Origin of the sequence: Candidatus Devosia phytovorans, assembly GCA_029202405.1 — a bacterium.
In the GTDB taxonomy this organism is placed as follows: Bacteria; Pseudomonadota; Alphaproteobacteria; order Rhizobiales; family Devosiaceae; genus Devosia; species Devosia phytovorans.
The window spans coordinates 966,508-1,185,369 of record CP119312.1; the positions used below are offsets into that span (position 1 = coordinate 966,508).

Consider the following 218,862-nt stretch of genomic DNA (forward strand, 5'->3'; position numbering starts at 1 on the left):
ACGCGTCGCTTCGTGTAGTTGAAGGTGGTTCGATGGACAAAGACAAGGCACTTGCTGCGGCGCTCAGCCAGATCGAGCGCAATTTTGGCAAGGGCTCGATCATGCGGCTGGGCGAAGCCTCGGCGATCGAGGTCGAATCGATCTCCACCGGATCGCTGGGCCTCGATATCGCGCTGGGCATCGGCGGTTTGCCGAAGGGCCGAATCGTCGAGATCTTCGGGCCGGAAAGCTCGGGCAAGACTACGCTGGCGCTGCATGTCATTGCTGAAGCCCAAAAATCTGGCGGCATCTGCGCCTTTGTCGACGCCGAACATGCCCTGGATCCGGTCTATGCCCGCAAGCTGGGCGTCAATGTCGACGACCTGCTGATCTCGCAGCCCGACGCTGGCGAGCAGGCGCTTGAAATCACCGATACGCTGGTCCGTTCTGGTGCCATCGACGTGCTGGTGGTCGATTCGGTGGCGGCGCTGACCCCCAAGGCCGAGCTTGAAGGCGAGATGGGCGACAGCCTGCCGGGCCTGCAGGCCCGCCTGATGAGCCAGGCCATGCGCAAGCTGACCTCGTCGATCTCCAAGTCGAAGTGCCTCGTCATCTTCATCAACCAGATCCGCATGAAGATCGGCGTGATGTATGGCTCGCCCGAAACCACGACCGGCGGCAATGCGCTGAAGTTCTACGCCTCGGTTCGTCTCGACATTCGCCGCATCGGCGCGCTCAAGGATCGCGAAGAGGTCGTGGGCAACCAGACCCGCGTGAAGGTGGTCAAGAACAAGCTGGCTCCGCCGTTCCGCCAGGTCGAATTCGACATCATGTATGGCGAGGGCATTTCCAAGACGGGCGAATTGCTCGACCTGGGCGTCAAGTCCGGCATTGTCGAAAAGTCCGGCGCCTGGTTCTCCTGGGACAGCCAGCGGCTCGGGCAGGGGCGTGAAAACTCCCGCCAGTTCCTCAAGGACAATCCGCAGATCGCCAATACGATCGAGCAGGGCGTGCGCGAAAGCTCGGGTCTGCTCGGCGAAGTGCTGCTGGTCTCGGGCGGCGAAGACGGAGCCGGCGGCGACGACGAATAGTCATTCTTCCCATGCAGGGATTTTGGAGGCACTGCGCGAGCGGTGCCTCTTTTCTTTTCACAATGGCCGTCTTGCCGCCGCAATGCTGGACATTGCAGCAGGCTGCACGATAGAAAGCCTGCCAAACTTGTCTGCGGCGCGGCGCGCCGGTTTCCCTAGCGAAAGCCTCTTTATGACCAGCGTAAACGACCTTCGTTCGAGCTTTGTCGACTATTTTGCCCGCAATGGTCACGAGGCCGTCGCGTCGAGCCCGCTCGTGCCGCGCAATGACCCGACGCTGATGTTCACCAATTCGGGCATGGTGCAGTTCAAGAACACCTTTACCGGCGTGGAAAAGCGTCCCTATTCGCGCGCCACTACGGCGCAGAAATGCGTGCGCGCCGGCGGCAAGCACAATGACCTCGACAATGTCGGCTTCACCGCGCGCCACCACACCTTCTTTGAAATGCTGGGGAATTTCTCCTTCGGCGACTATTTCAAGCCCGAGGCGATCGAGCTGGCCTGGACGCTGCTGACCAAGGACTGGGGGCTGTCCAAGGACAAGCTGATGGTCACCGTCTACCAGGACGATGACGAGGCGCTGGAGCTGTGGAAGAAGATCGCCGGGATCGGCGAGGATCGCATCGTCAAGCTCGGCGCCAAGTCGAACTTCTGGCAGATGGGCGATACCGGCCCCTGCGGTCCCTGCTCGGAAATCTTCTATGACCATGGCGAGCATGTCTGGGGCGGCCCTCCGGGCTCGCCGGAAGAAGATGGCGATCGCTGGATCGAGATCTGGAACCTGGTCTTCATGCAGTATGAGCAGCATGGCGATGGTTCGCGTACCGGTCTGCCGCGCCCGTCCATCGATACCGGCATGGGTCTCGAGCGCGTTGCTGCGGTCATGCAGGGCGTGCACGACAATTACGATATCGACCTGTTCAAGGCGCTGATCGGCGCTGCGGCCAATGCCACCAATGCCGACGTCAATGGCGAGGGCAACCGGAGCCTCCGCGTCATTGCCGACCACCTGCGTTCGATGAGCTTCCTTATTGCCGAAGGCGTGCTGCCCTCCAATGAAGGCCGTGGCTATGTGCTGCGCCGCATCATGCGCCGCGCCATGCGCCATGCGACCCTGCTCGGCACGAACGAACCGGTCATCTACAAGCTGGTGCCGACGCTGGTGCGTGAAATGGGCCAGGCCTATCCTGAACTGGTGCGTGGCGAAGCGCTGATCGCCGAGACGGTGCGCCTCGAAGAAGGCCGCTTCCTCAAGACGCTGGGCCGTGGTCTGCAGATCCTGGCCGACGAGACGCAGGACCTTGGGGAAGGTGCGGTGCTCAATGGCGCCAGCGCCTTCAAGCTCTATGACACCTATGGCTTCCCGCTCGATCTGACGCAGGACGCGCTGCGTTCGCGCGGCATCACCGTCGACCAAGCGGGTTTTGATACAGCCATGGCCGCCCAGAAGGCCGAAGCACGCAAGAGCTGGTCCGGTTCGGGGGAAGCGGCTGCCGATACCGTCTGGTATGGCCTGCTCGACAAGGCCGGTCCGACCGAATTCCTCGGATATGAAACCGAGACTGCGGAAGGCGAGGTCAAGGCCTTGCTCAAGGATGGCAAGGAAGTCGATAGCCTTGCCAAGGGCGAGGAAGGCTTTGTCGTGCTCAACCAGACGCCCTTCTATGGCGAGAGCGGCGGCCAGGTTGGCGATACCGGTCTCATCAAGGGCGAGGGCGTTGCGGCTGATGTCACCGAGACGCAGAAGCACCATGGTGTCTTTGCGCATAAGGTGTCGGTCACCGAGGGCACGATCAAGCTCGGGCAGGCCCTGACGCTTACGGTCGATCACGAGCGCCGCTCGGCGATCCGCTCGAACCATTCGGCGACCCATCTGCTGCACGAAGCGCTGCGCATCGTGCTGGGCGACCATGTCGCGCAAAAGGGGTCGCTGGTGTCGCCCGATCGCCTGCGCTTCGACTTCGTCCATACCAAGCCGGTCACCGACCAGGAGATGGCGCAGGTCGAAGACATCGCCAATGCCATCGTGTTGCAGAACACGCCGGTCGAGACGCGGTTGATGGGCGTCGAAGAGGCCAAGGAATCGGGCGCCCGGGCGCTGTTTGGCGAAAAATATGGCGACGAGGTCCGTGTCGTGGCCATGGGCGAGCCCACGGGCAATGGCCTCGGTTGGTCGGTGGAATTGTGCGGCGGCACGCATGTGCGGCGGACCGGTGATATTGGCCTTGTGTCCATCGTTGCCGAAAGCGCCGTTGGTGCCGGCGTACGCCGTATCGAGGCGCTGACCGGCAAGGCGGCGCGCCATCGCGGCAATACCAATGTGGCGATCGTCGATGCCGCCGCGGGTCTGCTGCGCTCGGGCAGCCATGAAGTGCTGGACCGCATTTCAGCGCTGCAGGACAATATCAAGAAGATCGAGCGCGAGCTGACCGATGCCCGCAAGAAGCTTGCCCTGGGTGGCGGTGCCGGTACGGGTGCAACGGCGGCGGCCGACGAGACCATCAATGGCGTGATCTATGTGGGTCGCACGGTGGAAGGCATTGCGGCCAAGGACGTCAAGGGTCTGGTGGACAGCGAGAAAAAGCGCATCGGCTCGGGCGTGGTTACCGTCGTGCTCAAGGGTGACGACGGCAAGGGCACGGTCGCCATCGGCGTTACCGAAGACCTGACGGCACGCTATGCCGCCGGCAATCTGATCAAGCTGGCGACGGCCGCACTGGGCGGGCAGGGCGGCGGCGGTCGGCCCGACATGGCGCAGGGCGGGGGGCCGGATGGCTCCAAGTCCGACGAAGCCATCGCAGCAGTTCGCGCGGCGCTTTAAGACGTTGAGAAGCCCCGCGAAAGCGGGGCTTTTTGTATTCCGGGTGACGATAAAACACCCTGCTGCCGTGTGAGCATCTCAGATGGATCCCGGCTCAAGGCGGGGATCACATCGGGGGTGTGGCTCTACGTTCTAAAGCCCGGTGCGCCAGAAGAAGAGGCGCGGCTTCCAGACGATGCGAACCTTTTCCGTCATGACATTGGCGAGGCCGGCGGCCAGCACGATGACGAGACCAATGATCGCGACATAGTCGGGGAATTCGCCGAAAAAGGCCGCGCCGAAGACGATGGCCCAGATCAACTGGCTATATTGCACCGGCGCGACAAGGCTGGCCGGGGAGCGCTTGGTGGCGCCGATCAGCAGCAGGCCGCCGGTGCCGCCCAGAATGCCGATGGCGAGGAAAATGGCCATCTGTTCCCAGCTCGGCCAGACGAAGACCGGAATCATCAGCAGGCCGTTGAAGATGGCGGAATAGAACACCTGGATGCCGACAAGGCTGACTCGGCGTTCGACCGGCGCGATCTGGCGCAGGATGACGGTGGTGGCACCACCCAGAAAGACCGAACAGAAAATCGCCAGATGCCCCCATTGCACCTCGCGCACGCCGGGGCGGATGACCAGCACTACGCCGAGGAAGCTGATGACCAGCAGCAGCCAGCGATGGGCGGCGACGTGCTCCTTGAGGATCAGCACGCCCAGCAGCGTCACCATGATCGGCGTCAGAAAGCCGATGGCATAGACGTCGGCGAAGGGAATGTGGGTGAAGGCATACATGACGAAGGCGGTGCTGGTGATGGCCGTGGCGCAGCGCAGATGCACCAGCCAGGGATGCTTGAGCTTGTAGATGTCGCGCCAGCGCTCGCCGCGTTTGGTCAGCATGGCCGGGATGATGGAAAAGCTGGTGGTGAAGAAGGCGATCTCGAAGACCGACATGACCGGCCCCGTCGCCTTGATGAGGGCGTCGGCCATGGAAAAGCTGGCATAGGCCAGAAAGGCGAGGAGGACGCCGACCGGCATCGCAGGATCCAAAGGCTGGAGGGAGATTCGTAGTTTGACGTACCATACAAGCGAGCGGTGCAACCGTCGACGGGGCTGGAGACTAAATTTCGGGTCCCTGAACCTCGGTGATATTGCTCGGCGGGCCGGGGCGGGTGGCGCGATATTCGGCAAAGCGGCCGGCAATACGGGTGCGGGCGCCGTCGATGAAGACATTGACGAGGCCCGAAAGCACGACCACGGCAAGGCCGATATAGGCCAGCACGTCCGGGTGTTCGGCATAGAACCAGGCGCCCAGGCCAATGGCCCAGACGATCTGCACATATTGGATCGGGGCGACCTGGCTGGCCGGGGCATTGCGGGTGGCGGCGATGAGCAGGATATGGCCCATGCCGACGAGGCTGCCCGAGGCGGCGAGGAGGCCGAATTGCTGCGGCGTGGGCCAGACGAAGGTGGGCGCCATCAGGACGGCATTGACCATGATCAGGTAGAGCGCGGGCAGGGCGATGAGGCTGACACGCTGTTCCTTCGGCGCGATGACGCGGAGGATTGTGGTGGTGGAGGCGCCGAAGACGGCGCAGAGCAGGGCTGTCAGATGGCCCAGTTCAAGCTCGCGGAAGCCGGGCCGCACCACCAGCATGACCCCGATAAAGCCCAGCGCCAGCATGGACCAGCGCATCAGATCGACGCGCTCCTTGAGGATCAGCACCGACATGACGGTGATGAAGAGCGGCATCATGAAGACCAGCGAATAGGTCTCGGCGAAGGGGATGGTGGTGAAGGAGATGGTGACGAGGATCGACGACGCGACGCCGCTGAAGGCGCGGGCATGGACGAGGAGGGGCCGGTTGAGCTGGAAAGCGTTGCGCCAGCGTTCGCCTTTCGGCTTGGCGAAGGCGGCTGGGATGAGGCCGAAGAGGGCGATGAAGAAGCCGATCTCGAAGACCGACAGGTCCTGGCCAAAACCCTTGATGATGGCGTCGCCGCAGGAATAGACCGAATAGGCGACAATCGCATAGAGCACGCCGATCGGCATGGGGGACCCGCAAGAACAGAATTTCGAGGCAATGGAGCAAGCTTAGACAAGCGTGGATGTTCCGTCGATGGGATCGTGCTCGTCTTGTATGGAAATCTGGGGCTTGCCTCGCCTGCGGATTTGCCGCATCAGTGCCGGTGATGGTTCCGGCCGCCGCGAGCAGCGGTGACTGGATTAAAAGGGAACACGGTGCGACGTACCCATCAGGGCGCAAGACCGTGGCTGCCCCCGCAACTGTGAGCGGAGAGCGACACCGGGAATACCACTGGCCGAAAGGCTGGGAAGGTCCGGCGGCGCAGTGACCCGCGAGCCAGGAGACCTGCCGTCATCCTTGATTTCAACCCGGCCGGGGTGTGCCGCGGGAGACGATGATGACCAGTTGCTGCGCAATCGCTGCCCCAAATCTGTTCGGATCGCCCGTGCCCTCTCGCCAATTGGCGGAGGTTGCCGATGGCGTCGCGCCAGCAGACTGACCGCTTCACCGGCGGCCGGCCGGCCGGGCTCAATCTGGTTGACCTGAGCTGGGGCGTCAGTGCCGGCAAGCCCATTATCGGGCCGCTGTCGCTGAGCGTCGAGCCGGGTCAGATGCTGGCGCTGGTGGGGCCCAATGGCGCGGGCAAGTCGAGCCTGCTGCGCTGTCTTTATCGCTATCACCGTCCATCCACTGGCAAGGTCCTGCTCGATGGGAGCAATATCTGGTCGCTGCCGGGCAAGGCCGTGGCGCAGCGCGTGGCGACGGTTTTGCAGGAGCCGGCCAGCGATTTCGGGCTGACAGTGGCCGAAGTGGTCGAGCTTGGGCTGACGCCGCACCGGCAGGGCTGGGCCACGGATCATCGCGATCATGAAGGGGTCGAAGCGGTATTGGCGCTGATGGAGCTGACCGAGCTGGCGCCGCGGGATCTCGCGACGCTGTCGGGCGGCGAAAAGCAAAGAGTGATGATCGCCAGGGCCTTGCTGCAAAAGCCTGACCTTCTGATTCTGGACGAACCGACCAATCACCTCGACATCCGCCACCAGCTCGAAGTGCTGGAGTTGCTGGCGGGGCTGGAGTGCACGGTAGTGGTTTCGCTGCATGACCTGGCGCTGGCCTGCGCCCATGCCGACAAGGTGCTGCTGCTCGATCAGGGAAAAGTCGCGGCGATCGGTGCGCCGACCGAAGTTCTCACCCAGGACACGATCCGCGCTGCCTTTGCCGTCGAGACGCTGCTGGATGCCCATCCGGCGACGGGCCGGCCGCGCCTCAGTTTTTATCTCCCACAACCACTATCGGAGTGATTTCATGCGTCTTGTCATTGCCCTTGCCGCCCTGGCAGCAGCCAGTTCATCAGCTGTTGCTGCGGGCTATCCTGTCACCGTCAGGAGCTGCGATCGCGAGGTCACTTTCGAAGCGGCGCCGCAGCGCGCCATTTCCAATGACGTCAACCTGACCGAGATGATGCTGGCGCTGGGGCTGAGTGATCGCATGGTTGGCTATACCGGCGTATCGGGCTGGAAGACGCTGGACGAGACCTTGCGGCAGGGCGTGGCGGAATTGCCGGAGTTGTCGCCAGAATATCCGAGCAAGGAAGTGCTGCTCGGCGCCGATGCCGACTTCTACTTTGCCGGCTGGAACTATGGCATGCGGCTCGGTGGCGAGGTGACGCCGGAGACGCTGGCCGAATTCGACATTGCCGTCTACGAGCTCAGCGAAAGCTGCATCCACGTCATGGACAAGCCCAAGGCATCGATGGACGATCTCTACAACGACCTGCTCAACCTGGGGCAGATCTTTGATGTGTCGGAGCGGGCCGAGCTTCTGGTCGAGAACTACAAGATTGCGCTGGAGGATTATCAGGCCGGTCTGCCGGCGCTGCCCGAACCGGTTTCGGTGTTTGTCTACGATAGCGGCGAGGCCAAGCCGTTCACCGCGGGGCAATATGGCATGCCCACGGCGCTGATCGAGGCGGCGGGCGGGCGCAATATCATGGATGATGTGGAATCGAGCTGGGTCGAGATCGGCTGGGAGCCCGTGATCGAACGCAATCCCGAGGTGGTGGTCATCGTCAACTATGGTGACGTGACGGCCGAGCAGAAGATCGATTTCATGAAATCCAACCCGGCCTTTGCCGCTATCCCCGCCGTAGCCAATGACCGCTTCGTGGTGCTTGAATATGTCGAGGCAACGCCGGGACCGCGCAATATTGCAGCGGTGCAGCGGCTCGCCGAAGCGTTCCGGGAATAGGCCTTGTCGCATCGCCATCTTGCCACCGGTCGCCGGCATTTTGCGGCCCATTGGACGCCAGCGCTGATCATGGTGCTCGTCGTGCTGTTGATCGCCACCATGTCGGTGTCGGTCGGGGCAGGGGCGGTACCGATCCCGGTCGAAACCGTCTGGCGCATTGTGGCCTCCAAGCTGGCGCCGGGCAGCGTCGTGGTGGACTGGACCTCGGGACGCGAGAATATCGTCTGGGAGGTGCGGTTGCCGCGGATCGTGCTGGGCGCGATCGTGGGGGCAAGCCTGGCTCTGGTGGGGGCGGCACTGCAGTCGGTGACGCGTAATCCGCTGGCCGACCCGCATCTGCTGGGCATTTCCTCGGGCGCGGCTTTTGGGGCGATCGTGGTGCTGCTGCACACCGGCATGTTCCTCGGCCTTGTCACCGTGCCGCTGTTTGCCTTTGGCGGGGCGCTGTTGGCAACGGGCCTGGTGCTGGGCGTGGCAAGCTTTACGCGGTCGCATAGTGCCGGCCGGCTGATCCTCGCCGGTGTGGCGATCAGCTTCATCATCACCGCCGGCGGCAATCTCTTCATCTTCCTCGGCGATCCGCGGGCGGCGCATACGGTGGTGTTCTGGATGCTGGGCGGGCTGGGGCTGGCCCAATGGCAGCAATTGCCGTTTCCGCTGATCGCGCTGGCGGTCTGTGGCGCCTATCTGATTGCGAAAGCGAGGGCGCTCAATGCCATGACGCTGGGTGACGAGAGCGCGACGACGCTGGGCATTCCGGCGCGGCGATTCCGGCTGACGGTGTTTGTGGTCTGTGCGCTGCTGACCGGGTCAGCCGTCGCCTTTTCGGGTGTCATCGCCTTCGTAGGCCTGATGATCCCGCATATCGTGCGGATGATGGTGGGGGGCGATTATCGACGGGTCATGCCGCTGTCGGGCCTGCTGGGCGCGATCTTTCTCGTGCTGGCCGATATTGCGGCGCGCACCATCATGCCGCCGCAGGACATGCCGATCGGAGTTCTCACGGGGGTGATCGGCGGGCTGTTCTTTGTTGGACTGATGCGCTGGCGTCGAACCGGCGAGCAATAGATAAGGGCCGGAGCGATGCTCCGGCCCTTTTTCATCTGCTTGGCTTTAGAAGGTGGCTTTGGCGCTCAGGCTGAAGGCAAGGACATTGCCGCTGTCCCAGGTTTCGCCCAGAGCATTGGCACCCGAGCCGATCAGCGAATAGGAGACGCCACCGGACAGTTCGAAGTTTTCGTTCGGCTTGTAGGCGCCGCCCAGGGCAACGCCCCAGCGGTCGGTCTGCACGCCAGCGTCCAGATCGCCCGCGGCGTTCTTGCGGGAAGTGCCCTTGTCCCAGGTCAGGCTCCCGAGAACGGTAACTTCGTCGGTGAGTTGGTGACCCAGGCCGGCGCTGACAGTCCAGCCGTCTTCGTAGTTGAAGGTCGTGGTGATGGGTGTGCCGCCGGTCACTGTGAGTGCCTGCAGGACCGACCAATCGACCCATTTGACACTGCCCAGGGCAAGCCAGCCGGGCGCGATGCCGGACTGCGCCTTGACCTCGAAGCTTTGCGGCGTGGTAACGTCTGCAGATCTGGCCGATGCGCCGAGGGGTGTCGTCAGTGTGCCTGACAAGTCATAGTCGACCGCCGCGTTGTAGATTGCGCTGACGCGCAGGGCGATGTCCGGGATTTCGTAGGCCGCGCCGACGCGCCACCCAACGCCGTTGCCATCGAGTTCAAGCGGGACAGTGCCCAGAGTCGGGCCAGGCAGAAGGGCGGGGATCGAGGCTTCATAATCCAGACTTTGCCCCGAGATGCCGCCAATAGCGCTCAGGACCCCGGGGCCCACGTTGAAGCCGTAGGCGCAGGTCAGGCCGATGTCGTTAGAGGTGAGGCGTTCCCGTGCCGCCTGGCTCGTGGCGGCAGCGTAGGCAAGCGTTCGGTCGGTGCCCGAACCCCAGGGATTCTGGACGGAGACCAAGCATGAAGCGTTGTCGAAGAGGTCGGCCTTGGCTGCAAAATTGTAGTAGGTGCGATCCGAGGACGTCGCGATCGTGCCAAGCGTGGGTGCCACTGTGGGATTCTGGATATCATGGCTGATCATCACCTGGGTGACGGTGCCCTTGCCGACATAGGTGCCGGGGTCAAACAGCAGGTCCCAGTTGTAGCCGTTGGCCTCAAGGCCGCCGGCGTGGGCCGCGCCGATAGTCGATGACGCGGCCAGTGCCGCAAGCGCAATCGTCCGAATATGGCGATGTGCCATGCAAATCCTCCTCAACATGGTCTGCGGCACTCCTCCAGCGCCGTGTCGTCAACGTGCCGTCCGCTGGCAACGAGTGACGTATGCGTCAACATGTGCGGGATTTTCCTTGTCCGTCAATGCGTAGCAGGACGGATTGAGACGAAAATGTGTCATTGGCGCAGTGGGGCAACACCGGCATGCCTAAAGAAAAGGGCCGGAGCGATGCTCCGGCCCTCGTCAGCTGTCAATGAAGGCGGCTTATGCCATGGCCTTCTGCAGGTTCTGGTCGATGGCATCGAGGAAGCCGATGGTCGACAGCCACGGCTGATCGGGGCCGACGAGCAGGGACAGGTCCTTGGTCATCTTGCCTTCTTCGATGGTGTCGACAGTGACCTTTTCGAGGGTCAGGGCGAAGTTCTTGAGCGCCTCGTTGTCGTCGAGCTTGGCGCGGTGGGCGAGGCCACGGGTCCAGGCGAAGATCGAGGCGGTCGAATTGGTCGAGGTTTCCTTGCCCTGCTGATGCTGGCGGTAGTGACGGGTCACGGTGCCGTGGGCGGCTTCAGATTCGACGATCTTGCCATCGGGCGTCGCCAGGACCGAAGTCATCAGGCCGAGCGAGCCAAAGCCCTGGGCCACGATGTCGGACTGCACGTCGCCATCATAGTTCTTGCAGGCCCAGACATAGCCGCCGGACCACTTGAGGGCCGAAGCGACCATGTCGTCGATCAGGCGGTGTTCGTACCAGATCTTCTTGGCTTCGAACTTTTCCTTGAATTCGGCTTCGTAGATCTCCTGGAAGATGTCCTTGAAGCGGCCGTCATAGACCTTGAGGATGGTGTTCTTGGTCGACAGGTACACCGGCACGCCGCGGGCAAGGCCGTAGTTGAAGGACGAATAGGCGAAATCGCGGATCGAGTCGTCCTGATTGTACATGGCCATGGCCACGCCGGCGCCGGGGGCCTGGTAGACTTCGTGCTCGATGACCTGGCCGTCTTCGCCGGTGAACTTGATGGTCAGCGTGCCCTTGCCGGGGAAGGTGAAATCGGTGGCGCGGTACTGGTCGCCGAAGGCGTGACGGCCGACGATGATCGGCTGGGTCCAGCCGGGCACCAGACGCGGCACGTTCTTGCAGATGATAGGCTCGCGGAAGATGACGCCGCCCAGGATGTTGCGGATGGTGCCATTGGGCGACTTCCACATCTTCTTGAGGCCGAATTCCTCGACGCGCTGCTCATCGGGGGTGATAGTGGCGCATTTGATGCCGACGCCGTATTTCCTGATGGCATTGGCGGAATCCACGGTCACCTGATCGCTGGTGGCGTCGCGGTTCTGCACGGAGAGATCGTAGTATTCGATCGGCAGATCGAGGTAGGGGTGGATGAGCTTGTCCTTGATCGCCTGCCAGATGATCCGGGTCATCTCATCGCCGTCGAGGTCCACAACCGGGTTGGCGACTTTGATCTTGCTCATCGGAAATATCTCCCTGAATTCCGCATATTGGGCCCTATGGCCAGGTTCGGCAGCCCGTATAGCATCGGCAGGCCAAAGCGCAAAGCATGGCTGTGGCATGGGGGCTTGCCGTTGGCGGGGCGTGATCCTATCACAGGGACATGCAGGACGATTTCACCGAATGCCTGGTGCTGAACACGCGGATGGCGGCGCGGGCAGTGACGCGGCTGGCTGATCGACGGCTGCGGCCGCTGGGGATTACCGCCGCGCAATTCACCATCATCACGGCGCTGCATGGCGCGCCGAATCGTTCGGTCACCGACGTGGCCAATTCCATCGCCATGGATCGTTCGACCCTGTCGCGCAATCTCGACCTGCTGGAGCGCAAGGGCGTTGTGCGCACGCAGGGCGCCGAGAAGGGCAATGGCCGCCTCTGCGCGCTGACGGGTGATGGCGAAACGCTGCTCGAACAAATCCTGCCGGTGTGGCGCGAGGGGCAGGCCGAGTTCAAGAGACTGCTGTCTGATCCGGATTTTCCGACGGCGCTCAATGCGCTGAGAGGTCTGGCGAAGCTCTAGCGCTGCCATTGACCGGCCACAAAGCTAACCGATATCGTGCATATACACGCAATGGAGACTGCAATGCTCAAGCCCGATCCCAATGATCCCATCGTCGTCACCGGCATGGGTGTGGTTTCCCCGCTCGGCGTGGGAGCCGAGGTGAACTGGGAACGGCTGCTCGCGGGAAAGAGCGGCATCGTGGTCAACGACCGTTTCGATACCGAGGGTTTTGGCTCGCATATCGGTGGTCTTGTACCGGGTAAGGATCGCGACGAGCATGGCTTCGAGCCGGCCGAGTGGATCGACCCCAAGGACATCAAGAAGATGGATGTCTTTATCCAGTACGGCTTGGCGGCGGCGGCTCAAGCCCTGGATCAGGCTGGCTGGCATCCCACCAGCGAGGCGGACCTGCAGGCGACGGCGACGATCATTGGCTCGGGTGTCGGCGGTTCGCCTGTAATGGCCAAGGCGGCCGAGACGATCACCACCAAGGGTCCGCGCCGGCTATCGCCCTTCACAGTGCCGTCCTTCCTCGCCAATCTGGCGGCCGGATGGATCTCCATCAAATACGGTTTCAAGGGACCGATCGGCACGCCGGTTACCGCCTGTGCGGCTTCGGCCCAGGCGATCGGCGATGGCATGCGGCTGATCCTGACGGGCGAGGCCGAGATTGCCGTCGTCGGTGGCGCAGAAGGCTCGGTCGATCCGATTTCCATCGGCGGGTTCGGCGCAGCACGGGCGCTGACGTCGTCGCATAATGATGCGCCGCACAAGGCATCGCGGCCCTTCGACAAGGGGCACGACGGGTTCGTGCTGTCGGAAGGCGCGGCCGTGCTGGTGATCGAAAAGCTGAGCCATGCCAGGGCTCGCGGTGCCAAGCCGATCGCGACCGTGGCTGGCTATGGCACCTCTGCCGATGCCTATCACCTGACATCGGGTTCGCCAGATGGCGCCGGGGCGCAGGTAGCAATGCGCAATGCACTCAAGATGGCGGGGATCGACCAATCGGCCATCGACTATGTGAATGCGCATGCGACGTCGACCGAGGTCGGGGATGCGGCCGAGATTGCCGGCATTGCGGCGGTGTTTGCCGGGCGCGGCAAGGATCTGGCGGTCTCGTCCACCAAGGCGTCGACCGGGCATCTGCTGGGTGCGGCCGGGGCGCTCGAAGCCATGTTCAGTGTGCTGGCCCTGCGCGACCAGACCCTGCCGCCGACGATCAATCTCGACGACCCCGAAGAGGTGGCAGACCAGTTCGACCTCGTGCCCAACACGGCCAAGCCCAAGGCGCTGAACCATGTCCTGTCCAATTCGTTCGGCTTTGGCGGGGTCAATGCGGCGCTGGTGTTCGGCAAGGCGCCGGACTGATCATTTCGGCGGCAGCGTATCGACGAAGGCGCGGGCCCGGGCGATCCAGTCCTCCAGCGCATCGTGGTCTTCGAGCACATCGCCGCTGACCTCGACGAACCCGGTCATGGTCCGTGTGCCCATGTCGATTGCAGATGCGCCGGGCAGGGCAAGGGCGGCGTCGTAGCCGTCCTTGCCGACGCGGACCAGCAGGCTTCCGTCCTTCATCGGGCAGACCAGCATGTTGCCAGCCAGCATGAAGCAGCGGCCACCGAACATCTTCTTTTCGGCAAGCGGCAGCATGGCCGGCAGCAGGTCGCGGATACGATCGGAGAGTTCCTCGGAGGCCATGCTCATGGGGTTGAGTCTCGATAGCGCTCGTGGCGCGGCAGGTGCTCTTCGATCAGGTCCCAGGCGCGGTGGCTGCGGGCGAAGATCAACTGGCTGGGTACGAACCAGTCGGTCTGGTCGGTGAAGATACCGACGGGCAGAAGGCTGATCCCCGGCGCGCGGGAGCTCTTGGCATGCATGGTGGTGCCGCATTCGGGGCAGAAGTGGCGGGTGAAGGTGGCGCCCGAATCGGCTGGTCGCGAATAGGTTTTGGTCGCGCCGGTCACGAGGATCATGTCGGCCGGTATGAGGGCGACGCTGGAATGGCCACTGCCCGAGACGCGCTGGCAGTTTTCGCAGGCGCATTGCAGCATGGAGATGATCTGGCCACTGGCCGTGAGCGTGATGGCGCCGCAGTCGCAGCGCGTGGTCAGGTCGATGTCAGGCATTTCGGAACGGGACATGAATGGAAGCTGACATGCCCGCGCGAGACCGGCAAGGGTGAGGCACTTGCCTTTGCCGGTCCGACTGACCAGAGTGCGGCCCCGAACCGGGGAGAGGCATGGCGCTTTATCCAGACTATCCGTTGCGGACCGAACGACTGACACTGCGTCCCTTCACGCGGGGTGACGTCGATGCGGTGTTCGCCTATCGCCGGCGCGAGGACGTGGCGCGCTATCTGTTCGATTCGGCACTTAGCCGCGAGGAATGCGCCCTGGCGGTACAGCAGCGCATCGGGCAGATCGCGCTGGAGGCCGAGAATGACAAGATCATCCTGGCGGTGGAGCTCAACGACAATAGCGCGGTGATTGGCGAGGTATCGCTGATCTGGCGCAGCAGGGATGCGCGGCAGGGCGAGATCGGCTGGATCTTTGATCCCAACTACCAGGGAAACGGTTATGCGACGGAAGCGTCGAACGCGATCCTGGACCTGGCCTTCGGGCCGGGGGATATACACCGGATCGCGGCGCGCTGCGATGTGCGCAATCAATCCTCATGGCGGCTGATGGAGCGGCTGGGCATGCGGCGCGAGGCGCATTTCCGCGAGCACGCCATCTTCAAGAGCCAGTGGGACGAGGAATTCATTTATGCCCTGCTGTGGCAGGAGTGGCGTCTGCTGCGTGGCGGCGCGCATGCTGAGGTGGAAGTGTTTGCAAAGCCCCAATGACAGGCACGGAATCTTGATCGATTTCGCAGGCCCGTTTCGGGAATAGTTTTCCTTTTGATCTCAGGAACTTCTTGGACTCGTCAGCCGTTGGCGCCTTCGCACAAGTATTGCGGGGAGCATCTATAAATGTCGTCACTTTCATTGCCTATCGAAACCGACCGGCTGATCCTTCGCCCGTTCGAACGTGCCGACCTCGACGCCCTCAGCGCCTATCACGCGCTTCCTTCCGTCCAGCGCTACGTCTACAGCCGCACGCGCGACACCAGTGAGGTGGCAAATGCGCTCAACATCCTGCGCAATCAGGTGAGCCTGCAGCGCCCCGGCGATACGCTGTCCCTGGCCATGGTGCGCAAGGGCGATCACAGGCTGATTGGCCATGTGTCGCTGCATTGGTCAGACGCGACGGCCGGGCAGGGCGAAGTGCGCTTCTGCATCAATCCCGCCTATGCCGGGCAGGGTTTTTCGCGCGAGGCGATCAGCGCCATGTATGACCTGGCTTTCGATCATTTCCGCATCCATCGGATGTTCGCACGCTGCGACGGTCGTAATCACCACTCGATCAAGTTGCTGCAGCAGATGGGCATGCGGCTCGAGGCGCATTACCGCGAACATGCGCTGTTTCAGGGCGAGTGGGACGAAGAGCTACATTTCGCCATCCTCGATCGCGAATGGCAGCGGTCCAGCAAGGTCAAGGATCTTCCGGTACGCCACCGCGTCGCCTGATTTGCCCTCCCCGACAAAAACCGGCTATGAGCGCCTGATCTTTCAAGGATTGCGCGCATGGCCGGAACCGACACATCCCAGAAATTAGAGCTTCTGCCGACTCCGGCGGTGATCCTCTGCGAGCCGCAGCTCGGGGAAAACATCGGCACGGCCGCGCGCGCCATGGCCAATTTCGGGCTGTGGGACCTGCGCCTGGTTCGGCCGCGCGATGGCTGGCCCAACGAGAAGGCGGTGGCTGCGGCGTCACGCGCCGACCATGTAATCAACCAGGTGCGGGTGTTTGAAACCCTGGAAGACGCTATCAGCGACCTGACACTGGTCTATGCGACTACGGCGCGGTCGCGCGACATGCAGAAGGATGTCATCGGGCCCGATGAAGCCGGTCGGCGGATGGCTGCGCATATCGGCGCCGGCCAGAAGGCGGGATTGCTGTTTGGCCGCGAGAAGTGGGGCCTGCTCAACGAAGAGGTTGCTCTCAGCGACATGATCGTGACGCTGCCGGTGGAGCCGGCCTTTGCCTCGCTCAATATTGCGCAGGCGGTGCTGATCCTTGCCTATGAATGGCGGCTGCAATCAGGAAGGGGCGCTCTGCCCTTTGGCGATGGTACGTCCGATGTCGCGCCCCGGAGCGAGCTGGTTGGCATGTTCGAGCATCTCGAAGGGGTGCTGGATCAATCGGGCTTCTTCACCAACCCCGACAAGAAGCCCAGCATGGTCAATAACCTGCGGACGGCGCTGACGCGGGGCAATTTCTCGTCGCAGGAGATCCGCACGCTGCGCGGCGTGATCTCGTCGATCGACCGGCGGCATCAGCGGCCCAATCCGAACCGGGTGAAGAAAGACACGCCCGAGGAATAATCGCGGCAGGTGTACGCGGCAGTACGATTTGGGCTTTGACTGCGACATTGTGTCATGGCATGGGCAGGCATCATGCATGACACTCCCGCCGACACGTCCCGCCTCGCCTTTACCTACAAGGGCTTCCGCTTCTTCTGGCTGACGACGCTGCTGGTCAGCTTCGCGGTGCAGATCATGTCGGTGTCGATCGCCTATCAGATCTACGAGGTGACCCGGGAGCCGCTGCTGGTGGGCCTCGTCGGGCTGTGTCTGTTCCTGCCGGCGCTGCTGCTGATCCTGGTGACAGGCCTCGTCGCCGACCGGTTCAACCGGCGCCGCATCATGGCGATCTGCCTGAGCGTGGAATTGCTCTGCGCCTTCAGCTTCTTCCTCTTCACCGAAGTGGAAGCGCATGAGGTCTGGCCGCTGTTCTGCATTCTCGTGGTGCTGGGTACGGCGCGGGCCTTCTGGAATCCCGCGGCCCAGTCGCTGGCGCCGAACCTTGTCCCGCCTGAAGCCCTGTCCAATGCCATTACGGTCAATGCGTCGGCCTGGCAGTTTGCATCCATCGCCGGTCCGGCGATTGGCGGCGTTCTCTATGCCGTGGCGCCACCGGTGGCCTTCGGCGTGGCCTGCGCCCTGTTGATCTGCGGCGTTGGCGCCGTCCTGCTGATCCCAAAGCCCATGCAGCGCGAGTCGGCGCAGGCGACCAGCATGGAAACGCTGCTCGGCGGCTTCCGCTATATCTTCTCCAACAAGGTGGTGCTGGGCGCCATTTCGCTCGACATGTTCGCGGTGCTGATGGGCGGGGCGGTGGCCATGCTGCCGATCTATGCCACCGATATCCTGCATGGCGGTTCAATCGCCAATGGCCTGCTGCGTGCCTCGCCGGGCATTGGCGCCATAGCCATGGCGCTGTTTCTGACGCGCTTCCCGATTCGCAATTTTGCCGGCCGCATCCTCTTTGTCTTCGTGGCGCTGTTTGGTGCCTTTACCGTGGTCTTCGGCTTTTCGACCTCGCTGTGGATTTCCATCCCGGCGCTGGCGCTGGTGGGTGCCTCCGACATGGTGAGCGTCACCATTCGTGAGACGATCATGCAGCTGTGGACGCCCGAAGAGGTGCGCGGGCGCGTCAATGCGGTGAACTCGGTGTTCATCGGCGCGTCCAACGAGCTGGGCGAATTCCGCGCCGGCACGGTGGCGCATTTCATCGGGCCGGTCGCGGCCGTGGTGATCGGCGGTTTCGGCGCCATGGCGGTGGCCGGGATCTGGAGCCAGATCTTCCCCGGCCTGCGCGAGCAGAAGTCGCTTGACCATAAGATGGTGGTCGATGGCGCAGCGGAGCCTCTGGCCGACAAAGCCTAAAAGGTGAAAACCTCGCGGCGCAGTTCTTCCCAGGCGTCGCGGCTGGTGGCCAGCAGCACGCCGCCGTCGACATGGTGGGGCAGGTAGGGCTGGCCATCGAGCCGGGCGGCATAGCCACCGGCCTCCTGCGCGATCAGCACGCCGGCCAGATGATCCCAGGGCATCAGCTTGTTGTAGCTGAGGAACTGGGCGTGGCCGGAAACGAAGGTGCGGTATTCGTGCCCGGCGCAGCGGAAATTGGACAGCATGCGCAGCTTGGCCGTATTGGCGAGGACCTGCGGGCGGACTGCGGCGGGCATATAAGCGACCGATGCCATGCCGACCATTTCGCCCAGCGGCAGCGGCTTTGCCACCTGCAGGCGGACCGCTTCGCCATTCGGGCGGCGCAGCCAGGCGCCCGAGCCCTTCTCGGCCATGATCCAGTCGTCGCCCATCGGATCGTAGATGATGCCGGCGACGGTCTCGCCGCCGGAGACGACGGCGGCCATGGTGGCAAAGAGCGGCAGGCCGGCAGCGTAGTTGGCGGTCCCATCGATGGGATCCACCACGACGGCCAGATCGGCCGTGGCGAGGCGCGCCAGTAAGGCCGGGTCGGCAGCAACGGATTCTTCACCCACAAAGAGCGCGTCGGGCATCCAGGTGGCGATGGCGGCCTTGATGGCATTTTCGGTCGCGACATCGGCCTCGGTCACGAGGTCAATGGCCTCGGACTTAATCGAGACCATTGAAGCATTGAGCCGGCGGAAGCGAGGCAGTGCCTCGGCGCGGGCGGCGTCACGCAGGATGTTGGCGAGTTCGAGAGCGTCGAATGCGGGCATGTCTTGCGCCTGTCAGTGCGTGGGAAGGGGCGTGATGATATTCTGCCGGATCTGCGTCCAGCTGTCCCTGTCAGGTGCACAGAGAAGGCCGCCGGTGATCTGGCCGGGGCGATAGGGCGTGCCATCGAGATGGGCATTATAGCCGCCGGCTTCCTGATGGATCAGGGCGCCGGCGAGATGATCCCAGGGCATCATGCCGTTGGCGGCGAGAAAATGCGCGCGACCGGTCGCGACCATCCAGTATTCATAAGCCGAGCAGCCATAGGCCATGGACATGCGGATGCCAGCCATGTTGGCGGCGACCTCATTGCGTGCCGGCTGGGGCAAATAGCTCCAGCTCATGACTGAGATCATTTCGGACAGTGGCACCGGGTCGGCCACCTTGATGGGACTGGTCTGCTGGCCGGCGCGATGGAGGAAGGCGCCACTGCCCAGTTCGGCCACCAGCGTATCGTCATGCAGCGGATCGTGGATGATGCCGGCGACGGTGACGCCATTGGCGACGACGGCGAGGATCGAGCCAAAGAGCGGATTGCCGGCGGCGAAATTGAAAGTGCCATCCACGGGGTCGATGACGAAGGCCAGTTCGGCCTCGGCCAGGCCATGCATGACCGAGGGATCGGCGGCATAGGCCTCTTCGCCGACAATGAGGGCGGTGGGATAGCGATCCCGCAGAGCGGCGGTGATTTCGCGCTCGGCGCCGAGATCGGCCTGGGTCACCAGGTCGATCGAGGAGGATTTTTCGTTGATGTCGCCGGCCCCCAGATTGCGGAAGCGGGGGACGATCTCCTTTTCGGCTGCGTGACGCATGGTGGTGATGAGATGCGTCACGTCCAGTTTCAAGGGGCAGTCCTCTTGTCGAACAGGTTGGCGAAGTCGAAGAGCTTGGGATCGAGCATGTGGCTCGGGTTGATGTTGCCTAGCGCGCGGATCATGACATCCTTGCGACCGGGCATGCGCTTTTCGATGTCGTTGAGCATGGCCTTCATGGCATTGCGCTCCAGCCCATCCTGGCTGCCACAGAGGTCGCAGGGGATGATCGGGAAGGCCATGGCATCGGAGAAGCGCTGCAGGTCGTCCTCGGCGCAGTAGATCAGCGGACGCAGGACTTCGAGGTCGCCCTCGTCATTGAGCAGGCGCGGCGGCATGGCGGCAAGGCGTCCGCCATGGAACATGTTCATGAAAAAGGTTTCGAGGCTGTCGTCGCGGTGGTGGCCGAGCACCAGGGCGGTGCAGCCTTCCTCGCGGGCGATGCGATAGAGGTTGCCGCGGCGCAGGCGCGAGCAGAGCGAGCAATAGGTCGCGCCGGCCGGCAGCTTTTCGGTGACGATCGAATAGGTATCCTTGTATTCGATGCGATGCTCGATGCCGAGGCCGGTCAGAAATTGCGGAAGGATGTGCTTGGGGAAATTGGGCTGGCCCTGGTCGAGATTGCAGACCAGCAGTTCCACCGGCAGCATGCCGCGCCATTTGAGATCGAGCAGCAGCCCCAGCATGGAATAGCTGTCCTTACCGCCACTCAGGGCCACGAGCCATTTTTCGCCTGGCCGCACCATGGCGAATTTTTCCAGCGCCTCGCGCGTATTGCGGATCAGCCGCTTGCGCAGCTTGTTGAATTCGCCACTGCGCGGCGCATGGGCATAGATAGGGTGACCGCCGGTTTCGGCGTCATCCTGTGCCGGCGCGTCCATGACCTCGCTCATGGCCAAACTCACTTTCATTCAGTCCCTGTGCTGATAGCGCCCCTTGGTGTTGAGGGGAAGGAAAACCGGGCCTTGGAGACATTACCAAAGCTTAATTTTCTGCACTTGCATTCGGCCATATTACGACAGCTAGATGACTGCCTTGCCTGGCACCCTGGAGACTCGCGGTGTTTCGATCCTTCTTTCCCAATCCACGTCTGTTCTTTTCGTCAGCAGCGGTCTGGCTTTTGCTGGCAACGCTGGGCTGGTACGCTCTGAGTGCACCGCTGCGCCAGGCTGTCAGCCTCGACCGGTTCATTATCGCACCGATGTGCGAGCCGGCGCCAACGGCTGACGAAACCGTCGTCAATCCGGCTGAGACGACGCCCGGTGCGCCGCCTGCGGCCGAGTCTGAGCAGGCGTCACCTGCTGCTGCGGCGCCAGTGGACAGTTCCGTGCCCAACGCTGTTGCCACCATTGCTTGCACGCCTGAAGGTTCGTTCCTTACGGGCGAGCAATTCTGGCTATACCAATATGTAATCATGATCGCGGCGCTGTTCTGCCTGTTCTGGTATTTCTTCGAGCGCAACGAGTGGTACTGGTGGTCGGTTGTCGGCTCGACCAGCATCCTGCTGGTGCTTTACTTCAACGTTCAGGTCGATGCTTTCGTCAACAACTGGCAGGGCACGTTCTTCAATACGCTGCAGTCGGCGCTATCGACGCCGGGTTCGGTGAGCGCGGAGACGCTCTATGGCGAGATCTGGACGATCATGCTCGTCGTCGTACCGCGCATCCTCGTGCTGGTGCTTCTCGCCTTCCTGACGAGCCACTATGTGTTCCGCTGGCGCAAGGCGATGAATGCCTTCTACATGTCCTACTGGCCCGCCATCCGGACCACCGAAGGCGCGGCGCAGCGCGTTCAGGAGGACACAATGCGCTTCGCGCAGATCGTCGAGGACCTGGGCACGAGCTTCTTTGACGCGCTGATTACCCTCGCGGTCTTCCTGCCCATCCTGTGGGGGCTGTCGCAGGTCGTGACCGAACTGCCCATCCTTGGCCCGGTGCCGGGAAGCCTCGTTTGGATCGCCCTTGTCTCGGCGGCGCTGGGAACGGTGTTCCTGGCCGGTGTCGGCGTCAAATTGCCGGGGCTGCAGTTCGAGAACCAGAAGGTCGAGGCGGCCTATCGCAAGGAACTTGTTTATGGCGAGGACCATGCGGAGCGGGCAGAGCCGATGACGGTGCGCGAGCTGTTTGCCAATGTGCAGAAGAACTACTACCGCATCTACTGGCACTACACCTATTTCAACTTCGCCCGCTACGGCTACCTGCAACTGGCTGGGTATATCCCGCTGCTGGTGCTGGCGCCCTCGATCTTGGCGGGAGCGCTGACGCTGGGGCTGTACCAGCAGGTGCAGCAGGCCTTCGGGCAGGTGGCCCAATCGTTCCAGTTCCTGGCACGCGCCTGGGGCACGGTTATCGAGTTGTTGTCGGTGCACAAGCGTCTGCGCAAGTTCGAGAGCTACATTCCCAAAGACCAGCCGCCAATCAATCCATCGGTGAGCGACGCAGCCACGATCTAAGCAAAGGGCCGCTCTTAGGAGCGGCCCTTTTCAGTTCGGCTTCAGCATTTTGAGTAGATCGGCCATCGGTTGCGGTTTGCTGAGGATGTAGCCCTGGATCTCGGGGATGCCGACGTCCATCAGGGCTTCGAGTTCGGCGGTGGTTTCGACGCCTTCGGCGACGACGATGGTGCCGGTACGGCGGGCGAATTCGCCCAGCGCGGCGGCCATGGCCTGCCGCATGGGGTCATGGTCGACGCCGCGGGTGAGGCTGACGTCGAGCTTGACGATCTCGGGGCGCAGCATCAGCACGTGGCGGAGGCTCGAATAGCCGGCACCGGCATCGTCGATGGCGACGCGGATACCGGCCTCGCGCAGGGGCTTCAGCGCCAGGAGCAGCGGCTCGTAGTCGTGCACCGGCTCGTGCTCGGTGATTTCCACGACAACGCGGCGGGGATCGAAGCCGTGCAGCACGTGAAGGATGTTTTCGGTCAGCAGCGTATTGGGCGAGACGTTGAGATTGACCGAGACGCCCCGTGGCAGATCGCGGCAGAGGGCAACGGCGCGGCGCAGGGCCAGCATTTCGAGCATGCCGCCCATGCCAACGTCGGCCGCATCGGCGAACCAGCGATCCGGCGTCTGCCGGGGTGGTGCGGCGAAGCGCGACAGCGCCTCGACGGCAATGATCTTGCGGTCTTCGAGGCGCAGCACCGGCTGGAAGACGATGTCGGGATCGCCGGACCACATGGCATTGTGCACCTGGGTGATCTTGCGGCGCTGCTCGGCGTCGCGCTCGATGTCCTTGGTCAGTTCCAGTGCGATCATGCGACCGAAGGTGTGCATGAGATCCAGCTCGGGCTGGCCGAGTTCGGGCATGGGGCGATGGCTGAAGCAGCAGAAGGTGCCGAAGATCTTGCCGTGATCGACGCGGATCGGAACGCTGAGATGGGCGCCGATCGGCAATTGGCGGGTTTCCGGAATGGTCTGGGCGAGCGGCACGGTCGAGGTGTCGGCGATCAGCTCGGGCAGGCGACCGGCGGTGACATGCTGGCAATAGCCCGAGGCGATGGGGACGACATTGCCTGCTTCCACGTCGCCGGCCGGGCTGGTGAAGTCGACGCTGCGAAAGATGCGGCTGGAGCCCAAAAATTCGGTGATGAAAGCAACGTCCATGCGCAGATGCGAACGAATGGCGGTCAAGACGCGGTCGATGCTCTCAGTGACCTGAGGCGACAGGGCGATTGGCAATGTGTCAGCGCCGGCCTTCTGGCCGGTAGTCGTGTGCTGCATGATGTCCCCGAAAAAGACGGCATGCCTGCGTTCCCATTGGAATTACTAGCTAAACATCGTGTTTGCGCAATGTAGAAAAAGAAAAGGCCGCTCAAAAAGAGCGGCCTCGTTATCATTTGATAGTCGTTTGGATTAACGCGAGTAGAATTCGACGACCAGGTTCGGTTCCATCTGGACCGGGTAGGGGACGTCCGACAGGCCCGGGACGCGGGCGAAGGTTGCGGACATCTTGTTGTGGTCGACTTCGACGTAATCGGGAACGTCGCGCTCGGCGAGCTGGACAGCTTCGAGCAGAACGGTGAGCTGCTTGGAACGATCGCGGACTTCAACCTTGTCGCCAACCTTGACCTGGTAGGACGGAATGTTGACGCGCTTGCCGTTGACCAGGATGTGGCCGTGGGACACGAACTGGCGGGCAGCGAAGACGGTGGCGACGAACTTGGCGCGGTAGACGATGGCGTCCAGACGGCTCTCGAGCAGGCCGATCAGGTTTTCGCCGGTGTCGCCCTTGACGCGAGCAGCTTCGTTATAAAGCTTCTTGAACGCCTTTTCGGTGATCGTGCCGTAGTAGCCCTTGAGCTTCTGCTTGGCGCGCAGCTGCAGACCGTAGTCCGACAGCTTGCCCTTGCGGCGCTGGCCATGCTGGCCGGGGCCATAGGCGCGGGCGTTGAGCGGGGACTTCGGACGGCCCCAGATGTTTTCGCCAAGACGGCGATCGATCTTGTACTTGACTGAATGACGCTTCGACATCGCGTATCCTTCTTTGGCGCATGGCCGCTGGCCGTGCGCGAGTTAAATGGATCGCGCCCTCCTCTGCCACTCTTGCGAGTGGCCGACAGACCTCAAAAACTTGAAGATCCCGGGTGCGCCTATGGACCCAGAAGTTATCTGCGCCCTGAATAGGTGCGCGGGATTTAGCTTCGGGGGCGGGAGATGTCAAGCGGATGACGGTCTTTCCTACCTCAAGAGCGCTCCTGCTGCGGCTTCGAGTGCCCCGGGACCGTGGGGGATGTCGAGCGCCTGGAGGCCAGCCTCCATGGTGGCGAGGACGCCCAGCGTCATATGAGCGTTGACATGACCCATGTGACCGACGCGCAGGAAGTCCTGATAGGCCGGTTCGTGGGGCAGGGCCATGCCCAGACCAATGCCCAGGGTCACGCCAGCCTCCTGTTCGAGCCAGCGGCGCAGCTTGCCAGCGGCGCCATTGGGCATGGTGGCGGCGGTGACGGACCAGCCGCGGGCCTTGGGCTCGGCGATGTTGAGGGCGATGTCGGTGCCCCGGCCCCAGGCGTCAAAGGCGGCCCAGACGGATTGAGCGAGCCGGCGGTGGCGGTCCCAGGTGTTTTCGATTCCTTCCTCGTCGAGGATCATGGTGAGGGATTCGCGCAGCCCGTAGAGATGATGGGTTGGGGCGGTGCCGCCGAAATACTGGTAGAATTCGGCACCGGTGCCGCGCGGCTTCCAGTCCCAATAGGGGGTGACGAGGTCGGAGCGCTGCGAGATTTCGAGCGCCTTGTCGGAGAACCAGACGAAGCCGAGCCCCGGCGGCAGCATCAGACCCTTCTGGCTGGCGCCGACAATGACGTCGATTCCCCAGTCATCCATGCGCAACTCGTCGCAGCCGAGCGAGGCGATGGCATCGACCGCGAGGAGAGCGGGGTGGCCGGTCGAATCGATGGCAGCGCGGATGGCGGCAATGTCATTGCGGGCGCTGGAGGCTGTGTCGACATGGGTGACGAGGACGGCGCGAATGGCGTGGTTCGTGTCGGCGGCGAGGGCGTCGGCGATGCGCTGCGGGTCAGCGGGGCCGGATTTGCCGAAGTCGATGATGTCGACCGCGACGCCCTGGCGCTGCATCGCCTCTGCCCAGCCGTGGCCGAATCTGCCGGTGGCGACCAGCAGGGCGCGGTCGCCCCGCGAGAACATGTTGCAGTTGGCCGCCTCCCAGGCGCCATGGCCATTGGCGATGTAGATGGCGACATTCTGGTTGGTCTGGGCGACGCGCTTCAGATCGGGAATCATGGCCCGCGTGAGATCGACGATCTCGCCCTCGTAGATATTGGGCGCGGTGCGGTGCATGGCGTTGAGCACGCGCTCGGGCGAAACCGAGGGGCCGGGAATGGCGAGGTAGGAGCGGCCAGTGCTGAGGGTCATGCGGGCTCGGTCGTGTTGGGCTACGGGTGACGCATCTGAGAGGAGTTGGGTGGCGGGATCAACCCAATTGGGCGAATGGCTCGCATCACCGGGATTGATGGACAGGCTCTTGCTAGACTCATAAGTCTGTGCTTATGTGTAGGCATGAGCGATACGGATATATTCAAGGTGCTGGCGGATCCGACGCGGCGGGCGGTGCTGGAGAAGCTGGCTTCCGCCGAGATGACGGCAACCGAGTTGCGCGAGGGCTTTGCCATTTCGCAGCCGGCGATGAGCCAGCATCTGGCGGTGTTGCGCGGGGCGGGACTGATCAGCGAGCGGCGCGAGGGGCGGTTTGCCCATTACCGAGTCGAAGCCGAGGGCATGGCGCCGCTGCACGCGTGGCTCACGAAATATCGCGCCTTCTGGCCGAGCCGGATCGATAATCTCAAAGACCTGCTCAAGGAGATGGATCAATGAGTGACGGGGATGAGCTGGTCTATGAATGTGAACTGGACGCGCCGGTGGAGAAGGTCTGGCGGGCGCTGACCGTTCCGGAATATCTCGAGCGTTGGCTGAAGCTCGATGCGCCGGCTGATCTGGCGGTGGTGGCGGAAGAGGAGAACCGCAGTCTCACCTATCGCTGGCGAGATGGTGGTGAGGGTGTCGAGGACAGTCTGGTGACGTTCGAGCTCAGCGCCACGGAAGAAGGCGGGACGTGGTTCCGGCTGACGCATGTCCCGGTGGTGATGCCGGTGGCGGCGAATAGCAATGAGGCAGATGTGGTCATGATGCTCGCCGCTTAGCGACAGAGGTTGTGGGGTCGGCCTTCTCCCCTTGAGGGAGAAGGTGCCCGAAGGGCGGATGAGGGGTCATCGAGCTAGCTTGGTGCATTCAGGCATGGGCGAGTGCAGCACCCCTCACCCTGCTTTTTTGCTGAACGCAAAAAAGGCTGTCCCTCTCCCTCAAGGGGAGAGGGTGGTCAGTGTCTGCGGCGGCCTTGGTGCCGACCGAGAATTCAAACACATCTGAACAGGAGATCGCCGATGCGCGAAATGATGCAGCTCGTCCCTATGGTGGTGGAACAGTCGACGCGGGGGGAGCGGAGTTTTGATATTTACTCGCGGCTGCTGCGGGAGCGGATCATCTTCGTCAATGGGGAGATCGAGGACACCATGGCCTCGCTCGTCAATGCGCAGCTGCTGTTCCTCGAAGCGGAGAATCCCAAGAAGGAAATCTACCTCTACATCAACTCGCCCGGTGGAGTCGTGACGGCGGCGCTCGCCATGTATGACACGATGCAGTTCATCAAGGCGCCAGTGGGGACGCTGTGCCTGGGGATGGCAGCGTCAGCGGCGACCGTGTTGCTGGCGGCGGGTGAGGCGGGGCAGCGGATCTGCCTGCCGAGCGCCTCGATCATGCTGCATCAGCCGAGCGGTGGCTACCAGGGCAAGGTCACCGATATCCTGATCCATGCCGAGGAAAGCCTGCGGCTCAAGCGGCTGATCAACGGGATCTACGCAAAACATTGCGGGCGGAGTTATGAGGATGTCGAGGCGGCGCTGGAGCGGGACAAATACATGACCGCCGAACAGGCGCGCGACTGGGGGCTGGTCGATCACGTCTATAGTGATCGCGGCCAGATTTCAGGTCCGGCCGCGATCGAGTGAAAGGACAGGTCAGTGCCCGCCGGCGTGGCTCATGTCGGCGTGGCTGTGCTGTTCATGGACGCCGAACAGCTTGCCGTTTTCAGCGACCAGAATGCAGATCAGGGCCAGCACGCCCATGGTGAAATAGCCCGTAGCAGCGGGAACGGTGGTGCCGTTGAAGAGCTGTCCGGTGAAGCTGCCAATGAGGGCGCCGCCAACGGTCTGGATGAAGCCAAAGACGGCAGCAGCGGTGCCGGCCACGGCGCCCAGCGGCTCCATGGAGAGCGAATTCATGTTCGAGGCGGACCAGCCGAAGCAGAACATGATGATGGCCAGCAGGCTGAAGAAGAGCCAGAGCGGCAGGAAGCCGACCAGGGCCAGGGCCAGCCAGATGGCGCTGAAAAGGGTGAAGACCAGCATGGCGCCATGCGACAGGCGGCGCATGCCGACGCGGCTGACGATCTTGGAGTTGGTGAAGGAAGAGACGCCCATCAGGCCTGCCATGGCAGCAAAGGCGACGGGGAAATAGACGCCCAGCCCGTAGATATCGACATAGATCTGCTGGCTGGAGCTGATGAAGCCGAACAGCGCACCAAAGAGGAAGGTGCCGGCCAGGCCATAGGAAAAGGCGACGCGATTGGTGAAGACGATGACGAAACCGTCGACCACGGCCTTGAGGCTGAGCGGGCGGCGGTTGGCCACGGGCAGGGTTTCGGGCAGGCGGACATAGGTCCAGAGCCAGAAGGCTGCAGCCAGCACGCCCATGAAGATGAAGATCATGTGCCATTCGCCGACGAGCAGGATGACCTGGCCGATGCCGGGGGCGATGATCGGGATGGCCATAAAGACCATGAAGACCAGCGACATGACCTCGGCCATGGCACGACCCTCATACCGGTCGCGGATGATGGCGGTGGAGATGACGCGGACCGAGGCGGCGCCCATGCCCTGGACGACGCGCAGCACCAGAAGCGTAGCAAAGCTGGGGGCAAAGACCGCGGCGATGGCGGCAACGATATAGATGCCCATGCCAACAAGCAGCGGTGCGCGGCGACCGAAGCGATCGGTGAGCGGGCCGAAGGCCAGTTGGGCGACGCCCATGCCCAGCATATAGGCGGAAACGACGAACTGACGCTCGTTCTCGGAGGTGACGCCCAGCGCCTCGCCCATATAGGGCAGGGCCGGCAGCATGACGTCGATGGCCAGCGCATTGAGCGCCATCAGGGCCGCCATGAGGGCAATGAATTCAGGGCGCGAAAGCACCCGCGTAAAATGGTCGGACATGGAATTGATCTCGGGAAGGCCGGCGCAAGGAGGGTGCGCCCGCAGAATTTGCGCGGACCATGAACCTCAGGACCGGCTTTGGCAAGCGTCTATCGGCAAAAACCGATGTTTCTCCGATCAGGCGGGCTTGAGAGCAAAGTTTGGCGCACTGCGCTCGTTGATTGGGATGTGAAGGGCCGCGGAAGCCAGTCCCAGCACGATTCCAAGATACCAGACCAGGCTGTAGGAGCCGGTCTGGTCATAGGCAAAGCCGCCCAGCCAGACGCCGACGAAAGAGCCGAGCTGGTGGCTGAAGAAGGCTACGCCGTAGAGCATGCCCATGTAGCGGGCGCCGAAGAACAGGCTGACGAGGCCGGCGGTGAGCGGGACGGTCGAGAGCCAGAGCAGGCCCATGGAGGCGGCAAAGGCATAGGCGGTGATCTCGCTGACGGGAATCAGCAGGAAGAGGCCGATGGAAACCGCGCGCAGGAAATAGATGGTGGCGAGCAGCATCTGCTTGGGCAGCTTGCCGCCGAGATAGCCGGCGAGCAGGGAGCCTACGATGTTGAACAGGCCAATGACGGCAATGGTCCAGGAGCCGACTTCGGGTGACAGGCCGCATTGCACCAGATAGGCGGGCATGTGGACATTTATGAAGGCGAGATGGAAGCCGCAGACGAAGAAGCCGATGACCAAGAGGCGATAGGAGCCGTGGCCCCAGGCGCGGGCGAGGGCCTGCATGAAGGGCAGGTCGGCGTGGCCGGTGGTGTTTTCGGTGCGGCCGCGCAGGGCAAAGCTCAACGGAATGATGAGCAGCAGTGCCATGCCGAGATAGAGCAGGGACGACTGCCAGCCGAAGGAAGAGATGAATCCCTGGCTGATCGGGGCAAAGGCGAACTGGCCAAAGGAGGAGGCGGCGGTGGCGACGCCAAAGATCAGCGAGCGCTTTTCTGCAGGAACCGAGCGGCCGAAGGCGGCCATGACGACGGAGAAGGAGCAGATGGCGATGCCAACGCCGGTGATGATGCCGGCGGTGACCATGAGCAGGCTGGCGGTGGGCGAGAAGGCCATGGTGATGACGCCCAGTGCGTATATGACAGCGCCGATGGCAATGGTGCGGCCGGTGCCGACGCGATCGGCATAGGCGCCGGCAAAGGGCTGGGCGATGCCCCAGGCCAGGTTCTGGATCGCCATGGCCATGCTCCAGCCCTCGCGCGTCAGGCCGAGGTCTGCGGTCATCGGCACGGTGAAGAGGCCGAAGCTGGTGCGCACGCCATTACCGATGGCGGCGATGAGGCAGCCAGCGATGATCAGCACGATGAGGGGGACCGCGGGGCGGAGCGTCTGGGTCGTCATGGAAGGGGCCATCCGGTGAGGGCGGCAGATTACGCCTGCGACATCATCACGCAAAGCGATATTGCCTTATGGCGCCCATCACGGGATTTGATGGCTTAACCTATGCGTCAATCGGGGATATTAGGGCGGCAGTTACTAGGAGCCGTGCCTTGATCCGCCATATCGTTTTCTTCACCGCCAGTGAACCGGGCAATGTCGAAGCCATCGTCGAGGGGCTGGAATTGCTGGGCACGATCCCGCATTCGAGCCATTTCGAGGTGACGCGGAATTCCAAGGTGGACCAGATATCCAACGAGGTGGATGTGGTGGTCTATGGCGAGTTCGCCGACGCGGCGGCGCTGGCCGCCTACAAGGCGCATCCGACTTATGCCGAGGCAACCAAACGCGTGCGACCGCTACGGGAGATCCGGCTTTCGGCCGATTTCGCCGCCAAAGAAAAAGCCGGGCACTAGGCCCGGCTTTTGAAACTCAGATCAGTGGCGATCAGGCCGACTGCTTGACCGGGATGCCGGCGCTTTCAAGATGCGACTGCAGCTCGCCGTTCTGAAACATCTCGCGGACGATGTCGGCACCGCCGATGAATTCACCCTTGACGTAGAGCTGGGGAATGGTCGGCCAGTTGGTATAGGCCTTTATGCCGTCGCGCAGTTCGGCGCTTTCGAGCACATTGGCGCTGCCATATTCGACACCGAGATAGCTCAGGATCTGCACGACCTGGCCGGAAAAGCCGCACTGGGGGAAGTCCGGCGAGCCCTTCATGAACAGGAAGATGTCGTTGTTCTTCACGCTGTCGTCGATGAAGGCGTTGATGTCGGTCATTTCAAATCTCACGCATGGCCTGGGGTGCAGGCAGAAAATTCGGTTTAACGGGAGTGATCATCACTCGCCAGGATGTGGGTGGTGCTTGCCGGTTTTTCCATAGGCGTACCAGCCGTAGGCGGCCAAAGCACCAAAAACCACGGCCGGCCAGATGAAGAAGGCATAGAGTTCCATAGCGCTACTCCAGCTTGCCCAGCAGACGAACTGCGAACAAGTGTATCACAAATCCGACGACGCACCAAAATCCGCAGGCGGTGGCGACGATCACGAAATTGCTCGAAGCCACGTTTATCGCGCCTATAGATAGGCCTACCGCGGGCGTAATAACAGAGGCAACAATGCTGGACGAGGCGATCGAGTTCAGAAAGGCCGCGCGCAGCTTGGTCTGCTCGGCCTCGGCGGGGCTCATTTTCCGGCCTCGATCAGGCGCTCGGCAATCCAGGGGTGGCTGGTGCAATCGTCCACCGTGTTGAACAAGACGGCTTCCCATCCGTGCTTGCGGGCGCCGGCGATGACCTCGGGGGAATCGTCGAAAAACAGCGGTGGTTCGGACTGCGGGCCGAGCTTGTCGTCGACAAAGGTGAAGAAGCGCGGGTCAGGTTTTCTGGCGCCGATGCGGGCGGCGTAGAAAATGTCTTCAAAGAGGTCGGACAGGCCCAGGTGGCTCCACAAGTGCTGGGCGCGCAAATGTTCCTGGTTAGTGGCGAGGTAGAGTTTGAGGCCCTCTCGCGCCTTGAGCTGGCGGATGACGTCGAGCAGGGGCGCGTTGAGTTCGGAATCGTGGGTCAGCCAGTAGTGGGCGAAGACCATGGGCGAGCCCTTGTAGCCGAGGGCGGGTAGCCGGCGCTCAAGGGCCGGGATCAGCGCCATTTCGCCGGTGATGACCTTTTTCATGAAGAGGTCAAAGATGAACTCGCGGCGAAAGCGGTCGGGGTCGACGCCCATGTCGGCGAGAAGGTTTGCATCCCAAGGGCGGACGCGGGCAGGATTGGCATGGTAGCCGTGAATGATGACGCCGTCGACATCGAAGAGGACGGCCCGGGTCATCTTGGCTTGATCGGCATTGCGCCGAGGCCGAGAAGCACTTCGGGGGGAATGCGGAGGTCCGCAATCACGTCGGCATGCCTGCGGAAGCCGACGAGTTCGCGCTGGACGAAATATTCCCAGACGACTTTGCGCGCCTGGACGAGGGGCATTTCGCGATCCCCGGTGGCGGCCTCAAGGGCCGCGATGGCCTTGAGGACACGCTGCTCGGCAGCCCAAAGGGATGAGGCGCGTTCTGCGGCGATCTCGTTGTCCAGCGCCGCTGTTCCGGCCTCGGGCCGAACCATGCGGATCAGGTCAAGCGAGTCGCGCAGGGACATCAGTCTGGGATGACCGTCTGGAGGGCCAAGGCGTGCAGGGCGCCGCCCATGTCGCCCTGGAGGCTATCGTAAACCAGCTTGTGCTGCTGGACGCGGGTCTTGCCGCGGAACTGCTCGGATTTGACCGTCGCCGCCCAATGATCGCCGTCACCCGCCAGGTCGCGGATTTCGATATCGGCATCGGGAAGGGCCGCCTTGATCCGGCGTTCGATTTCGCTGGCGTCCATGGCCATGGCGCTTCTCCTTGGGGTTTGCTGCACCCTGATATGGCACGCGTGGGTGCAGCCTTCAATGCCGGAGCGCTACGGGAAAGCGGTTACCGGCTGGGCGTCCTGCGAGGTAGAGAAATTGGCGATGATGGCGTCGACGATCGGGCGGGCATTGGCGGCGACTTCGGTCGGGTAGAGGCAATCGAGCGTATAGCCATTGCCTTCCGCCACCGTCTCGGTGTGGACGAGGGTTGTTGCGGGCGCCGTGTCGGAGGCGGCGTTGGTGCCTTCGTATTGCAGCGCAGGGCCGCTCTGGTAGTTGGTGACGAGGCTGGCGCCGAGGGCAAAGCCGGGCAGGGTGTCGCTCCAGCCTTCCGCGACGCTTGCGGCATCAAGCGAGGCGAGGGCACCTTCAGCGGTCCAGGCGGTGTCTTCCACCGGAATGACCGCCAGGATGCATTGCAGCGGCATTTCGGGGTGATTGACGGTCACCGGGCCACCGATCTGGTCGCCGCCGGTCACCATGTTGGGCGGGTAGATCAGGGTATAGGGCTGGTCGGGAAGAGGCGAGCCGCTGGAGCCCACGTCCTGCGCGAAAGCTGCCACCGGCAGAAGGCTCGTCAACAGAGCCAAGAGGCTGAAAGCCGGTGCAAATTTCATCGTAGTCTCCAAAAACAGAACGCCGCCCCTTGAGTGTGAAAACACTTCAAAGAGCGGCGATCATAAGGCAGTTCGTCTGATTATGCAGCCTTGCCGTCCATATAGCTGGGGAACCAGCCATCATGGGCTGCCTTGAGGTCGGCGACCGGGACAGGGCGGGCCGCGCCGAGAACGAGATCAGAGCCGCCGGTGGTGCCGATCCACGGCGCGAAAATGCCCAGGGATTCGGCCTCTTTCCAAAGGTCCGCCAGGGCCTGGCCCTGAGGGTCGAGGCTGACGGTGACGAGGTAGCGGCCCTGGTCCTCGCCGAAATACTGCAGGATCGGATCCTGGTCGGTAAGGTCGGTCACGTTTGCGCCAATGCCCGAAGCGACAGCCATTTCGGCCAGGGCAACGCCGAGGCCGCCGTCGCTGAGGTCGTGGCAGGCGGTGGCCACGCCCGAGCGGATCAGCTTGCGGACGAAGTGGCCGGTGCGCTTTTCATGGGCAAGATCGACATTGGGCGCCGGACCATCCTTGCGACCGAAGAGGTCACGCAGATAGACCGACTGGCCGAGATGGGTGCCGCGGCTGGCCGGCGCGCCTACCAGCAGGATCACCTGGTTGGCGCCGGCAAAGCCGATGCGGGCCATCTGGTTCCAGTCAGGCAAAAGGCCCACGCCGCCAATGGTGGGTGTCGGCAGGATGCCGCGGCCATTGGTTTCGTTGTAGAGCGAGACATTGCCCGAAACGATCGGGAAATCGAGCGCGAGACAGGCTTCGCCGATACCTTTGATGGCATGGACGATCTGGCCCATGATTTCGGGGCGTTCGGGATTGCCGAAATTGAGATTGTCAGTGGCGGCCAGCGGCTCGGCGCCGGTGGCAGTCAGGTTACGCCAGCATTCGGCCACGGCCTGCTTGCCGCCTTCATAGGGATCTGCCTCGCAATAGCGCGGGGTGACGTCCGACGAGAAGGCCAGGCCCTTGGTGTCGTGGCCCTCGACGCGGATGACGCCGGCGTCGCCGCCGGGGCGCTGCAGGCTATTGCCCTGGATCAGCGTGTCATACTGTTCGTAGACCCAGCGGCGCGAAGCGATCTGGTGACCGCCAACAAGCCTAAGCAGCGCATCGGCCACGTCCATCTGCGGCACGTCGGTGACGGCGAGCGGCGCGGGCGTCGTGGGAGCGACCCAGGGACGATCATATTCGGGGGCTTCGTCGCCCAGTTCCTTGATCGGCAGGTTGGCGACTTCCTCGCCCTGCCACATGACGCGGAAGCGCAGGTCGTCGGTGGTCTTGCCGACGGTGGCGAAGTCGAGTTCCCATTTGACGAAAACGGCACGGGCCTCGGCTTCCTTTTCGGGATGCAGCACCATGAGCATGCGCTCCTGGCTTTCGCTGAGCATCATCTCATAGGGCGTCATCTGCTCTTCGCGAACCGGCACCTTGTCGAGATCGAGCTCGATGCCGAGGTCGCCCTTGGCGCCCATTTCGACGGCCGAGCAGGTGAGGCCGGCGGCACCCATGTCCTGGATGGCGATGACGGCGCCGGTCTGCATCAGTTCGAGGCAGGCCTCCAACAAGCGCTTTTCGGTGAAGGGGTCGCCGACCTGGACGGTGGGGCGCTTTTCCTCGATGTCATCGCCGAATTCGGCCGAGGCCATGGTGGCGCCGCCGACGCCATCGCGGCCGGTCTTGGCGCCGAGATAGACGACGGGCAGGCCAACGCCTTCGGCCTTGGAGTAGAAGATCTTGTCGGTATCGGCGAGACCGGCGGCAAATGCATTGACCAGGATATTGCCATTGTAGCGCTCGTCGAATTCGACCTCCCCGCCCACGGTGGGCACGCCGAAGGCATTGCCATAGCCGCCGACGCCGGCGACGACGCCCGAGACGAGGTGGCGGGTCTTTTCATGGTCGGGCGAACCAAAGCGCAGGGCGTTCATCGCCGCCACGGGTCGGGCGCCCATGGTGAAGACGTCGCGCAGGATGCCACCGACGCCGGTCGCCGCGCCCTGGTAGGGCTCGATGAAGCTGGGGTGGTTGTGCGACTCCATCTTGAAGACAACGGCCTGGCCGTCGCCGATATCGACCACGCCGGCATTTTCGCCGGGGCCCTGGATGACGCGCGGACCCGTGGTGGGCAGGGTCTTCAGCCACTTCTTGGACGACTTGTAGGAGCAGTGCTCGTTCCACATGGCCGAGAAAATGCCCAGCTCGGTATAGGTCGGCTCGCGCCCGATCAGATCGAGAATCTTCTGATACTCGTCGGGCTTGAGGCCATGATCGGCAACCAGGTCAGCAGTGATTTCGATGTCGTTGCGCAGGGTCATTGCAGAAGCATTCCGTGAGGCAGCTAGATGATTGCGGAAAGGCGCCGCCGACCCAATCCCTTGTCGAGGCCGATGACGGCAAGACAGAGGACGGCCAAGGCAAGGGCCATGGTAACGGCATTGAGCAGGACGGCGGGATAGCCGAGCTCGACGACGTTGAGAATGGGGTAGGGGTATTGCTGCACCCAGGTGCCGCGGGCGAGGATATAGATGAAATAGACCAGCGTCGGGGCCAGCATGGCCGGAAGGTCGGCCCAGCGCAGGCGATTGTGGGTCTGGGTCAGCAGCCACCACAGCACGTAAAGCGTCGGGCAGACATAGTGTAGCAGCGTATCGGCCACGAGGAAAATACCCTCGAGCGGATTGATGAAGCGCAGCACGAAGAAGACGTAGAGCCCGACCAGCGCGATATTGGCGGCCATGAAGCCGCGCACGACCGGGCGGTGGAATGGCGCCAGCGGCGATCGTGGGAAGAGCTCGGAGAGATAGATCAGCACCAGGGTGACATTGGTCAGTATGGTGTAAAAGGCGAGGAAATGGCCCAGAAAGCCGGGGATGTCGCGGCCGGCCGCATGCGCCACCTGCAGCGACAGGACGAACTGCAGGACGAGGCCTGCGGCGCCCATCAGCACCCCGAGCCAGGTCAGGAGCTTGCGCGTGCTGACAGGCCGGGGCCGGTTCATCAGGCAGCTTGGCCGAGCAGGCCCGAAAAGAGCGCCCGTCCGTCATCGCCGCCATGGGCGGCTTCGATGAGGTTTTCCGGATGCGGCATCAGTCCGAGGACATTCTTGCCCTCGTTGAAGATGCCGGCGATGTCGTTGAGCGAGCCGTTGGGATTGGTGCCTTCGGCATAGCGGAAGGCGACGCGGCCGTCGCCTTCGAGGCGGGCCAGGGTCTCGGCATCGGCAAAGTAGTTGCCGTCGTGGTGGGCAACCGGGCAGCGGAAGATCTCGCCCTTGGTATAGCCGCGTGTGAAATCTGTGTCGGCGTTGACGACTTCCAGCTTGACCTCGCGGCAGACGAATTTGAGCGAAGTGTTGCGCATCAGGGCGCCGGGCAGCAGGCCGGATTCGATGAGGATCTGGAAGCCGTTGCAGACGCCCAGCACCTTGCCGCCGCGCTCGGCATGGGCACGGACCTTGTCCATGATGGGCGAGCGCGCGGCGATGGCGCCGCAGCGCAGATAGTCGCCATAGGAGAAGCCGCCGGGAATGACGATGAGATCGACATCGGGCACGTCGGCATCCTGATGCCAGACGGTGACGGGGGCGGTACCGGAAACCTTGGTAAGTGCCGCGATCATGTCACGGTCACGATTAAGGCCGGGGAAGACGATGACTGCGGATTTCATCGACTGGTCCTCGCTATGGGGGGTGCGAGGGTCTTGTGATGAGTCTTGGGGGAAAAGGCAAGAGCTTGCGGCCTCTTTCCGGTCCCCCCTCCAATGGGGATGTTGCCCTTTGTAAGAAGGTGCACATTGGGCGCCACACCCACGGTGTCACCCCGGCCTTGAGCCGGGGCCTATCCCGAGATGGTTCTGCGTACCGCCAGATCGTGGTCCCAACCGCGATTTTGCGGCCGCGGCAGAACATCAAGATGGGTCCCGGCTCAAGGCCGGGATTACATCGCGTATGGTGGAAGCCGCGGTTATTCCGCGGGCACGGTCGCCGGGCTCGTCGGGCGGTTGGTCCCCCTGAGATGCGCCCATGCGGGGCGCTCGAAGAGGAACTTGCCGAAGCCCACGCGCTGAACGATCCAGTAAAGCACCAGCGGGGAGATGATGGCGATCGCCATGGTGAGGAGGGTGAGCGCGGTGGGTTCCAGCAGACCCAGCCTGATCAGCACGGCACGGGAAATGCCGAGCGGCAGGACGAAGGCGACGTAGATCACCAACGAATGTTCGCCCATCCAGCGCAACCAGCCCATCCAATCGAGCTTGGTCAGCAGGCCGGCGATGACGCAAAGTGCCGCTGTGCCGACCAGCGCCATGACCAAGTGGACCGGGGGAATGCCGGCAAAGCCCATGACGGGGTGGATCGGGTGCATTTCAAAGCCGCCGAGAAAGACGAGCGCGGCATTGAGCACGGCCCAGACGGCGAGGCCGGTGAGGGCGATGCCCGCGTTCTCCGTGGCCCACGCGACAAGACGGAAGAGCTGCGGTGCGAGCACATAGCCGGCATAGAAAAAGACGAAATATTCTGCAAACTGGTCGACGAGATAGCTCGAGGTCGCAATCGGCGCCATGTGCAGCACGGCGGCCACGGCGCCGACGGCCCAGACGGGGGCCTTCAGCTCGTGCAACAGCTTGGTGGCGGCGCTGACCACCGCGAGCATGTAGATGAACCAGAGCACGCCATAGGGCTGGATCGTGGCCCAGGCGATCTGTTCGAGCGCGCCGAGCGGGTTCATCGACAGCAGGCCGACCTTGAAGATGATGTGAATCAGCGCCCAGAGCACGTAAAAATAGAGATAGTGCACGACGCGGCGGTCGGCATAGGCGCGCCAGGGGCGGTCGATGACGGAGGCCAGGAACAGGCCGGAAATCAGGAAAAATTCCGGCATGCGGAAGGGGGTGGCAAAGGCGATGGCCCAATGCAGCGCACCCACGCCGCCGGTATCCTCCCCCACGCTTGAGGCCGCATACATCATGACCACGAGGAAGATGGACAGGCCCTTGGCCATATCCACCCAGTCGAGGCGCTTGACGGTTCCAGACATGTAACGCTCTCCAAATAATTGAGCGCAATCTAGTCACCAGCGGTATGTGCGGAGATAACGATCCCGTGCCGCCAACTGGATTTGACGGCTTTGGTAAGCGTTTGACTAACCGGAGGCAGGCAATTGCAAGCATCGGGACGCCAACACTTCAGCGCGCCTTAACAATCGGGCTCTAGAACAGGGCGAAACGGAGCGGGGGCTCGATGATGCTGAGGGACAAGTCTGCACTCTTGCTGTGGGCAGGCATTTTGCTGCTGACCACGCTGTTCCTCTACCTGCGCCTCAGCTATCGCGGTTTCGACCAGGTGCTGTTCGGCGACAATGACGACGCCATGCGCATGGTGGTGGTGCGCGATTTCCTCAACGGGCAAAACTGGTTCGACCACGCGCAATATCGCATGAACACGCCCTTTGGCGGCGACATGCACTGGTCGCGGATGATCGACCTGCCGATCGCGGCGCTGGTGCTGCTGGCGCGGCCCTTCGCCGGGGCAGGGGCCGAAGTGGTGGCGGGTTTTGCCTGGCCGATCATTCTCCTCGGCGTCTTTATCTGGTTCAACGGCTTGCTGGCGCAGCGGCTGGTCGGGCCGGCGGGCATGCTGCCGGCCATGCTGATCACCGCCTTTTCGGTGGTGACCTATAGCGAGTTCGATTTCGGGCGCATCGACCATCACTCGGTGCAGATCATCCTGACGCAGCTGGCTGTACTGTTCTCCATCCACGCGCTGAGCCGGCCGCGCATGGCCGGCTGGGCGGGTCTGGCAGTGGCGACCTCGCTGGCAATCGGCACTGAGACGCTGCCGGTCGTGGTCGCGGCGATTCTGGTTTATGGGCTGCAGTTTGTCATTGCGCCGCGCTTCAACATGGGCGTGCGCTGGTTTGGTCTTAGCTTCGGGCTGGGGTCGGTCGGGCATCTGCTGTTGGCGGCGCCGCCAAGCCTCTGGCTGGTGCCGGCCTGCGATGCGCTGTCGGTGGTCTATGCAAGTGCGGCGCTGGCGAGCGGGCTCGGGCTTGCCGCGCTGACGCTGTTGTCCCTGCGCGGCTGGCATTTGCGGCTGATCGGCAGTGCACTTGCCGGTGGCGTAGTGCTGGCACTGGTGGTGTGGCTGTTTCCGGCCTGTCTCGATGGTCCCTATGCGATCGTTGATCCGTGGCTGGTGGAGCATTGGCTGGCGGGGATCGGCGAAGCCATGCCGCTGCCGGAAGTGCTGATGCAGCAGCCGGTCTATGTGCTGGGCGCCAGCATGCCGGCCTTCATCGCGCTGGCCTGCGTGCTGCATGCGGTCTGGCGGTCCGAGGGCGACCGGCGCGTTGCCTGGCTGGTGCTGCTGGCCTTCCTTGCGATCATCATCGCGGTGGCCTTCGTGCAGGTGCGCAGCATGCGGATCACGGTGGCGCTGATCTCGCCGGCCTGCGCCTATTGCGTGGTGATGGCGCGCAGGCGCTACCTGGAAAAGGCGAGCCTGTTGCGTATTGGCGGGCTGGTCGCGAGCTGGCTCGGTTTTGCCGGCATCCTGTGGTCGGTTATGGTGCATCTTTTGGTGTCGGCCATGCCGGCGCAGGCGGTGCAGGATTTGCCAGAACTGCAGGCAGATGCGGCGACGTGCCTCGCGCCAGGGGCCTATGACGGGCTCAAGGGCATGGGGACGGGCGGGGTGATGGCACCGATGGATATGGGCGCCTATATCCTGCTCTATACCGGGCACGACATCGTCGCGGCGCCCTATCATCGCAACAATGCGGCGCTGCTCGACACCTATGCCTTTTTCAACGGACCGATCGCTGCGGCGCGGGACATCCTGACCCAGCGCGGCATCACCCTGGTGGCGACCTGCGATGGCCTGCCGGAAATGGCGGGTCTGCCGGATGCAGCTGACGATTCCTTCGTCCGCCTGGCGCAGCAGAATGCCTTGCCCGACTGGCTGAAGCCGGTCAGTGCGCAGGGGCAGCCGATCACGATCTATGCCGTCAAAACGGAATAGCGAACAGGCACCAGCAATTTAGGATTGAAGGGCGCCAGCCGTTCAGACGGGAACGGAGGCGTAGGCTGCGAAGAGCAGGCCCATGGTGGCAATGAACATGACCGAGAGCGAGATGGTTTTGAGCATGACAATATGGTCCTGCGCCACAGCACGGCGCGACAGTTAGTATCACCCGAAGGCGTTAATTTGTGATTTCGACCGCGTAGTTTTCAATCACGGTGTTGGCCAGCAGCTTTTCACACATGCTGTTGAGCTGGGAACGTGCCGCTTCCACGTCGGTTCCCTCCAGCACTACGTCAAAGACCTTACCCTGTCGCACAGATGCAACACCTGGGAAGCCGAGGCCATTGAGAGAGCCTTCGATGGCCTGACCCTGGGGGTCAAGCACGCCGTTCTTGAGGGTGACGGTAACGCGAGCTTTCATCGGGACTACCTACTACTGAACCAGCCGCGGACCGGTGGTCAGCGCGTTTTCCATCTCGACGAGAATGCCAAGGCGCTGGGCGACTTCGCGGTAGCTTTCCACCAGGCCGCCAAGGTTTTCGCGGAAGCGGTCCTTGTCGAGCTTGTTGCGGGTCTTGACGTCCCACAGGCGGCAGTTGTCGGGGCTGATCTCGTCGGCCAGCACGATGCGCATCAGGTCGCCTTCATAGAGGCGCCCGCATTCGATCTTGAAGTCGACGAGCTGGATGCCGACGCCCATGAACAGGCCCGTCAGAAAGTCGTTGACGCGGATGGCGAGGCTCATGATGTCGTCGAGCTCGGCCGGGGTGGCCCAGCCAAAGGCCGTGATATGCTCCTCGGAAACCATGGGGTCGTGGAGCGCATCGTCCTTGTAGTAGAATTCGATGATCGAGCGGGGCAGCTGGGTGCCGGGCTCGAGACCGAGGCGCTTGCACAGCGAGCCCGCGGCGAAATTGCGCACGACCACTTCAAGCGGGATGATCTCGACTTCCTTGATCAGCTGCTCGCGCATGTTGATGCGGCGCAGGAAGTGAGTCGGGATGCCAAGGCCATTGAGCTTGGTGAAGACGAATTCGGAAATGCGGTTGTTCAGCACGCCCTTGCCGTCGATGACTTCGTGACGAGCGCCGTCGCCGGCCGTGGTATCGTCCTTGAAGTACTGAACCAGAGTGCCGGGCTCGGGACCTTCGAAAAGGATCTTGGCCTTGCCCTCGTAGATTTTGCGACGACGGTTCATTGAGAATCCAGACCGGTTGGGTGAGGGGAGAATTCGGCCGCTTCATGCGCCAGAAAGAGGCAAAAATGCAAGCTCTTTCGCATGCTGGGATGTGATATGGGTCTGATGTGACCTGCTCCTGCAACAGCCAGGGGTAAGGCGTTGATTTGGATCGATGAAACACCTATGTCCATGTCGTCACGCCAAAATGGCGACCATTCCAAGCCCCAGGGAGAGACTTGCATGAGCCAGTTCGACGATCGGCAGAAGGGCCAGGAGGCCAAGTTCGCCTTCGACGCTGAAAAGAAATTCAAGGCCGAGGCGCGCCGCAACAAGCTCGTCGGCATCTGGGCCGCCGAATTGCTGGGCCTGACCGGCGAAGAAGCAAAGCTCTATGCCGCCGAAGTGGTGGCCGCCGATTTCGAGGAAGCCGGCGACGAGGACGTGTTCCGCAAGGTTTCCGCCGACCTTAAGGCCAAGGGCCTGTCGGTCGGCGATGACGTGATTCGCCAGAAGATGGACCAGCTGGTGGGCGTCGCCAACGAGCAGATCGCCGCCGAAGGCTGATCGGTTCCGTGCAGAGCTGCCGAAGAGCCGGTCGAAAGGCCGGCTTTTTTGTGCCTCAGGCAATCGATGGAAAATTTGATGTAGCGCAAGGGGCGCGCTGTCCCGGCTCACTAAGATCATGGCGTATCAAGGAGGTCCGTCATGACCCATATTGCAGCAACAGACATTATTGACGTCTCGGCCGACCAGAAGCGGCTTTTCATTCCCGCTCTCGCCGGCTTTTACGACACCTTCGCCAAGCCATTTGCCTGGACTGCCCTGCGCCTGGCGGTCGGCGCCGTCCTGGCCTATGAGGGCTGGGTCAAGATGAACAATCCGATGGCCCTCAGCGGCTTTGTCGAGAGCCTCGGTTTTTATCCCGGCTGGCTCTGGTCGCCGGCCATGGCGGCCGTCAATCTCGTTGGTGGCATCTGCATCATGCTGGGTCTGCTGACCCGCCCCTGGGCCCTGGCCAATACATTCATGCTCGGCGTGACCCTGTGGTATCACCAGATCAACCCCTATGGCCCGACCTTCCTGACGCCGGAGGGCATGCAGTTCCTGGCCACGCCTGAGGCGGCACAGTATTTCACCGGCGCGGGCATGAAGCAGTTGGCTGACGGAGGTGCAAAGTTCCTGGGCACGGTACAGGGCAAGGCGATCTTCGCATCGTTGTTCTGGACGGGTGCCTGTGGCCTCTATGCCGCCTTTGGTGGCGGCGCCTGGTCGGTGGACAAGAGGTTGAAGAAGGAATTCTGAGAGCGCCCGTCGCGCTCAAAAGAATAGCGCCGCTGATCACATGCGGCGCTATTCCCTCGCTGATCAGGTGGTCGCTGGCCTCAGCCACAGCGCCATGCCGATCGAGCGGGGCGTGACCGGTTCGAAGCCGTATTTGGCATAGAGATGCTGCGCATCGCCGTCGGCCACGAGACTGATATAGGCCGTCTCGGGCGCCTCGGCGTGGATATGGGCGACCAGCGCCGCCATGATCTGCTTGCCGAGCCCCTTGCCCTGATGAGCAGGCTCGACCGCCATGTCGGTGATCTGGAAGGCGGTGCCGCCGTCGCCGATGATGCGGCCCATGCCCACCGTCTGCCCGTCATGCTGCATGGTCACGGCGAACCAGGTGTTGGGCAGGCCGCGCTCGGCGGCTTCCCGTGTCTTTTCGCTGAGACCGGACACCTTGCGCAGGCGCAGGAAGTCTTCCACCGAGGGCGTGCCGACGACGAGGGAATAGCCGCCCATCAGATGCGCTGCATCAGGCGGGTGAACATCAGCAGGCCCTCCGGCCAGGGCCCGTGGCCAGAGTCGACATTGATATGCCCGGCTTCGCCTGCCTGATGAAAGTCGGAACCCCAGCAGGTGGCAAATTCCACGGCGCGGTCCAGCGTCACGTAGGGGTCATTGCTGGAGGCAACGAGCATCGAGGGGAAGGGCAGCGGGTCGCGCGGAATGGGCCGGAAGACATAGGTCGCCTCAGGCGCTTCGGCGCTCAGTTCCACATCGGTGGGCGCGACCAGAAACGCACCCCGGACATTGTTCGGCAGGCGCGGGGCCGCATGGGCCACTGCAGAGACCGAAGTGGAATGGGCGATGAGCACCACCGGGCGGGTGGTCAGACGGCAGGCCTGATCGATGGTCGCGACCCAGTCGTCAGCGTCGGGCTCCCACCATTCGGCCTGTTCGACAATGGCCGAGGTCTTCATCTTCTCGGCCCAGCGGGTCTGCCAGTGGCCCGGTTTGATGCCGCCGAGACCGGGCAGGATCAGGATATCGGCATCAGCCAGTTTCATGTGCGATGGGTCCTGTCACGATAGAAGCCGGCCTGGGTCTGGGTGAGGCCGATCTTTTGATAGAAGCCTTCAGCGCCGGGCAGGGCGAGCAGGACGATGGAGACGCCGGGGCCGAGGATTTCGCTGGCCTTGTCCATCATGGTCTTGCCAATGCCCTGACCCTGGCTGGTTTCCACCACGGCCATATCGGCACAGTAGCAGACCCAGTTCCAATCGGTCATGCCGCGGAACCGGCCGACGAGGCGTCCGGCCTCGTCACGGGCGGTGATGGTGAGGTTGGAACTATCGAGCATAGCCTGGACGCGCTCGGTATTGCCGAGCGGGCGGGTCGGGCCAAGCTTGGACTGGCCGACGCAGGCAATGTATTCCTCAGCACTGAGGCCGGTTTCCTGGGCGCAGATCAGGCTCATTCGAAGACCCGCTTGAAGATCGAGTCGACATGCTTGAGGTGGTAGGCGTCGTCGAACATGGCGTCGATCTGCTCGTCGCTGAGCGTGACCTCCGGATCCGCCTTGAGATTGGCGGCGAACTGGCCGGCGCGATCGCCCTGCATGGCCCAGACCTTCATGGCATTGCGCTGGACGGCGGCATAGCTGTCCTCACGGGAATAGCCGGCCTGGGTCAGCGCCAGCAGCATGCGCTGGGAATTGTGCAAGCCGCCGAGCAGGTCGAGGTTCTTGCGCATGTTTTCCGGATAGACGACCAGCTTGTCGATGACGCCGGTCAGGCGGGCAAGGGCAAAGTCGAGGGTAACCGTGGCGTCGGGGCCGATCATGCGCTCGACGGACGAGTGGGAGATATCGCGCTCGTGCCAGAGGGCGACGTTTTCCAGCGCCGGGGTGACCATGCCGCGCACGAGGCGGGCGAGGCCGGTGAGGTTTTCTGTGAGAACGGGATTGCGCTTGTGCGGCATGGCCGAAGAACCCTTCTGGCCGGGTGAGAAGAACTCCTCGGCTTCGAGCACTTCTGTGCGCTGCAGGTGGCGGATTTCGACGGCCACACGCTCGATCGAGCTGGCGACGACGCCGAGGGTCGCGAAGAACATGGCGTGGCGGTCGCGCGGGATGACCTGGGTCGAGACCGGCTCGATGCTCAGCCCAAGCTTTTCGGCGACATATTCTTCCACCTGCGGGTCGATATTGGCGAAGGAGCCGATGGCGCCGGAAATCGCGGCGGTGGCGATTTCTTCGCGGGCATTGACCAGCCGCTGGCGGTTGCGGGAAAATTCCGCATAGGCTTCGGCCAGCTTGACGCCAAAGGTCGTCGGCTCGGCATGGATGCCGTGGCTGCGACCGATGGTGATGGTGTCCTTGTGCTCATAGGCGCGGCGCTTGAGGGCGGCGAGCAGGGCGTCGACATCGGCGATCAGCAGATCGGCGGCGCGGGCGAGCTGGACAGAAAGCGTGGTGTCGAGAATGTCCGAGCTCGTCATGCCCTGGTGCACGAAGCGCGCGTCGGGGCCGACGATTTCGCTCAGATGCGTCAGGAAGGCGATGACGTCGTGCTTGGTGGTGCGCTCGATCTCGTCGATGCGGGCGACGTCAAAGCCATAGTCGCCATGCTCGGCCTTCCTGGCATTCATCACATCCCAGATGTTCTGGGCGGATTCCTTGGGCACGACGCCGAGTTCGGCCAGCTTGGTGGTGGCATGGGCCTCGATCTCGAACCAGATGGCGAAGCGGGTCTCGGCCGACCAGATGGAGACCATTTCGGGGCGAGAGTAACGCGGGATCATGGGCTTAGGCTTTCAGGTTCAGATTGTGAGTCAGGCGCTGCGCTGGGTCGCGGCAGCGCGGATGGCGGCGATGCGGGCGGCATAGGTGGCGGGGTCGTTGCCGCCATAGACGGAGGAGCCGGCGACCAGCACATTGGCCCCGGCATCGGCGATGGCGCGGGCGTTGTCGGGCGTGACGCCGCCGTCGACTTCGAGGTCGATGGCGCGAGCGCCGATCAGGGCCTTCGCCTGGCGCAGCTTGTTGAGGCTTTCCGGAATGAAGCTCTGGCCGCCAAAGCCGGGATTGACCGACATCACCAGCACCAGATCGACATCGTCGATGACATGCTGGATGGCGGAGACGGGTGTGGCGGGATTGAGCGCAACGCCGGCCTTCTTGCCCAGCGCGCGGATGGCCTGCAGCGAGCGATGCAGATGCGGGCCGGCCTCGGCATGGACGGTAATGATATCGGCACCCGCCGCGGCGAACTCGCCGAGATAGGCATCGGTGGGCGCGATCATCAGATGGGTGTCGAAAGTCCTGTCGGTCAGCTTGCGGATGGCCTTCATGACCACGGCGCCAAAGCTGATATTGGGCACAAAATGGCCGTCCATCACGTCGATATGGATATAGTCCGCACCGCCAGCAACGATGGCTTCCACCTCATTGCCTAGCCGCGAAAAGTCTGCGGACAGGATGGAGGGAGCGATGCGGATGGGGCGGGTGGACATGGACGGGCACCTCGTTGACAGGGCTGCTATAGGGCGGACGCAGCCGGGGGGCAAGGGCGGGCTGTCAGTTGTGGGACAGCCATGCCTTCATGCGCACCATGAGCTCATCAATAGGGAGCTTTCCGATGTCGTGATCCGAGAATCCTCTTGCTTTGAGGTCGTCGTAGTCGGTCACCATGAAGTCGAGAAAACGCCCCCAGATGCGTGTTGGTCCGGGGGCATTGAGGTTGGCCTGACTGTTCAGCCAGTTCCGCACCTCAGCCAGAATGTCTGTTGGTTGATTGCCGTGGACGGCGATATCCGAGTTCGACAGGTCTGAAATTGCCGCCTGAAAGCGAAAGCGCTCTGCTTCGAGGATGAGGCACCTCTTGTCCGCACAGACACCGCCCTTGTAGGCTCGGCAACCAACGTCCAGACCAAGTTCGAATGGCATATTCATGCGGTAGAATTCACCGGCCTCCTTGGCCCGCAACCTCGAAAGGTCGTGAATCCCAAATTTGCATTCTTCGACAAGGCGCAGGATTTTCAATATCCTCGGCTCAGCCGAGTTCAGCGTTTCCAGCGCAATCCTGGGTTCGAAGCCCAAGTCGAGCAGGCAGAATAGCAGCGGGCGCAGCAGTGGCCGGTAGTCTTCATCAAAGGGACAGTTGATGAAGACATTTGTCTCGAAGGCCATGTCCGGGGATATCAACCTTTGGGTGGATGCGGATCGTTGCCGTAGCTGTTCTTTTCGCGGATCGTCCCATCGGCGCGATGAACATAAAGCTCGGCGCCTTCGCGTTTTGCCAGCTCGGTACCGCGCTTGATGGCATCAGCCTGAGTCTTGAACACGCCGGATGCGCGTTCGGCGCCATATCGCCTCACGCTCCAGCCGCCATTCGGATTTGGCACGACATGCTGACTGCGCTTGTTCATCTCGACGTCCCCCAATGTGTGGAAGATATCAAACTAGATGGGCGCCTGCCATCCCCACTGCAAGCGCCGGGCTCGCTTCACAAACCGGCGATGCGACAGAGCGCGCATTGCTTTGTAGGGGCTGGCGTATAGAACACGACGAACAAGGAGCGTCGGCCTCGTGGATTTTTCTCTGCCATTCCTGTTGACGGTGTTCGGGGCCGGGGTGCTGAGCTTTCTCAGCCCCTGCGTGCTGCCGCTGGTGCCGCCCTATCTCACCTATATGAGTGGCGCGAGCTTTGATCAGCTGCGGGCGGGCGATCAGGGCGCGGCGGTGCTGCAGCGCCGGGTGGCGGTGACCTCGCTGTTCTTCATCGCCGGCTTTGCCGTGGTGTTCATCGCGCTGGGCGCGACGGCGACGGCCTTCGGGCAGGCGTTCAGGCAGGCGCTACCCATCCTGACGCCGATTGCGGGTGTCGTGATCATCGCCATGGGGCTACATTTCATCGGCGTCTATCGCATCGGCCTGCTTGATCGGCAGGTGCGGCACCAGGGGCCGGGCACGGCCAGCGGGCCGCTGGGCGGGTTTCTGCTGGGCCTGGCCTTTGCCATCGGCTGGACGCCCTGCATCGGGCCGGTGCTGGCGGCGGTGCTCGGCGTGGCGGCAAGCCGCAATACGGCGATGGAGGGCGCGAGCCTTCTGGCGCTCTATTCGCTGGGCCTGGGCGTGCCCTTCTTCCTGGCGGGCGTGGCCATCGGGCCGTTCCTGGCCTTCTTCAAGACGTTCAAGAAGCATCTGCACACCGTCGAGCGCATCATGGGCGTGCTGCTCGTGGTCACGGGCGTGCTGTTCCTCACCGGCAATTTCACCCGGCTATCCTATTGGTTCCTCGAGACCTTCCCGGTGCTGGCAAACTTCGGGTGAGCGGTAAGCAGGGCTTAACCCTCGTCCAAGTTTTCGCCTTTTCGAGACTTTGCAAAAGCAAATTTCAACTCTGATTTACCTTGGACTGGTCAGAGTAGAGCCATGAGCGGGAACATACTTAGATTGCATACGGCAGAGACGGCCCTGAGCATGCTTGGCGGTAGCCCGCTCGACGCGCCTGCCGTTTCGCAGGGCAATGTCGACGTGCTGGTCTCCTGCCGGATCGAGGACGTCGAGATGGCCTGGCGGCTGCTCACGGCCAGGTCGATCGAGTCGCCGGGCCAGAGCTATGATTTCATCCGCCTGTGGGTCGCCGACCGCAAGGTGCCCGAGAGCGAGCAACGCTATGTCGTTGGCAGCGTCGACGGGCATCCGGTGGCGCTGTTGCCGCTACATCGCAAGCGCGTCTACGGGCTGCCGCTCTACACCTGGTTTCCCGGCGCCAATGCCGGCTGCTATGCGCCGGTGGCCGATTATGACCGGCTGGCCGCGCTGGGTCCGGCGGGCCGCAAGGCGCTGTGGGCGGCGATGGCGGGCAAGCTGGGCGGGGCTGACCTGATCTATCTGCGCTCCATTCCCCGGGAGGTCGGGGGCCATGTGGGCCTCTTTGACGAGCTCGGCGCGTCCCTCGCGGTCGAGACGCTCTATCGCTCGGAATATGCCAGCTGGCAGGAATGCGACCGGTTGCAGCGCAGCAAGTCGCGCCGCAAGCATGACCGGCAGCAGGGCGAGCGGCTCGAAGCCATGGGCGCCGTGTTGTTCAGCGAGCTGCGCAATGGCGATGACACCGATTGTGCCGTCGAGATCATGTTCAGGCAGCGCACGGCGCGCTTTCGGGCCATGGGCATTCGCGATGCTTTCGTCGAAGACCGGCTGATCGACTTCTATCATGCCGCGGCGCGGCCCGGTTCGGGCATTGACGTGCGGCTGCATGTGCTGCGGCTCAACGGCAATATCGTCGCGGTGCGCTACAACATCGTCCACAATGACCGCATGTTCTGCCTGATCTCGTCGATGAGCGACGATCCGGCTATCCAGAACGGTTCGCCGGGCAAGCAATGCCTGCTGCGGGTAATGCAGTCGGTGTTCGACCAGGGCATCCGGGTCTTCGACATGGGCAGCGGCTTCACCGACGAAAAGCGGCATTGGTGCAATGCGCAGATCCCGATGGGACAGCATTATGTGGGCCTGACGCCGCAGGGCGCGCTGATCGTTCGGGCGCACCAGCGCTTCCAGCGCGCGCGCGCGTCGATCAAGGCCAATCCGCAGCTGAAGGCCGCGGCGCGGCAGATCCAGCACCTGATCGACCGGGTCAAGGGCGGCAGGGCCCAGGCCACTGTGCCGGCTGGCGAAAAATCAGATCAGCTTTAGCGCGCGCAAGGAGGCATGGCCGGCCTTGCCGACGATGAGGTGATCGTGCAGCACGATGCCCAAAGGCTTGGCGACATTGGCCACTTCGAGCGTCATCCGCACATCGGCAGCCGAGGGCGCTGGGTCACCCGAGGGATGGTTGTGTACCAGGATCAGCGCGGTGGCTGACAGCTCCAGGGCGCGCTTGACCACTTCGCGTGGATAGACCGGCGTATGGTCGATCGTGCCGGTCTGCTGCACTTCATCGGCGATCAGCCGGTTCTTCTTGTCGAGAAAGAGAATGCGGAAGCGCTCGATGGCATCATAGGCCATCTGGCTGCGGCAATAGTCGATCAGCTCCTGCCAGGAACTGAGGATCGGCTGCTGCCGGTCGATGCGGTCGCGACCGAAGCGGGCGGCGACGGCCTGAATGATTTTCAGCGAGGCAATGGTGGTGGGGCCGAGGCCCTTGATATGGGCGAGGCGGGCGTCGCTGGCGGCAAAGACGCCGGAAAAGGAGCCGAATTCCTTGAGCAGGGTTTTGGCCAGCGGCTTGGTATCGCGCTGCGGAATGACCATGTGCAGCAGCATTTCGAGAAGTTCGTAGTCTTCCATCGCATCGCCGCCAACCTTGAGGAAGCGGCTGCGCAGGCGTTCACGATGTCCCTTGTGATCGGGCTCCTTGGTGGCTGGTTCGACCGCTGCCGGCTTGATCTGAAGCTGATCGGCTCCGGCATCACTGCCGATGAAGAAGGGCGCTTCTTCGAGCCGATCATTGGCCATCATGCGGCTCGCATGGCCAGCGGATTGAACAGGCCGCCGGGCGAGAGGGTGAAGATCTCGTGGCCGGTTTCCGTAATCCCGATCGAATGTTCGGCCTGGCTGGAGAGGGTGCGGTCACGGGTCACCGCGGTCCAGCCATCCGAAAGGATTTTCACATGCGGGCGGCCGAGGTTGATCATCGGCTCGATGGTGAAGATCATGCCAGGCTTGAGGGGCACGCCCATGCCCGGTGTGCCGAAATGGAGGATATTGGGCTCGTCGTGGAAGAGTTTGCCGACGCCATGGCCGACAAAGTCGCGGACCACGCTCATGCGTTCATTCTCGGCCAGGGCCTGGATGGCGGCGCCAATGTCGCCGGTGGTATTGCCGGGCTTGGCCATGGCAAGGCCGGCCTCGAGACTGGCATAGGTGACTTCGATCAGCCGCTCGGCCTTTCGCGAGATTTCGCCGATCGGATACATGCGGCTCGAATCGCCATGCCAGCCATCGACGACATAGGTCAGGTCGATGTTCACGATATCGCCCTCGCGCAGCGGGCGCTCATCGGGAATGCCGTGGCACACCACGTGATTGATCGAGGTGCAGAGCGAGTGGCGATAACCCTTGTAGAAAATCGTTGCCGGGGCAGCGCCATGGTCCATGCCGAATTCATAGGCGATCTGGTCGAGCTTGCTGGTGGGCACGCCCGGCTCGGCAAATTCGGTGAGGACATCGAGAGCCCGCGCGGTCAGGGCGCCGGCCTTGCGCATGCCCTCGAAGCCTTCGCTGCCATGCAGGGGGATGACGCCCGGCGTACGGCGGGATTTGGCAGTGGCTTCGACAAAGGTGATCATGCGGCTCTCCAGAGGTGACTGCAAATTAGTCGCTTGAAGCGGCGAAGGAAAGGGTTTGCGCCAGCGTGACGCGGATTGACGGCGCGGGGACGCAGGGGCATGTCTTTGGGGCAGCAAGCCCAAGGAAAAATCCGATGTCCGCAGACGCCATTACCGCCGCCCTCATCGTCATCGGCGACGAAATCCTTTCGGGCCGCACCAAGGATGTCAACATCGGCGCTACGGCGGAATTCTGCACCGACCTGGGCATCGAGCTCAAGGAAGTGCGGGTGGTGAGCGACGAGACCGACGAGATCGTCGATGCCGTCAACGCGCTGCGCGCCCGTTATACCTATGTCTTTACCACCGGCGGCATCGGGCCGACGCATGACGACATTACCGCCGATGCAGTGGCCAAGGCCTTTGGCGTGGCGCTGCCGATCAATGCCGAAGCGCGGGCAATGCTGGAAACACGCTGGAAGCAGACGGGGACCGAGGTCAACGAAGCGCGGTTGCGCATGGCCCGCATTCCCGAAGGGGCCTCGCTGATCGTCAATTCCGTCAGCGCCGCGCCGGGCTTCCGCATCGAGAATGTGCATGTGATGGCCGGCGTGCCCATCATCATGCGGGCCATGCTCGAAGCCATCCTGCCGACGCTGCGGGCCGGCAAGAAAGTGCTGTCGGTCACCGTCAAGGCGGCCGTGGGCGAGGGGACAGTGGGTGGTCCTTTGGGCGCGCTGCAGGAAGAATATCCGGACGTAAAGATGGGCAGCTATCCGCAGATGGGCAATGACCGGGTGTCGACGGAACTGGTGCTGCGCTCGTCCGATCCGCTGCGCCTCGAGGAAGCGGCGGGCAAGGTGAGGGCCATGGTGGCGGCGGCACATCAGAAGGCCGGCGTCACGCCGCCCGACGAAGTCTACTGATTTGTGCGGGAGATGCTGGGCAAAATCGCGTTGAGTGATTGGCGCGGTGGCGCGCTTTTGCTAAGCACGGTCCCTTGATTTACGCGGGCGGCGCAGGGCCGGGGCGCAGGAGACACGATTTTGAGCAATCCCAACCAGAAGTCCTTCCCGGTTACCTGGGACCAGTTCCACCGCGACAGCCGTGCCCTGGCCTGGCGCCTTGCCGGCATGGGAAGCTTTGATGCCGTGGTGGCCATTGCCCGCGGCGGTCTGGTGCCGGCCGCGATCGTCGCGCGCGAACTCAACATCCGCACCGTCGAGACGGTTGCGGTCAAGAGCTATGACCACCAGAACCAGAGTGGCATCCAGGTGCTCAAGCCGATCAGCCAGCCCATCCTCGACCTGGCCAAGAGTGGCGGCAAGATCCTGATCGTCGACGATCTCGTCGATACCGGCTCGACGGCTCGCGTGGTTCGCGAAATGCTGCCCGGCGCGCATTTTGCCACTGTCTATGCCAAGCCCAAGGGTCGCGAACTGGTCGACACCTTCATCACCGAAGTCAGTCAGGACACCTGGATCTTTTTCCCGTGGGATCTGGACGTTGCCTATGTGGCGCCGATCTCGGGCGGCACGGACTGACATCTGGCCGGAAAGTCGCCAGCATGCCTGAAGCATGCTGGCGTTTTGGCCGGGTCGTTGCTAATACTTGATAATAGTCGCTGATCATGTATTAGCTTTGCGGGTTCTCATGGGCCTGCAATGACCAAGATCGCCGACATTCCTGTCTCGCAGCCCGCCCGCAAACGCGCCGGGAGCCGGCGCGTGACGATGACCGACGTGGCGCGCGAGGCGGGGTGCTCGCAGGCGACGGTCAGTTTCGTCCTTAATCATGCACCGGGGATAAAATTTTCTGCCGAGACGCGGGGGCGGGTGTTCGAGGCGGCGCGGCGGCTGGGCTATGCGGTGCCGCCGGTGGCGGTGCCGTCGACGCGGGGGCGGCGGATCGGCTTTGTGGCGGATCAGCTGGCGACCAGCCCCGAGGCCATGGTGGCGATCGAGGGCGTGACGCAGGCGGCGCGGCCGGCGGGCGACCTGGTGCTGGTGGCGCAGACCCATAGCGACCAGGAGCTCGAAGGCGAGGTGATCCGCGCCTTCGTGGAGCAGGGCGTCGTGGCGCTGGTCTATATGACCATTTTCACGCGTGAGGTTGAGCTGCCGACGGCGGTCACCGGGCTCGATATCCCGGTGCTGCTACTCAACTGCTACACAAGCGACCAGAATTATCCCGCGGTGGTGCCAAGCGAAATTGCCGGCGGGCAGCGCAGCACGCGGCATCTGATCGACAATGGTCATCGGCGGATCGGCACCATTACCGGCGAGATCTGGATGGAGGCGGCGCAGGATCGGCTCAAGGGCTACCGCCGGGCGCTGGCGACGGCTGATATTCCCTTTGATCCTGCCCTGGTGATCGAAGGTGACTGGTCGGCCAGCGCCGGATATCTGGCGACGCGCAAGCTGCTGGAGCTGCCCGAGCCGCCGACAGCGATCTTTTGCCAGAACGACCGCACGGCGATCGGCTGCTATGAGGCGCTCAAGGAGGCGGGGCTGGTTATTCCGCGCGACATGTCGGTCATCGGCTATGACGACGAGGAGATCGCGCGCCATCTCCATCCGCAACTGACCACGTCCATCCTGCCACATCGCGCCATGGGGCAGTGGATCATCGAGCAGATGGATGATCTTGCGAGCGAGGCCGGGCGCTATCCACTGGTCAAGCTGGAGTGCCCGCTGGTGGAGCGGAGTTCTGTGGCGCGACCGCGGATTACCTAGTAATTCCTCACCGGTTCAACCGAGCCGCGCTCGATCAATTCGCATTCGATCTTGAGCTTTTGTAGTCGCTCATCCTGATCGGCGAGGCTGTAGCTGTCGAGCAGTTCCGCCACGGCCCAGCGGGCCATTTCGTCATGCGGCAGGACCATGGTGGAGAGCGGCGGGTCCATGTTGGCAGCAATGTCTTCGTCGTCGAAGCCCATGATGGAGATGTCGCGCGGGACGCGCAGGCCGACATGGCGCGCCGCGTCGTAGCAGCCGATGGCCATGCGGTCGTTGAAGCAGAAGATGGCCGATGGCCGGTCGGGGCGGGAGAGCAGTTCCATGGCGCGGTCGCGGCCGGCGCGAATGGTCCAGCCGCCGGGCTGCACGAGCGTTTCGTCGACCGGTACGTTCCATTCCTCCATGGCGCGGCGAAAGCCCTTTTCGCGGTCGACGGCGGCTTCGACGAAATATTCGCCGGCCATGTGGGCAATGCGCCGGTGGCCCGCCCTAAGCAGAGCCGTGGTTGCCGTATAGCCGCCGACGATGTCGCCGGGCACGACCGAAGGGTAGCGCAGCTTGCGCTCATGGCAGTTGAGCAGGACCAGCGGCAACTCAGAAAAGGCTTCGGGGACAGTGACTTGCCGGGTCATCAGCGAGGCATAGATGACGCCGATGGTTTTTTGCGAGACGAGAAGGTCAAGCGCAGCCTGTTCGAGGGCTGGGTCGGCGCGGGTGCAGAAGAGGGCGACGGTTACATCCTGCAGGGCGGCCTCGTCACGGGCGCCTTCGATGAACTGGGCGGCAAAGGGGGTGGTGGAAACCTCGTCGATGAAGAGGCCGATGACGCGCTTGCGGCCCTCGGGAACGGCATGGGCCTTGCCGCGGCGATAGCCCAAGGCCTCGGCGGCATCGAGAACGCGGCGGCGGGTGAGTTTGGAAATGCGAGCATTGGTGACGCCGTTGAGGACCAGGGAAACGGTCGCCTGCGAGACGCCGGCCTGCTCGGCGACATCGACCATCGTGGCGCGTTTTTCCATGTTCACTCTTCTCTGTTGGTCGCGTTTTCGAGCTGCAAAACCGGCATCCACTTTTGCTGAAAACGCTGTGGCACCACCATCGATCAGAAGCATGATTTGGCGGGAAAATGCTAGCAGACTGTTAGCATCGAGCGTCTCGTATGGAAGCCTATTGCTAATCCATCAGCTCTGGTACATGGTGATAAAAATATAACTAATAATCTCGAGGGTGGAGATGAGTTCGATTAGCAAGCGCGAGCAGGTTTCGCTGGATGGCGCCTGGCAGTTTCGCCATGAGGAGGGTGCGTGGCGCGAGGCGCAGGTGCCGGCGCCGTGGCAGGCCGAGTTCCGCGATCTGGTCGATAGCGCCGGTCATGCCGTCTACAAGCGCAGTTTCGCGCTGCCGGCCGGCTGGGCCGGCAAGGAAGTCGCGATAAAATTCGGCGCTGTCAGCTACTTCGCCGAGGTTTTCCTCAATGGTCAGAAGCTGGGCAGCCACGAAGGCGCCTATCTGCCGTTCGAATTCGTGCTTCCGGCCGAAATTTTGAAAACCGACAACGAGATAGAGGTGCGTGCCTCGGTGCCAACGGCCGATCATCGGGCGTGGCCGGAGCATCCATTCGGCGAAGTACCGCATGGCAAGATGAGCTGGTATGGCCGCATCGGCGGGCTATGGCAGTCGGTGACGCTGGAAGCGCGCGACCCGCAGCATATCCAAACCATTGTCATTGAAGCAGGAATGGACGGCGCCGCGAGGATCGACCTTGGTCTTTCAGCGGCGGCCCAGGGCAAGACGGCCAAGCTGTCGATCCGCGATGACAGGGGCGATGTGGTCGCAGAAACCGAGACGGGGCAGGGACTTGCTAGCCTGTCCGTGGCCAATGCCCAGCTCTGGTCGCCGGAAACTCCGAACCTTTATACGCTCACCGTCGACCTCGGCACGGACACGCGCACCGAAACCTTCGGCTTCCGCACGGTCGAAACCAAGGACGGCAAAATCCTGCTCAACGGGCAGCCGATCTACATGCGCGCAGCGCTGGACCAGGACTATTATCCCGAAGGCATCTACACCGCGCCATCGCTGGAATTCCTTGAGGATCAGGCGCTTAAGGCCAAGCATCTCGGACTCAACACGCTGCGTTGCCATATCAAGGTGCCGGACCCGCGCTATTACGAAGTGGCCGATCGACTGGGCCTTCTGGTCTGGACGGAAGTGCCCAATGTCAATCACTTCACCTCCAAGGCAGCGGCGCGGATGCGCGAAACGCTGGAGGGTATTCTCAAGCGCGACCGCAACCATCCTTCCATTATCGCCTGGACGCTGATCAACGAAGACTGGGGCACGCGACTGGTCGAAAATGCCGAGCACCGGCAGTGGCTTAAGGATAGCTATGACTGGCTGAAGGCCGAGGATCCGAGCCGGCTGGTGGTCGACAATTCGGCCTGTTTCCCGAACTTCCACGTCAAGAGCGACCTCAACGACTACCACTATTACCGCTCGGTGCCCGAGCGGCGGCAGGAGTGGGACGACATCACCCATGATTTCGCCAACAATGCCAAGTGGACCTATTCCACGCTGGGTGATGCGGAATGGCGCGGCGACGAGCCGCTGGTGGTCTCCGAATTCGGCGTCTGGGGTCTGCCCGACCCGAAAAAGCTGCGGAATCAAGACGGTAGCGAGCCGCATTGGTTCGAAACCGGGGCGGCATGGGGCGATGGCGTGGCGCTGCCGCATGGCGTCGAGGCGCGCTTTGCCGCACTCGACCTCGACCGGACCTTTGGCAGCTTCGACGCCTTTATCGAGAGCGTGCAATGGTATCAGTTCATGAACCTGCGCTACCAGATCGAGGAAATGCGCCGCTATCCCTCGATCATGGGCTATGTGATCACGGAACTGACCGACGTGCATTGGGAGGCCAATGGCCTGCTCGACATAGAGCGCAATCCGCGCGTCTTCCATGACGTTTTTGCCCAGATCAATACCGACACTGTCATCGTGCCGCGCCCCAAGCGTTACGCCGCCTATGAAGGCGAAGTGCTGGACGTGGAAGTGACTGTGGCGACTGGCGGAAATTCCATCCCCGAAGGCGCGGTGCTGCGCTGGTCGGGCGAAGTTTCGGGTTCCGTGGCGATCGCCGCCACGGCGCCCGTATCGAGCACCAGCCCGGGCACGCTCAAGCTCGACCTCCCGGCCAGCGGCGTGAGCCGCATGGTGAAGCTTGAGTTCGTGCTCGAGGCTGGTGGCCAGACGCTGGCACGCAATAGCCTCGACCTGTCGGTCTATGCCAAGCGCAAGACGGACGGCCTGCCGACGATTTCGACCAAGCATGCCAGGCTGGCCGAGCATGCGCGGTGCCTGGGCTATGCGGTGGTCGAGAATGGCGATGTCGAACTGCGCCATGCCGTCGACACCGCCGATGCCGATGCGATGAATGCCGGCAAGCGCTTCGTGATCCTGGCCGATGGCTCGGTTCCGACCAACAAGAACCTGCGTGTGGACATGCCCGATGGCGAGCTGCCGCATCGCAGTATTGTGGCTGATGACAAGCAGTTCCGCGCCAGTACCGAGCAGCATCTGCCGGGAATCAACCTGGTCGAGCGCGACGGCACGATCTGGCGTGGAGACTGGATCGCCGGCTTCAGCTGGCTGCGTCGCGAGGGCCCGTTTGCCGGTATTCCGGGCGGTCCGATCTTTGATTTGAGCTTTTCCGACGTGGTGCCACATTACCTGCTGACCGGTTTCCGGGTCTGGGAATATGGCAGCACGGTCCATGCCGGCATCGTCGTGGGCTGGGTGCACAAGCCAGCCGCGACTATCGTCGAAAAGCCGGTGGGCCGGGGCGGGGTGGTTGCCACCACATTCCGGCTGACCCGTGAAGCGCCAGGCGCCGACCCGGTTGCGGCGGCGCTGTTCGATGCCGTCATACAGGCTGCCGTCGAGCTACCGGTCGATGTGGATTAGTAAAAATGTGTTTTGGCTGCACGATCTGCTTGACTGCGCAGCTAATCTCCATTGAATTGTATTACTAATGGATGCGGCGGCAGGAGGGCTGCCGTATCTGACAGGTTGCCGGGCCGAGCCCGGCAGGGGAGAGAGAATGTCGGATATCGTCCTGACCGAGGTCAGCAAGTCCTATGGGCAGGTGAGCGTGCTGGACAAGGTGTCGATGCACATCAAGTCAGGCGAATTCATCGTCTTCCTGGGCCCCTCGGGCTGCGGAAAGTCGACGCTGCTGCGCATGATCGCCGGTCTTGAAGAGGTCAATGGCGGCGAGATCCACATTGGCGGCGAGCGCGTCGACCAGCTGCCGCCCAATCAGCGCGGCGTCGCCATGGTGTTCCAGAATTATGCGCTCTATCCGCATATGACGGTGCGCGACAACATGAGCTTCGGGTTGCAGAATGTCGGCACGCCCAAGGATGAAATCGCCCGTCGTGTGGACGATGCGGCGCGCATGCTGGAAATTACGGCGCTGCTCGATCGCAAGCCCGCGCAGCTCTCGGGTGGTCAGCGCCAGCGTGTCGCCATCGGCCGCGCCATCGTGCGCGATCCCAAAGCTTTCCTGCTCGACGAGCCGCTGTCCAACCTCGATGCCGGGCTGCGCGTGCGCACCCGCCTTGAACTGGCGCAGCTGCACAATCGCATCAAGGCCACGATGATTTTCGTGACGCATGACCAGACCGAGGCCATGACGCTCGCAACCCGTATCGTGGTGATGAACAACAAGCAGATCGAACAGATCGGCACGCCGATGGATGTCTATACGCGGCCGGCGACGCGCTTCGTTGCCAGCTTCGTCGGCTCGCCGGGCATGAATTTCGTGCCGGTGAGTGCCGTCACGGATGCCGGCGGCAAGGCTGCCATCAGCTTTGCCGGGCAGGACGCGGTATCGACGGGCGTGCCCTTCGCCTCGCTGCCGAAGGGCGCGCTGACGCTGGGTATCCGGGCCGAGGCGGCGCGCGTGTCGCGCACGGGGCAGGGCGTTGCTGGCGTGGCCGATGTGGTCGAGCGCCTGGGCGAGCGCACGCTGGTCTATGTGCGGCTGGCCGATGGCACCGTGCTGGTCAGCGAGGACGAGGGGATCAGCACGATCAATGCCGGCGATACCGTGCATGTCGTGCTGGATGGCGATGCCGCCATCCTCTTCGACGAGGCCGGCAAGGCTTATCACAGCGCCATCTGAGGAGGTGGCGCCGTGAGGGCAGGGCCATCCGGCCCTGCGGAGGAATTCAGGCCCGCTTCGGCGATGCCTGGGAATGGCGCAATCCGCATCGCCGGCGGATCTGCAATGCCGGAGGAATGGCGCTGGGCCGGGATGGCCCCTGGGAGGAAATGACGTGAACAAGTTCTTGAAGATTGGTCTGTTGTCGACCACGGCAGCGCTGCTGTCCTTTGGTGTCGCGCAGGCACAGGAAGACGTGGTGTGGTGGGACTTCCTCAGCGGCGGCGACGGCGTTCGCATGAAGGCGCTGATCGAGCAGTTCAACACCGAACATGCCGGCGAGATCACCATCCAGCCGACGACGCTCGAATGGGGCACCCCGTTCTACACCAAGGTGCAGACCTCGGCCGCCATCGGCGAAGGTCCGGACGTGATGACCTATCACCTGTCGCGCGTGCCGCTTGGCGTGGAATCGGGCGCCCTGGCGCCGATCTCGGCTGAAGACCTGGCTAGCGTCGAGCTCAGCGGCGATGTGTTCGCACCCGCCAACTGGGAAGCCGGGCAGAGCGATGGCCAGCAGTATGCCGTGCCCTTCGATATCCACTCGATCATCCTCTACTACAACAAGGACAAGCTGGCTGAAGCGGGTCTGCTCGGCGATGACGGGCTGCCGGTCGGTTTCGATGGCGCGGACAATTTTACCGCTGCGCTCGACAAGCTTAAGGAAGCCGGCCTTGAATATCCGCTGTCGCTGCAGACCTCGGGCGACGGTACGCCATGGCGCGTGTTCTACTCGCTGTTCGGCCAGCAGGACGGCGTGTTTCTGGGCGAAGACGGCACCTTCTTCCCCGATGAAAGCATTCCCAAGGCCGTGGCTGCCGTCGAAACCATGGCCAGCTGGGTCGAGGGCGGCTATGCGCCGGGCCTGACCGAATATGAAGGCTCGATCGCCATGTTCACCTCGGGTGAATCGGCTGTTCACATCAACGGCGTGTGGGAAGTACCCACCATGACCGATCTGGCCGCCAAGGGCGAGCTGGGCTTTGAATGGGGCGCCATCGCCCTGCCGACCTTCTTCGATCATCCCGCGACCTGGGCGGATTCGCATGGCTTTGCCATTCCGAACAATGTCGGCAAGGAAATGACCCCCGAGAAGAAGGCAGCCGTGCTCGAAGTCATCTCCTGGATGAACAAGAACTCGCTGGCCTGGGCCAATGCCGGCCATATCCCGGCCTATACGCCGACCCGCGAGAGCGAAGAGTTCAAGACCATGCAGCCCAACGCCACCTATTCGGTGCTGGCTGACACGGCCGTGTTCGATCCCAAGTCGCCGCTGGCTGGCGTGGCTTCGCCCGTCTATGACGCCGTCGCCAACTACATCAGCCCCGCCATGAACGGCGAAATGGGTGCGCAGGAAGCCATCGACGAGATGAAGGCCGACCTGCAGGACCAAGCCGATTGATCAAGTGACTACAGTCCGGCGGCCTTGTGCCGCCGGATTCCTTACTGAGGCTGGAGCACCATGATCAGGAACCACCGCGGCGAGATCACAATCGCCTATATTTTCATTCTTCCCTTTGTGCTGACCTACGGCGTGCTGTTCCTGTGGCCGACGATCCAGATGGTGCTGCTCAGCTTCACCGACGCGCCGCTGATCGGGCCGGGCAAATGGATCGGCATCGAGAATTATGTCGAGATGCTCGACGATCGCCGCTTCTGGACCTCGGTGCGCAACACGGCCTATTTCGTGGCGCTGACGGTGGTGCCCAATACGCTGATCGGGCTGGCCATCGCCATGATGGTGTCGCGCCTCAAGGGGTGGCAGCAGAGCCTGATCCTGGCGATGTTCTTTTTGCCCTATATCCTGCCGGTCTCGGTGGTCTACCGGATTTGGAACTGGATGTTCAACCTGCAGTTCGGCATCATGCAGTTTCCGCTGAGCGCGATGTTCGGCAAGCCGACGCCGGTGTTCCGCACGCAGTGGATGTTCATGCCGGCGGTGGCTTTCGTCACCATCTGGTGGACCTGCGGCTTCAATATCCTGCTGTTCCTGGCCGGGCTGCGCTCGATCTCGACCGATATCTATGAGGCCGCGTCGCTCGACAATGCCAGCCGCTGGACGACGTTCCGGCGCATCACCTGGCCGCTGATCTGGCCGGTGACGGCACTGGTGCTGACCATTCAGCTGATCCTGCAGCTGAAAATCTTCGACCAGGTCTATCTGTTCGTGCAGGGCGGGCGGCCGGATCCGTCGATGGTCCTGGTGCAATATATCTACAGCAATGCCTTCCAGAAGAACGAGGGCGGCTTTGCCGCGGCGATCGCGGTGACGCTGTTCGTCATCGTCGTGATCTTCTCGGTCCTCCAATTCCAGCTGCTGCGTGCCCGAGGTGAAAAATGAGCGTCGCTGAGAGCCGAAACGCCGCGCTGGACGAGGCGCGCATGGCGGGCAAGGCCCGCACCATCAGGAGGCTCGATATCGGCGGGCTGATCCTGACGCTGATCACGGTGGTCTGTGCCGTGCTCTGGGCCTTCCCGATCTACTGGGGCGTCATCACCTCGCTCAAGCCGGAATCGCAGGTCATTTCCAAGACGGTGGAATTTTTGCCGCGGACCTGGACGATCGACGCCTATTGGCACGTGCTGGTCAATACGATGATCGGGCGGTGGTATATCAACTCGCTGGTGACCTCCATCGGGGTGACGGTGCTTACCCTGGTGACCTCTGCGCTGACGGCCTATGCGCTTTCCCAGCTCCGTTTCCCGGGCCGCAATGTCATCTGGTATCTGATCCTCGCCAGTTTCATGGTCCCGATCTCGGCGCTGATCATCAACCACTATGTTTTGATGGCGCAGTTCTCGCTGATCAACTCGTGGTTCGGGGTAATCCTGCCGCAGCTGCTGCATCCGGTGGTGATCATCGTCTACAAGAACTTCTTCGACAGCGTGCCCAAGGAATATCGCGAAGCCGCCAAGATGGATTCGGCGAGCGAATGGCGGATCTTTTCCCGCATCTACCTCCCGATGAACTGGGGTATCACGACGGCCCTGGCCATCGTCACCTTCATTGGCGCCTGGAACAATTTCATGTGGCCATTCCTCGCCGTCTCCAAGCCCGAGATGATGAATGTCGCGGTGGGCATCACCCAGGTGAACGATGCCTTTGGTGTGCAATATGCGCGTGAACTCGCCGGCGCCATCATGGCGGCGCTGCTGGTGGCGGTGCTCTATCTGATCTTCCAGAAGCGGGTGACGCAGGCGATCATGCTGTCGGCCGGCGTCAAGGGTTAGCCAGAGCTCATCTGCGGAGGGGCGCGGCGGGGTGACCTGCCGCGACCCTTTGCTTTTGTCGGACAGGCATTACCGGTAAGTTGTTCAGCCGGCTGGATTTTGCGATCAATCTGCAACCGGCTCTTTACCGGTTGGCCGGTATATCGGGGTCTGGATAGTCCAGACCGGGGTTGCAGCTTGTTCCAGGCAATTCGCACGATCGCACTTGCCGTCATCCTGTTTGGGCTGATCCTGTTCGTGCCACCGCTCAACACCATGCTCTACCAGGGCGTGCAGACTATCCGGGACGTGTTCGATCAGAGGCCCGAACGGCGGATCCTGTTCATCGGCAACAGCCGGACCTTCTACAACAACATGCCGCAGACGGTGCTGCGCATGGTCGAGGGCGCCGGCGGACCGGACAAGCTGCATGTGGAAATGTATGCCAAGTCGGGGGTGAGCCTCGAAACGCATTGGGCCGATCCACAGGTGCAGGCGCTGCTGGCCGAACGCTGGGACGACGTGATCATCCAGGCGCAAAGCACCGGGCAATATAGCGCCGAACATTCTGGCCAACTGTGGCAGACGGCGACCAAGTTCATCGACGCGGCGCGGGCGGCGGGGGCGGAGCCGGCGATGTTCGTGACCTGGCGCTATACGGCACTTTGCCCGCCGGGGCAGGGCATGCCGCAGGCGGCCAAGAGCCTCGACCCGGCCGGCTATGCCAATATGCACCGCAATATCCAGATTCAGCATGCGCGGCTGGCCGAAGAGACGGGCGTGGCGCTGGTCAATGTCGGGCAGTTCTGGGAAGGGCTGCAGGGCGAGACGGGCGTTTTCCATCTCTACGATGACTGCAACCACCCATCGGCCTATGGCAGCTATCTGTCGGCGCTGATGTTTTACAACTATTTCACCGGCGGGACGGTGGGTGATGTCGGCTACCGGCCGGACGCCGTACCGCCCGACCAGGCCTGGTATATCCGTGGGCTGGTCTCCAACTATCTCGGCGAGAGCGCCGGCAGCTGATCGGTCAGGAGGGCTGGCTCAACGGCTGCGGGCTGGCCAGCGAACGCTTGCGCTGCCTGAGATGGCGGGCGACGAGGGCGGGAATGCCCAGCGACAGGACGCCCAGGAGCAGGATGGCATTGGCGCTCCAGGGCTCGAGCACCTGCGGGTCGACCAGCAAATAAAAGATATAGACCGTCGCGATGTGGAAGGTGAAGACGGACAGCGAATGCTGGCCGATGAGCACCAGCGGGCCCCAGCGCAGCAGGCGATCGAGCGCGACGCCCAGCACCTGCATGGTGCGATAGGGCGAGGTGGGGCCGACGACGAGCAGCCAGGTGGTGACGAAGGCGGCGGCGAGGAAATTGAGCAGGGCCAGGAAGCCGAGGCCGTGCTTGCTGATCAGCCAGCCAAAGATTGCGACGTGGTCGGTCAGCACGCCGCGCAGATAAAGCGTCAGAACCAGCATCAGGCCAGCGATCAGCAGGATGGAGAGCAGGAGGAGCGGGGCGAAGCGCGGGTGGCGCAGCACGGAGAGGTCGAACTCACCGCGCACATAGGCCGCGCCGAACAGCAGGCCGGAGAAATAGAGCGCCGACCAGGACAGACGATTGAGGTGGAGGCCAAGGTCGATCTGGCGGGCATCGAGCTGGAAGGCGATTTCGAGGCTGTCCCAAGTCCATTCGAGTAGACCGGCCTGTCCGGCCAGCCAGGCCAGGGCAACCAGCGCGATAACGAGCCAGCGCTGGCCACTGGTGATGGCGGAGAGGGCCGCTGGGGTGAGGAGAAGAAAGAGGACATACATGGGCAGGATGTCGAGGCACCAGCCGCCGGCCAGCATCAGCATGGACAGGACGCCGAACAGGAGTGGCGCATTGCCATAGCGCTCGAAGATCCAGAGCGGCTTGTCGCCATGCAGCGCCAGCGTCGCAATGATGGTGACGAGGATAACCAGCATGGCGTGGTGGCGGAACACCAGCAGAGCGCGGGAGAACAGCGCGGACTTGCGATGGGTGTGGGCCGGATCGATCCAGCCGCGGGTATAGACCAGACCAACTGTCAGTCCCGACAGGAAGACAAAAGCGCTGGCAGCGTCATTGAGCAGGGCAGATTTGAAGACCAGACCATGCGTGATGCCCAACGGAAGCTGAGAGCCCAGATGGCTCAACATCATGCTGATCAACATCAGTCCGCGCAGGCCATCCAGCTGCAAGTAACGCATTGTGCCCCAAAATCATTAAAAACGATCAAAGTAGAAAAACCGCCGCATAGTACGACGTTACTTGTTACCGAAACCATCATGATTGAATTATTGGGTTTACGTCTGTTAACGACGTCTGAGGCTCCGGGCCTGGGAGCGACTGGGGCTGATAGTGCGGGCGGCGGGGATCGAACCCGCACGGCTAGCGCCGAGGGATTTTAAGTCTGCTATAACAGCGATTTTCTTCGGGTTTGTAAGGATTCACTGTGACAGCGCCTTGGCACAATCCTGGCACTGTAGGAGTGCGCATCCAGCAGACAGAACCTACTTCAGTTCCGACATGCTCGCCGAAAGGAATGCGCGTCCAGTGTCCGTCATCGTCAAGGCACGTCTACGACGATCTGTTCCAAACGCGATGTGCACGTAGTTGTGCCCACCGTTCATCTCTTTATGACCCTCTGCCCAGTAGGCAACATTGCGGGAGGCGGTGCCCGACTGAAGTCCTACAGATTGCTCCACGTCCTTCACGGAGATCTCTCTCTCTCCGATTTCCGCCTCTGAAATTTCGATTAGGGTCAGAACAGTCGAGACCTGCATTTTGGGGTCTATCGCCGAGAAGTGCTTGAGCATTGCTCTGGCTCGCTTGAGCGCTTGGCGATCGGTCGTAGTCAATTGCATGCTCCTAGCCCGATGTCCCGGCTTGTGACATTTACGTCAAGTTATGGATCGTTGGTGAGGGCTGCGGGGGTCGAACCCGCACGGCCAAGGCCGAGGCATTTTAAGTGCCTTGCGTCTACCAGTTTCGCCAAGCCCTCTTAAGGTGTGCCATAGCACATTACTCTCGATACCGAGAGATTTACGTAGTTGCAGCAATGATTGAGGAGTTTTACCCTGCAATAACAGCGGGTTATTTTTTGCGATGGGGAGAAATAACAAGCCGTCCCGGTGAAAGCAACGCTTTCTCACAGAGCCTTTTCAAGATGGCAGCAATCGGAAAACTTCAAATTCATCATAAGTCATTGTAATTATTGGATTTCTTTTGACTTGCGCACTCTATGTCCGTCGCGTCTACCATTCCACCACGCCCGCTTGGCTTGGTGACCCGTGTTTGTCACAAGGCGGACGACAAAACAATTATTGCGCAGCGATTCTGCACCGGAGGCGAAATGATCGAGCGGGTTGAAACCGGAATTGCGCCTTCGTCGGCGCCCATCAATGATGCGGTGAAGGCGGACAAGCATCTGTGGCTGGTGGCCATTGCCGAGGATCCGGTAAGCGGGGAGATTGTCGGCGGCGGGATCGAGGCGCAGGCGCGGCGTTGTATCGAAAACCTCGAGATCGCCTGCAAGGCGGCGGGCGGCAGCCTGCGTAACCTGGTGATGGTGCAGATCTTTCTCGTCGATCGCGCCGATGCGGCCGGGATGAATGCGGTCTATCGCGAATTTTTCACCGAACAACCCTTTCCGGTACGGGCCACGGTGGTGGTCAAGGAACTGCTGGCCGAGGGACTGCTCATCGAAATGACTGCAACGGCCGTATTGGACTGATCATGCTGCTCAAGATGGACCTGCTCGAACAAATCAAGGCGGGCGACGTGGACCTGGTGTTTCGCCGCTGGAGCCGGCCATCGGTGAAGGCCGGAGGGACGCTCAAGACCAAGGTGGGGCTGTTGTCGATCGGGACGATCACCGACATGGACCCGGATGATGTCAGCGAAGCCGACGCGAAACGCGCCGGCTTCCGGGATGTGGCCGACTTCCGCAAGTGGCTCGACACGATGAAGCCGGGCCATCTGTTCCAGCGGATTGAAGTCAGCTATCTCGGCGAGGGCTAGAGCCCGGCCATCAATGGCTTGAAATCGCGCTGATAGATGGCGGCGATGAAGCCCAAGTAGAGATCCTGCAGGTCGACGATGTCAGACTCATAGTTTTCCATGGTCACGATCAGGGTCGGGAGTGCACCGGCGTCGCCACCGGCCGGAATGATGGTGACCTTGGGTTCAGGCACGTCCATGCGGAAATCTGCGAGGCGTTCGACGATGATTTCGCCGGCCTGTTCGGCAAGCTCGGGGCTGCCGTAGGGCATGGCGATGTGCAGTGCTGCGGTTTCCTGGCCCCGCGTCAGGCCGATGATGGCGAGAGGAAAGGCGAGCAGGGGATCGACGCCGGCGTCGTGATTCTTGGTCTTGCCGCTGGCTTCAGGCTCGAATGTCGGCAGGGAGTCGGTGAAGGCAAAGAGTGTCCAGCCGGAGGCCAGTTCGAGCGTGGCCCCGTCTTCGGAGACCTGCTGCATACCGCGGAGCGTGTCAGCCCATACCTTGGTAAAGGCGGGCTCGTCATGCATGACGAGAAGGCTCTGATTGATCAGCGGCCAACTGCCGGTACGCATGACATAGTCGGGGGCAACGGCAAGACGCTGGGCCTTGCCCATGCCGGAGCCGAGCGGATCGGGTTCACTGGCGGCGAGATCGATCGCATTGTCCTCGCCACGAGCATAAATGGTGATTTCGCCATCTTCACTGTCGGTGAAATCGCGGGCGAGGAGCGCGTCATGAGCGCCATCTGCAAAGCCGGGTTCGCCAAAGATGACGGTGGTGTTTTCCGGTGCGGCACCCAAGGTGATGACGCCGGTGGCCCTGCCGAAATCGATGCCTGTCGCGGGGTCCAGCTTGCTGTCGATCAGGGCGGCAGCCAGATCCAGATCGTCGATCACGCCGAAGGTGTTGGGATCGGCATTGGAGAAGCCGAGGGACGGGGCGAGGTAGTCGAAGGCCTTGGGTTGCTCGATGGCGCCCGGCATCAGGCCGATGGCCTTGAAGATGTCGTCGAAGGCATAAGCGGGCGAGACGAGCGTCATGCCGGCAAGAAGAGTGAGGCTCGACAGGGCTGAAAAGCGCATGGGGGAAATCCGATTGATGAAATATGGCAGGAGTTTAGAGGTCGTCGCCCTGCATGGCCAAGACCGAGAACATCTGCAGGACCTGGCGAGATTCCTCGACGCCGGTATCGGCCGTGATGGTGACGACGGAGACGGAATAGCCGTCGCGCTCGATGGTGTCGGTTTCCAGTGTGCCCAGACCCTCCGAGGTCGTGCGGGCCGTTTCGAGAACGGTTTCGATGGTAGCTTCCGCCTCGGCAAGCGGCGCCTCGAAGACCATTATAGTGCGCATGATCGGCTGGTCCTGCTGCAGTTCGAGGCTGAAGATGGCGGCGCGGTAGGAGACGAGCCCACTCATGACCATGACCTCGCGGGCCATGGGATCCTGCCAGCCGACGGCGCCGTCGAGGTGATTGTCGCCCTTGCGTTCGGCGAGGATGTCGAAAGCGGTGCGCCAGGGATTGGGTGATTTCGGCTTGGCATCGCGATGGGCCAGCACTTTTTCCATGGTGGGCCAGTTGCGGGTGATGATCAGGTCGTCACCGGGATTGGCGAGGCGCTGGGCCATGCCCATGCCGTAGCCGAAGGCGTCCTTTTCGCTGAACAGGTCGAAGTCGGCCGAATTGTCGGCGCCGCGGGCATAGACGGGGATGTCGCCCAGCATGTGACGGTCGAAGGCGCGGGCGGAAATGGCGGCGACATGGTCGTCGGAATAGCCGGGTTCGCCGTGCAGGATGGTGATGGTTTCAGGCGCCAGGCCCAGGGTGATGGAACTGGTGACCTTGCTGAAATCAACGCCGGTGACAGGATCGACGCCTTTCGTGTTCAGCAGGGCGTCGGCCAGCTCGATCTCCATCATGGGGAGCGGCATGCCGGACTCGGGGCCGAAGCCGCCCAGAGGGGCGTTGTATTCGAAAGCGATCGGGTCGGTGGATTGATTGAAAAGGGAAGCGTAGCGGCGCAGGTCGTCGACGGCGAAGGCGGGGGAGGCGAGGCTGAAGGCAAGGGCGGCGGCAAGGAAATAACGCATGCGGTATCCGTAGATCACTATTGGGCGGCGGGTTCGACGATCGTGACCATGCCGATACTATGGGGGGCGACCTCTTCGACAGCGATGGAGGCCGTAGCGCCGGGCATGAGCGAGCTGCCGTGATGCTGCGTGAGTGCTGTTGCGTTCTGCTCGGCTGCCGCGGCGTCGTCATAGGGGGAGGCGACGATCGTGGTGGTGCCCGTCGCGCCGGGGGCCAGCGTGAGCATGCTCACGGGCGACTTGGGCGTCGAGGCAGGTTGGGCGAGGGAGACATTCTGGGCACCCATGATGGAGGCCGGCGCCTTGCCCTGCAGAACCCTGAGGGTGCCTTCCAGCGTTGCAGACCACAGACTGGGTTCGTCGGGTGGGGTGGCCATGGCCGAGAGCACGGCTTCCATCCTGGGCCAACTCGATGTGTGGACCACCGTGGTATCGGAAATTGCCAGGCGCTGGGCGCGCCCGAGCGGGGCGCTGAAGGGGTCGGGGTCGTCGACTGCGAGGCGTACATGGCCATCCTCGCGGAGACCGAACACGGTCCAGCCAGCGATGTCGCGCTTTTCGAACTCCCGCCTTTGCAGGGTGTTTGGGGCGCTGCCGGCGAAGCCGGGCGCGCCAAAGAGGACGGTTACGCGGTCCGCCAGATGGCCGAAGCTGAGGATGCCCGTCACCTGCGAGAAATCGATACCGGAGATTGGATCGTCCTGCTTGAGCGCCAGGGCGTTGATCAGGTTCTGTTCGACCATGGACTGCATGACCTCGGCATGGCCGATGAAGCCGGGTGGAGCGGCAGAGACATAGAGCAGGACGGCAGAGCGTTCGGAGGTCAGCGGAACGGCCGCGATGGCGCTGGTCAGCTCGTCGGTGGTCTGGGCCAGGGCAGGCTGAACCAGCAGTGTGGCGGCAAGAAATAGACGGCCTGCAAAATGCTTCATGAAAATATCCCCGGTCGAAAAGTAGCCCAGAGGTTGTGTCACTAAAAAGGCGTCGGGGCGATGAAGGTCATGAATTCATTGGTCGTTGGGTGGGTGAGGCCCAATTCGGCGGCGTGGAGCTGGAGACGATCGGCGGCGGCGAAGGTTTCGGGGTCGGCATAAAAGGCATCGCCCAGAATCACATGGCCGATGGCCTTCATGTGAACCCGCAACTGATGGGTGCGGCCGGTGAGGGGGTGGAGGCGGACGCGGGTGGCATTGGCTTCGCGTTCGAGCACGGTCCATTCGGTCTGGGAGGGGCGGCCGTTTTCATGGTCGACGCGCTGGCGGGGCTTGTTCTCCCAATCGGTGGCGAGGGGCAGGTCGACGAGACCTGTGTCGGCTTCGATGATGCCGGCGACGCGGGCGATATAGGCCTTGGTGGTCTTGCGGTGTTCGAACTGGCTGCCGATGCGGCCATGGGCGCGCTTGTTGAGCGCGAGGACGAGGACGCCGGAGGTGTCCTTGTCGAGGCGGTGGCACATGCCGGCGGTGGGCCAGGTCTGGCGGGCGCGATGTTCGACGCAGTCCCAGAGGGACGGATCCTTGCCGGGAACGCTCAACAGGCCACTCTGCTTGTCGACGACGAGGATGTCGTCATCGACGTGAAGAACGTTGAGATAGGGCTCAAGCGGCGGGAAATAGTCTTTGAGCGTGGGCATGGGTCCGGACATGGGTGCCATCTAGCAGAGATGAACGGACACGTGAACGCGAATTCATGGAACGGGTCGAGTCGGCGATCGTTGATCTGGCAGAACAAACAGAGGAGTTTGAAATGCATAAGGATCAGGTTGAAGGTGCTGGCAAGCAGGTCAAGGGCGCTGTGAAAGACGCTGCAGGCGGGCTGACTGGCAATGAACGACTGCAGGCCGAAGGCAAGCTCGACAAGGCCGAAGGCAAGCTGCAGCAGAAGGTCGGCGACGTGAAGGACAAGGCTCGGGATTCCCTGAAGCACTAGCGCCAGTCGCGATTAGAAAATAGGGCCGTCCTTCGGGGCGGCCTTTTTGTTTGTGGGTGGATGGGTCGCTACCTGGCCACTGTCAGAGGGTGCTCTGGTCTGTGACAGCTGAGACGCCTATGGTCGCCGCATGGAAACGGCAATTTTCAATACGGCGCTGGGCGAATTCGGCATTGGCTGGACCGATGCGGGGATCGCGCGACTGCAATTGCCAGGCATGGAGCGGGATGCGCTGCTGGAGCGGATCAATCGCGATGGGGCGCAGGGCGGTTGGCCAACGCGTGCGGTCGAAGCGATGATCAACCGGATCGAGGATTATGCCGAGGGCGCTGAGGCGGATTTTGCCGATGTGGCGCTGGATTTGACCGGTGTCTCGGAGTTCCACCGGCGAGCCTATGACCTGCTGGTGCAGATCGGCTGGGGCGAAACGACCACCTATGGTGCCATGGCGCGGCAATTGGGCGATGTTGGCCTGTCGCGCGCGGTGGGGGCAGCGATGGGGGCCAATCCGGTCCCGCTGATCATTCCATGCCATCGCGTTCTGGCGAGTGACGGCAAGCCGGGCGGGTTTTCGGCACCGGGCGGGGCGGAATCGAAGATGCGCATGCTGGCGCTGGAGGGCGTGCGCATCGGTACGCCGGCCGGGCAGATGACATTCGGGTTTTAGGAGCAGGGCATGGCGTTTGCGTTCAGGCAGCAAGGCGGGATTGGAGAGCAGGTGCGCAAGATTGCGCGCAAGCAGATCGAGCGGGCGCTGGAGGAATGCGACGCCCAGGATGCCGATTTTGACAGGACGGTGCATGGGCTGCGGCGGCGTTGCAAGCGGCTGCGCGGACTGGTGCAGCTGATTGCGCCACATTTCAAGAAAAGCAAAGCTGAGGACAAGGCGTTTCGCGATGCGGCCAAGGGGCTGGCCGGGACGCGGGATGCCACTGTCATGGTGGAGACATTTGCCGCGCTGGTCGAACACGATCGCGGCCATGGCGGCATCATCGAGCATGACGGGCGGATGCTGGACTGGTTGAAAGACCAGGTGGGGACGCCGCCCGATGCCGATGAGCAGGCCGACATCCTTCAGGCCTTTGCCAAAGTGTTCAGGAAGGCGCGGAAGCGCGCCAGGGATTGGGACATTTCCGGGCACGGTTTTGCGCGGATCGGGGATGGGCTGGAGCAGACCTATCGGCAGATGCGACGCGACATGGCCGCGGCGCAGGACGAGGGGACGGCGGAAACGATGCATGAGTGGCGCAAGCAGGTCAAATATCACTGGCACCATGTGAGCCTGTTTCAGAACACAGCGCCGGACCTGTTGACGCCGCGCCGGCAGGTGCTCGACAAGCTGGGTGAATATCTGGGTGACCACCACAATCTCGCCGTGCTGGGTGACCTGTTGCGGCAGCATGAGGAGGCGGCCAGCAAGAGCGATCTGATCCTCGTGCGCAAGGCGATCGCCGAGCGGCAGGCAGGATTGGCGAAAGATGCCTTTGCGCTGGGACGACAATTGACGGCAGAAAAGCCCGGAACGCTGCGCGAGCGGTTTGCGCAATACTGGCTGCTGCTTCCAAAGAAGGATTGACGATGGCGCAGGAAATCGAGCGCAAATTTCTGGTGAGTTCGGACGGCTGGAAGCGGGGTGTGGCGAGCAGCGAGCTGTTGCGGCAGGGCTATCTGTCGTCCAATGCCAAGGCGACGGTGCGGGTGCGGACCAAGGACGATGCCGAGGCCTATGTCACCATCAAGGGGGCGACCAGCGGCATGTCGCGGGCGGAATATGAATATGCCGTTCCGGTGGATGATGCGCGCGAAATGCTGGTGATGGCGGCGCCGCATGTGGTGGAGAAACGCCGGCATATCGTGCCGTTCGGCGGGCTGACCTGGGAAGTGGACGTTTTCGAGGGACGCCACGCCGGGCTGGTGATGGCGGAAGTGGAGCTCGAGGCCGAGGACCAAGCGGTGGAACTGCCGGAATGGATCGGCAGGGAAGTGACCGAGGACGACCGCTATTTCAACGCCAGCCTGTCGCGGGCCGATGGGCCGCCGGATTGAACAGTGCGTTCAGCCGGCGAATTGATCCAGGTCATTGATCGGCCGTGCTTCTGATCCCAGATGCAAGGGATTGATAGGAGCATAAAATGTCCAAGGATTTTGACGGCAAGGTTGCCTTTGTTACGGGTGGTGCATCCGGTATCGGTGAGGCCGTGTCCAAGCAGCTGGCGGCGCGCGGCGCCAAGGTGGTCGTGGCTGACCTCAAGCTCGACGCGGCGGAAAAGACTGTAGCCGAAATCAAGGCGGCCGGCGGCGAAGCCGCGGCGGTGGCAGTTGACGTGTCCAAGATCGACCAGGTCGAAAAGGCCGTGCAGTTTACGGTCGACACCTTCGGCAAGCTCGACGTTGCAGTCAACAATGCCGGCATCGGTGGCAAGGCGGCCAAGGCGGGCGACTATACGTTCGAAGACTGGCAAAAGGTCATCGACGTCAACCTGAACTCGGTCTTTTATTCGATGAAGTACGAGCTGGCCGCGATGCAGAAATCTGGCGGCGGCGCCATCGTCAACATGGCTTCTATCCTGGGCACCAATGGCTTCGCCAATGCGCCAGCCTATGTCGCGGCCAAGCATGGTGTGGTGGGCCTGACCAAGGCTGCCGCCATCGACTATGCCAAGGAAGGCATTCGCGTAACTGCGGTCGGACCTGGATTTATCGAGACGCCGCTACTTGGTTCGGCGACACAAAAAGAGGTGTTCGACGGGTTGAAGGCCCTGCATCCGGTTGGCCGCCTGGGGCAGCCGGACGAAGTGGCGGCGCTGACGCTGTTCCTGTTGTCAGATGCTGCCAGTTTTATCACCGGGTCCTATCACCTGGTGGATGGCGGATACGCTGCTCAGTAGAATTTTTTGAAAGGGCGGCTCTCGGGCCGCCCTTTTCTTTCGGAGGTCAAGTGACTGGTCGGGACGCCGCCGGTGGCGTATGGGCAGGGCAAGATTTTGCGCAGCCCATGAAGGAAGATGACCATGTTGATCTCGGCAGAGGATTTCGAGGCGATCGTTGCGGGGCGCGTGGACACGGCGTTTCGGCGCTGGGTGCGGCCGACGGTCAAGGCGGGCGGGACGCTGACGACGGCGGATGGTGTGCTGGCCATTGAGGCGGTGGATGTGGTTGCCCTCAATGGCGTGGCCGAAGAAGACCTGGCTCGGGCCGGCTTTGGCGGGCGCGACGAACTCAATGCCATGATGGCTGGCCGCGAAGGTACGCTCTACCGCATTCGCCTGCGCTATGTGGGCGAGGACCCGCGTACGGCGCTGCGCGAGAAGACCACGCTGTCCGAGGCCGAGGTGGCCGAGATCGGCGCGACGCTGGGGCGGATGGATGGCGGCAGTCCATGGGTCAGCCGGACGCTGACGCTGATCGGCGAACAGCCGGGCGGTGCGGCTCAGGAATTGGCCGCGCTGCTCGAGGTCGACAAGGTCAAGTTCAAGAACAATGTGCGGCGGCTCAAGGCGCTCGGGCTGACCGAAAGCCTTGCCGTGGGTTATGATCTGTCGCCGCGCGGAAAAGCCTGGCTGACGCGCAGCGGAGCTACTGCCAGCGCTTGAAGGTCTTCAGGTGGTCGAGGGTTTTCACCACGGACATGGTGAGCTTTTCGATGCTGTCGGTGACGGGCAGGACCTGGACGTTTTCGGTCTCGGGGTCTGGGGCTTCGAGGGTAGCGAACTGGCTGTCGAGCAGGCTGGGCGGCATGTATTCGTGCTTCCGCCTGGCCATGCGCTCGGCGATGACGGCCTTGTCGCCATGCAGGTAGACAAAGAGGATGGGCTCGCCGGCCTGTTCGATCAGATAGTCGCGATAGGCGCGTTTGAGGGCCGAGCAGGCGCCAACGGCGGCGTCCTTGCGGTCGGCGGCTTCATGCAGGGCCTGCGCGAGGCGTTCGAGCCAGGGCCAGCGATCTTCGTCGGTGAGGGGCGTGCCGGCGCGCATCTTTTCGACATTGGCCTCGGGGTGATAGCCGTCGCCGTCGAGGAAGGGCACATGCAGGCGCCGGGCAATGGACTGGCCCACGGTCGACTTGCCCGAGGAGCTGACGCCCATGACGATGATGATGCGGGCCGGTTCAGACCGTCGCGGTGAAGGCGCCGTCGACATAGAGGATGTGTCCATTCACAAATCTTGAGGCTTCGGAAGCGAGGAAGACGGCCGCGCCGCCCAGTTCCTCGGGCTGGCCCCAGCGTCCCATGGGGGTGCGGGCTTCGATCCAGCTATTGAATTTGTCGTCCTTGAGCAAGGCGTCGTTGAGCTCGGTGGCAAAGTAGCCCGGCGCTATGCCGTTGACGTTGAGGCCGTGGCGCGCCCAGTCGACGGCCATGCCGCGGGTGATATTGGCCACGGCGGCCTTGGTGGCGGCATAGGGAGCGACCGAAGGGCGGGAGAGTTCGGAGAGCAGCGAGCAGATGTTGATGATCTTGCCGGAGCCACGGGAGATCATGTGGCGGGCGACGGGCTGGCTGACGTTGAAGACCGAGGTCAGGTTGGTGGCGATGACCTGATCGAATTTTTCGGGCGGAAAAGCTTCAAGGCTCGAGCGGAACTGCATGCCGGCATTGTTGATGAGGATATCGATCGGGCCGATTTCATCCTCGATGAAGCTGACGGCGTCGCCGATGCTGTCGCGGCTGGTGACGTCGAAGGTCACCGCGTTGACCGTGGCGCCGCTCTGGGCGAGGTCATGGGCAGCGGCGCCGAGAGCCACGCTGTCGCGGGCATTGAGCACGACGGCAGCGCCGGCGCGGGCGAGGGCGGTGGCCATGGCAAGGCCCAGTCCACGGCTGGAGCCGGTGACCAGCGCGCGCTTGCCGGTGAGATCGAAAGGATTGGTGTTCACGGCAAATCTCCGGTTCGACCCGAACCTACGCAGGCAGGCTTGCCGCGACAAGCTGAACTACCATACAAGGGGTAAATATTGCCGCAGCTTTCCCCGAATTGGACTTCCGCATGGTGGAAGTTTGTGGTGAGTTGCGCCCCGCGAGCCATGCGCCTGAAGCATGGGAAATGCATTCTCGGAAGGACGTTTGATGTCGACAGCGGATATTGGCCTGATCGGCCTGGCAGTGATGGGCTCCAACCTGGCGCTGAACATTGCCGAAAAAGGGTATACGATCGCCGTTCATAACCGCACCGCGTCGAAAATCGACGACTTCGTCGTGACGGCCAAAGAGCAGGGGCTCGACGGCAAGGTCATTCCCAAGGCCGATCTCGCGGATTTCATCCAGACGATCAAGGCGCCGCGTTCGATCATCATCATGGTCAAGGCCGGCCAGCCGGTCGACGACATGATCGAGCAGCTGCTGCCGCATCTGGAAAAGGGCGACGCGATCATCGAATGCGGTAATTCGCTCTATACCGATACGCAGCGCCGCTTTGACTACCTCAAGCCCAAGGGCATCGGTTACCTCGGCGTCGGCGTTTCCGGCGGCGAAGAGGGCGCGCGCCATGGTCCCTCGATCATGGTCGGTGGCTCCAAGGAACAGTGGCACAATGCCGAGCCGGTGCTGACCGCCATCGCTGCCCAGTTCAACGGCGAGAGCTGCTGCGCCTATCTCGGCGAAGGCGGCGCCGGCCACTTCGTCAAGATGATCCATAACGGCATCGAATATGGCGACATGCAGATGATCGCCGAAATCTATGGGGTGATGCGCGACGGCCTGGGCATGTCTGCCAAGGAATGCGCCGGTGTGTTCCAGGAATGGAACAAGGGTCCGCTCAATTCCTACCTGATCGAAATCACCGGCCATGTGCTGGATGCCGTCGATGCGGATACCGGCAAGCCGCTGGTCGATCTGATCCTCGACAAGGCCGGCCAGAAGGGCACCGGCATGTGGTCGGCTGTCGTCGCCCAGCAGATGGGCGTTCCTGCGACGGCCATCGAGGGCGCCGTTGCGGCGCGTTCGCTGTCGTCACGCAAGGATGAGCGCGTTGCCGCCGAAGCCATCTATGGCAAGCCGAACCGTGCCAAGACCGATGTCACCCTCGCTGACCTCGAAAAGGCGCTGCTCGCCGGCAAGATCGTCTCCTATGCCCAGGGCTTTGCGGTCATCAACAAGGCTTCGGAAGAATTCGGCTGGTCGCTGCCGCTGGCCACGATCGCCAAGATCTGGCGCGCTGGCTGCATCATTCGGTCCCGGTTCCTGGATCAGATGTCCTCGGCCTATGAAAAGGGCGGCAACACCAATCTTCTCGTCGTGCCGGACTTCGTGGAGATCATGAAGGATGCTCACCCGAGCCTGCGCAAGGTCGTGGCTGCCGCGGCTGTCGGCGAATTCCCGATGATCTGCCTTTCGGCTTCGCTGAGCTTTTTCGATAGCTACCGTCAGGCGCAGGGCACGGCCAACCTGACGCAGGGCCAGCGCGATTTCTTCGGCGCCCACGGTTTCGAGATCGAGGGTCGCGGCAGCGACCTGCACGGGACCTGGCCGTCGACGCTGGGCAAATAGGCGCCAGCCATCATATTCGGAAGAGCCCCGCTTCGGCGGGGCTTTTTTATGCGCGCAGGCGGTCGTCGGTGTGGTGCGCGAGAGTGTCGGGCACAGCGCGGAGCTGCGGGGCGCCGAGGATAGCGCGGTCCTTGCCGGTGCGCTTGGCGTCGTAAAGGGCCCGATCGGCGTCGGCCATCATCTCGGTGATGGACTCCTTGCGGTGGCCCGAGTGGAGGCCCACGCTGAGTGTGATGACGTGATCGGCGGGAATAGCGGAAAAGCTGGCCTGAGCCAGTTCGCCGCGAATGTCGGCGGCGCGATCGAGCAGATCCGTGCGGTTGATGTCGCGGTAAAACAGGGTGAACTCCTCGCCGCCGGTGCGTGAAACCAGATCGGCATCGCCGCGCAGGCTCAGGATATGGGCGACGGAGGCGATGACATTGTCGCCGACACCATGGCCATAGCTGTCGTTGACCAGCTTGAAGTTGTCGATATCGATGATCATCACCCCGGGACGGGCATGGTCGCGCAGGCTGGCGTGCAGTTTTTGTACGCCCTTGTCGAAGCCGCGGCGGTTGAGCAGGCCAGTGAGGAAGTCGCGATTGGCCTCCAGAGAGAGCTCATCGAACAGTTTCAGCGCCAGGGCGGCGAGGAAGGCAAGCCCGATGGCAATGGCGAGGATGGGCGTGGCGGCCTGTACGGTGGCCCAATAGGCGGAATCGCGGAAAGAGCCGCCCGCATTGGTATCCAGTTGCTTGAGCAGGGTTGCCGCAGGGCGGAGGATGGACAGGGCAGTCAGGCCCAGCGTCAGGCCGATGAACAGCCAATCCAGGCCCTTGAGCGAGGAGACGCGGAAGAGTTTCCAGGCCGTGGTGGCGGTAATGATCACATAGGCGACGCTGACCACATAGATGCGGGCTTCGGTCGAGGGCGCGATGACGAGGAACCACATGAAACCTGCCGCAGAGGCCAGGCTTGTAACCACAAAAAGGGTAGTCGGCACGGGTGTCTTTACACGCAGCAAGGCTCCGATGCAGGCAGAGGCAATGGCGACGAGGAAAAACAGATTGGCCGCGACGCGTGAAGCAATCGAGTCAAACCCGGGAAGGAAGTCGTTGACGACAAAGGCCAAACCACAGGTGAGAAAGGCAAGGGCCAGCATGCCGAGGTAGGTCTGGTCCGGCCGTTTCCGCCAGAGCAGCAGAAAGGTCGCGACCAGGATCGCAGAAATGCCTGGATTCAATAGCGTGAAGAAAAAATGCCCGGTCAATGGCCTAAAATATCCGCGTCTGCCCCGCGGCCATCAGGCCTCAATTCCGATAAGGAAGCGTTAAATCAGAGTATTGAACCTAGTCACATTTGCGGTCATGCGAGGCTCTCAGGCAAAGGTCTGGAACATCACGAAACTGTCCACATAGCCGTGGACGGGATGGTTGAAGGCTTTGGGCAGGGTGCCGACGATGTCGAAGCCCAGGCTCTGCCAGAGGGCGACGGCGCGGGTGTTGGTGGAGACGACGTGGTTGAACTGCATGGCACGGAAGCCGCGCTCGCGGGCGCGGATTAGCGAGTGCTGGCACATGGAGCGGGCGATGCCCTTGCCCTGTGCGGCCGGGGCGGTCATGTAGCCGCAATTGGCGACATGGGCACCGCCGCCCTGCTGATTGGCCATGAGATAATAGGTGCCGAGGACCTGGCCATCCTGTTCGGCGACGAAGACTTCGTGGGTGGGGCCGAACCAGTAGGCTTGAACGCCCGCCGCATCGAGATCTGTGGCGATGGCATAGGTTTCGCCGGCGGCCAGGGTTGGCGCGACAATGGCGAGGATGGCAGCGATGTCGACGTCAGTGGCGGGGCGGATGGTCGTCTGTGTCATCGTCTTCAATCGGGGCTACGCGCAACTGGCCGGGCGGCGGCGTGCCGGGCACGTGCGGATGGTCGGCAATGGAGGGGCGGCGGCCCAGTTCGAACCGCCAGGCGGCAATGGCAAAGATGACCAGCGAGATCACCACGGCAATGGCGCAGGCGATGAAGGGGGCGCCGGGGAAATAGTGACCGGAGGTGGGTGCCGCTGTGTAGTAGGAAAAGATTTGCGTGGCGCCGAGCGGGCCGATGATGGTGGCGAGCGATGAGGCCGCGTTGACGGCGCCCTGAAGCTCGCCCTGGCTATTGTCGGGGACCTGGCGGGACAGGATACCGTTGATGGCGGGCGGGGCAAAACCGCTGACCGTGCCGACGGCGATGAAAAGGTAGAGCTGGTAGACATCGGCCGAAAAAGCGATGCCGGCAAAGGCGGCGGTGGCCGCCAGCAGGCCGACGATGCCGACCGCAGGTTCGCCGATGCCCTTGGAGAGCGGGGCGGCGAGGACGGCCTGGCTGAAGGCGAAGCCGATGCCGAAGGCGCCCAGCGTGCGGCCGATGGTGGAGGAGGTGAAGGAAAACACTTCCACGGTGAAATAGCTGAAGATCGTGGGCAGAGCCTGGGTCGCCAGCTGGAGGAAAAACAGTACGGCCAGAAGCCAGATGACCGAGGGATATTTGCGGAGAGCCACAATGGCGCCGAGGGGATTTGCGCGGCGGATATCAAACTTGCGACGGCTGGCCTTGGGCAGGCTTTCGGGCAGGACCAGCAGACCGAAGAGGAAATTGGCAAAGGCGAGGCCAGCAGCGGCATAGAAGGGCACGCGGGGGCCCAGCTCGCCAAGCTCGCCGCCGATCACCGGGCCGATGATGAAGCCCAGACCAAAAGCCGCGCCGATGAGCCCGAAGCGATGCGTGCGCTTATGAGGCGGGGTAATGTCGGCCATATAGGCCGTGGCGGTGGCAAGGGCTGCGCCAGCGATGCCGGCGATGATGCGACCGATGAAGAGATACCAGACGAAGGGGGCGATCGACATCATCAGGTAGTCGAAGGTCAGCCCCAGCAGGGATGCCAGAAGGATGGGGCGGCGGCCAAAGCGGTCGGAGAGATTGCCCAGGATGGGCGAGAATATGAACTGCATGGCCGCATAGACGAAGACCAGATAGCCGCCTATCACCGCCGCATTGGCGACGCTGCCGCCGGTAAGATCCTCAAGCAGCTCGGGCAGGACCGGGACAATGATGCCGACGCCGATCATGTCCAGCAGGATCGTCACCAGAATACAGGTGAGGGTCAGGCGTGAGCGGGTGGCGGCTTGCATGCTGGTGGCGCTAACCTTTTGAGCTAAGGCTGGTCTGGCGGTGTCGCGCAGTTGACACAGCACTGGTCAGCAACGCAAGGCCGAAGGGGTCGGCATGGTTCCATGCAGGCGGCGTTACTCGTCGGTGCCGGGTGACGCCAGGGGCGTGACTTCATAGCCATAAAGCCAGGCAAGACGGCGCATATGGCCTCTTTGGCCCTGGATGCGGACGCCGAGATTGCGAACAATACTGAGCGGCCAGTGCATGTGGAAAATCCGGCCATTGAGCAGGGACAGGTCGGCCACGCGGGTGACTCGGGGCTGGCGAACCTGCTGGTAGCGGGCAAAGGCGGCTCCTGCGCTGGGCTCGCTGACGAGCAGGGGCGCCAGCACGGCGGCGTCCTCGATGCCCATGGCAGCACCCTGGGCCTGGAAGGGCACCATGGCGTGAGCAGCATCGCCAATCAGGCCGATATTGCCCTTGTGCCAGATGGGGGTGCGTACGGTGAACAGCGGCCAGGTGGTCCAGCTGTCGCCAGCGGCCTTGATCAGTGCCTCGATGCGCGAGCTTTTCTGAAGAGAGGCCGGCAGTTCAGGGCGGTGTTCGACCTCAATGTCGCCCAGCCTTGCCTTGGCAAACAGAGCGAGATTGACCTGCTGGCGGTGCGGCAGGGGGTAGCAGACCATGTGATAGTCGGGCCCGAAGAGGATCGAGACGCGGTCTAAATCCATGAGGTCGCTTGCTGATTCGAAGGGGACCAGAGCGCGCCAGGCGACGCGGCCGCCGAATTTGGCGACAGGGCCGTCGAGCAGCCGAGCGCGGGTCTGGGAGTGTACGCCATCGGCGCCGATGAAGGCGCGGCCGCGAACGGTGCGGCTTTGGTCGTTGGCCTCGTTGATGGTGACGGTCACGCCATCGGGTGTCGAGACGGCATCCCAGGACTTCACATTGAAAACGATGTCGATATTGGCGAAGGGCCGGGTGGCCCTGTAGAGCGCCTCGGCGAGATCGGCGCGATGCATGACGGCATAGGCGGCGCCGAAGCGTTCGCGCATGGCGGCGCCCATCTGCATGGTGGCGATGGGTCGTTTGCGGCGATAGGGGTAGATGTCCACGCCGACGGGCTCCAGCGCCAGCTCGGATAATGCGTCGTCCAGGCCGAGATTATTGAGCACCTTGCGGGCGTTAGGGCTGATCTGCAGGCCGGCGCCAAATTCCGATACGGCAGCATGGCGCTCGAGAATAACGACATGGGCGCCGAATTTGGCAAGCGCGAGGGCAAGCGTCAGGCCGGCGATACCGGCGCCGGCGATGATATAGGTCTGGCCCGTAGCGGGCATGGCAATAGGTCTCAGGCGGCGTTGAAAATAGCCGAAACCGGATTGGCCGTGCCGGCTTCAAGGCGAGAATTGAAAACGTAATGGGTTGAGCAATATGGACAAACGGCTTCGTTGTCCTTGCCCATGTCGATGAAAATATGGGGGTGGTCAAATGGGGGCAGGGCGCCGACGCACTGGAATTCCTTGGAGCCGACTTCGATCTGGCGAAGGCCGTCGGTATTGTGGAAGTGGGGCGTGGTGCCGTGTGCCATGGAGATAAACCTGTTTGATTTGGCCGGACCATATGCCAAGGACGGGGTGAAGAAAAGGGTTCACACCCCCTTTGACCAAGAGTCGCACTTGGGTCGCACCTGGGCCCTATCGGTTAGCAGACTGTTGGCATCGAGAGCAGGATTTCGTCGCGCCATGCAGTTCCAGTCGGATGGATTGAACCTCGCCTATCAAAGCTTCGGAGAGGGCAGGCCGGTGCTGTGCATTCATGGCTTTGCCTCGAGCGGCAAGGTGAACTGGATCGATACCGGCTGGGTCGAGACGCTGGTCGGGGCGGGGTACCGCGCGATCGTGCTCGACAATCGCGGGCATGGGGAATCGGACAAGCCCTATGATACCGAGGCCTACTATCCGCAGGTGATGGCGCATGACGCGCTGGCGCTGCTCGATCACCTGGGAATCGAGCGGGCGGCGGTGCTGGGCTATTCGATGGGTGCGCGGATCAGCGCCTTCCTCGCTTTCGAGCATGAAGAGAGAGTGGCGGCGGCGATCTTTGGCGGGATGGGGATGAACCTCATCAATGGGCTGAGCGATGGCAATGACATCATCTCGGGGCTGCTGGCGCCATCGCTGGAAGGTCTGACGCATCCCACGGCGCGGCAGTTCCGCATCTTTGCCGACCATACCGGGGCCGACCGCGAGGCGCTGGCCGCCTGCATGGAGACATCGCGGGCACCAATGGCGCGGGCCGATGTGCGGCGGATCAATGTGCCGGTCCTCGTGGCAGTAGGCGAGGCCGATGAAATGGCCGGTCCGCCGGGACCGCTGGCCGAGCTGCTGCCACAGGGCGAGGCTTTCGTGATCCCTAAGCGCGACCACATGCGCGCGACGGGCGACAAGGCTTTCAAGGCGGCCGCACTGGCATTTCTGGGGAAGACTTTCGCCTGAGTGAGGCGATCGTGAACCAAATCGCTTGTGCAGGCTTTGTTTTGGAGCACCAGATGTCTTATATCGGTGTTTCTCGATAAAGCGGAGCCCGAGATGTCGGCCAGCGCCAAGAAGTCAGCAGAACTCTCCACGGTCGATCCCGTCTGGGAGGCCGTGCGAGCCGGGGCCCGGCAGATCGTTGCCGATGAGCCATCGCTGGCGAACATGGCCGTCTCGGCGATACTCAACCACGACACGTTCGAGCAGGCCCTGGCGCATCGCCTGGCTGCCCGACTCGATCATGACGACGTGTCGGCTGACCTGATCCGCCAGGCTTTTGCAGAGACACTGGTCGACCATCCGGAAATCGGCATCAAGGCACGCGTAGACCTGGCGGCCACGCTGGAGCGCGATCCGGCCTGCCACAGGGCGATCGAGCCGCTGCTCTATTTCAAGGGTTACCAGGCGATCCAGACGCATCGCTTTGCCCATGCCATGTTCATGGCGGGCCGTCGCGACTTCGGGCTCTATCTGCAGAGCCGGTCGAGCCAGGTGTTCCAGGTGGACATCAATCCCGCTGTCGTCATTGGCAAGGGCATCATGCTCGATCATGGTACGGGCCTCGTCATCGGCGAGACGGCGGTGGTGGGTGACAATGTCTCGATGCTGCAGAATGTGACGCTGGGGGGGACGGGAAAGTCGGACCAGGATCGTCATCCCAAGATCGGCAATGGCGTGCTCATCGGTGCCGGCGCCAAGGTGCTCGGCAATATCAAGATCGGCGATTGCTCGCGGATTGGCGCGGGATCGGTCGTGCTCAAGGAAGTGCCGCCGCGGGTGACCGTGGCGGGCGTGCCGGCCAAGGTGATCGGGGAAGCTGGCTGTGCACAGCCAGCTCTCGTCATGGACCAGATGATCCTCGTCCATGATCTGGCTTCGCCAAGCGATTGAGGGCAAGACCGGCCGGCAGGTTCTCACCGCTAAAATGCCACCCGTGAGGGGTTGTGCGCGTTGTGCTTGTGACTAGATTGCCGGCTCAACCAAACCAGCAGGACATTCCCAGTGAACCATCCCGAGATCATCAAGCTGCAGAAGTTCCTGCAACTCAAATTCAACAACAAGAACATCGACGTGCGCCCGCGTCCCAAGCTCAATGATTCCGTCGAGGTCTTCATCGGCGACGAGTCGATCGGGCTGATCCATGCGGACGACGAGGACGGCGACAAGTCCTACATCTTCAATATGTCGATCCTCGATATCGACCTGGATGAGGTCAGCTGAGGCGCTTCTGCTTCAGGTGACGAGTTTGAAAAATCCCCTGCGTGAGCGGGGGATTTTTGTTTTTTGGGGGCGGCGAAGGTGAGTCTTAGCGGGTACCCCCACCTAACCTCCCCCTGATAGGGGGAGGGATCCGGCCGGTGGCTTGGGCGGCATAGTGCCACAAACTCGATCAGTCCCTCCCCCTATCAGGGGGAGGTTAGGTGGGGGTATCCTCTTGGCAACAATCTTCTGTGGGCCAAAGCGATGCAGAACAATCCGTTTGCGCGTGAGATGCGGAGTGATCCGACGCCAGCCGAGAGGGAATTTTGGACGCTACTATTACCGTTTCGGGAGAATGGTTGGCACATCAGGCGGCAAGCGCCGATTGGGTCGTTCGTCGTCGATTTCGTGTGCAAGCGGATCGGTGTCATTTTCGAGATCGACGGTGAAACCCACTACATCGACGGGGCTGCGGAGAAGGACGCAGCACGGACGGCGTATCTTGCTAGCCGGGGCTATCGTGTTGTGCGCTTCACCAATGATGAGGTTCTGCGAGAAAGCGACGGGGTCTATTGGGAGTTGATGGACCTGTTCGGGGACCCTGCCGAGGGGTGGGCAGTTCCTGAGAATTGGCAGAAGTAGCGAAGACGAGTCTTTGCTGGGTACCCCCTCCTAACCTCCCCCTGATAAGGGGGAGGGATCATATCGTGGCTCCCTGTCATCGAACCCTGCGGCAAGTGCTACGACCAAGCACCAATGACGCTTAGCCACTTCTCCATCTCCGCATCGAAGTCACGCCAGGATTGGAGGAGTTTGGTGTCGAAGGTGTAGATGGCGGCGATGCCGCTGGGCAGGTAGACCGTGCGGACGCATTGGGCCGGGGCGTCGGGGGCAAGGGGCGCCTGGCATTTGGCGACGAAGGGATTGGGGGAGAGGGCGTCGTACCAGATGGCTTCGCCCTGGTAGCCTTCGGTGGCCTGCATGGGCTTGCCGACGAGGCCCGGGACGCCGTCGAGCGTGTCGCTGTCGAATTGATGAAGGTAGACCCGATCGAGCAGGCTGGCGCTGGTGCGGGCGCTGCTACGGGGAACGAGGGTGACAGAGACCGGTGCGGGGTCTTGGTCACCGACCTCAAAGAGAATGCGCAGGTCGATCTGGTTGGTGAAGCCATCGCGGATCTGTTCGCCATAGCGGAACCAGGATGCAGGAATCGAGAGTTCGCGGCCGGCGATGGTCTGCTGCACCGGATCGGAATCGGTGAGACTGGGCGGGGGCACGGTGTCGCGGCGGCCCAGTTCGTCGACGAGATAGGCGGCACCGACGGCCAGAAGCAACACCAGCACGGCGATGGATGCCAGGTTGAAGCCCAGCGAAGATGGGCCGGGACGCCCTGATTGCGGCGCCGAATGTGAGCTCAGTTCCGCCATTAACCAGATTCGCCGAGGGCAGGTGACAGGTCATCAGGCAGGCAATATGCTTAATGAAGGGTTAATGACAGCGCCGCGGCGCGTGAGTGGCGGGACGGACAGGATGACCAAGGAACTGCTGGCGGCGGCTTTTTGTATGGGCGTAGGTCTTTGCATCGCAGGCGCGGGGACGCATTTCTATCAGTGGATTGCCAAGCAGCAGGCCATGCTGCGCTATGACGGCAAGACCTTCATGGGTTCGATGGGGCATCTGGGGATGAGCTTCCTCTGCGGTCCCTACATCATGCTGCAGATGGGCTGGCAGCATGAAGAGGACGGTACCATTTCGATGACCTCGGCGCTGGTCTCAGCCATGGTCGCGTTCAGCTGGGCATTTCTCACCGGCCTGCTGATCCTCGGAGCGTATGTGCTGGCGGTTTTATAGTTCAGCTTCTGCATCAGAATCCGCCGCACCGGCGAAGTCACTGAAAGCAAAAGCAATGAGGCCAGCTTCGCTTGCGCGAGGCTGGCCTCATTCATCAGACCCCTATCAGGGTAGACTGAGCCGAAGCTCGGGCGGGGACTGGAAGACTGGGTGACCCGATGGCCACCCGTATTACTTGATGGCGGCGGTGATGGTGACGGTGTCGCGGGTTTCGACCATGTCGACCCACTGGCCGGCATTGGCCTGGGACTGGCGCTTGACGTAGACGTAGGGCGTGTCGCTCCACAGCTCGACCGAGCCGACCTGGTTGTCGAGGACGAGGTCGCCGCGATCAGTGCGGACGACGAGGACGGCGTGGCCTTCGCCATTGAGCTGCTTGACCACCGAGATCAGCAGGGCGCTGGCGGGCCAGCCGGCGTTGATCAGGTGGCGGCGCTTTTCGAGGACATAGTCTTCGCAATCGCCATAGCCGTTGGGATAGGTCCAGAATTCTTCTGTCTGGTAGAGATCCTGATCGGTGACGGGGGTCACGGTCTGGTTCACATAGGCATTGATGTTGAGCAGCTCGCCCCAGAGGCGCTCGTCGAGCGAGATGGCGTCGACGACCTGCTTGTGGGGGGCGCATTCCTGCGGGCGGGTCTTGCAGAATTCCATGTGGCCCACCGGGATGGAGGTGGGGGCGGTGCCGGCCTGGATATAGGCGACATTGGTGAAATCCAGCGCCTGGGCGGGGGCCGCGATGGCGGCGAGGGCCAGAATGGCTCCCATCAACGCTTTGCGCAGACCCTTGTTGTTCGATGACATTGTGTAGTCTCCCTGATGGAGACGACACTAGGAGGGGCGAATTAGGGGGCTCGGAAAAACAAGACGTACATTTGATGCAAGTTTTATCGAGTGGATTCAGCCAGGATTAACCATACGGATCAGGGGCTTGGCTGGAACGGCTCAGCGCTGGATTCCGGCGAGCACGCTCTCGTAGAGAGCGTCGTCCTGGCCGGCGCCCTTGCGGCACTGTTTGGAGCCGATGTGGAAGGCGGCGATCCGGGCAAGTGCGGGCGAGGAGTAGCTGAAGGTCTTTTCGCTGACCTGGCCGGGGTCGCTATGCCAGTTCTGGTGGTGGGCGATGATGTTGCGGCCATTGGAGTCGACGGCGATGACGGTGACGCAGACGTGGTCGTCGTCGGTCGGTGACCTATTGGTCAGGCGCTGGGTGAGGGTGAGATGGCCCGTGCCCAAATCCATGGAAATGGCGATGTCGACCCACTGGTCGCGCTTCCAGTCCCACTTCTGGTGATAGAGCGGGCAGACGGTGGTGGTGCCGTCGCTGTCGCAGTTGTCGCTGACGATCTGCTTCCAGGCGTAATCGGTCCAGTCGGCACGACCGTCGGCATAGGCGGGGGTGGCGAGGAGGAGGACAGCAAGTGCGAAAAGTCGGAGCATCGGGAATCCGCGGATGAACGGTCAAGGCACGCGGAGCGTGCCTCAGTTCATTCGCAGATTCTGCTGGATGACCGTGAGCATTTCCTGGGCGGAGGCGAATTCGACGGCGACGCCGTTCTGGAAGTGGCGGACGACGCGGGCGCGCATGCGGCCGAGGGTCACCGGCGTACCCATGGCCGGGCGGACGTCGAGTTCGATGGCGGCGCCGGAGAGCGAGATGTCGATGATCTTGCAATTGTAGCGGCGGCCATCGTCGAGGACGACGGTGGAATGGCGGATGTCGGGGACGACGCGCTCGTGGCGGCGATCCTCGGGGAGGTTGAGGACATCCTTGTTGGCCAGCCAGGTGAGCTGAGCCGCCATCTTGTCACGCTTGCGCGGGCTGGCGGCGATATCCATGATGAAACCGCCTTCGACCTGACTGAGGATAGTGCCCTCGATGCGGCCGATATGGTCGATATAGGCGATGACGCGTTCGCCGTCATTGCCGGGCACCGGCACGATGATCAGCGCGTCGCCAGGCGACATCTCGAGAACCTGGCAGGGAAATTCGCGGCGATCGGCCAGCATATAGCGGCCCAGTACAGACACATGGACGCGCTGGAACTTGCTCTCGTCGGCACGCGTGCGCGCCGGAGCGATGAACCGTTGCGAAGGAAGGTCGTCACTCAGCATCTGCCGAACCGCCAAAGACTTAAATTACCTTCACAGGCTAGCGGGTCTTAGTTAACGCAAAGTGTTTGTGGGCTGCGATCGGCGCAGTTCAAACCTGCGCAGATCGGCAGGATTTGTTTAGAATACAAAGGGCTAAGTAGTATTCCGTAATCGCCCTGCCAGATAAAAATCCGGCAAGGGCAATACTTTGGATCGGTTACTGGCGGCCGCCATCGATCACGGCGAGATGCGCGTAGCGGCGCGCGCTGCGGCCAAAGACGACGGCGGGGATGCCGGCAGGGCTGTGGCTGGCGGTGAAGACCGTGTCGTTGACGACGCTGGCTTCCACTTCGCGGACCGAATCCTGCATGGCGATATCGTCAGGCCAGATCAGGCGCAGGCCGGTGATGCGCTGTTCCATGATGGGCTGCACGCCAAGCCAATAGGGCTCATCGAGGGCCGTCATGGCGCCGAGCAGGCGCGTATGGGTCGAGCCATTGTGGCGCAGCGGCATGAGGATGGTCTCAAAGGTCACCTTAGTGTGCAGGGCCGTGGTGCCCTGGAAGGTGACGAGGGCCACGGCGTGGTCTTCGGTCACGGCGCGCAGCAGGGTTTCCATCGCGTCATTGTCGCGCTGGTGCCACAGGGCAGAGAAGGAGCGGCCCTTGAGTTCGCGGCAATAGGAGGTGCAGAGATGGCTGCCAGCGAGACGGAAGGAAAACCTGTCGTTCTCGTCGAGCTCGAGGATGAAAGTATTGGCCAGGGCTTCGCGAATCTTGGTCGGATCAATGTCCTTCCGATCGGGCGCACTGCGCGAACCGCGGATGGAGTTCCAGTATTCGTAGAGCGTCCTGGTGCTTGGCTTTTGCATTGTGTTCGTGACCCGCTAAACAGAAGCGGGCGCTCTCCCCATGGAGCACAACCGCCGCGGGCTGACATTGACAAAAGCGGCGTCCAAAAGCGCCTTTAAAGGTTAAGTAAGGTTAACGCGGTTGGGGCCGTGTGGATAAGAAGAGCGTAAGGCGCAGGACGCCGAAGAGTCGGAGCGAAGTGATGAGTGAACAAGGTGAAACGCCCGAAAATCCGGCACCGGCAGGGCGTGAACCAATTTTCCTTTTGCCGGGGGCAGTTAGCGCCCTGATCGGGGTGTTCGTCGCCATTCACCTCGCATCAACCCTGGTTCTTAACCAGGAGGGTTATTTCCAGCTGATCTTCTGGTTCGCGTTTCAACCGCTCAGAATCGTCGCGGCGCCAGAGGATTGGTCGCTGGCGATACCGCTGATCTGGACGCCGTTCAGCCACGCCTTCCTGCATGGCGGGTGGGAGCATCTGCTGGTCAATTCGGCATGGTTTGCGATCTTTGCGACGCCGGTGGCGCGGCGCTATGGGGCGGGGCCGATGCTGGCGATTTTCCTGCTGTCGGCAGCGGGTGGCGCGGCGCTGTTTGCCGCGACAACGCTGATGTCGGGGTCATACATGATCGGCGCGTCGGGTGGCGTGGCCGGGCTGACCGGGGCGGCGGTGCGGTTCATCTTCCAGCCGGTGCTGGTGGCAAACCATCCCGAGACGGGCGAGCGGATCATGCTCGGGCGCAAGCTCGCCGGGTTTGGTGACTTGTGGCGGGACAATCGCGCGCGGTTTTTCATCCTGATCTGGGTGGTGCTGAATGCCGCCGTGCCCCTGCTGCCCATGGTGACCGGCGTTGCCATGTCAGTCGCCTGGCAGGCGCATCTGGGCGGATTTCTGACCGGACTGCTGATCGTGGGGCTGTTCGAGCGGCGGTCTTAACCGCCGCGTCAGGTCGCGACGGGTGGTTTGGCGCGGGTCAGTTCGGCGGTGCGGGTCAGCGCCCAGGCGATGAGGACGAGGACGAGGAGGCCGGTGCCGAGCAGGGCGGCGTCGATCAGCGGGTTGGGCATGAGGCCGGCGCGGATCGATTGCAGCAGAATGGAAAAGACCGTGCCGATGGCGAAGGTCGCGAGACCCTGGCGACCCATCAGGCGCAGCGGGGTGGCCCACCAGGAGGCAGCGACCTGGCGCATGACGGGCAGGTGCCCGAGCACGTAGAACAGGGCCAGGGCGTGCAGCAGGCGCGGTGCCGAGAGGAAGGTCTTGTCGAAATTGGTGATGTAGAAGGGAACGCCAATGCTGTTGAGCCAGCCGAGTCCCTTGTTCAGTGCCAAGCCGAAGGGCGTGATCTTCATCCACAGCAGGACAAAGACCAGGAAGGCAGCACAGAGCGCGTAGAGCGCCGTGTTGAAGGGGATGAAGCGCTGGCCAGTCTTCATGGCCATGCCCGAGAGCAGGCCGAGCACGAAAAGCAGCTGCCAGGAAAAGGGGTTGAAGAACCAACCACCCGGATTGGGGAAGGCGGGAAAATTGATGCGGAACTGGCCGCCGATAGCCCAGAGGGCGACGGAGGCGACGAGCACCAGCCAAGGGTGTCGCAGGCCGGCAAGGATGACCAGCGGCGTCACGAAGAGCAGGGTCATGTAGAGCGGCAGGATATTGAGATAGCCCAGCTGGTGGGTCAGCAGGGGAATGCCGACGATGGTGCTGAGCGGCTGCTGGAACAGCGGCGCGATATTGTTCTTGGTAAGCAGATCGGGCAGGTCGAACCATTTGGCAAAGCCCGCGAAGATGGCGAGGCAGATGAAGGTAATGGTCAGGTGCACGAAATAGAGCTGGCGCGCGCGGGCCCAGACCTTGGCCGTGGCGGCCCAGAGATTGCCGGTGCGGAAGCGGCTGGAATAGGCAAGGCCAGCGGCGAGGCCTGACATGAAGACGAAGGCTTCCGCCGCATCGGAGAACCCGAAATTGCGGTTGGTGAAGGCCTCGTAGACGGTGCCGGGCACGTGGTTGATGAAGATCATCACCAGCGCCAGGCCGCGGAACATGTCGAGACGGTCGTCACGGCCGCCAAGGGGGGCGGTTTCGTGGGCGGAAGGGGACCAGATGCCACGGATCCAGCTGGGGCCAAGAAGCCCGGCTGCGCGATAGGTCGAAGATTCAGGCAGTGACATGCTGTGTGGTTCTCAAGGAGACCAGATCGATCTCCTGTGGGCTTCCCTGAACAGTCCATGCCGAAAGGATGGCACGCTGCTCCTTGACGATAGACGGCGGATCAAGTTCCGAGTCTGTCGCAAACAGCAGGGGAATGCCAGCTTTTCGCGTGGGACGCGAGGTCAGGGAGATGAGAACCGGTGCAAAGACTGCCGGGACCATGGCCGGGGCCACCCAGACGGCGCTGGACGGCGCGAAAACCAGGATGCCGCCGAGGGTAATGACGGCGATGGCGACGATCCACCAGCTCGCCTGCCAGGCGGTCTTGAGATCGACCCAGTTCTGGCCGCGCGTGGTGGCGGGCCAGCCGCCATCGAGGCCAAGCAGCACCTGCATGACCGAGCGCGACTGCAACAGCAGCAGGGTCGGGGCCAGCAGGGTCGAGACCAGGATTTCGCCAAGCACGGAGGCCAGCGAACGGAAGGTGCCGCCAAAGCTGGCGTTGTGGCCATCGAACATGCCGCGCAGCCAGATGGCGAACTTGGGCACGAGCAGGATGACGGCAACCGCCGTGATCAGCGTCCAGGCGCTGAAGTTGATATTCATGAAGCCGGGCATGACCGAGGGCATCTCGGGAAAGACGGCCGCGATAACGCTGGCAACGAGCAGCAGCAACCAGAGCGGGGAGGCCATATAGGCCATGATGCCCTGAACGAAGGTGAAGCGGCTCCAGAACTTGAGGCCAGGTGCGGTGACGAGACGTGCGTGCTGCAGGTTGCCCTGGCACCAGCGACGATCGCGCTTGGCATATTCGATGAGGTTTTCCGGGCCTTCTTCGTAAGAGCCGGGCAGGGACGGGTCGAGGCTGACCTTCCAGCCGCCACGCGACAGCAGGGCCGCCTCGACATAGTCGTGGCTGAGGATATGTCCGCCGAAGGGGGGCTTGCCCGACAGGACCGGCAGGCCGCAGCAGGCGGCGAAGGCGCGCATGCGCACCATGGCGTTGTGGCCCCAATAGGGGCCTTCATTGCCAGCCATGAGAGCCGCGCCACGGGCAAAGGTGGGCGACAGATAGGTCGAGGCAAATTGCAGCGCCCGGCCGAAGATGGTCTTGGCATGGACGATATGAGGCACGGTCTGCAGCAGGCCGAGCTTTTCGTCGGCATCCATGCGGCGCGCCATTTCGGCGATGGTCTTGCCTTCCATCAGGCTGTCGGCGTCGAGGATCAGCGCATAGTCATAAGCGGCGCCGGAGCGCGCGATGAAGTCCTCGATATTGCCGGCCTTGCGGCCAGTATTGCGTTCGCGACGGCGATAGAAGATGCGGCCGACGGCATCGGGCTCGTCGATCAGGCGATTGAACCAGACGGCTTCCTGAGCCGCGGTTTCGAGCACCTGGGTGTCGGAGAGGATGACGAAGTGGAATTTCTCGGAGACGCCCAGGCTTACGAGGCTCCGGTTCATCGCGGCGATGCGCGCGAAGGTGGCAACCGGATCCTCGTTGTAGACGGGCACGAGAATGGCCGTCATGCCGGTGGGCTTGTCCTCTCCCATCTGCACGCGAACGGGGCGAAAAACGCCCAGAATAGCAGCCGCACTGCCCCAGATCAGCCAGAAGCCGCTGAAGGCAACGAGCGCGGTGCGCAGGATATCGACGACCGTGAGGCCGCCTTCACCGGTCAGGCGCAGGAAGATATGCGCCCCCAGGATGGTGAGGGTCGCCGCGACCGACAATGCAGCCAAACGAAAAAAAGAAGGTAGTAGCATGAGGCCCCGAGCGACCTAACGTCCGGTTAGAACAGACAGGGTTATCCGCAGCATGTCAAACAGGCTGCGACGCTCAAGCAATTGCTTGGGCATGTCGAGAGGGGCATCGGGCAACGCCCGGGCGAACGGAAAATCTGCACTATGCTTCATGCGAGGGCCTCCACTGATAGAGCCATGTTTCGGTCAGTTTCCGGCCAAGACCCATTACATAGGCCTTGAGCTCGATGCTGGTGGCATCACCAGTTTCGACATCGAGCACGAGACGCCAGACGCCGTTTGCATCGACACGAGAAAGCACGGAGCTAGTGATAGTTCCGCCTTCCGCCTCGACAACGGCCTCCAGTTTCGTCTCATCCGTCATACTTGCGAGCTCGCCCCCCGCAAAATCGATGACGAATTTCTTAAAGTTCTCAACGGCTTCGACGCCTGATACGCCGCCGACGCCACTGCGCGTTTCTGTCACATGCGCAGTTGGGCTTGCTGAATCGGGATTCAGGTCGCCCCAGACCATCCGGTAGCTCAATTCACGGGAGCTGCCGGGGGTGGCCTTTTCCTCCGGAATCCAGAAAGCGGCGATATTGTCGTCGCCTTCCAGCACCGAGGGAATTTCGATCAGACGCACATGGCCCTGGCCCCAATTGCCGATCGGTTCGATCCGCAGGGAAGGGCGGCGCTCGTAATGGGCGCCGGCGTCCTGGTATTCTTCGAAGTCGCGGCCACGCTGGTAAAGACCAAAGGCGCGCGGGTTGTTTTCCCAGAAATAGGAGGTGCCCAGCGTCGCGGCATTGTTGAGCGCGCGCCAGGTGACTTCACCGGCCTCGTTCTGGATCAGCAGGCCATTGCTGTCGTGCACCTGCGGACGGTAGTCGTCGAAGCCAGTCCGGTTGGCTTCGGCAAAGAGATACATCGAGGTGAGCGGGGCAATGCCCAGTTCCTTGACGTCGCCACGGAAATAGAGCCGGGCAGTAACCTCGAGGGTGGTTTCCTGATGGGCCTCGCCGGCCGGGGTCAGGACGAAACGGTAGGCGCCGGCCACAGACTGGCTTTCGAGCGCTGCATAGATGGTCAGCGGCAGGCCGAGCTGGGTGGGCTTTTCAACGTAGAATTCCGAGAAGCGCGGAAACTCTTCCGGGCCTTCAATCCAGGAATTCATCAGCAGGCCACGGGCCGAGAGGCCGTAGTTGTTGTTGCGGCCGAGAGCGCGGAAATAGCTGGCGCCGAGGAAGGAAACGACCTCGTCAAATTGCGCGGTGCTGTTCATCGGCGCGTTGATGCGGAAGCCGGCGACACCGGGAAACTCGGTGACCTTGGCGGCTGCGGCTTCGACCTCATCGTCGTGATAGTCGAAATCGGCGGCGCTGAAGCCGATATTGTGGGCGCTGCCGTCGGTGATCTCATAGACCTGAACGGGCTCTGGGAAGAGCCAGCCCATGTGGAAGGCCTGCAGGCGATAGCCGACATTGTCGTCGATCCACTTGCTGGCCTTGGTCGCGTACTGGATCTGACGGTAGGAGTCATAGTCCAGGCTGGCAAAGGCTTCCGGCAGGTCGCGCGATGGCGGCACGAAGTCAGCGGCAGCAATGTCCTGCATGCGCGCACTGAAGCTATCGAAATCGAAGGGGAACTCGCCGCCCGGCGTTACGTTAGCAGCGGTCTGGGCGTAAGCGTTCGTGGTCAACGAGGTCGTGGCTAGAAGAGATAGAGCCGCCATGCCTTTCAGCACGGTGCGGCGGGTATGCAAACTTGTCGTGTGACGCTTCAACTTGTTGCCCTGTCAGGTCATTACCGGCCATGTTCTTCGGCAAACCCGGAACGCCGCATAGAGGGAATAGTTGATGCATGGGCACCATTCGCTCAGCGCATAGCTCTGGGTGGTGACGAACAAAAGGTTAACAACCTGTCTATTTGTTCATTTCCGATAAACGTCTGTCGGATCAAAAAGTGGCGAGAATCCAGCATCGCGCAAAAATACTCGCGAATTCGTGATTTCGACGTCGCGATAGAAGCAGGTCTTGCGCCCGGTGTGGCAGGCGGCGCCACGCCCGGTCTGCCTGACTTTCATGACGAGGGCGTCCTGGTCGCAATCGGTGCGCAGGCCAATGACTTCCTGCAACTCGCCTGATGTCTCGCCTTTCTTCCACAGCTTGGCGCGCGAGCGCGACCAGTAGTGGGCAATGCCGGTCTCAAGCGTGAGGGAGAGGGCCTCGGCATTCATATGCGCGACCATCAGCACGTCGTTGGATTCGGCGTCGATGGTGACGACTGTCATCAAGCCGTTAGAATCGAAGCGAGGGGCGAAGACGGAACCCTCTTCGAGCGCGTCGTGGGAGAGCGTGGCGGGATCGGTGAAGGACTGGGTCATGGGAACGTTCTTAGCGTTCCCATGCCGTTTGATCTAGCGGCGGATGAGGCCGAAAAAACGATCCTGTTCGACGCGATCTTCGGCGAAGACGCCGGTGAAGCGGTGGGTGATGGTGGAGGCGCCGTGGGCGCGGACGCCGCGCATGGACATGCACATATGCTCGGCCTCGAGCATGACGGCGGCGCCGCGGGGTCCGAGATGCTCGTTGATGGCGTCGATGATCTGGGCCGTCAGGTTTTCCTGCGTCTGCAGGCGGCGCGAGAAGACTTCCACGAGGCGCGCAAGTTTGGAGAGGCCGACGACGCCGTCATGCGGCAGGTAGGCGATATGGGCCTTGCCGACGAAGGGCACCATGTGGTGCTCGCAATGGGAGGAAAAGGGGATGTCCTTGACCATGACGATGTCGTCGTAGCCGCCGACTTCCTTGAAGGTTTTCGAGAGAATGACGCCGGCATCCTGCTCGTAGCCGGCAAAGAATTCGCCATAGGCTTTCGCGACGCGGGCAGGGGTTTCGAGCACGCCTTCGCGGGTTGGATCGTCACCGGCCCAGGCGATCAGCGTGCGGACGGCCGCCTCGGCTTCCTCGCGGGTGGGCTTGGGAAAAAGAGACGTGGACGTGGGGAGGGCGCCCTTCGGCGTGGTGCTGGCGTCCATGTGTCGGCTCCTGTGCGCTTGGCCATTCTACGAGACCAGAGCGATTTTGGACCAGTTGGTTGGTGCTAGCCCGCGTGTGACGCCCTATATAAGAGCGTGCGGCGTGACCGACAAGAAACAGATTTTCGGGACCATGGACCTCAGCGAGCTCTATTCGGAAAAAATCCTCGACCTGGCTGGCAATGCGTTGCAACCGCCGCGACTGGCGCGGCCGGATGCGAGCTCGCGCAAGGTCAGCCGGGTGTGTGGGTCGGTGATCGAGGTGGACGTCGTGGTGCGCGACGGTGTGATTGTCGAATATGGGCACGAGGTTTCAGCCTGCGCGCTGGGGCAGACCTCGGCGGCCGTGGTGGCGCGAGAGATTGTCGGCACGCCGGTGGGGGAGTTTCGCCAGCTGCGCGAAGCGATGCAGGCGATGCTGAAGGAGGATGGCGCGCCCCCGACGGGCAAGTGGGACGATCTGAGATATCTCGAGCCGGTGCGGGACTACAAGGCGCGGCATCTGTCGACCATGCTGGTGTTCGATGCGGTGGTGGATGCGCTGGAAAAAGCCGAGGCGGCAGAATCGGTTATGGCGGTTCGCTGATGGATCGAGTCGTGACTCTGTTCTGGCGGGTGGTGGATCTGCCGTTCAAGTTTGCGGCGGTGCTGCTGATCACCGTCTATCGCTATACGCTGTCGATGTTTGTCGGGCGCAGCTGCCGGCATCTGCCGACCTGCTCGGAATATACGCGGGACGCAATCTGGCATTTCGGCTTCTGGCCGGGCGGCTGGATGGGGGCGGCGCGGTTCTGGCGCTGCCGGCCGGGCGGCACGCATGGCTATGACCCGGTGCCGAAAGCCGTGCCGGAGCAGGGGCGGTGGTATCAGCCCTGGCGCTATGGGCGCTGGAATTAATAGACAATCGTGCTAGACAGGCGCGCTTGCTGCGATTTTGCGGCATGAACCTCATTTCTGGAGACCTACAATGACGATCAAGGTGACGTTCCCCGACGGTGCAGCTCGCGACTATGCGCGTGGCACCACCGGGACCACCGTGGTCGAAGGCATCTCCAAGAGCCTGGCCAAGAAGACGGTCGCGATGCGCTGGAATGGCGCGCTGGCCGATCTCAGCGATGAGCTCAACGAAGACGGCAGGATCGAATTCGTGACGCGCGACAGCGGGTCCAAGGATGTGCTGGAGCTGATCCGGCACGATGCCGCACACGTGCTGGCCGAAGCGGTGCAGGAGCTGTGGCCGACGACGCAGGTGACGATCGGTCCGGTGATCGAGAACGGCTTCTACTACGACTTCAAGCGCGACGAGCCGTTCTCGGAAGAGGATTTCCCGGCCATCGAGAAGAAGATGGCCGAGATCATCGAGCGCGGCGCCGCCTTCACCAAGGAAATCTGGACGCGCGATCAGGCCAAGGAATTCTTCAAGGCCCGGGGCGAGAACTTCAAGGTGGAACTGGTCGATGCCATTCCGGCTGATCAGTCGCTCAAGATGTACAAGCAGGGTCAGTGGATCGATCTCTGCCGTGGGCCGCATATGCGCACGGTCAAGGATGTCGGCATGGCCTTCAAGCTGACCAAGGTGGCGGGCGCCTATTGGCGCGGCGACAGCAACAATCCGGTGCTGAGCCGCATCTATGGCACGGCCTTCGCGAGCAAGGACGAACTCGACGCATATCTCCACATGGTGGAAGAGGCGGAAAAGCGCGACCACCGCAAGATCGGCCAGGAGATGGACCTCTATCACTTCCAGCCGGAAGCGCAGGGGTCGGTGTTCTGGCATCCGCGCGGCTATGTGCTCTACAACCAGATGGAGGCCTATATCCGCCGCCGTCTGAACGAGAGCGGCTATGTGGAAGTGAAGACGCCGCAGCTGATGAGTTCGAAGTTCTGGGAGCAGTCGGGCCATTGGGGCAAGTATCGCGAGAACATGTTCGTGGTGCCCGATGAAGTGCCGGGGACGGAAGAGACTGGTCCTGTTCTGAGCGGCAAGGGCGACCTGATGGCGCTCAAGCCGATGAACTGCCCGGCGCATGTGCAGATCTTCAACCAGGGCATCAAGAGCTATCGCGATCTGCCGCTGCGCATGGCTGAATTTGGCTGCTGCCATCGCAACGAGGCGCATGGTGCCCTGCACGGGCTGATGCGCGTGCGGCAGATGACGCAGGACGATGCGCATATCTTCTGCCGCGAGGACCAGATCCAGAGCGAGACCGAGCATTTCGTGCATCTGCTCTATTCGGTCTATGCCCACATGGGCTTCGACAATGTCGTCATCAAGCTCGCCACGCGGCCGGAAAAGTTCGGCGGCACGGTGGATCGCTGGGATGCGGCCGAAAAGGCGCTGGGCGATGCCCTGCGCGCCACCGGCTATGACTTCGAGATCGCCGAGGGCGAGGGTGCTTTCTATGCGCCCAAGCTCGAATTCCACCTGCGCGACGCGATCGGTCGTTCGTGGCAGGTCGGCACGTTGCAGCTCGACTATGTGCTGCCGGAGCGCCTTGACGCGACCTATGTGGCCGAGGACGGTTCGCGGCAGTATGCGGTGATGCTGCATCGCGCGATCCTGGGATCGCTCGAGCGCTTCATCGGCATGCTGATCGAGAATTATGCCGGCAAGATGCCGATGTGGCTGGCGCCGACGCAGGTGGTGGTCGCGACCATCGTGTCGGAAGCCGATGACTATGCCGAAAAGCTGGTGAAGCAGCTCAAGGCGGCGGGCATTCGCGCCGAGCTCGACACGCGCAACGAGAAGATCAACTACAAGGTGCGTGAGCATTCGGTCGGCAAGGTGCCGCTGATGTTCGTGGTGGGCAAGCGCGAGGCCGACGAAGGCACCGTGTCGGTGCGTCGTCTCGGGACCGAAGGCCAGAAGGTGCAGCCGTTCATGGATGCGCTGGTCAGCCTGATGGCCGAAGGCACCCCGCCTGACCTCAAGGACAAGGCACAGGCTGCCTGATGCCGCTGCGCCCGTCCAACCGCGAGATCAAGGCCCTGACGCATCTTGGCGAAGAGAATGCGCTGGGGCCGGACGACTTCAAGGATATCGGCGAGAAGGTTTTCGCCGGCATGCTGAAGAAGGGCTGGGTGGTGGAAGCCGAAGGCCTGCCAGGCAAGTATCGCGCGACGATCAAGGGTCTGACGATCCACGAAGGTGAGATTATCTTCGCCGGACGGTTGCGGAAGTAAGACTCTCTGTTGGGTACCCCCACCTAACCTCCCCCTGATAGGGGGAGGGACCGCGCGGTGGTTGCGGTGATATGTTGCCCGGAACTGGATAAGTCCCTCCCCCTTTTCAGGGGGAGGCTAGGAGGGGGTATTCTTTCTTTGCCAGATATGATCCCCATCACCCGCTCCGTCTCCATCGATCCCGGCGAGATCGAGGAGACATTCGTGCGCGCGTCCGGGCCGGGCGGGCAGAATGTGAACAAGGTGTCGAGCGCGGTGCAGCTGCGCTTTGACCTGGCCAATTCTCCCAATATTCCCGAGGCGATGAAACGGCGCGTGGCGGTGCTGGCCGGTAAAAGGCTGACCAAGGATGGCGTCATTGTCATCATTGCCAATTCGCATCGCGATCAGCCGATGAACCGGGCCGATGCGCTGGAGCGGCTGGTGGGCCTGTTGATCGAGGGATCGCATGTGCCCAAGGCAAGGGTGGCGACGCGGCCGACGCTGGCCAGCAAGCGGCGACGGCTGGAGGGCAAGTCGGTGCGATCCGAGGTCAAGCGGATGCGAGGCAGTCCGCGCGATTCCGAATAAGTCGATATGGTAGCGTCAGAATTTGCGTGTAGAAGTATCGCCGGGTCGTGTTTGACGTGAGGGCAGATTGAATATTTTCGTGACCGGGACGGCCGGCTTTATTGGTTTTCATCTGGCGCGGCGGCTGTTGGCGGAAGGCCATCGGGTTACCGGTTTTGACGGGCTGACCAATTACTATGATCCGGCGCTGAAGCGGGCGCGGCTGGACTTGCTGGCAGGGCCGGGTTTTACCCAGGTCGAAGGCATGCTGGAGGATGCGGCGGCGCTGGAGGCGGCGGTTGTCGCCAGCGAAGCCGATGTCGTGGTGCATCTGGCCGCACAGGCAGGCGTGCGCTACAGCCTCGAGGCGCCGCAGAGCTATATCCAGTCCAATGTGGTGGGCACGGCAAACCTGCTGGAATCGCTGCGCAGGCACACACCGAAGCATTTCATCTTTGCCTCGACCAGCTCGGTCTATGGCGGGAACACGAAATTTCCCTTTGCCGAGACGGACCGGGCCGACGGGCCGGTTTCGCTCTATGCCGCGACCAAGAAGTCGGGCGAGTCGATGGTGCATTCCTACGCGCATCTGTTCGGGATTCCCTCCACCTGCGTGCGGTTCTTCACGGTCTATGGACCGTGGGGGCGGCCGGACATGGCGCTGTTCAAGTTTGCCAAGGCGATGCTGGAAGGCGGGGAGATCGACGTCTATGGCTTTGGCAAGATGCGGCGCGATTTCACCTATGTTGACGACCTCGTCGCCTCGATCACCGCGCTGATGGAGCGGGTGCCGGAACAGGGCCAGCCGGTCGAGCATGACAGTCTCTCGGCCGTGGCGCCGTTCCGCGTGGTCAATATCGCTGGCGGCAAGCCGACGGAGCTGATGGATTTCATCCGCACGCTGGAAAGCGCCGCGGGGGTGACGGCCAAGCTCAACATGCTGCCGATGCAGCCGGGCGATGTGGTGGCGACGGAATCCGATACGCGGCTGCTGCAGGCGCTGATCGGCGCGGTGCCGGAGACCTCAGTCAGCGAAGGCGTTGGCCAGTTCGTCGCGTGGTACAAGAACCACTACGGACACAATTGAGCGGAGAGATCGCCTTGAGCAGTCTGAAATTCGGAACCAGCGGATTGCGCGGTCTTGCCGTTGAGCTGGAAGGGCAGGCGGCCCGGCGCTATACGGCGGCCTTCCTGCGTCATCTGGCCAAGCTGGGGCAGGAAAAGGGCGGGCGCGTCTATCTCGGGCAGGATTTCCGGCCGTCGAGCCCGGCCATCGTGGCCGACTGCGCGGCGGCGATTGCCGCAGCAGGGCTGGAGCCGGTCGATTGCGGGACACTGCCGACGCCGGCGCTGGCGCTGCATGCCATGGCTGCGGGCTGTGCCGCGATCATGGTGACGGGCAGCCATATCCCGGCCGATCGCAATGGGCTGAAATTCTACGTGCCGGCCGGCGAAATCAGCAAGGCGGATGAGGCAGGGATTCTGGCGGCGCTCAATGACGAGAGCGTGCCTGATTTGGCTGGCGCAATTGCCGATGAGGCCGATGCTGCAATGGAGCGCTATTTCGAGCGTTTTTCGACGCTTTTGCCGGAGGGCGCTTTCGCCGGTCTGCGGATCGGCGTGTTCGAGCATTCGACCGTGGCGCGCGATCTGCTGACGCGGATTCTTGGGCACTATGGCGCGGAGACGGTGAGCCTGGGCCGGATCGACGGCTTCGTGCCGATCGATACCGAGGCCTTTGGCGACGCCGTGTTCGAGCCGCTCAAGGGCTGGATCGATGTGCACAATCTCGATGCCATTGTCTCGGCGGATGGTGATGGCGACCGGCCGTTGCTGATGGATGCGGCGGGCGAATTCGTGCGCGGTGACGTGCTTGGCCTTCTGACGGCGCGTTATCTTGGCGCGCGGGTGGTGGTGACGCCGGTGACGTCCAATTCGGCGATCGAGCGGACTGGGTCCTTTGCCGAGGTCGTGCGCACCAAGGTGGGCTCACCCTATGTGGTAGCGGGTATGGAGACGGCGACAGGCTCGACCATCGGCTTTGAGGCCAATGGCGGGACCTTCGTGGGCAATGGCGTGAGTGCGACGGGCGAGCCGCTGCCGGCGCTGCCGACGCGCGATGCCGTGCTGCCGCTGCTCTGCGTGCTGGCCCTGGCGGCGGGCAAGGGTATTGCGGTGAGCGAGCTGGTGCGAAGCCTGCCGCTGCAGCATGCGCTGGCGGATCGGCTGCAGGATGTGCCGAGCGAGAAGAGCGGGGCGTTTCTGGCGCGGCTGGCGGGTGATGCTGCTTATGCCGAGGCGGTGTTTGTGCCGCACGGGATTGCCGATCTCTCGACCATCGACGGTCTGCAGTTCCGCACGACGTCGGGCGACATGGTTCATTTCCGTGCGTCGGGCAATGCGCCGGAATTGCGCTGCTATGTCGAGGGGAGTTCACCCGAGGTGGCAAGGGAGCTGCTGGCCTGGGGCATGGCGGTGGCGGCGAGGGAAGTCGGGTAGTCGCGAAGACGAGTCTTGGCGGGTACCCCCTCCTAGCCTCCCCCTGATAGGGGGAGGGACCGACCGGTTTATTTTACTGGATATTGCCCCAAACTCGATCTAATCCCTCCCCCTTTTCAGGGGGAGGTTAGGTGGGGGTACTCTTGCTTCTTATTTTGCCGTCGCGTCGATCGTGACCTTGCCGAGGAGCACGGTCGGGTCGTCTTCGGCCATCATGAAGTCCACCATGCCCAGGCCCGCCGGTTCCCTGGCGGTCATTTCGATGGTCAGGTTCTTCGCCTTGCCACTGACAAAGCTGCTGACGGCGCCGCCGACCTTCTGGGCTTCTGCTGCGCCGGCCAGGATGCCGATCACCGTGCCTTCGGCGAGGCCCGCAAAGATCGGGCGCATGGTTTCGGCATTGCTGCCCTGTTCGGCGGCCACGGTCGCCAGGACGAGATCGGAAATGCCTTCGTCCTTGACCTCGACCTTGAGGTTGGCCAGAGCCATGCCCATGGCCGCCATCATCGACAGATCCTCATCCCAGCTGAACAGGTCTTCGGTGGCGTTGATGATCTTGCCCGACACGGCGGCGACGCCGAGGTCGACACCCGATACCGAGAATTGGTCGATGGTGATCGTGTCTTCCGCCTCACTCCAGGAGGCATCGACGACAAAGCCGGCATCGATGGTGGTGAGGCCCAGGTCGATCAGCTGCTGCAGCTGCGGATCACCGGAATCCTGGGGCAGGTCGACGACGATCTTGCTGGCCGAAGTGTTGAGGTCGGTCGGGATGCCGTTGAAGTAGTTGCCGAGCGTCAGGTCATAGGCGCCGATGGCGACATTGATGCGCTCGCCGTCGGTCTCCATATCCGGAATGTCGATCACCAGGTCGCTGAGCGAGAATCCGGTGAAGGCGGGCACCAGCTGCTGGGCATTGGCGGTGAGCCAGGCCTCGTCAATGCCTTCGGGTGCTCCGAGCACGGCGGCGATCGGGCCGCTCAGGTCCATTTCCTTGATGGTGGCATTGGCCAGCGTGATGAGGCCATCGCCTTCGACGGCGATATTGAAGCCGTCCATGGAAATGGCGGGATAGACGCCCGGGCGCATGCCGTCCATCGACATGCTGGCGATGGAGAAGCTCAGCGGCTTGTCATCGGAATCGAGGCCCTCGCAGGAGAAGCCGTCGAAGGTGATCGGGGCGCTCTCGAAGGCGGTGAAGAAGTCGGCATACATGCGCAGCAGGTCGCCGATCTGCTTGGGTGACGGGTCGTTGCCGTCTTCAAGCGTTTCCACCAGCGCGAAGATTTCGACGAAGCTGGTCTTGAGCGGACGGGCCTTGAGCTCGGGAGCGGTCATGCTGCCCATGGTGCAGCTGACGTCATCGGCCTCGAAGGTGCCGCCCTCGAAGACGAAATCGGAATAGATGGTCTGAAGCTCAGTGCTGTCGTCGGCAGTCACCAGGCCATACATGCCCAGGAGGGCCGCAATATCGACATTGGCGGCGGACATGGAGCCATAGTCGCCACTGCCATCCTCGCCGGCGTCGAGGGTCGTGCTGGCCAGCGAGAAGCTGGCGGCAGCGCCATCGGTCACGTCGCTGAGGACGATGTCGGAGAAGGTAACCACGCCGCTTTTGGTGTCGCCGTCGGTCGTCGTGGTGATCGAGAGGGTGATCTCGGGAATGGTGATGCTGGTCGCGGTCAGGCCTGCCAGAGCGTCGGCATTTTCCACCAGGGCGCCGCTGAAGATGGCACGGATGATCTCGTCATCGACATTGGAATCAACGGAATCGATCTCGGGGATCTCGACGTCGTATGTCGTTGATGTCTCGGAGGCGCTCGATTGGGTGGTGCCCTTGTCCTTGACCTTCTGGGCCCAGGCCGCCTGGGCGGGCAGGGCCACGCTCAAGAGACAGGCGGTGGCGAGAAGGCTCAGGCGCTTACCCAGACTGGTGTTGATCACCATGGTGGTTTCTCCGCTGTTGGTCGTCGGCAATGTTAGTCCATGGCTGCAATGCTTCAATAGCCAAAGACATCAAGTGATCCGGCAAGGATAGGTCGTCTTTATGACGGTCAATAAACTGTTGTCAGAACTTCGATTTCGCGCAAGGCGCCAGGCTGGACCTGGAATTCGCGATTGAACACCTGGCTGCCCTGTTTGGCGAGGACGAGATAGTCACCTTCAGAAAGGACCGTCGAGGGAAAGGCGCTGAGTTCGGCAAAGACGGTGGCGCCGTCGGCGGTCTTGACCGTCCATTCGACGTCGGCAATGGCTTCGCCGCCGGCCTCGGACACCAGCTTGAAGGCGACCTGGCTGGCGTGGTGGTAGAGCGTGGCATCGGTCAGCTGTCCAGCCTCGACACGCAGGTCGGCGCGGACCACGGCATTGATGACGCCGAAGCGCGAAACGATGTGATAGGTGCCGGCATTGAGCGTGACGATCTCGTTGGCGCTGAGGTTTTCGGCCACCATGGCGCGGTCGTTTTCCTCGCCGGCAGTGTAGATGTCGAATTTGAGCAGATCGGGCGGGATCGAGACGTCGCCGGTGACGGCAGAATTGAGCCGCAGCGCGCCGGCGTCGAGGACGAAGGTCTTCTCGTTCTGGCCGGGAACGACGGAGAGTGGTTCGCTGGTCTGGGCGCGGCCATAGGCAACGTGGACCATATATTCGCCGGGCGGGAGTTCGAGTTCGGGCTCGCCCTCCTCGGACTTGGCCGCCAGCGCCAGTTCACCCGAGGCATCTGGCTGGGTGTCGAAAATGCGCCAGACCAGGCCATCGGGAATGGTCGTGCCGTCCTCGGTGATACGGGCATTGAGCTGTACCGGTTGCGGGGCCGAGGTGATGGCGGTGATGGCCTCGGTGGCAGGGGTTTGCGATGGCTGCTCGGCTTGCGGTGGCGTTGCGGGCAAGCTCGCCGGGTCGGGACGCGGACGGGGCAGGGGCGGCAGGTCCGCAGCGGCTTCACCGCCAGTTTCCTGGGCAGTCGCGACTGTGGCAAAGGGGACAAGGGCAGGCGTTACGGATGCCAGTGCGAGCAGAATAGTCAGGAGTGGTCGCAGGCGCATCTGATCTCCGGTCGGCAGCTATTGAATCGGTTTGCCGTGGTAGGCGGTGATTGGGGAAAAGCTGTGTCACAGACCCGCCGCGATGAAAACAGCGCAGATGGCCGATGTCCTGATTTTGTTCGCGCTTCTGGTGTCGCAGGGCGCTTGGGGCTAATGCTCACGCATGAATGGAGACTCGCAATGTCCACAAATCAAGCTGTCCGTGACTACCTGCTGACCCGCCGCTCCGTCGGCATGGCGTTCCTCAAGGAACCCGGGCCCGATGCAGGACAGCTCGAGGACATGCTGACCATTGCGACGCGCGTGCCCGACCATGGCAAGATCGCGCCGTGGCGGCTGGTGCTGATCGAGGGCGAGGACCGGGTCAGGGCGGGCGAACAGCTGGCCGCGATCTACAAGGCGCAAAATCCAGGAGCGGACGAGGCGAGTGTCGAGATCGAGCGCGGGCGCTTTCTGCCGGCGCCGCTGACGGTGGTGGTGATTTCATCGCCCAAGGATCATCCGAAGGTGCCCGCATTCGAGCAGCTGCTGTCGGCGGGCAATGTGGCGTTCAACCTGGTGCATGCCGCCCATGCCCTGGGCTTTGCGGCGAGCTGGGTGACGCGGTGGTATGCCTTCGATGACCAGGCGGGCGCCATGCTGGGCGTGCGGGACGGCGAGCGCATCGTGGGCATTGTGCATATCGGTACGCCGAGCATGACGATGGACGATCGGCCGCGGCCGGCGCTGGGCGATGTGGTCAGTCGGTGGGGTGCGTAACGCCTTGGCAATGATGGTTAACGAGCGGTTAACTCCTCCGATGCTTTAATGACGGCTCACGCGATTCTGCACGGGTTTGCCTTCTGATGGGCGTTCAGCCAATTTCGGTTCCACAAAGCCTGGCCTATGTGCTGACGGCCGCCGGCGACCGCAATGGCGTGGATTTCGACTATCTGCTGCAGACGGCCATGCGCGAGAGCAGCCTCAATCCGCAGGCCAAGGCCTCTACGTCGTCGGCTACAGGGCTGTTCCAGTTCATCGAGAGCACCTGGCTGCAGGTGCTCAAGGAGGAGGGTCCGCGGCTGGGCTATGGCGATATCGCGGCCCAGATTTCGCGGACTTCGGGCGGGGATTATACGGTCAGCGATCCGCAGGTTAAGGCGCAGATCCTCGAGATGCGCAAGGATCCGCAGATGGCGGCGGACCTGGCGGCGGCTTTCACCAAGTCGAACGGCGACTACCTGACACAGCGCTTCGGCCGGCAGCCGAGCGCGGGCGAGCTCTATATTGCGCATTTCCTCGGCGCGCAGGGGGCGGAACGCATGTTCAATGCTGGGCTGCAGGACCCGGACCAGATCGCGGCGAACCTTTTTCCCAAGCAGGCATCGGCCAACCGCGCAATCTTTTACGCCGATGGACAGCCGCGCACGATCCGCGATGTCTATCGCGTGCTGGTGGCCAAGCATGAGGGTGGCAGCGGCATGAATGCCAATTTCGCCGTGCAGCAGATGGCCGGGCAGCCCGCTGCGCCGGTGCCCGATCCGATCCCGTCGCGCTTTTCGCCGGACAACATGTCCTTCACCGGCCTGTTCAAGACGGAAGAGGATGTGCCGGCGACGACGACCAGTGATGGCGGCGGTTTCTTCACGCAATTATACGCGCAATAGGGCTGGGAGGCGGAGCGTCCGCGTTATCAAAAATGCAACCAATCCAGTTAGGGCGGTCTTTAGAAGGCAGAGTGTTTATTTGTGGTGTTGAGTGGCCTTTGCCCTCACGCATGAGGAGGGCGTCGATGCGCCGTTCAACAACGACTGTACAGGCTGTTGCTGCACCATCCATTCCGCGGGGCTGGATCCTGATCGCCGCCGCCATCGCGAGCTGGATGCTGGTAGTCGCGGTGTTTGCCGCAACCACGCAATTGTTCGGCTTGGTCGCCTCCGGCTTCTAAGGCGTTTCAGCTTCGCTGGATCCCGGCGCGCTCGGCGCAAAGCGTTGCCACACGGCAATATCTTATGGTGAACCGTTCCTTAAACCTTCATCCCTAGGGTGGACTTCGCAGGTGTGCGGAGTTTGGAATGGTTGCGTATCAAGAGTTTGTATCGCTGTCCCAATCGCAGGTGAGCGAGGATCGCGGTAGCGCGGCTCATCTTTCAGCCCATGCCTATCTCAATCATGTCGGTCCCGCCGATGAACACGCCGCGCTCTATGCGGCGCTGATCGGCTTTCTCGATGATCCGTCGGTGAAGGTGCGTGCGGCACTGGCGTACGGGCTGCTGCATTCCAACGAGGCGCCGCGGCCGATCATGCTGGCGCTGCTGCATGACAGCGCGATCATTTCGCGCGCGGTGATCCAGTATTCGCCGGTGCTGATCGATGCCGACCTGATCGGATTGATCAAGACACTCGATCTTTCCATGCTGGTTGCAGTCAGCCAGCGCGTGCAGCTGAGCCCGCGCCTGGCGGGCGCCATCATTGCGCGCGAGCAAGGGCAGGTGACGTTGCGCCTGCTGCGCCGGCACGAAATTGCGCTGGGCGATGCGCTGCTGACCCAGTTGACTGTTTCATTGGCCGACGATGCCGAAATGCGGGGTGCCCTGCTGGCGCGGCGGGATCTGCCGGCGGCGGCCCGACTGCTGCTGGTGCAAAAGGTGACCGAGGCGCTGCGTGGCGCCCGGATCGTCAAGGGCGCACTGGCTGGCGACCGGCTCGATCGCATCCTGCGTGACAGCGGCGATACGGCGCTGACCTCGATTGGCGAACGCGAGGCGGTGCAGGCCAAGCCGGGCTATGTTTCCGAGCTGATCGTCACCGACCGGGTCAATACGCGCGTGCTGCTGCATGCGGTGGTGACCGGGCATGTAATGTTTTTTGCCGATTGCCTGGCCGAGCTGGCGCAGGCGCCGCGGGCCAAGGTGTTTTCGCTGCTCGAAAGCGGCAGCCGGCCGGCGCTGAATGCCCTGCTGGTGCGGTGCGGGCTGGGCGAGGGCGTGCGGAACCTGGTGGCGCGGCTGGTGCTCTATGCGCGATCCAGCGATCTGGCCGACGATGCCGGGGCGCGCCACTATGTGGTCACGGCGCTGACAGAAGAGCTGATCGCCGAGCATGACGGCGTCATCCCTGAGGAACTGGAAGAGGCTTTCGCCTATCTCAGCGAGCAGAATATCCTGCTTGCCCGCAAGGCGGCACGCGGTGTCATGGCTGCATTTGCTCTGGACGCATCGGCCAATATGCCCGCCCTGCCGGGCGACCGCATCGAGCCCAGGCTGTCACTGCCTGCGGCCTAGATCTTTGTCGGTCGCGCTTTCGAACCGCAAAAGTGGTATCCACTTTTGCTGAAAACGCTCTAGAACTTGAACTGCTCTGTGAGGACGCGCTCTTCGAGGCTCGTGCCGGGATCGAAGAGCAGCGTCACGCCATGGGTACGGTCTTCGGTGACCGTGACTTCCAGCACATTTTGCAGCTCGACATTGTCGGCGACGGCGCTGACCGGGCGCTTTGCTGCCTCGCGGGTGATGAATTTCACCTCGGCTCGGTTCGAGAGAATGGCGCCGCGCCAGCGGCGGGGGCGGAAGGGCGAGATGGGCGTGAGGGCCAGAAGTTCGGCCTCGATCGGAATGATCGGGCCGTGGGCCGAAAGATTATAGGCGGTCGAGCCGGCGGGAGTGGATAGCAGCACGCCGTCGCAGATCAACTCGTCGAGGCGCGTCTCGCCATCGACGATGATCTGGATCTTGGCTGCCTGATAGGTTGAGCGAAAGAGCGAGACTTCGTTGAGCGCCAGTGCGGTCTGGGTCTTGCCGGAGGTGTCGAGCACGGTCATCGATAGCGGGAAGATGCGCGTGGGTTGGGCGGCAGCAAGGCGCTGGTCGAGGTCGTGTTCGGAAAAGCCGTTCATCATGAAGCCGACCGAGCCAAAATTCATCCCGTAGACGGCGATGTCGCGTCGCATGGTGCGGTGCAGGGTCTGCAGCATCAGGCCATCGCCGCCGAGGGCCACGACCACAGTGGCATCCTCCAGCCTGTGATCGCCATAGCGCGCCTGCAGGCGCGCCGCAGCGGTATCGGCTTCGGGCGTGCCATTGGTCACAAAGGAGATTCGGTCGGTAGTCGATTGGGACACAAGCCGGTCTCCGGTAGCAGTCGTGTCTGACTAGCATGCGCCGCGGGCGGGTGCCAGCAGTGCCGGAGGTGTGCCTGATCGGGAGATGGATTGGGCCTAATCGGCGTAATAGTTGCGATAGCGGCGGTGGTAGTCGGATGGCGACAGGCTCTGCTGGTTGAGTACCGGGACGAGTACGGCGCCGCCGGTCAGTGCCTGTTCGATCGTGAGCAGCGCGCGGGTGATCTCCTGCTGCGGCGTGGCGGCCCATTCGCAAACCAGGACCACGGCATCGGCCTTGTGGGCAATGTAGATGCCATCAACCACCGGCCCGAGCGGCGGTGTGTCGAGGATGACGATGTCGAAGGCACGCGAGGCTGCCGCGAGCAGGCGGTCGAAATTGCGGCTGGTGATGAGCTGGTCAGTGGCGGCGATGCTGCTGCGCGAGCCAATGAGCGAGAGCAGCCCGGTCTGCTGGTCGTCGGACAGGGCGCTTTCGAGGCTGACGGTCGGATCATCATCTTCGAGTGCCCGGATGAGACCGTCGGACGGCTCGAGGCCGAGTTGCTGATGCAGGGCCGGGCGACGCAGGTCGCAATCGATGAGCAGCGTACGGCGACCAGCCAGCGCATAGGAGCGGGCAATGGCCAGGGCCAGCGTGGTCTTGCCTTCGCCGGGCGCTGTGGAGGTCACGACGATCATGGGCGCGCGGCGGCTCTCGGCGACCGGATCGACCGAAAGGTTGTGGTCGATGGCGGTGCGGATTTTGCGGATGGCTTCGGCGAACGATGACAGAGGAGCAGAGACGGTGAGATCGGCGAGGCTGCGCTGGTCTGCCTGCGGCTTGATATAGGGCACGGCCAGCGCCATGCGGGTCCGGGTGGCTGCAGCAAGCTGCTCTTCGGAGGTGATGCCGCCGACGAAATGTTCGTAGAGGAAGGCTATGCCCACGGCGAGGCCAAGGCCGGCAAGCGTGGAAAGCAGCAGGAGCAGCCGCATGTTGGGCCACGATGGCGCGCCGGGGCGGAGGGCCTCCGAGACGAGGCGGGTGCTGGGGAGCTGCAAGGCGGCTTCGGTCTGGAGCTGCTGCGAGCGAGTGACGAGTTGGTCGTAGCGCTGTCGGGCCAGTTCGGCCTGCTGCTGCAGGTCATAGATTTCGGTCAGGGCATCGGCAGAGAGGCCGCTGGAGATCAGAGCCGTCCGAAGCGCAGTCCGGGTTCGATTCTCGTCCTCCTGCGCCTGGGTGACCTGGACCTGGAGCCCTGAAACCCCGATCTCGGCACGCCGCTGCAGGTCGGTCTCGATCGCCGCCAGCTCTTCGCGCAGGTTTATGGCAGTCGTCGTGTCGGACCGCTCGATCTCGCCGACGAGGGCGCGGCGCTGGGCTTCAAGATTTTTCAGGGCCTCGTTGCCGAGCCGGTCGGCGAGGGCGGCGTAATTGCCAGCATCGAGCTGCGTCCTGGCCTCGGCGAGCCGGACGCTGGTCTGCTGCCGTAATGTGCTGAGGCCGGCAAGGCTCGATGAGAGTTCCATCAGTTCGCTACTGCCGGTTTCTGCGACGATGCTGTCGATATTGGTATCGACATAGCGGTCAATGGACCCTTCCGAGGCCACGACATCCTCGCGGGCGAGCGCCAGCTGCTGCAGCAGGACGTCGCGGGCCTCGACCATGCTGTGCACCCTGGCAGTGAGTTGGGTGGCGATATGGGCGCTGGCGATGGCATTGGCGAGACGGGCTGCCTTTTCAGGGTCTTGCGAGCGTGCGCTGACCGAGACAAGAAAGGTCAGGCCGCGCCGTTGCACGGAGGTGGCCGAGGACAGCTTGCCAAGGGTTTGCAGAAGGGCCGCATCCGCAGTCGGCAGCGTGGGTTGGCGCAGATTCAGCGCCGACAGAATGCGTGCGACAAGGCCGAGCTCTGCGCCGAATTCGGGGTCGCTGACCAGATCGAGTTCGTCGATTACCGTCAGCAGGACAGTGTCAGAGCGTACGAGTTCGACCTCACCATCGACGCGCGCATTGTCGCTGTTCATGTCGCCATAACCGGATTGCGGCGTCAGCAGGCTCTGGTTGCCGGGATCGACCTGCAGCAGGGCGGTGGCAGTATATACGGGGGTGATGGTGGCGGTGATGGCAGCGGCGACGCCGGCGATGGCCAGCGTTATGCCGAGGATCATCCTGAACTGCCGCCGCAACAGGCCGAGCAGCTCCTGCAGGTTGATGCTGTTGTCCATCAATAGTCCTTCTTGAAATGGCTTTGGCCCTAAACGGGAAAATGTGTTGTTCATGATGGCTTGGACACAACCGATCGAACGGCGCCGCGGGCTTCAGGCAGGAGGGGCCGACTGGCGGCCAGTGCGCCAGTGCCCGGAGCCTGCGCTGGCCTGGGCAAAACATAAAAAGTCACAATCAAAACTCGATGCCGATAGTCCGGACCGTGAAATGACCGGCCGGTGATTCACGATAGCAATAACCTCATTCTAGGCTAGAGCCGGCACGGTTAGTCATGGCATGACCGTAAGTATCCCATGCGTAAAAAAACATAGTTTTATCAAGGGTGATGATATAATCTGAATCTGCCTGCCAGGTGTGTATCTGTTGTGGCATAAGGCGAAATTGTTTTCTGACAGTGATTTAGTCTATTCTGTATTTGAATTTGAATTATCTCGCCTTAGCGCACCCTCTCTTGGATGATGTCTTGGTTGATTGCCTATATCTTCGATATTTCTTGGTCTGACAGTGAATTAGCAAAATCTGGTCGCCACGGTGCGCGAGTTTGACGCGCCAGCGGCTCCTGATGTGCGCATCTGCCCATTCTTCCCTGCTGACGAACCGGCGCGATGTTTCGCCGGGCGATTTTCAAGTTTTCTTCTGGATTGCCGTTGCGGCACTGTTCGGAGGTTTGCGTGATATTTGTAATTTTGGGGCTCAATTACGCCCCCGAGCGTATCGGCATTGCAGTCTATACCAGGGGCATGGCCGAGGCCCTGGTTGCCAAGGGACATGAGGTCCATGTCGTTGCCGGCTACCCCTATTACCCGGGCTGGAGGGTGATCGACCCGTTCGACGAGCCTTGGTCGAGGCAGTCTGTCGAGAACGGCGTTTCGGTCACGCGGGTGCCGCATTATGTGCCGGCCAATCCGAGTGGGTTGCGGCGCATGTTGCATCACGCCAGTTTCGGGCTCAGTGCGCTGATTCCAATGTTGACCCTGGCGAGGGCGAAGCGCCCCGATGTGGTGATTGCCGTGGCGCCATCGCTGGTCGCCGCGCCGGTTGCGCGACTGGCCGCCTGGAGCTGCGGGGCGCATGCCTGGCTGCATGTGCAGGATTTCGAGGTCGAGGCGGCCTTCGCCACCGGACTGATGGGCGCGCGGTCGCTATTGGGGCGGCTGGCGCTCGGCTTCGAGCGCAGCGTCTTGCGCCTGTTCGACAGTGTCAGCGCCATTTCACCGCGAATGTGTTTCCGATTGTTGCAGAAGGGCGTCGACAAGACGCGGATCGTCCAGTTCCGCAATTGGGCCGATCTCGAACGCCTCCCGCCAGCGGCCGTGCCCTCGGGCTACCGCTTGCGCTGGGGCATTTCCACGCCGCATGTGGCGCTCTATGCGGGCAATATCGGCCGCAAGCAGGGCATCGAGATCGTGGTGGAGGCGGCGCGCATGCTGCAGCACCGGCGCGACCTGACCTTCGTAATCTGCGGCGAGGGGCCGAACCGGGCGGAGCTCGAACGGCAGGCGCATGGCCTCGAACGCTTCCAGTTTCACGATCTGCAGCCGGTCGAGCAGCTGGGTGACCTGATGGCGCTGGCGACGGTGCATCTTCTGCCGCAGCTGGCCGGTGTGGCCGACCTGGTGCTGCCCTCCAAGCTGACCAATATGCTGGCCTCGGGCCGTCCGGTGGTGGCGGCCGCAGCGACGGGCACGGGGCTCTGGGCCGAAATGGTCGATTGCGGCATCACCGTGCCCCCGGGCGATCCGGCGGCCTTTGCGGCGGCGATTGATCTGGTCGCGAGCGATGCCGACCTGGCAGCGCAGTTTGGCGTCAATGCCCGTCATCGGGCCGAGCAGCGCTGGAGCAAGGCGGGGGTGCTCGGCGGCTTCATCAACCGGCTGATCGTCATCGCCGAGCAGCGGCGATGACGATGACTGACCGGGACGGCTTGTGGATCACGGAGCGAGACCATTTCGTCCGCGCCGGCACCAATTCGCTGGTGCGCACCGATGTTGCGGCGGGCACTACGGTGGCTGGCGTGCCGGCCCGGCCGATCGAGATGCGCCATGCTTGATGGTGTTCGACGGGTACTTGGCAGTTCGGCGGCGCCATCCGTCGCGGTGACGGCGGGGAGCGTCTTCGGCATTGCGCTGAATCTCGTCATCCCCTTCGTGCTGCCGATGGCCGAATATGCGCTCTATTCGCTGCTGCTGGGGCTGGCGCAGCTGGTGACGAGCCTGTCGTTCGAATGGATGCGGCTGGCCATGCTGCGGCATGGATATGGTGCGGACGAGGTCGTTGCACATCAACGCAGACTGGTGCTGGCCCGCTGCTATGTCGCGACCACGGGCGTCCTGCTTGTGGCCGCGGTCCTGGTTGCGAGCATCACCATGGTCTGGAGCTGGGCGGGTGCGATCTCGATTGTCCTGGCTTGTGCTGCCATCCAGGGGGCCTTCGATGGACAGATGGCTGCGGCGCGGGCGCGGTTTGACAATCTCGCCTTTTCGGGGCGCTGGATCGTCCGGGCGCTGCTGGGATTGGTCTTGGCCATCGTCTTTGCGGCCGTGTTCCAGACCGGCATGGCCGCACTCGCTGGACTGACGCTGTCCTATCCGCTGGCGGCGCTGCTGTGGCGCGAAAATTTGCTGGCGGCGCTTGGGCGCGGTGAGGCGTTTGACTGGGCCGAATTCCGCCTGCTGTTCGGCTTTGGTGAACTGGCGGCGCTGGCAACCAATCTTTCGGTGGCGGTGCCGGCAGTGGTACGAAGCCTCGTGGTGGGGAGCCTGGGGCTGGCCGGGGCGGGCGGCGTGTTGCTGGCGATCGATATCGGGCAACGGCTGTTTTCCACCGTAGGCACGGCGATCAATGTCGTGGTGGTGCAACGTGCGATCCGCGCGATGGAGCATGATGACAGCGCAGCGGTGCGGCGGCGGCTGCGTGACCAGGTCGTGGTGGCAGTGGGGGTCGTAGCACCGCTGGCCATCGGGCTGATCGCGCTGCGCGGGCAGGTGGCCGAGCTGATCGTGCCGCTGGATTACCGGGTGGGTTTTGCCGCGGGACTGCTCGCCGTCACCCTGGCCTCGGCGCTGCAGGCCATGAGGCAATATGCGCTTGATCCGCTGTTCCTGATTTTCGGCAGGTCCGGTGGTGCGCCGCTGGCGCCGGCCGTGGTGCTGGCGCTGCTGGCGGTCTCCACCATCACGCCAATGGCCTGGTGGGGCAGCGCGCTGGCGGCGGCGGTGCTGCCGCTGCTGCTGGCGCATGCGATCGGGCTGGTAGTGACCATTGCGGCGCTGTGCCTGCTCACACCGATGCGCTGGCCGTGGCACGACCTGTGGCGGCTGGCTCTGGCGGTGGGCGCCATGGGTACGATCGCTGCCGTGCTGCCGGCCAGCGAAGGGCTTGCCGATGGCGTCGTTGTGTTTCTGGCGCTGGCCGTGCCCTATGCGGGCTGTGTGCTGGCGCTGGACGTGGGTGGCATCCGCAGCGCAGGCGTGGCGCAGACGCGCGGCGGGGCTGCGACTTGAGAGTGCTCTATGTCGGGTCGGCGCGGGGACAATCACGCCTGATGCAGCGCGCGATGCAGCGGCGCGGACACGCGGTTTTCGCCGTCGATCCCTATGCCGTGCTGCGGGGCAATCGCTGGGTCACGGCCTGGGCTTGGCGCACCGGCACGATGGGGATCTCGCGGCTGATCGAGCGCCATATCCGCCAGTCGGTGGGAGACGGCGCCTTCGATGTTGCTTTCGTCGACAATGGCGAGCTGGTCTCGGCCAGTGCGGTGAAATTTCTGAGGGCGCGGGCCGGGCGGGTGGCGCTGTTCAACCGCGACAATCCCTTTGTGTCGCGCGATGGCATGCGCTGGCGGACGCTGCGAACAGCCCTGCGGCACTACGATCTCTACGCCACGCCACGGCAATCCACGGCCGAGATAGCGCGGGCCGCTGGCGTGAAGCATGTCCTGCGGGTCAATTTCTTCGCCGACGAGGTGCTGCATCGCCCGCAGATACCGACGGCGGAGGAGCAAGCGCAGTTCGGATCGCCGGTGTCATTCGTGGGCAGCTGGTTTGCCGAGCGCGGGCCCTTCATGGAGACGCTGGCGCGGCGCGGCGTACCGCTCAAGGTGATCGGACAGCGCTGGGAGCGGGCGGATAATTTCGCCGCCTTCCGACATGTCGTCGTGCCCGGCTATCTCGACAGCGCCGCCTATTCGGCCGCCGTGCGCAGCGCCGAGATCGCCATCTGCATGCTGTCCAAGGGCAATCAGGACCTGCAGACCTCGCGCTCCTCGGAAATCCCGGCCATGGGCGTGGTGCTCTGCGCCGAGCGCACGGCCGAACATATGGCCATGTATGTGGAGGGAGAGGAGGCGCTGTTCTGGTCGAGCGCAGAGGAATGCGCCGATCTGTGTCTGGGCCTGCTGGCTGATCCGGCGCGGCTCGCGCGGATCGCGGCGGGGGGACGCCGGCGAGTGCTGACCAATGACAACTGGGCCGAGACGACTATGGAGCAGATCCTGCTGGCGGCGGTGGGCGAGGTGGCGCTTTCATGATCGGGTTGCTGGTCGGCGTGGAACTGGTGCTGCTGCTGGAGGCCAAGCGGCGCGTTTGCTCGTTGTCAGCTTTCGACCTGATCGGCGGCTATATCATGGCCTGCCAACTGGCCTATTATAGCGCGCAATTCGTGCCTGTCGTTGATATCGCGGCGCCTGGGCAATTGCGCAGCCATCTCTACGTCAACGACGAGGGCCTGCAGCTCTATTTCTGGATTTTCCTCTGCTGTTATGGCGCGACCCTTGGGCTTAGGGTTACCGAGCGAGCAGATGTGCAGGCTCTTGGCGGCGAGGCCATTGCCGGGGTGGAGCGCTGGCTGGGTCTGGTGCTGCTGGTCTGTGGCCTGTTGGCGCTCGTCAATGTCCTGTCCACCGACAGCGCGGCGCTCTGGTACAATCGCAGCTATCTGCTGCTCAGCTCCACGCGGGGGCTGGCAATCGCCAATGGCCTTACGGCCATGGTGCAGGAACTATCGCAGATCCTAGGCGTGGTCGCGGCCTTTAGTTTTGCCGTCGCGCTCTGGACGGGGCGGAGGGGGCTGGCTTTCGGCTTTTTCCTGATCCTTAGCTGGTATGTGCTGCTGGGCCTCGCCAATGCGGGGCGGGCGGCGGCGGTCTATGTCTTCGTTGTCGCGGCGGTAGCAGCGGTCATGCCGCGGCGGGGGCGCTGGCTGGTGGTGGGCGGTGTGGGCCTTGTGGCGCTGCTGTGCCTGCTGATGGCGCTGGGCGGCAGGATGACACGCGAGTTTGGTGTCTCGGTCATTCCGGACAATTTCGTCTCGGCCGTGCTCGCGGGGCCAAACCGGCTGCTGTTTGTCATCGGCAACCTGACGCAGGGCGTCTTTGTCACCAATGATGGTTTCGTGCTGCGGCCCCAGCATCCCGAGCTTTACAAGCAGCTTTCCTTTTCGCCCTTTCCCTCGGCGGTGGATGGCTTCGAGGGCATAAGGCGCATCCAGGAAATTCGCCTGCACAGCTATGTGCCGATGAGTGCGATCACCGAAGTGGTGGCCTTTGGCGGCGCCTATACCGTCGTGGCTTCGCTGATCCTGATGCTGGGCATCAGGCTTTCCATCATGGTGGCCGGGCGTGGGCATGTGCTGCTGTCGGTTCTGGCGGGTGCCTGGCTGTTCCTGGTGTTTGTGCAGGCCGGTGCCTATCCGCTGCGCAATGTATTCCGGCAGGAGCTGATCGGCGTGGCGCTGTTGGTGGTGGCGCTCTGGCTGCGTCCGGCAACGGCTGTACGTGAGGTGAGGGCGCCATGAGTGCACCGCGGCTTGATCTGGTAACCGGTTCGCTGTCGCGCCAGGGCGGTGGCGTGGCCGAGGTGGCGCGGCAGACGGGGCTTGGCCTTGTCGGAGAAGGGACATTCGACGTGCGGCTTGTCGCGACGCGGGACGGGGATCTGGACCGGGACCTCCACAATCTTGGGACGCTTGCCGTGCGGGCCTATCGCTTTTTCGGGCCGTCGACCTTCCGGATATCGCCGGGGCTGTTCTGGCGTGTGCTGACCAGTGATGCCGATGTCATGGCGGTGCATGGGCTGTGGGCGTTTCATGGCTTTGCCGTGCTGGCGTGGCACCTGCGGACTGGAAGGCCTTATGTCCTGGTGCCGCACGGCATGTTGGAGCCGTGGATCCTTCGGCGATCGCGAGGGCTCAAGCGTCTGGTGTCACTGCTCTATCAGGACCTGCTGCTGCATTGCGCCGCGGGCTTTCAGGTGCTGACGGAGGCGGAATCGCGGGATGTGCGCGCCCTGCTGCCCGCGGCGCATTGTGTGGCTATTGCCAATGCGGTGGGCCAGAACCAGCCGGAAGATGCCCTGCCGCAATGGCATGGCGAGGCCATGCGGTCGCGGCGGGTCTATCTGTTCTTCGGGCGGATCCATGACAAGAAGGGCTGGCTCGAGCTCTGCCTTGCCTGGCAGGTGCTGTGCCGGCGCGATTGCGGCTTTGCGGCACGCTCGCAGCTGGTGTTCTGCGGCTGGCTCGACCAGGTGGCGGATTTTGACCTGGCGGTCGCGGCGCTGAACGCCGAGTTCGGCAATGTCAGCCATGTCGGTCCGCAATATGGGCAGGAAAAGGCGCGGTCACTGCAGGCGGCACATGTCCTGGTGCTGCCCTCGAAAAGCGAGGGTCTTCCCGTGGTGGTGCTGGAAGCCTGGAGCCACGGCATTCCGGTGCTGATGACGGAGGCCTGCAATCTGCCGCAGGGTTTTGCCAGCGGGGCGGCGTTGCGGATCGGCGAAGATGCGCCTTCCGTGATCGAGGGGCTGGCGCAGGCAGATCGCTGGGACAAGTTTGAGATCGTCAGCATGTCGAAGGCGGCGCGTGCGCTGGTGGCGCAGGCATTTTCGCCTGCGGTCATTGCCGGCGAGATCAGTTCGTTGCTGCAGAGCGTGCTGGTGCGGTCGGGGCGGGCAACATGAGTGCCCCACTCGATGCGCGGGTCGCCAGACCGCTCGGGGGCGGCGCCAGTTTCAGCCTGCGGCATCGGCTGTTGCGGGCGCTCTGGGGCGTGACCTGGCTGCTGCTGGCGCGGTGGACGCCGCCCGTGGCGCGGCGCTGGCGTATTGCATTGCTCAACCTGTTCGGAGCCAGGGTCAGTTCCGAAGCCAATGTCTATGCATCGGTTGCCGTGTGGTATCCGCCCCATCTCAGCATGGATGGGGGGGCGACGCTGGGTCCGGGTGTGCAATGCTATTGCATGGACCGCGTCCACATCGGACGTGGTGCGGTGGTGTCACTACGGGCCTTCCTTTGTGGCGGCACGCATGATGTGGACGATGCTGACTTTCAGCTCGTGACCCGTCCGATCCACATCGGGGATCACGCCTGGATCGCGGCCGAGGCTTTTGTTGGGCCGGGCGTAACGGTGGGGCCGGGCGCGGTGCTGGGGGCGCGCGGTGTGGCGACCAGGGAACTCGATGCCTGGACCGTATATGTGGGCAATCCGGCCCGGGCGGTGCGCCGGCGCAAGCGGGTGGGCGCCTAGATGCCGGGGATTGCGGTTGTGATCCTGACCCACAATGAGGCGATCCACCTGTCACGGGCGCTGGACAGCGTCGCAAGCTTCGCGCGCTCGGTACATGTGGTGGATTCGGGGTCGGGTGATGGAACGGTGGAGATCGCCAAGGCGCGGGGCGCCGAGGTGCTGGTGCATGCATGGCGCAACTATGCCGACCAGTTCCAATGGGGCATGGACAATATTGACAGCGACGCCGACTGGATCCTGCGGCTCGATGCGGATGAAGTGATCGGAGCGGATCTGGCGGCGCGCTTCTACAGCGAGGTCAGCCAGCTTCCGGCAGAGGTTGCCGGCATCAATATCGACCGGCGGCATGTCTTCATGGGGCGCTGGATCCGCTTTGGCGGACGCTATCCTCTGACGCTGCTGCGCCTGTTCCGGCGCGGGCAGGGGCGGATCGAGCAGCGCTGGATGGACGAGCATATCGTGCTCGAAAGCGGCCGGACGGTGCATTTTGCCGGCAGTTTTTCGGACGTGAACCTCAAGGACCTGAGCTTTTTCACCGCCAAGCACAATGGCTATGCCACGCGCGAAGCGGTGGATATCATCAACCAGCGGCATGGCCTGTTTCCACGCGACATGGCGGTGACGGCGGGGAGCACGTCAGTTCAGGCGGGGTTGAAGCGCTTTATCAAGGAACGCGTCTACAATGCTTTGCCGCCGGAGCTTTCGGCGTTGGGTTATTTTCTCTACCGCTACCTGTTGCAGCTCGGTTTCCTCGATGGCCGGGAGGGGCTGATCTATCATGTGCTGCAAGGCTTTTGGTATCGCTTCCTTGTCGGCGCGAAAGTGGTCGAATACGAGCGGGAGCTGGTCCATTGGCAGACGCGCGCGGCCAAACTCGATCGCCTCACCGCGCTGACCGGGCTGGCGCTCACCAGCCCAGCGACGCCAGCCGCGCCAGCACCAGTTGCGCCACCGCATCCATCCCAGGACCTGTAAGATGCACGCCATCCTGCAGCAGGCTTGCCGGAACGGTGCCGGAGGCGACGTTTTCGGCATCGCCCGCGCCATTGGCGAGGGCCAGCAGCGTGGGCATGGGATCGATCATGCGGGTCCCATAGGCCGCGGCTAGTGCAGTGGTCAATGATCGGGCAGCATCGCGTTGCTCCACGCTCTGGGCGCTACGCAGGGCGGGAGCCAGGATCAGGAAGCGCTGGTGGCCGAGCGCGGCGATCATGGCGGCGTAGCGCGCCATGTCGCTGGCCAATGCGCCATAGCCATTGTTGTCGCCGTCCCAGAAGATCAGCGGCAGGTCACGCGGCGTGCCGGTTTTCGCCAATACGCGCGTCTGGCTCTGCTCCAGCGTCGAGCCGCCGATGCCGTCGTTGAGCGGATAACGGCGTCCGAGCCGTGCGATGGAGGCGGCGAGCCCCACGCCGGCCGAGCTGGCGATATAGCTGTCGCCCTCCAGCCAGAGATCATGGGGTGGTGTCGAGGCGGCGGTATTGGTCGCGACGTCCGGGGCAGGGTCTGGATAGATGGTGATGCGACGGATCTGCCCGGACCAGGGCAGGTTGGCACTGGCGCCGCGGCCGATGCGCATGGTGGTAACGGCGGGCAGCGCGGTAGAACTCACCGTAGCACCGCTGCCGGCGCCATTGGCGGCCCCGGCAAAATTCTGCGTCCGGACTGAATGGCTGGTGCGCAGCACCACGCCACGGCCCAGCGCCTGGGTGCCGATATCGGACAGCGTCGTGCCGGCAGCAATGACGAAAAGCCGGACGACCTGCGAGGCGCTGTCGCGCCGGGCGCGCAGGCAATTGGTCTCGCTGCCATCGTCGAGCGAATAGAGCACTTCATTGCCGGTCGGCTGCTCGGCCACAAGCGCATCGACTTGGATCTGTACCGTGGCGTCGGTCCAGGGGAAGCTGACCACGCCATCGGCCACCGCGCCGCCGATGGCTGCGAGGAATGCGGCGCGCGATCCATATTCGCGGCCGTCCCACCAGTAGCGGTCATTGGCAAAATCGAGGTCGAGCAAAGCGCCGCTCTGCCACCAGGCCCGCGCGCTCATCATGCCTGCACCAAGGCCCAGCGCGGCCACACCAATTGCTGCGCCCATGACTAGAGCAGCCCGACGAGAAAGCTGGCCGTGGTCGCCGCCAGCACTTTTCGCGCGCGCAGCGGCAGTATTGTGCCGGCCGGCACCGATTTCAGCGTGATCGCCGTGCCCCATGCCATCTCCACGCGGACGTCGCCGCCGCCACCGACATAAAGCGCCCGCGTGAGGTCACGCAGGTCCTGCGTGTCGCTGGGCGTGATCGCGAAGCCGTCAAGGGCCGGGCCGGTATCGCTGGGTTCTCTGCCTTCAAACTTGTCCATGTCGCTCTCCTTGCTGCCGACAAGGATAAGCGCGGGGCGGAGAGCGGGGAAAACTCTGCGCTAAACACCTCTGGCTGCCGCGATATTTTCAAGAAACCAGGCATAGGTCCGGGCTATGCCGGTTTCGAGGTCCAGGCTGGGCTGCCAGCCAAGATTGCGCAGCTTGTCAGCGCTCATCAGCTTGCGCGGCGTGCCGTCTGGCTTGGAGAGGTCATGGCGCATTTCGCCCTCGTAGCCGACCACGCGACAGACCATTTGCGTCAGTTCAAGAATGGAGAGGTCTGTCCCGGAGCCGACATTAACCTGCTCTTCGCCTGAATAGGCCTTGAGCAGGAAGACCAGTGCGTCGGCGCAGTCGTCTACATGGAGGAGTTCGCGCCGCGGCCTGCCGGTGCCCCAGACGGTGATGCCTGGCGCGCCGCTGAGCTTGGCCTCATGCGCCTTGCGGATCAGGGCGGGCAGGACGTGGCTCGACTGCAGGTCGAAATTGTCCCCCGGGCCATAGAGATTGGTCGGCATGGCCGAGATATAGTCTCGGCCATATTGCCGGCGATAGGCCTGGACCAGCTTGATCCCGGCGATCTTGGCCACGGCGTACCACTGGTTGGTCGGCTCCAGCGGGCCGGTGAGCAGGCTCTCCTCGGTGATCGGCTGGGGAGCGAACTTGGGGTAGATGCAGGACGAGCCCAGGAACAGCAGCCGTTCCACGCCATTGGCATGGGCCGCGGCAATCGTATTGGCTTCCACCATCAGGTTTTCATGGAGGAAATCGGCGGGCAGCGTGTCATTGGCGAGAATGCCGCCGACCCTGGCCGCCGCCATGACCACGACATCGGGCCGCATATCGCGCAGGAAGGCCTCCACCTCCGCTTGCCGCAGCAGGTCCAGCTCATCGCGGGTCGCCGTGATGAGCTGGCAATTCTCGCGCGCCAGCCGCCGTACCAGGGCGCTGCCCACCATGCCGCGATGGCCGGCGACCCAGACGCGCTTGCCATCAAGGGTATGACTCATCCTTCCACACTCACCGGCAGGTCGAGCCCGTGCAGCTTGAGCAGGGCCACGCGACGGGCCGCCTTGTGGTCGGCATGGACCATTTCGCGGCACATGTCGCGCGCGGTGGTCTCAGGCGTCCAGCCCAGCTGCTGTTTGGCCTTGCTGGGGTCGCCCAACAGGGTTCCCACTTCGGCGGGCCGGAAATATTTGGGGTCGATGCGGATGATGACGTCGCCGACATGGACGGCCGGGGCCAGATCGCCGGCGACGCTGCAGACCGCGCCGATCTCGTCCACGCCCGTGCCGGAAAAGGAGAGGGTGATGCCCAGTTCGGCAGCGGTCCAGGTGATGAAGTCGCGCACCGAATGCTGCACGCCGGTGGCGATGACGAAATCCTCGGCATGATCCTGCTGCAGCATCAGCCACTGCATGCGGACATAGTCGCGAGCGTGGCCCCAGTCGCGCAGGGAGTCGATATTGCCCATGTAGAGGCAGGGTTCGAGGCCCAGGGCGATATTGGCGAGGCCGCGGGTGATCTTGCGCGTGACGAAAGTCTCGCCCCGGCGTGGGCTTTCATGGTTGAAGAGGATGCCATTGCAGGCATAAAGCCCATAGGCCTCGCGATAGTTGACCGTGATCCAATAGGCATAGAGCTTGGCAACGGCATAGGGCGAGCGCGGGTGGAAGGGCGTGGTTTCGCGCTGGGGGATCTCCTGCACCAGGCCATAGAGTTCGGAGGTGGAGGCCTGGTAGAAGCGGGTCTTGCGCTCCAGCCCCAGGAAACGGATGGCCTCGAGCACACGCAGCGTGCCGGTAGCGTCGACGTCGGTGGTATATTCGGGCGCCTCGAAGGACACGGCCACATGGGACTGGGCGCCGAGGTTATAGACTTCGTCCGGCTCGATGTCGCGGATCAGGCGGATCAGGCTGGAGCTGTCGGTGAGGTCGCCGTAATGCAGCTTCATCCGCGCATCGCCGACATGGCGGTCCTCGTAGAGGTGGTCGATGCGCTGCGTGTTGAACAGTGAGGCACGGCGCTTGAGGCCATGCACCTCGTAGTTCTTTTCGAGCAGCAATTCGGTGAGATAGGACCCGTCCTGTCCGGTAATGCCGGTGACAAGGGCCACTTTGCGGGGCTGTGCCAAGGAACCAATACCCTGATCGGGCCGCGCAGGAGAGCTCGGCCACAATTGCCAAGAACAAAAAATAAAGCGTATCAAAACAATAGAGTAGGGCGGTGCCTCGAAATCGACCGGCGCCGCATGTAAGCATATCTCCTGATACGATTTGTGCAAGCAGCAGTGCTGGCAAGCCCATGCTGGCAAGCCCATGCTGGCGGCTTGACTTCTGCTCGGCGCGACGGCCAATTCGGCCCCACTATTCCGGAGGATGACTTGATGAATTATTGCCTGAAATCGCCAATGCTTGGCCTTGCGGCCACTGCACTGATGCTGTTGGCCGCCAATGTGTCGATGGCGCAGGACGAGGTTGCTGCGGACGGCGCCAGCCCACCGGCAAAACTGACGCTGGTGGCCGCAAACGGCGATCGGCTCGACTATAGGGTGAGCGACGCCTCCCTCTATCTATCCAGCAATCCCGGCTACGAAGGCGTAGCGCCAACCACCGACCTGTCACTATCGCTGTCGGCGATCACCCCTCTCAACGCCGAACTGCTGGAATGGGCCGCACAGACGGGCGCCAAGACCAAGGACGACTATGACATCGTGCTGACCGGCACGCTGGATGAGGACGGCACGCCGCGCGAGGTGCAGTATGAGATCAGCGGCGCGCTGGTCAATTCCTTCTCTACCTCGCTCTCGGTCTATGCGACGCCGAGCGTCTCGCTGTCGCTGACCGGCGGCAAGCTGGTAATGGATGGCATTGCGATGAACTGACCATCACCGGAAGGCGCCGTAATGGCGCTTTCCGTCCTCAATGGGTCGCGGAAGGGAGGATGGTGCCGGCAGCAGGGTTCGAACCCGCGACCCCCTGATTACAAATCAGGTGCTCTACCAACTGAGCTATACCGGCAGCGGTTTGCGTCTAGCATTGAGGCTAGGCGCTCGCAAGGGTTTGAGCGCTTTTGGCACAGCTCAGTTGTCGGACTTGTCCTGGCCCTTGTCGCTCTGGGTCGGCTGATCCTGCTTGCTGCCGCCGTCCTTGTTGCCGAGGTCGTCGATATTGTCGTCCTTCTGCTCGCCGGGCGTGGTTTCGAGCGGCGCGGGCTTGGACTTTTCGTGGGCCATTTCGGTCTCCTCTGCTGTGTGGGAAGGTCAACCATCGGGGCGGCCAGCGGTTCCGGCAGCGTATCTCCGGGCGGCTCGTAGAATTATTTTTCTCCGGCTTGGCAATGTGACGCGGTGTCCGCAATGGCGAAGGCTGTGGGTTTGGAGAGCGTTGCCGGCACGATTGAAATCGCCGCACAAATTTGCCCCGGGCGCCGGAGAGGCCTGTAATTCCGGCGGTTTCTGGCTTGATGGGCCGGGGCTCTGGCCGTAACCAGAGGCAAGGTTTGGGAGCCTATTTTTCCAGGAACCGGAACAGGAAGAGCTAAGTGGATCGCAACCGCCTGACGCATCTGCAAACCCTCGAGGCTGAGAGCATCGAGATCCTGCGCGAAGTGGCCGCCAGTTTCGAGCGGCCGGTGATGATGTATTCCATCGGCAAGGATTCCAGCGTTTTGCTGCATCTGGCGCGCAAGGCCTTCTTTCCCAGCAAGATCCCGTTCCCGCTGCTGCATGTGAACACGACCTGGAAATTCCGGGAGATGATCGCCTTCCGCGATGCCATGGCGGAAAAATACGGCTTCGACCTGATCAGCCACACCAATCCGGAAGGGTTGGCCAATGGCATCAACCCATTCGATCATGGATCGTCGCGTTTCACCGACATCATGAAGACCCAGGCGCTGCGCCAGGCGCTCAATGCCGGGCGTTATGACGCAGCGATCGGGGGAGCGCGGCGGGACGAGGAAAAGTCGCGCGCCAAGGAACGCATTTTTTCGCATCGCAATGCCAGCCATGCCTGGGACCCGAAGAACCAGCGGCCCGAACTCTGGCGCGTGTTCAATACGCGGCTCAATCCGGGCGAGAGCATGCGCGTCTTCCCGATCTCCAATTGGACCGAGCTCGACGTCTGGACCTATATCTACAAGGAAAATATCGAGCTGCCGTCGCTCTACTATGCCAAGAGCCGCCCCGTGGTGGACCGGCAGGGTACGCTGATCATGGTGGATGACGACCGCTTCCGCCTCGAGCCGGGCGAACAGCCGCGCCAGGAAATGGTGCGCTTCCGCACGTTGGGCGACTATCCACTGACCGGGGCCATCCGTTCCGACGCGGCGGATCTGCCGTCCATCATCATGGAAATGCAGGCGAGCCGGACCTCGGAGCGCGAAGGGCGGCTGATCGACAGCGATAGCGTCGGCTCGATGGAAAAGAAGAAGCAGGAAGGGTATTTCTGATGAGCTTCGCCCTTGCGACACCCGACACCGATATTGGTCTCTGGCTCGAACAGCAGACCGACAAATCCCTGCTGCGCTTTCTGACCTGCGGTTCGGTGGATGACGGCAAGTCGACGCTGATCGGCCGCCTGCTTTATGACAGCCAGCTCATTCTCGACGACCAGTTGGCGAGCCTCAAGAAGGAAAGCCACAATCGTCCCGTCGGTGACGAGGGGATCGATTTTTCGCTGCTGGTCGACGGGCTGACTGCCGAGCGCGAACAGGGCATTACTATCGACGTGGCCTATCGCTTCTTTTCGACCGACAAACGCAAGTTCATCGTCGCCGATACGCCAGGCCACGAACAATATACCCGCAATATGGCAACCGGCGCCTCCAATGCCGATCTGGCGCTGGTGCTGATCGACGCCCGCAAGGGCGTGCTGACCCAGACGCGCCGACACTCGTTTATCCTGTCGCTGATCGGGGTGAAACATGTGGTGCTGGTGGTCAACAAGATCGATCTCGTCGACTACGACCAGGCCACTTTCGACCGGATCGTTGCCGAATATCGGGCCTTTGCCGAGCCGCTGGGCTTCAAGACGCTGGCGGCGGTGCCGGTGTCGGCCCTGCGCGGCGACAATATCCTGGCAAAGAGCGAGCGCACGTCGTGGTTTGCCGGCACGCCGCTGGTGCCTTATCTCGAAACCATTGCAGTGGCGGAGGATCGCACGGCCGGCAAATTGCGCTTCCCGGTGCAATGGGTAAACCGGCCCAATCTCGATTTCCGCGGCTTTTCCGGCACGGTGGCGTCGGGCATCGTCACGGTGGGCGACGAGGTGCTGATTGCCTCCTCGCGCAAGCCGGCGGTGGTTAAATCCATTGTCACCATGGATGGCGAGCTGCGAACTGCCGTGGCAGGGCAGGCGGTGACGCTGGTGCTCGACCGCGAGGTGGATATTTCGCGCGGCGATGTTCTGACCCACGCTGGCGAGACCCCGGAATATTCCAACCAGTTCCAGGCGCGGCTGGTGTGGATGAGCGAAGAGCCGGCCTATCCGGGGCGGTCCTATCTGCTCAAGCTGGGCACGCAGCTGGTGCCGGCAACGATCACCGATCTCAAATTCCGCACCAATGTGAATACGCTGGAGCAGACAGCGGCGACCAAGGTCGATCTCAACGAGGTGGCAACCGTCACCATTGCCACCGACAAGCCGATCGCCTTCGATGCCTATGCCAGCAATGCGCTGACTGGCGGCTTTATCCTGGTCGATCGCATCTCCAATGCGACGCTGGGGGCGGGGACGGTGGAATTCGGCCTGCGCCGGGCGCAGAACCTGACCTATCAGGCGTTCGACGTGAACCGCGAGGTCCGAGCCCAGATGAAGGGGCAGGCGCCGCGCATCGTCTGGTTCACCGGGCTGTCCGGTTCGGGCAAATCGTCGATTGCCAACCTCCTGGAAAAGCGCCTGACCGCCGAAGGCAAGCACGCCTATATCCTCGATGGCGACAATGTGCGGCACGGGCTCAACAGGGATCTCGGCTTTACCGAAGCCGCGCGTGTTGAAAATATCCGTCGCGTGGCCGAAGTGGCCAAGCTGATGGCCGATGCCGGGCTGATCGTGCTGGTGTCCTTCATCTCGCCCTTCGAGAAGGAGCGGCGGCTGGCGCGCGAAATCGCGGGCGATATCAGTTTCGTCGAAGTCTATGTTGATACGCCGCTCGAAGTCTGCGAAGCGCGTGATCCCAAGGGGCTCTACAGGAAGGCCCGTGCCGGTGAGATCAAGAATTTTACCGGCATCGATTCACCCTTCGAGCCGCCGACCACGCCGGAACTGGTGCTGCATGGCGCGGAGCAGGAGACGCTGGTGCTGGCCAACCAATTGCACGACTGGCTGAAGATCTAAGGGGAGGGCGCCGCGGGCGCCCTTTTCATTCAGGGATGTGTCCCACTCGCGATTGATTCAACAGCGCGTTATCATAACAGATTTGCAACTGGCGCGATTGCCAGTCCATTAACGTTTCGCTAATGGCTCCGGACCAACGGTTGGTGTTGCCGAACATTGAGATTCGGTCGCCGGAGAGTGCGGAATGTTAGAAGTGGCGCTGGTCGTGTATGCGGCGATCGCGATGTTTTTCCTGCTGATGTCGCGCTCGGAGAAGCGCCGCACGGGTGAGAAGAATACGATCTCAGGTCTTGTGCTGAGCCTGGCCTGGCCCGGGCTGCTGATCGCGGTCGCAATCCAGGCCCTGGTCATCAAACTGCGCAACCCGTCCAGGCGCCGCGAAGCGCAGCGCCCGGTCAAGCTCGAAACGCAGAAGAGCAACTAGGCCCGGCCGAACTCGTCCTCGATGCGAATGATGTCGTCTTCGCCGAGATATGAACCGGTCTGCACTTCGATCAGCTCCAGTTCGATCTTGCCCGGGTTGGCCAGGCGATGCGTACAGCCCAGGGGCAGGTAGATCGACTGGTTTTCGCTCAGCGTCGTGATTGTGCCATCGACGGTCACTTCCGCTGTGCCGCGGACAACGATCCAGTGCTCGGCGCGGTGATGGTGCTTCTGGAGGCTCAGCTTCTTGCCGGGCTTGACGAAGAGGCGCTTGACCTGGAAGCGCTCGCCGGCCAGCACTGACGCATAGCCGCCCCAGGGGCGGTAGGCGGTCTTGTGGATTTCGGTGAGGTTGACCGTTGCCTTGTCGGCTTTCAGCACTTTCACCATGGCGCCAACCTTCTGCGCCTCGGAGAGCTTGCCGACATAGACCGCATCATTGGTGGCAATGACGGCGACGTCGTCGAGACCATTCACGGCGACATGGGCATGGTCGGTGACGACCAGCGAATTGGAGACGCTGTCGAGCGTCACCGAACCCTGGGTGACATTGTTGGCGTGATCCTGTTCGGCGCTCTTCCAGACGGCGTCCCAGCTGCCGAGATCGGACCAGCCAAAATCGACGGCGACGACGGCGGCCTTGTCGGTCTTTTCAAAGATCGCATAGTCGATGGAAATGTTGGGCGCCTTGGCGAAGGTCTCCTCGTCGAGACGGATGAAATCGAGGTCGGCCTTGGCTTTCTGGACCGCATCACGCGCCGCGGTCAGCGTCTCGGGAGCAAGTCGCAAGAACTCGTCCAGCATGCTGGCGGCGCCGATGATGAACATGCCCGAGTTCCAGTAATAGCCACCTTCGGCCAGCATTTCGGCGGCGCGATCGGCATTGGGCTTTTCGACAAAACGTTCAACCGGCGCAACGCCATGGTCGACCAAGGCGCTGGATTTGATGTAGCCGAACCCGGTCTCGCCATAGGTCGGCTTGATGCCGAAGGTGACGAACTGACCTGTTTCCGCAGCCGAGGCCGCTTGGTGCACGGCCTGCCAATATCCAGCATCGACAGTCACATCGTGGTCGGATGGCAGGACATGGAGGATCGCGTCGCGACCAAAATGCTCGACAGCAAAGGCGGCTGCGGCAGCGATGGCGACGGCCGTATTGCGCGCGACCGGCTCGAGCAGGATGCCGGCGAGCTTGATGCCCAGTTCAGCGGCCTGTTCGGCGACGATGAAGCGGTAGTCGGCATTGGTGATAACCACCGCTGGCGCATAGACATTTTCGTCCGACACGCGGTCCAGCGTCTTCTGGAACAGGCTGGTCGGCCCGGTCAGTGGCAGGAACTGCTTGGGCCGCGCGGCGCGTGACATGGGCCAGAGGCGGGTTCCCTGGCCGCCGGCGAGAATGACGGGCACGATCTTGGTCATGGGTGCGATCCCTGAAATGCACTGTTGCACAACGACATAGCATGAGATTTCACCTCGGCGAGGCCAATTCTGCAGCGTCGTTAAGGGCGGTCGGCGAAGTCGTTCTGATCGATCTCGTTGAGGGTTTTCATCAGCAGGCCCTGGAACACAGGTTCGCGCTCGTCGCCATAAGCCACGAGCTCGGGCATGCCGTTGACCTGACAGATCAGGCTTGTGGCGAGCGCTGCCTGAATTTCCTTTTGCATCAGTGTGAAAGCGCGTGCTCCGGGGCCGACGATCAGGATGTGTGATGGGTCAAAGACAGCCATCATACGACTCAGACCATAGCCAATGGCGCGGCCGGCGAGGTTGAAGGCATGGGTAGCGGCCCGGTCGCCAGCTTCGGCATGGGCGATCAGCGCCTGGTATTGCGCCGCCGGTACGCTGCGGGCAGGGGCGGCGGTTTCCGGCACGGAATAGGCGGTGCGCAATACGCCATAGTCGGAGGCATAAGCCTCGACGCAACCGCGCATGCCACACCGGCACAGCGCGCCATTGGGTGTGTGGTTCATATGGCCGAATTCAGTGGCGCCTTCATCGCCGCGGCCCAGGATCTGGCCGCGGAAGGTCATGCCCATGGCCACGGTCGAGCCGACGAATACGGTGGCGACGCTGGCGTCGCGCAGGTTGGGATCGAGCCAGCGCGCGCCCTCGGCCAGCAGGCGTCCGCGCTTGTGGAGGCTCACCGGCAGATCAAGTGCTGCGGAAAGCTGGGCGGCAAGAGGCGTGTCAATCAGCTGGGCGATGGGCGACCATTTAAGGCTCTGGCCGCCGCGATCCAAGATGCCCTGCACGGAAATAGCGATGCGGCGCAGTCCTTTGGCTTCAGCCGGATTGCGCTCCTGCAGCTGGCGGAGTCGATCTTCCAGGAAGCGGGCAGGTGGCGTTTCGGCGAAGCTGGTCGGAGTTAGGGGCGTCTCGATGCGGTCGACGAGCACGCCGCCATAGTCAACCAGCGACAGGCGGGCGCGGTTGACGTCGACCTCGAAAAGCGCGGCCGATCCTGCATTGCGGTTGAAGCCGACGATGGTGGCGGGGCGGCCGCGGCTGCGGGTGTCTGCCTGTTCGACCCGCAGGTCGGCGATGATCTGCTGGTTCACAAGATCATGGGTGATGGCCGTAATGCTGGCGTGGCTGAGGCCGGTGGTGGTGGCCAAAGCGGTGCGCGACATCGGGCCCTGCATGCGCAGGGCACCCAGCACCAGACCCCGGTTCTGTCGCCGGACGCTGTCACTATCGCTGACGTTGCGCGCCAAGCAGACTTCTCCTCACCCCATAGCAACACATCACCCTTCGGATGCCGGCGCAATCCGACTTATTTCGGGTGTCGAAATTGACATTGACTTGCTTGAGGTACGCATGTCACTCTTTTTTCGAGCAGCGAAAATATTGCTCAGGGCGCCGGTGGAGGGTGCCCGCTGGGGTTATGCCACCGGCAAATCTGTGGGCGGGAGGACGCCCACTTGGGAGGACAACATGAACAAGTTTCTAGCGGTCTTGCTGTGCACGACCGTCATAACCGGCTCTGCCGGTGTCGCCGTACAGGCGCAGGACGGTGTCACCGTCGGCGTGAGCTGGAACAACTTCCAGGAAGAGCGCTGGAAGACGGATGAGGCGGCGATCAAATCGGTGCTGGAAGCCGCTGGTGCCACTTATATTTCCGCGGATGCGCAGTCGTCGGCCTCCAAGCAGCTGACCGACATCGAAAGTCTGATCAGCCAGGGGGCCGATGCCATCATCGTCCTGGCGCAGGATAGTGAGGCGGTTGGGCCGGCTGTTGCCGCTGCTGTCGCCGAGGGCATTCCGGTGGTCGGCTATGACCGGCTGATCGAGAATCCCGACGCCTTCTATCTGACCTTCGACAACAAGGAAGTCGGTCGCCTGCAGGCACAGGGTGTGTTTGCCGTTCAGCCGGAAGGCAACTACGTCTTCATCAAGGGCAATTCGGCCGATCCAAATGCCGACTTCCTGTTCGAAGGACAGCTGGAAGTACTGCAGGCGGCGATTGATTCCGGCGCGATCAAGAATGTTGGCGAAGCCTATACCGACAACTGGAATCCGGAAGTCGCGCAGGCGAATATGGAGCAGTTCCTGACCGCCAATAATAATGAGGTCGATGCGGTCGTGGCGTCCAATGACGGCACCGCGGGCGGGGCCATCGCCGCCCTGGCAGCCCAAGGCCTCGCCGGCTCCGTGCCGGTTTCGGGTCAGGACGGCGATCACGCCGCGCTCAATCGCATCGCGCTTGGCACGCAGACAGTGTCGGTGTGGAAGGATGCGCGCGAGCTGGGCAAAAAGGCCGCGGAAGTCGCCCTCGAGCTGGCCGACGGCACGGCGCTCGACGCCGTAACTGGGGTGGTCCCGTTCTCGGGCGGCCCGAAGGGCGTGGCGATGAATGCCTTCTTCATTGCGCCGGTTGCCATCACCCAGGACAACCTCAACGTCGTTATCGACGCTGGATGGGTGACCAAGGATGTGGTGTGCCAGGGCGTTGCCGCTGGTGCTGTGGCCGCCTGCGACTAGGCACGCTTCGTGCTAGATTGACGAACTGGAAAATCGGCATGTCGCGGCTACCGCTGCGGCATGTCTCAGGGGGAAGTTGAGACGTGGCAGACCAGCAGGCCTATTCGGCTAATATCCATCCCAGCCAATATGTGCAGAACCCGCTGCAACGGTTCCTGATCGCGACCGAGATCGATACGCGACTGCTCGGCATGATCGGCGCGCTGGCGATCATCTGGATCGGCTTCAACATCTTCTCGGGCGGGCTGTTCCTGACGCCGCGCAACCTGTGGAATCTGTCGGTGCAGACGGCCTCGGTGGCCGTCATGGTCACTGGCATGGTGCTTGTCATCGTCACGCGCAATATCGACCTGTCGGTCGGCTCGGTGTTGGGCGTGGTCGGCATGGTGATGGGGGTGATGCAGACCGACATTCTGCCCAACCAGCTGGGGCTCGGCCTCGGGCATCCGATGATCTGGGCGCTGTCGCTGCTGGTCGGACTGGTGGTGGGTGTCGGCATCGGCGGGCTGCAGGGGGCGATCATCGCCTATCTGCGCGTACCGGCATTTATCGTGACGCTGGGCGGTTACCTCGTCTGGCGCGGGGCGGCGTGGTGGGTGACGGCCGGGCGCACGGTGGCGCCGATGGATTCCCGATTTCAGTTGATGGGCGGCGGGCCGGCCGGATCGATCGGTCAGCTGTGGAGCTGGGTGGTAGCGGTGATCGCCTGCGCGGCCATTCTGATCGGGCTCTATCTCGGTCGCCGGCAACGCCGGCGCTTCAGCTTCCCGCTGCGCCCGCTCTGGGCCGAGGCGGCGCTGGGCGCCATCGGTTGCGGGCTGACCATTGCGGCCGTCTGGATCGCCAATGCCTATCCCTGGCCACGGCGGATTGCCGAAAATTTTGCCGAGGCGAACGGCATCACCCTGCCCGAGGGGGGCCTGTTCATCTCGCATGGCATTGCCATTCCGGTGTTGATCGCAGTCGGCGTCGGGGTGGTCATGACCTTTATTGCGACCAGGACGCGCTTTGGCCGCTATGTCTTTGCCATGGGTGGAAATCCTGAAGCGGCGGTGCTGGCCGGCATCAATACGCGGTGGGTGACAGTCAAGATCTTCATGATCATGGGCGCGCTCTGCGCCATTGCCGCGGCGATTTCATCGGCCCGGCTCAATGCCGCCACCAATGCGCTTGGCACGCTGGACGAGCTCTATGTGATTGCAGCAGCGGTTATCGGCGGCACGTCGCTGGCGGGCGGCGTCGGCACGATTGCCGGGGCGCTGCTGGGGGCGCTGGTGATGCAGTCGCTGCAGTCGGGCATGGTGCTGATGGGGCTCGACAGTCCGCTACAGTCGATCGTGGTCGGCATTGTTCTGGTTTTTGCGGTATGGCTCGACACGCTCTACCGCCGCAACAAGCAGTAGGAAGTCCCTGAGATGCTGGACAGCAGAACGCCCCTTGTCGAGATGAATGATATCTCGATCTCTTTCGGCGGCATCAGGGCCGTGGATCAGGCTTCCGTGGATCTGTTCCCCGGAGAGGTCGTGGGCCTGCTTGGCCACAATGGCGCGGGCAAATCGACGCTGATCAAGATCCTGTCGGGCGCTTACAAGCGCGACACCGGGTCGATCCGCATCAACGGGCGGGATGCCACGATCAACAATCCACGCGATGCCAAGGGCTATGGGATCGAGACGATCTATCAGCAGCTTGCGGTGGCGGATAATGTCGATGCTGCGGCGAACCTGTTCCTGGGTCGCGAGATTACCACGCCGATCGGCACGCTGGATGATGCGGCCATGGAATCGAAGGCGCGCGAGGTGATGGGGCGGCTCAATCCCAATTTCCGCCGCTTCAAGGAGCCGGTGAAGGCGCTGTCGGGTGGGCAACGCCAGTCAGTGGCGATCGCGCGGGCGATCCTGTTCAATGCGCGGATCCTCATCATGGACGAGCCGACGGCGGCATTGGGGCCGCAGGAAACCGAGCAGGTGGGGGATCTGATCAAGCAGCTCAAGTCCGACGGGATCGGTATTTTCCTCATCAGCCACGACATTCATGACGTCTTCGACCTGGCCGACCGGCTGGTGGTGATGAAGAACGGCAAGGTGGTCGGTAGCGCGCGCACCAGTGACGTCACAAAGGATGAAGTGCTGGGGATGATCATCCTGGGCAAGGTGCCCGCGGGCGCGACTGCGGGGCCGGGAGCCATTAGCGGGTAGCAAGCGTTAGGGTGGCGCGGCCAGTCGGCATGCTTCAGCTCGCGGTTATCAATGGCATCTAAAACCAAGCCTGTCAGTCATATCAAGCAGAGTGCGCTGGATCGGATCATGCCGCGCCACGCGCCTTTCTATTTCGGCGTCGCTGCGGGACTTTTGGCGCTTGCCCTGTCGCTTTGGTTGATCCCGAAATTTGCGGTGGCGATCGGGGCGATAGCGCTGTTTGTGGTCTATCTCGTGCTCGGCGCGATCAAATTGCCCGAACTGACCGCAGACTACCTGCGCGAGAATGCTGCAGACGAAGACGCGCCGGCCGGCGGCATTTTCCTCGTGACCCTGATTGTCGTGGGCGCGTCAATCGCGACACTGTTCCTGGCCCTCAATGGCGAAAAGCCCGACGGGCTGGAAGTGGCACTCAGCCTTGGATCTGTGCTGCTGGGATGGTTCACGATGCAGGCCATGGGCGCCTTCCACTATGCCTATGAGTATTACCAGGTGCCGGAAGCCAGTAGCGGCAGCAAGAAGAAGGTCGAGGGTGGGCTCGACTTTCCGGGCGAGGAAGAACCGGACGGCACGGCCTTTATCTATTTTTCCTATACGGTCGGCACATCGGTCGCCACTTCGGATACCAAAGTCACGTCAAACGCGATGCGCCGACGCTTGACGCTGCATCTGGTTTTCTCCCATCTCTACAACACGATCATTCTCGCAGCGGCGGTAAATGTGGTGATGAGCCTGGGTGGCGGCTAGGCGGGTTGCTCGCGCCGGGCTTGCGTGCCAAAGCTTGCCCAAATCGTGCCCCAAGGAGAATCCCCATGAAGACCCGCGCCGCCGTCGCCTTCCAGGCTGGCAAGCCGCTTGAAATCGTCGAGGTCGATCTCGATGGCCCCAAGGCCGGCGAAGTGCTGATCGAAATCAAGGCGACGGGGCTGTGCCACACCGACGACTTCACGCTGTCGGGTGCGGATCCGGAAGGGATTTTCCCGGCGATCCTGGGCCATGAGGGCGCAGGCGTCGTGGTCGATGTCGGACCGGGTGTGACATCGCTCAAGAAGGGCGACCATGTGATCCCGCTCTACACGCCGGAATGCCGCGAATGCTATGCGTGTCGTTCGGGCAAGACCAATCTCTGCACGGCGATCCGCGCGACGCAGGGGCAGGGGCTGATGCCCGACGGGACGTCGCGCTTTTCCTTCGAAGGCAAGCCGATCTTCCACTATATGGGTTGTTCGACCTTCTCCAACTACACGGTTCTTCCAGAAATCGCCGTTGCCAAGATCGACGCCTCGGCGGCCTTCGACAAGGTCTGTTATGTCGGCTGCGGCGTGACCACCGGGATTGGCGCGGTGATCAACACCGCCAAGGTCGAGATCGGCGCGACGGCGGTGGTGTTCGGCCTCGGCGGCATCGGCCTCAACGTGATCCAGGGCCTGCGCCTCGCCGGTGCCGACATGATCATCGGCGTGGATCTGAACAATGGCAAAAAGGAGTGGGGCGAGCGCTTCGGCATGACCCATTTCGTCAACCCGACCGAGATCGATGGGGACATTGTCCCGTACCTCGTCAACCTCACCAAGCGTCGTGGAGATCTGATCGGCGGCGCCGACTACACCTTCGACTGCACCGGTAACACGACGGTTATGCGTCAGGCGCTCGAATCTAGCCATCGCGGCTGGGGCAAGTCGGTGGTGATTGGCGTGGCCGGCGCGGGCAAGGAAATCTCGACCCGCCCGTTCCAGCTGGTGACTGGTCGCACTTGGATGGGGACTGCCTTTGGCGGCGCCAAGGGCCGCACCGATGTGCCGAAGATCGTTGATTGGTATCTCGATGGCAAGATCGACATCGATCCGATGATCACCCACACGCTGCGTCTCGAAGACATCAACAAGGGTTTCGACATGATGCATTCGGGCGAAAGCATCCGCTCGGTGGTGGTCTACTAAGGCATGGCGGATCCGACGATCTTCGTCGATGCCGATGCCTGTCCGGTGAAGGACGAGGCCATGCGGGTCGCCGAGCGGCTCGGCCTCGTCATCACCTATGTCAGCAATGGGGGCGTGCGGCCATCGCGCGACCCCATGGTTCGCATTGTGGTGGTGCCGCAGGGTGCCGATGCGGCGGATGACTGGATCGTCGAGCAGGCAAGCGCGAACGATATCGTGCTGACAGCGGATATTCCGCTGGCCAGCCGCGCTATCGACAAGGGGTGTCACGTGCTGGGTTTTACCGGCAAGCCGTTCACGCCGGCCTCGATCGGCATGGCGCTGGCGATGCGCGATCTCAAGCAGCATCTGCGCGAGACTGGCGAGATCAAGGGTTACAATCCCGGGTTTCGGCCAGCGGATCGCTCGGCTTTCCTGAGCGCGCTGGATACGCTGGGACGCAAGGCGAAAAGCCTGGCTTAGTCACGGTCCGGGCTCGTTATTATCGGACACGGTCGGCCGTGACACCTTTCCTGTTGAACACCCTGGAATGGTCCGGAGACCGCACGAAAATCAGGGCGCCGATGCAGGTGCCTTTTCCTTTGTCATCCGACCGAAAACAAAAGTTCGCCAATCCTTCACGGAACTGTCTGCGAAGTGACTCGATGCTGAACAGGAAGCGTCATTTTCCGAGCCTAGATGTCGCCGCCGCCCGAGGGCATTAATTCGGAGACAGGCTCAAATGAAACGCGCTCAGCTGCTCAGCGCAGCAACCACTTTCGCCGCGCTTGCGCTGGCGACCGCACCTGCCATGGCCCAGACCAAGTTCGAGTTCTGGTATGGCCTGTCCGGCGATCTCAGCGAACGCATCCAGGACATGTGCAAGACGTTCAACGAGTCGCAGGCCGACTACGAGATCGTTTGCGTCAGCCAGGAAACCTACGAAAACAACCTGCAGAACACGATCGCGGCCTTCCGCGCCAACAAGCAGCCGACGATCGCCCAGATTTCGGACGGCGGCGTCGTCGACCTGATGCTGTCGGGCGCCTACCTGCCGGTGCGCCAGCTGATGGAAGACAACGGCTACGAGATCGACTGGTCGGACTATAATTCGGGCGTGAGCTCGTATTTCGCCACCTCGTCGGGCGAACTGCTGGCCATGCCGTTCAACAATTCCACGGCCATGTTCTACTACAACACCGATGCGCTAGAAGCGGTTGGCTTTGAAGGCGCGCCGGAAACCTGGGAACAGGTCGAGCAGATCGCCCGCGACCTCAAGGCTGCCGGCTATGAATGCCCGATCGCCTTCGATCCGACCGGTCAGTGGCAGTGGTGGGAACAGTTCTCCGCCATCCACAACCAGCCGATCGCCACCAATGGCAATGGCTATGGCGGTCTCGACGCCACCGTTGACTTCAACAACGGTCTCTTCGTCAAGCAGCTCCAGTTCTACAAGGACATGTATGACGAGGGCCTGCTGGTCGTGAAGAGCAAGGCCACTGGCGAAACCGCCAATGACGCCTTCATCAACGCCAAGTGCCAGATGTCGTCCTCCTCGATCGCCGACCATGGCACGATCGGCAAGCAGGCCATGGAAGGCATGCACTGGGACGTCACCATGCTGCCCGTCTGGGAAGGCACCGAACGCCACAACTCGCTGGTCGGCGGCGCTGCCCTCTGGACTCTCAAGGGCAAGTCGGAAGAAGAATACAAGGGCGCTGCGGCGTTCTATGCTTTCCTTGCCACGCCGAAGCAGGCCGAATGGTGGTCGACTGTGACCGGCTACATCCCGGTTACCAATTCGGGCTTTGAAGCCATGAAGGCTGCTGGCTTTTATGATGCCGCTCCCTACAAGGGCCGTGAACTTGCGCTGGCCAGCCTGAGCTTCACCCCACCGTCCGAATATACCCGCGGCGTGCGCCTCGGTAACTTCGGCGCCGTCCGCGTCGAAATCCAGAACGCCATCCAGGCCGTGCTGTTCAACGGCGTGCCGGTCCAGGAAGCTCTCGATACCGCTGCCGAGCGCTCCAACGAAGTGCTGCGCAAGTTCGAAGCCACCTATCCGGGCCAGGCTCTCCCCTGATCTGACGAGACCCGCACGGACGGCGAAAGCCGTCCGTGCCCATTTCAGCCGAGGCGGACTGGCTCATGGAAAGACGTGCTTTTTACAAGAATGGCGGATTGCCCTGGCTGCTGATCGCGCCCCAGCTCATCCTCGTGCTGATCTTCTTCTACTGGCCGACGACGCAGGCGCTGTACTGGGCCTTCACGCTCGAACAGCCATGGGGTGGTGGCAATAACTGGGTCGGCTTTGCCAATTTCCTCGGCATTTTCCGTGATGGCCAATATTGGGCAATGGTCGGCCGCAGCGCTTTCTATGCGATTTGCACGACAGCCATTTCCATGGTGATAGCACTGACGCTGGCGGCTTTCGTCGATCGTGCGCTCAAGGGTACACGGCTGTTCCAGTCGGTTTTCGTCTGGCCCTATGCGATCGCCGCTCCCGCTGCAGGCGTTGCGTTCCGCTTCATCTTTTCGCCCGATGCCGGTCTTGTCGGCGCGATCAACCAGGTTTGGCCGGGCCTGTGGAATCCCGCGATCAATGGCGCGCATGCACTGGGCATGGTCATCGTCTGCCATGCCTGGCTGGGCATCGGCTATAATTTCATCTTCTTCCTCGCGGCTTTGCAGATGATCCCACGCTCGATTTCGGAAGCTGGGGCCATGGATGGTGCCCGTCCGTTCCGCCGAATGATGGACCTGCAACTGCCGCTGATCACGCCGACCGTGTTCTTCCTGATCATCATGAACCTGATCTCGAGCTTTACCGACAGTTTTGGCCTGATCGACGTGATGACCGAAGGCGGGCCGATCGGGTCCACGGAAGTCATGGTCTACAATATCTATGTCGATGGGTTCAAAGGCCTCGACTATTCGGGCGCCGCTGCCCAGTCGATCGTCCTGATGCTTCTCGTCATCGCGCTCACTTTCGTCCAGTTCAAATGGGTCGAAAAGCGCGTCCACTACAATTGAGGCCGCAGAAATGATCGAACGTTCGCCGTTCTTCGACTTCGTCTCCTATGCGGCCATGATCCTGGGCTTGTTCCTGGTGCTGGTGCCGTTCTGGATCACCTTTGTGGCCGGCAGCCTGTCGCTGCCCGAAGTCACCCGTGTGCCGATCGCGCTCTGGCCATCGGGACATCTGATCGAGAATATCCAGACTGCCTGGACCCGCGCCGACCTCGGCCCCAAGATGATCAACAGCTTCATCGTGGCTTCGGGCGTGACGATCGGCAAGATCGTGCTGGCGGCGCTGTCGGCGTTTTCGATCGTCTTCTTCAACTACCGCGCCCGCATGGTCTGCTTCTGGCTGATCTTCATCACGCTGATGCTGCCGCTCGAAGTGCGCATCGTGCCGACCTATTCGATTGCCGCCAATGCGCTGCAGCCGTTCCAGATCATTCTCGATACGCTGGGCCTGACCGGGCTGATCGAGGCCGTCTCAGGTATTCGCATCGGGCTCGAATGGAACCTGCTCAATTCCTACACCGGCCTGATCCTGCCGCTGGTGGCGACGGCGACTGGCACGTTCCTCTACCGCCAGTTCTTCATGACCATTCCCGACGAGCTGGTGGAAGCCTCCAAAATGGATGGCTCCGGTCCGCTGCGCTTTTTCTGGGATGTGCTGCTGCCGCTGAGCCGCACCAATATGCTGGCGCTGGCCACGATCATGTTCGTGTCGAGCTGGAACCAGTATCTTTGGCCACTTCTGATCACCACCGATCGCGCCAACTACGGCACCGTGGTGATGCAGCTCAAGGCGCTGATCCCGGCGCAGAACGGCACGCCCGACTGGAATGTCACCATGGCGGGTGCCCTCATCATCATGCTGCCCCCGCTGCTGGTCGTTGCCTTGATGCAGCGCTGGTTCGTGCGCGGCCTAATTTCCCGAGACAAGTGAGACAGACCATGGCGGCCATTTCCATCAGCGGCGTCAAGAAGCGCTATCAGAAGAATGACGTCATCCATGGCGTCAATGTCGAGATCGAGGCGGGCGAGTTCGTCGTGATCCTCGGGCCATCGGGCTGCGGCAAGTCGACCCTCCTGCGCATGATCGCGGGCCTCGAGGACATTTCCGAGGGGACGATCTCGATCGAGGGCAAGGTCGTCAACCAGCTCGAACCGCGCGAACGCGGCTGCGCCATGGTGTTCCAGAACTATGCGCTCTATCCGCATATGAGCGTGCGCCAGAATATCGGCTATTCGCTCAAGGTTGCCGGCATGCCGCGTGCCCAGCGTGACGCCAAGGTGCTCAAGGTCGCCCAGTCGGTGAGCCTTGAACCCTATCTTGACCGCAAGCCCGGCGAGCTGTCGGGCGGCCAGCGCCAGCGCGTTGCCATGGCGCGTGCCATGGTGCGCGAGCCGAAGGTGTTTCTGTTCGACGAGCCCTTTTCCAATCTCGATGCCAAGCTGCGCGTGGCGATGCGGGCCGAAGTGCGGAACCTCCATCGCAGCCTCGGCGTCACCTCGGTTTTCGTGACGCATGACCAGACCGAAGCCATGACGCTGGCCGACCGGCTGATCGTGATGAACCAGGGCGTGGTGGAGCAGGTGGGCAAGCCGAGCGAAGTCTATCATCATCCGGCAAGCCTCTTCGTCGCCGACTTCATCGGTTCGCCGGCGATGAATCTCGTTCGCGGGTTTTTCAGCCAGGACGGCTATTTCCGGCACGGCAAGGGCGGCATGATCAAGCTGCCCGCCCTGGCCAAGCATCATGTCGACAAGGAAGTCTCGATCGGCGTGCGTCCCGAGCTGGTCAGCCGGACCGGTGCCAGCGACAAGAACGCGCTGTCGGCCGTGGTCGACTATACAGAAGAGCTGGGCGCCTCGCGGCTGATCTATGCCGATTTGGACGGCAGCCGCGTCATCGCCGTCGATGGCGGCAATGATCCGCTGGGCACCGGCATGCCGATCCACATCACCTTCTCGGAAGGCGATGTGCATGTGTTCGGCCATGACACCAGCCGGCGCATCGATACCGCCAGCCAGCACGCCAAAACTCCGACAACAGCAACCGCCTGAGAAGGACAGATATCATGAGCAATATCATCGGCACCGGCTTCAATGTCGGCTCAACGGATGGCGAACTCGCCAGCCTCCATGACGACATGCGCGCCCTGGCCGACATGGGCGTCGATACGGTCGAGTTGGGCATTACCAGCGTCGACCTGATTTCGGGTGGCCGCATCATTCCGGAGCGCCTGGAACGCGTGTTGGCCATCACCAGCGAATTTGACTTCCGCTACACAGTGCACGGCCTGGTTTCGTCCAATTTCATGGACCCGGTAACGCAGCGGTATCAGCTTGATGCCGCCAAGGCGCTGGTGGAATTCTGCAATCGCGTTGAATCCAATATCCTGGTGCAGCACGGCGGCTGCCTGCGGGCAGACCAGATCGAGGAACGCCATGGCGCAGATCTTCGCGAGCGCGAAGCGCTGGTGGAACTGGCCGAGTTCGCCAAGCCGCAGGGTGTGCGCATCGCGCTGGAGAACATCTTCACCACCGAGCCGGGCCAGTATCGCCAGACGCCGTCGCAGGTGGCCGAGACCGTCAAGGCAGTCGACCATCCCAACGTCGTGGCCTTGATCGACTTCAGCCACGCCTATCTCGAAACCACCTATCGTGGCCTCGACTTCTTCGCCGAGATCGCAGCCATGGCGCCGGTCACAGGCCACCTGCATGTGCACGACAGCTTCGGCCGTCCGCAGGGCTTCTACAAGCCGTTCCATCCGCAGGAAAACACTGCCATGGGTATCGGCGACCTGCATATGCCGCTCGGCTGGGGCGATATCGACTGGGATCGCATCTTCTCGGAACTGACCTTCCTGCCCGAGACGGTGCTGATGATGGAAATCGGCCATCGCTATCGCGCCGAACAGCCGGAAAGCCTGCGTCGCGCGCTGCAGCTGATGGACCTCAATGCGCCATCGCTGGCAGCAGCACAGTAGGAGCAACTCTTTTGGGGAGGCGTGAGCCTCCCCTTTGTTTTGCGATTAGAGCGCTATGCCCTTGGCGGCCAGGCCTTCGAGCAGCTTGCCGTTGAAGGCGCGTGCAAGTTCGGTCTGGCGCAGGGGGCTGGTGCGCATCGAGCCGCTGACAACGACAGACCCGGCGTTGATCTCATCTATGCCCAGGTCGTGCAGGTCGGTGGTGATCGAGCCCGAATAGCGCGGGTTTTCGCGCAGGGTCTTGGCGGTGAGACGCATCTCTTCCATCACCACCATGGGGTCGACCGCAGAGGGCACCGTGTAACGCGGACGAAGCACGCCAAAATTGCGTGAACTGTTCTTGAGGGCCTTCACGGTCGAGAAGGGGATGGAATGCAGCGCGCCGTCGCTGTCGCGCAGGCGGATGGTGCGGAGGGATATGCTTTCCACCACGCCGCTGCGGTCGCCGGTATTGATGGTGTCGCCGATGGCGATCGTGTCCTCGGCGAGAATGAAGATACCAGTTATCACATCCTGCACCAGTTGCTGGGAGCCAAAGCTGATGGCGAGACCGAAGACGCCAGCACCGGCGATCAGCGGCGTGACGTCGACGCCGATATTGGCGAGCACGGCTATGCCGGTTAGCACGATCAGGACGATCATGGCGCCATTGCGCACGAGAGGCAGCAGGGTCTGAACGCGGCTGGAGCGGCGCTGCGACCAGTTGAGGCCTTCGCGCGGGGTCAGCGCGGTCGCGATCCAGGCATCGAGGGCCACCCAGATCAGCCAGGCGACGACCACAACGGTTGCTGCTGCAAGCAGGGGCGCGGTCAAAGGCATGCCGTCGGTGGTAAGCCAGAGCCAAAGGTTGAAACCCCAGATCCAGCTCAGCGCCAGGATGATGCCAAAGGTCGCCACGGCGTCCGATGTGAGGCGCAGGACGCGCATCAGTGCCTTGCCCACGACCTGCTGTACCGGGCTGACGCGATAGCGATACTTGGGCGGCTTGGGGGTGAAGAAGCGATTGAGGATCGAGATGACGACGAGGCCCGCCAGCACGGTGCCGAAGGACCAGAGCATCTGGCTCAGCACGTCATTGTCGCGCTGGCCGCCGACGACGCTGACGACGCTCAGACCGAGGAAGGCATAGGCCAGCAGCGGCCAGTGTTTGGCCAGACGGCGTGTCGCATTGTTGAGCACATTGTCCGAAGCCGGCTTGCTGCATGCGGCGCCGAAGATCAGCCGCCCGACGGCGCGCTTGTGACGGATAATGAAGAGCAGGAGGATGAATGCCGCGGCGAGGTTCAGGGCAAAACCCACAATGTCGGCAGCCGACCAGCCGACGACACGGCGCAGGGTCGGTTCATTGCCAAGGGCGGCGAAGATCGCGATGACGGAGATGGCCAAGAGCCAGGGGTAGAAGCGGAGCTGGCAATAGCGGATGAGGCGCGCGCCACGCCAGCTGGCGAGGACAGAAAGACTTGAGATGGCCAGGGTGGTGCCCAGCATGGCCAGCAGGATACCGATAGCGAGTGTGGCAAAGATCTGGGCGCCGATGCCGCTGGGCGCCACAAGGCTTGCGCCAAGCGTGACGGCCAGGAAGAGCGCGATGTGGCCGAGGATATGGAGGAGCAGGCCCGTGGCCAGCCAGCGCTTGCGGACAGGCACGTGTGGTGCGGTCATGCGGCGCATAGCGCGGCGTAGCAGCAGGCCACCAGCAATGGTGATCAGCAGGCCGGGGACGGCCCAGAGCGCGAAGCCAACTAGTTGCCCGGTTTCCAGGCCTGCCTGAAAACGGCTGGTGATCTGAGTGCCCGCCTGTGACGCCTTCCGGTCAATAGGCACGCCGAAGGTGGTGGTCGGCAGTTGGTCGATCAGCGTGTTGGTCCAGGTAGAAAGCGCATCAATCAGTCCTGGTTGATTGACTGCTTCCTCCCCTTCGACGGACGGATCACTGGTGACTTCTGTTGGAGCGGTGGTTTCGGGTTCGACAACGAGCGTGCGCAGATGGGCCAGCAGGTCGACGCGAAGTTGGTCGTCTTCGAGAACGGTGATGAGACGGTCGACCGTCTCCACCTGGTCGGCGGTGAGCGTGGGTTGAGCAGTCGGCGTTACGGCCTGCTGCGCCAGCGCGGCGCTGGACAACAGGGCCAGGAAGACGATTGCCCACAGGTGCTTGCATGCCCTCATCTGCCGATCCCTTCGCTATGGCGTCACCCCGTCGATAGGCGAGCCGATGCATCAGGTCTAGTAGCAGCAGAGGGTGACCATGTTGCGATCCGATCAGAATTTGTAGAGCTTTGTCGAATTCCTTGTCTCGTCGTCAGCCGCCGTGATTGATCATGACGTGCCGTACGGCGGTATAGTCTTCCAGCGCGTAGGAAGACATGTCCTTGCCGTAGCCGGATTGTTTCAGTCCGCCATGCGGCATTTCATTGACCAGCATGAAGTGGGTATTGATCCAGGTGCAGCCATAGCGCAGGCGCGCAGCGGTCTGCATGGCCTTGCTGACATCGCGGGTCCAGACCGACGAGGCGAGGCCATAGTCGCTGTCATTGGCCCAGGTGATGGCGTCTTCCGGATCCTCGAAGCGGGTGATGGAGACAACGGGGCCGAACACCTCGCGGCGGACGATTTCGTCTTCCTGGGTGGCGCCGGCGATCACCGTCGGCTGGTAGAAATAGCCGCGCTCGCTGGCAAGCTTGCCGCCGGTGGTGATGTCGATGTGCGGCAGTTCGGCGGCGCGTTCGACAAAACTCGCCACCCGGTCGCGCTGGCGGCGGGAAATCAGCGGGCCGATCTCGTTGAGCGTGTCGTCGGGGTCGTTGAGCTTGATGGTGGACACAGCCGCGCTCAGGTCGGCGACGAGCTTGTCGTAGATCTTGTCGCCGGCATAGATGCGGCAGGCAGCGGTGCAGTCCTGGCCGGCATTGTAGAAGCCGAAGGCGCGCAGGCCTGTCACGACCGATTCCAGATCCACGTCGTCATAGACAATGACCGGGGCCTTGCCGCCCAATTCCAGATGGGTGCGCTTGACCGATTTGGCGGCGGCCTGCAGCACTTTCTTGCCCGTTGCCACGTCGCCCGTGATGGAAATCATGTCGACGCCGGGGTGGTTGATCAGTGCATTGCCCACCGTATCGCCGCGCCCGAGCACGAGGTTGACCACGCCTTCGGGCAGGATGTCGGCCATGGCCCGGATGAGCTTGAGCGCCGAGAGCGGCGTCTGTTCGGAGGGCTTGAAGACGACGGTGTTGCCGCCGGCAATGGCGGGGGCCAGTTTCCAGGCCATCATCATCAGCGGATAGTTCCAGGGCGCGATCGAGCCGACGACGCCGATCGGATCGCGGCGGATCATCGAGGTGTGCCCGGGCAGGTATTCGCCGGAAATGGTGCCGGTCATCGAGCGGACAGCGCCTGCAAAAAAGCGGTAGCAATCGACGATGGCGGGGATTTCGTCGTTGATCACGGCGTTGATCGGTTTGCCGCAATTAAGCGCCTCGAGGGCGGCGTAGGCCTCGGTATCCCGCTCGATGGCGTCGGCGATGCGCAGCAGATAGGCGGAGCGCTGACCGGGCGTGGTGCGCGACCAGTTGGTGAAGGCCTTTTTGGCTGCCGAGACGGCCGCATCGATCTGGTTGAGCGAGGCCTCGGGGAGCTTGAGGATTTCCGCGCCGGTCTTGGGATTGAGGACGATTTCTTCGGTTTCGGTGCCCGCTTCGAAGGCCGAGCCGATCAGCATCTGGGTGTCCAAGAAAATCCTCCTCGTTATTTGCCGCTGCCGGCGATCTGGTCGCCGTCGCGGGTCAGGTAAAAGGCCAAGAGAATGGGAATTGTGGTCACCAGCACGACGATCAGGGCCACGACATTGGTCACGGGACGCTGGCGCGGCCGCACCAGTTCTTCGAGCATCCAGAGCGGCAGGGTTTGTTGTTGGCCGGCGGTGAAGGTGGTGACGATGACTTCGTCAAAGCTCAGCGCAAAGGCCAGCATGCCGCCGGCCAGGAGCGCCGTGCCGATATTGGGCAGGATGACGTGGCGGAAGGTCTGAAACTGGTCGGCGCCGAGATCCATGGACGCCTCGATCAGCGAGCCGGAAGTGCGGCGGAAGCGGGCGACGGCATTGTTGTAGACGGTCACGACGCAGAAGGTCGCGTGGCCGACGACGATGGTCCAGAAGGAAAAGGGAATGTCGGTCATGCCGAAGGCCGAGCGTAGGGCAATGCCGGTGATGATGCCGGGCAGGGCGATGGGCAGGATGACGAGCAGCGAGATGACCTCGCGGCCGAAGAACCGGCTGCCCGAGACTGCGGCAGCGCAGAGCGTGCCCAGGATCAGGGCGATGATGGTCGAGATGGTGGCGACCTGAACCGAGAGGGTCAGTGCCTGCCAGACGTCGGCCCGCCCCCAGGTAACGCCGAACCATTGCAGCGTGAAGCCCGGTGGCGGCCATTGGTAGGTCCGCTCCTCGGTGGTGAAGGCATAGACGAAGATCAGCAGCAGCGGCGCGATCATGAAGACGAGGCCGGCGCCGGCGGCAAGCTTGAGGGCGAGGGGCGCGCGGGGCGCGTCAGAGCGCATCGAAAGCCCCCTTGCGCTGGGCCATCCAGAGATAGAGACCCATGATGACGATGGGCACGATCGAGAAGGCGGCGGCCAGCGGAATATTGCCGGCTGTTCCCTGGTGAGCATAGACCGCCTGGCCGATGAACAGGCGGGAGGAGCCGACGATCTGGGGAATGATATAGTCGCCCAGGGTCAGCGAGAAGGTGAAGATCGAGCCGGCGATGATGCCGGGCAGAGCGAGCGGGAAGATGACGTGGCGAAAGGTCTGCCAGGGCGTGCCGCCGAGATCGGAGGAGGCGTCGGTGAGATTGACCGGGACGCGCTCCAGTGCTGCCTGTGTCGGCAGGATCATATAGGGCATCCAGACGTAGACGAAGACGAGGAAGGTGCCGGTATAGCTGATCGACAGTGATCCACCGCCAACGACCGGCAGGCCGAGATAGGCTTCCAACACGCCGGTCAGGTGCAACTGGGCGAAGATCCAGTTGAGAATGCCTTCCTTGGCGAGGATCAGTTTCCAGGCGTAGATCTTGACCAGGTAGCTCGACCACAGCGGCAGCATGACCGCCAGGTAGAACATGGCCTTCCATTTTCCGCGCACATAGCGCGCCGCCATATAGGCGATGGGGAAGGCGATGATGGCGGAGGCCATGGTCACCGTCATAGCCATCAAGACGGTGCGGACTATGATATCGAGATTGGCCGGGCGGAACAGCTCGCCATAGGTTTTGAGGGTCAGCACATCGTAGTCGACCATGCCGGAAAATTCGTCGATGGCGTAAAAGCTCTGCAGCAGCAGAGCCAGCAGTGAGCCGACATAGATGACGCCCAGCCACAGCAGCGGCGGCACCAGCAGCAGGAAGATCAGCAGATTGGGCCGACGCCAGAACAGGTCGGACAGGCCGGTCAGCAGGCCGCGGCGATGATGGAGGAAGGCGCCATCGCTTGTCGTCATGGCGTATCGTCCATGCGATGCAGCGCGCCTGGGTCGAAGCCAACCGTCACCGCAGCACCCTCCTGGGGTACGGCGGGGCCGGACGGGACGATGGCATGGAGGCGCTGGCCGCTCAGGTCGATAGCAACGCGGGTGGTGGCGCCGAGGTAGCTGCGCGACAGCACGGTACCTGTCAGTCCGGCTGACCCAGATCCTGCCGTGAGGGTCACGGCCTCGGGGCGGAGGCTGGCCCAGTTCGCCATGCCTGTGGTGCGCGCCACGAAATCAGGCGGCAGCACGTTGGACGACCCGACGAAATCGGCAACGAAACGCGAGGCAGGACGCAGGTAGATGTCCTCGGGCGTGCCCACCTGCATGACCCTGCCCAGGTTGAACACCGCGATCCGGTCGGCCATCGACATGGCTTCACCCTGGTCGTGGGTGACAAAGATGAAGGTGATGCCCAGTCGCTTCTGCAGGGCCTTGAGTTCCTCCTGCATCTGTTCGCGCAGCTTGAGGTCGAGTGCTCCGAGCGGTTCGTCGAGCAGCAGGACCTTGGGCTGGTTGACCAGTGCACGGGCCAGGGCAACGCGCTGGCGCTGGCCGCCGGAGAGTTGGCCGGGCCGCCGCATGCCGTAGCCGGCGAGCTTGACCATCTCGAGCGCAGCCTCAGCCTGTTGGTAGCGTTCGGCGCGCGGCACTTTGCGCAGCATCAGCGAATAGGCGACGTTGTCGATGACGTTGAGATGAGGGAAGAGCGCGTAGTCCTGGAAGACCGTGTTCACATTGCGCTTGTAGGGCGGCACGCCTTCGGCGCGCTGGCCGAAGATCGACAGTTCGCCTGAACTTGGCTGTTCGAAGCCGGCGATGACGCGCAGGCAGGTGGTCTTGCCCGAGCCGGAAGGGCCCAGCATGGCGAAGAACTCGCCTTCGGCGATATCGAGGTCTATGGCGTCGAGTGCCAGGACGTCGCCGAAGCGGCGGGTAATCTGGCGGAGTGAAACTGCCGTCACCGAATGCACCTGACTGGTAACCTCAAGGGAACGGGTGAGGCGCGCCGCCTCACCCAAGTTTTCGGCTACGGGTCAGCGCCCGCCGATGACCCCGACATAGTCGGATACCCAGCGATAATAGGGCACGCATTCGCCGGTCGAACATTGGGTCGTCGGGGTGCGCCAGAACTTGATCTTGTCGAAGTTCTCATAGCCATTGGTGGCGCAGCCGGTGTCGCCGAGCAGGGCATTTCCCGTGCAGGCGGCCGGAACCGACGGCACGGTGCCGAACCAGGCCGACACGTCGCCCTGGACCTTTTCGGACAGGGAATGCTCCATCCACATATAGGCGCAGTTGGGATGGGGGCTGTCGACATGCAGCATGGTGGTATCGGCCCAGCCAGTGATGCCCTCTTCGGGGAAGGTTGATTCCACCGGCGCGCCACCAGCCTTCAGCACGTTGACCATGAAGGGCCAGGAGCTAGAGGCCACGACGCCTTCATTGGTGAAATCGTCCATCTGGATGAAGGCGTCGTGCCAGTAGCGGCCGACCAAGGTGCGCTGCACGCGCAGCAGGTCGAGGGCGGCCTTGTACTGGTCTTCGTTGAGCTCATAGGGGTCGGTGATGCCGAGGTCCGGATTGTGCGCCATCAGGTAAAGTGCGGCGTCGGCGACGTAGATCGGGCCGTCATAGGCCTGGACGCGGCCGGCATTGCTTTTGCCGTCGGGCAGGGTGGTCTCTTCGAAGACGACGTTCCAGCTGGTGGGCGGCGTGTCGCCGAAGGCTTCGGTATTGTACATCAGCACATTGGCGCCCCAGACATAGGGCGTGCCGTAATGGGTGCCGTCCACCGTGTGCCAGGCGGCACTTTCAATTCGCGGGTCGATGGTCGACCAGCTCGGGATCAGCGCGGTGTTGATGGGTTGCACGCGGTCGCCGGCGATGAGGCGCAGCGACGCGTCGCCGGAGGCCGTGACCAGGTCGAAGCCGCCCTCGTTCATCAGCGCGACCATTTCGTCGGAGGTGGCTGCGGTCTTGACCGAGACCTGGCAACCGCTGGCTTCCTCGAAGCTGGTCACCCAGTCATAGGCGGGGTCGGTCTCGCCGCGTTCGATATAGCCGGCCCAAGCAACGATGCTGACCTGGCCCTCGCCATCGCCCAGTGCCTGGAGCATTTCCTGCGCCGTCACCTGGCCCGTAAACAGCACCGCCATCGAGAGCGCGGTACTTGTCCTCAGTATCGATTTCATCGAAGTCTCCCTGTTCCAGAACGTCTCCGACCGCCCTTTCGGGTGTGTCGCGCTCGGGAGCGGGCGCGGAGCGCAGAGCTCCCTTGGATGAAGCTTATGGCGCTGGTTAACTTTGGCAAATGCATTGTTGAGAATGGTCCTATCGGAAAAACCGATACCACCTCAGGACCGATTGCGAGCATGTTGTGCCTGGGCCATGGCGATGAAATCGCGGGCTGCCCGCGGCAGTTGCGATCCCTTGCGCCAGACCATGCCGACCTGGACCACCGGCAGGGACCCGGAAACGTCGCGGCTTTCGATGCGGTCGCCTTCCAGCGACCAGGGGCGATAAATCAGATCGGGTAGGATGGCGACGCCGGCACCGGTGGCAACGAGACTGCGCACCGCCTCGACGGAGCGGGTGCGGAAGGCAACGTGTGGCCGGGCACCAAGGGCCGAAAGCAGCTTTCCGGTATTTTCCTCCGTCTCGTCGACCGTCAGCATGATCAGCGGTTCCCTGACGATATCACCGATCTCGATGATGTCGGCGCCGGCGAGCCGATGGCCCAGCGGCAGCCACAGGCGATAGGGCGAGGTCTCGAAGATTTCGGCCTGCAGCGCCACCCGGTCACGCATGTTGGAAATGACCATGACCGCAACGTCGAGCTCGCCGCCGATCAGCAGGTGTTCAAGATAGTCACCATTGTCCTCGATCGCCGTGACCTTGACCGATGGCTGGGCGCGGCGGTAGCGGGCGAGCAGGTCGGAGAGGATATAGCCGGCCACCAAGGAGGTGACGCCGAGCTGCAAGGTGCCGCCGCTGGCTTGGTCGCTTTCTCCGAAACTGCGGCGGGCATCGGAGACGCTGCCCAGGATACGGGCTGCATGGCGGTAGAACTGGTGGCCGCGATTGGTAATGAACAGGCCCCGCCGATGCCGCTCGAACAGCACTACGCCCAAGTCATCCTCGAGGTCCTTGATGGCGTCGGTTACTGCCGATTGGGAGACGGAGATTGTATGGGCTGCGCCCGAGACGGTGCCGGCCTCGCAGACCGCCACGAAATACTGGAGTTGACGCAGGGTGAAGGCCAAGCAGGTTGCCCCATGGAACCGAGGCTCCAACAATTGACCGCGCCGCTTGCCAACGCAAGTGGGCGGCGCTGCTCGATGTGTGAGGGGTTTTGATGAAGCCTGTCACCCACCATCCTGCTGCCTGAAGAATGCTGGCTGGGTATGACGTCGAATTGACCAAGCGCGGCCAAGGGCTCCGGAACGCGCAATGGAGGCTTACGTTGGCCTGGGTAAACTCTGACGGAGACCCTTCCCATGAACGTGCCGTATCACGCCCTGGCAATCGCCGCCGCCACGCTATTTTCAACATCGGCTTTTGCGCAGGACGCCGCATCGGGGCCGTTCTTCCTGCCGGAACTGCCCTATGCCTATGATGCGCTCGAGCCTGTCATCGATGCGCAGACCATGGAACTGCACCTGACCAAGCATCAGCAGACCTTTGTCGATAATCTCAACAAGGCCGTTGCAGATGGCACCATTCCCGAAACCGCAACCGTCGAGGAACTGGTGGCCACGGCGAGCAGCCAAGCCACCGCCGTGCGCAACAGTGCGGGCGGTCATTGGAACCACAGCTTCTTCTGGACCATCATGGCGCCTGAGGCCGAGCGTGGCGAGGCCAGCCCCGAGCTGACGGCAGCGATCGAGGCTGTCTATGGCTCGATGGATGAGTTCAAAGCCGCGTTCGAAAAGGCCGGTGCCGATCGTTTCGGCTCAGGCTGGGTCTGGTTGGTCGTCAATGATGCGGGCGAACTTGAAATCACGAGCACCGCGAACCAGGACAATCCGCTGATGGACGTCGCCGAGGTTCAAGGGCAGCCGTTGATTGGCAATGACGTCTGGGAACACGCCTACTACCTCTCCTACAACAACCGCCGCGCCGAATATCTTTCGACCTGGTGGGACGTCGTCAACTGGGACCAGGTTTCGGCCAATTACGAAGAGGCACTTGCCGGCCAGTAACGGCACCAGAAACAAGAAGGCCCCGGCTGCTAAAAAGCGCCAGGGCCTTTGTTCGCCGTTGCTGCGTGGAGGGAGATCGCGCAGCGGCCTGCCTGCTAGATGGGTGCATTCGCGTAAAGCGCAAGGCGCTGTTTCATCACGGGATCCGGATGCGTCCTTGCTGGCGCTTTGGCGAACCAGTTCACTCCTCTTCGTCGTCCTCGACGTCGGTCAGATAGACGGAAATCTCGATATCGATGCCATGGCCGGCGATGGCCGCGGCGACATGGGCGGGCAGGCGGGCCGACATGGCTTCGCCATGCTCGGGATAGTCGAAGGCGATGTCGAGCACGGCCTTGCCGATGCGGCGATCTTCCAGCATGGCGGCAATGGTCGCGCCAGAGCGATCGGCCAGTTCGAGCAGCGAGCGAACGGCATTGCTGGCCGGGAGGTCTACCTGGGCATAAAAGCTGGCCTCGGCATCCTCGGGCTCATAGCGGACCGTCAGCTGCTTGAGGGCGACATCGAGTTCCTTTTGAGAAACGGTGACGCCCGAGAGACGCAGCGCAATGGCGAAGGGAGCAAACAGGCTCATCAGGACCGCCCGGCGGTGGCCGCGAAGAGGGCAATGGCGGCGGCATTGGAAACGTTGAGCGACTTGATAGGGCCGGGCATGTCGAGCTTGACCATTTCATCGCAGAGTTCGCGGGTGCGCTGGCGCAAGCCCTTGCCCTCGGCGCCCATGACAATCGCCAGTGGCTGATCGCCCGAGCGCGGCTTGAGCTGATGTTCTGATTCAGAATCAAATCCCAGCACCAACATGCCGCGATCCTTGAGCTTTTGCAGCGCATCGCCGAGGTTGCGGACCTCGATCATCGGGACGAGATCGAGTGCGCCCGAAGCGGACTTTGCCATGGTGCCGGTTTCGCGTGGGGAATGGCGCGCCGTGGTGATGACGGCATCGGCACCGAAGGCGCAGGCGGTGCGCAGAATGGCTCCGACATTGTGCGGGTCGGTGATCTGGTCGAGCACGACCACCAGCTTGAGCGGCTTAATGTCGTCGAGGCCGAAACGGCTGACCGGATCGACTTCAAGCGCGGCACCCTGGTGCACAGCCTCGTCGCCGAGCAGGCGGTCGAGTTCCTTGGGAGTGGTCTCCTTGACGGTGACCTTGCCGATCTCGCCGGTTTCCTTGAGGCGCATCAGGGCGTTTGGCGTGACCAGCAGCACTTTCTTGATGCGGTTCTTGTTGTCCAGGGCAGCGCGCACTGTGTGCAGGCCGTAGAGATAGACCGGACCGGTATCGGGATCATATTTGGGCTTGGGCGGAAATTTGTTGAAGCTCATGGCGCAGCCGTATCGCCTTTGCCGAAAGGCGGCAAGCGGCTCGCCGTCTCGACTACAGCAAGATTTCGCTAACCAGCCTGGAAATGGATAGGGAACACTACGTAGATGCAGCCGTTGCGGGGCAACCTGACGGGAGGGGCGATTGACGCAGCAATATGATCTTGATGACCGCCTGCGTCAGTCCGCCCGTAAGTTGCGCGAATGGAACTGGCTGGCGGCAATTTCGACCCGGAGGGCCGAGGCGGTTGTCATCTTGCGGGACGAGGCGCGGTTCCTGATTCAGCTCGGTCTGCAGCATCCCACGGAGGCCAGGCGTATCGGCCGACTGATCGTGGCCTACCGGCGTCTAATCGAAGCCCTGGATCGAATGACGCAACCCGAAGGTGCCGACGTCGCTTGAAAATTGGGGGGAGGGCGATGGTGGAGGGGACTGGATTGCCGCCTTGCAATATCTTCAAGCACTTAGTCTGGCTAACCCGCCAAATATCGACGATTGAATCAAAAAGCCTTTTTGCCAGCCTTGGCTAACTGCCGCCGATCGCTTTCATGGCCCGATCCGCGAGACGCTTCTGGTCCGCTGCCTTTGTGTAGCGCGTGACCTCCTTATCGGTGACATGACCGGTAATCGCCATGATCTCCTTATTCGAACATCCGGCTTCGGCCAGGCGTCGCGCTGCAGCCTTTCTCAGGCCGTGCGAGGTGCAATCCGCCAGCTCGGCTTCATTGCACCACTTGCGCATTCGGTTGCCGAATCCGTTTGCCGTGAACGGCTTGCCGAACTGCGTCAGCAGGAATGGCATATTGGTCCTCGGCGTCATGGCCAGCAGCGCTGCGAGCTCGGGATGAACCGGGATCGACAGCATGGCGTCGGTCTTGATCTGGTGGACGCGGATGCGATCGCCTGAGATGTGCTGCCAGCCCATGTTGACCATGTCGGAGCGGCGCTGGCCGGTGAAGAGCATCAAGCCCATTGCTAGGCGCGCGCTGGTGCCGGGAGGGTGCACAGCGCAAAAGCGCTCGATGTCCTCTTCAGACCAGGTGTGGAAGCCGTCACCGGTGAGCTTGAAGCCTGACACCCGATAGGTCGGATCATCCGGCCGCCAGCCGTCATCCATAGCGATCTTCATCAGCACTCGAAGGCGATCGAGCAGATTGTTCGCTGCGGCCGGCGTCGCTGACATGCTGCCGATGATCGCCTTGATGTGCGCGCGGGTGAGGGTGGCGACCTGCTTGTCGCCATAGGTCTCGCGGAATCGCTCGAGCATATTGCGGTACGTCTTGCGCGAGCTATCGGCCAGGCCGGTGAACTCTGGCGTCCCATAATAGACTGCTATCAGAGCCGACATCGATCCGGGCTTGGTCCGCATGCTGGTGCGGATTTGGGGCGTCTCAGCTTTCCCGCCGCGAGCTTTCTCAAGCTCCTCGCCCCATCCCTCCTGACCCGGCCGGGTTTCGAAGTAGTGGGTCGGCACACCTTTAGCACGATAGCGCATGTGCCAGTTGCCATGCCGATCCTGAAACTCAGTGACGCCCTTTGGCAGTCCGCTTTTCTTGGGCATCAAACACCACGTCCCATTCATTCGTCGGCGCGGTGGCATCTTCGACCGTCTCGCCGAAGTCCGCAACTATCCTGCCAGTTCGGTCGATCACGACCCGCTTCACGCTGACGCCGGCGGCCTTGGCTCCCTTCAGGAGCTTCGAGATATCACCTTGGGTAAATGCCGCAGGCCGTGTCATGGCTGGGCTCCTTGGTGCACTCGGATGAATGCTGCCTGCTTTTCGGGCCCGCAGTGATTTACCTCAAGCAGGGCGTCCTCGAAGGGTAAGACCCAAGCTTGATGTGTCCTGGCATAGGTGTATCCAGCACCACCTTTCCGCCAGACGCCATTCTCGGTTTCGATGTTGACCAAAACTCCCGCCCAAGAGCGAGTGCGCCTGCTATCTGGATAGCGTCGGATGTACTTCTGAGTGATGCGATTGTCGGGAGCCATCTCACGCATCCTTCTTGGTAGAGAGAGCGGCGGTGAGCATAGTTCGGCATTGTCCAGTTGATGGACACCATATCCCTGCTTCACTGAAAGCAGACTGGCGAAGACGCTCCACCATCTCATCGGTGATCACTACTTCTGCGACTGCCGGCGTCCATTCCTTCCCACCATTGGACCATGTGCCTTCTTGGTCTTGGCTCTTGCCGGTGTCTGGAGAGGGGTGGAGGTCGGCGACAGCTTTCGCGGCGACGGCTGCGTAGTTATCCGCTATCTTGTCTGCCATCGGGAAGGAGTTGAGAAGCGCTGAACAAATTGCTGCCTGAATGTCCGGCACCGCCACCCCGCTATTGGAAGGATGAAGGTAGAGCCCGACACAGCGCCCCATGGTTCCGCGTTCGGCAGACACGTCGATGCCATAGCCACGGCTAAGAAATTCGATGCCGTTCTTGTCGGTCCAAGCCACAGCCTCACCGCCCGCTGCACGTCTATCGCGAAGCACCAAGACGGGGATTTCCCTGTTCGGACCTTTTGAGGTGAGGGATGCGGCTTTCATGAATGCCTGTTGAGCCGTGGCGGCGTGCTTGACTGTGACGCCTTCTGCCATCAGCACGCCGTTGATAAAGCGGTCAAACTCCCAAGGCCTCTCGCTGCTGATTTCAGTGGTTGTCATGGCTTACTCACCATCTTGTCTTCTGCGCTGCCGCCGGCTGCAATGTGCTCGTCGAAAATAGCTTGCGCCGTCTCAGCCGTGAGCGGACCGCCATCGGCGTCGGTGAAGCTATTGGGCGTCACGAGCAGGTCGAGATAGTCGGGCGCACACTCCTCGCAGAGATCGACATCTCCGCCGCGGTGGTAGCGATCGCCGTTATGGATCGGCTTCGAGCATCCTTCGCAGGTGGTAAGTTCTTCATGGTCACTCACTTCAGCATGCTCCATTTCTCGATCGGCCTAGTCGCCGTCCTTTGTTGATTGCCGGCGCCGAGGCGCTGTGAAGCCAAGGTGGATTTCGGGGATGCGATCCCTTGATGCCGATCAGACATCCTCTTGCCCTTGGCCTGCATAGGCACGTCATAGGAAGAAGTCTTAAAGCGGTGGCAGTCGACGCAGCAGGCGACGGCGTTTTCGAGCACGTCGCTGCCTTCGTCCGTCGCCGGGATTGGATAGTGGTCTATCTCGACGCGCTTGCCGTCGAGGGAGGCATTGCAGCGCTGGCCGACCGGAAGCCCATAGACAGCACCAACGGCCTCACAGAAGCCGCAAGAGCGTTCCCGAGCCTGCCGTTTGACCTTGGCGGAGAAGTTATGCCGGGGCATTGTCCGCCTCCGAAGCCATAAGTAACGGGGCGATCTGATCAGGCCAGATCCACCACACCGGAAAGGCTTGCTCATCCTCGGCGCGCTGGAAGTCATGGCCAGTGCGAACCCGCCGTCCTTGCTGGTCAAAGCAGAGAGCCGTGAAGTGATAGCCTCGCCAGCCTTTGGCGTCGCCGTGCTCTGTATTTCGATAGTGGGGATGCTGCGTCAGCCAGGATGAGGCCTTATTCACCCACTGCTGGTGGCTCGTGAAGCACTGACCAGAGACCGGCACGAAATGTCCATTAGGCATGATCGACCTCTGCGCATCCAAGACCAGTGAGAGTGAAGCGAGGGCCATCGTCGGTATCCTCGATCGAGAGGAATCCGTCCTTCGCCATTCGCTTGAGCGACTTGTGACCATACCGAGGAATCCGGGCGGTGGTATCGGAGCCAGGGCAGTAGGATCCGCCGGCGGACGATACGAAGGTCAGAAGCTGGCGCTCTTGGTCGGTGAGCTTCTTCATTGCTGTTTCCCCATCCGCTGGCGCCGATCAGCAGGTGACACCAATTCCCCATTGCTGGCGAAGTAAGTCAGCCCGCCGTTCTCGGGCGCGATCGTGCCGTCCAGGATCAATTCAGATCCCTCAGCCATGAAGCGATCGATCTGCTCGGGACTGGCCGCAAGGCATGATATGATGAAGCCGGCCGTCTCAACGGCGCCGACGCCGGCCTGCCAGCCAACAGCTGCTGAAACCTCGTTGACTCGGTCCAAGAATTCTTTCGCGGTGGTCATGCTGCTTTCTCCCTTTCCCAAGTAGGCTGACGCTGGAGGAGGGCGAAGACTGTTCTTGCTTCGGCTTCCATGCGTCGGGCGTCTTCGAGGTCGTGATCTCCGCAGAGATATCCGCCTCGGCCCAGCGAGTTACGCCATTGAGCCCAAGCTTCAGCATCGTCCGCAGACATCCGCTTCGAGCCCTGGCACCAGCCGCACTGCATCTGAACGAACAGCCAACTCCTCCCACTCCCATGGCATGAAGGGCAGATGATCTTGGTCACTCGATAGGTCATGCTGCTGCTCGATCGAACCGAATGCGTTCTGCATCGGGCCCGTGAATTTCAAGCTCGTGGGGCACACGGCGTGCCTCCTTTTCAGCCTCGTCACGGGTGTACCGGCCGGCACTTATCGTGTCGGTGGTATAGCCAGAGTAGTTTGCCCGGTAATAGGCATTGTGGTCGCGAGCGTAGATCATCCACGGCGCGGCATTGCCGAACAGAATGCGCTTCAGCTGATCAGCTCGAACGAAATCCATCCTGCGAACGGCGCTGGACAGTTCCGCCTCGAGCTTCAGCCGTCGCTGGCGTTGATTGTGCTTGGCCCGCAGATTGGCAGGGGCATTGCAGAAAAGCTCATGAGCGCCAAGATTCCGCAGCACATATGGCCCGCACACCACCCACCACATATTGTTCAGGTTGTAGTAGGCAGTCCCGCGGTGGATGCGGCCGTCAGTGTGAGCGAACCAAACCGTCGATCCATGCTCAATCGACAACCCATCGGCGCTGGTGAAATTCCTTACATAAGGACCGGGCAGCGGGCGGCCGGCGATCTTATCTCGGTGCCAGCTCTCGTCATATCCGTCGTGGATGAACTTGAGCGCTGTTGATGCGCCACGGCACACCCTGCCAGCATTCAGGTCTTTGACAGTGACGTCAGTGCGGCCCCTAAGCCACTCGACAATGCGCCGGTGCTCCAGCAGGACGCGGAGCCTATCCAAGTAGGCCATCCGGCTCAGCTTGCGAAAGTCGTAGCGCGGTCCATTGCGGTTATCGATCGGCCAGGTGGTCGCCCAAACTTCGACCTTGATAACGCGGCCGGTCAATTCAACCGAGCCGACCAAGTCGCCACGAGTGACGATCCGGTTGTTTTTGCTCAAGCTAGGGTACCGGCTTTTGATATCGGCATCTACAGACACCTGCCAACCTCTCCGCTTTAACTGGCGGAGAAGGGGCTGGAAGATCTCGGATCGAAATGTCGGGTCATCGGCACAGTCCTGCCAGATGCCTACGCTGCTGTCGTTGATGTTGACCTTTACCGAGCGCATTATGCTGCTTCCTTCCGAATATCCCGGTCATAAGGCGGTGGCGAAACCTCCACCCATCCATTCCCCATACGGGTGAGGGTGAGACGTTGCGTCATCGCTTCGAAGAAACGGCCTTTCGGCAGTTCGAACAGCGGGCGACCGGAGCCGATTTGATGGGTGGTGATCATGCTGCGGCCTCGATCTGGTAGAGGGCGTGCCAAGGCATCTCGTGCCCCGAGCTGAATTCTTCTTCGCGGGTCTCATTGAACCACTCGATCGCGTCGGCGCGGCACGCCTCATGCCAGGCAAAATTCTGCCACGAGCCGTCATAGACCGATCGCTCCCGCACGTAGGTGGAGCCGGGAAGGATGCGCCAGCAGCACCAGACGCAGACATGCGGTTTCTTGGCGGTGGTGCTAACTTCGGAAAACAGGTGATAGGTCATGGCGTCACCGGCCAGATGGTGATGGTGTCGCCATGCTCGAGTGCTTCGCGCACCAGCCAAACGATATCCTCGTCGGTGGCGAATGGCGCATGGGTTCGGGTCAGGTGACCGTCGGTGTCACGACACTCGGCTTGCCAGCCGCTTGCCCGAATTTCCTCCGGGGTAGCGAGATTGATGGGCATGGGATCTTCCATCAGAACCCCCACCATGACGGCATAGGCGTATCGGAGCGAAGCCACGTCGCCAAAGCCAAAACCAGCGCAAACCAAGTGAGGGAGAGGGTGACTTCAAGGGCGGGGTTCATCATCATGCTCCGCAGGTCTGAGGTACCAAGCCCGTGTCGAGCATGGTTTGGAGGCGTTCGATTTCGGCATCCATGTCGCGCAGCTTCTCCGAGCGGCGGAGCTTGAGCTTTTGGATTTGCTCCATGACGAGGTGCCGATAGGCGCGATCCAAGGGCGAGGTGCGGACGCGGCTCATAGCTCTTCACCAGCAATAGCGGCGGTGGCCGTCTCGAAGTGGATCGGCTGGACCATGAGCTCGGAGCGGGCAGCCACGTCGCTCGTGCCTCCCCAGAAATACTCTCCCGAAGCCACGACATAGGCGTCGCACTGCATGAGGCGATTATCAGGCGTGCCGCGCAGCTGGGAATACTCGCTCTTGAAGCAGAGCGACCCATCGAACCAGAACAGCCCAGGCGGGCAGTCATCCAAGGAAACGAGGTTCATCTCACCCCTCCAGATTGTCATGGTTCAAGTCGGTATCGCCTTCGACAGCCACTCGGGCATTGAAGTCTGCGACGATGGGATGGACTGCCATGGCGTCCATGCGCTGCTGCTTGAGCTCTCCGGCACGCACAGGACCAAGCTCGTCAAAGTCCTTCTGCCACTGTGCGGCGATGCTCTCATAGGCCTTGCGGCTTTGGCGCTCCCGCTCCTTCTCCTCGGGCGACAGCTTGTCGATGCGAGCCTGCAGCATCTCATTGTAAGACATCCGTTCTTTCTTGATGCCTGGCCGATAGGTCTGAGGATCGGCGCCAACGGGCACCCGAGCGAGCTTTGCAGTTCTAGTCATCAATGAAATCGGCGGGTGCATTATCCGCATCCCTGGCTTCGCAGCTTCGAGCCCGCCGTCCCTTCGTGGAAATGATCTTTCATCGACCAGCACCACAGCGGATGCTGGCTATGAAGGATCAGCGCTTGGGAGCAGCCTTGTCGAAACCAGGAGTGGCGCCATTGTCGAGCACGACGACCTCGACATCTTCGACCAGTTTCAGACGCTGCTCGTCATACCAATGGGCTTCCTTGCTGGAGCCATCGGCATTGATCTTGGGCGTCAGAAGAGCCTGATTGCACCCACTGATATATTGGCAAAGCCCGGTGCAGACGCCGGTGAAGCCGGTGATCCGGTCGCTGTAGGTTGCTCCAAGGGTGACAGCTTTTGACATGCTTAACTCCATCGATAGAGGCGATCGCCTCGGTGATCTGATGGAATGAAGGTAGTGCGGCACTTGTGCCGCGTCAAGCATAAAATGCGGCACTATTGCCGTGTGCGGCACAAAGGTCGAATGCGACGGAAATTTCCCTATCGACTCTCGGGTCGTTCTGAGTCGTTAATGGCTGTTAGAACATAAGGAGAACAGAATGCGCGATGTGACGCACTTCGTGGTGGTCTTCCCAACCAGGCTTATGGCGGCCAGCTATGACGAGAAGAAAGCGATCATGGACGCTCTAAGGCGCGAGTACCCGCACTACGAGTTCGATGCCCTAGAGGCGTTCGAGGGCGGTATGGCTGATGACGACGACTTCGACATCATCCCCGTCGTCGGCAGCGTCGGGGAGGAAGGGGATAGCGCCGAGGTGATCCTATCCCGGCCACTTGATCCGCTGGTTATCCCGGATCTACTGCGCGCCATCAGCCACGCTGAGCAGTTGCCGCAAGCGATGCACTGAGGCTTTACTGCGCCTGATTGGCAGTTGGGTAGTGCTTTCGCTTCGTTGTCACTGCGCTATAGGGGCTACAGCTCGCGCTGGCAGGCCCATTCGCACCCTCATAGCTGGCACGGAAACGTCCAGTTCATGCGCCAGGTCTTCTGGGGAGGTGAAGCCTTGGTCAATCAGCGTATCAATCAAATGCTGGGGCATGAGCAAGTTCGATGCAAACTTGTTGGCCTCCGTTTCCTCTCGCGGCCCGATCGCTGTGTTGTGGTATCGGCCCGCTCCCGTGCTGCGATATGCTCGATCATCACCAATGCCAGTACCTATTAGGTGCCGATGATGAACGAAATGGCCAAGTTCATGAGCGAGTGTGAAGCGCCGGCGTTGCGGAGTGTGGTTAGCGTTCAGGTTCGCTTGAAACCCCCCATTGCCCAATGGCACAAGTTCGCCTGAAACTTCTTTATCAAGCCAAGCCTCATGGACTTTAACGCCTAGCTCGCGGGCGAGGCCGTGAACGTCCACCGGCGCCTGTTCTTGGGCTCGTTGTATCGCGTGTATCAGCAGCATCGGCTTTGACCTCCTGGGCCCCGGCGATATCGTTGGCTAGATCGCCGTCAACCGCGTTGTCACGAACGAACGGCACATACTCCCGTATTAGTTCCGGCAACATGGATTCTATACGCGAAATTGCCTGCTTTTCCAAGTCAGCCATGAAGGCTTCAAGCTCTGCCTTGACCGCCTCACGCGCGACCGTTTCCGCGCGGTAGCGAAGAAAGGCAAAGAGAGGAAACACACCCAGTGCAAAAAGCACGGCGATGATCGCCAGAAGAACCGAAACGAAGTCCAGACGATCGATGGAAAGCTGAGAGACTTCAATCGGCATCAGCGTTCGCCGTCTTTCCGCTCGACCGCAGCCAGCACTGCATCCGCTTCAGGAAGATAGCTCTCCCACATAGGCCTACCTTCGAACTTGATGTCTTCTGGATGCCCGTCCAGTCGACACAACGACCGGGCCGCGATCTCCCTACGGTCTTCTAGTTTCTCGGACCGCGTCATCTCCGCCCCACATATGCAGCGACCTTTCCAAGAATCTTGAGAGCATCGACGTCAACTTCTTGGGCCCCATAGGTCGGGTTATCGCTAATGATCTTACATCGCGGTGGAACCGAGAACATGATCCGCTGCAGCCGCTTGATCTGCGGCTCTGAATAGCCGTCACTGATCAGATAGACACCGTCCGCACGCAGCTCGTGCTCTGTCAGGTCGATGATTACTCGATCGCCTGGCGCATAGTTTGGCATCATGCTGTCGCCTTGGATGCCCAGGACGATCGCCCGGTCAGGATTGGCGACTGCCTCGCGCAGATACGCCGGCGGGATGCGCCACTCGTCCAGGATCTTGTGTGCTGAGATCGTGCCATTGCCCATTGGCAGGACCATGACTTCACCGACAGCGCCTTCGCCGGCGCCGGCCTTCGCGTCTAGCTCGGGAATTGCGCCGGGTATCTGTGGCTCATAGGTGTCGCGGTTGTAACCCTGGCCGTCGGCCTCGGCGGTGGGCTGCCAATGCTCATCAATTGGAACGCGCTGAAGCTCGCGGATAGCTCCCTCGTCATGCTCTCCGGTCAAGGCGTCAACCGGCCAGCGAAGGTAGTCGGCTAGCCCCTGCAAGTTGTCGCCTCGAGGAAAGGCAGATCGACCCTGCTTCATTGTCCGCAATAGGTCGGGGTTACGCCCGTCGGTGGCGGCCAAAGAAGCCGCCCGATCGCTCGTGCCTGGGTGCAGTTCATCGATGCGTGCGCGGATGCGCTCATAGGGCGTCGTCATGTGCGGCATTCTTGCCGCCTTTGTGATTTTGACATAGCGGCAAGAGTGCCGCAGTTTTTGCTTGACCATGCGGCACAACTGCCGCATACAATGTCGGCATGGACCTGAGAACACAGCTCATCACAGTCGCCGATGCCTACGGCCAGCACACCAATCGCGGCCGTAAGCGCGTCTCCACACTGGCGCTCAATCAAGGCAACCGCCTCGACGACTTCGCAGCAGGCGCACTGAGCCCCACAGTCAGGGTGTTTGAGCGAGCCATGCTCTGGTTCTCCGATAATTGGCCGGCTGGAAAGCCTTGGCCGAAGGGTGTCGATCGCCCCAAGACGAAGGTGGCAGCATGACCCGCCCAGCCGATATCCCAGAAGACGTCTACGAGCGCGCTGCGATCCTTTGTGACCGGTATCGCGATGAACAGGACGATATCGTTTTCGTCTCGCGCATCCTGATGGAGGTCGATCCACTGCGTGCGCGCCGCATGGGCCTCACGACAAGGCAGGCCGAAGTCTTGGACTACATCGAGAAGTATCAGGTCGAGCATCCGAATAGCTCGCCGGCCTACAGCCAGATCGCCAAGGATCTTGGCTTGGTCAGCAAGGGCAATGTGCATCGACTGGTGCATGCGCTGGCCGACCGCGGCGCCATAAGCCTTGGAGCAAGCCGCGCCCAGTCCATTTCCATCGTGGGGAGGGCATAAGCCATGGCTGATGACAGTGTAGCTGACGACATCCTCCGAAACGGCTTTGACCGGTGGCAGCGCCTTGAAGGCGAGAAGCAAGCCATCAGCGACGACCTGAAGGAGCTCTTCTCCGAGCTGAAAAATCAGGGCTTTGATGGTAAGGCACTGCGCGCTGCTTTCCGTGATGTCGCCAAGGTCGATGACGCCGATGTGCAAGAGCACAACGCGGTGGTCGATCTCTATGTGAACAGCCTTCTTCGCGGGCGTGGTGCCAAGGTTGGCACGGTTCCTGCTACGCGCAGCCGCGCAGCGCGGGAGACGGAAAACGAAGATCGCAATGACGCTCTGGCCGCGCTCCGCGCCAATCCGGCCATGTCGATCGTCGACCCCACCCATCTCAAGAACAAGAGCAATTTGCAGAATATGCAAAGTGCTCAGACTATCCCTGCTGCTGCCGAAGCCCAGCGTTCCACGCCGGTTGATGATGTAGGCAGCAGCGGGGAGGCCCCAATCCAGTCTGCTCCCCAGGCTGGCAGCGACCTGACCCAAGCCCCTGCTTACGATCAGAGTCAGGTCGCAACCCAATTCGAAGCCAACAGTCCGGCTTCGAACGAAGCGCCCATGGAAGTATACGGGGCCAGTGTGGAGGGCGCGACGGCCCCTCTCAGCGAGTCTGGCGACATTCTTCCCGGCGGGGCACTGCCTGAGACGCTCGACGGAGCCGATCAGCCTCCCGCCGAAATAAATCAGCCGGAAACGGCGAACGACGACCGGAGCTGCGTATCGGTCCTGGGCGGCTTGGCCCAAAGTTTGCAGCAACAAGCGACCCGAGAGGGAGAGGCGGCTAGGCCCTTGCCGCCAACCGTTTACGCAGAGCCAGGCGTCATAGTCTGGGAAACCACTCCGCCTGAAGGCGTAGAGCGTGGCGCTATCTCCAAGGCCTTCGGGACCATGGGCCAGGACCTGACAGTCATTGCCGATGATCTGGAGAAGGCCAACGCCGCTCCGATCGTCAAGAAGGGCAAGGTCATCCTCGATGGCTGGGCCCGGTACATGGCGGTGCGCAACATGACCGAGCTCGACGGATCGCCGGTGGCCTATCCCGTCGTCCAGTACGACGGCAGCGATATCCTGACCGACATCATCAAGCTCAACGTCGAAGGCCGCATCCTCACCGACGACCAGAAGCGGAAGATCGCTGCCAACCTCGCCCGCCAGGAGCCCAGCCGCAAGGACGACATCTACCGCGCATTCGAACTTTGGATGGAGCCTGTCTGATGAAGCCGCTTTACCGTGATGCTCGTGGTCATCGTCCCGGCGCGTACGACTTTTCGCCACCCGGCCTTTGGCTGATGGCTGCTGCAATTGGCTCATGGCTGATTGTCTGGTCCGCGTGGGAATTCATGCAGGCGGCTGCTCGTGCGGCTTCGGGGCTGATCTGATGTCAGCGAAGCCCGCCATCAATTATCGCCAAGAAGGGCATCGCTCGAACGATGCGCACCCTCGGCTTACGAACCGGGCGCTCCTCCCCGCCCGCGGGCGAATGATCTTCGATTTCTGCCCCGTCATCGAGCAGGTCGTTCGCCCATCTCATCCAATCGACGCCGGCTTGGACAGTCGTCGTCGCAACTCGCGGGTCGGCGTGGCCGCCCGCCCTTTTCATCTCGCACGGATTGCCGGTTCCCGCCGTCTTTCCGCGCATACCCTGCCGGCCCAGCAATGCTCTCAATTCGTCGCTGACCGGTCGATCCATCTCAATCACGTCCTTTCCAATCCGTCCTCTCGTGCTGGTTCAAAGAATGCCAGCAAGCGAGGACAAATAATTGGGAATTTGGGACAAGTCGGAGCCGCGTGAAATGACCGCTGTTCTTGCCGATGACCTTCGTGCGTTCGCGGGCCGTAAGTGGCCGGCAATGAACCACAAATGGCGGAAGGCCCGCCTGGCGTCGCTGCTGGGGCTGTCTGATCGCCGCATCAAATCCATCTACGAAGCCGAGCAGACAGCCCGTCTGCGAGCGGACGAGAAAGCCAAAATCACAGCCCTCATCGGGCAGAAGGAGGAGGCCAATGCAGACGCAGATCGGGCCGTTGCGGAACGCCTTGCTGAGCTGGAGGCACAGGTTGCCTTCCTGGTCTCGGCGCTGGCTCGCGAAACGCTGGCGGCAGAGGGCAGGGAAACAGGCGGAGCACTGCGGCGCCGTGCTGGCGAAAGCCCAAGCCCTGCGCGTCGCCGCGAGGATGCTTGAGGACGATGAGGAATGAAGCAGCGAACGGAGCCGAAGGCAGCGCAGTGTGAGGGCAAGAAGCCCTACTCCTCCTGGCGCGAAGCCCGACTGCAGCAGTCACACTCCGAACGCCTCCAAATCTACCGCTGCCCGCACTGCGGACAGTTCCACCTAGGAAACAAGCCGAAGGGGCAGGGGCGTCCTAAGCCTCCTCCGCCGGCGATCGAACTGGAGTTCTGAATGTATCTCGATTTCGACATGTCAGTCTGGTCGTGGCCGCAGTGGACGTTTGCGATCATCTACGTTTTCAGCGTGGTCAGCGCAGCTTTCCTCCACGGTGACCGGCGCACTGGCCATCACAGCTTTCCTGTCTCCATCACGATGGCTGCGCTGGGCGTGTTCGTCTTGACGGCTGGCGGCTTCTTCGGGTCCTGACCATGACCTACCGCATCAAGAACCCCGGCGTCGGAACTGACTTCAAGGGAATGAAGCAGATCTCTGTTGGCTTCGACCCTGAGACATTTGCCCAGGTCCGCAGCATTGCCGTGAGCGAAGGATGCTCGATGGCAGAGGCTATCCGGACGCTGGTTGAATTCGGCCTGCTCGATATGGCGGAGGCAGCATAGCCATGGGTCTCAAGATCGAAACCATGCCCGAACTCACCAGTCACCACGCTCCACGTAAGGGCGAGACCGGTGCGAAAATCCTTGCCGAACATCGCAGGGCAGAAACTCTGTCCGCTCTGGTCAAGGCTGTGAAGTCGGATCGGCGCCCTGTCGCCTACTGGCTCGATATGATCGCGGGGCGGGCATGACTGCAGCATCTGCACGCGGCCTATTCCGCGCTACCGGCAAGAAGAGCAAGCCTGTCGTCGTCCAGATGCTGGATGGTTCTCTGGCCAAGTCCGATGAGGGACTGGAGCGTGAGGCTAACGACTTCTATCCGACCCCGCCCGAGCCGACGCGAGCGCTGCTCCATGCCGAGATCAATCGGCTGCGAGATTTCCCTCTCGTCTGGGAGCCCGCCTGTGGTGACGGAGCAATGGTGCGCGAGATGGAGGCGCTGGGGCTAGCCGTCGTTCGCAGCGACTTGGTCGACCGCGGCTGCGGTGCCGACATCACGGACTTCTACGAGTTTACGTCCGGCCCAAAGGCTATCGTCACCAACCCCCCGTTCTCAGAATGCGGATGGGGCAACGGCAAGGCTCGTTGGCTGAAGCATGCTCTCGATGTCCTCGAAGTCGATTACATGGCCCTGCTGATGAACTGGGGCTGGCCTGGCGCCGGCGGCCTCGCGCCCTTCTACGCCGCCCATCCGCCGGCGCGCGTCTACCTGATGCGCTGGAAGATCGATTTCACCGGGCAGGGCGCTCCGCCAATGCTCAACGCCTGGTTCGTCTGGGACAAGAAGCACCAGGGCGAGACCGTCCTGCGCATGCTCGACCGAAAAGACGCCCGGCAGCACGAACTGTTCGGAGCATCAGCATGAAGTACCTCCCCGAGGAACATTTCCTCCCCCACCACAAGGCAGTGAACATGCTGGCGCAGCCGTCTTGGCGGTTCCTGCTGTCGCTGGTGGCGCTCAAGCATGGCGTGATGCAGCGGGACATCCTCGGCCATTGCCGCAGTCGGCACCTCATCGCTGCCCGCCACGAGGCCATGGCGCTGACCTTCGAGCATACCCAGGCCAACAAGATGAACATCGGTCTGCACTTTACGCGCGACCACACCACGGTCATTCACGCCCTACGCAAGCTCGGCCGAGTTCGGAAGCTGGTGGAACTTGGCTCGCAGCCGAAAGACGACAGCCATGGGTGAGATTGTTTTCCTCGACGTCGTGCAGCGCAAGAAGAGCGAGAACCTGCAGACCCTGTGGGATGCCTATGTGGAAGCTCGCGCGCGGTGCGAGAAGTCACTCTCCATGGAGGATGGCATGGCCGCTGGCCGCGCCTGGGCGGCATGGCTCGACGCCTTCCGGGCGGTGTATCCATGAACGCGCCCGCAACCTTTGTTCCGCTTCAGGAAGTCGACGTCGAGCTGACGCTGCTTGGCACGCTGCTGGAGAATGACGGTGCGCTCGAGCATGCTACTGGCTTGGTCAAGCCAGAGTGGTTCAGCGAGCCGATCTTGCGCTTCATCTTCGAGAAGGGTGTCGAGCTGGTCGAGGCTGGGCATAAGCCGAGCGCAACCGTGATGATCGCGACGATGCCGACAGAAATCGCCGGCGTGACACGCGGCGCATTCTATGCCCGCCTGGTGGCCGCCGCGTTGCCTGTGCGCATGGTCGGTGGTCTGCTGCAGACGCTCAAGGATCGCTGGCTGCGCCGGACGCTTACCGAAATGGGTCATCTGGCAGTCGAACAGTCGAAGCTCCAGCATGCTGACCCCTATGAGGTGGCTAGCAACTGCCTCAGCGAGCTCGACGTCGTCATGGAAGTGCAGGCCGAGAAGAGCGGCGCCAGTCTGGGCGAAGCCGGCCGCCAGTATTTCGAAGACATCCGAAACCCTGACCTGCTCAAGGGCGACACGACTGGGCTGCGCGTTCTCGACGACAAGCTCAATGGATATCGTCGTGGACAGCTCTATGTGGTCGCTGGTCGGCCCGGCATGGGCAAGTCCGCCTTCATGTGCTCCTCGGCCCGCTGCACGGCCCTGAGCGGCGTAGGCGTAGCGATCTTCTCGCTGGAGATGACCCGGCAGGAAATCTTCGCCCGCATGGCCGCCGATGAGATGAACGTGGCGAAGGCGCCCGGCTTCGGCGACCTCCTGCGCGGCAACTGGAAAGGCATGGATGACCAGATCGGCGAGGCATACGAGCGCCTGCATAAGGTGCCGATGCATATCGACGACAGCGCCCGCCTGACCTTCGCAGAGATTGCCGCCAAGGCCCGCCGGCTGAAGTCCGAGATGGAAAGCCAGGGCGTTCGCCTCGGCGTCATCTGGATAGACCATATGGGCCTTGTGACGCCTTCGAACCGCTACGCCGGCAATAAGGTAGCTGAAGCAGGCGAAGTGTCGGGCAGGGCGCGTGCGCTGGCCAAAGAACTCGACTGCTGCGTCGTGCTTCTCTGTCAGTTGTCGCGCGAGGTCGAGAAGCGCGACGACAAGCGTCCGATCATGTCCGACCTGCGATGGTCAGGCGAAATCGAGCAGGACGCCCATGTGATCGGGTTTCTGTACCGCGAGGAATACTACCTCGCTCAGAATGCCGATGCCGACCCCATGGCTCTGATCGATGCCAGATGGTCCATCGAATTCCTTATCCGCAAGAACCGCAGCGGTGACACGGCAGACTGCAAGCTGTGGTGCTCGATCGCTCACTCCAGCATCAGGGACAACCTATGACTGACATGCCCTGGGTCCGCTTTTTCCCATCTGACTGGCTGGCCGGCACGCGCGGCATGAGCGCGGCCGAAACCGGAATCTATATCACGCTGGTCGCGACGATGTACGAGCGTCGCGAACCAATCCCGGAGGACCACTCTCGGCTTGCTCGGCTGTGTGGCGCCCCAGTTGCGACGTTCAAACGCACTCTCGAAACGCTGATCGACGAGGGCAAGATCAGTCGCACCGAAGCAGGACTATGGAACAAAAGGGTCGGAGAGGAGAGCGAATATCGCACCGAAAAATCAGAGGCAGCCGTAAATGCAGCCACTGCCAGATGGTCAAAAAAGAGCAACAAAAACAAGGCCTCGACCTATGCGGATGCAATGCAGGCGCAAAGCGACAGCAATGCTATCCAGAAGCCAGAAGCCAGAAGCCAGATAGCTGCTGCGCAGCAAGACGCGCCCAAGTTCTTGTATGACCAGCTTCTCGACGCTGCCTCGTCTCGTGGCAACTGCCATCAGGCCTTGGCGATGGGTATTCAGCCGATCGTCGACCTCCTGGCCAAGGGCTACGATCTCGATGCGGATGTTCTGCCGGTCATCCGGGAAAAGGCCGATCCGTCACGCCGCAGTTGGTCGTATTTCGTCACCATCATCGTTCAGCGCCAGGCCGAGAAGCAGGCCATCCCTGCCAAGCCGCAGCAGCCGAACATCGATTGGAACGCGCGTCTGAACGCATATCGCGATCAGGGACTCTGGCCGCACGGCTGGGGCCCCAAGCCTGGCGAGCCTGGCTGTCGAGCTCCGTCTGAGATTGTCGAAAGGCACGCAGCATGAAGGTGGGATCTCGACCATGGACTGAAGCCGACTGCCTGCAGTTGGAGAAGCTGATCAAGGAAGGCCTGTCCTATGACGAAATCTCCGAGATAATCGGCCGAAGCCCGCTGTCGGTAGCTGGAAAGGCCAACAACATGGGCTTGGCCAAGTTCAAAGGCGGTGAGGGTGCCAAGGCGTTCGAGGCAGCGAAATCGCTGATCCCGACTGTCAGCGTTCACCAGAGCACCTTTGCCCGGTGGATGGGCGATCCCCCTCCAGGCCGCAGCGCCCTCGACCAGAGGCGCCAGTGAAGGTCTCCCTATCCGATCAATTGAAGGAGGCCATACGGCACCGGGACAACCTCCAGCGACTCATCGATGAAGGCGTGCAGCTACCGGACCCGGAGGACCACCTCAGAAGGCTCCACAAGGCGGAGGGCATCGTTCTGACGATCACCTTCAACCAAACATACGAAGCAGGTTTCAGAGAGTTCATGCGGCAGCGCAGGACCAGCAACGAAGGCGAAAGCTAATGAAGACGATCCCAGTGACCATCGAAGAGCTGCAGGCGGCCCATATCGAGCGGCAGGAGGAATGGTGCCCTGATCAGAAGCCCGACCTGTCGTTCCGCGGCAATGAAATGGCTGGCGAGGTCGGCGAGGCCTGCAATGTCATCAAGAAGCTGGAGCGCGAGCGGCAGGGCTGGCGCGGCTCGCGCGACACCGTCGAGCACCTGGGCGAGGAACTGGCCGATGTCGTGCACACGGCGATCCTCGTCGCGATCACGGCCGGCATCGATCTCGGGCCGCTCGTCGTCAAGAAGTTCAACGACACCAGCGAAAAGAACGGCCTGGGCACTCGGCTGCCGGCCTAATCCAACCAGAACCACCAACGAAGAGGGAAAGAATGGCTAAGGGCAGACCACGTAAGGCCGGAGTGAAGCGCACCAAGTCAGGAGCGATCAGCAGGGCCGCCGGCGCCTACAACGAGAATGCAGATGCGATTGCGCTGCGCATGCGCGTCTTCGGTCTGTCGGAGAAGGACGCTCGGGATCAGAAGGCAGCGACGTTCATCGGCCGCCTGTGCATGGCTGGGCGCCGCAACACGACCGACGGAATCACCGAGGCTCAGTATGAGGCTGCAACCGAATACCTGGCCGCCTACGCCAATTTCCAGAAGGCTGTGAAGTCGCCGAACGCGCTTCGCACCGGATCAGGTGGTGGTGACCAAGGCGAGAGTGCTGACTACGATTCCCGCTGCCGGCGCTGGGTCCAGAAGTTCGAGGCCATCCAGGCGGCAGTGCAGCAGGAGCAGGGCTTTCACGAGAACCGCGGCTCGAACATGTGGGCAGCAATTGACTATCTGCTGATCCGCGATGAGCAGCACTCGCACATGATCGGCGATCTTCGCCTAGCCCTCAATGCCGTCGGTCACCACCTGGGCATTATCCAGCGGCCGAAGCGTCGAATTGTTGAAAGCGCAAAGGCCGCTTGACGAACGTCGCAAATCAGCGTTTTGTGCAGTTAATGCGACGTTGATACAATCGTATCAAGCGACAGCCGCCCCGGAAACGAGGCGGCTTTTTTGTTGCCCGCAGATCACCCAACATCGAAAGGACTGCCCATGCGCTACTTCATGCGCCTGTTTGCTGTTGTCCTCGCCGCCTTCGCGCTGCCCTTCGTGGCACTCGCCCGCGCCGTGGAATCCTATGTCCTGCCCAAGCTCGATCATCGTGACAGCCTGGCTCTCGACCGTGCCGCCCATGTCATCGACACCGGCCACCCCATGCGGGTGCGCGCCAAGGCTTTTGTTGATCGTCTGCTGAACCATGACCTCTATGTCGCCGGCCACTTCGACCCCGGCCGAATGCCGGCCTAGCCACATAGATTTATCTCGGTCGGGCGCTTAGGTGCTCGGCCTGTTCTCCCAACTTGTGCAAGATGTGCACAGGTTCGATGAGCGGGCGAAAGTTCAGCGTCCCAAGCCCAAGCGCTTGGATTCTCTAGCTGCAACATCTGCTGCTTGTGCAGCAGTGGAGAATGGCCCCAGCTTCTTCCGTTCCCCGTCTTCATAGACATGAACGAAGTGTTGGCCGTTCACCACGCCGAGGCTAACGGATGGCGGCATCTTGTTGTCGTCGGACATAGGTCACTCCTCCTGATGCCCAAGCTTACCACTCTCAAGCCCAGGCTGAGCAAGCTGGCTCCTCGGCTATCCACAATGCGAGACGTGAGGGACACCAGGTACAGCCCAGACGCAACAGTGCGCGGCTGGTACCATTCGGCTCGATGGCAGAAGCTTCGGCAGGCTGTCCTCGAGCGTGACCTCTACACCTGCCAGCACACTGGCGTGATCCTCACCGGCAAGGCGCCGGCACAGACCAGCCCTGTCGTCCACCACAAGATTCCGCACAAGGGCGATGAGCAGCTGTTCTGGGACATCAACAACCTCGAAGCCGTGTCGAAGGAATGGCACGACAGCGAGGCGCAGGCCATGGAGCGGAGAGCATGACACCCGAGCTGCTTCGCCTCCTGATCACAGCGGCTGTTGCCGGTGCATGTATCGGTGCCGCGCCCTTGCTGATCCTCATCATCTGGAACGGTGGCTACAGCCGCGTGCCGACGCCTCCGCTTCCACCCCGGCGCGATATCTGTCGACCGACCACGGCGCAGGGTGATGGGCTGCCGCCGCCGCCCCCGAGGAGGTGACCGGGGGGGCGGTCGAAAGTCCCTGAGGGCCGTCGGCTCCGCACCCGCGTCTCCCTCACGCAGAGATTTTTTTGCTGACTGAAAACGAGGGTGCGAACCAAGGCGCGTACTGACCCATGAGTGACAAAAAAAGCGCCATCGACTGGGCAGCTATCGAGGCCGAATATCGGGCCGGAAAGCAGAGTATCCGGGCGATTGCGAAGTGGTACAAAATCTCAGATGCCGCGATCCGCAAGCAGGCCAAAAAGCACGGCTGGACGGTTGCGAACCAGAAGCAAAGTTCGCAGGTAACGCCGGGTGCGAACCATCCTGCCGAAAGCGCGGCGCCGGCAGAGGTCACGAAGGTCGAAGAGGTCATCAGCCGCGGCCGCAATATCGCCGACCGTCTGCTCGATGAGCTCGGCGCCGAAACGCTTCACATGGGCGAGATGGAGGTCATCATTCAGATGAATGAGACCGATCCTGACCGCATCAATGCAATCAAGCAGGCAGTGAGCCTGCCGACCCGGGCAAAGACGCTTCAGACGATCGCGCTGGCGCTCAAGACCATGGGCGAGACGGCAACCGACACAGCCAAGGGGAAGAAGGCTTCCCGCCAGGCAAACGCGGAAGCGGCGCGCGCCCCAGGTGGAAAATTCGCGCCGCGGGCCGCGCCGCGCATGGTGGTGGACAACACATAAATGCCAAAGTGGAGCACGGCTTGTCCTGACTGGGAGCAAAGGATAGTCGACCGAAAGTCGCTGATACCGTTCAAGCCACTCTATCAGAGCGAGGCTGATCACGCGCTGGAGGTCTTCAAGTCGCTACGGGTGGTTGATCTGCCAGGCCAGCCGACGTTCGGCGAGGTCGGTGATCAGTTCATCTTCGACTTCGTCTCCGCAATTTTTGGCGCCAACGATCCGGACACGGGCAGGCAACTGATCACGGAATTCTTCCTGTTGATCAGCAAAAAGAACTCAAAGTCGACGGTCGCGGCCGGCATCATGCTGACCGCACTGATTGTGAACTGGCGGGCTGAGGAGGAAATTCTCATCCTCGCCCCGACGATTGAAGTCGCGAAGAACGCCTATAAGCCTGCATCTGCGATGGTCCGTGCAGATCCCGAGCTTGACGCAAATGCCGGCGAGAATGGTTTCCTGCATGTCCAGGATCACATTCGAACCATCACCGATCTGAACAATAAGGCCGCTTTGAAGGTGGTGGCCGCTGATACCGATACGGTTTCCGGCAAAAAGTCGGGCCGCATCTTCATCGACGAGCTTTGGGTATTCGGAAAGCGACCCAATGCTGACGCTATGCTGCGTGAGGCGACGGGTGGTCTGGTCTCAAGGCCGGAAGGCTTCGTCATCTACGCCTCGACGCAGAGCGATGAACCGCCGGCCGGCGTCTTCAAGTCAAAGCTGGACTATGCGCGCCAGGTGCGCGACGGCGAAGTGGTCGACCCGCAGTTCCTGCCGGTGCTCTATGAGTTTCCGGAGGCGATGCTCAAGGCCAAGGCCTACGAGGAGCCGGAGAATTTCTATGTGACCAACCCGAATTTGGGTCGGTCAGTCAGCCAGCAGTGGCTGGAACGCGAGTTCATCAAGGAGAAAACGGGCGAGGGCAGTGGCCTTCAGACCTTCTTGGCCAAGCATCTCAATGTCGAAATCGGCATCAACCTGCGGGCGAACCGCTGGCCTGGCGCCGACCATTGGGAAGCCGCGAAGGACGAAGAGCTCGGCGCTCTGTCCCACTATGAGGCTCTGGACCGGATACTCGAGCGCAGTGAAGTCGCCGTGGTCGGTATCGACGGCGGCGGCCTCGACGATCTCTTTGGCCTGACCGTTCTCGGCCGAGAACCGGCAGAGATCGAGGTTGAATTCGAGATTGACGGTGTGAAGTCCAAGCGGCGCATGAAGCGTTGGCTTTCTTGGTCGCACGCCTGGTGCCACAAGGGCTTGTTCAAGCTGCGTCCGAAGCTGGTCACTAGGCTCGAAACGCTTCAAGCGGCGCGGGAATTGACCGTGCTCGACGATCCGCTCGGCGATGTCGCAACGATCATCGAGCACATCACTCGGATCAAGGACATGGGTTTGCTCGGCGGGGTCGCGGTTGACGCCTCCGGCTTGGGCGAAATGGAAGATGCCCTCGACGAAATCGAGGTCACTCAAGAGGCTGGCTTGCTCGTCGCAGCGCCCCAAGGCGGTTGGATGATGAGCAGCATCAAGGGCGCCGAGCGCCGGCTGGCTTCTGGCCTGCTGAAGCATTGCGGCGGCCCGCTGATGAACTGGTGTGTGCCGAACCTGAAGATTGAGCCGACGGCAACGGGCATTCGAGCGACTAAGCAAACCGCCGGCGATGCCAAGATCGATCCGGCAATGGCGATGTTCAATGCCGTGACGCTGATGGCCCGCAACCCGGCCGCGAAAGCACAACTCGAAGTCGCAGCAATGCTCGGCTGAGCAGGAGAAATCTAAATGGAAGCGATCTTCAAGACGCTCGCCGCCAAGGGCGACGGGCTGGACTTCGTGCTGTCTGACGCGACCGTCGACCGCTACGGCGACATCATCGATCCCAATGGCTGGGATCTGAAGGCCTTCAAGAAGAACCCCATCGCCCTCTTTGGCCATTCGAACGACTTCCCAATTGGCACCTGGTCAAACCTGCGTGTCGAAGGCGGAAAGCTCATTGGCCGGCTCGTCCTTGCGACGAAGGGCACGAGCGCCCGCATCGACGAACTGATCAATCTGGTCGAGCAGGGCATCCTGCGCGCCGTGTCCGTCGGTTTCATCCCGAAGAAGTGGGAGCCGCTTGATGCCAAAGAACCCTATGCCGGTCAGCGCTACCTGTCCCAGGAGCTGATCGAAACCTCTCTCGTGTCGGTGCCTGCAAACCCGGCTGCGCTGCAGCTGGCGAAGTCCATGCATCTCTCACCCGAAACCATGTCCCTGGCCTTTGGCGAGCATGCCGAAGTGAGGCGGCGGGACGTGTCTACCCCCGGCAAGTCTGCCGCCAAACCTCGTACTCCCACACAGAAAGGCACGGCCATGAGCCCGCTGACCAAGCGCATCGAGGATGCGCAGACCAACTACAACGCCGCCCGCGACGCCTATGAAGCGCATGTCGGTGAAGATGACTACGATCTCGACCAGGCCGAAACCCTCCAGGCGGAAATGGAAGAGCGCTCCGCGCGTCTCGAATCCCTCAAGACCGCCGAACGTTCGCTCGCTTCGCGTACTGTTCCCAATGGTGGCGGCAGCAAGCCCGGCGCGCCGGCAGTGCGCAAGCCGCTCGGCATCAAGGAGCGTGAGCCCAAGGCTGGCGATCTCGTCGTCCGTGCTGCAGTCGTTCAGCTGATCGCCAATGTCACCCAGCGCGACCCGCTGCAGGTCCTGGAAGAGCGGTATCGAGACCACGAAGGCACCAATATCTTCGTCCGTGCCGCCGTCGATCCTGCCAAGACTACCGTTCAGGGTTGGGCCTCCGAGCTGATCGAGACCGAAACCGTCGCGTTCCTCGAAACCCTTCGCGACGTCTCGTTCTATCCCCGCCTGGCTGCCCTCGGCGCGAACCTCCAGTTCGGCGTCGGCCGCGGTCAGATCAAGGTTCCTCGTCGTGCGGCCACGCCGTCGATTAGCGGCTCTTTCGTTGGTGAAGGCGCACCGATCCCGGTCCGCCGGTTCGGCCTGACCTCGCTCACGCTGAGCCCCCACAAGATGGGCGTGATTTCCTATTTCACCAAGGAAGTGGCGAAATACAGCAATCCTCAGATCGAGGGTCTCCTGCGCCAGGAAATCCGTGGCGATACCGCCGAGGCCATCGATACGCTGCTGATCGACAACCAGGCCGGCAGCTCGATCCGTCCTGCTGGTCTGCTGAATGGCGTGTCGGCGCTCACCGCGTCTGCAGCCGGTGGCTGGCTCGCTGTCATGGAAGACATCGAAACCCTTGCCGCGCCGTTCGACACTGCCAAGGCTGGCCGCAGCCTCGTCCTGCTGCTGAACAAGCGTGAAGCTCGTCGCCTTGGCCTGGTCCCGGGGCCTGATGGCAAGCTGGGCGTGCTGCGCGCGATCCTGGAAGAAGCCGGCATCACGCCGATCGCTTCGACCAACGTTCCCGCCGGCCGTCTCATCATGCTGGATGCTGCCGATTTCGCAACGGCCGCCGGCGATCAGCCGGAATTCGACGTCAGCGAAGAAGCAGTCATCCATGCCGAGGACACCTCGCCCCAGCAGATCAGCACTGCCGGTTCGCCGAACGCTGTCGCTGCCCCGGTTATCTCCATGTTCCAGACGGCCAGCGTTGCCCTGCGCATGCTGCTCGATGTGACCTGGGGTATGCGCCGCCCGGGCATGATCCAGTGGATCGACGGCGCCGACTGGTCCTTCACGGTCGACACCACGCCCTGAACCGCTGAGCGGTCAAAAAGTAGGGCAGGGCGGCTTCGCCCTCGCCCCCACTCAAACCTAAGGAAAACGCTATGTCTGATGAGAAAAAGACGAAGCTCCGCGCCGACTACACCGAGCTGTTCGGCAAGGCGCCGTTCAATGGCTGGGATGAAGCCGAGCTTCAGAAGCGTATCGATGCGAAACTGGCCGGCCAGGAACCGGGCAAAGAGCCCGCCGAAACCGATGCCAAGGCGACGGAACCTACCCCTGACCCGTATCCGTCCCAGGCTGACCTGGACAAGATGCGCTCCGGCAACTTCGACAACTACAAGAGCCGCTAAGCGCCATGGCAAACTGGCTCACCCGGACATTCCGAGCCCTTACCGGGAAGTCCGGGGAGGGCGAGAATCGACCCGGCCCTTACATGCTCTCTGATGGATGGCTGTCGGCCAAGGGCGGCAGCATCCTCAACTGGTGGCAGTCTGGCTACTCGCTGAACTCGTATGGCGAGAGCGGTGCGATGGTCGAGGCTTGCGTCTCGGCATATGCGCAGACGGTGGCCATGTGCCCTGGCGCACATTGGGCGCTGGAAAGCAATGGCGGCCGCCGTCGCGTGACCAATTCCGCTTTGTCCCGCATCATCAAGCGCCCCAATGATTACGAGAGCATCTCCGATTTCCTGCTGAACCTGACCGATCGCATGTATCGGAAGGGCGCAGCATACGCTTATGCGGTGCGAAACAATCGCGGTGAAATCACCGAGCTTCACCGCATGCTGGAAGGCAAGCCGCTGATCGCCGAAGATGGCTCGATCTTCTATGCGCTTTCGGGCAATGACATTGCCGAGCGTCGCTATGACCTTAGCTTGCCAGTGCCGGCCCGAGACGTCCTGCATGTTCGCCTGCACACTCCGCGGCACCCGCTGGCCGGTGTGAGCCCGATCCTCGCTGTGGCGCTCGACCTGGCCATGTCCGGGGCGGCGCTGAACCAGCAGGTTCGTTTTTATCTCAACGAGGCGCGTCCCTCGTTCATGCTGGAGACGGATCAGCAGCTGAATGCGGAACAGACTCGAGACTTGCGCGCTCGCTGGAATGAGCAGACGCGCGGCGAAGGTGCTGGCGGCACTCCGATCCTGGCATGGGGCCTCAAGGCCAAGCCGGTGACGACGAATGCCAATGACGGGCGCCTCGCTGACCTGTTGAAGCTGTCCGACCAGAACGTGGCCCTGGCATTCCGCATGCCTCTCCAAATCCTTGGCGTCGGCGGCACCCCATTTGCTTCAACCGAGGCCCTGATGGCGTCTTGGAAGGCAACTGGCCTTGGCTTCGTGCTCAACCACATCGAGGAAAGCATCGGCAACCTATTCGGCTTGAAGGGCATGCCCGATGAGTATCTGGAATTCGACACCGAAGCCTTGCTGCGTTCGTCGTTCAAGGAAATGCTCGAAGCCCTGACGGCCGCCACCGGCAAGGTGATGACCTCGGACGAGGCCCGGTCGAAACTCAACCTTCCGCGGAAGAAAGGCGGCGACGAACTCTACGTCCAGATGCAGGACATCCCGCTCAGCATGGCGGGCAAGCTCCGTGAAGAGCCTGTGGTCCCGCCAGCGCCGACCGACGAACAAGAAGACGAACTGACTGACGATGAGAAGGAAGCCGCCGCGAAGGCATTTCTCTTCGCGGAATTCCGCGAAATCGAGACACAGCTTCTTCTCACAGACCGACGGGTCGGCGGAGCATAGCGATCCTGTGGAACTCGCAATTTTAGTGAACGCTGAAACACCCCATCAAGTCGTCGTTCCGTATGGGGAATACGGAACCGAGGGAGCCCGTGTTGGAGCGCATATATCGAGTGCTTCTTGCAGCGGGCTATTCGCCCCGAGCAGTTGCTTGGCTGCGCAGTATGCACGCTCAGGTGGTGATCGCTCTGGCGATCTGCTCTTGGCTGCTATTGATCGCCGCGGTTTGGATCATTTGGAGCCTGATCTCCTAATGGCCAGCTCCTCGACCGCCCTTTGGTGGCAACATCAAGGGTGCCGAGGATCAAAATAAGTGGGGCTAGAAACACCCACATCGCGGCGATCTGAATATTGCGGATTGTCATGGCGAGCCTCGGACGCGGTACTGGCCGAGATTGCTCAGCAATCTCGTGGGCGTTCCTGGCGCTTTGCCGGGCTCGGGACTTAACTAACACTCTGTGCGGTCCGGTCACACGAGTATCAGGCCTTAACCTTACTACTGAAAATGCGGTGTAAACTCACACCAGAGGCCGCCACGGGAATGACGGCCTCTGGGCCGATGCTTTGGAGGCATCGCACCGGCGCCTCGGGGGCAATGATGGAGCGCCGGCTGTCTTCAATGGTGGGATGCTGAGTAGGTTCCGGGAGCTATGGGGAGCGCCAGTTCGGCGCCTGCCGCTCCCCATGCCAACGGCCCCGCAGCAAGAACGGCTATTGAGCAAATTAGTTTCTGCCCGCGAATTTGGCGGGCTTTCCTGTATCAACCTCACTGAGGCGATCACCGCATGAACCATAGCGACATCGCCGCCCTGATGAAGGGCGCGGCGCCAGTCATTGCCGACCTGTTGGCAAAGGCCGTCCGTCCCCTTTCTGATCGTATCGCTGAGCTCGAGAGCGAGCTGGAAGCTGTTCGGGCAGTTGATCATGCTGCCAGCCTTGCTGAACTGGTCGATGAGGCTGTTCGATCTTTGCCTCCTGCGCAGAAGGGTGATGATGCCGATCCGGCTGAGACCCGGCGCATGGTCAATGAAGCCGTGGCGGCTGCAATTCAGCAGTTGCCGCCCGCTGAGCCCGGCGAGCCAGGCGCCGACGTCGACATGGCCGAAGTGGATCGTATGATCTCGGCGAAGGTCCAGGACGCTGTGAGCGCGTTGCCGCCGGCCGAGCCTGGTCGCTCTGTCAGCGTCGATGACGTGGCGCCAATGCTCCGCGATTTGGTCGAGCAGGCAGTTGGCAATCTTCCGCCGGCCGAGCCCGGGAAAAGCATCGAGCCTGCTGATGTCGAGCCGATGCTCGCACAAATGGTCGAGCGGGCAGTTGTAGCAATCCCTCCGGCCGAGCCTGGGCGGTCGGTCACGGTCGAAGAAATAATGCCGCTGCTACGCGAACTCGTTGAGCAACTGCCGCCGGCAGAGCCGGGCAAGAGTGTTGAACTCACTGATGTCGAGCCTGTGCTCTCACGGATGGTGCAGGAGGCGGTATCGGCCCTTCCTCCTGCCCAGCCTGGCGCGCCCGGCAAGCTCCCGACCGTCAAGGCATGGGAAGATCGTGTCTATTACGAAGGCGAGTGCTGCATCTCGGATGGCTCGACTTTCCAGGCCAACAAGGACACGGGCAGGGCGCCTGGCCACGAAGACTGGACCTGCATTGCCAAGGGTGGGCAGAACGGCTCTGACGGTCGCTCGCTGCGTGTTCGCGGCACCTATGAAGCTGCCGGCGAATATCTGGCGCTTGATCTGGTCGCCCTCAATGGCGGTTCGTTCGTCGCTCGGAAGGATGATCCAGGTCACTGCCCGGGCGAAGGATGGCAGATGGTGGCTGCGCGCGGGAAGCGCGGTGAGCCGGGAGAAAGCGTCAAGGGTGAGCCTGGCAAGACTGTGAAGGGCGATCCGGGCGAGCCGGTGATATCGGCCGAGGTCAGTGACGAAGGTCTGCTGACGCTGGTCAATGGCGACGGCTCTACGATCGAATGCGATCTCTATCCGCTGCTGCGGAAGGTTTCGGGAGCTGGCGATGTATAGCCCGGTTCTCGTCGAGTCTGCGACTGATCTGGCCGTCTCGCTTGATGATGCGAAGATGCATTTGCGCGTCGCCTTTCCTGACGACAACGGCACCGTCCCAGCGACTGAAGAAGATCCGCTGATTGAAGCCTATATCCGCGCCGCAACTGCCCATCTCGACGGACCGACCGGCATTCTCGACCGCTGCTTGCAGGAACAGACCTGGCGCATCGACTTCGATGGCTTTTGCAGCCGTCTCGTATTGCCTCTGTCGCCTGTTGGCGAGATCGGTAGCGTCACCTGGCGCAATGCTGCTGGGCAGCTTTCGACCGTCGACGACGATGAGTATCTGACCGAGGCGGATGATCGAGGCGTCGTCTATCTGCGCTTCCGCAACAGCTACCAGTTCCCGACCGATCTGTATGAGCGGCGCGCTGTCGGCGTCACATTCCAAGCAGGCTATGCCAGCGGAGAAGTGCCGGCGCCACTGAAGGTGGCGATCCTGTTGCTCGTCGGCACATGGTTCGAGAACCGCGAAGCCACCGTCTCCACGGCAGCCAATGAACTCCCCTTCGCCGTGAAGGCCCTTATCTCTCCATTCAGAAGGATGTCTGTCTGATGACCGAACGCTTCAAATTCACCGATGACTTCGACTATCGCCCGACGGCAATGATCACCGTCGCATTCAAAAAGGGCGATGAGGGCGACATCGTCACAGGTGCAGCAGCATCCGGCAAAATTACCAACGCGGTTGTCGATGCTGCCCTTAAAGCCAAGAAGGGTGAAAAGGTCTCCGCCGCAACCAAGCCCGTCAAAGACTGATGGCTGAAAACTTTCGCCGGGCTGCAGCACTTCGAGAGCGTCTCAGCGCTCAGATGCGTGGAAACCAAGACGATGGCTGGGGCCAGCCAGTGCCAGGCGCCGGGCCTTTCGAAGAGCAATTCGAGATCAGCGCAGGCCTGCGACCTCTTCGGGGTAGCGAGGCCGTTTTGGCTGCCAGGCTCGAAGGGCGTCAGCCGTATGTCCTCACAGTCCGAAACACTTCGCAGACACGGCAGATCACGACGTCTTGGCAGTTCGTCGATAAGCGCAACCCGAAGAGAGTGTTTGCAGTGACGTCGCCATTCGCTGATCCAGATGGCCGGAATGCCTGGCTTGAAGGGCTCGTCGTCGAAGGCGGCTTAAGTTGAACCGTTGCTTTGGCGGTTCCATCCAGAGATTACCCGTGCAACCCTGCGGCTCGGTGGACTGAAAGGAAAAGCCGACATGGCTGAAGTGGAACTGAAAGTGCTGTTGGATGATGTCCGTGCGCGTGACGTTGCCTTGTTCAACACCATTGCTGCAAGTGACCGCCAGTCGGTCGCACTGTTTCGAATCTACGTGACGATGATCTTGGCACTCATGTCGGGTATTGCTGCTCTGGTAGCAGCTCCACCCTTCGCTGAACGTCCGTGGCTCGTGAGCGGAGCCATTATCGCAGCGATAGGTCTGGCAGGTGCATGCTGGCTTTGCTTTCGGGCAATTAAGACAGCAAATGTCGGTGCACCAGGCAGGTCAGCTGATTTTTGGCAGTGGGCTACGCGACCTGACGTAACCGAGGAAGCCCTCATCGAGGAATATCTCAAGAAGTCCTTCGAAAGCCAGACGGCCAACCATTTGGTAAACGCCAAATCAGGTTTCGCCATGCGCTGGGCAAAGCGGCTCGGCTTGAGCGCTGTCATTTTGGGTGGGCTAGTCGCCGTGATCGGCGTGACTAATCTTTGGTCCTACGTGGAGACTTATCGTCATTCTCTCGGATCACCCAACGCTCAGGCGGCGGTGGCGGCGGAGGCGGCGGAGGCGGTAGAGGCGGTGGGTTCCGGTCCTGTTGATCCTTAGCCATCACATGCCTCCCTAGCTTCTGCACGTAATCCAAGCAGAACTAGGTAAGGGAGTCGAGTCTCCACCATCCAGTTGCGCGGGGTAAGTTGTCGAACGCGGCCCTCGGCGCTACTTGCTTTCGGCCTTCACCGAAACGACCGTCTGATCAAAGTTTTCACTTACGGTGGCTTCCGATGCCTTGGCATTGGCCTGCTCCGCTAACGCTTTTGCTTGGGCTCTAGCTGTCATAAGCATCTTTCTCGTCTGCCACTGTGACCAGGCGACGGCGGCGAACGAAGCGGCAGTGATAACGATGGGCAAAGCATAGAACAGAATATCAAACGTCACTGTAGGTCTCCCAGCACCATGCGGGCCATGACGTGCAGCGCGATCGCAGCAACGAGCCATACCACAATACCCCAAACCAGTTCGCCTTGTACGAAGGTGGTCCGGGCATTCGCGATGTTGAAGAGATAGGCCGCTACGGGTGTGAGCGTACCGACGGTAAGACATGCCGTGCCAGCTCGATCAATGCCGGATGCCAGCATCTTGGTTTTCTCGTTGTGCACGGTGACTTGTCTCGGCGACAGGAAATTGTCGGCGTCGCCCCCACGCGGGCGGTCTTTGGCGGCTTCAACGAGACGGTCCTCGAGGTTCAATTCGCGTCTTCTTTTGAAGGAGGGTTCTCAAGGTAGCCGTGGCCAATAAGCCAATCCTTCAGGATGCTGTAGACCGCTTCCTGACGCGAGAGTGTTCTGCCTGAGCGGGCGACGTCATGGATGTAAGCGTTCAAATCCAGATCGCGAGAGGCGAAGTACAAATCTTCCAGTGCCTCTGTCGTAGCCTCAAGCCTTTTGAACATCGCGATGATGCCCAAGTCCGATAGATCGAGATATGGCTGGTCGAGGCGCACCAGGATTTCTGCGTTCATACTCCGTCCGTTAGCTTTCGCATCAGCGGCGATTTGATCTCGCATACCGGCGGGCATTCGAAGCATAAACTTATCTGCGAGATCACTCGGAGCGGGAGGTTTTGTTGTCATGCTTACCCGATACTAGCGAATTGACACCTTTTCCATCGTGGCGACTTGACATCATGTCGAGTCGACACCATTCTGTGTTTAGCTATTTTGCTGTCGCAACCGCGAGAAAAAGGAAAGATGTACCCAAGCGACGATATGCCGAAATTGACGCTACGCATCCCGGCAGACCTCAAGCTCTGGCTGGAGAAAAGATCGAGGCGCGAAGCAGCCTCGCAAAATACCCTGATCGTCCAGGCCCTTCGCCGGATGCAGGAGGAAGCAGCGGGGCGTGCGGCCTAGGAACCTAAGCCCCGCTGCGAAACGACAAAGCCGCCCTGGCAGGCGGCCCTATCTATCAACCAAGGCTGTAAGGAGCCTCAGATGAACGAATTGCTCAATACCACGGCTTCCGCCGTCCTCACAATGACCACTCGCGAGATTGCTGCGCTGGTCGATAAGGAGCACCGCAACGTTCTGCGTGATGCCCGAACCATGCTCGCGGCCCTCGACTTGGCTGAGGAGGGGTATGCTCAGTTTTGGGCAGACCCCCAGAACGGCCAGAAATATGTCGAACTGGCTTTGCCCCGCGATCTGACGATGACGCTCGTCACCGGCTATAGCATCCCTCTCCGCAAGAAGGTTATCGACCGACTGGACGAGTTGGAGCGCGGCGCGGCGCAACCTGCGGCCATCGATTTTTCGGACCCTGCGGTCCTGCTAGGCGTAGTTGGGCACCTGCAGGGACAGGTAACCGAGAAGGATCATATCATCGCGTCGATGCTTCCATCGGTAGAGGCTCTTGAGCAGATTGCCGAAACTCACGGCAGCATGAACCGGACCGAAGCAGCGAAGCATCTTGGTGTGCCTCCCCAAGTGCTCTGCAAGTGGATGCGTACCCACATGTGGACGTATCGCCGTGCGGGAGCAAAGGATGATCTCGCCTATCAGGCAAAGATCAACGCCGGCTATCTCGAGCACAAGGTCACAACCGGACCGCGTCCTGACGGTACCGAGTGGATCGGCACCCAGGTTCGCGTGACGCCGCGCGGCCTCACGGTTCTTGCGAAAGCGTTCCCCAAGGCTGCCGAACCCGCTGTTGCTGCTGCCTTGCGTCAGCACCTCGCAAGGGTGGCGTAATGGGCGCGCTGGCAAGATCGATTGAGCCGGCGCCGTGCCAAGACGGTCTGGCCGCAATCACAATCGGCGGCGCGTTTGTAGTTTTTGATGCCAACGTCTGGGAGTTGGACGGACGGACGCCTGCGGTGGTGTCGCGCTTTGATGGGTCAATCGGTATCGAGCATCCCTATCCCCTCAAGAAGAATGTCTTCTGCGGCCCGCGAGGGGCGGTCTATGGGGAAGGCCCCCTAGGTGACGGCAAGTTCCGGCGCATCGTCTCGTGCCTGGTGATGGGTAAGGTCATCGCTGGCTAATTAACAGGGCGCTCCACCATGGAGCGCCCTTTCTTGTAGGAGAAACGGGTGCGAGAGGTTTTGCTTCAAGACATCGCTATTGAAATGGAACGACTTAGCGAGAGCTTTCTTCGAGCGATTGAAGCTTCTCGTACTTCTCGATCAGAGGGGCATGCTTCACCGCCGAAAAAGCGGATGAGTTCGCCAGCATCCTGACTACCGACAGCGCTTCTTTGGCGCTGATCGTTTCTTTGGTGACAAGTGCGCCCACCAACATGGCCAGAGCGCCCTCTACGGCCAGCGCCCGTTTCACCGTCTGGTCTTCAGAAACTATCATTCGATTCCTCCAGTTCTTGGCAGATCCAGAGGAACAAAGGCGGCGGCTGGAGTCGATACCCAGCCGCCGTAATTCTGTAAGACACCAGTCCAACTGACTGCTGCGACAATATTCTTTCTGGAGTGAACCCAGTTGAAGATTCTCAATATGGCGCGTTTGCATCAGAGGCTGCGGCGTGTTCCTCAGCAGGTTCGAGTGCGAGCCCAGGCCGACTTGATGCAAGGCGCACGCGAAATCAACATGCTGCAGCGAGCGCTGGCTCCAAAAGAGGACATGGTCTTGGTCGGCACGATCAAGTCCGAACCGCTGCCCGAGCCTGAAATCGGCGCTGTTATTCGAGCTGGCGGACCCGAGACGACCGTAGCCATTCGAGACAACAAGTCTGGCGGTGGTTCGGCAGAGTACGACTACGCGTTTGCCCAGGAGTTCGGGACTTCGAAGATGCCGGCCAACGCATTCTTCTACCCTGGCATCAATGCTCGAAAGCGTAAGGTCGCTCGACAGGTTCGTGCTGGTTGGAAACGGACCCTGAAGAGCATGGGGAGGCAGAGTTGAGCGATCCCACCGTCGCCCTGCAACAAGCCATGACCGACCGCCTGCGGGCCATCTTGGGCGAGGAGATAGGGGTCTACGACTTTGTGTCCGAGGCCGCGACGCTTCCATATGCGACCGTCGGCGTCATCTCTGCCGTGCCGATCGACGAGATGTGCTGGGATCGATCTGAGGTGTCGGTGCAGATCGACCTTTGGGACGACGAGCAGACTTCTCGAAAGGTGAAAGAACGGGCCGCGGTCGTCCGCGATGCCTTCCATGAATTCGACGGTCTCGTCGTCACCGGCTTCGCCGTGGACCGGATGCGCGTCGATGGCGTGTTCCTCTCAAGAGAGGCGCAAACCCTGCTCAACCGAGCGCGGATAGTGGTGGCCGTCGAGGCTCAACCGAATTGACTTAACCCGGCCGCCTTCGAGCGGCCTTTTCTTTGGAGGCCACGAGATGGCGACGACCAAAAAGCTGCTTATCCAGTTCGGTGACGGTGCCGATCCGGAAGTGTTCACCTACAACTGCACCATCAACACCTCGCAGGATTTTACCATCGAGGGCACCACCGTCGATGCTACGGAGCCGAACTGCGAAGAGCCTGATGCTCCGGCGTGGGTGCTCCGCTCGATCGACACCCTATCCGCTGGCATCAATGGCGCCGGCACGATGGACCCGATGAGCTTCGCCCGCCTGCGCGACAATATGCTCTCGGGCGAGCCCTTCAATGTCCGCGTGCTGATCGACCTGGCCTCGGCCGCTGGCGGTGGTCACTTCGCCGGTCGCTACGTCGCCACGAGCCTGGGCATTGCCAAGGAAGGCAAGGGCTATGTCTCGGCCACCGTGGCGCTTGCCAGCGATGGTGCGATCACCTGGGTGCCGGCCACCTAATGGCGCGGTATGTCGAAGAACCCTTTGGCGGGGCGAAGCGCAAGTTTCGCCTCGGCATAGGCGAGCTGCGCGACCTCCAGGACGCGACCGGCGTCGGTCCGGCCACTCTGGTCGCGCGCTTCATCGCTCTCCCGCCTGCTGCCGATCACAACAAGCGGCCGCGCGAAGATGCCTACGAGCTGGGCAAGGCGGATCCTGACTACATCGCAGACTTCAACGTCTATGCGTCGATCCGCACTTTCGGCGGCGACTGGCGCGTCGATGATCTGCGCGAAACGATCCGGCTCGGGTTGCTCGGCGCCGGCATGACCTCGACGGAGGCCGATGTCTTGATGATGAAGCATTTCGACCACCCAGATGCGCCCGGGCTCCACGAGCATGTTGGATTGGCCGCCCAGATCGTCATCCACGCCATCGCGCCGGACAAGGACGATCCAGCGGGAAAAGCGCCGGCGGAGACAACGCCGACAGCACCGGCGACGGAAAGCTGAAGTTCTCCGCCTATTACGGCGTCGGCGCGGCAATGGGCTGGTCGCCCCGGGAAGTGGATCGGCTCAGTTTGTGGGAGCTGACAGCCGCGGCGGATGGCTTCGCCAAGGCCAATGGTGCTGAGGAAAAGACTGAGGCGCCCACCTACGACGAGCACCTCGAAATGGTCCGGCGGCTCGGCACTTAAAGCCCGAGCACTTCGCAATCCTTCAGGGATTGTTCGAAGTCGATGGCGATCCCGTCGGGCGCACTACGAAGATAACGGCACATCAGAGGTACGGTGTTGCGACTGGCAGGAGCGGTGGCGGTGAGCAGCTGCAAGCTATCCTGCGCTCGTGCCCGTTCCTCATTGGCTGCTACGCGCAATTGTTCTTGCGCCTGTCGCTGCTGCCATTCGCCCCAGAAGAAATAGCCGACGAATGCAATTACGGCGACACTGGCCAGTCCGACCAAGATCTTCATTTCACCTCCGCCCCGATGGGAGCAGGGGTTTTAGCAGGTAACTCATGGCAACGACAATTGAAGAACTCCGCGCAGTTATGCGCATGGAGATGAAGCCGTTCATGCGCGACCTGCAGCAGATGAACGGCATCAGCGCGCGTGCTGCGCGCCAGGTCGAGCAGACATGGATGCAGACGAACCGACGTCTCGACGGCATCGGCAAAAACATGGCGAACAGCCTCATCGCGCCGTTGACTGGGGTCGGCGCTGCGCTTGGCGCTCGGGAACTGATCCGACTCACAGATGTGTGGACCGACCTCAATGGGCGCGTGCGCATCGCCGCCGGCGGCATCCGTGAGGGCGCTGACGTGATGGAGCGCCTCAGCGACATCGCACGGCGCACCTACTCGTCGTTGGAAGTGACGGCCGAGAGTTACTTGGTCAACGCCCGATCGCTCTCAGAACTAGGTTACAGCACCAACCAGGCGCTCGACTTTACTGAGGCGCTGAACAACGCACTGGTCGTCTCTGGTGCAAAGGGACAGCGCGCCACTCAGGTGATTGATGCCCTAGGCAAGGCTATGGCGCTGGGCGAGCTGCGCGGCGACGAACTCAACACTGTAATTCAGTCGGGTGGCCGCGTTGCGCAGGCGCTCGCCGAAGGGCTCGGCGTCACGACGAACGAGCTCCGCAAGCTGGGAGAACAGGGCAAGCTCAAGTCGTCGAGCGTCTTTACGGCGCTGACCTCTCAGATGCAGACGCTGCGCACCGAAGCTGACGGCATGCAGGCCACCATCGGCGATGCCATCCAGCTTCTGCAGAACAGCTTTCTCGAATACGTGGGCGGCGCAGATCAGGCGTCTGGTGCATCAGCGCGTATTGCCGAGGCGATCATCGGTGTCGCCGATAACCTCGACACTGTCGCTAGTGCGGCGCTCACCGCGGCGACGGCCATCACCGGTGCACTAGCAGGTAGAGCGATCGTCGGTGCTGGCGTGCAGATCATGTCCACAACCAAGGCGCTGACGGAGTTTGTTCGGATAGCACGCGCAGCTCAGGGGCTCGGCGGGCTCGGCCCGGCTTTCGCCTCCCTTGGCGCAAACGCCGGCGTCATCGGCTTGGTCGTGGGTGGTGCAGCAGCATTGGCGCTGGGGCATTTCGCCAATCAGGCGATCGAGGCCGAGCAGCGCACCGACCGGTTCAACGCGATGCTCGAGCGAATGGGCCTAGTAGCGAAGGAATCGGCGGAGCAGATCGACGAGGCGGCAGCTGCTCAATCGCGCCTCTCTTCGGCTGAGGGTATTGCTGCCGTCCAGCAGGAGACGGAAGATGCCGCGATTATGCTGCGTGAATACGAGGCTGGTCTAGAGGACTTAGCGGCTACTTTCCGACTTGGAGCCCAGGCCAAGTTCGAAGATCAGGCGGCCATTTCGAAAGTTGTTGATGCCTATCAGGGCGGCGAAAAAAGTGCAGAGGATCTAGGGAAAGAGTTGGACGAACTGGCGACCAAGTTTCCAGATTGGGCGGCAGACATTTCTGACCTGCAGGGGTGGGTTTCTCAGATCGAACTCGCGAGGGCGTCGGTTGGTCGTCTCGCTGCGGAAACGGCTGGCTTGGAAGATATTTCCTTCCGCAAGATGCTGGACGTGGTGGGGCCTGAGCCTAGTCCAATGACGACTGACCTTGGAACATTTCCTCAGTTCAACAACCCGCCCACCTACGGCGATCTGGCATCCTTCGCTGGCTCGGGCTCGCGGACACGCAAGAGCGGCGGTGGAGGTGCCAAGGCTGACCCTTACGGCGATGCTACGCGGTCGATGCAGGAACGTATTGATGGCTTGCTGCGGGAAACCGCCGCGATGGCTTCGCTCAACCCGTTGATCAACGACTACGGATATGCGGTCGAGAAAGCTCGCGCCCAGGTCGAGCTCGAAAATGCTGCCGCCAAGGCGGGCATCGAGCTGACGCCCGCACGAGTGGCGCAGATGGCGCAGCTCTCCGAGGGGTATGCCACTGCTACGGTTGAGGCTGCAAGGCTGGCCGAAGCGCAGGCTGCCAGCGTCGAGCAGATGGACAGGATGCGGGACGCTGCCAGTTCCGCGCTCGAAACCATCGTCGACGGTTTTATCGAAGGCCGCGACGCTGGCGAGATCTTCAGCGACATGCTCAAGAACATCGGCAGCCAGCTGATCCAGATGGGGATGAATAACCTCTTCGGAAGCGGCGGTGGCAACTATGGCCTTTTCGGCAAGCTCTTCGGCTTTTCCGAGGGCGGCTACACCGGCGCTGGTGGGAAGTATCAGCCGGCAGGCCTTGTCCATCGTGGCGAGGTGGTGTGGTCGCAGCGAGACATAGCAAGGTCAGGCGGCGTGGCTGCGGTGGAAGCGATGCGACGAGGTATATCCGTGCCAAGCGTTCCGTCGATTGGCGGCCGGGGAGACAACCTCAGCTTCCCCTTCGCACCGAATATCACCGTTCAGGATGGCAGTGCGGAATCCATCGCACGCGTCGAGCGTGTGGTGCGGAAGATCGCGGCAGAGCATGAGGGCAAGACGAAAGACATCGTCCGGACGTTCAATCGAAAGTGGAGATGATCACTTCTTGCCGCCGTCGATGACGGTAAAGGGAGTGGTGCTGCTTTCGGAAAAGTCAGGGATCCGCAATCGCTCTAAATCGTCAGCGGTTTGAGCGAATTGGCTTTGCGAAGCCGGATCGTCAAAGTCCCCACTGATCTGGCGATAAGACTCTGCCAACCTTCCCAACTGGTCGTTGAAGACGGAGCGATCGATGCTCTCGTTGATCGACAAATAATGACTGAGCGTGGCCAGCACTCGATGCTGCGCCTCTGTTCGAGCTCGCAGCTCAACCACTGCAGAATTGGTTTTATTCAGTTCGTCGAAGAGCGCTCGCACGGCCTCTTCTAACGAGCTGAATTGGTACGACGTCGAACCCGTCAAATCTGAGTCTCCATATTAAGGGACGCTTGTCTATCATGCCGCTTATCGAACCGCTCGACTTGCTCGAAAATTTTCCTGGCTGGTCCACGGACTTCGAATTGATGGCGCGGCAGGAGCAATCCCGCCATGCTTCTGGACGGACGCGGGTAAAGGACTTCGGCCAGCCACTCTGGCGCGCCTCGTGGACGAGCAAGCCGCTTTCGCCGAATAACCTCGACATGTGGCGCGCTCGTATCGAGCAGGCCATGGTCAGCCAGATGACATTCAAGGCATGGCAGTCGAGCCGCTGCCGGCCGATCGCGCATCCCGGCGCCGGTTCTCTGCCCACTGGTGAGCTGAGCGCCATCGGCGATGACGACAAGACGGTGCGCGTTGCTGACCTCGTCGGGATTCAACTGTCGGTCGGCGACATGCTCCGGATCGGCTCTGGGCTCTATCGTGTCCAGGAGCCAGCCACGGGCAACCTGACCCCGCTCTTCACGATCACGCCCCACCTCTGGCCCGGTACCGCCGTCGGTCAGGACGTGGTGATCTCGAAGCCCTGGTGCCTGATGACCGTCGATCCTCGTTCTCTGTCCTCGTCGGCTGATGCCGGTACCGGGCGAGGCCGCATATCCTTCTCGGCCACTGAGGCGCGCTGATCCATGAAGCAGTATTCTGCCAACACCGTGGCTGCTCTGGCGGCGCGGCGCTTGATGCCGCGCGACTTCCTATGGATCGAGGCGCGGGACCGCGTGACGGGGGCGCCGGTGCAGGTTGGCTTCTGGTCCGACCTCGCCAACGTCTCCGCGCTGGTGATCGACCCTGATACCGGGCTGCCTGTCTCGCGCGACTTCCACGGGTCAGGCTCGCTGATCTCGATCAGCGATATTCCCGCCATCGTCGGCGTCAGCGTCGAGAACGTCACCGTGACGATGTCGCAGCTTCACGACCAGGTGGAGGAGGCCCTGCGCCTATACGACTGCAAGCAGGCGCGCATCGAGATCCATACCGGGCTGCTCGATCCCGACAGTCGAAAGCTCGTCGACCCAGCGGAGCCGATCTTCGTTGGCTTCATCGACCAGATCGAGATCAGAACGCCGTCCGAAAATGAGGAGGGCGCTGCGGTCCTGACCTGCGCCAGCGGCACCCAGGAGCTGCTTCGCTCGAACCCCTCGACGCGAAGCCATGCTGATCAGCAGATCCGAGCGCCGGGTGACGACTTCTTCCGCGACGCCGCGGTGTGTGGCGACTGGGATCACTACTGGGGCGCGGTCGGCCAGAACAAGGTCGAGGCTGTGCAGCAGCCGAAGAAGCGCGGCCTGTTCGGCTGGGGAGGCGTGCTTGGCTTCCTCTGACGTTCGCTTGGCCGGTGCTGCCGACCGCGCGCGCATGGTTCGGCATCTTCGCGATGCCCACGCTGCCGGCGGTCTGCCGTTCTTCTTCAGCGCGCCGCACGCCATGGCGCTGGTAGATCGGCACATAGCCGAGCCGAATTTGTTGGCACTGGTTTGCGGCGATTCCGGCCTGTTGCTGGCCAGCGCGCAGGAGCATCCCTTCGCGGCGGTCCGCTACGCCATGGAAACTGTCTGGTGGATTGCGCCGGAAGGTCGTGGCCGCTTCGCAGGTCACATGCTGGACGCCTATGAGGCGTGGGCCAAAGAGCAGGGCTGCGCTTTCGCCGGCATGGCTGCGCTCGCATCATTCCCGCGTGCCGGGATCATCTATCGCCGGGCCGGATTCCGCGAAACCGAAACCCACTATCTGAAGCCGCTGGGCTGAGGTCGCACACATATGGCAATCTTTACCTCGATCGGCGCTGCCATCTTCGGCGCCGGGACGTTCCTTGCTGGCGTCACGGCCGCAGGCCTTCAGGTCGCGGCCGGTCTCGTTCTTAGTTCGCTTGGTCGCGGCGCTAATGACGCCGAGCCCCAGCCGCCCAAGTTCGGCGTACAGGGCAAGCTCACGGCCGGCGAAGATGTGCCACGTTCGATTGCCTTGGGCGAAAGCTGCACGGCGGGCTCGCTGGTCTGGCACAACACATTCGGCGCCGGCGGCGTCATGTCGGCCCGCGTCATCGCGCTCTACGATCTGCCGATCCGCGAACTGCGCTATCCGATCGTGGCCGGTGTCGATTGCACGCTGCTGAAGGATCAGCCGCATCCGAACTATGGCTGGCCGGTTGCCGACTATCGCGTCGGCGGCGTCGATCATCTCTGGATCAAGTTCTACGACGGCGGCCAGGTGGCGGCCGATCCATTCCTGGTCTCGACCTTTGCTGCCGATCCGGACCGCCCCTATCAAGCTTCGCGCATCGGTCGCGGCATGGCCTATGTGGTGGTCTTCGCCCGTGCCCCGGAGCGCAACGACGAAGGCGACAAGCCACTGTTTCAGGGCATTCCGGAGCTCAAGTTCGTCACGCACGGCACGCGCTGGTATAATCCGGCTCTGGATAGCACGGTCGGCGGTACCGGCGCCCACAGGTGGAATGACTTCTCAACCTGGGGTGGCGTTGGGGACTTCAATCCCTTCGTCCACCTCTACAACCTCAAGCGCGGCATTGCCGACCGGGTGTCGGGCCAGTGGCTTTATGGCATGCAGGGCACGAGCGCGGCCCGCCTGCCGGTTGAGAACTGGATTGCGGCCATTGGTGACGCCCAAGCCGATATCGCCGGTCCTGGCGGCGCGGAGCCGACCTATCGCGCCGGCGGTGAAATCCAAGTCGGTGCGCAGGTTGCACAGACCGAAGAAGCGCTGCTCACAGCTGCCAATGCTCGCCTGGTCGAGAATGGCGGCACCTATACGGTCTTTGCCGGCCCACCTGGCGCTCCGGTGATGGCATTTACCGATGGCGATATTCTTTCGACCGAGGAGCAGAGCTTCAGCCCGTTCCAGTCGCTTTCCGACACCGTCAACGGCATCGTCGCCAGCTATCCCAACCCGGCCGAGGGCTGGAACGACAAGAAGTTCACTTCACTCCGGCCCGATCTTGAGCCGGCTGCTGGCAATCGTCGCTTGGTCATCCCGATCTCGCTGGATCTCGTCCCGTATGCCGGCCAGGTGCAGCGCCTGGTCAAATGGGCAATCGACGAAGCGCAGCGCGCGCGCCGGCATACCTTTGTGCTCGGCCCGGAGTTCCGGCGGATCGAACCCGGCGACGTGGTACTTTGGACATCCGCGCGCAATGGCTATGTCGACAAGCTCTTTCGCGTCGATGGCGTCGTCTACAAGTTCAACCTCGACGTCATCGTCGATTTGACCGAAGTCGATCCATCGGACTACGACTGGGACCAAGCTACCGACTATCGCCCGCCCATTGATGGCCCGCTATCGTTGGTCGGCCCCAAGCCCATGCCCATGCAGGGCTGGCAGGTATTCCCGGGCATCATCGTCGATGCCGATGGCGCAAGCCGCCGTCCGACCATTGAAGTGCGTGCTGCCGGCAGCGTGCCGGGTGTGGAGCGCGTCCGTGTCCAGGTGCGGGCAGGGGGCGAAGATGGCCCATTGATCTTCGACGGCGACAGCCAGCCCTACGCCGATCCGTGGCGTTGGCTGCTGCAGGGCCAGTTCCCGCCGAATGTGCTCTGCTATGTGCGCGGCATCTTCGTCGGTCCGCCGGCAGCCAACTGGAGCGATTGGCTGGCGGTGACTACGCCCAATATCCGGCTCGGCGCCAGCGATATCGCGCTCGATCTTTCCAACGTCGCCCAGGACGTGCTGGCTCAGCTCGGCCTGAAGCCGCGCCAACTCATCGAGCAGTTCAAGCAGTTCGGCACGCTGCTCGAGGAGGTCGATCGCGAGAACTATACCAAGCGCGAGGCGCTATTCCGCGAGATCGGCGTTGAGCTCGAGGGCTTGTCGGCCAGCTTCACTGAAATCATCGAGGTGGCACTCGGGCCGGGCGGCGCAATCGCCCAAGCACTGGAAAGTCTCTATGCAGCAATGGGCGGCAACACCGCCGAGGTCAATATCCGGTGGACGGCGCAGGCAGCGCCATCGGGCTACTCGGCGCGCTATGCAGTTCAGGCGGCGGTCAATGACGGGACATTCCGCTCGGCGACCCTGTTTCTCGATGTGCCAACCGATCCGACCCAGCCGACGCGCATCGGGTTGATGGCCGGGCAGACTGCATTCTTTACCTCGGCCGGCGTGCCGATCGGCCTTATCAGCGAGGACGGATTCTTCCGCTCTGCTAACGACGCCATCACGATCAACATGCTCACCGGTGACCTGGTCTCGGCCGGCAACTTCAGCTTCGGATAGTCCATGCCCATTCGCGGATTTGATACCGAGGGCGTCGTCGCCTGCTTCGACGAGATGCCAGGCGGTGGTGCAGTGTTTGATATCGACGCGCCCCGCAATGCGCCGGTGAAGAACCCTGCCCAGCATCTCGACAAGATCGTGTTCCATTCGGACTTCGATCAATACGAGATCGCAGCCGGGCCGGTCGATGTCTCGATCAACCATGCGGCGCTGCCGACAAAGACGACGGTCATTGGTGTCAGTTCGGGCGGTGGCGGCTGGGGCCCCGTCTTCACGCCCGCCGTGTCAGTGGAGATCATCAGCGACTTTCGGCAGACCAATACGCTGCTGTTCGCTCATGATCTGGGCTACGTGCCGAAGTTCATGATCGCCTTGGCTGGTCGTCGCGTGCCAGATGGCTATGTCGTCCAGAATGCAGCGGGGAGTTATCGGCGCCGTGTGGCCTTCTGGGCAAACTCGACGGGCATCTTTGTGCGAGACAGTGCCTCGGCAGCTGCGGTCGCTTGCCCAGCGATCACCTTGGACTACCGCGTGCTGGTTTTCCGAAACAGCGAAGCCGATCCGGCAAAGCCGCTGTTCTCCGGTGGGCCAGGTGAGCCGCTGATCCTGGCACGAGGCGTGATCGACAGCTCAAAGAAGTACCTGCGCCGCACCGGCGTCGGCGACACGCCATTCGCTCAGAACTTGGGCCGGACGCTCGACTGCAACAATGGGTCGATGGCGTCCGCCAGTGGCGGCGTTGTGATCACGGAGGCCGGCTATGGCGGCTCATTGCCGGCGCCGCCTTTTATTTCGGTGGGTGTCGACTGATGCCTGTGTTCAATGACGAACTGGGCAACATCTTTCATACCGACGGGGATCGCATCGTCTGGGCGACGACGCGCCGGCCCGCGCTGCTGCTGCCTGATCAGAAGATCATCATCGACCCATTCACTGTCCAGTTTCCGGACTTCGTGAAGAACAACGCCTACGGCTTCGCCGTCGACACGACGACCTCTCAAAGCACCTGCATGTCGATGGTCACCATCGTGCCGCAAGAATGGGATTCGGGACTGTCCGAGCTGGCCACCCTCTCAGAACAGTTCAACTACTTCGAGACCGAGATCACCCTCACGCGCATCAAGACGCCTTCGAACTTCATGCAGTTGCCGTTTCCTGACTGCTGGGGATCTGGGACAACGCACATGTGTGACGGCGGGGCGCTGATGGAAGCGACGGGCATGCTCGTCCGCATCTTCACGATCGAGCGCGACGGCGACAAGATCTGTCTGCGCCGCAAGCAGTCCGTGACGAATGGTGGCGCCCGCTTCGTCTGGAACAGCAACAACAATAACGATACCGCCGCCGGTGGCATGCGCAACGGCTGGACCCATGGCGGCAATCCGAACGGCTGGGTTGCCGCGCAGATCGACTACAAGGCCGGCGGCAATATTCAGAAGCGCCGCGGCGGCTCCAATGCCTGCTCATTGTCCGACCCGACCGACTACGAATCCATCTGGCGAGGCAAGCTCGTCATCACGCCCGGCTACATCAAGCCCTAGGAAATCTCATGCCACTCGAAACTTGGTACTCAACCGGCACTGTGTCGGTGGAGGGCGGCAGCACGACCGTCACCGGCACCGGCCTCTTCTGGGGCGAGGATGCCATCATGCCGGGCGATCTGTTCGCTGATCCCGCGCAGCCGCTGGTCCCGCCACAGCGCGTCAAGGAGGTGACAGGCAACGCCGAGTTGGAGCTTTGGGCGCCATGGCCCGGCGCAGACATGGCAGCGGACCCATACGAGATCCGCTATGTCGGCATCATCGAGCGCTCGACAGCCCAAACCCGAAAGGTGCTGGAGCAGTTGGGCGAGATCAGCGCTTATTTCGACGTGCAGGTGAATACGCTGGCCGATCGTGCAGCCTTTGATGCTCGGCCAGCTGGTTATCGCGTGCTGGTGTCCGACGTCGGCGATGGCCGCGCCGAAATCTTCTCGAAGATGTCCAGCGTCAATGCAGACTGGAGCGATGGCGCGCCATTGGGCGAGATCGGTCCCGAAGGTCCACGCGGTCCAAGCGGCATCACCTGGCGCAACAGTTGGGACAGCGTGACCGTTTATGCCGCCCAGGATGGAGTGCTCTATAACGGCTCATCTTGGCGCGCCAAGCAAGCCAGCACCAATCAGGCGCCGCCGGCACTCCCCGACATCGAGAATACCTATTGGCATCTCGTCTCACAGGCTGGCGCCAACGGCACAGGCACCGGCGACGTAGTTGGTCCGGCGTCATCTGTCAGTGGACGCATTGCGTTGTTCAGCGGCACGACAGGCAAGCTGCTGTCGCAAGCTGGGTTGCTCATCACTGATCTTGAGCCGGCTCGCACGCTTGCAACGCTTGCCGAAGCCCAGGCGGGAACTGGCACGACGACCAGGGGATGGACGCCTCAGCGCATTGCCCAAGCCATCCTTGCTCTCTCGCCACCCACCGACACCTCGGATCTTGAATTCACCGTTTCGCAGCTTGCCATGCTCATGGCTGATGCAAATAACCAGGCACAGTTCTTAGGTTCGAACGGCAATCGCTTCGCCGATAGCCTCGATGCTCTGACTTATGTCGACGTCGCAGGTGCGACCAATCTGGATAGTTCCTTTTCAGGCCTGCTTAAGCCCAGCCTTGCGGCAGGGATTCTTATCCCGCGGACAACGGGAATTGCTATTGGCAATATGACCGCTGCTGCGGGACTGTCAGCAGCATTCGATGGGGCAACCTCACAAGCCTCAGGTTCGTGTGCGGGCTACACCGGAGTCGGCACCTCAAACGCCGCCTTCATCGGAAAAAATTATAGTGCCTCTCCGCAGAGAATATCTTCGGCAGTTGTTTTCGGAAGTAACGAAGCGGGCCTTTACGCCGGTGCTGATCCGGCAGTCGTTCTGAATCTTCGCGGCAAGAATGGATCAGCACCAACGAGTGCAACTGACGGTGTTTTGATCGGTAGTCTATCTTTCGCAGATACGGCAAATGAAAGCGCTGGCCGAACAATCGTTTGCACAGACCTCAGTACCGCTTGGGATTATGTGTTTGTTCAGTTGACCAGCAACTATGCGGGTAATATCGGCCACGTCGTCGCGGAGGTGCAATTCTACCCTCCAGGCGCGCCTAACAATCTATCCGTCAGGTCAGCTGCTTTCACTGCCGCTTCGGTTCCGGCTCGTATGAAGTCGCTAATCAACGTTCGCGAGGTCGAGGCTGCAGTGGCCGGGACAGACTATCTGCTCGATTGCAGCCGCGATAGCGGCGCGACCTGGACACCGATGGCTCTGACAGAGCGCTACACCTCGGGCAACCTCCGCGTCGTCGAGACCGCCGAAACAGACGTCTCGGGCCAGCCGTCCGGAACGTCGCCTCGCTGGCGCTTCCGCACCCTCAACAACAAGAACGTCGAGCTGCATGACGTCTATCTCTACTGGAGCTAATCCGTGAGCTATCTGCACGCGCCTGACGATCTGCCGCGCCTTCCACATCTGGAGCCAGATCAGTTCTGGTTTATCCTTCGCGCCTCGGGTCAGGAGCAGCAGCTTCTGACTTGGGTTGCCAACCTGAATGATCCGGGCGCCGAGGAGGAGCCAAACCCCGGATACGACCCGATGGAGTGGGCGCAGGTCTCGGCGAAGCTCCAGTTCGCCAAGTTCTTCGAGCGTGACCATCCGATGGTCGAAGGCGCGCGTCAGGCGCTGGGGCTGTCGCCGGAAGAGCTCGACGCGCTGTGGCAGTACGGTGCGGGCTAACATGCTTCCATATGTTTGGCGTGGCCCTCAACTTCCATAGTCCCGGACGACTGGGTGTTGACGCAAATAAATGATGTGGCAAGTACCGACGCAAATTAACAAATTTCTATAAAGACACTGGCGAAACGCTAAATTTCAGGCATTCTGCATTGAAATATTCTTCGGGGCTCAAATATGGATATGCCGATCGACAGAAGTTTGAATGACCGCCGCCTTGTGATACACGCCGCAGGTATCGTCGCTTCATATGTAAGTAACAATGCTGTCGAACCAAATGACTTGGTCAGGGTGATCGCTGACACTCATCGAGCACTGATTGCGATCTCGGCGCCGCCGCCCGCGCCGGAAGACGCCAAACCAGATTCTGCACTTTCAAAGAAAAAGACGATCTATCCAGAGTACCTGATCTGCCTCGAAGACGGGCTGAAATTCAAAACTCTGAAACGCCATCTTGCATCACTGGGCATGACGCCGCAGGAGTACCGAGCAAAGTGGAACTTGCCCTACGACTACCCGATGGTCGCAGCAAAATATGCTGCGCGTCGTTCCGAACTCGCGAAAAAGACAGGTCTCGGGGCAAAAGGCAGTGCCGCAAAATCGGCAGTTAACAAGAAAACGCCCTAGGGTCACGGCGACGACCCTAGGGCGCACAGCGCATAGTCTGGAGACTCTGTCGCTGATCCTAAAATCTACAAGACTGACTATGGTTGCTTAGGAATATCGCCGACATATCGAATTGTTAGCCAGACAATCAAGACAGCCAAGCAGAGCAAAACAATTTGGCCAACCCAAATTGCTAATCGCGACACCCCTTTATTTGCGTGAGCTTGTTTCATCGCCAAGTAACGGCGGGAAGCAGATTGGGTTGCTTAGTTTAAATCATAAGAGATCGCGTAAAACCAAGACGCCCGCCTCGTGTGATGAGACGGGCGTCCTCCCGAGCAGGCACTCAGGATGTGCGCGGGCATCATTGCAAGCGTACAAGGATTATAGACCTAACGCCTGAACGGCCTATGAATTTGCTGTTCAAATGACGCAGGCCGGGAAGGCCAAAAAAAGCAAATGCCCCAGACCACCTGACAGGGAAAATCTGGGGCACTGGGCGCGAACGCGTTTGGAGACGGGCGCCAGCAATCTAACTCAGTAAATCACCGAAGGTTGCCGGCAAGCACCTTCACTTCCTTATATCATTAGAGAATTCCCATGAACTTCGTGGCCTCTGGACGACGCCTTGGGCAAAGGGAAGTCTACCGGCCAAGAGCGATGAGTATTCGCCTTTACACTTCGCGGAATAAATAGTTTTCTCCGTCCGCCCGGACGGGAATACGGTCGATAGGGAGGGCGCTGCTATGCTAGCCGCCCTCCTTTTTCATTCTAAGGTCAGTCTTCATACCGTTCGAACAGCGCGACCTTAACGGGGTAAGACAGTACGATCTTCTCTCCGCAATTCTCACACTCATAGAACTGGACGGCTTTGAACCATTTCCCGAGGCATGTGCGAGGGGTGCTGCACCGCGGGCAGAGGTAAGTCATCGACACTGAGTTCAGTTTCGGTGAGAGCGCCATTTTTTGGCTACGGGCGACGCTCTGCATTGGATTTGCAGAGGCTCCGGAAGTTTCTGCGTCTATCCGCTGTCGACCGGCGGTCTTTACTTTCACTCATCACAGGAGGCCGCCATGGCCCTAAACGACGCGTTCTTCAGCGCGGTGCGGTCGTCGCTCTATGGCGGCTCGTTCAACCAGGTGCAGGTCAATGCGCTCAATGCCATCGGCGCTGCATGGGAGCAGTATGGCGACGGCGACAATCGCAAGTTGGCCTATATCCTCGCCACTGCTCATCACGAGACTGGAGCCTTCAAGTGGCTCCATGAAATCTGGGGCCCGACCGATGCGCAGCGCCGCTATGAGGGCAGGGCGGACCTTGGCAACACTCAGCCGGGCGATGGCAAGCGCTATATGGGGCGCGGCTTCGTGCAGCTCACCGGCCGTCGCAATTATGCTGACTGGTCCAAGCGTACCGGCCTCGATCTGATCGCCAAGCCTGACCTTGTCGTCGAGCCTGCGGTGGCGGCGCGCATCCTCGTCCAAGGCTCAATGCTCGGCACCTTCACAGGCAAGAAGCTCGGCGACTATTCGGTCTTTAAGGATATGCGCCGGGTGATCAACGGCACCGACAAGGCTGACTTGATCGCCGGTTATGCCGAGAAGTTTCTGGCGGCCCTCAAAGCTGGCGCATCGGCTGAACCAGCGTCAATGGTTCCCGCTGAGCCCGCAACACCCAATGCTGACGTGATCCGCCAGCAGATCAAGATCATCCGCGCCGGTCTCGACGCGCTTGAAGCCGCGCTCTAGGCGCAAAACCACCTCACATCATCGGAGAATACCATGCGAACGATCTTTCGGGCGGCGATTGCTGCTGCTGTTCTTCCTGTCCTCTGGCCAGTTGCGGCCTTCGCCCAAGCCGTCTATGCGGATCCTGTCATCCTCACCGAGCAGACCTTCACCCAGCAGCTGCTGACGGCCATTCTGCCGGCGCTGGGACTCGTCATCACCGCTGTGCTCACCTGGGCCGCCAATGAGCTCCGCAAGCGCACCGGCATCGACATCGAGGCGCGGCACCGTGAAGCCCTGCAGTCCGCGCTGGTGAACGCCATTCTCTATGCTCTGCAGCGGGCAAGGTGGGTTGCTGGTCAGCCGACTGATCCGCTGCTCAACGTCGCCCGCGGCTATGTCGAGCATTCGGTTCCTGATGCGCTGGCGAAGTTCGGAATCGATACCGCCACCTCGACGGGCAAGGCCATGCTCGATCGTCTGCTGACACCGCACCTGCCGCTTCCCGCCGGCACTGTCATGCCCAACGGCGACAAGCTGGTCGGCCGGGCCAACTGACCATGAACCAAATCCCGCACTCGGGCCCGGGCCTCTGGATCCAGATCCAGCACAGGTTCGGGCCGCGCATGATGGAATGGTTCATGGCCTTCCATACGGCTTTGTTTGGCGTGGTCCTGCTGACATCGACCGACCTCTTCACGCAACCGGCTTGGGCTGGCTTCCGCAGCATCTTCCCCTCCGAAGCATATCTCGGGTGGATCATGGTCATCCTCGGCGCCGCACGGATCGGCGGCCTTATTGTCAACGGCGCCCGAAAACACGTCACTCCGATGATCCGGCAGGTCTCCGCCGGTGTCGGCTGCCTTATCTGGTTCGGCATCGTCTATGGTTTCGCGACCTCTGGCGTCGTCAGCACCTGGCTTGCCATCTATCCGCTCTTCGGCATCGGCGAGCTGGTCAATATTCACCGCGCTGCGCACGACCAAGGGGAAACTCGGCATGGAAAAGCTGCTTGAACTGCCGCCGTTGGCGATCATCACCTTCGGCGCGGTTCTGGCTGTGATCTTCGGTGTTCGGTACCTCGGCTTATGGCAAGGTCAAAACTCCGGCCCGGCGGCCTCGGCTGGCGCCGCGCAGGTGGCTGCGGTCATCGTCGACCCTACAGCCCTCAATGCCGCCGCTGGCGAGGTCGCGGGGCTCGCTATGGCTGTAACGGAAGCCAATGTAACGGCCAGGGCTCACACTGCCGCCACGGATCGCCTGGCCGACAAAGTCGATGAGCTTTCGGGCAGGGTAGACCGACTGACCGATAAGGTGGTCGACGCTGCGGCGAAGATCAGGTGATCTGCGCGTGCGGCAGCAAGCTCGAGCTATCAGTCGCCAGGGTCGGCGGCCGGTGGTTAGGGGTCACGCGGTGTCTGCCGTGCGATAGGTCGGGGAGGTGGCTGGCAGTCGGCGAGTGTTCCGCACCTGCCGACCAGTGTGCATAATGTTTTTGCAGTGCCGTGCACTGTAGCGCGAGCGACATCTCACCGGAGTGGGGCGGACAAAGGTGAGGGGGCCGGGGCAATTCCAATCATCCCCCCGGCCACTTTTCAGCCCTCGACTGATCTAGGCATGGCGTAGGGCCCTCAGGACAAAGGATGGCATTTACAGCCCGCGCCGTAACCCCGCCAAAACTAGCAGGGTTAACGATTGCTCGACCGAGGAACGATTAGGCGTATGCTATCTGCCATTGCTCAATCGATTCCATTGCCCTCAGCAGCCATTATGACCTCCGCCGAAGCCGACCAGCTAATAGTCCTAAGTCGTCACAGTCTGAAGCGATTTCGACAGCTCGCAGCCGCAGGCCATCGAGCAACCGCGGCTAACCTTCCACTCATCGAGAAAGAGCTGAGCGTATTGAACCACATCGCTCATAATTATCCAGACAAGGTGAGCAAATTCCTCGGGCTGGTAGGCGAATGGCTTGAGCTGAGAGACAGCATTCGCGTTACCTTGCACTGATCCGGAAGTCTTGCCTTCCCAAGGCGAACCTAAGTGAGTTCGGATTCAGCGGTTAGCATGATCATTGGGAACATTCAAACCGAAAGAAGATCACGATTCCTTGGAGGCCAAGTGTCCCGTACCTACAAAGTCATCGACCTGCGGAGCACCATCATTGATCCTGAACCAATGATGGTTACAGCCTCGACACCAGAGGAAGCCGTCAGGCTGCAACTCGACCTTGAATTGGTGAGAGCGGGGGAAAGGGGAGATCTTCTTGCCCGGGTGTACTGGACCGAGCGCAGTGGTGTCACCAATATGGTCAGGCTCTACCGACGGGTGCGGGGCACCGCCTAGTTTCATCTACTGCCTCTGTATGGGAGCACAGATCCAGTCAAGCGCGGGCAGCGCAATCGAGATCACGGGTCGTTTCGCTCATTTTTTCGATACCTATCTCTCGCAGCCTTATAGGCGACGCTCTCTTTAGACGATCGATGACTGTTGTGGGTCATTCCGATGTAGAGTGCGATGGCAAGGACAAACGCGCCAAAAGACAGCAGTATCACCCAGAAAGTTGAGCTAATTTCCATCAGCGTAACTCCTTTGCCCGCTAATCCCTGAGACTGGCGTTGGTTGCTTGGCGGAGATGTTAGGGAACGACGTCACCATGGTCAGGCTATAACGCCGGTTGGGTCGCACAACATAGTTGGATCATCCCAGCGCCACTAGCTATCGAGCCACGTTCAGTTCTTCCTCTACCTCACCCAAAAACTTGGCCCACATGGGTCTGCCTTCGTGTAGGGCATCAGGCGGGATGCGAAAAGCCTCGCACCTATCACGGCAGGCCTGTTCTCTTGGATCTTTCGGGTTACGAGGGCGGAGCTTGTCCACGATGGGGAGTGCCTTTCGTGACTATCGAGTTGGTGCGATCCGGAAATTGTCACCTCGCAGGTATGGCTGACGCGGTGATCCACACATTGTGCCCACGCATCCGCAGGAAAATTGACAGGGCGGAAACGGACACGTATTCGTTCGGAAGCTATTTAGCGCTGACGTTGTGTACGACCCTATCAACAAGATATTGCCTGACGGGAAGAAGCCAGAGCCGCTAAAGCGTGCATCCTCCAAATATGCCTGAGGAAAGCTGGGAGCCTTAATCGTCAGTATCGGCGTCGCCAAGATCATTCAAGAAATCTGCCTGCTGTTCGGCTGCTCTACGTTTCATTGCGCAAAGCATGACGCCTTGGAAAACAGCCGTCCTGCCAGTACCGCGATCAACAACTTGAAAACTTTGATCGATGTCGGCTTCGACGACATATCGGCGCGTCACATCGCTGGTAGGTAGGTCTTCATCCATGATTTCTCCTAGCTCGCGAACTGGTACACCGGAAGAATTTATTTGGTCGCGGCTTCCGATTCAGGCAGATGTCGGGGATGCCGATGACAAAACGCCGTTCCCGCAAGCCGAAGATCGACTTCCTCAAAGCCAGCCAGAACGCTGAGCGCTTCCGCGTAGGGCTGGCAGTCGCTCCGATCAAGCCGCCTTACGTGCCGGCCCGATAGATTCAACATTCGCGCCGTACGGGATCGAGCCGCCGAACTCGTCGGTAGGCATGGCTATCTCCGCTTCGCTAGCGAACGTAGCCATAAGGTCGATGAATCCTGCATCGCCCTCCCATGAGAACGCGTTGAGCTCTGGCCAGTCGCGTAGCTCAGCGATCTTCGCCGTGATGTCCTTGGCGCGATCTTCGCCCACCGTCAGCACAGCCATGCTCGACCCGCTTGGGTAATGCATCACAACCCAGAGGTCTTTGGCTGACGCATTTTCTTCCCAATCATAGACTTTCACAAGCAGCACGCCGTTGTAAGCCATGGTGATATCGCCGAGATCGTCGTTCATCGGCATCCAATGTCTGGTCATCGTGATCGCTCCTGTCTTGACTCTGCATGTCCCATTCGTGAGAACATAATGAGAACGTTCAGCCGACGAGTCAACCATGCCCGAGCCCATCCGAACCATCGAAGACGTGCAGCACGGCGGGCATGCGCTCTATGCCATTTGCCGAAACGCGGGGTGTCGGCATTCCAAGAAGGTTGATGTTCAACGGCTCCTGCACACCGTTCCGGCGCAGTCCCGGCTTCGGCCAAGGCCCGCACGAGCGGCACTTCACCGACAGCATGCGCTGCGACCATTGTCGGTGGCGCGGCGTCTATTTGTGGGTTGAGCCGGCCGAGCAGAAGCGGCAAATCCTGCAGAAGTCCGGGCCCGACAAATCGTCCAACTATCAGGTCAGGGACTGGGGCCAAAGCTATCCCTACAATGCCTCGGTGATCATCGCGACGGCCGACAATCTATTCGTGGCGAGGGGCGCCTATATCGCTGCGGCAGGCTTTTATTTCGACCATCGCATTACTCTGCAACAAGGCGCGTTCGTCATGGGCGACACCAAGCGAGATGGCCTTCCCAATGTGATGACCCACGAGGACTTCAAGCGAATGCGCGAGATCGAGAGCGGCACACTCTCGTTGGAAGAATTGGAAGTCTTCGGACCGACGATATCGGCTAAAGCGAGTTGATCACAGGCTTCTTCGTGTCGTCGCCTTCATATCGGCTACTGTTGACCAAACGGTCAACCCTATGGATTTCGAGCTGACTATCTATCTGAGCGCTTAGCAAGAGTGCTTTCGCATCGCTGCCTTGAATGCGAGTGTCGAGCCAGGTGTTATAGGCGTCCGGCGAGAGCATTACCGGCATGCGAGTGTGGATGTGCTCGATCTCCGGTACGGCCGGCGCCGTGATGATGGTGCAACTCGTGACACCCAAGTTGTCATTGCGCGCCCATATGCCGGCAAAACTGAAGCCCGTTCCATGAGGAAGCTGTAGAAGCCACGGATCCTTTCCGCCGTCTACTTCGCTTGTCGTCCATTCGAAGTAGCCGTCGGCGGGGATCAAGCAGCGGCGGGACTTGAAGCCCTCGCGGAATGCGCCTGACGTATCGACAGTTTCGATGCGGGCGTTGAACATCGCGGCTTTCGGAAGATCGATCGCGTAATGAGGAACCAGCCACCACCGTCCCCGGTTGAGCTCCATGTTCCCGGCTTTGTCGAGGTGAGCAAAGTCCACAGTCTGCGTCGGGGCGATATTGAACCGGGGCTGGCTATTGGTTTCTGCCGGTGGCGCATTGTGGATCGAATAGAGGGCGTGGATTTGTGCCCAAGTCATCTCATTGGTGAAGCGTCCGCACATCTTAGTTCACAGCTCCCCATTCGTCTTTCCAGACCATATCCTCCGGCTCGCAGAGCACATAAACCGTGTTCCTGCCCTGCTCGTCAGCGAGAGTGGTCGCTAGGACCATTGCAGCGGGAATGTCGAGCGGACCTTCGTCGCTGACAATGTTGCCCTCGGCCATCCAGATCACGCCGGCTGACGGTTCGTCACCGCCTTCGGCCGCGACGGACACTAGGATGGAATCGGTGAGTTCAGCGGCGTCGTTTTCGGAAATTCGCTTGAAATTCATTGTGGTCTCCGTTTCTATGGGCACAACGCGAACGAGCGGATTTCGTTGACAGGCTCAATCCAATCCTTCGATCTCTCGCAGTTTGCCCCATTCACGCCGCCTAGTCTCACGGCGCTGGATGAAGCTGACCGTGGCTGCGCTCATCCCAAACCTGCACCTGGCGAACGGCCTTCTTGCCTGCATCAGTTGAGGGCATTGGCTTTCCAGTCGCGTCGACGGTTGTGACGATGGTGATGGTATAGAATGGCATTCGCGTCTCCGATTCTCTCAGCATAGCGAAGCCCATGCCTTCCGAATACGTTCCATCCGGTCCGCCACTCCTCCGAGGCAACACCGAAGTCGTGCCTATGGCGCCGATTTATTCGTGCGAGGTGTGCGGCTACAAAGGCGCTCCCTTCGGCCAGAAAAAGGGCGACGAGGTCTTGAGCTTCTGCGGATGGGTTGCTGGCCACCCGGAATGTGTCGGTTAGGGGAGGCAGCATTGACGCAATATCAGGTCATCGATCTTCGCTCAGCAATCATCGACCCTGAGCCGGTCAAGGTAGAGGCGGGAAGTCCCGAGAAGGCTGCGGAGAAAGTCTTGGGCATTCACCTGGTCAGAAGCGGCGCGCGGAAGGATCTGGTCGCTCGCGTGTACTGGCAAAAGACCAACGAGCCAAAGAATATGGTCCGGCTATACGCTCAGGTTGTCGAGAACCGGATAAGGACACGGACGACCGCGGAACCAAGATGATACGCGCGCATTCATGTGCTCGGAGCCTGGTGCTTGCGGCTGATGACGCTACCGCGAAGTGCTGGGCTCCCACCAAAGCCGCCGCGTGATCCAACAGAGATCATGAGAGGCGGCTTTCTTTTGCGGTGCAGACAAGCCCGGCGATGTTCAGCCAGGCCCGCAGAGGCTGATCGGTACCGATAGCAGGCAGCCATTAACGACGCCACGACCATAGACGGAACGCAAGAATGGCTAACCGGAAAAACCGGTTGGCTAACCCGCTTCTAAGTCATTGATTTGATGAGAGCCCAAAGGGCGATGGTGGAGGGGACTGGATTCGAACCAGTGTACGCTAAGCGGTCAGATTTACAGTCTGATGGATTTAACCACTCTCCCACCCCTCCACAACAACGTCGCTTGGGTAGGAAACGAAGCGCCGGGGCGTTTCGTCGGGCGGTTTATGGTGGTCTGATGACAGAGTGTCAACTCCCCTCGCAGGCCTGTCGAAAAGAAATCGACATGGCCTGTGCAAAAGCGATCCCACACAGTCACTTACGGCGAGCTCTTGCGGTTTGAATGCTGGCGCCGACGGGCGTCAGTTCAAATCAACGGCAAATGTGCATGGAAACATTGAGTGTTTCGCATGGAACGGGCGGGCAAACTCGTGGCTTATTGCTATCGCGGCAGTTCACCCTGCAACCGGCACAGAAGGCGGCCAGCCACCAAGTTACCCTATTTTTGACGCGTTTCGCCACGCGTCAGGCCAAGAGAGGCCCCGGTTTTCCTGTCGAAGGTAACGCCTCCGTGATGGATATCCGAAACGATTGCGAGGCCGTGCAGCATGCAAATCTCTACCCGCTATACGCTCAACGAATTCGTCCGTGATCCGAAGGATTGGCAATTTACCTGGGGTTTGAAGGACGATGTGCGGCTTGAAAGCTGCTGCGACTTCTGCGGCCAGCAGGAACAGAGATTGACCTATGAGGTGGCGCGGGGAGACGACCGGATGTGGGTCTGCCAGCGCTGCGTTGGCCGCTATCCGATTGGCGGGGAGCGGGAGGGCAATGTGCTCGATCTACGGGCGGCTCGCGATTACATTCATGGCCTCACCGCACGTCTGAAGCAGCGGACCTGCCACGACATCATCCGCGAAGTGCAGTGTTTGAGCGCCGACCCGGCCATGGAAGAAACCCTGGTCTACTACGAGCGCAACCTGATGCTATCGCCGCAGCGGGCCGCGGTGCTTTTCGCAGCGATGACATTGCTCACAGAAAGAATCGACGTGCGGATCTTCGAGATCCAGACGCGCAGCAAGGCGCATCAGGACGAATTTGGCACTCTTGCCGATGCCGAGCGGATGATTGTGTGGCCAGCCTTGTCGGCGCAGCAGCGTCGGCGGCTTGTTTCGCTTGGTCACGCGCCCTCGAGTGTAGTCAACAAACGGGGGCGGCTTCGGCCCGAAATCCAAATCGAGTTGACCGGCTCGTGCATGTCTGCGTTGACCGCATCGGCAGACATGACTCGTCGACCAGATAAGTTAATCAAAACAACAGTTTAGTCATTTCACTCTGGCCGCATGCCTTGCGGCTTAAAGGGTCCGCTGCCCCATTGCGGGCACGATCGGACCCGACCATCCTCGTAACGCGATCAGACGCAAGGATGAGATATGCATCTCGCCCCAAACCACTTTCGATCTCTGGCTTTCGGCAGCGCCCTGGCGCTGGTCCTGGCGAGCCCGCTTCTTGCAGCCGAGCCCTATGTGCTGGGTATCTCCGACAAGTTGACCATCAAGGTGGTGCAATGGAAGGCGGCCGAATCCAGCTTCGAGGAGTGGACGGCGCTGGGCGGCGACTATGTGGTTGGCGCCGACGGCAATGTGAATTTCCCCATGGTGGGTTCCACCGAGGGCGCGGGGCGCACCAGCGCCGATCTCGCCAACAGCCTGGGCACGGCCCTGCAGCAGACGCTGGGCCTGACAACGGCGCCGACGGTTACCGTGGAAGTATCCCAATATGGTCCGATTTATGTTTCGGGCGACGTGGCGGCGCCGGGGGAATATCCGTTTGCACCCAATCTCAATGTGGTGAAGGCGCTGGCCCTGGCCGGCGGCGAACGGCGCAGCGCCGAGGCCTCGGCGCGACCGGAAAAGGAAATGCTGAGCACCGCCGGTGCGCTTGATGTGCTGCAGGATGAGTACAATCGCCTTTTGGTGCGGCGTGCGCGGCTTGACGCTGAATTGGCCGGGCAGGAGCAGATCGCTGTGCCTCCAGAGCTGGCGTCGCATCCGGATATCGAATCACTGATGGCGGCGGAGACGGCCATCCTTGAGGCGCAGCAACGGCAGGCGCAGGTGCAGACGGCGTCACTGTCCGATCAGGTTGGCCTGCTGACCCGGCAGATCGATGCTTTCGGCCAGAAACAGACCAGCACGGAGACCCAGCTCGTCTCGGCCAGGGAACAGCTTGATCGGGTGACGACCCTTTCCGACGACGGCCTGGCGCTCTCGTCGCGCGTGGCTTCGCTTCAAACCAATGTCGCCGATCTTGAATCGCGGATGCTCGATACGGAAACGGCCAACCTTCAGGCGCAGCAGGACATTGCCGCCGCCAACCGTGAACAGGCCCGGATCGCCGACCAGAGGATTTCCGATCTGTCGCTGGAGCGCCAGACGGTGGATGGGCAGATTGGTGCCCTGGCACTGAAGATCGCCACGCAGCAGGGCTTGGTTCAGGAAGCTGCGCTGTACACGGGTGTCGCCGTGGCGGGCGAGAACGCGCCGACCTACGCCTACACAATCATTCGGGGTGGCGAGGAAATTGCCGCTGAACAAGGAACACCCCTGATTGCCGGCGATGTCGTGATGGCGCGCCTGCAATTGGCACAATGAGGGGCGCATCATGAAGTGGACCATCTGCTTTGCCGCATTGGCTCTGACATCGCCGGCCCTGGCGCAGGAAGCCTTCTTTGACGATTTCGACAGCCTCAGCTCGTCGCGCTGGTATGTGTCGGACGGCTGGAGCAACGGAGCCCATCAGAACTGCACCTGGTCGACCAGCCAGGTGACCGCTGGCAACAGCACGCTGAAGGTCGGCTTTGCGCCTGTGCCCAAGGGCGAACGGCAGTATAGCTGCGGCGAGATCCAGACCAAGACGGCCTATGGCTATGGCACCTATGAGGCGCGGCTCAAGACACCCGCTTCGTCCGGGCTGAATGCAGCTTTTTTTACCTATATCGGCCCGCAGCAAAGCAAGCCGCATGACGAGATCGACTTCGAAATCCTGCTCAAGGACACGAGCAAGGTCGAGACGACGACCTTCGTCAACGGCAAGAGCGGTGACGGAGAGATCGGCAGCGGTCAGTCCCATGACCTGCCACAGCCGTCGGATGCCGAGTTCGTCAACTTTGCCTTCACCTGGGAGCCTGACCAGTTGCGCTACTACATCAATGGCGAGCTGGTCCGCACCATGGATACGCCAGCCACCATTCCCACCAATCCGCAGCGCATTTTCTTCAGCCTCTGGGGCACGGATACGCTGACTGACTGGATGGGCCCGTTTACGCCGGTTACGGCGCCGATTGCCATGGAAGTGGATTGGGTGGCCTTCACGCCGCAGGGCGCGGAATGCGCCTTCGACGACTCCATTCTCTGCCAGACAAACTAACCCAAGAGGACGATTGATGAAGCTGGTATTCTTTCGCGGCAAAGTGCCGAACTTCGGAGATGAACTGAATCTCCATGTCTGGCCGGCACTTCTGCCCAAGGGCTTTCTCGACGAGGACGACAGCGAACTGTTTGTCGGCATCGGCTCCATCATCGGCAACAATCTGAACCCCAAGTCGCGCAAATATGTGATGGGTTCGGGCTATGCCGGATATATGGGCCTGCCCGACGTGCATGACGGGACCTGGGACATCCGCTTCCTGCGCGGGCCCAATACCGCCCGCACGCTCAAGGTGGATCCGAAGCTTTCGGTCTGCGACAGCGCCGTGCTGCTGCGAGCCATGGAATTGCCGGCGCCGGAAAAGAGCACCGGCATTGCCTTCATGCCGCATTACGAGAGCCTCGAACGTGGCGACTGGGCGGGCGCCTGCGAAATGGCCGGGATCACGCTGATCGATGCCACCGAGCCTGTCAGCAAGGTGCTGAGCCAGATCCGCGGCGCGAAGCTGCTGATCACTGAGGCGATGCATGGCGCCATCGTTGCTGACGCGCTGCGAACGCCCTGGATCGGGGCCAAGCCGATCTATGGTGGTCACCATCGCAAATGGCTCGACTGGTCGGGTGCGCTCGATCTCGACGTTCGCCTCAATGAACTCAAGCCGACCAGCGTGCTCGAATATTACATTGGCCGCACCAATCGCGGTGGCGAGTTGGGCAAGGTGGGCAAGTTCAATCGCTCGGCTCTGGCGACCATTCCCAACCGCATCCTGACCGCTTCGGCCGCCCGGCACCTGCAGAAGATGGCAAAACTCGAGCCACAGCTCAGCAGTGACGCCAAAATTGCGGAAGTGACGGAGCGGGCACTGGCAGCGGTCGATGGTTTCGTGCGCGAGCGGCAGGCCGTCGCCTGATATTCAGCACAGTTTCGATAGCAAAATCCCCGCGACTTCGTTGCGGGGATTTTTGTTTGGGCTAGCGACCGCGCCGCTTCACGAAGCTGATCAGCTTCCAGATCCGGTCTCGACCCAGCAGAAGGACCACAGCGGCATAGCTCGATGCGGCCGCGCTTATGGTTGCGCCCAGTCGAAGCCACGGTTCGGCGTTGCTTAGTTCATTCTGCACCATCCAGCCACAGGCCCACATGACACCGGTTGCGAGCGTTGGCAGGGCAAAGGAGGACAGATAGGCGAGGGCGGAGGTGCCGAGAAGGCGCACGACCATGTGTACGGTCGGCAGCCAGACGACGATGTTGAGGATGACCAGCGAAATGCTGAGCGGCACGAGGCCCCAGCCAGCAAAGAGGAAGATGTAGAGGACGGTGACCGCCTGCTTGCCCAGCACATAGTAGAACCACAGGTCGGCCTGGCCCTGGCTGCGGATCAGCGAGGATTGCAGGATGCCGACGGAAGTCAGCACACCCAGGACGCAAAAGGCCTGGACAACGGGAACGGCATCGATCCAGTGGGCACCAAAGGCGAGGGGGATGAGGTCGTTGGCGACCAGCGCCAAGCCGGAGAACACTGGGAAGGCCACGACCGAAGAAGCGAAGGTGCCGAGCAGATAGGCCTCGCGCAGTTTGGCCGGCTCGTGCTGCATGGAGGAGAGCAGGGCGTAAGAGACCAGGTTCAGGGCGCCCGACAGCAGGTCGGTGAGGATCTGGAAGATTCGGCGGGCGAAGCCATAGAGTCCGAGCCAGGCGGGCCCGAGCAGGGCGCCGATCAGCAGCTGGTCGAGGTTGAGGGTGGTAATGAAGTGGTTGCCGGTCGAGAACAGGCCGAATGCCTTGAGCTCGCCCAGGGCGCGCCAGTTGAAGTGGAGTGCCGGGACATAGCGTGCGGCGATCATGGCGCCGATGCAGGTGGTGACCGATGCCGCCAGTTGCGAGGCTGCCAAGGCCCAGAGGCCGAGACCGAACCAGAGCAAAGCGAGGCAAATGACCGCGGCCACGACCGATGCCGCCGTGGTGCGCAAGGCCAGCATCTTGAAAGACATGGTGCGCACCAGCAGCGCATTGGGCACAGCCGCGGCCATGTCGAAAATGACCTTGGCCGAGATGAAGGGGATGAGCAGAAGTAGCTGGGATTCGCCCGACGCACCTGTGATGAAGGGGGCTGCGACGCAGAGACCGACGTAGATCAGTCCGGCGGCGCCCGTGCAGAGCCAGAAGACCGTGTCGAGATGGGTCTTGGTGATGGCGCCGCGCTGGATCAGTGCTTCACGAAAGCCGGCGGGTGCGATGGCTGAGCCGACAGTGGCGATGCTGGCGGCGAAGGCAACGATGCCGAACTCGGCTGGCGAGAGCACCCGCGAGGTGGCGAGAAAAACCAGGAAGCCCAGCGCAGCGGGGGCGAAGCTGCTGACCAGCGACCACAGCGTTCCCTTGATCGCAGCAGAAGCGCGGCCCGTCTTGAGATGATCGAGCCTTCCGCCACCCACTTCTGAAGTCGTGGTCATGCGCTGGGCGCCGTCCGTCGCATGCCATCGCGCGAGGCGACGAACTTCTGGAATTCAGGGGTAACCCGGCCGAGGGTGCGGATCATCAGCCCGCGCAGGCGCAGCTTGGCGACCTCGGTAGGGCTGACATGGGCGGAAAGGCTTGAGCCGAGCAGCGCTTTGCCGGCATTGGTGGCGCGGATGGCGATCGGCGTGGAAAAGCGCGGGTCGGTCAGGAAGCCCTTGCGCTGCGCTGGGGTCGCCTCATCCCACACGCGGCGGCGCAGGGCCTGGACGGCGCGCTTGAGGTCCAGTTCGCGGCGCAGGTATTTCGCGTCGAGCTCGGCGTTGCGTGTGGTTTGCTCACCATTTTCAGCCCAGACGGCCAGCGGCTGCATGGCGACATAGACCGGCTCGGCGATGGAATAGGTGCGCAGGTATTCCTGCAGGGTCGCGGTGCAGTTGTATTGGATTTCGAGCGGCGAGACGGCCCGGCGCGACCAGAACAGTCCGCCATTGGAAACCCCTATGCCCGCAAGGAGCGACAGCCGAAAGTCTTCGGCAGCGTAGAGGCCGTCGGTGAACAGTTCGTCGAGCACGCCTTCGCGCCCCAGGTGGGCCTGCGGCGTGCCGCTGGCGTATTCGAAATACTGATTGCGCAGCACGACTTCGACGCCCTGGTCGCGGATCAGCGCGATATTGGCGGCGCAGAATTCGGGCAGGATGAAATTGTCGTCCTCCACCACGCAGAAGAATTCCGCGTCATGCGGGTTTTCGGCGCTGAAGCAGTGGTCGATATTTCGGGAGGCGAACAGCTGAGGCGTATTGGCGGTGTAGCGGATGCGCGCATCGCCGATTGCGGTCACTACGGCCCTAGCCGCCTGGTCGGGGTCGTCGTCATAGACATCGCAAACCCAGTTCTGCCAGGACTGTTCGATCATCGAATAGAGGGCGCGGCGCAGCGCCGCGGGACGCTTATAGGTCGGCGTGCGAAAATGGACGAGGCCGGACTGGTACTCGGACATGGCTCAGTAATCCTTTGGGACGGGGCCGCGCTTTTGCAGGCGATTGTTTTCGCAGGGCTGCAAGACCCTGTATGGCGTAGATCAGCGTTGCGATGCCCATGATCGAGCGGATGGAGAATTCAAAGAACACCTCCACCTCGATGAAGCTGCGCAGGATCATCAGGGTCTGCAGGGCAAGCAGCAGCGAATTGGGGGCGTTGGGGCGGGCGAAGGTATAGATGCCCATGGCGATGGCGCCGCCATAGATGATGATGACCTGTAGCGCCAAACCGATGAGGCCAATCTCGACGGCATTGGAAATATAGGTGTTGTGGAAGTTGAAGCCCGCGCCCGACGGCACGAGGAACATGGCCCATAGCTCTTCAGCCGGGGCAAAGCCGACGACCCAGAACGAACGGTAGCCCAGTCCCTGCAGCGGGCGTTGGGCAATGAAATCCATGCCCATGGCCCAGAGGTCGGTACGCCCGGTCAGGGTTGCATCCTTGCCCGAGCCCTCGAGGATGTCGGCCAGCAGCACATCGCCCATGGTGATCAGCAGGAGGGCAAGGGCAGCCATGGCGATCGTCAGGATGACGACCAGGAACAGGCGCTGCATGCCGTTGAGATGAGTGATGAGCTGGGTGAGGATGATGATGGCCACGCAGGGCGCCACCATCATGATGGCGCCGGCCGATTGTGCCAGCACCAGCAGAGGCACTGAAATGCCGAAGCCGATCACGCCGGCAAGGCGCATCAGCAGGTGCGAATGCCGGTCCGCGGTGATGGCCATGGCGATCAGCATGAAGACGGCGATATGGGCGGCGAAGGCGTTCTTTGAGCCGAAGACACCAAGCCAGGCGCCATAAGAGCCGGTGCGGCCGAAGGCGATGCTGGCGACGACGCCGATGCCATAGACCACGAACATCAGGCGCATCAGCATTGTGGTGGAGACGCGGCCGGTGATCACCATGGCGACAACGACAGTAAAACCGAGCTGGAGGCCGTAGCGGATCGAATTGGATGGGTAGAGCGACCAGAGGGAAGTAAGGATGCACCAGACCGGCAGCAATAGCAGCGGCCAGTAGCGGCGCACGCTGTCCACGCTCTGGTGGATGCTGCTGATGATCAGCAAGGCGCCACAGCCCATGAAGGTCAGCGCGGCGAGCGAGCCGAACATGGCATTGAGCACCAGGGCGGCGAAGGCACCGAAGGTGAGCATGGTGGCGAGGTTGTAGGTCAGCCGCCCGGTCATGGCGGGCTCGCGATTTCGACTTCGGGGATGAAGCCGGCGGCATAGTGGCCCGCCTCGTCGAGCGGCACGCAGCGCACGGCGCCAATGCCGCGCCGCCCAGCGAGATCGAGCCAGACATGGCGGATGCGGGGCGCCGACCAGTCGGTGCGTGCAACGGGCACATAGGCGGGCACGGCTTGGGCTGCGCCGGGTGTGCCCTGTGCGCCCAGGATGAGCAGGGGCGAGACGTCCAGAGCCGGTGGCGCTTCACGGCGCTGGCGACCCTCGCTGAACGATGTCCAGAGCCGGCGCAGGTGGCTGGGGGCGCTGGCGATCAGGGAGACGGCATCGGGAATGCGGCGCTGCTTGATGCTGGCGACGAGGCGCTCGTAGGCGAGACCATTGCGCAGGTTTGCCGATCGCGTGGCGAAGGCTGCGGTCAGCGAGCGCGTGAGCGGCTGGCGGGCCTCGACCAGGGCATCCTGCCGGTCCACCATGGCCTGCATGTCGCTGACCGACAGGCGATGCGAGATCGAGCCGGTGTGGCGGCGATAGAGATAATAGGGCTCGGGCACTACGACCATGCGGACACCATCGAGCAGCAGGCGCAGGATCAGGTCGTAGTCCTCGCCGATGCGCAACTGTTCGTCATAGCGCAGGTCGGCCAGCCGCTCTGCACTGATCAGTGGCTTGAGATAACCCAGGGCGGGAGAGCCATCCTGGCCGGCAAGCACCCATCGTTCCGGGGTAACAGCGAAATTGGTGTCGACATCCTCGCCCAGCATCAGGCGAGGCGGGGTGCCATCCTCGAAGAACAGCAGCAGGTCATCGGCAATGATGTCGGCGTGCTGGCGCGCGGCGGCGGCCAGGAGGCGCTCGAAGCGTTCGGGATGGATGATGTCGTCGGAATCGACAATGGCGATCCAGCGGCCGCGCGCAGCGTCCAGCGCGCGGTTGCGACAGGCGGCGGGGCCTGCGTTGTGCGTGGCGGTGATCAGGCGAACGCGGTTGTCCTCGGCCATCAGCCCGCGGATGCGCTCCAGGCTGTCATCACTCGAACAATCGTCGCTGACGATGACTTCGAGCTTGCTCATGGTCTGACGCAGCACGGAGCGCAGGGCGTGCACGACCTTGTCGCCCGCCTCGAAATTGGCCATCACCACGGAAATCAGTGGTGTGTCGGCGTTTGGGACCGCCATGGGTCAGGCCACGCCGGCGTCCGCTGCAGGCAGTGCAGCGCCGTCAAGATCGGCGATCAGCTTATTGAACTTGTCGATCTGCAGGTTCAACTGGACGATGCGGCGACGGCCATTGGCTGCGTTCTGCTCGGCCGACCCGATCATGGCCTCATCCTCGCGGTCGCGGCTGCCGTATTCTCCCGAACTCTCAAGGATCGAGGCGGCCTTGGCGTAATACATGTCGATGCGCTTCTGCAGGCCATCGCGTTCGCGACGAGCGTCGCTGAGCGCCATGGCCAGGGCATTGTGTACCGTTTCCAAACGCACTGCGTCGGTTTCGGCATCGCGGCCGGTGTTGCGGGAGCGGAAGGCACGCGGACGAAGAGACAGAATGGACATCTGATTATCTCCTAGCGGCTGCCCGTACGAAGGGCGACGACCTTGACGGTCTTGAGCAGGATGATCATGTCGCCGAAGAATGTCCACTGACGCACATAGAGGCTGTCAAGCTGGACGCGCTGGTCATAACCGGTGTCGCTGCGACCGCTGACCTGCCAAAGGCCGGTGATGCCTGGGCGCACAGCCGAATAATGCTCGATCTCGTCGGCATAGCGGACGACTTCGTCTTGCACGATGGGGCGGGGGCCAACCAGGCTCATGTCACCACGAAGAACGTTGAGCAGCTGCGGCAGTTCATCGAGGCTGGTGACGCGCAGGAAGCGACCGATCGGCGTGATGCGTGGATCATTGGTCAGCTTCTGGGATTCTTCCCATTCGGCGCGGGCCTGCGGGAAGAGCTCGAGGTGGCGCTGCAAGGCTTCCTGAGAGTTGACCACCATGGAGCGGAATTTCAGGCAGCGGAAACGCTTGCCGTTAAGGCCGATGCGCTCGTGGCCGAAAAAAATTGGCCCGCGATCGGTCGAGAACATGATCACGGCGATAAAGAAGATGGCGGGCAGGGCGAAGAGCAGCATGGCCGAAGCGGCCATGATATCGAAACCACGCTTGGCGAAACCGCCGCGGGGCATGCCCGACTTTTCTGTAGATCCGACTTCGGCGTTGATGATTGTCATGACGTCCTCTCACGCAGATTGGCTCGTCCACAGGGACGCGCGGAAGGGTTCGCCAAAGCGCCCAGCGCTCATGCGAGACCGGTTCTCTCTTTTGTTAAGGATGGACCCCGAACCAGAGGTCCGGAGACGCCGTTTGCGTAGCATTACGGCGACCCATCGAACGGGCGATGCCGTGTTGATGAGTGGAGACGACCATGATCGGAAAAGCGTGGCAACGCCGCCAACGCATGGCTGTCATGCGGGTCACAGGTCACAATATCACCCAAATGGCAGATCGTTAAATCTTTACAAATCAGTGACTTGAGAAGAAGTCGGGTGCTGCGGTGGCGATATACAGACTAGGCGGCGAGTTATTCTGGTAATGCACGTAAAGCGAAGTAACGCGGCGTATAAATAAGGTTGCAAGTGCGCAGCGCTACATTCCGAGCACGAAGGTAATTCCGTTCCAGACGAGATAGAGACCCACCCAGGCGAGCGCCATTACCCCGATGGCGACCAGGCCCCAGGGCCACGAAAAAGGCGAACGCTGACCGGCCGCAAGAGGAACTTTGCGCGCTGCGCCATTGTCAGGTGTATTGTTGTCCACGGAGCATCCTCCTGCCGCAAAACGCGGCCGATTGACGGGGCCGAGATGACGACTTTGAATTTGTCGTTCTGTCCTACCATCGAGGGGGTAAATACACCCCTGCCGTCTGCAACAAAATAGCAAACATCATCACGACTGTGTAGGCGGGCCCCGATCACATTGAGATATGTCGAATTCGCAATTCTACTTGGCACTCGGAGGGACAACCGTGCCTAGACTGCCATGGTTCCGAAAAATACTCAGGACGGGCACATTGTGATCGCGATCAATCGCGGCGGGAAATGGGCGGGTTGCAACAGAAATAGGCAAAATCCACCAATAGCATAGATGCAATCGAGCCATGCAGCCACGAGCCGGTTTTTGGCTGGCTCAACTGCCAATGACATGGTCTGCTTCCCCTGTTGTTACCCTTATTCAGGAGATCGCCATGGTAAGACGCGTGAAGACTGCCGTTTTTCCGGTAGCAGGTCTGGGGACGCGTTTCCTCCCCGCCACCAAGGCCATGCCAAAAGAAATGCTGACCGTCGTGGATCGGCCTTTGATTCAATATGCAGTGGATGAGGCCCGCGAGGCGGGGATCACCCATTTTGTCTTCGTGACCGGCCGCAACAAGGGCGTGATCGAGGATCATTTCGACCGGCAGTTCGAACTCGAGACCACGCTGGAACTGCGTGGCAAAACCAAGGCCCTTAGCGAGCTGCGCAAGGACCTGCCGTCAGCCGGGCGAACAAGCTTTACCCGCCAGCAAGAGCCGCTGGGACTGGGCCACGCCGTCTGGTGTGCCCGCGAGATCGTCGGCAACGAGCCTTTTGCCCTTTTGCTCCCGGACATGCTGTTCAAGGGTAAACGTGGCGTGCTCAAGCAGATGATCGAAGCCTATGAAGAAACCGGCGGCAATATCATCGCCGTCGAAGAAGTGCCGCACCAGGAGGTCTCCTCCTATGGCGTCGTCGGGCGCGGCGAGGGCACGGACACCAGCTTCCGCATCACCGACATGGTGGAAAAGCCATCGCCGGCCGATGCACCGTCCAACCTCATCATCTCGGGCCGCTATATCCTGCAGCCGGAAATTTTCTCCTTGCTGGCCGACCAGCCGCGCGGCGCGGGTGGCGAAATCCAGCTGACCGATGCCATGCAGACGCTGATGAAGACGCAGCCCTTTGCCGGCGTGAAGTACGAAGGCCAGAGCTTTGATTGCGGCTCCAAGATCGGCTTCCTCACAGCCAATGTCGCCTATGCGCTCGATCGCGAGGATATCGGCGACGACTTCCTCACCGCCCTGGCAAAGCTGGGTCTGCAGGATGTGCTGATCGACGGCTTCAAGGTGGCCGCCGAATAGACAGCCACTCCCATCCAAATCAAAAGGCCACCC

General features: G+C 61.9%; 255 protein-coding genes, 3 tRNA genes and 1 riboswitch (1 of these 259 only partly in view). Of the genes, 138 read left to right on the plus strand and 120 right to left on the minus strand.

Features of this window, described 5'->3' with window-relative positions; translation table 11 throughout:
• Both recA and alaS read left to right on the plus strand, forming a co-directional pair.
• On the plus strand, window positions 1–1,070 hold the 3' portion of the coding sequence (gene recA / locus P0Y65_04735; GenBank protein ID WEK05566.1) for a recombinase RecA. The gene continues 7 nt to the left of window position 1, outside the view; the window shows 1,070 of its 1,077 coding nt (coding positions 8–1,077); its start codon lies off the left edge, out of view; the stop codon is at window positions 1,068–1,070.
• A 172-nt stretch (window positions 1,071–1,242) separates the two neighbouring features.
• The gene (gene alaS, locus P0Y65_04740; GenBank protein WEK05567.1) at window positions 1,243–3,891 is read left to right on the plus strand and encodes an alanine--tRNA ligase; all 2,649 of its coding nucleotides are present in this window, start codon (window positions 1,243–1,245) and stop codon (window positions 3,889–3,891) included.
• Window positions 3,892–4,023: 132 nt separating this feature from the next.
• Here the strand turns inward: alaS and P0Y65_04745 are convergent, their stop codons facing one another.
• Complete coding sequence (locus tag P0Y65_04745) at window positions 4,024–4,908, minus strand: DMT family transporter (GenBank protein ID WEK05568.1); 885 nt, start codon at window positions 4,906–4,908, stop codon at window positions 4,024–4,026.
• 82 nt (window positions 4,909–4,990) lie between these two features.
• Window positions 4,991–5,923 (minus strand): DMT family transporter, encoded by a 933-nt coding sequence (locus P0Y65_04750; GenBank protein ID WEK05569.1) that lies wholly within the window; start codon window positions 5,921–5,923, stop codon window positions 4,991–4,993.
• 124 nt (window positions 5,924–6,047) lie between these two features.
• A riboswitch (cobalamin riboswitch) is annotated at window positions 6,048–6,265 on the plus strand.
• 108 nt (window positions 6,266–6,373) lie between these two features.
• Here P0Y65_04750 and P0Y65_04755 point away from each other — a divergent pair.
• The 3 genes from P0Y65_04755 to P0Y65_04765 all read left to right on the plus strand — a co-directional run bounded on the left by P0Y65_04755 (window position 6,374) and on the right by P0Y65_04765 (window position 9,212).
• Window positions 6,374–7,198, plus strand: a complete 825-nt coding sequence (locus tag P0Y65_04755) for an ABC transporter ATP-binding protein (protein WEK05570.1) — start codon at window positions 6,374–6,376, stop codon at window positions 7,196–7,198.
• A gap of 4 nt (window positions 7,199–7,202) precedes the next feature.
• Window positions 7,203–8,144 (plus strand): ABC transporter substrate-binding protein, encoded by a 942-nt coding sequence (locus P0Y65_04760; protein ID WEK05571.1) that lies wholly within the window; start codon window positions 7,203–7,205, stop codon window positions 8,142–8,144.
• Window positions 8,145–8,213: 69 nt separating this feature from the next.
• Window positions 8,214–9,212 (plus strand): iron ABC transporter permease, encoded by a 999-nt coding sequence (locus tag P0Y65_04765; GenBank protein ID WEK06731.1) that lies wholly within the window; start codon window positions 8,214–8,216, stop codon window positions 9,210–9,212.
• Between the two features lie 45 nt (window positions 9,213–9,257).
• Here the strand turns inward: P0Y65_04765 and P0Y65_04770 are convergent, their stop codons facing one another.
• Entirely contained in the window at window positions 9,258–10,391 is a 1,134-nt protein-coding gene (locus P0Y65_04770; protein WEK05572.1) for an outer membrane protein transport protein, read from the minus strand.
• Window positions 10,392–10,628: 237 nt separating this feature from the next.
• On the minus strand, window positions 10,629–11,840 hold the full coding sequence (locus P0Y65_04775; protein ID WEK05573.1) for an NADP-dependent isocitrate dehydrogenase: 1,212 nt from the start codon (window positions 11,838–11,840) through the stop codon (window positions 10,629–10,631).
• Window positions 11,841–11,980: 140 nt separating this feature from the next.
• On the opposite strand from P0Y65_04775, the gene P0Y65_04780 reads away from it, so the two are divergent.
• The gene (locus P0Y65_04780) at window positions 11,981–12,397 is read left to right on the plus strand and encodes a MarR family transcriptional regulator (protein WEK05574.1); all 417 of its coding nucleotides are present in this window, start codon (window positions 11,981–11,983) and stop codon (window positions 12,395–12,397) included.
• 63 nt (window positions 12,398–12,460) lie between these two features.
• Complete coding sequence (gene fabF / locus P0Y65_04785) at window positions 12,461–13,747, plus strand: beta-ketoacyl-ACP synthase II (GenBank protein ID WEK05575.1); 1,287 nt, start codon at window positions 12,461–12,463, stop codon at window positions 13,745–13,747.
• Here the strand turns inward: fabF and P0Y65_04790 are convergent, their stop codons facing one another.
• Together P0Y65_04790 and P0Y65_04795 are read right to left on the minus strand one after the other, a co-directional pair.
• Window positions 13,748–14,083: a TfoX/Sxy family protein gene (locus tag P0Y65_04790; protein ID WEK05576.1), complete on the minus strand. Its 336-nt coding sequence runs from the start codon at window positions 14,081–14,083 to the stop codon at window positions 13,748–13,750.
• The gene (locus P0Y65_04795; GenBank protein ID WEK05577.1) at window positions 14,080–14,520 is read right to left on the minus strand and encodes a GFA family protein; all 441 of its coding nucleotides are present in this window, start codon (window positions 14,518–14,520) and stop codon (window positions 14,080–14,082) included. The genes P0Y65_04790 and P0Y65_04795 overlap by 4 nt, the downstream gene beginning before the upstream one ends.
• A 98-nt stretch (window positions 14,521–14,618) precedes the next feature.
• Here P0Y65_04795 and P0Y65_04800 point away from each other — a divergent pair, with 98 nt between their 5' ends.
• From P0Y65_04800 to P0Y65_04815, 4 genes are all read left to right on the plus strand, one after another.
• A complete protein-coding gene (locus P0Y65_04800) occupies window positions 14,619–15,224 on the plus strand; it encodes a GNAT family protein (GenBank protein WEK05578.1) in 606 nt (201 codons plus the stop codon).
• Between the two features lie 126 nt (window positions 15,225–15,350).
• Window positions 15,351–15,947 (plus strand): GNAT family protein, encoded by a 597-nt coding sequence (locus tag P0Y65_04805; GenBank protein WEK05579.1) that lies wholly within the window; start codon window positions 15,351–15,353, stop codon window positions 15,945–15,947.
• 57 nt (window positions 15,948–16,004) lie between these two features.
• Entirely contained in the window at window positions 16,005–16,805 is an 801-nt protein-coding gene (locus P0Y65_04810; GenBank protein WEK05580.1) for an RNA methyltransferase, read from the plus strand.
• Between the two features lie 72 nt (window positions 16,806–16,877).
• On the plus strand, window positions 16,878–18,149 hold the full coding sequence (locus P0Y65_04815) for an MFS transporter (protein WEK05581.1): 1,272 nt from the start codon (window positions 16,878–16,880) through the stop codon (window positions 18,147–18,149).
• On the opposite strand, the gene P0Y65_04820 is transcribed toward P0Y65_04815, so the two are convergent.
• From P0Y65_04820 to ttcA, 3 genes are read right to left on the minus strand one after another with little or no spacing between them, the layout of a single operon-like run.
• Window positions 18,146–18,967, minus strand: a complete 822-nt coding sequence (locus P0Y65_04820) for an inositol monophosphatase (protein ID WEK05582.1) — start codon at window positions 18,965–18,967, stop codon at window positions 18,146–18,148. The two genes, P0Y65_04815 and P0Y65_04820, sit on opposite strands and share 4 nt — an antisense overlap.
• 12 nt (window positions 18,968–18,979) lie before the next feature.
• On the minus strand, window positions 18,980–19,777 hold the full coding sequence (locus tag P0Y65_04825; GenBank protein WEK06732.1) for an inositol monophosphatase: 798 nt from the start codon (window positions 19,775–19,777) through the stop codon (window positions 18,980–18,982).
• Window positions 19,778–19,806: 29 nt separating this feature from the next.
• Window positions 19,807–20,670 (minus strand): tRNA 2-thiocytidine(32) synthetase TtcA, encoded by an 864-nt coding sequence (ttcA, locus tag P0Y65_04830; GenBank protein ID WEK05583.1) that lies wholly within the window; start codon window positions 20,668–20,670, stop codon window positions 19,807–19,809.
• Window positions 20,671–20,837: 167 nt separating this feature from the next.
• On the opposite strand from ttcA, the gene P0Y65_04835 reads away from it, so the two are divergent.
• Window positions 20,838–22,229, plus strand: a complete 1,392-nt coding sequence (locus P0Y65_04835; protein ID WEK05584.1) for an SbmA/BacA-like family transporter — start codon at window positions 20,838–20,840, stop codon at window positions 22,227–22,229.
• Between the two features lie 30 nt (window positions 22,230–22,259).
• Here the strand turns inward: P0Y65_04835 and P0Y65_04840 are convergent, their stop codons facing one another.
• From P0Y65_04840 to P0Y65_04850, 3 genes are all read right to left on the minus strand, one after another.
• Window positions 22,260–23,498, minus strand: a complete 1,239-nt coding sequence (locus tag P0Y65_04840) for an EAL domain-containing protein (protein ID WEK05585.1) — start codon at window positions 23,496–23,498, stop codon at window positions 22,260–22,262.
• Window positions 23,499–23,630: 132 nt separating this feature from the next.
• Window positions 23,631–24,248, minus strand: coding sequence for a 30S ribosomal protein S4 (rpsD, locus tag P0Y65_04845; protein ID WEK05586.1), 618 nt, complete (start codon window positions 24,246–24,248; stop codon window positions 23,631–23,633).
• A 207-nt stretch (window positions 24,249–24,455) separates the two neighbouring features.
• Window positions 24,456–25,652, minus strand: a complete 1,197-nt coding sequence (locus P0Y65_04850; GenBank protein ID WEK05587.1) for an aminotransferase class V-fold PLP-dependent enzyme — start codon at window positions 25,650–25,652, stop codon at window positions 24,456–24,458.
• A 144-nt stretch (window positions 25,653–25,796) separates the two neighbouring features.
• Here P0Y65_04850 and P0Y65_04855 point away from each other — a divergent pair, with 144 nt between their 5' ends.
• The 3 genes from P0Y65_04855 to P0Y65_04865 all read left to right on the plus strand — a co-directional run bounded on the left by P0Y65_04855 (window position 25,797) and on the right by P0Y65_04865 (window position 27,301).
• A complete protein-coding gene (locus tag P0Y65_04855; GenBank protein WEK05588.1) occupies window positions 25,797–26,111 on the plus strand; it encodes a metalloregulator ArsR/SmtB family transcription factor in 315 nt (104 codons plus the stop codon).
• Window positions 26,108–26,437 (plus strand): SRPBCC domain-containing protein, encoded by a 330-nt coding sequence (locus P0Y65_04860; GenBank protein ID WEK05589.1) that lies wholly within the window; start codon window positions 26,108–26,110, stop codon window positions 26,435–26,437. Before P0Y65_04855 ends, P0Y65_04860 begins: the two co-directional genes overlap by 4 nt.
• Before the next feature lie 240 nt (window positions 26,438–26,677).
• Window positions 26,678–27,301 carry an ATP-dependent Clp protease proteolytic subunit gene (locus P0Y65_04865; GenBank protein ID WEK05590.1) on the plus strand — a complete coding sequence of 208 codons (624 nt, stop codon included), beginning with the start codon at window positions 26,678–26,680 and terminating at the stop codon, window positions 27,299–27,301.
• Between the two features lie 9 nt (window positions 27,302–27,310).
• On the opposite strand, the gene P0Y65_04870 is transcribed toward P0Y65_04865, so the two are convergent.
• The gene (locus tag P0Y65_04870; protein WEK05591.1) at window positions 27,311–28,564 is read right to left on the minus strand and encodes a multidrug effflux MFS transporter; all 1,254 of its coding nucleotides are present in this window, start codon (window positions 28,562–28,564) and stop codon (window positions 27,311–27,313) included.
• Window positions 28,565–28,681: 117 nt separating this feature from the next.
• Window positions 28,682–29,899, minus strand: a complete 1,218-nt coding sequence (locus tag P0Y65_04875; GenBank protein WEK05592.1) for an MFS transporter — start codon at window positions 29,897–29,899, stop codon at window positions 28,682–28,684.
• 149 nt (window positions 29,900–30,048) lie between these two features.
• Here P0Y65_04875 and P0Y65_04880 point away from each other — a divergent pair, with 149 nt between their 5' ends.
• Window positions 30,049–30,351 carry a Dabb family protein gene (locus P0Y65_04880; protein ID WEK05593.1) on the plus strand — a complete coding sequence of 101 codons (303 nt, stop codon included), beginning with the start codon at window positions 30,049–30,051 and terminating at the stop codon, window positions 30,349–30,351.
• A 31-nt stretch (window positions 30,352–30,382) separates the two neighbouring features.
• On the opposite strand, the gene grxD is transcribed toward P0Y65_04880, so the two are convergent.
• From grxD to P0Y65_04930, 10 genes are all read right to left on the minus strand, one after another.
• Window positions 30,383–30,718 (minus strand): Grx4 family monothiol glutaredoxin, encoded by a 336-nt coding sequence (grxD, locus tag P0Y65_04885; GenBank protein WEK05594.1) that lies wholly within the window; start codon window positions 30,716–30,718, stop codon window positions 30,383–30,385.
• Between the two features lie 178 nt (window positions 30,719–30,896).
• Window positions 30,897–31,127, minus strand: coding sequence for a hypothetical protein (locus tag P0Y65_04890; protein WEK05595.1), 231 nt, complete (start codon window positions 31,125–31,127; stop codon window positions 30,897–30,899).
• A complete protein-coding gene (locus P0Y65_04895) occupies window positions 31,124–31,765 on the minus strand; it encodes an HAD-IA family hydrolase (GenBank protein ID WEK05596.1) in 642 nt (213 codons plus the stop codon). Before P0Y65_04895 ends, P0Y65_04890 begins: the two co-directional genes overlap by 4 nt.
• A complete protein-coding gene (locus P0Y65_04900) occupies window positions 31,762–32,082 on the minus strand; it encodes a hypothetical protein (protein WEK05597.1) in 321 nt (106 codons plus the stop codon). Before P0Y65_04900 ends, P0Y65_04895 begins: the two co-directional genes overlap by 4 nt.
• Entirely contained in the window at window positions 32,082–32,315 is a 234-nt protein-coding gene (locus tag P0Y65_04905) for a BolA family transcriptional regulator (protein ID WEK05598.1), read from the minus strand. The genes P0Y65_04900 and P0Y65_04905 overlap by 1 nt, the downstream gene beginning before the upstream one ends.
• Before the next feature lie 69 nt (window positions 32,316–32,384).
• The gene (locus P0Y65_04910; protein WEK05599.1) at window positions 32,385–32,951 is read right to left on the minus strand and encodes a hypothetical protein; all 567 of its coding nucleotides are present in this window, start codon (window positions 32,949–32,951) and stop codon (window positions 32,385–32,387) included.
• 80 nt (window positions 32,952–33,031) lie between these two features.
• Window positions 33,032–35,266: a phosphoribosylformylglycinamidine synthase subunit PurL gene (gene purL, locus P0Y65_04915; protein WEK05600.1), complete on the minus strand. Its 2,235-nt coding sequence runs from the start codon at window positions 35,264–35,266 to the stop codon at window positions 33,032–33,034.
• 23 nt (window positions 35,267–35,289) lie between these two features.
• Window positions 35,290–35,949 (minus strand): Pr6Pr family membrane protein, encoded by a 660-nt coding sequence (locus P0Y65_04920; GenBank protein WEK05601.1) that lies wholly within the window; start codon window positions 35,947–35,949, stop codon window positions 35,290–35,292.
• Entirely contained in the window at window positions 35,949–36,617 is a 669-nt protein-coding gene (gene purQ, locus P0Y65_04925) for a phosphoribosylformylglycinamidine synthase subunit PurQ (protein WEK05602.1), read from the minus strand. The genes P0Y65_04920 and purQ overlap by 1 nt, the downstream gene beginning before the upstream one ends.
• Window positions 36,618–36,913: 296 nt before the next feature.
• A complete protein-coding gene (locus P0Y65_04930) occupies window positions 36,914–37,984 on the minus strand; it encodes an acyltransferase family protein (protein ID WEK05603.1) in 1,071 nt (356 codons plus the stop codon).
• A 203-nt stretch (window positions 37,985–38,187) separates the two neighbouring features.
• Between P0Y65_04930 and P0Y65_04935 the strand changes: the two genes are divergently transcribed.
• Window positions 38,188–39,966: a hypothetical protein gene (locus tag P0Y65_04935; GenBank protein ID WEK05604.1), complete on the plus strand. Its 1,779-nt coding sequence runs from the start codon at window positions 38,188–38,190 to the stop codon at window positions 39,964–39,966.
• 181 nt (window positions 39,967–40,147) lie between these two features.
• On the opposite strand, the gene purS is transcribed toward P0Y65_04935, so the two are convergent.
• Both purS and P0Y65_04945 read right to left on the minus strand, forming a co-directional pair.
• Window positions 40,148–40,390, minus strand: a complete 243-nt coding sequence (gene purS / locus P0Y65_04940) for a phosphoribosylformylglycinamidine synthase subunit PurS (protein ID WEK05605.1) — start codon at window positions 40,388–40,390, stop codon at window positions 40,148–40,150.
• A gap of 12 nt (window positions 40,391–40,402) precedes the next feature.
• Entirely contained in the window at window positions 40,403–41,167 is a 765-nt protein-coding gene (locus P0Y65_04945) for a phosphoribosylaminoimidazolesuccinocarboxamide synthase (protein WEK05606.1), read from the minus strand.
• A gap of 222 nt (window positions 41,168–41,389) precedes the next feature.
• Here P0Y65_04945 and P0Y65_04950 point away from each other — a divergent pair, with 222 nt between their 5' ends.
• The gene (locus P0Y65_04950; GenBank protein WEK05607.1) at window positions 41,390–41,713 is read left to right on the plus strand and encodes a DUF1476 domain-containing protein; all 324 of its coding nucleotides are present in this window, start codon (window positions 41,390–41,392) and stop codon (window positions 41,711–41,713) included.
• 141 nt (window positions 41,714–41,854) lie between these two features.
• Window positions 41,855–42,451 (plus strand): DoxX family protein, encoded by a 597-nt coding sequence (locus tag P0Y65_04955; GenBank protein ID WEK05608.1) that lies wholly within the window; start codon window positions 41,855–41,857, stop codon window positions 42,449–42,451.
• Window positions 42,452–42,514: 63 nt separating this feature from the next.
• Here P0Y65_04955 and P0Y65_04960 read toward each other — a convergent pair whose 3' ends face one another.
• The 7 genes from P0Y65_04960 to P0Y65_04990 all read right to left on the minus strand — a co-directional run bounded on the left by P0Y65_04960 (window position 42,515) and on the right by P0Y65_04990 (window position 46,846).
• On the minus strand, window positions 42,515–42,937 hold the full coding sequence (locus P0Y65_04960) for a GNAT family N-acetyltransferase (GenBank protein WEK05609.1): 423 nt from the start codon (window positions 42,935–42,937) through the stop codon (window positions 42,515–42,517).
• Window positions 42,937–43,485 (minus strand): alpha/beta hydrolase, encoded by a 549-nt coding sequence (locus P0Y65_04965; protein WEK05610.1) that lies wholly within the window; start codon window positions 43,483–43,485, stop codon window positions 42,937–42,939. Before P0Y65_04965 ends, P0Y65_04960 begins: the two co-directional genes overlap by 1 nt.
• On the minus strand, window positions 43,482–43,895 hold the full coding sequence (locus tag P0Y65_04970) for a GNAT family N-acetyltransferase (GenBank protein WEK05611.1): 414 nt from the start codon (window positions 43,893–43,895) through the stop codon (window positions 43,482–43,484). Before P0Y65_04970 ends, P0Y65_04965 begins: the two co-directional genes overlap by 4 nt.
• The gene (purB, locus tag P0Y65_04975; GenBank protein ID WEK05612.1) at window positions 43,892–45,220 is read right to left on the minus strand and encodes an adenylosuccinate lyase; all 1,329 of its coding nucleotides are present in this window, start codon (window positions 45,218–45,220) and stop codon (window positions 43,892–43,894) included. Before purB ends, P0Y65_04970 begins: the two co-directional genes overlap by 4 nt.
• Window positions 45,221–45,250: 30 nt before the next feature.
• On the minus strand, window positions 45,251–45,931 hold the full coding sequence (gene rpe, locus P0Y65_04980; protein WEK05613.1) for a ribulose-phosphate 3-epimerase: 681 nt from the start codon (window positions 45,929–45,931) through the stop codon (window positions 45,251–45,253).
• A gap of 64 nt (window positions 45,932–45,995) precedes the next feature.
• Window positions 45,996–46,607: a hypothetical protein gene (locus P0Y65_04985; protein WEK05614.1), complete on the minus strand. Its 612-nt coding sequence runs from the start codon at window positions 46,605–46,607 to the stop codon at window positions 45,996–45,998.
• A gap of 11 nt (window positions 46,608–46,618) precedes the next feature.
• Entirely contained in the window at window positions 46,619–46,846 is a 228-nt protein-coding gene (locus P0Y65_04990) for a DUF2188 domain-containing protein (protein ID WEK05615.1), read from the minus strand.
• Window positions 46,847–47,006: 160 nt separating this feature from the next.
• On the opposite strand from P0Y65_04990, the gene P0Y65_04995 reads away from it, so the two are divergent.
• On the plus strand, window positions 47,007–47,750 hold the full coding sequence (locus P0Y65_04995; protein ID WEK05616.1) for a cytochrome c biogenesis protein CcdA: 744 nt from the start codon (window positions 47,007–47,009) through the stop codon (window positions 47,748–47,750).
• Window positions 47,751–47,852: 102 nt separating this feature from the next.
• Window positions 47,853–49,121 (plus strand): GNAT family N-acetyltransferase, encoded by a 1,269-nt coding sequence (locus P0Y65_05000; protein ID WEK05617.1) that lies wholly within the window; start codon window positions 47,853–47,855, stop codon window positions 49,119–49,121.
• Here P0Y65_05000 and radC read toward each other — a convergent pair.
• Complete coding sequence (gene radC, locus P0Y65_05005) at window positions 49,107–49,883, minus strand: DNA repair protein RadC (protein ID WEK06733.1); 777 nt, start codon at window positions 49,881–49,883, stop codon at window positions 49,107–49,109. The genes P0Y65_05000 and radC overlap by 15 nt on opposite strands.
• Window positions 49,883–50,716: a type I methionyl aminopeptidase gene (gene map / locus P0Y65_05010; GenBank protein WEK05618.1), complete on the minus strand. Its 834-nt coding sequence runs from the start codon at window positions 50,714–50,716 to the stop codon at window positions 49,883–49,885. Before map ends, radC begins: the two co-directional genes overlap by 1 nt.
• 134 nt (window positions 50,717–50,850) lie before the next feature.
• Here map and P0Y65_05015 point away from each other — a divergent pair, with 134 nt between their 5' ends.
• The 3 genes from P0Y65_05015 (at window position 50,851) to P0Y65_05025 (ending at window position 53,430) form a co-directional block, all read left to right on the plus strand.
• Window positions 50,851–51,621, plus strand: coding sequence for a molybdopterin-binding protein (locus tag P0Y65_05015; protein ID WEK05619.1), 771 nt, complete (start codon window positions 50,851–50,853; stop codon window positions 51,619–51,621).
• A gap of 120 nt (window positions 51,622–51,741) precedes the next feature.
• Window positions 51,742–52,239: a xanthine phosphoribosyltransferase gene (gpt, locus tag P0Y65_05020; GenBank protein ID WEK05620.1), complete on the plus strand. Its 498-nt coding sequence runs from the start codon at window positions 51,742–51,744 to the stop codon at window positions 52,237–52,239.
• Between the two features lie 120 nt (window positions 52,240–52,359).
• On the plus strand, window positions 52,360–53,430 hold the full coding sequence (locus tag P0Y65_05025) for a LacI family DNA-binding transcriptional regulator (protein WEK05621.1): 1,071 nt from the start codon (window positions 52,360–52,362) through the stop codon (window positions 53,428–53,430).
• Here P0Y65_05025 and P0Y65_05030 read toward each other — a convergent pair.
• A complete protein-coding gene (locus tag P0Y65_05030) occupies window positions 53,427–54,452 on the minus strand; it encodes a LacI family DNA-binding transcriptional regulator (GenBank protein ID WEK05622.1) in 1,026 nt (341 codons plus the stop codon). The genes P0Y65_05025 and P0Y65_05030 overlap by 4 nt on opposite strands.
• A 214-nt stretch (window positions 54,453–54,666) precedes the next feature.
• Between P0Y65_05030 and P0Y65_05035 the strand changes: the two genes are divergently transcribed.
• The 6 genes from P0Y65_05035 (at window position 54,667) to P0Y65_05060 (ending at window position 62,893) form a co-directional block, all read left to right on the plus strand.
• Window positions 54,667–57,393, plus strand: coding sequence for a glycoside hydrolase family 2 TIM barrel-domain containing protein (locus P0Y65_05035; GenBank protein WEK05623.1), 2,727 nt, complete (start codon window positions 54,667–54,669; stop codon window positions 57,391–57,393).
• Window positions 57,394–57,529: 136 nt separating this feature from the next.
• Window positions 57,530–58,615, plus strand: coding sequence for a sn-glycerol-3-phosphate ABC transporter ATP-binding protein UgpC (gene ugpC, locus P0Y65_05040; GenBank protein ID WEK05624.1), 1,086 nt, complete (start codon window positions 57,530–57,532; stop codon window positions 58,613–58,615).
• Between the two features lie 154 nt (window positions 58,616–58,769).
• The gene (locus P0Y65_05045) at window positions 58,770–60,056 is read left to right on the plus strand and encodes an extracellular solute-binding protein (GenBank protein WEK05625.1); all 1,287 of its coding nucleotides are present in this window, start codon (window positions 58,770–58,772) and stop codon (window positions 60,054–60,056) included.
• 60 nt (window positions 60,057–60,116) lie between these two features.
• Entirely contained in the window at window positions 60,117–60,995 is an 879-nt protein-coding gene (locus P0Y65_05050) for a sugar ABC transporter permease (protein WEK05626.1), read from the plus strand.
• Window positions 60,996–61,057: 62 nt separating this feature from the next.
• Window positions 61,058–61,885 carry a carbohydrate ABC transporter permease gene (locus P0Y65_05055; protein ID WEK06734.1) on the plus strand — a complete coding sequence of 276 codons (828 nt, stop codon included), beginning with the start codon at window positions 61,058–61,060 and terminating at the stop codon, window positions 61,883–61,885.
• Between the two features lie 177 nt (window positions 61,886–62,062).
• The gene (locus P0Y65_05060; protein WEK05627.1) at window positions 62,063–62,893 is read left to right on the plus strand and encodes a hypothetical protein; all 831 of its coding nucleotides are present in this window, start codon (window positions 62,063–62,065) and stop codon (window positions 62,891–62,893) included.
• A gap of 4 nt (window positions 62,894–62,897) precedes the next feature.
• Here P0Y65_05060 and opgC read toward each other — a convergent pair whose 3' ends face one another.
• The 3 genes from opgC to P0Y65_05075 all read right to left on the minus strand — a co-directional run bounded on the left by opgC (window position 62,898) and on the right by P0Y65_05075 (window position 64,888).
• Complete coding sequence (gene opgC, locus P0Y65_05065; protein WEK05628.1) at window positions 62,898–64,094, minus strand: OpgC domain-containing protein; 1,197 nt, start codon at window positions 64,092–64,094, stop codon at window positions 62,898–62,900.
• A gap of 303 nt (window positions 64,095–64,397) precedes the next feature.
• Window positions 64,398–64,745 (minus strand): hypothetical protein, encoded by a 348-nt coding sequence (locus P0Y65_05070; protein WEK05629.1) that lies wholly within the window; start codon window positions 64,743–64,745, stop codon window positions 64,398–64,400.
• Between the two features lie 58 nt (window positions 64,746–64,803).
• A tRNA-Leu gene (locus P0Y65_05075) sits at window positions 64,804–64,888 on the minus strand.
• 240 nt (window positions 64,889–65,128) lie between these two features.
• Between P0Y65_05075 and P0Y65_05080 the strand changes: the two genes are divergently transcribed.
• The gene (locus P0Y65_05080; GenBank protein WEK05630.1) at window positions 65,129–65,620 is read left to right on the plus strand and encodes a RidA family protein; all 492 of its coding nucleotides are present in this window, start codon (window positions 65,129–65,131) and stop codon (window positions 65,618–65,620) included.
• A 2-nt stretch (window positions 65,621–65,622) separates the two neighbouring features.
• Window positions 65,623–65,907, plus strand: a complete 285-nt coding sequence (locus P0Y65_05085; protein ID WEK05631.1) for a hypothetical protein — start codon at window positions 65,623–65,625, stop codon at window positions 65,905–65,907.
• Here P0Y65_05085 and P0Y65_05090 read toward each other — a convergent pair.
• From P0Y65_05090 to P0Y65_05105, 4 genes are read right to left on the minus strand one after another with little or no spacing between them, the layout of a single operon-like run.
• The gene (locus tag P0Y65_05090) at window positions 65,904–66,971 is read right to left on the minus strand and encodes a hypothetical protein (protein ID WEK05632.1); all 1,068 of its coding nucleotides are present in this window, start codon (window positions 66,969–66,971) and stop codon (window positions 65,904–65,906) included. The two genes, P0Y65_05085 and P0Y65_05090, sit on opposite strands and share 4 nt — an antisense overlap.
• A 34-nt stretch (window positions 66,972–67,005) precedes the next feature.
• Window positions 67,006–67,980: a hypothetical protein gene (locus P0Y65_05095; GenBank protein WEK05633.1), complete on the minus strand. Its 975-nt coding sequence runs from the start codon at window positions 67,978–67,980 to the stop codon at window positions 67,006–67,008.
• Between the two features lie 17 nt (window positions 67,981–67,997).
• Window positions 67,998–68,912 (minus strand): hypothetical protein, encoded by a 915-nt coding sequence (locus tag P0Y65_05100; GenBank protein WEK05634.1) that lies wholly within the window; start codon window positions 68,910–68,912, stop codon window positions 67,998–68,000.
• Between the two features lie 41 nt (window positions 68,913–68,953).
• Window positions 68,954–69,625: an RluA family pseudouridine synthase gene (locus P0Y65_05105; GenBank protein WEK05635.1), complete on the minus strand. Its 672-nt coding sequence runs from the start codon at window positions 69,623–69,625 to the stop codon at window positions 68,954–68,956.
• Window positions 69,626–69,726: 101 nt separating this feature from the next.
• On the opposite strand from P0Y65_05105, the gene P0Y65_05110 reads away from it, so the two are divergent.
• From P0Y65_05110 to P0Y65_05135, 6 genes are all read left to right on the plus strand, one after another.
• Window positions 69,727–69,909, plus strand: coding sequence for a CsbD family protein (locus P0Y65_05110; GenBank protein WEK06735.1), 183 nt, complete (start codon window positions 69,727–69,729; stop codon window positions 69,907–69,909).
• A gap of 130 nt (window positions 69,910–70,039) precedes the next feature.
• On the plus strand, window positions 70,040–70,576 hold the full coding sequence (locus tag P0Y65_05115; GenBank protein ID WEK05636.1) for a methylated-DNA--[protein]-cysteine S-methyltransferase: 537 nt from the start codon (window positions 70,040–70,042) through the stop codon (window positions 70,574–70,576).
• A 9-nt stretch (window positions 70,577–70,585) separates the two neighbouring features.
• Window positions 70,586–71,485, plus strand: a complete 900-nt coding sequence (locus P0Y65_05120; protein ID WEK05637.1) for a CHAD domain-containing protein — start codon at window positions 70,586–70,588, stop codon at window positions 71,483–71,485.
• A gap of 2 nt (window positions 71,486–71,487) precedes the next feature.
• Window positions 71,488–71,955: a CYTH domain-containing protein gene (locus P0Y65_05125; GenBank protein WEK05638.1), complete on the plus strand. Its 468-nt coding sequence runs from the start codon at window positions 71,488–71,490 to the stop codon at window positions 71,953–71,955.
• A gap of 86 nt (window positions 71,956–72,041) precedes the next feature.
• Window positions 72,042–72,797 carry an SDR family oxidoreductase gene (locus P0Y65_05130; protein ID WEK05639.1) on the plus strand — a complete coding sequence of 252 codons (756 nt, stop codon included), beginning with the start codon at window positions 72,042–72,044 and terminating at the stop codon, window positions 72,795–72,797.
• A 117-nt stretch (window positions 72,798–72,914) separates the two neighbouring features.
• Window positions 72,915–73,502 (plus strand): hypothetical protein, encoded by a 588-nt coding sequence (locus tag P0Y65_05135; GenBank protein WEK05640.1) that lies wholly within the window; start codon window positions 72,915–72,917, stop codon window positions 73,500–73,502.
• Here the strand turns inward: P0Y65_05135 and P0Y65_05140 are convergent.
• Window positions 73,486–74,049: a gluconokinase gene (locus tag P0Y65_05140; protein WEK05641.1), complete on the minus strand. Its 564-nt coding sequence runs from the start codon at window positions 74,047–74,049 to the stop codon at window positions 73,486–73,488. The two genes, P0Y65_05135 and P0Y65_05140, sit on opposite strands and share 17 nt — an antisense overlap.
• Window positions 74,018–74,785, minus strand: coding sequence for an SDR family oxidoreductase (locus P0Y65_05145; GenBank protein WEK05642.1), 768 nt, complete (start codon window positions 74,783–74,785; stop codon window positions 74,018–74,020). Before P0Y65_05145 ends, P0Y65_05140 begins: the two co-directional genes overlap by 32 nt.
• Before the next feature lie 190 nt (window positions 74,786–74,975).
• Between P0Y65_05145 and gndA the strand changes: the two genes are divergently transcribed.
• Entirely contained in the window at window positions 74,976–76,394 is a 1,419-nt protein-coding gene (gene gndA / locus P0Y65_05150) for an NADP-dependent phosphogluconate dehydrogenase (GenBank protein WEK05643.1), read from the plus strand.
• 46 nt (window positions 76,395–76,440) lie between these two features.
• Here gndA and P0Y65_05155 read toward each other — a convergent pair whose 3' ends face one another.
• The 5 genes from P0Y65_05155 to P0Y65_05175 all read right to left on the minus strand — a co-directional run bounded on the left by P0Y65_05155 (window position 76,441) and on the right by P0Y65_05175 (window position 81,126).
• A complete protein-coding gene (locus tag P0Y65_05155) occupies window positions 76,441–77,646 on the minus strand; it encodes a GGDEF domain-containing protein (protein WEK05644.1) in 1,206 nt (401 codons plus the stop codon).
• Window positions 77,647–77,754: 108 nt separating this feature from the next.
• Entirely contained in the window at window positions 77,755–78,249 is a 495-nt protein-coding gene (locus P0Y65_05160) for an N-acetyltransferase (GenBank protein WEK05645.1), read from the minus strand.
• Complete coding sequence (locus P0Y65_05165) at window positions 78,218–79,555, minus strand: TCR/Tet family MFS transporter (protein ID WEK05646.1); 1,338 nt, start codon at window positions 79,553–79,555, stop codon at window positions 78,218–78,220. The genes P0Y65_05160 and P0Y65_05165 overlap by 32 nt, the downstream gene beginning before the upstream one ends.
• A gap of 114 nt (window positions 79,556–79,669) precedes the next feature.
• Window positions 79,670–80,875 carry an FAD-dependent monooxygenase gene (locus P0Y65_05170; GenBank protein WEK05647.1) on the minus strand — a complete coding sequence of 402 codons (1,206 nt, stop codon included), beginning with the start codon at window positions 80,873–80,875 and terminating at the stop codon, window positions 79,670–79,672.
• 11 nt (window positions 80,876–80,886) lie between these two features.
• Entirely contained in the window at window positions 80,887–81,126 is a 240-nt protein-coding gene (locus tag P0Y65_05175; GenBank protein WEK05648.1) for a zinc-finger domain-containing protein, read from the minus strand.
• Between the two features lie 154 nt (window positions 81,127–81,280).
• Here P0Y65_05175 and P0Y65_05180 point away from each other — a divergent pair, with 154 nt between their 5' ends.
• The 4 genes from P0Y65_05180 (at window position 81,281) to P0Y65_05195 (ending at window position 83,914) form a co-directional block, all read left to right on the plus strand.
• Window positions 81,281–82,033, plus strand: a complete 753-nt coding sequence (locus P0Y65_05180; protein ID WEK05649.1) for an alpha/beta hydrolase — start codon at window positions 81,281–81,283, stop codon at window positions 82,031–82,033.
• A gap of 93 nt (window positions 82,034–82,126) precedes the next feature.
• The gene (cysE, locus tag P0Y65_05185) at window positions 82,127–82,963 is read left to right on the plus strand and encodes a serine O-acetyltransferase (GenBank protein ID WEK05650.1); all 837 of its coding nucleotides are present in this window, start codon (window positions 82,127–82,129) and stop codon (window positions 82,961–82,963) included.
• Window positions 82,964–83,074: 111 nt separating this feature from the next.
• A complete protein-coding gene (locus P0Y65_05190; GenBank protein ID WEK05651.1) occupies window positions 83,075–83,293 on the plus strand; it encodes a DUF3126 family protein in 219 nt (72 codons plus the stop codon).
• 243 nt (window positions 83,294–83,536) lie between these two features.
• Entirely contained in the window at window positions 83,537–83,914 is a 378-nt protein-coding gene (locus P0Y65_05195; protein ID WEK05652.1) for a DUF559 domain-containing protein, read from the plus strand.
• A gap of 98 nt (window positions 83,915–84,012) precedes the next feature.
• Here the strand turns inward: P0Y65_05195 and P0Y65_05200 are convergent, their stop codons facing one another.
• On the minus strand, window positions 84,013–84,699 hold the full coding sequence (locus P0Y65_05200; GenBank protein WEK05653.1) for a hypothetical protein: 687 nt from the start codon (window positions 84,697–84,699) through the stop codon (window positions 84,013–84,015).
• 103 nt (window positions 84,700–84,802) lie between these two features.
• Here P0Y65_05200 and P0Y65_05205 point away from each other — a divergent pair, with 103 nt between their 5' ends.
• Complete coding sequence (locus P0Y65_05205; protein ID WEK05654.1) at window positions 84,803–85,123, plus strand: hypothetical protein; 321 nt, start codon at window positions 84,803–84,805, stop codon at window positions 85,121–85,123.
• 171 nt (window positions 85,124–85,294) lie between these two features.
• Here P0Y65_05205 and P0Y65_05210 read toward each other — a convergent pair whose 3' ends face one another.
• The 4 genes from P0Y65_05210 to P0Y65_05225 all read right to left on the minus strand — a co-directional run bounded on the left by P0Y65_05210 (window position 85,295) and on the right by P0Y65_05225 (window position 88,088).
• Complete coding sequence (locus tag P0Y65_05210; GenBank protein WEK05655.1) at window positions 85,295–85,927, minus strand: transglutaminase-like cysteine peptidase; 633 nt, start codon at window positions 85,925–85,927, stop codon at window positions 85,295–85,297.
• A 141-nt stretch (window positions 85,928–86,068) separates the two neighbouring features.
• Window positions 86,069–86,563: a hypothetical protein gene (locus P0Y65_05215; protein WEK05656.1), complete on the minus strand. Its 495-nt coding sequence runs from the start codon at window positions 86,561–86,563 to the stop codon at window positions 86,069–86,071.
• A gap of 42 nt (window positions 86,564–86,605) precedes the next feature.
• Window positions 86,606–87,238 (minus strand): PilZ domain-containing protein, encoded by a 633-nt coding sequence (locus P0Y65_05220; GenBank protein ID WEK05657.1) that lies wholly within the window; start codon window positions 87,236–87,238, stop codon window positions 86,606–86,608.
• Between the two features lie 196 nt (window positions 87,239–87,434).
• Complete coding sequence (locus tag P0Y65_05225; GenBank protein ID WEK05658.1) at window positions 87,435–88,088, minus strand: PAS domain-containing protein; 654 nt, start codon at window positions 88,086–88,088, stop codon at window positions 87,435–87,437.
• A 182-nt stretch (window positions 88,089–88,270) separates the two neighbouring features.
• On the opposite strand from P0Y65_05225, the gene P0Y65_05230 reads away from it, so the two are divergent.
• A complete protein-coding gene (locus tag P0Y65_05230; GenBank protein WEK05659.1) occupies window positions 88,271–89,005 on the plus strand; it encodes a rhomboid family intramembrane serine protease in 735 nt (244 codons plus the stop codon).
• Between the two features lie 8 nt (window positions 89,006–89,013).
• Here the strand turns inward: P0Y65_05230 and P0Y65_05235 are convergent, their stop codons facing one another.
• From P0Y65_05235 to folE, 6 genes are all read right to left on the minus strand, one after another.
• Window positions 89,014–90,240, minus strand: coding sequence for an OpgC domain-containing protein (locus tag P0Y65_05235; protein WEK05660.1), 1,227 nt, complete (start codon window positions 90,238–90,240; stop codon window positions 89,014–89,016).
• The gene (mdoH, locus tag P0Y65_05240) at window positions 90,227–91,963 is read right to left on the minus strand and encodes a glucans biosynthesis glucosyltransferase MdoH (GenBank protein ID WEK05661.1); all 1,737 of its coding nucleotides are present in this window, start codon (window positions 91,961–91,963) and stop codon (window positions 90,227–90,229) included. The genes P0Y65_05235 and mdoH overlap by 14 nt, the downstream gene beginning before the upstream one ends.
• Before the next feature lie 39 nt (window positions 91,964–92,002).
• A complete protein-coding gene (locus P0Y65_05245) occupies window positions 92,003–92,137 on the minus strand; it encodes a hypothetical protein (GenBank protein WEK05662.1) in 135 nt (44 codons plus the stop codon).
• Entirely contained in the window at window positions 92,127–93,665 is a 1,539-nt protein-coding gene (locus tag P0Y65_05250) for a glucan biosynthesis protein G (GenBank protein WEK05663.1), read from the minus strand. Before P0Y65_05250 ends, P0Y65_05245 begins: the two co-directional genes overlap by 11 nt.
• A gap of 231 nt (window positions 93,666–93,896) precedes the next feature.
• The gene (hisI, locus tag P0Y65_05255; protein ID WEK05664.1) at window positions 93,897–94,349 is read right to left on the minus strand and encodes a phosphoribosyl-AMP cyclohydrolase; all 453 of its coding nucleotides are present in this window, start codon (window positions 94,347–94,349) and stop codon (window positions 93,897–93,899) included.
• 33 nt (window positions 94,350–94,382) lie between these two features.
• Window positions 94,383–95,003, minus strand: a complete 621-nt coding sequence (gene folE / locus P0Y65_05260) for a GTP cyclohydrolase I FolE (protein WEK05665.1) — start codon at window positions 95,001–95,003, stop codon at window positions 94,383–94,385.
• A 133-nt stretch (window positions 95,004–95,136) separates the two neighbouring features.
• On the opposite strand from folE, the gene P0Y65_05265 reads away from it, so the two are divergent.
• The 7 genes from P0Y65_05265 to P0Y65_05295 all read left to right on the plus strand — a co-directional run bounded on the left by P0Y65_05265 (window position 95,137) and on the right by P0Y65_05295 (window position 101,234).
• Window positions 95,137–95,589 (plus strand): iron-sulfur cluster assembly scaffold protein, encoded by a 453-nt coding sequence (locus tag P0Y65_05265; protein ID WEK06736.1) that lies wholly within the window; start codon window positions 95,137–95,139, stop codon window positions 95,587–95,589.
• A complete protein-coding gene (yidD, locus tag P0Y65_05270) occupies window positions 95,589–95,900 on the plus strand; it encodes a membrane protein insertion efficiency factor YidD (GenBank protein WEK05666.1) in 312 nt (103 codons plus the stop codon). The genes P0Y65_05265 and yidD overlap by 1 nt, the downstream gene beginning before the upstream one ends.
• A 70-nt stretch (window positions 95,901–95,970) precedes the next feature.
• The gene (thrS, locus tag P0Y65_05275; GenBank protein WEK05667.1) at window positions 95,971–97,956 is read left to right on the plus strand and encodes a threonine--tRNA ligase; all 1,986 of its coding nucleotides are present in this window, start codon (window positions 95,971–95,973) and stop codon (window positions 97,954–97,956) included.
• Entirely contained in the window at window positions 97,956–98,186 is a 231-nt protein-coding gene (locus P0Y65_05280) for a hypothetical protein (protein WEK05668.1), read from the plus strand. Before thrS ends, P0Y65_05280 begins: the two co-directional genes overlap by 1 nt.
• A 147-nt stretch (window positions 98,187–98,333) precedes the next feature.
• The gene (arfB, locus tag P0Y65_05285) at window positions 98,334–98,756 is read left to right on the plus strand and encodes an alternative ribosome rescue aminoacyl-tRNA hydrolase ArfB (GenBank protein WEK06737.1); all 423 of its coding nucleotides are present in this window, start codon (window positions 98,334–98,336) and stop codon (window positions 98,754–98,756) included.
• A 67-nt stretch (window positions 98,757–98,823) separates the two neighbouring features.
• Window positions 98,824–99,822 (plus strand): NAD-dependent epimerase/dehydratase family protein, encoded by a 999-nt coding sequence (locus tag P0Y65_05290; GenBank protein WEK05669.1) that lies wholly within the window; start codon window positions 98,824–98,826, stop codon window positions 99,820–99,822.
• 14 nt (window positions 99,823–99,836) lie between these two features.
• Window positions 99,837–101,234, plus strand: coding sequence for a phosphomannomutase (locus tag P0Y65_05295; protein ID WEK05670.1), 1,398 nt, complete (start codon window positions 99,837–99,839; stop codon window positions 101,232–101,234).
• A gap of 150 nt (window positions 101,235–101,384) precedes the next feature.
• Here the strand turns inward: P0Y65_05295 and P0Y65_05300 are convergent, their stop codons facing one another.
• Window positions 101,385–103,211, minus strand: coding sequence for a hypothetical protein (locus P0Y65_05300; GenBank protein ID WEK05671.1), 1,827 nt, complete (start codon window positions 103,209–103,211; stop codon window positions 101,385–101,387).
• Between the two features lie 77 nt (window positions 103,212–103,288).
• A complete protein-coding gene (locus P0Y65_05305) occupies window positions 103,289–104,281 on the minus strand; it encodes a hypothetical protein (protein WEK05672.1) in 993 nt (330 codons plus the stop codon).
• Window positions 104,282–104,461: 180 nt separating this feature from the next.
• Between P0Y65_05305 and P0Y65_05310 the strand changes: the two genes are divergently transcribed.
• From P0Y65_05310 to P0Y65_05325, 4 genes are all read left to right on the plus strand, one after another.
• Window positions 104,462–105,040, plus strand: coding sequence for a nitroreductase (locus P0Y65_05310; protein WEK05673.1), 579 nt, complete (start codon window positions 104,462–104,464; stop codon window positions 105,038–105,040).
• Window positions 105,041–105,126: 86 nt separating this feature from the next.
• Complete coding sequence (locus P0Y65_05315) at window positions 105,127–105,927, plus strand: transglycosylase SLT domain-containing protein (protein ID WEK05674.1); 801 nt, start codon at window positions 105,127–105,129, stop codon at window positions 105,925–105,927.
• A 125-nt stretch (window positions 105,928–106,052) separates the two neighbouring features.
• Window positions 106,053–106,208, plus strand: a complete 156-nt coding sequence (locus P0Y65_05320; GenBank protein ID WEK05675.1) for a hypothetical protein — start codon at window positions 106,053–106,055, stop codon at window positions 106,206–106,208.
• Window positions 106,209–106,335: 127 nt separating this feature from the next.
• Window positions 106,336–107,544: a DUF2336 domain-containing protein gene (locus tag P0Y65_05325; GenBank protein WEK05676.1), complete on the plus strand. Its 1,209-nt coding sequence runs from the start codon at window positions 106,336–106,338 to the stop codon at window positions 107,542–107,544.
• 59 nt (window positions 107,545–107,603) lie between these two features.
• On the opposite strand, the gene P0Y65_05330 is transcribed toward P0Y65_05325, so the two are convergent.
• Together P0Y65_05330 and P0Y65_05335 are read right to left on the minus strand one after the other, a co-directional pair.
• Complete coding sequence (locus P0Y65_05330) at window positions 107,604–108,380, minus strand: NAD kinase (protein ID WEK05677.1); 777 nt, start codon at window positions 108,378–108,380, stop codon at window positions 107,604–107,606.
• A gap of 96 nt (window positions 108,381–108,476) precedes the next feature.
• Window positions 108,477–110,591, minus strand: coding sequence for a Wzz/FepE/Etk N-terminal domain-containing protein (locus P0Y65_05335; GenBank protein ID WEK05678.1), 2,115 nt, complete (start codon window positions 110,589–110,591; stop codon window positions 108,477–108,479).
• Window positions 110,592–111,263: 672 nt separating this feature from the next.
• Between P0Y65_05335 and P0Y65_05340 the strand changes: the two genes are divergently transcribed.
• From P0Y65_05340 to P0Y65_05375, 8 genes are read left to right on the plus strand one after another with little or no spacing between them, the layout of a single operon-like run.
• Complete coding sequence (locus P0Y65_05340; protein ID WEK05679.1) at window positions 111,264–112,496, plus strand: WcaI family glycosyltransferase; 1,233 nt, start codon at window positions 111,264–111,266, stop codon at window positions 112,494–112,496.
• A 2-nt stretch (window positions 112,497–112,498) separates the two neighbouring features.
• Window positions 112,499–112,642: a hypothetical protein gene (locus P0Y65_05345; GenBank protein ID WEK05680.1), complete on the plus strand. Its 144-nt coding sequence runs from the start codon at window positions 112,499–112,501 to the stop codon at window positions 112,640–112,642.
• The gene (locus tag P0Y65_05350) at window positions 112,635–114,095 is read left to right on the plus strand and encodes a hypothetical protein (GenBank protein WEK05681.1); all 1,461 of its coding nucleotides are present in this window, start codon (window positions 112,635–112,637) and stop codon (window positions 114,093–114,095) included. Before P0Y65_05345 ends, P0Y65_05350 begins: the two co-directional genes overlap by 8 nt.
• A gap of 41 nt (window positions 114,096–114,136) precedes the next feature.
• Complete coding sequence (locus tag P0Y65_05355; protein ID WEK05682.1) at window positions 114,137–115,120, plus strand: glycosyltransferase; 984 nt, start codon at window positions 114,137–114,139, stop codon at window positions 115,118–115,120.
• Complete coding sequence (locus P0Y65_05360; protein WEK05683.1) at window positions 115,117–116,385, plus strand: hypothetical protein; 1,269 nt, start codon at window positions 115,117–115,119, stop codon at window positions 116,383–116,385. The genes P0Y65_05355 and P0Y65_05360 overlap by 4 nt, the downstream gene beginning before the upstream one ends.
• Complete coding sequence (locus P0Y65_05365) at window positions 116,382–117,548, plus strand: glycosyltransferase (GenBank protein WEK05684.1); 1,167 nt, start codon at window positions 116,382–116,384, stop codon at window positions 117,546–117,548. The genes P0Y65_05360 and P0Y65_05365 overlap by 4 nt, the downstream gene beginning before the upstream one ends.
• Complete coding sequence (locus P0Y65_05370; GenBank protein WEK05685.1) at window positions 117,545–118,114, plus strand: putative colanic acid biosynthesis acetyltransferase; 570 nt, start codon at window positions 117,545–117,547, stop codon at window positions 118,112–118,114. Before P0Y65_05365 ends, P0Y65_05370 begins: the two co-directional genes overlap by 4 nt.
• An 18-nt stretch (window positions 118,115–118,132) precedes the next feature.
• Window positions 118,133–119,089 (plus strand): glycosyltransferase family 2 protein, encoded by a 957-nt coding sequence (locus P0Y65_05375; protein ID WEK05686.1) that lies wholly within the window; start codon window positions 118,133–118,135, stop codon window positions 119,087–119,089.
• Here the strand turns inward: P0Y65_05375 and P0Y65_05380 are convergent.
• Genes P0Y65_05380 through gmd form a run of 4 tightly spaced genes read right to left on the minus strand, consistent with a single transcriptional unit; the run spans window position 119,022 to window position 122,610 of the window.
• Complete coding sequence (locus tag P0Y65_05380) at window positions 119,022–120,212, minus strand: hypothetical protein (GenBank protein WEK05687.1); 1,191 nt, start codon at window positions 120,210–120,212, stop codon at window positions 119,022–119,024. The two genes, P0Y65_05375 and P0Y65_05380, sit on opposite strands and share 68 nt — an antisense overlap.
• A 2-nt stretch (window positions 120,213–120,214) precedes the next feature.
• Window positions 120,215–120,472, minus strand: coding sequence for a hypothetical protein (locus tag P0Y65_05385; GenBank protein WEK05688.1), 258 nt, complete (start codon window positions 120,470–120,472; stop codon window positions 120,215–120,217).
• 60 nt (window positions 120,473–120,532) lie between these two features.
• Window positions 120,533–121,483 carry a GDP-L-fucose synthase gene (locus tag P0Y65_05390; GenBank protein ID WEK05689.1) on the minus strand — a complete coding sequence of 317 codons (951 nt, stop codon included), beginning with the start codon at window positions 121,481–121,483 and terminating at the stop codon, window positions 120,533–120,535.
• Complete coding sequence (gene gmd / locus P0Y65_05395) at window positions 121,480–122,610, minus strand: GDP-mannose 4,6-dehydratase (GenBank protein ID WEK05690.1); 1,131 nt, start codon at window positions 122,608–122,610, stop codon at window positions 121,480–121,482. Before gmd ends, P0Y65_05390 begins: the two co-directional genes overlap by 4 nt.
• Window positions 122,611–122,886: 276 nt before the next feature.
• Here gmd and P0Y65_05400 point away from each other — a divergent pair, with 276 nt between their 5' ends.
• Window positions 122,887–123,360: a hypothetical protein gene (locus P0Y65_05400; protein ID WEK05691.1), complete on the plus strand. Its 474-nt coding sequence runs from the start codon at window positions 122,887–122,889 to the stop codon at window positions 123,358–123,360.
• Between the two features lie 60 nt (window positions 123,361–123,420).
• Here the strand turns inward: P0Y65_05400 and P0Y65_05405 are convergent.
• Together P0Y65_05405 and P0Y65_05410 are read right to left on the minus strand one after the other, a co-directional pair.
• Window positions 123,421–123,496 (minus strand) — tRNA-Thr (locus P0Y65_05405).
• A gap of 62 nt (window positions 123,497–123,558) precedes the next feature.
• The gene (locus P0Y65_05410; protein WEK05692.1) at window positions 123,559–123,711 is read right to left on the minus strand and encodes a hypothetical protein; all 153 of its coding nucleotides are present in this window, start codon (window positions 123,709–123,711) and stop codon (window positions 123,559–123,561) included.
• A gap of 308 nt (window positions 123,712–124,019) precedes the next feature.
• Here P0Y65_05410 and cysD point away from each other — a divergent pair, with 308 nt between their 5' ends.
• From cysD to P0Y65_05425, 3 genes are all read left to right on the plus strand, one after another.
• Complete coding sequence (gene cysD, locus P0Y65_05415) at window positions 124,020–124,928, plus strand: sulfate adenylyltransferase subunit CysD (GenBank protein ID WEK05693.1); 909 nt, start codon at window positions 124,020–124,022, stop codon at window positions 124,926–124,928.
• Window positions 124,928–126,814, plus strand: coding sequence for a sulfate adenylyltransferase subunit CysN (cysN, locus tag P0Y65_05420; protein ID WEK05694.1), 1,887 nt, complete (start codon window positions 124,928–124,930; stop codon window positions 126,812–126,814). The genes cysD and cysN overlap by 1 nt, the downstream gene beginning before the upstream one ends.
• A gap of 184 nt (window positions 126,815–126,998) precedes the next feature.
• Window positions 126,999–127,238: a hypothetical protein gene (locus P0Y65_05425; GenBank protein ID WEK05695.1), complete on the plus strand. Its 240-nt coding sequence runs from the start codon at window positions 126,999–127,001 to the stop codon at window positions 127,236–127,238.
• Here P0Y65_05425 and P0Y65_05430 read toward each other — a convergent pair.
• The gene (locus tag P0Y65_05430; GenBank protein ID WEK05696.1) at window positions 127,235–128,659 is read right to left on the minus strand and encodes a mannose-1-phosphate guanylyltransferase/mannose-6-phosphate isomerase; all 1,425 of its coding nucleotides are present in this window, start codon (window positions 128,657–128,659) and stop codon (window positions 127,235–127,237) included. The genes P0Y65_05425 and P0Y65_05430 overlap by 4 nt on opposite strands.
• 80 nt (window positions 128,660–128,739) lie before the next feature.
• Window positions 128,740–129,954 carry an ROK family protein gene (locus tag P0Y65_05435; GenBank protein ID WEK05697.1) on the minus strand — a complete coding sequence of 405 codons (1,215 nt, stop codon included), beginning with the start codon at window positions 129,952–129,954 and terminating at the stop codon, window positions 128,740–128,742.
• 220 nt (window positions 129,955–130,174) lie between these two features.
• Between P0Y65_05435 and xylF the strand changes: the two genes are divergently transcribed.
• The 11 genes from xylF to P0Y65_05490 all read left to right on the plus strand — a co-directional run bounded on the left by xylF (window position 130,175) and on the right by P0Y65_05490 (window position 141,346).
• Complete coding sequence (xylF, locus tag P0Y65_05440; GenBank protein WEK05698.1) at window positions 130,175–131,221, plus strand: D-xylose ABC transporter substrate-binding protein; 1,047 nt, start codon at window positions 130,175–130,177, stop codon at window positions 131,219–131,221.
• A 113-nt stretch (window positions 131,222–131,334) separates the two neighbouring features.
• On the plus strand, window positions 131,335–132,624 hold the full coding sequence (locus P0Y65_05445) for a sugar ABC transporter permease (protein WEK06738.1): 1,290 nt from the start codon (window positions 131,335–131,337) through the stop codon (window positions 132,622–132,624).
• A 12-nt stretch (window positions 132,625–132,636) separates the two neighbouring features.
• A complete protein-coding gene (locus tag P0Y65_05450) occupies window positions 132,637–133,419 on the plus strand; it encodes an ATP-binding cassette domain-containing protein (protein WEK05699.1) in 783 nt (260 codons plus the stop codon).
• Between the two features lie 51 nt (window positions 133,420–133,470).
• Window positions 133,471–134,166 carry a DUF1345 domain-containing protein gene (locus P0Y65_05455; GenBank protein ID WEK05700.1) on the plus strand — a complete coding sequence of 232 codons (696 nt, stop codon included), beginning with the start codon at window positions 133,471–133,473 and terminating at the stop codon, window positions 134,164–134,166.
• A 65-nt stretch (window positions 134,167–134,231) separates the two neighbouring features.
• The gene (locus P0Y65_05460) at window positions 134,232–135,359 is read left to right on the plus strand and encodes an S-(hydroxymethyl)glutathione dehydrogenase/class III alcohol dehydrogenase (GenBank protein WEK05701.1); all 1,128 of its coding nucleotides are present in this window, start codon (window positions 134,232–134,234) and stop codon (window positions 135,357–135,359) included.
• Window positions 135,360–135,362: 3 nt separating this feature from the next.
• Window positions 135,363–135,821, plus strand: a complete 459-nt coding sequence (locus P0Y65_05465) for a YaiI/YqxD family protein (protein ID WEK05702.1) — start codon at window positions 135,363–135,365, stop codon at window positions 135,819–135,821.
• 259 nt (window positions 135,822–136,080) lie between these two features.
• Window positions 136,081–137,421, plus strand: coding sequence for an extracellular solute-binding protein (locus P0Y65_05470; GenBank protein WEK05703.1), 1,341 nt, complete (start codon window positions 136,081–136,083; stop codon window positions 137,419–137,421).
• 65 nt (window positions 137,422–137,486) lie between these two features.
• Window positions 137,487–138,371 (plus strand): ABC transporter permease subunit, encoded by an 885-nt coding sequence (locus P0Y65_05475; protein WEK05704.1) that lies wholly within the window; start codon window positions 137,487–137,489, stop codon window positions 138,369–138,371.
• Between the two features lie 10 nt (window positions 138,372–138,381).
• Window positions 138,382–139,299: an ABC transporter permease subunit gene (locus P0Y65_05480; GenBank protein ID WEK05705.1), complete on the plus strand. Its 918-nt coding sequence runs from the start codon at window positions 138,382–138,384 to the stop codon at window positions 139,297–139,299.
• An 8-nt stretch (window positions 139,300–139,307) separates the two neighbouring features.
• The gene (gene ugpC, locus P0Y65_05485) at window positions 139,308–140,420 is read left to right on the plus strand and encodes a sn-glycerol-3-phosphate ABC transporter ATP-binding protein UgpC (GenBank protein ID WEK05706.1); all 1,113 of its coding nucleotides are present in this window, start codon (window positions 139,308–139,310) and stop codon (window positions 140,418–140,420) included.
• Between the two features lie 14 nt (window positions 140,421–140,434).
• Window positions 140,435–141,346 carry a TIM barrel protein gene (locus P0Y65_05490; protein WEK05707.1) on the plus strand — a complete coding sequence of 304 codons (912 nt, stop codon included), beginning with the start codon at window positions 140,435–140,437 and terminating at the stop codon, window positions 141,344–141,346.
• 45 nt (window positions 141,347–141,391) lie between these two features.
• Here the strand turns inward: P0Y65_05490 and P0Y65_05495 are convergent, their stop codons facing one another.
• The 7 genes from P0Y65_05495 to P0Y65_05525 form a co-directional block, all read right to left on the minus strand.
• On the minus strand, window positions 141,392–143,515 hold the full coding sequence (locus tag P0Y65_05495) for a mechanosensitive ion channel (protein WEK05708.1): 2,124 nt from the start codon (window positions 143,513–143,515) through the stop codon (window positions 141,392–141,394).
• A gap of 133 nt (window positions 143,516–143,648) precedes the next feature.
• Window positions 143,649–145,079 carry a gamma-aminobutyraldehyde dehydrogenase gene (locus P0Y65_05500; GenBank protein ID WEK05709.1) on the minus strand — a complete coding sequence of 477 codons (1,431 nt, stop codon included), beginning with the start codon at window positions 145,077–145,079 and terminating at the stop codon, window positions 143,649–143,651.
• Window positions 145,080–145,093: 14 nt separating this feature from the next.
• Window positions 145,094–145,906, minus strand: a complete 813-nt coding sequence (locus tag P0Y65_05505) for an ABC transporter permease (GenBank protein ID WEK05710.1) — start codon at window positions 145,904–145,906, stop codon at window positions 145,094–145,096.
• Window positions 145,896–146,846 (minus strand): ABC transporter permease, encoded by a 951-nt coding sequence (locus P0Y65_05510; protein WEK05711.1) that lies wholly within the window; start codon window positions 146,844–146,846, stop codon window positions 145,896–145,898. The genes P0Y65_05505 and P0Y65_05510 overlap by 11 nt, the downstream gene beginning before the upstream one ends.
• Window positions 146,843–147,838, minus strand: coding sequence for an ABC transporter ATP-binding protein (locus P0Y65_05515; protein ID WEK05712.1), 996 nt, complete (start codon window positions 147,836–147,838; stop codon window positions 146,843–146,845). The genes P0Y65_05510 and P0Y65_05515 overlap by 4 nt, the downstream gene beginning before the upstream one ends.
• Window positions 147,839–147,910: 72 nt before the next feature.
• Complete coding sequence (locus P0Y65_05520; protein ID WEK05713.1) at window positions 147,911–149,068, minus strand: ABC transporter substrate-binding protein; 1,158 nt, start codon at window positions 149,066–149,068, stop codon at window positions 147,911–147,913.
• 162 nt (window positions 149,069–149,230) lie between these two features.
• Window positions 149,231–150,139, minus strand: coding sequence for a LysR substrate-binding domain-containing protein (locus tag P0Y65_05525; GenBank protein WEK05714.1), 909 nt, complete (start codon window positions 150,137–150,139; stop codon window positions 149,231–149,233).
• Window positions 150,140–150,373: 234 nt separating this feature from the next.
• On the opposite strand from P0Y65_05525, the gene P0Y65_05530 reads away from it, so the two are divergent.
• Entirely contained in the window at window positions 150,374–151,078 is a 705-nt protein-coding gene (locus P0Y65_05530) for a superoxide dismutase (protein ID WEK05715.1), read from the plus strand.
• A 181-nt stretch (window positions 151,079–151,259) separates the two neighbouring features.
• Here P0Y65_05530 and P0Y65_05535 read toward each other — a convergent pair whose 3' ends face one another.
• A complete protein-coding gene (locus P0Y65_05535; protein WEK05716.1) occupies window positions 151,260–151,652 on the minus strand; it encodes a hypothetical protein in 393 nt (130 codons plus the stop codon).
• Complete coding sequence (gene rlmB, locus P0Y65_05540) at window positions 151,652–152,404, minus strand: 23S rRNA (guanosine(2251)-2'-O)-methyltransferase RlmB (GenBank protein WEK05717.1); 753 nt, start codon at window positions 152,402–152,404, stop codon at window positions 151,652–151,654. The genes P0Y65_05535 and rlmB overlap by 1 nt, the downstream gene beginning before the upstream one ends.
• Before the next feature lie 142 nt (window positions 152,405–152,546).
• Between rlmB and P0Y65_05545 the strand changes: the two genes are divergently transcribed.
• Window positions 152,547–152,804: a hypothetical protein gene (locus P0Y65_05545; protein WEK05718.1), complete on the plus strand. Its 258-nt coding sequence runs from the start codon at window positions 152,547–152,549 to the stop codon at window positions 152,802–152,804.
• A 124-nt stretch (window positions 152,805–152,928) separates the two neighbouring features.
• Here the strand turns inward: P0Y65_05545 and P0Y65_05550 are convergent, their stop codons facing one another.
• The 15 genes from P0Y65_05550 to P0Y65_05620 form a co-directional block, all read right to left on the minus strand.
• Complete coding sequence (locus tag P0Y65_05550) at window positions 152,929–153,963, minus strand: tyrosine-type recombinase/integrase (protein WEK05719.1); 1,035 nt, start codon at window positions 153,961–153,963, stop codon at window positions 152,929–152,931.
• A complete protein-coding gene (locus P0Y65_05555; GenBank protein WEK05720.1) occupies window positions 153,926–154,141 on the minus strand; it encodes a hypothetical protein in 216 nt (71 codons plus the stop codon). Before P0Y65_05555 ends, P0Y65_05550 begins: the two co-directional genes overlap by 38 nt.
• A gap of 255 nt (window positions 154,142–154,396) precedes the next feature.
• The gene (locus P0Y65_05560; protein ID WEK05721.1) at window positions 154,397–155,062 is read right to left on the minus strand and encodes a hypothetical protein; all 666 of its coding nucleotides are present in this window, start codon (window positions 155,060–155,062) and stop codon (window positions 154,397–154,399) included.
• Entirely contained in the window at window positions 155,059–155,313 is a 255-nt protein-coding gene (locus P0Y65_05565) for a hypothetical protein (GenBank protein ID WEK05722.1), read from the minus strand. The genes P0Y65_05560 and P0Y65_05565 overlap by 4 nt, the downstream gene beginning before the upstream one ends.
• Entirely contained in the window at window positions 155,310–155,705 is a 396-nt protein-coding gene (locus P0Y65_05570) for an HNH endonuclease (protein ID WEK05723.1), read from the minus strand. Before P0Y65_05570 ends, P0Y65_05565 begins: the two co-directional genes overlap by 4 nt.
• Before the next feature lie 284 nt (window positions 155,706–155,989).
• Window positions 155,990–156,211 (minus strand): hypothetical protein, encoded by a 222-nt coding sequence (locus P0Y65_05575; protein WEK05724.1) that lies wholly within the window; start codon window positions 156,209–156,211, stop codon window positions 155,990–155,992.
• Entirely contained in the window at window positions 156,208–156,480 is a 273-nt protein-coding gene (locus P0Y65_05580; protein WEK05725.1) for a hypothetical protein, read from the minus strand. The genes P0Y65_05575 and P0Y65_05580 overlap by 4 nt, the downstream gene beginning before the upstream one ends.
• Window positions 156,481–156,751: 271 nt before the next feature.
• Window positions 156,752–157,786 (minus strand): hypothetical protein, encoded by a 1,035-nt coding sequence (locus P0Y65_05585; GenBank protein WEK05726.1) that lies wholly within the window; start codon window positions 157,784–157,786, stop codon window positions 156,752–156,754.
• A complete protein-coding gene (locus P0Y65_05590) occupies window positions 157,786–157,953 on the minus strand; it encodes a hypothetical protein (GenBank protein ID WEK05727.1) in 168 nt (55 codons plus the stop codon). The genes P0Y65_05585 and P0Y65_05590 overlap by 1 nt, the downstream gene beginning before the upstream one ends.
• A complete protein-coding gene (locus tag P0Y65_05595) occupies window positions 157,950–158,210 on the minus strand; it encodes a hypothetical protein (protein WEK05728.1) in 261 nt (86 codons plus the stop codon). The genes P0Y65_05590 and P0Y65_05595 overlap by 4 nt, the downstream gene beginning before the upstream one ends.
• On the minus strand, window positions 158,207–158,449 hold the full coding sequence (locus P0Y65_05600) for a hypothetical protein (protein ID WEK05729.1): 243 nt from the start codon (window positions 158,447–158,449) through the stop codon (window positions 158,207–158,209). Before P0Y65_05600 ends, P0Y65_05595 begins: the two co-directional genes overlap by 4 nt.
• A gap of 67 nt (window positions 158,450–158,516) precedes the next feature.
• A complete protein-coding gene (locus tag P0Y65_05605; GenBank protein ID WEK05730.1) occupies window positions 158,517–158,690 on the minus strand; it encodes a hypothetical protein in 174 nt (57 codons plus the stop codon).
• A complete protein-coding gene (locus tag P0Y65_05610) occupies window positions 158,687–158,938 on the minus strand; it encodes a hypothetical protein (GenBank protein WEK05731.1) in 252 nt (83 codons plus the stop codon). Before P0Y65_05610 ends, P0Y65_05605 begins: the two co-directional genes overlap by 4 nt.
• Before the next feature lies 1 nt (window position 158,939).
• Window positions 158,940–159,305, minus strand: a complete 366-nt coding sequence (locus tag P0Y65_05615) for a hypothetical protein (protein WEK05732.1) — start codon at window positions 159,303–159,305, stop codon at window positions 158,940–158,942.
• Between the two features lie 97 nt (window positions 159,306–159,402).
• A complete protein-coding gene (locus tag P0Y65_05620) occupies window positions 159,403–159,657 on the minus strand; it encodes a hypothetical protein (GenBank protein ID WEK05733.1) in 255 nt (84 codons plus the stop codon).
• Window positions 159,658–159,853: 196 nt separating this feature from the next.
• Here P0Y65_05620 and P0Y65_05625 point away from each other — a divergent pair, with 196 nt between their 5' ends.
• Window positions 159,854–160,162, plus strand: coding sequence for a hypothetical protein (locus tag P0Y65_05625; GenBank protein ID WEK05734.1), 309 nt, complete (start codon window positions 159,854–159,856; stop codon window positions 160,160–160,162).
• Between the two features lie 469 nt (window positions 160,163–160,631).
• Here P0Y65_05625 and P0Y65_05630 read toward each other — a convergent pair whose 3' ends face one another.
• Both P0Y65_05630 and P0Y65_05635 read right to left on the minus strand, forming a co-directional pair.
• Window positions 160,632–161,030 carry a hypothetical protein gene (locus tag P0Y65_05630; protein WEK05735.1) on the minus strand — a complete coding sequence of 133 codons (399 nt, stop codon included), beginning with the start codon at window positions 161,028–161,030 and terminating at the stop codon, window positions 160,632–160,634.
• Window positions 161,031–161,199: 169 nt separating this feature from the next.
• Entirely contained in the window at window positions 161,200–162,042 is an 843-nt protein-coding gene (locus P0Y65_05635; protein WEK05736.1) for a S24 family peptidase, read from the minus strand.
• A gap of 29 nt (window positions 162,043–162,071) precedes the next feature.
• Here P0Y65_05635 and P0Y65_05640 point away from each other — a divergent pair, with 29 nt between their 5' ends.
• Genes P0Y65_05640 through P0Y65_05655 form a run of 4 tightly spaced genes read left to right on the plus strand, consistent with a single transcriptional unit; the run spans window position 162,072 to window position 164,094 of the window.
• Complete coding sequence (locus P0Y65_05640; protein ID WEK05737.1) at window positions 162,072–162,317, plus strand: hypothetical protein; 246 nt, start codon at window positions 162,072–162,074, stop codon at window positions 162,315–162,317.
• Window positions 162,314–162,670 carry a hypothetical protein gene (locus tag P0Y65_05645; GenBank protein ID WEK05738.1) on the plus strand — a complete coding sequence of 119 codons (357 nt, stop codon included), beginning with the start codon at window positions 162,314–162,316 and terminating at the stop codon, window positions 162,668–162,670. Before P0Y65_05640 ends, P0Y65_05645 begins: the two co-directional genes overlap by 4 nt.
• A gap of 3 nt (window positions 162,671–162,673) precedes the next feature.
• The gene (locus P0Y65_05650; protein ID WEK05739.1) at window positions 162,674–163,930 is read left to right on the plus strand and encodes a DUF2312 domain-containing protein; all 1,257 of its coding nucleotides are present in this window, start codon (window positions 162,674–162,676) and stop codon (window positions 163,928–163,930) included.
• Entirely contained in the window at window positions 163,930–164,094 is a 165-nt protein-coding gene (locus P0Y65_05655; GenBank protein ID WEK05740.1) for a hypothetical protein, read from the plus strand. Before P0Y65_05650 ends, P0Y65_05655 begins: the two co-directional genes overlap by 1 nt.
• A 2-nt stretch (window positions 164,095–164,096) precedes the next feature.
• Here the strand turns inward: P0Y65_05655 and P0Y65_05660 are convergent, their stop codons facing one another.
• A complete protein-coding gene (locus tag P0Y65_05660) occupies window positions 164,097–164,405 on the minus strand; it encodes a hypothetical protein (protein ID WEK05741.1) in 309 nt (102 codons plus the stop codon).
• Between the two features lie 103 nt (window positions 164,406–164,508).
• Here P0Y65_05660 and P0Y65_05665 point away from each other — a divergent pair, with 103 nt between their 5' ends.
• The 13 genes from P0Y65_05665 (at window position 164,509) to P0Y65_05725 (ending at window position 170,895) form a co-directional block, all read left to right on the plus strand.
• Window positions 164,509–164,898, plus strand: a complete 390-nt coding sequence (locus tag P0Y65_05665) for a hypothetical protein (GenBank protein WEK05742.1) — start codon at window positions 164,509–164,511, stop codon at window positions 164,896–164,898.
• 219 nt (window positions 164,899–165,117) lie between these two features.
• Window positions 165,118–165,312, plus strand: coding sequence for a hypothetical protein (locus P0Y65_05670; GenBank protein WEK05743.1), 195 nt, complete (start codon window positions 165,118–165,120; stop codon window positions 165,310–165,312).
• A gap of 2 nt (window positions 165,313–165,314) precedes the next feature.
• Window positions 165,315–165,503: a hypothetical protein gene (locus P0Y65_05675; GenBank protein WEK05744.1), complete on the plus strand. Its 189-nt coding sequence runs from the start codon at window positions 165,315–165,317 to the stop codon at window positions 165,501–165,503.
• 2 nt (window positions 165,504–165,505) lie between these two features.
• Complete coding sequence (locus P0Y65_05680; GenBank protein WEK05745.1) at window positions 165,506–165,691, plus strand: hypothetical protein; 186 nt, start codon at window positions 165,506–165,508, stop codon at window positions 165,689–165,691.
• Window positions 165,688–166,365 carry a hypothetical protein gene (locus P0Y65_05685; GenBank protein WEK05746.1) on the plus strand — a complete coding sequence of 226 codons (678 nt, stop codon included), beginning with the start codon at window positions 165,688–165,690 and terminating at the stop codon, window positions 166,363–166,365. The genes P0Y65_05680 and P0Y65_05685 overlap by 4 nt, the downstream gene beginning before the upstream one ends.
• Window positions 166,362–166,694, plus strand: coding sequence for a helix-turn-helix domain-containing protein (locus tag P0Y65_05690; protein WEK05747.1), 333 nt, complete (start codon window positions 166,362–166,364; stop codon window positions 166,692–166,694). Before P0Y65_05685 ends, P0Y65_05690 begins: the two co-directional genes overlap by 4 nt.
• Window positions 166,687–166,869: a hypothetical protein gene (locus P0Y65_05695; protein WEK05748.1), complete on the plus strand. Its 183-nt coding sequence runs from the start codon at window positions 166,687–166,689 to the stop codon at window positions 166,867–166,869. Before P0Y65_05690 ends, P0Y65_05695 begins: the two co-directional genes overlap by 8 nt.
• Window positions 166,866–168,221, plus strand: coding sequence for a DnaB-like helicase C-terminal domain-containing protein (locus P0Y65_05700; GenBank protein ID WEK05749.1), 1,356 nt, complete (start codon window positions 166,866–166,868; stop codon window positions 168,219–168,221). The genes P0Y65_05695 and P0Y65_05700 overlap by 4 nt, the downstream gene beginning before the upstream one ends.
• Window positions 168,218–169,039, plus strand: a complete 822-nt coding sequence (locus tag P0Y65_05705; protein WEK05750.1) for a DUF1376 domain-containing protein — start codon at window positions 168,218–168,220, stop codon at window positions 169,037–169,039. Before P0Y65_05700 ends, P0Y65_05705 begins: the two co-directional genes overlap by 4 nt.
• On the plus strand, window positions 169,036–169,329 hold the full coding sequence (locus tag P0Y65_05710) for a hypothetical protein (protein ID WEK05751.1): 294 nt from the start codon (window positions 169,036–169,038) through the stop codon (window positions 169,327–169,329). Before P0Y65_05705 ends, P0Y65_05710 begins: the two co-directional genes overlap by 4 nt.
• A 220-nt stretch (window positions 169,330–169,549) precedes the next feature.
• Window positions 169,550–169,891 carry a MazG-like family protein gene (locus P0Y65_05715; GenBank protein WEK05752.1) on the plus strand — a complete coding sequence of 114 codons (342 nt, stop codon included), beginning with the start codon at window positions 169,550–169,552 and terminating at the stop codon, window positions 169,889–169,891.
• A 62-nt stretch (window positions 169,892–169,953) separates the two neighbouring features.
• Complete coding sequence (locus P0Y65_05720) at window positions 169,954–170,511, plus strand: hypothetical protein (protein ID WEK05753.1); 558 nt, start codon at window positions 169,954–169,956, stop codon at window positions 170,509–170,511.
• Between the two features lie 129 nt (window positions 170,512–170,640).
• On the plus strand, window positions 170,641–170,895 hold the full coding sequence (locus P0Y65_05725) for a hypothetical protein (GenBank protein WEK05754.1): 255 nt from the start codon (window positions 170,641–170,643) through the stop codon (window positions 170,893–170,895).
• Between the two features lie 93 nt (window positions 170,896–170,988).
• Here P0Y65_05725 and P0Y65_05730 read toward each other — a convergent pair whose 3' ends face one another.
• Complete coding sequence (locus P0Y65_05730; GenBank protein ID WEK05755.1) at window positions 170,989–171,162, minus strand: hypothetical protein; 174 nt, start codon at window positions 171,160–171,162, stop codon at window positions 170,989–170,991.
• 117 nt (window positions 171,163–171,279) lie between these two features.
• Here P0Y65_05730 and P0Y65_05735 point away from each other — a divergent pair, with 117 nt between their 5' ends.
• The 11 genes from P0Y65_05735 (at window position 171,280) to P0Y65_05785 (ending at window position 181,708) form a co-directional block, all read left to right on the plus strand.
• On the plus strand, window positions 171,280–171,528 hold the full coding sequence (locus P0Y65_05735; protein WEK05756.1) for an HNH endonuclease: 249 nt from the start codon (window positions 171,280–171,282) through the stop codon (window positions 171,526–171,528).
• A 313-nt stretch (window positions 171,529–171,841) separates the two neighbouring features.
• Window positions 171,842–172,405 carry a hypothetical protein gene (locus P0Y65_05740; GenBank protein WEK05757.1) on the plus strand — a complete coding sequence of 188 codons (564 nt, stop codon included), beginning with the start codon at window positions 171,842–171,844 and terminating at the stop codon, window positions 172,403–172,405.
• Complete coding sequence (locus tag P0Y65_05745) at window positions 172,406–174,166, plus strand: terminase large subunit (protein ID WEK05758.1); 1,761 nt, start codon at window positions 172,406–172,408, stop codon at window positions 174,164–174,166. It begins immediately after the preceding gene.
• Window positions 174,167–174,181: 15 nt separating this feature from the next.
• Window positions 174,182–176,113, plus strand: a complete 1,932-nt coding sequence (locus tag P0Y65_05750) for a phage major capsid protein (protein ID WEK05759.1) — start codon at window positions 174,182–174,184, stop codon at window positions 176,111–176,113.
• A 71-nt stretch (window positions 176,114–176,184) separates the two neighbouring features.
• Window positions 176,185–176,433, plus strand: a complete 249-nt coding sequence (locus P0Y65_05755; GenBank protein ID WEK05760.1) for a hypothetical protein — start codon at window positions 176,185–176,187, stop codon at window positions 176,431–176,433.
• Window positions 176,434–176,438: 5 nt separating this feature from the next.
• On the plus strand, window positions 176,439–177,833 hold the full coding sequence (locus P0Y65_05760; GenBank protein WEK05761.1) for a phage portal protein: 1,395 nt from the start codon (window positions 176,439–176,441) through the stop codon (window positions 177,831–177,833).
• An 809-nt stretch (window positions 177,834–178,642) separates the two neighbouring features.
• Window positions 178,643–179,851, plus strand: a complete 1,209-nt coding sequence (locus P0Y65_05765; GenBank protein WEK05762.1) for a hypothetical protein — start codon at window positions 178,643–178,645, stop codon at window positions 179,849–179,851.
• Window positions 179,844–180,449: a head-tail connector protein gene (locus P0Y65_05770; GenBank protein WEK05763.1), complete on the plus strand. Its 606-nt coding sequence runs from the start codon at window positions 179,844–179,846 to the stop codon at window positions 180,447–180,449. Before P0Y65_05765 ends, P0Y65_05770 begins: the two co-directional genes overlap by 8 nt.
• Window positions 180,449–180,652, plus strand: a complete 204-nt coding sequence (locus P0Y65_05775; protein ID WEK05764.1) for a hypothetical protein — start codon at window positions 180,449–180,451, stop codon at window positions 180,650–180,652. The genes P0Y65_05770 and P0Y65_05775 overlap by 1 nt, the downstream gene beginning before the upstream one ends.
• On the plus strand, window positions 180,652–181,020 hold the full coding sequence (locus P0Y65_05780) for a head-tail adaptor protein (protein ID WEK05765.1): 369 nt from the start codon (window positions 180,652–180,654) through the stop codon (window positions 181,018–181,020). Before P0Y65_05775 ends, P0Y65_05780 begins: the two co-directional genes overlap by 1 nt.
• Before the next feature lie 76 nt (window positions 181,021–181,096).
• A complete protein-coding gene (locus P0Y65_05785; GenBank protein WEK05766.1) occupies window positions 181,097–181,708 on the plus strand; it encodes a hypothetical protein in 612 nt (203 codons plus the stop codon).
• A 111-nt stretch (window positions 181,709–181,819) separates the two neighbouring features.
• On the opposite strand, the gene P0Y65_05790 is transcribed toward P0Y65_05785, so the two are convergent.
• Genes P0Y65_05790 through P0Y65_05800 form a run of 3 tightly spaced genes read right to left on the minus strand, consistent with a single transcriptional unit; the run spans window position 181,820 to window position 182,687 of the window.
• Window positions 181,820–182,038 (minus strand): hypothetical protein, encoded by a 219-nt coding sequence (locus tag P0Y65_05790; GenBank protein WEK05767.1) that lies wholly within the window; start codon window positions 182,036–182,038, stop codon window positions 181,820–181,822.
• Window positions 182,035–182,349 (minus strand): hypothetical protein, encoded by a 315-nt coding sequence (locus P0Y65_05795; protein WEK05768.1) that lies wholly within the window; start codon window positions 182,347–182,349, stop codon window positions 182,035–182,037. The genes P0Y65_05790 and P0Y65_05795 overlap by 4 nt, the downstream gene beginning before the upstream one ends.
• Window positions 182,346–182,687, minus strand: coding sequence for an Arc family DNA-binding protein (locus P0Y65_05800; protein ID WEK05769.1), 342 nt, complete (start codon window positions 182,685–182,687; stop codon window positions 182,346–182,348). Before P0Y65_05800 ends, P0Y65_05795 begins: the two co-directional genes overlap by 4 nt.
• A gap of 405 nt (window positions 182,688–183,092) precedes the next feature.
• On the opposite strand from P0Y65_05800, the gene P0Y65_05805 reads away from it, so the two are divergent.
• Together P0Y65_05805 and P0Y65_05810 are read left to right on the plus strand one after the other, a co-directional pair.
• Window positions 183,093–183,848, plus strand: a complete 756-nt coding sequence (locus tag P0Y65_05805; protein ID WEK05770.1) for a phage regulatory protein/antirepressor Ant — start codon at window positions 183,093–183,095, stop codon at window positions 183,846–183,848.
• The gene (locus tag P0Y65_05810; GenBank protein WEK05771.1) at window positions 183,848–184,141 is read left to right on the plus strand and encodes a hypothetical protein; all 294 of its coding nucleotides are present in this window, start codon (window positions 183,848–183,850) and stop codon (window positions 184,139–184,141) included. Before P0Y65_05805 ends, P0Y65_05810 begins: the two co-directional genes overlap by 1 nt.
• Window positions 184,142–184,235: 94 nt before the next feature.
• Here P0Y65_05810 and P0Y65_05815 read toward each other — a convergent pair whose 3' ends face one another.
• Complete coding sequence (locus P0Y65_05815) at window positions 184,236–184,457, minus strand: hypothetical protein (GenBank protein WEK05772.1); 222 nt, start codon at window positions 184,455–184,457, stop codon at window positions 184,236–184,238.
• Window positions 184,458–184,589: 132 nt separating this feature from the next.
• On the opposite strand from P0Y65_05815, the gene P0Y65_05820 reads away from it, so the two are divergent.
• The 4 genes from P0Y65_05820 to P0Y65_05835 are packed head-to-tail and all read left to right on the plus strand — an operon-like array spanning window position 184,590 to window position 186,376.
• The gene (locus P0Y65_05820) at window positions 184,590–185,012 is read left to right on the plus strand and encodes a hypothetical protein (GenBank protein ID WEK05773.1); all 423 of its coding nucleotides are present in this window, start codon (window positions 184,590–184,592) and stop codon (window positions 185,010–185,012) included.
• Window positions 185,009–185,404 (plus strand): DUF3168 domain-containing protein, encoded by a 396-nt coding sequence (locus P0Y65_05825; GenBank protein WEK05774.1) that lies wholly within the window; start codon window positions 185,009–185,011, stop codon window positions 185,402–185,404. The genes P0Y65_05820 and P0Y65_05825 overlap by 4 nt, the downstream gene beginning before the upstream one ends.
• 46 nt (window positions 185,405–185,450) lie before the next feature.
• Window positions 185,451–185,885: a phage tail tube protein gene (locus tag P0Y65_05830; protein WEK05775.1), complete on the plus strand. Its 435-nt coding sequence runs from the start codon at window positions 185,451–185,453 to the stop codon at window positions 185,883–185,885.
• The gene (locus P0Y65_05835) at window positions 185,885–186,376 is read left to right on the plus strand and encodes a gene transfer agent family protein (protein ID WEK05776.1); all 492 of its coding nucleotides are present in this window, start codon (window positions 185,885–185,887) and stop codon (window positions 186,374–186,376) included. Before P0Y65_05830 ends, P0Y65_05835 begins: the two co-directional genes overlap by 1 nt.
• A gap of 181 nt (window positions 186,377–186,557) precedes the next feature.
• Here the strand turns inward: P0Y65_05835 and P0Y65_05840 are convergent, their stop codons facing one another.
• A complete protein-coding gene (locus P0Y65_05840; GenBank protein ID WEK05777.1) occupies window positions 186,558–186,836 on the minus strand; it encodes a hypothetical protein in 279 nt (92 codons plus the stop codon).
• A 44-nt stretch (window positions 186,837–186,880) separates the two neighbouring features.
• On the opposite strand from P0Y65_05840, the gene P0Y65_05845 reads away from it, so the two are divergent.
• Window positions 186,881–189,409, plus strand: coding sequence for a tape measure protein (locus tag P0Y65_05845; protein WEK05778.1), 2,529 nt, complete (start codon window positions 186,881–186,883; stop codon window positions 189,407–189,409).
• Here the strand turns inward: P0Y65_05845 and P0Y65_05850 are convergent, their stop codons facing one another.
• On the minus strand, window positions 189,410–189,772 hold the full coding sequence (locus P0Y65_05850; GenBank protein ID WEK05779.1) for a hypothetical protein: 363 nt from the start codon (window positions 189,770–189,772) through the stop codon (window positions 189,410–189,412). It lies immediately after the preceding gene.
• A gap of 35 nt (window positions 189,773–189,807) precedes the next feature.
• On the opposite strand from P0Y65_05850, the gene P0Y65_05855 reads away from it, so the two are divergent.
• From P0Y65_05855 to P0Y65_05920, 14 genes are all read left to right on the plus strand, one after another.
• Complete coding sequence (locus P0Y65_05855) at window positions 189,808–190,413, plus strand: hypothetical protein (GenBank protein WEK05780.1); 606 nt, start codon at window positions 189,808–189,810, stop codon at window positions 190,411–190,413.
• 3 nt (window positions 190,414–190,416) lie between these two features.
• Window positions 190,417–191,109 (plus strand): hypothetical protein, encoded by a 693-nt coding sequence (locus tag P0Y65_05860; protein ID WEK05781.1) that lies wholly within the window; start codon window positions 190,417–190,419, stop codon window positions 191,107–191,109.
• Window positions 191,096–191,533, plus strand: coding sequence for a GCN5 family acetyltransferase (locus tag P0Y65_05865; protein WEK05782.1), 438 nt, complete (start codon window positions 191,096–191,098; stop codon window positions 191,531–191,533). The genes P0Y65_05860 and P0Y65_05865 overlap by 14 nt, the downstream gene beginning before the upstream one ends.
• A 12-nt stretch (window positions 191,534–191,545) precedes the next feature.
• Window positions 191,546–194,014 carry a phage tail protein gene (locus tag P0Y65_05870; protein ID WEK05783.1) on the plus strand — a complete coding sequence of 823 codons (2,469 nt, stop codon included), beginning with the start codon at window positions 191,546–191,548 and terminating at the stop codon, window positions 194,012–194,014.
• 3 nt (window positions 194,015–194,017) lie between these two features.
• Window positions 194,018–194,824, plus strand: a complete 807-nt coding sequence (locus P0Y65_05875) for a hypothetical protein (GenBank protein WEK05784.1) — start codon at window positions 194,018–194,020, stop codon at window positions 194,822–194,824.
• On the plus strand, window positions 194,824–195,555 hold the full coding sequence (locus tag P0Y65_05880; protein ID WEK05785.1) for a hypothetical protein: 732 nt from the start codon (window positions 194,824–194,826) through the stop codon (window positions 195,553–195,555). The genes P0Y65_05875 and P0Y65_05880 overlap by 1 nt, the downstream gene beginning before the upstream one ends.
• Before the next feature lie 8 nt (window positions 195,556–195,563).
• Entirely contained in the window at window positions 195,564–197,465 is a 1,902-nt protein-coding gene (locus tag P0Y65_05885) for a hypothetical protein (protein ID WEK05786.1), read from the plus strand.
• Window positions 197,466–197,468: 3 nt separating this feature from the next.
• The gene (locus tag P0Y65_05890; protein ID WEK05787.1) at window positions 197,469–197,777 is read left to right on the plus strand and encodes a hypothetical protein; all 309 of its coding nucleotides are present in this window, start codon (window positions 197,469–197,471) and stop codon (window positions 197,775–197,777) included.
• A 180-nt stretch (window positions 197,778–197,957) separates the two neighbouring features.
• Window positions 197,958–198,401, plus strand: coding sequence for a MucR family transcriptional regulator (locus P0Y65_05895; GenBank protein WEK06739.1), 444 nt, complete (start codon window positions 197,958–197,960; stop codon window positions 198,399–198,401).
• Window positions 198,402–199,454: 1,053 nt separating this feature from the next.
• The gene (locus P0Y65_05900) at window positions 199,455–200,129 is read left to right on the plus strand and encodes a hypothetical protein (protein WEK05788.1); all 675 of its coding nucleotides are present in this window, start codon (window positions 199,455–199,457) and stop codon (window positions 200,127–200,129) included.
• Window positions 200,130–200,162: 33 nt separating this feature from the next.
• Window positions 200,163–200,666, plus strand: coding sequence for a hypothetical protein (locus tag P0Y65_05905; protein ID WEK05789.1), 504 nt, complete (start codon window positions 200,163–200,165; stop codon window positions 200,664–200,666).
• A gap of 83 nt (window positions 200,667–200,749) precedes the next feature.
• The gene (locus P0Y65_05910) at window positions 200,750–201,124 is read left to right on the plus strand and encodes a hypothetical protein (protein ID WEK05790.1); all 375 of its coding nucleotides are present in this window, start codon (window positions 200,750–200,752) and stop codon (window positions 201,122–201,124) included.
• Window positions 201,108–201,452 carry a hypothetical protein gene (locus tag P0Y65_05915; GenBank protein ID WEK05791.1) on the plus strand — a complete coding sequence of 115 codons (345 nt, stop codon included), beginning with the start codon at window positions 201,108–201,110 and terminating at the stop codon, window positions 201,450–201,452. Before P0Y65_05910 ends, P0Y65_05915 begins: the two co-directional genes overlap by 17 nt.
• A gap of 774 nt (window positions 201,453–202,226) precedes the next feature.
• Window positions 202,227–202,451: a hypothetical protein gene (locus tag P0Y65_05920; protein ID WEK05792.1), complete on the plus strand. Its 225-nt coding sequence runs from the start codon at window positions 202,227–202,229 to the stop codon at window positions 202,449–202,451.
• A 796-nt stretch (window positions 202,452–203,247) separates the two neighbouring features.
• On the opposite strand, the gene P0Y65_05925 is transcribed toward P0Y65_05920, so the two are convergent.
• Window positions 203,248–203,451: a hypothetical protein gene (locus tag P0Y65_05925; protein WEK05793.1), complete on the minus strand. Its 204-nt coding sequence runs from the start codon at window positions 203,449–203,451 to the stop codon at window positions 203,248–203,250.
• A gap of 177 nt (window positions 203,452–203,628) precedes the next feature.
• The gene (locus P0Y65_05930) at window positions 203,629–204,015 is read right to left on the minus strand and encodes a hypothetical protein (protein ID WEK05794.1); all 387 of its coding nucleotides are present in this window, start codon (window positions 204,013–204,015) and stop codon (window positions 203,629–203,631) included.
• 176 nt (window positions 204,016–204,191) lie between these two features.
• On the opposite strand from P0Y65_05930, the gene P0Y65_05935 reads away from it, so the two are divergent.
• Entirely contained in the window at window positions 204,192–204,671 is a 480-nt protein-coding gene (locus P0Y65_05935) for a hypothetical protein (GenBank protein ID WEK05795.1), read from the plus strand.
• On the opposite strand, the gene P0Y65_05940 is transcribed toward P0Y65_05935, so the two are convergent.
• The 3 genes from P0Y65_05940 to P0Y65_05950 form a co-directional block, all read right to left on the minus strand.
• Window positions 204,658–205,341: an SOS response-associated peptidase gene (locus tag P0Y65_05940; protein WEK05796.1), complete on the minus strand. Its 684-nt coding sequence runs from the start codon at window positions 205,339–205,341 to the stop codon at window positions 204,658–204,660. The two genes, P0Y65_05935 and P0Y65_05940, sit on opposite strands and share 14 nt — an antisense overlap.
• 1 nt (window position 205,342) lies before the next feature.
• A complete protein-coding gene (locus P0Y65_05945) occupies window positions 205,343–205,612 on the minus strand; it encodes a hypothetical protein (GenBank protein WEK05797.1) in 270 nt (89 codons plus the stop codon).
• A 106-nt stretch (window positions 205,613–205,718) separates the two neighbouring features.
• On the minus strand, window positions 205,719–205,862 hold the full coding sequence (locus P0Y65_05950) for a hypothetical protein (protein ID WEK05798.1): 144 nt from the start codon (window positions 205,860–205,862) through the stop codon (window positions 205,719–205,721).
• A gap of 231 nt (window positions 205,863–206,093) precedes the next feature.
• On the opposite strand from P0Y65_05950, the gene P0Y65_05955 reads away from it, so the two are divergent.
• Window positions 206,094–206,345 (plus strand): hypothetical protein, encoded by a 252-nt coding sequence (locus P0Y65_05955; protein ID WEK05799.1) that lies wholly within the window; start codon window positions 206,094–206,096, stop codon window positions 206,343–206,345.
• A 298-nt stretch (window positions 206,346–206,643) separates the two neighbouring features.
• Here the strand turns inward: P0Y65_05955 and P0Y65_05960 are convergent.
• Window positions 206,644–206,728: transfer RNA gene (locus tag P0Y65_05960), tRNA-Tyr, on the minus strand.
• Window positions 206,729–207,165: 437 nt separating this feature from the next.
• Between P0Y65_05960 and P0Y65_05965 the strand changes: the two genes are divergently transcribed.
• From P0Y65_05965 to P0Y65_05980, 4 genes are all read left to right on the plus strand, one after another.
• Window positions 207,166–207,882, plus strand: coding sequence for a hypothetical protein (locus P0Y65_05965; GenBank protein ID WEK05800.1), 717 nt, complete (start codon window positions 207,166–207,168; stop codon window positions 207,880–207,882).
• Between the two features lie 108 nt (window positions 207,883–207,990).
• Window positions 207,991–209,211, plus strand: coding sequence for a polysaccharide biosynthesis/export family protein (locus tag P0Y65_05970; GenBank protein ID WEK05801.1), 1,221 nt, complete (start codon window positions 207,991–207,993; stop codon window positions 209,209–209,211).
• A 10-nt stretch (window positions 209,212–209,221) separates the two neighbouring features.
• Window positions 209,222–209,986, plus strand: a complete 765-nt coding sequence (locus P0Y65_05975; GenBank protein ID WEK05802.1) for a family 16 glycosylhydrolase — start codon at window positions 209,222–209,224, stop codon at window positions 209,984–209,986.
• Between the two features lie 16 nt (window positions 209,987–210,002).
• Window positions 210,003–210,896 carry a polysaccharide pyruvyl transferase family protein gene (locus P0Y65_05980; GenBank protein ID WEK05803.1) on the plus strand — a complete coding sequence of 298 codons (894 nt, stop codon included), beginning with the start codon at window positions 210,003–210,005 and terminating at the stop codon, window positions 210,894–210,896.
• A 61-nt stretch (window positions 210,897–210,957) separates the two neighbouring features.
• On the opposite strand, the gene P0Y65_05985 is transcribed toward P0Y65_05980, so the two are convergent.
• The 7 genes from P0Y65_05985 to P0Y65_06015 all read right to left on the minus strand — a co-directional run bounded on the left by P0Y65_05985 (window position 210,958) and on the right by P0Y65_06015 (window position 217,490).
• Window positions 210,958–212,439 (minus strand): lipopolysaccharide biosynthesis protein, encoded by a 1,482-nt coding sequence (locus tag P0Y65_05985; GenBank protein WEK05804.1) that lies wholly within the window; start codon window positions 212,437–212,439, stop codon window positions 210,958–210,960.
• Window positions 212,436–213,443 carry a glycosyltransferase gene (locus tag P0Y65_05990; GenBank protein ID WEK05805.1) on the minus strand — a complete coding sequence of 336 codons (1,008 nt, stop codon included), beginning with the start codon at window positions 213,441–213,443 and terminating at the stop codon, window positions 212,436–212,438. The genes P0Y65_05985 and P0Y65_05990 overlap by 4 nt, the downstream gene beginning before the upstream one ends.
• Complete coding sequence (locus P0Y65_05995; GenBank protein ID WEK05806.1) at window positions 213,394–214,674, minus strand: O-antigen ligase family protein; 1,281 nt, start codon at window positions 214,672–214,674, stop codon at window positions 213,394–213,396. Before P0Y65_05995 ends, P0Y65_05990 begins: the two co-directional genes overlap by 50 nt.
• Entirely contained in the window at window positions 214,671–215,852 is a 1,182-nt protein-coding gene (locus P0Y65_06000) for a glycosyltransferase family 2 protein (protein WEK05807.1), read from the minus strand. The genes P0Y65_05995 and P0Y65_06000 overlap by 4 nt, the downstream gene beginning before the upstream one ends.
• A 3-nt stretch (window positions 215,853–215,855) precedes the next feature.
• Window positions 215,856–216,230, minus strand: coding sequence for a hypothetical protein (locus P0Y65_06005; protein ID WEK05808.1), 375 nt, complete (start codon window positions 216,228–216,230; stop codon window positions 215,856–215,858).
• Between the two features lie 11 nt (window positions 216,231–216,241).
• Entirely contained in the window at window positions 216,242–216,904 is a 663-nt protein-coding gene (locus tag P0Y65_06010; GenBank protein ID WEK05809.1) for a sugar transferase, read from the minus strand.
• A gap of 415 nt (window positions 216,905–217,319) precedes the next feature.
• Complete coding sequence (locus P0Y65_06015; GenBank protein WEK05810.1) at window positions 217,320–217,490, minus strand: hypothetical protein; 171 nt, start codon at window positions 217,488–217,490, stop codon at window positions 217,320–217,322.
• A 427-nt stretch (window positions 217,491–217,917) separates the two neighbouring features.
• Here P0Y65_06015 and galU point away from each other — a divergent pair, with 427 nt between their 5' ends.
• Window positions 217,918–218,829 carry a UTP--glucose-1-phosphate uridylyltransferase GalU gene (gene galU, locus P0Y65_06020; GenBank protein WEK05811.1) on the plus strand — a complete coding sequence of 304 codons (912 nt, stop codon included), beginning with the start codon at window positions 217,918–217,920 and terminating at the stop codon, window positions 218,827–218,829.
• The last annotated feature ends 33 nt before the right edge of the window (window positions 218,830–218,862 follow it).

Bases quoted from the DNA above. Each gene is read 5' to 3' on its own strand.
- alaS (WEK05567.1), top strand. From the start codon at position 1,243: ATGACCAGCGTAAACGACCTTCGTTCGAGCTTTGTCGACTATTTTGCC.
- P0Y65_04745 (WEK05568.1), bottom strand. From the start codon at position 4,908: ATGCCGGTCGGCGTCCTCCTCGCCTTTCTGGCCTATGCCAGCTTTTCC.
- P0Y65_04750 (WEK05569.1), bottom strand. From the start codon at position 5,923: ATGCCGATCGGCGTGCTCTATGCGATTGTCGCCTATTCGGTCTATTCC.
- P0Y65_04755 (WEK05570.1), top strand. From the start codon at position 6,374: ATGGCGTCGCGCCAGCAGACTGACCGCTTCACCGGCGGCCGGCCGGCC.
- P0Y65_04760 (WEK05571.1), top strand. From the start codon at position 7,203: ATGCGTCTTGTCATTGCCCTTGCCGCCCTGGCAGCAGCCAGTTCATCA.
- P0Y65_04765 (WEK06731.1), top strand. From the start codon at position 8,214: ATGGTGCTCGTCGTGCTGTTGATCGCCACCATGTCGGTGTCGGTCGGG.
- P0Y65_04770 (WEK05572.1), bottom strand. From the start codon at position 10,391: ATGGCACATCGCCATATTCGGACGATTGCGCTTGCGGCACTGGCCGCG.
- P0Y65_04775 (WEK05573.1), bottom strand. From the start codon at position 11,840: ATGAGCAAGATCAAAGTCGCCAACCCGGTTGTGGACCTCGACGGCGAT.
- P0Y65_04780 (WEK05574.1), top strand. From the start codon at position 11,981: ATGCAGGACGATTTCACCGAATGCCTGGTGCTGAACACGCGGATGGCG.
- fabF (WEK05575.1), top strand. From the start codon at position 12,461: ATGCTCAAGCCCGATCCCAATGATCCCATCGTCGTCACCGGCATGGGT.
- P0Y65_04790 (WEK05576.1), bottom strand. From the start codon at position 14,083: ATGAGCATGGCCTCCGAGGAACTCTCCGATCGTATCCGCGACCTGCTG.
- P0Y65_04795 (WEK05577.1), bottom strand. From the start codon at position 14,520: ATGTCCCGTTCCGAAATGCCTGACATCGACCTGACCACGCGCTGCGAC.
- P0Y65_04800 (WEK05578.1), top strand. From the start codon at position 14,619: ATGGCGCTTTATCCAGACTATCCGTTGCGGACCGAACGACTGACACTG.
- P0Y65_04805 (WEK05579.1), top strand. From the start codon at position 15,351: ATGTCGTCACTTTCATTGCCTATCGAAACCGACCGGCTGATCCTTCGC.
- P0Y65_04810 (WEK05580.1), top strand. From the start codon at position 16,005: ATGGCCGGAACCGACACATCCCAGAAATTAGAGCTTCTGCCGACTCCG.
- P0Y65_04815 (WEK05581.1), top strand. From the start codon at position 16,878: ATGCATGACACTCCCGCCGACACGTCCCGCCTCGCCTTTACCTACAAG.
- P0Y65_04820 (WEK05582.1), bottom strand. From the start codon at position 18,967: ATGCCCGCATTCGACGCTCTCGAACTCGCCAACATCCTGCGTGACGCC.
- P0Y65_04825 (WEK06732.1), bottom strand. From the start codon at position 19,777: ATGCGTCACGCAGCCGAAAAGGAGATCGTCCCCCGCTTCCGCAATCTG.
- ttcA (WEK05583.1), bottom strand. From the start codon at position 20,670: ATGAGCGAGGTCATGGACGCGCCGGCACAGGATGACGCCGAAACCGGC.
- P0Y65_04840 (WEK05585.1), bottom strand. From the start codon at position 23,498: ATGCAGCACACGACTACCGGCCAGAAGGCCGGCGCTGACACATTGCCA.
- rpsD (WEK05586.1), bottom strand. From the start codon at position 24,248: ATGTCGAAGCGTCATTCAGTCAAGTACAAGATCGATCGCCGTCTTGGC.
- P0Y65_04850 (WEK05587.1), bottom strand. From the start codon at position 25,652: ATGACCCTCAGCACTGGCCGCTCCTACCTCGCCATTCCCGGCCCCTCG.
- P0Y65_04855 (WEK05588.1), top strand. From the start codon at position 25,797: ATGAGCGATACGGATATATTCAAGGTGCTGGCGGATCCGACGCGGCGG.
- P0Y65_04860 (WEK05589.1), top strand. From the start codon at position 26,108: ATGAGTGACGGGGATGAGCTGGTCTATGAATGTGAACTGGACGCGCCG.
- P0Y65_04865 (WEK05590.1), top strand. From the start codon at position 26,678: ATGCGCGAAATGATGCAGCTCGTCCCTATGGTGGTGGAACAGTCGACG.
- P0Y65_04870 (WEK05591.1), bottom strand. From the start codon at position 28,564: ATGTCCGACCATTTTACGCGGGTGCTTTCGCGCCCTGAATTCATTGCC.
- P0Y65_04875 (WEK05592.1), bottom strand. From the start codon at position 29,899: ATGACGACCCAGACGCTCCGCCCCGCGGTCCCCCTCATCGTGCTGATC.
- grxD (WEK05594.1), bottom strand. From the start codon at position 30,718: ATGACCGACATCAACGCCTTCATCGACGACAGCGTGAAGAACAACGAC.
- P0Y65_04890 (WEK05595.1), bottom strand. From the start codon at position 31,127: ATGAGCCCCGCCGAGGCCGAGCAGACCAAGCTGCGCGCGGCCTTTCTG.
- P0Y65_04895 (WEK05596.1), bottom strand. From the start codon at position 31,765: ATGACCCGGGCCGTCCTCTTCGATGTCGACGGCGTCATCATTCACGGC.
- P0Y65_04900 (WEK05597.1), bottom strand. From the start codon at position 32,082: ATGTCCCTGCGCGACTCGCTTGACCTGATCCGCATGGTTCGGCCCGAG.
- P0Y65_04905 (WEK05598.1), bottom strand. From the start codon at position 32,315: ATGGCCATGGACGCCAGCGAAATCGAACGCCGGATCAAGGCGGCCCTT.
- P0Y65_04910 (WEK05599.1), bottom strand. From the start codon at position 32,951: ATGAAATTTGCACCGGCTTTCAGCCTCTTGGCTCTGTTGACGAGCCTT.
- purL (WEK05600.1), bottom strand. From the start codon at position 35,266: ATGACCCTGCGCAACGACATCGAAATCACTGCTGACCTGGTTGCCGAT.
- P0Y65_04920 (WEK05601.1), bottom strand. From the start codon at position 35,949: ATGAACCGGCCCCGGCCTGTCAGCACGCGCAAGCTCCTGACCTGGCTC.
- purQ (WEK05602.1), bottom strand. From the start codon at position 36,617: ATGAAATCCGCAGTCATCGTCTTCCCCGGCCTTAATCGTGACCGTGAC.
- P0Y65_04930 (WEK05603.1), bottom strand. From the start codon at position 37,984: ATGTCTGGAACCGTCAAGCGCCTCGACTGGGTGGATATGGCCAAGGGC.
- P0Y65_04935 (WEK05604.1), top strand. From the start codon at position 38,188: ATGATGCTGAGGGACAAGTCTGCACTCTTGCTGTGGGCAGGCATTTTG.
- purS (WEK05605.1), bottom strand. From the start codon at position 40,390: ATGAAAGCTCGCGTTACCGTCACCCTCAAGAACGGCGTGCTTGACCCC.
- P0Y65_04945 (WEK05606.1), bottom strand. From the start codon at position 41,167: ATGAACCGTCGTCGCAAAATCTACGAGGGCAAGGCCAAGATCCTTTTC.
- P0Y65_04950 (WEK05607.1), top strand. From the start codon at position 41,390: ATGAGCCAGTTCGACGATCGGCAGAAGGGCCAGGAGGCCAAGTTCGCC.
- P0Y65_04955 (WEK05608.1), top strand. From the start codon at position 41,855: ATGACCCATATTGCAGCAACAGACATTATTGACGTCTCGGCCGACCAG.
- P0Y65_04960 (WEK05609.1), bottom strand. From the start codon at position 42,937: ATGGGCGGCTATTCCCTCGTCGTCGGCACGCCCTCGGTGGAAGACTTC.
- P0Y65_04965 (WEK05610.1), bottom strand. From the start codon at position 43,485: ATGAAACTGGCTGATGCCGATATCCTGATCCTGCCCGGTCTCGGCGGC.
- P0Y65_04970 (WEK05611.1), bottom strand. From the start codon at position 43,895: ATGAGCCTGATCTGCGCCCAGGAAACCGGCCTCAGTGCTGAGGAATAC.
- purB (WEK05612.1), bottom strand. From the start codon at position 45,220: ATGATCCCGCGTTACTCTCGCCCCGAAATGGTCTCCATCTGGTCGGCC.
- rpe (WEK05613.1), bottom strand. From the start codon at position 45,931: ATGTCCACCCGCCCCATCCGCATCGCTCCCTCCATCCTGTCCGCAGAC.
- P0Y65_04985 (WEK05614.1), bottom strand. From the start codon at position 46,607: ATGGCCTTCGAGACAAATGTCTTCATCAACTGTCCCTTTGATGAAGAC.
- P0Y65_04990 (WEK05615.1), bottom strand. From the start codon at position 46,846: ATGAACAAGCGCAGTCAGCATGTCGTGCCAAATCCGAATGGCGGCTGG.
- P0Y65_05000 (WEK05617.1), top strand. From the start codon at position 47,853: ATGAGCGGGAACATACTTAGATTGCATACGGCAGAGACGGCCCTGAGC.
- radC (WEK06733.1), bottom strand. From the start codon at position 49,883: ATGGCCAATGATCGGCTCGAAGAAGCGCCCTTCTTCATCGGCAGTGAT.
- map (WEK05618.1), bottom strand. From the start codon at position 50,716: ATGATCACCTTTGTCGAAGCCACTGCCAAATCCCGCCGTACGCCGGGC.
- P0Y65_05015 (WEK05619.1), top strand. From the start codon at position 50,851: ATGTCCGCAGACGCCATTACCGCCGCCCTCATCGTCATCGGCGACGAA.
- P0Y65_05025 (WEK05621.1), top strand. From the start codon at position 52,360: ATGACCAAGATCGCCGACATTCCTGTCTCGCAGCCCGCCCGCAAACGC.
- P0Y65_05030 (WEK05622.1), bottom strand. From the start codon at position 54,452: ATGGAAAAACGCGCCACGATGGTCGATGTCGCCGAGCAGGCCGGCGTC.
- P0Y65_05035 (WEK05623.1), top strand. From the start codon at position 54,667: ATGAGTTCGATTAGCAAGCGCGAGCAGGTTTCGCTGGATGGCGCCTGG.
- ugpC (WEK05624.1), top strand. From the start codon at position 57,530: ATGTCGGATATCGTCCTGACCGAGGTCAGCAAGTCCTATGGGCAGGTG.
- P0Y65_05050 (WEK05626.1), top strand. From the start codon at position 60,117: ATGATCAGGAACCACCGCGGCGAGATCACAATCGCCTATATTTTCATT.
- opgC (WEK05628.1), bottom strand. From the start codon at position 64,094: ATGCGTTACTTGCAGCTGGATGGCCTGCGCGGACTGATGTTGATCAGC.
- P0Y65_05080 (WEK05630.1), top strand. From the start codon at position 65,129: ATGTCCGTCGCGTCTACCATTCCACCACGCCCGCTTGGCTTGGTGACC.
- P0Y65_05085 (WEK05631.1), top strand. From the start codon at position 65,623: ATGCTGCTCAAGATGGACCTGCTCGAACAAATCAAGGCGGGCGACGTG.
- P0Y65_05090 (WEK05632.1), bottom strand. From the start codon at position 66,971: ATGCGCTTTTCAGCCCTGTCGAGCCTCACTCTTCTTGCCGGCATGACG.
- P0Y65_05095 (WEK05633.1), bottom strand. From the start codon at position 67,980: ATGCGTTATTTCCTTGCCGCCGCCCTTGCCTTCAGCCTCGCCTCCCCC.
- P0Y65_05100 (WEK05634.1), bottom strand. From the start codon at position 68,912: ATGAAGCATTTTGCAGGCCGTCTATTTCTTGCCGCCACACTGCTGGTT.
- P0Y65_05105 (WEK05635.1), bottom strand. From the start codon at position 69,625: ATGTCCGGACCCATGCCCACGCTCAAAGACTATTTCCCGCCGCTTGAG.
- P0Y65_05110 (WEK06735.1), top strand. From the start codon at position 69,727: ATGCATAAGGATCAGGTTGAAGGTGCTGGCAAGCAGGTCAAGGGCGCT.
- P0Y65_05115 (WEK05636.1), top strand. From the start codon at position 70,040: ATGGAAACGGCAATTTTCAATACGGCGCTGGGCGAATTCGGCATTGGC.
- P0Y65_05120 (WEK05637.1), top strand. From the start codon at position 70,586: ATGGCGTTTGCGTTCAGGCAGCAAGGCGGGATTGGAGAGCAGGTGCGC.
- P0Y65_05125 (WEK05638.1), top strand. From the start codon at position 71,488: ATGGCGCAGGAAATCGAGCGCAAATTTCTGGTGAGTTCGGACGGCTGG.
- P0Y65_05130 (WEK05639.1), top strand. From the start codon at position 72,042: ATGTCCAAGGATTTTGACGGCAAGGTTGCCTTTGTTACGGGTGGTGCA.
- P0Y65_05135 (WEK05640.1), top strand. From the start codon at position 72,915: ATGACCATGTTGATCTCGGCAGAGGATTTCGAGGCGATCGTTGCGGGG.
- P0Y65_05140 (WEK05641.1), bottom strand. From the start codon at position 74,049: ATGTCGACGGCGCCTTCACCGCGACGGTCTGAACCGGCCCGCATCATC.
- gndA (WEK05643.1), top strand. From the start codon at position 74,976: ATGTCGACAGCGGATATTGGCCTGATCGGCCTGGCAGTGATGGGCTCC.
- P0Y65_05160 (WEK05645.1), bottom strand. From the start codon at position 78,249: ATGACACAGACGACCATCCGCCCCGCCACTGACGTCGACATCGCTGCC.
- P0Y65_05165 (WEK05646.1), bottom strand. From the start codon at position 79,555: ATGCAAGCCGCCACCCGCTCACGCCTGACCCTCACCTGTATTCTGGTG.
- P0Y65_05170 (WEK05647.1), bottom strand. From the start codon at position 80,875: ATGCCCGCTACGGGCCAGACCTATATCATCGCCGGCGCCGGTATCGCC.
- P0Y65_05175 (WEK05648.1), bottom strand. From the start codon at position 81,126: ATGGCACACGGCACCACGCCCCACTTCCACAATACCGACGGCCTTCGC.
- P0Y65_05180 (WEK05649.1), top strand. From the start codon at position 81,281: ATGCAGTTCCAGTCGGATGGATTGAACCTCGCCTATCAAAGCTTCGGA.
- cysE (WEK05650.1), top strand. From the start codon at position 82,127: ATGTCGGCCAGCGCCAAGAAGTCAGCAGAACTCTCCACGGTCGATCCC.
- P0Y65_05195 (WEK05652.1), top strand. From the start codon at position 83,537: ATGCAGAACAATCCGTTTGCGCGTGAGATGCGGAGTGATCCGACGCCA.
- P0Y65_05200 (WEK05653.1), bottom strand. From the start codon at position 84,699: ATGGCGGAACTGAGCTCACATTCGGCGCCGCAATCAGGGCGTCCCGGC.
- P0Y65_05205 (WEK05654.1), top strand. From the start codon at position 84,803: ATGACCAAGGAACTGCTGGCGGCGGCTTTTTGTATGGGCGTAGGTCTT.
- P0Y65_05210 (WEK05655.1), bottom strand. From the start codon at position 85,927: ATGTCATCGAACAACAAGGGTCTGCGCAAAGCGTTGATGGGAGCCATT.
- P0Y65_05215 (WEK05656.1), bottom strand. From the start codon at position 86,563: ATGCTCCGACTTTTCGCACTTGCTGTCCTCCTCCTCGCCACCCCCGCC.
- P0Y65_05220 (WEK05657.1), bottom strand. From the start codon at position 87,238: ATGCTGAGTGACGACCTTCCTTCGCAACGGTTCATCGCTCCGGCGCGC.
- P0Y65_05225 (WEK05658.1), bottom strand. From the start codon at position 88,088: ATGCAAAAGCCAAGCACCAGGACGCTCTACGAATACTGGAACTCCATC.
- P0Y65_05230 (WEK05659.1), top strand. From the start codon at position 88,271: ATGAGTGAACAAGGTGAAACGCCCGAAAATCCGGCACCGGCAGGGCGT.
- P0Y65_05235 (WEK05660.1), bottom strand. From the start codon at position 90,240: ATGTCACTGCCTGAATCTTCGACCTATCGCGCAGCCGGGCTTCTTGGC.
- P0Y65_05245 (WEK05662.1), bottom strand. From the start codon at position 92,137: ATGAAGCATAGTGCAGATTTTCCGTTCGCCCGGGCGTTGCCCGATGCC.
- hisI (WEK05664.1), bottom strand. From the start codon at position 94,349: ATGACCCAGTCCTTCACCGATCCCGCCACGCTCTCCCACGACGCGCTC.
- folE (WEK05665.1), bottom strand. From the start codon at position 95,003: ATGGACGCCAGCACCACGCCGAAGGGCGCCCTCCCCACGTCCACGTCT.
- P0Y65_05265 (WEK06736.1), top strand. From the start codon at position 95,137: ATGGACCTCAGCGAGCTCTATTCGGAAAAAATCCTCGACCTGGCTGGC.
- yidD (WEK05666.1), top strand. From the start codon at position 95,589: ATGGATCGAGTCGTGACTCTGTTCTGGCGGGTGGTGGATCTGCCGTTC.
- thrS (WEK05667.1), top strand. From the start codon at position 95,971: ATGACGATCAAGGTGACGTTCCCCGACGGTGCAGCTCGCGACTATGCG.
- P0Y65_05280 (WEK05668.1), top strand. From the start codon at position 97,956: ATGCCGCTGCGCCCGTCCAACCGCGAGATCAAGGCCCTGACGCATCTT.
- arfB (WEK06737.1), top strand. From the start codon at position 98,334: ATGATCCCCATCACCCGCTCCGTCTCCATCGATCCCGGCGAGATCGAG.
- P0Y65_05305 (WEK05672.1), bottom strand. From the start codon at position 104,281: ATGCGCCTGCGACCACTCCTGACTATTCTGCTCGCACTGGCATCCGTA.
- P0Y65_05310 (WEK05673.1), top strand. From the start codon at position 104,462: ATGTCCACAAATCAAGCTGTCCGTGACTACCTGCTGACCCGCCGCTCC.
- P0Y65_05315 (WEK05674.1), top strand. From the start codon at position 105,127: ATGGGCGTTCAGCCAATTTCGGTTCCACAAAGCCTGGCCTATGTGCTG.
- P0Y65_05320 (WEK05675.1), top strand. From the start codon at position 106,053: ATGCGCCGTTCAACAACGACTGTACAGGCTGTTGCTGCACCATCCATT.
- P0Y65_05325 (WEK05676.1), top strand. From the start codon at position 106,336: ATGGTTGCGTATCAAGAGTTTGTATCGCTGTCCCAATCGCAGGTGAGC.
- P0Y65_05335 (WEK05678.1), bottom strand. From the start codon at position 110,591: ATGGACAACAGCATCAACCTGCAGGAGCTGCTCGGCCTGTTGCGGCGG.
- P0Y65_05345 (WEK05680.1), top strand. From the start codon at position 112,499: ATGACTGACCGGGACGGCTTGTGGATCACGGAGCGAGACCATTTCGTC.
- P0Y65_05350 (WEK05681.1), top strand. From the start codon at position 112,635: ATGCTTGATGGTGTTCGACGGGTACTTGGCAGTTCGGCGGCGCCATCC.
- P0Y65_05355 (WEK05682.1), top strand. From the start codon at position 114,137: ATGCAGCGCGCGATGCAGCGGCGCGGACACGCGGTTTTCGCCGTCGAT.
- P0Y65_05360 (WEK05683.1), top strand. From the start codon at position 115,117: ATGATCGGGTTGCTGGTCGGCGTGGAACTGGTGCTGCTGCTGGAGGCC.
- P0Y65_05365 (WEK05684.1), top strand. From the start codon at position 116,382: ATGAGTGCACCGCGGCTTGATCTGGTAACCGGTTCGCTGTCGCGCCAG.
- P0Y65_05370 (WEK05685.1), top strand. From the start codon at position 117,545: ATGAGTGCCCCACTCGATGCGCGGGTCGCCAGACCGCTCGGGGGCGGC.
- P0Y65_05380 (WEK05687.1), bottom strand. From the start codon at position 120,212: ATGGGCGCAGCAATTGGTGTGGCCGCGCTGGGCCTTGGTGCAGGCATG.
- P0Y65_05385 (WEK05688.1), bottom strand. From the start codon at position 120,472: ATGGACAAGTTTGAAGGCAGAGAACCCAGCGATACCGGCCCGGCCCTT.
- P0Y65_05390 (WEK05689.1), bottom strand. From the start codon at position 121,483: ATGAGTCATACCCTTGATGGCAAGCGCGTCTGGGTCGCCGGCCATCGC.
- P0Y65_05400 (WEK05691.1), top strand. From the start codon at position 122,887: ATGCTTGGCCTTGCGGCCACTGCACTGATGCTGTTGGCCGCCAATGTG.
- P0Y65_05410 (WEK05692.1), bottom strand. From the start codon at position 123,711: ATGGCCCACGAAAAGTCCAAGCCCGCGCCGCTCGAAACCACGCCCGGC.
- cysN (WEK05694.1), top strand. From the start codon at position 124,928: ATGAGCTTCGCCCTTGCGACACCCGACACCGATATTGGTCTCTGGCTC.
- P0Y65_05425 (WEK05695.1), top strand. From the start codon at position 126,999: ATGTTAGAAGTGGCGCTGGTCGTGTATGCGGCGATCGCGATGTTTTTC.
- P0Y65_05430 (WEK05696.1), bottom strand. From the start codon at position 128,659: ATGACCAAGATCGTGCCCGTCATTCTCGCCGGCGGCCAGGGAACCCGC.
- xylF (WEK05698.1), top strand. From the start codon at position 130,175: ATGAACAAGTTTCTAGCGGTCTTGCTGTGCACGACCGTCATAACCGGC.
- P0Y65_05450 (WEK05699.1), top strand. From the start codon at position 132,637: ATGCTGGACAGCAGAACGCCCCTTGTCGAGATGAATGATATCTCGATC.
- P0Y65_05455 (WEK05700.1), top strand. From the start codon at position 133,471: ATGGCATCTAAAACCAAGCCTGTCAGTCATATCAAGCAGAGTGCGCTG.
- P0Y65_05460 (WEK05701.1), top strand. From the start codon at position 134,232: ATGAAGACCCGCGCCGCCGTCGCCTTCCAGGCTGGCAAGCCGCTTGAA.
- P0Y65_05465 (WEK05702.1), top strand. From the start codon at position 135,363: ATGGCGGATCCGACGATCTTCGTCGATGCCGATGCCTGTCCGGTGAAG.
- P0Y65_05470 (WEK05703.1), top strand. From the start codon at position 136,081: ATGAAACGCGCTCAGCTGCTCAGCGCAGCAACCACTTTCGCCGCGCTT.
- P0Y65_05475 (WEK05704.1), top strand. From the start codon at position 137,487: ATGGAAAGACGTGCTTTTTACAAGAATGGCGGATTGCCCTGGCTGCTG.
- P0Y65_05480 (WEK05705.1), top strand. From the start codon at position 138,382: ATGATCGAACGTTCGCCGTTCTTCGACTTCGTCTCCTATGCGGCCATG.
- ugpC (WEK05706.1), top strand. From the start codon at position 139,308: ATGGCGGCCATTTCCATCAGCGGCGTCAAGAAGCGCTATCAGAAGAAT.
- P0Y65_05490 (WEK05707.1), top strand. From the start codon at position 140,435: ATGAGCAATATCATCGGCACCGGCTTCAATGTCGGCTCAACGGATGGC.
- P0Y65_05495 (WEK05708.1), bottom strand. From the start codon at position 143,515: ATGAGGGCATGCAAGCACCTGTGGGCAATCGTCTTCCTGGCCCTGTTG.
- P0Y65_05505 (WEK05710.1), bottom strand. From the start codon at position 145,906: ATGCGCTCTGACGCGCCCCGCGCGCCCCTCGCCCTCAAGCTTGCCGCC.
- P0Y65_05510 (WEK05711.1), bottom strand. From the start codon at position 146,846: ATGACGACAAGCGATGGCGCCTTCCTCCATCATCGCCGCGGCCTGCTG.
- P0Y65_05520 (WEK05713.1), bottom strand. From the start codon at position 149,068: ATGAAATCGATACTGAGGACAAGTACCGCGCTCTCGATGGCGGTGCTG.
- P0Y65_05530 (WEK05715.1), top strand. From the start codon at position 150,374: ATGAACGTGCCGTATCACGCCCTGGCAATCGCCGCCGCCACGCTATTT.
- P0Y65_05535 (WEK05716.1), bottom strand. From the start codon at position 151,652: ATGAGCCTGTTTGCTCCCTTCGCCATTGCGCTGCGTCTCTCGGGCGTC.
- rlmB (WEK05717.1), bottom strand. From the start codon at position 152,404: ATGAGCTTCAACAAATTTCCGCCCAAGCCCAAATATGATCCCGATACC.
- P0Y65_05550 (WEK05719.1), bottom strand. From the start codon at position 153,963: ATGCCCAAGAAAAGCGGACTGCCAAAGGGCGTCACTGAGTTTCAGGAT.
- P0Y65_05555 (WEK05720.1), bottom strand. From the start codon at position 154,141: ATGACACGGCCTGCGGCATTTACCCAAGGTGATATCTCGAAGCTCCTG.
- P0Y65_05560 (WEK05721.1), bottom strand. From the start codon at position 155,062: ATGACAACCACTGAAATCAGCAGCGAGAGGCCTTGGGAGTTTGACCGC.
- P0Y65_05570 (WEK05723.1), bottom strand. From the start codon at position 155,705: ATGCCCCGGCATAACTTCTCCGCCAAGGTCAAACGGCAGGCTCGGGAA.
- P0Y65_05575 (WEK05724.1), bottom strand. From the start codon at position 156,211: ATGAAGAAGCTCACCGACCAAGAGCGCCAGCTTCTGACCTTCGTATCG.
- P0Y65_05580 (WEK05725.1), bottom strand. From the start codon at position 156,480: ATGACCACCGCGAAAGAATTCTTGGACCGAGTCAACGAGGTTTCAGCA.
- P0Y65_05585 (WEK05726.1), bottom strand. From the start codon at position 157,786: ATGCGCTCGGTAAAGGTCAACATCAACGACAGCAGCGTAGGCATCTGG.
- P0Y65_05590 (WEK05727.1), bottom strand. From the start codon at position 157,953: ATGATCACCACCCATCAAATCGGCTCCGGTCGCCCGCTGTTCGAACTG.
- P0Y65_05595 (WEK05728.1), bottom strand. From the start codon at position 158,210: ATGACCTATCACCTGTTTTCCGAAGTTAGCACCACCGCCAAGAAACCG.
- P0Y65_05605 (WEK05730.1), bottom strand. From the start codon at position 158,690: ATGAGCCGCGTCCGCACCTCGCCCTTGGATCGCGCCTATCGGCACCTC.
- P0Y65_05610 (WEK05731.1), bottom strand. From the start codon at position 158,938: ATGAACCTCGTTTCCTTGGATGACTGCCCGCCTGGGCTGTTCTGGTTC.
- P0Y65_05615 (WEK05732.1), bottom strand. From the start codon at position 159,305: ATGCACCCGCCGATTTCATTGATGACTAGAACTGCAAAGCTCGCTCGG.
- P0Y65_05620 (WEK05733.1), bottom strand. From the start codon at position 159,657: ATGTCAAAAGCTGTCACCCTTGGAGCAACCTACAGCGACCGGATCACC.
- P0Y65_05625 (WEK05734.1), top strand. From the start codon at position 159,854: ATGCGCGATGTGACGCACTTCGTGGTGGTCTTCCCAACCAGGCTTATG.
- P0Y65_05630 (WEK05735.1), bottom strand. From the start codon at position 161,030: ATGCCGATTGAAGTCTCTCAGCTTTCCATCGATCGTCTGGACTTCGTT.
- P0Y65_05635 (WEK05736.1), bottom strand. From the start codon at position 162,042: ATGGTCAAGCAAAAACTGCGGCACTCTTGCCGCTATGTCAAAATCACA.
- P0Y65_05640 (WEK05737.1), top strand. From the start codon at position 162,072: ATGGACCTGAGAACACAGCTCATCACAGTCGCCGATGCCTACGGCCAG.
- P0Y65_05645 (WEK05738.1), top strand. From the start codon at position 162,314: ATGACCCGCCCAGCCGATATCCCAGAAGACGTCTACGAGCGCGCTGCG.
- P0Y65_05650 (WEK05739.1), top strand. From the start codon at position 162,674: ATGGCTGATGACAGTGTAGCTGACGACATCCTCCGAAACGGCTTTGAC.
- P0Y65_05655 (WEK05740.1), top strand. From the start codon at position 163,930: ATGAAGCCGCTTTACCGTGATGCTCGTGGTCATCGTCCCGGCGCGTAC.
- P0Y65_05660 (WEK05741.1), bottom strand. From the start codon at position 164,405: ATGGATCGACCGGTCAGCGACGAATTGAGAGCATTGCTGGGCCGGCAG.
- P0Y65_05665 (WEK05742.1), top strand. From the start codon at position 164,509: ATGACCGCTGTTCTTGCCGATGACCTTCGTGCGTTCGCGGGCCGTAAG.
- P0Y65_05670 (WEK05743.1), top strand. From the start codon at position 165,118: ATGTATCTCGATTTCGACATGTCAGTCTGGTCGTGGCCGCAGTGGACG.
- P0Y65_05675 (WEK05744.1), top strand. From the start codon at position 165,315: ATGACCTACCGCATCAAGAACCCCGGCGTCGGAACTGACTTCAAGGGA.
- P0Y65_05680 (WEK05745.1), top strand. From the start codon at position 165,506: ATGGGTCTCAAGATCGAAACCATGCCCGAACTCACCAGTCACCACGCT.
- P0Y65_05685 (WEK05746.1), top strand. From the start codon at position 165,688: ATGACTGCAGCATCTGCACGCGGCCTATTCCGCGCTACCGGCAAGAAG.
- P0Y65_05690 (WEK05747.1), top strand. From the start codon at position 166,362: ATGAAGTACCTCCCCGAGGAACATTTCCTCCCCCACCACAAGGCAGTG.
- P0Y65_05695 (WEK05748.1), top strand. From the start codon at position 166,687: ATGGGTGAGATTGTTTTCCTCGACGTCGTGCAGCGCAAGAAGAGCGAG.
- P0Y65_05700 (WEK05749.1), top strand. From the start codon at position 166,866: ATGAACGCGCCCGCAACCTTTGTTCCGCTTCAGGAAGTCGACGTCGAG.
- P0Y65_05705 (WEK05750.1), top strand. From the start codon at position 168,218: ATGACTGACATGCCCTGGGTCCGCTTTTTCCCATCTGACTGGCTGGCC.
- P0Y65_05710 (WEK05751.1), top strand. From the start codon at position 169,036: ATGAAGGTGGGATCTCGACCATGGACTGAAGCCGACTGCCTGCAGTTG.
- P0Y65_05715 (WEK05752.1), top strand. From the start codon at position 169,550: ATGAAGACGATCCCAGTGACCATCGAAGAGCTGCAGGCGGCCCATATC.
- P0Y65_05725 (WEK05754.1), top strand. From the start codon at position 170,641: ATGCGCTACTTCATGCGCCTGTTTGCTGTTGTCCTCGCCGCCTTCGCG.
- P0Y65_05730 (WEK05755.1), bottom strand. From the start codon at position 171,162: ATGTCCGACGACAACAAGATGCCGCCATCCGTTAGCCTCGGCGTGGTG.
- P0Y65_05740 (WEK05757.1), top strand. From the start codon at position 171,842: ATGAGTGACAAAAAAAGCGCCATCGACTGGGCAGCTATCGAGGCCGAA.
- P0Y65_05745 (WEK05758.1), top strand. From the start codon at position 172,406: ATGCCAAAGTGGAGCACGGCTTGTCCTGACTGGGAGCAAAGGATAGTC.
- P0Y65_05750 (WEK05759.1), top strand. From the start codon at position 174,182: ATGGAAGCGATCTTCAAGACGCTCGCCGCCAAGGGCGACGGGCTGGAC.
- P0Y65_05755 (WEK05760.1), top strand. From the start codon at position 176,185: ATGTCTGATGAGAAAAAGACGAAGCTCCGCGCCGACTACACCGAGCTG.
- P0Y65_05760 (WEK05761.1), top strand. From the start codon at position 176,439: ATGGCAAACTGGCTCACCCGGACATTCCGAGCCCTTACCGGGAAGTCC.
- P0Y65_05765 (WEK05762.1), top strand. From the start codon at position 178,643: ATGAAGGGCGCGGCGCCAGTCATTGCCGACCTGTTGGCAAAGGCCGTC.
- P0Y65_05770 (WEK05763.1), top strand. From the start codon at position 179,844: ATGTATAGCCCGGTTCTCGTCGAGTCTGCGACTGATCTGGCCGTCTCG.
- P0Y65_05775 (WEK05764.1), top strand. From the start codon at position 180,449: ATGACCGAACGCTTCAAATTCACCGATGACTTCGACTATCGCCCGACG.
- P0Y65_05780 (WEK05765.1), top strand. From the start codon at position 180,652: ATGGCTGAAAACTTTCGCCGGGCTGCAGCACTTCGAGAGCGTCTCAGC.
- P0Y65_05785 (WEK05766.1), top strand. From the start codon at position 181,097: ATGGCTGAAGTGGAACTGAAAGTGCTGTTGGATGATGTCCGTGCGCGT.
- P0Y65_05800 (WEK05769.1), bottom strand. From the start codon at position 182,687: ATGCTTCGAATGCCCGCCGGTATGCGAGATCAAATCGCCGCTGATGCG.
- P0Y65_05805 (WEK05770.1), top strand. From the start codon at position 183,093: ATGAACGAATTGCTCAATACCACGGCTTCCGCCGTCCTCACAATGACC.
- P0Y65_05810 (WEK05771.1), top strand. From the start codon at position 183,848: ATGGGCGCGCTGGCAAGATCGATTGAGCCGGCGCCGTGCCAAGACGGT.
- P0Y65_05815 (WEK05772.1), bottom strand. From the start codon at position 184,457: ATGATAGTTTCTGAAGACCAGACGGTGAAACGGGCGCTGGCCGTAGAG.
- P0Y65_05830 (WEK05775.1), top strand. From the start codon at position 185,451: ATGGCGACGACCAAAAAGCTGCTTATCCAGTTCGGTGACGGTGCCGAT.
- P0Y65_05835 (WEK05776.1), top strand. From the start codon at position 185,885: ATGGCGCGGTATGTCGAAGAACCCTTTGGCGGGGCGAAGCGCAAGTTT.
- P0Y65_05840 (WEK05777.1), bottom strand. From the start codon at position 186,836: ATGAAGATCTTGGTCGGACTGGCCAGTGTCGCCGTAATTGCATTCGTC.
- P0Y65_05845 (WEK05778.1), top strand. From the start codon at position 186,881: ATGGCAACGACAATTGAAGAACTCCGCGCAGTTATGCGCATGGAGATG.
- P0Y65_05855 (WEK05780.1), top strand. From the start codon at position 189,808: ATGCCGCTTATCGAACCGCTCGACTTGCTCGAAAATTTTCCTGGCTGG.
- P0Y65_05860 (WEK05781.1), top strand. From the start codon at position 190,417: ATGAAGCAGTATTCTGCCAACACCGTGGCTGCTCTGGCGGCGCGGCGC.
- P0Y65_05870 (WEK05783.1), top strand. From the start codon at position 191,546: ATGGCAATCTTTACCTCGATCGGCGCTGCCATCTTCGGCGCCGGGACG.
- P0Y65_05875 (WEK05784.1), top strand. From the start codon at position 194,018: ATGCCCATTCGCGGATTTGATACCGAGGGCGTCGTCGCCTGCTTCGAC.
- P0Y65_05880 (WEK05785.1), top strand. From the start codon at position 194,824: ATGCCTGTGTTCAATGACGAACTGGGCAACATCTTTCATACCGACGGG.
- P0Y65_05885 (WEK05786.1), top strand. From the start codon at position 195,564: ATGCCACTCGAAACTTGGTACTCAACCGGCACTGTGTCGGTGGAGGGC.
- P0Y65_05895 (WEK06739.1), top strand. From the start codon at position 197,958: ATGCCGATCGACAGAAGTTTGAATGACCGCCGCCTTGTGATACACGCC.
- P0Y65_05900 (WEK05788.1), top strand. From the start codon at position 199,455: ATGGCCCTAAACGACGCGTTCTTCAGCGCGGTGCGGTCGTCGCTCTAT.
- P0Y65_05905 (WEK05789.1), top strand. From the start codon at position 200,163: ATGCGAACGATCTTTCGGGCGGCGATTGCTGCTGCTGTTCTTCCTGTC.
- P0Y65_05910 (WEK05790.1), top strand. From the start codon at position 200,750: ATGGCCTTCCATACGGCTTTGTTTGGCGTGGTCCTGCTGACATCGACC.
- P0Y65_05915 (WEK05791.1), top strand. From the start codon at position 201,108: ATGGAAAAGCTGCTTGAACTGCCGCCGTTGGCGATCATCACCTTCGGC.
- P0Y65_05925 (WEK05793.1), bottom strand. From the start codon at position 203,451: ATGGATGAAGACCTACCTACCAGCGATGTGACGCGCCGATATGTCGTC.
- P0Y65_05930 (WEK05794.1), bottom strand. From the start codon at position 204,015: ATGACCAGACATTGGATGCCGATGAACGACGATCTCGGCGATATCACC.
- P0Y65_05935 (WEK05795.1), top strand. From the start codon at position 204,192: ATGTTCAACGGCTCCTGCACACCGTTCCGGCGCAGTCCCGGCTTCGGC.
- P0Y65_05940 (WEK05796.1), bottom strand. From the start codon at position 205,341: ATGTGCGGACGCTTCACCAATGAGATGACTTGGGCACAAATCCACGCC.
- P0Y65_05945 (WEK05797.1), bottom strand. From the start codon at position 205,612: ATGAATTTCAAGCGAATTTCCGAAAACGACGCCGCTGAACTCACCGAT.
- P0Y65_05950 (WEK05798.1), bottom strand. From the start codon at position 205,862: ATGCCATTCTATACCATCACCATCGTCACAACCGTCGACGCGACTGGA.
- P0Y65_05965 (WEK05800.1), top strand. From the start codon at position 207,166: ATGCAAATCTCTACCCGCTATACGCTCAACGAATTCGTCCGTGATCCG.
- P0Y65_05970 (WEK05801.1), top strand. From the start codon at position 207,991: ATGCATCTCGCCCCAAACCACTTTCGATCTCTGGCTTTCGGCAGCGCC.
- P0Y65_05975 (WEK05802.1), top strand. From the start codon at position 209,222: ATGAAGTGGACCATCTGCTTTGCCGCATTGGCTCTGACATCGCCGGCC.
- P0Y65_05980 (WEK05803.1), top strand. From the start codon at position 210,003: ATGAAGCTGGTATTCTTTCGCGGCAAAGTGCCGAACTTCGGAGATGAA.
- P0Y65_05985 (WEK05804.1), bottom strand. From the start codon at position 212,439: ATGACCACGACTTCAGAAGTGGGTGGCGGAAGGCTCGATCATCTCAAG.
- P0Y65_05990 (WEK05805.1), bottom strand. From the start codon at position 213,443: ATGTCCGAGTACCAGTCCGGCCTCGTCCATTTTCGCACGCCGACCTAT.
- P0Y65_05995 (WEK05806.1), bottom strand. From the start codon at position 214,674: ATGACCGGGCGGCTGACCTACAACCTCGCCACCATGCTCACCTTCGGT.
- P0Y65_06000 (WEK05807.1), bottom strand. From the start codon at position 215,852: ATGGCGGTCCCAAACGCCGACACACCACTGATTTCCGTGGTGATGGCC.
- P0Y65_06005 (WEK05808.1), bottom strand. From the start codon at position 216,230: ATGTCCATTCTGTCTCTTCGTCCGCGTGCCTTCCGCTCCCGCAACACC.
- P0Y65_06010 (WEK05809.1), bottom strand. From the start codon at position 216,904: ATGACAATCATCAACGCCGAAGTCGGATCTACAGAAAAGTCGGGCATG.
- galU (WEK05811.1), top strand. From the start codon at position 217,918: ATGGTAAGACGCGTGAAGACTGCCGTTTTTCCGGTAGCAGGTCTGGGG.